The organism is Dactylosporangium aurantiacum, from assembly GCF_000716715.1.
GTDB classification, from domain to species: domain Bacteria; phylum Actinomycetota; class Actinomycetes; order Mycobacteriales; family Micromonosporaceae; genus Dactylosporangium; species Dactylosporangium aurantiacum.
In genome coordinates this window covers 57,229-283,343 of sequence record NZ_JNYJ01000021.1, presented here as the reverse complement: position 1 = coordinate 283,343, position 226,115 = coordinate 57,229, and the positions used below count along the sequence as shown (strand labels likewise).

The following is a 226,115-nucleotide window of genomic DNA, read 5'->3' as shown; positions in this document are numbered from 1 at the left end:
CGCTGGCCCTGACCGGCTGCGCGGACGAGGCCAAGGACGCGACCGCCGGTGCCAGCGGCACCCCGTCCACCAGCGCCGCCGCGCCGGCCAGCGCGTCGGCCAGTTCGAGCACGAGCGCCGGGCCGGGCGCCACCGACACGTTGCTGATCTTCACCCGGCAGGGTGGCCTGGCCGGCACGAACGACCGCCTCGTCGTGCGCCCGGACGGCGCCTGGACGCTGACGACCAAGGCCGGCACCAAGGAGGGCAAGCTGACCCCGGCCGAGCTGACCGCGATCAAGGGCGCCCTCGAGCAGGTCGGCTTCTCGAAGCTGCCCACGGCCAACGGCAGCACCAACGTCGCCGACGGTTACACGTACACCATCACCTACGGCGGTCACGAGGTCACGGCGAAGGACGGTGCGGTGCCCACCGCCCTCCAGCCCGTGATCACGACGCTAAACGGCCTGCTCAGCTAGCACCGCGTCGATGCGGGTGAGCTCGTCCGCGGACAGGGCGGGAGCCGACAGCGCCCCCAGGTTCTGCTCCAGCTGCGCCACCGAGCTCGCCCCGATGATCAACGAGGTGACCCGCGGGTCCCGCAGCGCCCACGCCAGCGCCAGCTGCGCGAGGCTCTGCCCACGCCCGCGGGCCACCTCGTCGAGGGCCTTGATGGTGGCCAGCCGCGCCGGGCTCAGGTCGCTCTCGCTGAGGAAGTGGCTGGTGCGCACCCGCGAGTCGTCCGGGATGCCGCGCAGGTACCGGTCGGTCAGCAGCCCCTGCGCCAGCGGCGAGAACGGGATGCACCCCGCGCCCTCGGCCTCCAGCACGTCGAGCAGCCCGTCCTCGATCCAGCGGTCGAACATCGAGTACCGCGGCTGGTGGATGAGCAGCGGCGTGCCCAGCTCCCGCAGGATGCGCGCGGCCTCGGCCGTCTGCTGCGGCGAGTAGTTGGAGATGCCGGCGTAGAGCGCCTTGCCGGCCCGCACGGCCCGGTCCAGGGCCCCCATCGTCTCCTCGAGCGGCGTGTCCGGGTCGGGCCGGTGGGAGTAGAAGATGTCGACGTACTCCAGGCCCATCCGCCGCAGCGACTGGTCCAGCGACGCCGTCAGGTACTTGCGGGAGCCCCACTCACCGTACGGGCCCTCCCACATGTCGTAGCCGGCCTTCGTCGAGATGATCAGCTCGTCCCGGTAGGGGCGCAGGTCCTCGGCGAGGATGCGGCCGAAGTTCAGCTCCGCGGAGCCCGGCGGCGGCCCGTAGTTGTTGGCCAGGTCGAAGTGCGTGACGCCGAGGTCGAAGGCGCGACGGACGATCGCCTGCTGGGTCTCGTACGGCCGGGCGTGGCCGAAGTTGTGCCACAGGCCGAGCGAGATCGCCGGCAGTTTCAACCCGCTGCGCCCGCTGCGCCGGTACTGCATGTCCTGGTATCGGCTCGAAGCCGCCTCGTACACCACGAAGAGGATCTTAAGCTGGGCTGATGGACGACGGCGTGGAGACGGTGGCCACGATCCTGGTGGCCGAGGATGACCCGGACATCAGGGAGCTGTTCACCATGGCGCTGGAGTCCGCCGGTGCCGCCGTCGTCGCCGTCACCAGCGGTGGCGAGGCCCTGGAGGCGCTGCGGGACGCCGAGTTCGACCTGCTGGTCACCGACATGTGGATGCCCAGGCTGTCGGGTCTGGACCTGTGCAAGACGCTGCGGGCCGACCCCGCGACCGCGAAGCTGCCGGTCCTGATGGTCAGCGCGTACGGGCGGATGCGCGGCCGCGAGGAGGCGATGCTGGTCGGCGCCACGGAGTACCTGCAGAAGCCCATCCGGCCGAGCACGCTGGTCAGCAAGGTCGACGCCCTGCTCGGCGGCCGCCTGGCGGCCCGCGGCACATAACGGCCGCGGCAAAGGCCCGGCCCGGCGGCGCGAGGGCACCACCGGGCCGGGGTCGAGCGGTCAAGCGACTAGCGGTGCTCCCACCAGGCCCTGGCGGTCACGGCCGCGTAGGCGTCGACGATGCCGAAGCCGTAGAAGCCGTTGAACTGCAGGTTGCCCTCGCAGAGCGCGTTGAACTCCTCGCTGCGCCCCTCCTGCGTGTAGGTCTGCAGCGCGGGCGTCGGGCAGGCGTGCTCGGCGGCCGTGCTGTACAGCAGGTACTCGACCTTCCACGGCTCGAGACCGAAGTCCTTGCCGTGCTTGGCGCCGTGCGCGCTCACGATGAGCGCCGCGACACCGGCCGCGTGCGGGGACGCCATCGAGGTGCCCTGCAGCCAGGTGTAGTAGCCACACTTCCCGGCCGCGGTGCACTCCTTGTAGACCAGGCCCTCGGCCTCCGGCAGGACGTTGCCATCCGCGTCGACCGTGCCCTCCTCCTGCAGCACCTTCTTCGGGTACGTGGAGAGGATCATGTTCTCGTTGGTGCGGTAGCTGTCCGTGCCGAAGCCGTCACGGAACCAGCCGCCGGGGGCGGAGACGCCGATCTGCTCCACGCCGTAGTCGGAGAAGTCCGACTTCTTCAGCGACGGGCCGAGGGCGGAGACACCGATCACGAACGGGCCCTCGACCGGCAGGTCCCAGCAGGAGCTGTTGTCGATGGGCCGGTCGTAGGCGGAGTCCGCCGGGTAGTCCGGGCTGGAGATGTCGGTGCGCGGCTTGCCCTTGTCCTCGTGGTTGTTGCCGAGCGCGCCGACGAGCGTGACACCCTTGAAGTGGGCGTACGTCAGGGCCCGGAACATGCCCCGGATGATGGTGCGCTGCTCAGCCTGCGCGGCCGCCGAGTCGGCCGGGTTGGCGGTGCAGTTGAACAGCCACGGGTCGACGTAGAACGACATGTTGACCACGTCGATCCCCGTCTGGCCCGCGTGGACGAGCGCGTTGACGACCGGCTCGAGGAAGAAGTACCCCGAGTCCTGGCCGCCCTTGAGCTCGACCAGCGACACGTTCGGCGCGACACCGGAGATGCCGAAGCCGTTGGCCGCCGCACCGATCGTGCCGGCGACGTGCGTGCCGTGGCCGCCGTCGTCGGTGCCGACCGGGTCGAGGCAGCTCGCGACCTCGCAGGGACCGTCGATGTCGACCTTGTCCGGCGCGAAGTTCTTCGACAGCGCCCAGTTGAAGTTCGGGGCGATGTCGGGCTGCGACGCGTCGACGCCCGTGTCCAGGATGCCGACGGTGACGCGCTTGTCACCGGCGTTGACCTTGCGGGCCTGGTCCGACTTCACCGTGGTGAGACCCCACAGCTTGTCGTCCAGCGGGTCCATCCCGGCGGTCGCGGGCTTCTTGCCGCCGGGCTTCTTCGCGGCCGCCGCGGCGGCCTGTGCTTCCTTCTCCACGTCGCCCGGCTGCTCCTTCTTGGGAGCCTTGCCGATGGCGGTGCGGTGCGCGGCGCCGACGAGCTTCGACGACGCGGCCGCCTTCTCGACGAACCCGCTCTGCGGTGCCAGGACCGTGAACATCCCGACGGTGTCGTTGGTCGCCACGACCTTGCCGCCGGCCTTGGTGATGGCGGCGGCCGCGTCACTGACGGAGACGTTGTCCGCCGCCACCACGGTGTACTCCGTGTTGGCGACGGCCTCGGCGCTCGCCGGAGCCGGCAGGCCTGCCGCGGTCACGGTCAACGCCGCGGTGATGACCGCGGCGCCCGTGAACCTCTTGTTGAATCCCACATGTCCTCCCGGTTCGAGGGGATGGGGATATGAGATCGAAAAACATTCGGCTGCGGAAGATATTCACGCCAAGATCTTCAAAGACCGCGGGCGATTCGCTCCACGGTTTCCTTTGCGTCCGCAAGGCCGGCCCCGGTGGCCTGGCGATACAGCTTGATCGCGGTCACCAGGTCGTGACGCTTCAGCGCGGCGAGGAACTCCGGCGGCAGGCCGTCGGCGCCCGGGAAGACGTCGGCGAGAGCCGGATCGAGTCCGAAATGACGATAGAGAAATGCGACCTGACGCTCAAGCCGGGCCAGGCGAATGCTTTCGGGGGCGTCCATGGCGCGACCGTAACAACGTCGGGGAGCCGCTACTGGCAGCTCCCCGACGGTATTGGTCCGGTTATGCGATCGGCTCCGCGAACGGGTCCGTCGAGGCGGCCACCGGGATCTCCGCCGCGGCGGCCCGGGCGGCCTGCGCGCCCTTGCCGGAGCGCTCCTCGTCGGTGATCGGGAAGTGGCAGGCGACCGTCTGGCCCGGCAGCAGCTCGCGCAGCGGCGGCTCCTCCCGGGCGCAGACCTCCTGCGCCTTCCAGCACCGGGTCCGGAAGCGGCAGCCCGACGGCGGGTCGATCGGGCTGGGCACGTCACCGGTCAGCAGAACCCGCTCGCGCTGCGCCTTGTCCCGGCGGTCCGGGTCCGGCACCGGCACGGCCGACAGCAGCGCGAACGTGTACGGGTGCAGCGGCGAGGCGTAGAGCCCGTCGCGGTGCCCGACCTCCACGACCTTGCCCAGGTACATGACCGCGACCCGGTCGGAGATGTGCTTGACCACCGACAGGTCGTGCGCGATGAACACGTAGGTCAGGTTGAACTCGCGCTGCAGGTCGTCGAGCAGGTTGACGACCTGCGCCTGGATCGACACGTCCAGGGCGGAGACCGGCTCGTCGGCGACGATGAGCTTCGGCTGCAGGGCCAGGGCCCGGGCGATGCCGATGCGCTGGCGCTGGCCGCCGGAGAACTCGTGCGGGTAGCGGTTGTAGTGCTCCGGGTTGAGCCCGACCAGCTCCAGCAGCCGCTGGACCTCACGCTTCTGCCCGTGCGGGGTCTTGATGTTCTGCACCTGCAGCGGCGCCCCGACGATCGAGCCGACCGTGTGCCGCGGGTTCAGCGACGAGTACGGGTCCTGGAAGATCATCTGGATCTCGCGCCGCAGAGGGCGCATCTGGCCGACCCCGAGGTGCGAGATGTCGCGCCCCTCCAGGATCACCTTGCCGCCGGTCGGCTCCAGCAGCCGGGTCATGAGCCGGCCGGTGGTGGACTTGCCGCAGCCGGACTCGCCGACCAGGCCGAGCGTCTCGCCGGCCTTGACGGCCAGGTCGATGCCGTCGACGGCGCGCACGGCGCCGACCTTTCGCTTGAAGAAGGCCCCCCGCAGGATCGGGAAGTGCTTCTCCAGGCCGTGGACCTCGAGGAGGTTCTCGCCGCCCCGCTGAGGTGCCGCGGCGGGCTGGGATTGGGTGCTCGTCGACACTGTCGTGCTCCTCAGAGGGATGGGGCGATGTCCGACTTGAAGATGGCCAGCCGTTCAGCGGGCGGGATGTGGCACGCCACGCCGTGCTCGGCCGTGCCTTCCGCCAGCGTCGGTTCGACCGTCTTGCAAGGGATGCCGTTGCGCTCGACGTACGGGCAGCGAGGGTGGAACGAGCAGCCGCTCGGCAGGTTGATCAGCGACGGCGGGTTGCCCTTGATCGGGACCAGCCGGTCGCGCACCTCCCGGTCGACGCGTGGCATCGAGGACAGCAGGCCCCAGGCGTACGGGTGCTCCGGCCGGCGGAAGACGTCCTGCGCGGAGGCGTGCTCGACGGCCTTGCCGCCGTACATGACCAGGATGTCGTCGGCCAGCTCGGCGACCACACCCAGGTCGTGCGTGATGATGATGACCGCGGAGTTGTACTCGGCCTGCAGGTCGCGGATCAGGTCCAGGATCTGCGCCTGCACCGTCACGTCCAGGGCGGTCGTCGGCTCGTCGGCGATGAGCAGCTGCGGGTTGTTGACCAGCGACATCGCGATCATCGCGCGCTGCCGCATACCGCCGGAGAACTGGTGCGGGTAGTCGTCGACGCGCTTCTGCGGCTGCGGGATGCCGACCCGGTCGAGCATCTCCACCGCGCGCCGCCGGGCGTCGGCCTTGCCGACCTTGTGGTGCACCCGGTAGGCCTCGATGATCTGCTTGCCGACCGTGTAGTACGGGTGCATCGCGGTCAGCGGGTCCTGGAAGATCATCGACATCTTCGCGCCGCGCAGCGTGCGGACCCGCTCCGGCGAGGCGCCGATGAGCTCCTCGCCGTCCAGCCAGACCTCACCGGAGATCTTCGCCGAGCCCCGCCGGTGCAGGCCGAGGATGCCCAGGCTGGTGACGCTCTTGCCGGAGCCGGACTCACCCACGATGCCGAGGGTCTCGCCGCGCTCCAGCTGGAACGTCAGGCCGTCCACGGCCTTGACGACACCGTCGTCGGTCTTGAAGTGGATGCGCAGGTCGCGCACGTCGAGGAAGGCCTGTGCGGACGTGCCGGCGCGGGCCGGGGACGGGTCGCCGTCCTTGAGCAGACTGGTGGACATGCTCACTCCTTTCCAGGGGTGCCGGGTCGAGCGGTGCGGGGCTGCGGCAGGCTCACGAGAGCCGCACCCGTGGGTCGATCACGGCGTAGAGCAGATCCACGAGCAGGTTGGCCACGACGATGAAGAAGGCGCCGAACAGCGTGACGCCCAGGATGATCGGCAGGTCCTTCACGTTCACCGCGTCGATGCTGAGCCGGCCGATGCCGGGGAGGCTGAAGACGCTCTCGGTGAGGATCGCGCCGCCGAGCAGGCCGCCCAGGTCCAGACCGAAGATCGTGACGATCGGGGTCAGCACGGAGCGCATCGCGTGCTTGCCGACCACGACCCGCTCCCTCAGGCCCTTGGCGCGGGCCGTGCGGACGTAGTCCTCGCTCATCGTCTCGAGCATCTGTGCGCGGGTGAGGCGGGTGTACTGGGCGGCGAAGAGCAGCGCCAGGGTGACCCAGGCCAGGAACAGCTTGTTGGCCCAGCCGGCGGGGTCGTCCTTGAAGTTGACGTACTCACCGCCGTCGAAGATCGGCCAGGTGTGCACGAACAGTTGCTGGGCGACCAGACCGGTGAAGTAGATGGGCAGTGAGACACCGGCGAGCGCGATGATCATCGCTGTGCGGTCCGCGATCGAGCCGCGTCTCAGTGCGGATATGACACCACCGGCGACGCCGAAGAGCAGCCAGATGACGGCGGCCCCGAGGGCGAGGGAGATGGTGACGGGGAGCCGGTCGATCAGCAGCGGCCACACCTCGCGGTCGGTGCGGAAGGAGTAGCCGAAGCAGGGGGCGGAGCAGTGCGTGACGCTCGGGCCGTTGTTGTAGTCGCGGCCGGCGACGATGCCCTTCAGGAAGCGTCCGTACTGGACGTAGATCGGCTTGTCGAGGCCGAGCTTGATCCGGGTCGCCTCGACGTCGCGCGGGGTCGCCGACTTACCGACGTACATCTGGGCGGGATCGGCCCCGGCGGCCTTCGGGATCGCGAAGAAGATCAGGAAGGTGACGGCCGAGACGGCGACGAGCAGCGCAACTGCCACGACCAGGCGGCGCAGGATGTAATTGATCACGTGTGCGGCCTGACGCCGGCCGGCTCGACGGGGTTCCCGTCTCACCGGCCGGCGCCGTGGCCTTCACCTGCCTTCTTTCCTCGGAAGGGCGGGTTACCGGCTTACTGGCATTGCTCGGTCAGGTACGACCAGGTCAGCTGGAGACACCCAGGCTGCTGAAGTCGTACATGCCGTAGTACTCCGTGACGAACACGTTCGTCAGGCGGGGGTTGCGGTAGTTCAGGGCCTTGTCGTACACGAACGGCACCATGACGGCCTCGTCCATGACGATCTTGTTGATCTTGCCCCAGATGTCCGCGGCGGCCTTCGGGTCGGTCGCGGCCTTCGCCTCGTCGATCAGCTTGTTGACCTCGGGGTTGTCGAGCTCGGCGTAGTTGTTGTTACCCGACTGGGAGATCGTGCGGCCGTCGACCAGGATCGACAGGAAGCCGTAACCGGTCGGGAAGTCCGCGCCCCAGCCGGCCATCATGAGGCCGTAGCCCTTGGCCTTGACGTTCGACGGCGCGCCGATGGTCGAGCGGAAGTACAGCGACGCGTCGGTCGGGTCGAGGCGGGCGTTGATGCCGACGTTCTTCAGCGCGGCCTGCAGCGCCTCAGCGGTCTTCGGCTCCTTGCCGGCGTTACGGGTGGCGATGACCGTGTCGAAGCCGTTCGGCTTGCCACACGCGGCCAGCTCTTCCTTGGCCTTGTCGATCTGCGGCTTGCCGGACTTGGTGTTGTACGGGTCCAGCGCCGGGTCGTGACCCGCGATGTTCGGCGGGAGCATGTTCACGGCGATGTCGCCACCGGCCTCGGCGCCACCACGAGCGGTCTGCATCGTGATCTTGTCCGTGGCGTACTGCACGGCCTTGCGGCAGTGGATGTTGTCGAACGGCGGGACCTTGGTGCTGATCGAGAAGTAGCGGATGAAGCCGGTGGTCGGCGTGTCCGCGTTGGCCTTCTTGGTCGCGTCGAGCAGGATCTTCGGCTGCGCACCCTGCTGAACGCCGGTCTGCGCGGTGTCGATGTCCAGGTCGCCGCTCAGCAGCTGGTTGTCGATCTCCTCGACGGCGGTGCCGATGGTGAGGTCGATCTGGTCCGGCAGCGCCTTGCGCAGGGTGTCCGTCTTCGGGTCCCAGTTCTCGTTGCGGACCAGGACGGCCTTCTTGCCCGGGTCGTACGACTGGAACTTGTACGGGCCGGTCGAGACGGGCTTGTCACCGTACTTGTCGCCGGTGTCCTTGGCCTTCTGGACCGGGCCGGCGCCGGGCATGGCGAGCAGGTAGTTGAAGTCCGACAGCGGTTCCTTCAACTTGAAGACGATCGTGGTGTCGTCCGGGGTCTCGACGGACTTCAGGCCCAGCTTGTCCGGGTCGGTGTCCTTGTACGGGCCGGGGTACTTCTGGCCCTGGTCCAGCACGTCGACCAGGTAGGTCGGGCCGCCGGACAGCACGTCCTGCGCGAAGACGCGCTCGATGCCGTACTTGACGTCCTTCGAGGTGATCGGCGAGCCGTCCTCGAACTTGACGCCGGCCTTGAGCTTGAAGGTGTACGTCTTGCCGCCGTCGGTGATCTCCGGCAGCTTCTCGGCCAGGTCGGCCTCGAGCTTCAGGCCGTCCTCACCCGGCTTCGCGGCGTTCGTGAGGAGGGTCCGGACGTAGTAACCCTTCTGGAAGTTCCACACCCACGCGTAGTACGCGCGGACCGGGTCGAACGAGTCCGGGTCGGAGTGGTTGACGAGCTTGAGCGTGCCGCCCTTCTTGTCGGAAGGGTTGACGACGCCCTTGGTGGCGGCGTTGAAGCCGGACACACCCGCGGTGCTCTCGCCCGTGCTGGGCGTCTTGTCGTCGCCGCCCGACCCACAGGCGGACAACACCAGGGCGACAGCGGCCGAACCGGCCACCAATGCCCCTGTCCTCATTCTCACTAGGTTTCCCTCCTTGTTTGGCGCGACCCGCCGAGGGACGGGCCGTCCGAGCTGTGCTGCTGTGCGAGCGGAGATCGGGTGGCACGGGACGGATCCCTGGCGTGGGACCCGGCCCCGGGCCGGGATGGCGGAAGCCGGCGGCGGGTTACCGGTTGGCCTTCGGGTCGAGCGCGTCGCGCAGACCGTCGCCGAAGAGGTTGAACGCGAGGACCATGATGAAGATCGCGAGGCCCGGCACGAACATGTAGACCGGGTCGTAGGTGTAGTAGTTCACCGCGTCGGACAGCAGGCGGCCCCACGAGGGAGTGGGGGGCAGCACGCCGACGCCGAGGAAGGACAGCGACGCCTCGAACACGATGTTGGTCGGGATGACCAGCGTCGAGTACACGAGGATCGGCGCGACCAGGTTGGGCAGCAGCTCCCGGAACAGGATCCGGGTCGGGCCGGCGCCGACGCTGCGGGCGGCCTCGACGAACTCCCGTTCCCGCAGGGACAGTGTCTGTCCGCGCACGATGCGGCCGATGTACGGCCAGCTGAAGAACGAGATGACGCCGACGACGACGGCGATGCGCCACGCGGTGGTGCCCGGCACGACGGAGATCAGCGCGATCGAGAACAGCAGGTAGGGGAACGCGAGGATCAGGTCCATCAGGCGGCTGATCATGTTGTCCACGAACCCGCCGAAGTAGCCGGCGGTGATGCCGAGCACGACGCCCAGGATCACGGCGACGAGGGTGGCGGACAGCGCGACCAGCAGCGAGACCCGGGCGCCGTAGATGATCTGCGAGAACATGTCGCGGCCGGTGACCGGCTGGACACCGAGCAGGAACTCTTTGCTGATACCGCCCCAGGTGCCCGGCTCGGGGATACCGCCGAGGCTCGGGTTGATCTTGTCCTGGTGGTACTCGTTGATCGGGTGGCCCCAGACCTTGTTGATCAGCGGCGCGAAGATCGCGACGAGCACGAGGAACACGATGATGCTGGCACCGGTCAGCGCGACCTTGTCGCGCTTGAGACGGGTCCAGGCGATCTGACCGAGCGACCTGCCTTCGATGGCCTTGGCGGGGACACCGGACGGCGTGCTGGTCGCCTCTTCGACACTCGGCACCTGCTCGTCGCTCTTGGACGTGACGGGTCCCATAGTCATGGGCGTGGCGCCCCTCTCCCCGGCCGCTTGCCCGCCATTGGACAGCCGACAGCCGTGACCGTCGCAGCATGGAACCGCGCGTCGGCCAGGCCGGGGCCCGTGGCAGTCAGCAGCCGATCGGCTGTGTCTTCGTGGACTCCTGGTGCCCTATCCGCAGGTTCGGTCCACGGGCAGAGCGTGCACGAAGCCGACTTGGTGTGTCGCCTCCGTTGGAGGAACCCTGTCTCCCGTTCGGCCGATCGTCAAGGGTCACCCCCCGTCCTGTAACCAAGTCCACGCCGGGCCGTGATGAGGGCGTGATCCTAGCTCAGCGACTTTTGGATCATACACCCCCGAATCGGGCGAATTACCGGCTCATGGTAACGGTGTGATCACGCTGTGTTGTGGACGAAGTGCGCACGCCAGGAGCCCGGGGGCCATCCACCACTTTACTTGATCGTTTCACTTTTAACAGTACCGTCCGGCCAGGTGTCACTGATCACGGAGCGTACTCATATATCGATGTCCACCACGACCGGGGCGTGGTCCGACGGACCCTTGCCCTTGCGCGCCTCGCGGTCGATGTAGGCCGCCTTGACGGCGTCGGCGACGGCCGGACTCGCGTAGAACAGGTCGATGCGCATCCCTTTGTCCTGATGGAACATACCGGCTCGGTAGTCCCAGTAGGTGAAGGGGTTCGGTCCCTTCATCGGCGCCGGCACGACGTCGCGCAGCCCGGCCGCCCGCAGCGCGGCGAGCGCCTCGCGCTCCGGCGCCGTCACATGGGTGGAGCCGATGAACGCCCGCGGGTCGAAGACGTCGGCGTCGGTGGGCGCGACGTTGAAGTCCCCGCACACCACCAGCCGGTCGGTGCCGGCCAGCTCGCCGGCCACCCGGGTGCGCAGCGCCTCCAGCCAGCGCAGCTTGTACGCGTAGTGCGCCGACTCGGGCGTGCGGCCGTTCGGCACGTACACCGACCACACCCGCACCCCGCCGCACGTGGCGGAGACCGCCCGTGCCTCGATGCGGGGCGTCTCGAACAGCCCCTCCTCGCCGGCCGGCTCGCCCGCCCAGCCGGGGTCACCCTCCAGGCCGCGCACCACGTCGTCCAGGCCGACCCGCGACAGCAGGGCCACCCCGTTCCAGCGGCCCTCGCCGTGCGCGGCGGTGGCGTAGCCGAGCGCGGCGACCTCCTCGGCGGGGAAGCCGTCCGCGCCGACCTTGGTCTCCTGCAGGCAGAGCACGTCGGGGCCGGCCAGCTCGAGCCACTCGAGCAGCCGGGGGAGCCGGGCCTTGACCGAGTTCACGTTCCAGGTCGCGAGTCTCACCCGTCCCACAATGCCGCAAATCGATGCGGACGTCAGGCTCTTACCGGCCGCCCCGCCGCAAACGGCGCACTCGAGCTGTTACCAGCTGCCCCACCGCAGGCGGCGGGTCCCGCCGGGGGGATGCTCACCCCCGGACCCCCCGATGCGCCGCAAGCGGCGCACTCAAGCTGTTACTAGCTGCCCCACCGCAGGCGGCGGGTCCCGCCGGGGGGATGCTCACCCCCGGACCCCCCAATGCGCCGCAAGCGGCGCACTCAAGCTGATTCGCGCTTCACGAGCTCCGTCGGCAGCAGCAGCACCGGCTCGATCTGCTCGCCGGCCGCGAGGCGCAGCACCTGCCGGGCCACGGTGCGCCCGATGTCGGTGATCGGCTGGCGGACCGTGGTGAGCGGCGGCTCGGTGTCGCGGGCGAACTCCATGTCGTCGAACCCGACGACCGCCACGTCGTCCGGCACCCGGCGGCCGTGCTGGCGCAGGGAGCGCAGCGCCCCGTCGGCCATGGCGTCGGACGCGGCGAACACGGCGTCCAGCTGCGGGTCGTCGGCGAGCAGCTGGCTCATGGCGAGGGCGCCGGACTGCCGGGTGAAGTCGCCGACCGCCACGATCGAGCGCCGGCTGGCGTCCTGCATGGCGGAGCGGTAGCCCTTCAACCGGTCGATGCCGGCGCTCATGTCCTGCGGACCGGCGATGGTGGCGACCCGGCGGCGGCCGGTGTCGAGCAGGTGGTGCACGGCCGTGCGGGCGGCGTCCTCGTTGTCGACGTCGACATAGGGCACCTGCGACTGGGTCAGCAGCCGGCCGTTGCAGACCACCGGCACGCCGGCCCGGCTCAGGCGCTCTGGCAGCGGGTCCGCGCCGTGCATGGAGAAGATGATCGCCCCGTCGACGTGGCCGCCGGTCGCGTAGCGCTCGACCCGGTCGTGGCTGGGCCCGGACGGCCCGACCATCATCAGCACCAGCTGCTTGTCGGCGGCCTCCAGTTCGAGGCTGACGCCGCGGATGACGGCGGCGAAGAACGGGTCGTCGGAGAACACCCGGCTGGTCGTCTCCGACGCCACGAGCGCGATCGAGTCGGTGCGCTGGGTCACCAGGCTGCGCGCCGCCTGGTTGGGCACGTAGCCGAGGGCGTCGACGGCGTTGAGGACCTTGTCGCGGATGTGCGGCGCGACGGAGGTCGAGCCGTTGACCACGCGGGAGGCCGTCGCCCGGGAGACCCCGGCGCGCTGTGCGACGTTCTCCAGGGTGGGCCTGTCGCGCCCCGACATCACCATGTGCGCTTTCCCCCATATCTGTCTGCCGGACCCATCATGACTGAAGCCGCCCGATGTTATGGCGCACAAAAAGGGACGGGCGACGAAGCATGTCGCTCCGCCGCCCGTCACACCCTCACACCGGTTACACCCTGATCACGATTCGCCGGGACGATCGGCTGGTCACCCTGGCCGCCAATCGGCCTGAGAGCGCTCTCAAGACACGATTCAGAGTGGCTCATGACTAGCGCATTGTCAATCGTGAAACCCCATGAAAGCGCTCTCTGGAATATGTTGTCGGAAACGCCAAATGCCTATGCGGCCTGGCGCCGCCGGCAGGCCTCGACGTGTGCGGCCACGACCGCGGTGGTGTTGGAACGCACACAGGCGTCGGCGCCGGCCTCCAGCACGTCGACGACCTCCTGGTGATCGCTGTACGGGCTCAGCACCACCACGATCGCCGACGTGGGATGGCGCAGGCAGGCGGCGGTCACCGCCCTTGGTCCGGGGTCGTCGAGCACCACGATGTCCGGGTCGCGCACCACCGGCTCGGGCGTGGTGCGCCGCAGCACCGTCCAGTCCTGGGGGAGGTACCGGGTGAGATCGGCGAAGCGGGTGTCGGCGGCGATGACCAGCACGGTCACGTGGTCGAGGTCGGATGCGGAACGCAGCGGCAGTGTCAAGATGTTCATTGCTCATTTATGGCTCCTCGGCCTGCCATTGGGCTCGACGCGGGCTGCGAAGAACCTGGCAGCCGGGCCGCGACCCGCGCGCGGCGCCTGGCCCGCGGGCGGCGGCCCGTGAAAGGCTGGTGCGGTGATCGTCTGGATCAATGGGCCCTTCGGTGTCGGCAAGACGACGCTCGCGAAGGAGCTGTGCCGCCGCGACCCGCGGGTGCGCGCGTTCGATCCGGAGCGCATCGGCTGGGTCCTCAAGCGCACCGTCGGGCTGCTGCGCCCCGGCGACTACCAGGACCTGTCGGCCTGGCGTTCGGCCACCGTCACCGCCGCCGCCTGGCAGGCCCGCGGCGCCGACCCGCTCATCGTGCCCATGACCGTGCTGCGCGCCCCCGTCCTGCGCGAGCTCCTCGACGGCCTGCGCGGCCGCGGCCACGAGGTGCGCCACCTGCTGCTGGACGCGTCCGCCCCGGTGCTCATCGACCGGGTCGAGAGCGACGAGGACGACGGCCCGCAGGTCTGGCGCCTCGACCAGCTCGGCGCCTACCTCACCGCCCGGCACGAGCTGCGCCGCGTCGACGCGGTGCTGGACACCGACGACCTGGACGCGACCGAGGTCGCCGACGGGGCCGAGGCCGTCATCGCCGCCTGGCGTGCTCAGCCGGCCTGACCGGCCGGCCGCCCGCGGCCCGGGCTACGGGGCGGAGTCCTCGATCGCCTGGCGGAAGACCCTGGAGCGGTGCGCGTAGTTGTCGAAGCGGCCGTAGCTCGGCGCCGCCGGGGACATCAGCACCACCCCGCCGGCCGGGGTGACCTTGCGGGCCAGCGCGACCGCGTCGACCAGGCTGTCGGCGACGTACGTCGTGACCAGGGGCAGGCCGTCGAGGAGCGACACCAGCCGGGCGCCGCTGTCCGGCATGCCGATCACGGTCGTGGGGACCGTCGCGGCCTCGAAGTAGTCGCGCAGCGGGGTGTAGTCGACGCCGCGGTCCTCGCCGCCGAGCAGGACGGTCAGGGGCCGGTCGCGGAACGCCTCGATGGCGTGCACGGCGGCCTGCGGGATCGTGGAGAGCGAGTCGTCGACGAAGGTGAGCCCCGACGGGTCCTCGATGCGCTCCAGGCGGTGCGGCAGCCCGGCGAACGCGCCGAGGGCCGCCTCCAGGGCCGGCGCGGCGTCGCGGACGTCGACGCCGTAGGCCTGCAGGACGCCGAGCGCGACGCACAGGTTGGCCTCGTTGTGCGCGCCCAGCAGCCGCAGCGCCGAGCGGGGGAACAGCGGCGCGGCGCCGAGGTGGAACACCCCGTCGCGGACGTGGAAGGAGTCCTCGCCGCCGACGACGTGCAGCGGCAGGCCGGGGTGGCGGCGCGCCAGCTCGCCGAGGACCGCGGCGGACCCGGCGTGCACGACGACCGCGGCCGGGCCGTTGGCGACCAGGTTGAGCTTGACCCGGTAGTACTCGTCCTCGCCGCCGGTCCAGTCCAGGTGCTCCGGGAAGAGCGAGGTGACCGCCGCGACGCGGGGCGAGTCGTCCAGGTCGGCGCACTGGTAGGCGGACAGCTCCAGCACATAGGCGGGCGCCGGCGGCAGGTCGAGCACGGGGATGCCGATGTTGCCGCCGAGCTCGTTGGGCCGGCCGGCGGCGGCCAGGAGATGGCTGACCAGGCTGCTCGTCGTGCTCTTGCCCTTGCTGCCGGTGATGCCGACGGTACGGTCCCGGTGCGCGGCCATCCACAGCGCGGTGCCCCCGGTGACCCGGCTGCCGGCCGCGCGGAGCCGGACCATCCACGGGTGGGTCTGCGCGACGCCGGGGGAGCGCACGACCACGTCGGCGGCGCTCAGCGCGTCGAACGCGGCCGGGCCGGTGTGCAGCGGCGCGAGCGCGGCGAGCTGCGGCGACCAGTCCGTGGTGAGGAAGTTCTGCCGGTCGTCGACGGCGACCAGCGACGCGGGCCCGACCGGCGCGATCGCGCGGACGGCGGCGACGCCCTCCCGGCCGGTGCCCCAGACGGCGACGCGCCGGTCGCGCAGGTCAGCGAGCTGCACCGAGAGCCTCCAGGGCGGCGAGGTAGGCCGGCGGGACCAGGTTGGGTCCGTCGCCGCGGAACGTGGCCTCGACCTCGGCGTCCGTCGGCAGGGCCGCCTCCGCCGTCAGCGCCGAGACGATGAGGGTGTCCTTCCACTCGTCCTGCCCCGCGAGCAGGCGCAGCGCGACGAGGGACTCCTCGATCTCGCCCACGCACTCGAACGGCTTGTGCGCGGTGAGGCCCATCAGCTCCCGGTACCCGGGCAGCTGGGTCTCGTCGGCGAAGATGTCGGTGCCGAAGATCTTGAGCAGGCGCTCGCGGCCGGTGAACGGGGCCATGGCGAGGAAGACGAAGCGGCACTTCGGGCAGTGCCCGCACCACCGCTCGGTCGCGTCGCGCTGCTTGAACGCGGCGTTGCAGCTGGTCACGACCGCGTCGTAGGCGGTGAACTTGGCGAACAGCGCCGCGATGTGCAGCTCCGACAGGCCGCGCAGCAGCGAGAAGTACGCCTCCTGCAGGCCGGCGTGGGCGAGCAGCGCGTCGCGCAGGTGCGCCTCGGCGGGCAGGCCCTTGGACCACTGGTGGTTGATGTCGCGGCCGAGCCAGTTGAGGTTCGGCACCGACGCCGACGCCTCGTTGGACATGACGACCGGCCCGAGGCCGTGCATCAGCGAGGCGGCGACCGCGACCAGCGAGTTGATCGCGGTCACCGGGATGTGGCCGTTGTACGCGCCGGTCGCGTTGAGCTCGCGCATCCGCGGGTCGAGGGTGCGGCGCACGAAGCGGGTCGGCTGCGGCGACACGGCGCAGACGGCGCGGATGATCGGGTTGGGGTTCACCGCGAACAGCACCGGGTCGAGCCCGGCGCGCTGCAGCGCCTCCATCGTGACGATCGAGTCCTTGCCGCCGCCGACCGCGGCGAGGGGCGGCCCCGCCGGCTCGTGCACGGCGGCGGGCGGCTCCGCGAACGGGCCGGGCACGATGTCGAGGTCCAGCACGTAGGCCAGCTGGTTCTGGTACGCGAACTCGCCGAGGCCCTCGCGGTACAGCGCGGTCACCCAGGGCAGCGCCTTCTCGGCGAGGGGGAGGCCGAGCTCCACCCGCTTCGGCGCGGCGAGCTTGTAGTAGGAGGTCGAGGCCGCGACGTAGAGCAGGTCGAGGACCCGGTCGAGCGCCGGGTGCAGCACCGACGGCGGTCCGAAGTCGACGGTCTCGGTGAGCACGAGGTCACCGAGCGCATAGTGGAAGCGGGCGACGCCGGTCGACGGGTCGAACTCCCGACCGGGGAAGCGCAGCGCTTCGACGTTCACGCAAGGTCTCCTAGCTTTCGCGACGCGGACCGGGCAATGGTAACCGCCGGCCTCCCGCCGCCGGCCGTCGCGGGAAGTCGGAAGGCCGTCGCGGCGCGGCCTGCCCTGTGTCGCCCTCCCCGTCACTGAGCGTGAGTGGGACTGCCGTCGATCGCGGATGCCTCTACGCTCGGCGCCATGCGTGCGCAGCGGCGGGCGACGACCGCGCCGCTGCCGGCGATGACGCTACGTGAGTTCCGTGAGGTGAGCAGGCACGCCGCGGCGGGCAGACATGGCCGCGGCCGGACGCACAGACGTGGGGGCGACACGCGTGGGACCGATCCATTCCGGTGAGCCGGAGCAGCCGATGACGGGCAGGGCGAGGGTGCCGGCGCCACCCACCGGTGACGGGCCGTCGACCGGCCGGGCGTCCGTGCCCGGCGCCGCCCCGCCACCGGCGCGCGGCGCCGCCCGGGCCGCGGTGCCCGGCGCCGCGGTGCCCGGCGCCGCGGTGCCGGTGGCGCGCGCCGCCGTGCCCGCGCCCGGCGGTGCGGCGGTGCCCGTCGCGCGTGCCTCGGCGCGGGTCGGCGGCCCGCCGGCCGACGTCCCGCCGGACGCCGGGGCGGGCAGGCCGTCGCCGGGTGCCCGCGCGAAGCGGCGCCGCCGGCGCAACGTCATCATCGCCTCGATCGCCGCGTTCATCATGCTCACCGGGATCGGCCTGGTGACCGGCACGTACTACTTCGACCGGGTGGAGCTGCCCGACGACCTGACCCTGGAGCAGTCCACGTCGATCTACTACGCCGACGGCCCGCTCATGGCGCGCATCGGCAGCAAGAACCGCACGGTCGTCACGTTCGACGACATCCCGCTGCACGTGCAGCACACGATCAGCCAGCAGTACGCGCGCAAGTGGGCCGAGCTGGAGGGCGTCACCTACGGCCGGAAGGTCCGCGAGGCCGTCATCGCGCTGAAGCTCAACAAGCAGTACAGCAAAGAACAGATCATGACGATGTACCTGAACATCATCTACTTCGGCCGCGGGGCGCACGGCATCCAGGCGGCGTCGTACGCCTACTTCAACAAGTCCGTGAAGGACCTGACGGTCGCCGAGGGCGTGGTGCTCGCCGGGGTCATCAAGAACCCGTCGGGCGACAACGACAAGGGCAGCCCGGCGGACCCGACGGTCGACCCGGTCAAGGCGGAGGCCCGCTTCGACTACATCCGCAAGCAGATGGTGGCGCTGAAGTTCGTCTCGGAGGCCGAGGCGAAGGAGAAGCTGACGATGCCCACCACGGTGATCACGCAGGCGCAGACGCGGGCCAACAACGCCGTGGCCAACACCGCCCTGGACAAGCCCGAAGGGCTCGTCGTGCACCACGTGCTGGAGGAGGTCGCGGCGCTCACCGACCCGAGGACCGGCGCGCTGCGGTACGAGGACGTCGACCCGCAGGGCAAGAAGAACTTCGACAAGGTCCGAGACGGCGGACTGAAGATCATCAGCACCGTGGACTCCAGGATCCAACAGGTCGCGGTGCAGGAGGCCAGCGCGAGCAGCAAGGACTCCAACATGTACGGCCAGAAGCCGAACCTGCAGGCCGCGCTGGTCGCGGTCGAGCCGGGCACCGGCGCGGTCAAGGCCTACTACGGCGGCGACAAGGGCTCCGGCAACGACTACGCCGGCTACCACGTGGATCCCGTGCTGGGCAACGGACAGCCGAGCTGCTGCGGCGGGCACCCGCCGGGCTCGACGTTCAAGGTGTACACCCTCGCGACGGCGCTCATGGCCGGGTACAGCATCGACTCGTTCTGGAACGGGGTGCCGCAGGACTTCCCGGGCCGCACGGCGGCGCAGAAGAACCAGATCAAGAACGCCACCGAGGGGCGCATCCCGGACTGCAAGTCGGGCTCGGGCACGTGGTGCACCCTCCAGGAGATCACGGTCCAGTCGCTCAACGTGCCGTTCTACGCGATCACGCTGGAGCTCGGCGCGGACCGGGTGATCGACACCGCCCGCGCCGCGGGCATCACCAGCATGTGGGCGACCGTCGAGGGCGAGCCGCTGCCGGTGCGCAAGGACCTGACCAAGCTTTCCGGCAAGGACGTCGCCCCGAAGTTCTTCGGCAACGAGGTCGGCTTCGGGCAGTACCCGATCACGGTCCTGGACCACGCCGGCGGCATGGCGACCTTCGCCGCCCGGGGCGTCGCGGTGAAGACCCACTTCCTGAAGGAGGTGTGGGAGAAGGAGCAGCGCACCTTCGCCGAGGTGCTCAAGCCGCAGCGGATCCCCGGCTTCAACGAGGGCATGGCCGACGACCTGACCGCCGTGCTGCAGGGCGTGCCGGAGAAGTACAGGCTGAAGGCCGCGCACGGGTACCCGCTCGCCGGCAAGACCGGCACCTGGCAGCTCGGCAACACCACTTCCCAGGGCAACGCGCACGCCTGGATGGGCGGGTACGTGCCGCACGACAAGGCGAAGAACTCACCCGGGCTGGCCGCCGCGGTGTGGGTCGGCAACAAGGGCGACGAGGTCGCGATCAAGGACAAGGAGAACGAGAACATCATCGGCGGCAAGCTGCCCGGCCCGATCTGGCGCGACTTCCTCGACGGCGCCCTGACGAAGGTCAAGATGCCGAAGGTGTCGTTCCGCCCGTCGGCGGGCGTCGGCAGCAAGGACGTCGGCACCGGCGTCTCGCCCGGGCCGAGCGCCCCCGTGCAGAACCCGACCCCCGGCCCGAACCCCAGCCCCGGCCAGAGCCAGCCGGGCCAGAGCCCCAGCCCGAAGACCAGTCCGAGCCCGAGCCGCCGCAACTGACCGGCGCGCTGCCACCGCCCGGCGCCCTCGCGCGTGTCTCTACGCGATTGGAGGTGCCATGGACGAGACCACGTTCGACGAGTGCTACCGGGCGACGGTGCGCAGGCTCGTGCAGTACGCCTATGCGATGTGCGGCGACGCCGAGGTCGCGCAGGACCTCGCGCACGAGGCGTACCTGCGGGCGTGGCAGCGCCGGCGCAGGTTGGCCGGGTACGAGGACCTCGAGGCGTGGCTGCGCCTGGTGGTCACGCGGTTGAGTGCCGACCGGTGGCGGCGGCTCGCCGTGCACCGGCGCACCCTCGCGCGGCTGCGGCCGCCGCCGCCGGCGCCGCCGCCGTCCGACGACACGGTGCTGCTGGTGAGGGCGCTGCGCGAGATCCCGGCGCGGCAGCGGCAGGCCGTGGTCCTGCACTACCTGGTCGGGCTGTCCGTGGCGGACGTCGCCACGGAGATCGGCACGTCCGCCGGCACCGTCAAGTCCTGGCTGGCCAGGGGGCGCGCCGCGCTCGGGGCGCACCTCGGCGGCCCGGCATACGCGGGAAAGGAGCACGGCGATGCGTGACGACGAGCTGTACGCGCGGTTCGACAGGTTCCGGCTTGACAGCGGCGACCTGGCCGCCGGTGATCCGGCGGCGCTGCGGGCCGCGGCCGAACACAGCGGCCGGGTCCGGGCCTGGTCGGGCGCGGCCGTCGTGGCGGTGGCGGTGCTGGCGGTGGTGGGCACGGCGGTCGCGGTCGCCGGGCCGCCGGCGGCGTCTCCCGCGCCCGGCACCAGCGTCACCGCCGGCCCGGCGGGCAGCCCGACGCCCGCCGGCGGTCCGACGGGGGGCCCGACCGGTGGGCCGGCGGCGCCGGACCTGACGTCGTCGCCGGCGAGCCCGCCGGTGACACCGTCGACGGTCGCGCCGCCGCTGCCGTGCCCCGCCCGGGACCTGACCGTCGCCACGTACGGCGGTGACGGCCACTCCGGCGGCGGTGTGACCGGGGTCGGCCTGACCAACACCGGCGACACGGTGTGCCGGTTGTCCGGGGCGCTGGACGTGGTGTGGGTCGACGCGGCCGGCCGGCGGCTGCCGACGACCGCGACGATCACCGACGGCGGGCGGTCGACGCTGTCGCTGCGGCCGGGCGCCACCGGGTACTTCGGGGTCGTGGTGGGCAGCGTGCCGGCGGCGGACGAGGGGGGCGCGCCCTGCGACCCGCCGGCGGCCGGGCTGCGGATCACGCCGCGCGGCAGCGGCGGGTCGGTGCTGCTGAAGGGCAGCTGGCGGGCGTGCGGCCACGGCCGCGTCGAGATCGGTCCACTGAGGGCGACCCGCGACCCGAACTGGCACGACTGACCGGTCGTGCCCGGCCGGACGGTCGGCACGAGGCGGACCGCGGCCGCGCGGGTCGGCGGCGTGCCGGGGCGGTGAGGGCGCCGCGCCCGTGCGGTCCCGGCCGCTCCGGCAGCCGGCGCCGCGCTCGCGCGGTCCCCGCCGCTACGGCAGCCGCTTGGTGCCGAGGCCGCGGACCGAGGCGCGCAGCGGTGTCTTCGTCGACACGTTGAGGAAGCAGTGCGCGGTGCGGTCGCCGAGGGCCCACTGGCTCGCGGTGAGGCCGGTCCAGAAGGTGTAGATGTCGGCGCGCTGGTACAGCTGGGTCTGCGAGATGCCGAGGAACTCGGCGATCCTCAGGTAGCAGGCGTCGCCGGCGAGCTCCTTGAGCCGCTGCTGGGCGGGGTAGTCGCCGGCGGGTGCGGTCCACGCGCCGACGAACTCGGTGTCGTGCGGGACGTCGCAGGTGACGGGCTTGACGGCGTCGACGGAGCCGTAGAAGCCCTTGGCGTCCAGGTCGCCGCCGGTGAGCCGGACGCAGGTCAGCGCGAGGGGGCGGTCCTGGGCGGCGCCGCCCAGGCCGCCCCTGACGCTGCCGGTGCGCTCCAGCGGGGCGAACAGGTCGTCGGCGGCCTCGGCGATCCCGCACAGGTACTGCCGGCCGCCGGCCTGCCAGACGGCGGCGGTGGGCAGGCGGAAGACGGGGAAGAGCCGCCCGGTGCGCCAGTCGCCGCCGAGGTACGCCGCGGCGGCCTTGTCGCACTCGGCGAAGGCGGCGCGGCTCTGGTCGCTGTCCCAGGCGGGCGGGGCCGGGGCGTCGGATGCGGTGCCGGCGCCGACGACCTCGACGGTGTGCGGCTCGGCGCACGCGACCTCCGGCAGCGGTGCCGCCGGCGGCTCGAACGCGCTGACCGCGCCGCTCAGGCAGGTGCCGGGCGGCGGCGGGGCGTAGGAGGCGGCGGGCAGCGCCGACCAGTTGTCGACGAGGTTGCCGTCGGTGCCGGCCGGGCCGCCGCAGCCGGCGAGCACCAGCAGCGCGACGGCCAGCAGCGCGGAGGCACGCGCGGGCGCCGGGTCCGGCGCCGCGATGCCCCGTCGCACGGTCAGCCGCCGTGGGCGGGACGGTGGACGACGACCTCGGAGGTCTTGTCGTCGCCGGGCTCCTCCCGCAGGAAGTAGACCGCGCCGACGGCCCCGGCCAGGCAGAGCACGATCAGTGTCGCCACGATCACGATGAGCGGGACCACGAGCCGGTCCCGCGGCGGCCGCGCCGGCGGCTGCGCCCCGAACGCCGGCGGCTGCGCCCCGAACGCCGGGGGCTGCGCCCCGAACGCCGGGGGCGGAGGTGGCGGCGTGCCGTGGTAGGCGGGATCCGGTGGCCGCTGCTGGTACGGATCCGTCATGCGCCCGACCCTACCCGAAGGCGCGCGCCGCTACCGGTACCAGCCGCGCAGGGCGGTGAGCAGGTCCCGCCCGCCCAGCGCCGGCGGCGGGGTCGGCAGCTGGCGCAGCAGCAGGTCCCGCCCGGCGACCGCGGCGGGCTCGGGGTCGGCGAGCGGCACCGGCGGATACCAGAACCGCTCCAGCTCGACGTCCGGCTCGGCCATGTCGGCCAGGGCCCGGGCGGCGCCGGTGAGGACGGGCGCGGCGGCGGCCGGGGCCGTGGCCGCGGTGCCGGTGCGCAGGGCCCGCAGGTTGGCCAGGAGCGTGTCGCGGGTCCGGCCGCGCCACAGCAGGATCTGGAACGGGTCGGCGTCGAACCGCTCGGCGAGCAGGTAGAACGTGGCGGCCAGGTGCTTGCACGGCACCGCGGCGTCCGGGCAGGAGCAGCGCATCAGCAGGTCGCGCACGCGGGCCGGGAACAGCGGCGCGTCCGCCGCGGCGAACACGTCCTCGACGTGCGGGGGCAGCTCGCCGGCGAGGAGCTTCGCGGCGCCGAGGGCCTCGGCCGCCAGGGCCGTCTCGACGCGCTGCCACACGTCGTCGTCGAACACCTGCAGGGCGATGCTCACCTGGTACGGCGCCGGCCGGGAGCCCTGCACGACGGCCGAGACGACGCCCGGGTCGACGCTGAGCGACAGCACCTGGCCGGCGCGGGCGTAGTTGCGGCCGCGGGTCAGCCGGGTGCCGAGGGCGAAGGACTCGAGCACGCCGAGGAACCGCTTGCTCCACCAGCTCTCGCCGATGGCGCCGCGCGCGCTGCGGGCCCGGATCCCGCCCTCGACCTTGACCGTGCGGGAACCCCAGTACTCCGGGGTCGTCACGCCTGCAGGGCCTCCAGCCCGGGCGCGACCACGCGCGGGACGAACTCGACGATCTCGTAGGCGGCGAGGTGCTGCTGTACGAAGGGGTCGAGCGACAGCCGCGCGTCCAGCTCCGGCCGGGGCACGCCGGCGGCGAGGATGACGCCGCCCTTGCGCGGGACCTGCGCGCCGGAGGCGAGGAAGACGCCGTCCGCGTACTGGGTCTCCAGCCACTCGCGGTGCGCGGGCATCGCCTCGTCGATCCGCTCGACGTCGACCAGGTAGCTCAGCGTGATCACGAACACCGGTGCAGTCTACGGGCTACTCGACGACGGCACCGGCCTCCAGGGCCAGCAGCGAGCGCAGCTCGGCGGTGGACAGCTCGGTCAGCCACTGCTCGCCGGTGCCGACGATCTTCGCGGCCAGCCCCCGCTTCTCGGTGATCATCGCGGCGATCTTCTCCTCCACGGTGCCGGCGGTGACGAACTTGCGGACCTGCACGGCGCGGCGCTGCCCGATGCGGAACGCCCGGTCGGTCGCCTGGTCCTCGACGGCCGGGTTCCACCAGCGGTCGACGTGCACGACGTGGTTGGCGGCGGTGAGGGTGAGGCCGGTCCCGCCGGCCTTCAGCGACAGCACGAACACCGGCGGCGAGGCCGGCGTCGCGGCCTGGAACCGGGCGACGAGCGCGTCGCGGGCCGGCTTGTCCAGGCCGCCGTGCAGGTACGCGACCTCACGGCCGAGCCGGGCCGACAGGTGGGCGCGCAGCATGCCGCCGAACTCCGCGTACTGGGTGAAGACGAGGGCCCGCTCACCGGCGGCGAGGACCTCGTCGAGGATCTCCTCCAGGCGCAGCAGCTTGCCGCTGCGCCCGGCGAGCCGGCTGCCGTCGCGCATCGCGTGCGCCGGGTGGTTGCAGATCTGCTTGAGCCGGGTCATGGTGGCCAGCACCAGCCCGCGCCGGGCGACGCCCTCGCTGCGCTCGATCTTGCCGAGCATCTCGTCGACGACCGCCTGGTAGAGCGACGCCTGCTCGCGGGTGAGGTTGCACAGCACCTCCATCTCCAGCTTCTCCGGCAGGTCGGAGATGATGCTCCGGTCGGTCTTGAGCCGGCGCAGCACGAAGGGCTGGGTGATGCGGCGCAGCCGGGCGGCCGCGTCGGCGTCGCCCCGGCGCTCGACGGGCTCGGCGAAGCGCTCGCGGAACTTCGTGGCGGTGCCGAGCAGGCCCGGGTTGGCGAAGTCCATGATGGACCACAGGTCGGCGAGCCGGTTCTCCACCGGGGTGCCGGTGACCGCGATGCGGTGCCGGGCCGGCAGCCCGCGGACCGCGACCGCCTGTTTCGTCGCGGCGTTCTTGACCGCCTGCGCCTCGTCGAGGACGAGCCGGTGCCACGACAGCGACTTCAGCGCGGCCGCGTCGCGCGCGGCGATCGAGTACGTGGTGATGACGAGGTCCGACGCGGCGACCGCGGCCCGGAAGTCGGCGCCCCGGGCGCGTTCGGCGCCGTGGTGGACGTGCACCCGCAGCGCCGGCGCGAACTTCGCCGCCTCCCGCTGCCAGTTGCCGACCAGCGACATCGGGCACACCAGCAGCGTCGGGCCGGGCGCGTCGCGGGCCAGCAGCGCCAGCAGCTGCACGGTCTTGCCCAGGCCCATGTCGTCGGCGAGGATGCCGCCGAGACCGGCGGACTCCAGGAAGGTCAGCCAGCTCAGGCCGCGCAGCTGGTACGGGCGCAGGCTGCCCTGGAACCGCTCGGGCGGCTCGGCGGCCGGCACGCGCAGCTCGGTCTCGCCGGACAGCAGGTCGCCGAGCCACCCGTCCGCGGTGACCTCGACCACGGGCAGCCCGCCGGGGCCTTCGGCGTCGCCGGCCAGGTGCAGCAGGTCCGCGACCGTCATCGCGGCGTCGTCGCCCTGCCGGCGCATGATCTCCAGGCCGGCGGCGAGGCGGCGCGGGTCGAGCTCGACCCACTGTCCGCGCAGCTGGACCAGCGGCGCCTTGAGGTCGGCGAGGCGGCGCAGCTCGTCCGCGGTGAGCGGCTCCCCGCCGATGGCCAGCTCCCAGCGGTAGTCGACGACCGAGCCGAGGCCGACCGCGCTCGCGGTGGCGACGGTGCCCGGCTGGGTGGCGGGGCTGCGGGCGGTGAGCCGGGCGCCGAGGCGGGCCTGCGGCTTGCGCCACCAGCCGGGCAGCAGCATCCCGAACCCGGCGCCGGCCAGCAGTGGCGCGTGCTCGCTGAGCAGCTGGTGCGCGCCGGTGGTGTCGAGGGTGAGCCCGGCCGGGCGGGCCGTGCGCAGCGAGTCCTCCAGCGCCGGGTACAGGCGGCTGGCCCGGCCCAGCTCCGCGAGGAGGGTCTCCTGCGGCGCGGGCACCTGCCACTGCGACAGCTCCAGCGGGCCGGGCGCCTGCCAGACGGTGCCGGCGTCCACGACGAGGCTCGGCTCGTCGGCGGCCTGCAGCGCGAACTCCAGCCGCCAGACCGGCTCCTCGTCGCCGGCGAGGGCCTCGGCGATGGTGCCGGGCTCGGGCGGCTCGACCAGCCGGAAGCAGGCGCGGACCGCGCCGCCCACGGCGTCGGCCTGCCAGGCGAGCAGGTCCGCGCGCAGCGCCGCGACCTCGTCGGCCGGTCCGGGCACGGCGCGGTCCGTGCCGGTGAGCGCGGCCAGCCAGGCGCCGGCGACGCCGGGGACCCGCTGCGTGGCGGGGGGCAGCACGGTCCGGGCGGCGGCGTCGACGAGCGTGTCGAGGACCTCGGTGAGCAGCGCCGCCCGCGACGGCGCGCCGCCGAGCGCCGCCTGCGGCAGCGCCAGCGCGAGGGACCGGGTGTACGCGGCGTCCTTGCCGGTGAGCACGGGCACCCAGCGCGCCTCGGCCGGCCCGGCGGGCGCAGGGCCGGTGGCGGTGGTGGCGCCGGGCCGGGCGCCCGGGTCGGTGAGGCCGGGCAGCATCCGGCCGCGCTGGACCAGCGACCCGGCGAACTTCGCGACCGTGGCCAGGGCGCGCACCGAGTCGCCGAAGACGATGTCGTCGTCCTCGCCGGCGGCCGCGGTGATCGCGACCAGGGTCGAGCGCAGCAGCGCGTAGGCGTCGTCGGGGCCGTACTCGACGGTGTCGACCGTCCACTCGCCCGGCTGGAGCGGGGCGTCCGAGGGTGTGCGCCGCGCCTGGGCGGCGGGGGACGGCTCGGGCAGGCCGCCGCGGGTCGGCAGGGTGAGCACCCGGGTCGCCGGCCGGCCGGTGTCCTCGTCGAGGCGCAGCCCCCGCACGGCGAACGGGTGCGCGGGCGCGCCGCGGGTCCTCCGGCGCGGCGGGACCGGGGGCTGGTCGGTGTCCTCGGCCCAGAGGCAGAGGCGAGCGTCGAGCCAGGCAGCGTGCACGACGATCACCCGGGCGAGCCTAGCCGAGCGCCGCCGACACGACCGGCTGAACCTCTGTTCAGCGATGGGTGTCGTTGTTACCATCCGGTAACCCTAGTCATTTTCATGTTGACTCGCAGCCCCCGGAAGGGATCCGCCATGTCCCTGTCCCTGCTGAAACGTGCCGCCACGGTCCTCGTCCTCGTCGCGGGCGCCCTCGTCGCAACCCCCGTGCAGAGCTCGGCCGCGGTCCTCCTCCCCACGGACTACTGCCTCGACGAGTGCGACGACATCGTGCCCCCGGGCCAGAACGGCAACGCCACCCTCGCCGACATCCTGGCCCACCAGGCCCTCGGCTTCCGCCCGCCGCACTCGTCGGACCAGCTGGCGAAGTACGCCGGCCTCGTCTCGGCGTACACCGGCCTCACCGGCGAGCAGATCGACCGCTTCTACAACAGCGCCTCGTTCGGCGTGCCCGCCGGGCAGGTCGAGCGCACCTACAGCCCGCGCGGCGACGTCACGATCGTGCGCGACAAGTCCGCCGGCGTGCCGCACGTGACCGGCACGACCCGCGCCGGCACCATGTTCGGCGCCGGCTACGCGGGCGCCGAGGACCGCCTGTTCGTCATGGACCTGCTGCGCCGGGTCGGGCGAGGGCAGCTCACCCCGTTCGCCGGCGGCTCGCCCGGCAACCGCGAGCTGGAGCAGAGCATCTGGCGCAACGCCCCCTACACCGAGGCCGATCTGCAGACCCAGGTTGAGCAGCTGCGGACCAAGGGCCCGCGCGGCGCGCAGCTCTACACCGACGTGCAGGACTACATCGCCGGCGTCAACGCCTACATCGCCGCCTGCATGGCCGGCCGCAACTGCCCCGGCGAGTACGTGCTGACCGGCCACCTCGACGCGGTCACCAACGCCGGCGGGCCCGAGCCGTTCAGGATGACCGACCTCATCGCCATCGCCGGCGTCGTCGGCGGCCTGTTCGGCGGCGGTGGCGGCGGCGAGGTCGAGTCGGCGCTGGTCCGCGTCACCGCCCGGGCCCGCTACGGCACCGCCGAGGGCGACCGGCTCTGGGCGGCGTTCCGGAGCCAGAACGACCCCGAGGCGGTGCTCACCCTCCACAACGGACAGTCGTTCCCGTACGGCGCCGCCGACCCGGACGCGCCCGGCGTGGCCCTGCCCGACGCCGGCAGTGTCACCGCGCAGCCGGTCGTGTTCGACCCGACCGGCTCCAGCACGAGCGGCGTGCAGGTCGGCCCGGCCGCGCGCGGCGTCGGGGCGAACCGGCAGGGCATGTCCAACGCGGTCGTCGTGGACGCCGCGCACTCCGCCACCGGCCATCCGATCGCCGTGTTCGGCCCGCAGACCGGCTACTTCTCCCCGCAGCTGCTCATGCTGCAGGAGCTGCAGGGGCCCGGGATCAGCGCGCACGGTGTCGCGTTCGCCGGGCTCAACCTGTACGTGCTGCTCGGCCGCGGCCAGGACTACGCGTGGAGCGCCACCTCCGCCGAGCAGGACATCACCGACACCTACTCGGTGCCGCTGTGCAACGTCGACGGCTCCGCGCCCACCACCCAGTCCCAGGCGTACCTGTACCACGGCACGTGCACCCCGATGGAGGCGCTGACCCGCACGAACGCGTGGACGCCGACGCTCGCCGACAGCACCCCGGCCGGCTCGTACCGGCTGACCACCTACCGCACCAAGTACGGGCTCGTCGCGTGGCGGGGCCGGGTCGGCGGCGTGCCGGTCGCGTTCACCCGGCTGCGCTCCACGTACCGGCACGAGGCGGACTCCGCGATCGGGTTCCAGGCCTTCAATGACCCGGCCGCGATGGGCTCCCCGGCGGCGTTCGTCGCCTCCGCGTCCGAGGTCGGCTACGCGTTCAACTGGTTCTACGTGAACGCGACCGACACCGCGTACTACAACTCCGGCGCGAACCCGGTCCGCCGGGCCGGCGCGAACCCGAACCTGCCGACCCGCGCCGAGGCCGCCTACGAGTGGCAGAACTGGAACGCCGACACCAACACCGCCGACTACGTCCCGGTCGCGCAGCACCCGCAGTCGGCCGGCCAGGACTACTTCGTCAGCTGGAACAACAAGCAGGCCGCCGGCTACAGCGCCGCCGACGGCAACTTCAGCTTCGGCGCCGTGCACCGCGCCGACCTGCTCGACCGGCGGATCAGGGCGGCGCTCGCCGGCGGCGCGAAGGTCGACCGGGCCGCCGTGGTGCGCCTGGTCGAGGACGCCGCCGTCACCGACCTGCGCGCCGAGAGCCTCCTGCCGGAGCTGCTGCGCATCCTCGGCACCGGCGACCCGAACGCGGCGAAGCTGGCCGCGTGGCAGGCGGCCGGCGCGCGGCGGGTCGAGACCAGCCCCGGCTCGCACGTGTACCAGCACGCCGACGCGATCCGCCTCTTCGACGCCTGGTGGCCGGGGCTGGTCGCGGCGGCGTTCCGGCCCGGGCTCGGCGACGACGTGTACGCCGCGCTCACCGGCGCCCTGCAGATCGACGAGTCACCGTCGGGCCACACCGGCGCCGCCGCCGGCGGCGGGTCGCTCAACCAGTCGCAGGCCCACAAGGGCTCGGCGTTCCAGTACGGCTGGTGGGGCTACCTCGACAAGGACCTCCGGGCCGTCCTCGGCGACCCGGTCAGCGGCGGCCTCGGTCGCACCTACTGCGGCGGCGGCGACCTCGCCGCCTGCCGGCAGGTGCTCGCCTCGACCCTCGCCGCGGCGGCCGCCGAACCGGCCGCGACCACCTACCCCGGCGACGCGTCCTGCGGCGCCGGCGACCAGTGGTGCGCCGACAGCATCGTCCAGTCGCCGCTCGGCGGCATCACCCACGACAAGATCTCCTGGCAGAACCGCCCCACGTACCAGCAGGTCGTGTCATTCCCGGCGAAACGCGGCGACGACCTGACCAACCTGGCCCTGGGCCGCAGGGCGACCGGCAACGGCACCTTCATCGGCTTCAGCGCCGGCGCCGCCGTCGACGGCGACCCGACGACCCGCTGGGCGAGCTGGTGGAGCGACGACCAGTCGCTGAGCGTCGACCTCGGCTCGGCCCGCACGCTGCGGCGGGTGATCCTGCGCTGGGAGGCCGCGTACGGCGCCCGCTACCGGATCGAGGTGTCGGCCGACGGCACCACGTGGACGGCGGTGAGCACGGTCGAGGCCGGCAACGGCGGCACCGACAGCGTGACCTTCGCCCCGGTCACCGGCCGCTACGTGCGCATGGCCGGGGTCGCCCGGGCCACCGGCTACGGCTACTCGCTGTGGGAGCTGGAGGTGTACTCGCGGTAACGCGCCTCCCGGTGGCGGCCGACCTCCCGGTGGGGGTCGGCCGCCGCCCATGTGACGTGCTCCCCGGCCCGGCTCAGCACGCACGTCTCGACGTGCAGCTCGACCAGCACGTGCTGGCCGAAGCCGGGCGGCGGGCCGGACATGCCCCGCTCGGCCAGGAACGCGGCGGCGACGCTGCGCCGCAGCGCCTGGTCGCGGGGGAACCTGGCCCGGCCGGTGAGGTAGAACGCCTCCTCGCCGTCGTGCAGCGGGAACGTGTGCAGGGCGAACCGGTCGTCGCGCAGCAGGTCCTCGAGCTTCGGCGACACCGTCAGCAGCGTGTAGAGCCCGTCCTCGACCAGCAGCGGGCTGACCGGGTGGACCCGGGGGCCGCCGTCGGCGCGCACCGTGCCGAGATAGGCGAGGCCGACGCCGCTGCGGTACAGCAGCGCCCGGCCGGACGAGGCCAGGCCGGGCGCCGAGCGGCGGAAGCGCCCCCACGAGAGCATGGCAGCCAGACTGGCGTACCGCCGGCGCCCGGGTCAACTTCGCCGCGTGACGGGTTTTCGCAGCATCCGCGCCGCCGCCCGGCCGGTCAGCGGAACGCCGCCATCACCTGCGCCATCGGCGCCATGCACTCGGGGTCGGCCAGGCGGACCATCGCCTCGCCGACCCCGGCGTCGGCCAGCTGCCGGAACCGGCCGACGTGGTCGGCGACCGTGCCGGCGTTGACCTCCTTCGCGTACGCCTCCCGGGACCGCCGGCCGCGGCCGCGCTCGACGAGGTCGTCCAGGTGCCGGTCGTCGGCGGCGACGAGCGCGGTGCCGAGGTGCGTGAGCCGGGTCGCCGGGTTGTAGCCGCGCAGGACCTCCGCCTTGCGACGCACCGTGGCGAGGTCGCCCATGACGTTGGCGGCGTCGGCGTAGGCCGCGGCCAGCCGCAGCGTCCTGCGCTCGCCGTTGCCGCCGACGATGACCGGCACCCGCTCCTGCACCGGCCGCGGGTAGCACAGCGCCTCCGGCACCGTCAGCCGGCGCCCCTCGAAGCGCGGGCTGCCCTTGCCCCACAGCAGCGGCAGCAGCCGCAGCGCGTCCTCCAGCAGCTCGTAGCGCTCACCGACGGCGGGGAAGTCCCAGCCGTACGCGACGTGCTCCTCCTTGAACCAGGCCAGGCCGAGCCCGCAGACGGCCCGCCCGCCGCTGAGCACGTCGAGCGTCGCCACGATCTTGCCCAGGTGCGCGACGTTGCGGTACGTCACGCCGGTGACCAGCGCGCCGAGCCGGACCCTCGTCGTGCACGCCGCGAGGTAGGCCAGCGTCGTGTAGCTCTCCAGGAAGTCCTCCCAGGCCCGCCCGAGCTGCGGGATCTGCCGGAAGTGGTCCATCACGTAGATCGCGTCGAAGCCGGCCGCCTCCGCGTCGGCGGCCACCGCGCGCACGTCGACGCCCTGGAAACGGCCGATGTGCAGGCCGAACGCCAGCCGCGCCGGGTCCTGCTCCTGGCGGCGCCGGGCCTCGGGGGCCGCCACGAACGCCTCGGGCACGGTGCGCGCCGGCGTCTGCAGGTGTACCGCGTCGAACCCCTCCGCCGGCAGCAGCTCCCGCGTCGCGGCCCAGGCCCGCAGCTGCTGGGTGAGCACGTCCGCCGGGATCCGTTTGGTGGTCCTCGCCCGGTTGCGGGCCCGGCACTGCGCGGCCGGCGTGTCGAACGCGATCGCCACGACCGGCAGCCCGTGCGCCTTCGCCGCGGCCACCCAGCCGGCCCGGCGCCCGGCGTCGAGCCCGAGGGTGTCGATGACGGTCGTCAGCCGCCGCCGGATCCGCTGCGCCACCACCGTTTCCAGCAGCGCGAACGCGTCGGCGCTGGCGGTGAGGTCGTCCTCGCCGGCGCCGACGAGGGCGCGCAGCCGGTCGCTGCTGACGATCCGGTCCGCGGCGAAGTGCGTCTGCGCCCAGGTGGACTTGCCGGCGGCACCGGGCCCGACCAGCACGACCACGCAGGGCTCGGGAAGCGTGAGCACCCGGGAAGTGTCCCACCCACGAGGAGCAGACACCGGCGGCGCCGGCGCGCTCAGCGCAGCAGGCGACGGACGGCCTGGGCGATGAGCGGCACGGCGCGGGCCTCCAGCTCGGCGCCGCCGTCGCGGACCAGCGTGGCGCCCAGCTCGGTGACGCGGCAGCGGGCGACCGCGTGCCGGAACGCCGCCACCGGGTACCCGCCGCGCGGCTCGGCGAGCAGGCCCGTGTTCCACTCGCGGGTCTCGGCGACACCCTCGACGGGCCGGGTCCACTCGAAGCGGCCGGCGAGCCACAGCGTGCCGACCTCGATCTCGTCGATCTCGACGCGCTCGCCGCCGAAGCGCAGCTTGACCGTGCGGCGGCGCTGCTCGATGACCGGCAGGGCCGCGACGCCCTTCGTGGTCAGGTCGCGGACCGCCTGGCCGGACATGATCCAGCGCTGGTCGTCGCCGAGGCGCTGCACCGGCCCGACGTCGCGGGCCGATTCGCCGGTGGTCCGGTCGGTGCCGGCGGCGGCGTGGCGGCGGGCGGCGCAGGGCTCGCACAGCGCGGCGTAGCCGTCCCCGGTGGCCGGGTTGCGACCCTGGTGCGACATGCAGAACGCGGTCCGGCAGTCCCGGCACCGGCCGACGGCCAGCACACCACAGTCGTCGATCCCGCACTCGGCAGCCATTGCAGCGACGATACCGGCAGCCGGCGCCGGCCGCCGCGTGCGCGCCACCCCCACGCGGTGGTGCCCGCATCACCGCCGGGTCTCGTGGCCGCGCCATCGATCCGCGGGCCGTCCCGACCGAGCCTGGAGGCATGACACTCGACACCACGTACCAGCCCGATATCGCGGCGCGCCCGGCCGGCCGGACCGGCGCCGTCCTCGCCCGCGTCGCGGTCACCGGCATCGCCGGCTTCTTCGCCGCCCTGGTCCTCGCCACGGTGCTGCAGCCGCCGGCGTACGACAGCGTCCGCGACTACGTCAGCGGTCTCGCCGGGGTGGGGGCGCACCACCCTTACGTGATGGTGACCGGCTTCGAGCTGGCCGCCGCCGGCCTGCTCGCGACGGCGGCGGGGCTCGCCGTGCGGTTCCGGTCGGTCTCCGCCGGCATCGCCGCGTTCCTGCTGGCCGTGTCGGCCGGCGCGACCGCCGTGGCCGGCCTGGCCCGCTTCGACTGCACGTTCAACGACGCCGCCTGCGCCGCGAAGCTCGAGGTCGCGATCAGCCAGCACGCCGTGGTCCACGGGCGGGCCGCGCTGCTGGTCTTCGTCCCCGCGATCCTGTGCACGGTCTTCATGGCGGTCGCGGTGCGGGGCAGACGGGCGACGGCCGTCCTGGCGGTGACCGCGGCCGTCGAGCTGGCGCTGATGCTGCTCACGGAGGAGGCGGGGACCTCGTACACCGGACTCTTCCAGCGCCTCGTGCTGCTGTTGCTGCTGTGGACGCCGCCGGCGGTGGCCTTCCACCCGAGGTTCGCGCCCGGGTCCGTGCGGGTGCCCGTGTCGCGGTCGTGACGGGAGGGACCCCGTCCGCGGTGCGAGCGGGGTCCCTTCCGCGCTAGACCGGCAGCAGGGACCGGTCCGACTCGGTCAGCGCCAGGATGTCGCTGGTGAGCGGCGCGTACACGCGGCGCAGCAGGGCCGGGTCGCAGGCGCTCGCGACCGCCGCGAAGACGGCCCGGGCCAGGCGCTCGGCGAGGGCCGGTGGCACCGCCGCCCGGGCCGCGACGTCGGCGAGGAAGTCCAGGTGGACCTCCTGGTCGTACAGGTGCTGGTAGGACCACAGGGGTTCGGCGAGCGTCGGTGGCAGCTCCGCGGCCAGGTGGTGCACCCAGCCGTCCGGCAGGCGGTTGGCCAGGGCGTGCAGGACGCCCCGCAGGGCACGCCGGGTCTCCTCCGCGGTGGCAAGACCGGTCTTCTCGCGGACCTCCGTGATGAACACGTCTTCATACATGCCGCGAACGCTGCCGATCGCACAGGTGAAGCACCATCACCAGCAGGGAGCGAACGGCCGCACCCGCCCCGGTCATCCGCACCGGGTGGGACGGGCTCACCTCCGGGACGCCCAGCATGGCCGCGTACATCCCCTCACCGTTGGGAGACACCCCGATGGCATTCCTGGTGACCCGACCCGGCCGAGCGTTCACGTTCCCGGCGGCGGCGATGCCGCGCATCGGTGGCGTCCCGGTCGACATCGAGGAGACCGCCGACGCCTACCGGGTCGATCTGGACCTGCCCGACGTCGACCCCGCCGACGTGCGGATCGACCTGCGGGACAACGAGATCCGGGTGGCGGGCAACTACCGTGCCCGGGTCCGCACCGGCACGATGCACCACCGTGCGCGGCAGGAGGGCGAGTTCGAGTACCTCATCGCCCTGCCGGGCGACATCGACGACGACCAGGTCGAGGCGAACCTCGACAGCGGCGTGCTGAGCATCATCGCGCCGAAGTCGCGCGGCGAGCAGACCCGGCGCATCACCGTCCAGTCGGCGCCGGCCCGGCCGGGCCTGCAGCAGGCGGCCGGTGGCCGGCTCGAGCAGCAGCAGGCGCGGACCGAGAGCGGACCCGCCGACACGCCGGCCGCGCAGGCGAAGCAGATGCGCGAGCGCCAGTCCCAGCCGGGGACCACGGCGCAGCCCTCCGGCGGCAGCGGCAGCACCGGCACGACCGGCACCGGCGGCAGCGCCGGGATCGGCAGCACCGGGCAGGTCGGGCGCAGCGGCATGCGCTGAGACCGGGCCCCACCGCACCGTGGAGGCGCGCGACGAGGCGGTGCCGGCCCCCACGGGGCCGCCCGCCCACCGTCGCGGCCGGCGCACCAGTTGGGGGGACCGATGCCGGTTGACACCCGCGACTACTACGCAGACCTCGGCGTGCCGAGGACCGCCCGGCGGGAGGAGGTCCGGCGCGCGTACCGGGACCTGGCCCGCCGGCACCATCCGGACGTGAACCGTGAGCCCGGCGCGGAGGAACGCTTCAAGGCCATCGCCGAGGCGTACCAGGTGCTGTCCGACCCGCGGCGGCGCCGCGAGTACGACGCGAGCCAGGCGACCGCGGAGGACTGGCTCGGCAGCCTGTTCCAGGGTGGCCTCGGGGGCCTCGACGGCGTCGCCCAGGCCCGCGGCGCGGCCGAGGCCGGGCGCCGGCCGGGCCCCGGCCGACCGGGTCCGGGGCGCCGCCAGCCGCCGTTCAACCAGCCGGGACCCCGGGACCGGCCCACCCCGGACGGTCCGGGCCGCCCGGGCGCGGACAACGAGGCCGGGCTCGCCGTCTCCGTCGAGGACGCGTACCACGGTGCCCGGCGCACCGTCCGGCTGCCCGGCCCGTCCGGGCGGCCCCGGCAGTACACCGTGGACGTCCCGGCCGGCGTCGCCGACGGGCAGCGGATCCGGCTCGCGGGGCAGGGCGCGCCCGGCGCCGACGGCGGGCCGTCCGGCGACCTGTACCTCGTCGTGCACCTGTCGCCGCACCCCCGGTACAAGGTGCGCGGCCGGGACGTCATCGTCGAGCTGCCGGTGGCCCCGTGGGAGGCGGCGCTCGGCACGTCCGTGCAGGTCCAGACGCCCGGCGGCCCGGTGCGGCTGGACGTGCCCGCGGGCTCCTCGTCGGGGCGGCGGCTGCGGCTGCCCGAGCTGGGCCTGCCCAACCCCCGGGGCGCCGCCGGCGACCTGTACGCCGTCCTGCGCATCGTCGTCCCGCCGAACCTGTCCGGACGCGAGCAGCGGCTCTACGCGGAGCTCGCCGCGGCGTCCACCACCGACCCCAGGAGCTCGGCATGACGTTTCCGCTGGTACGAGCGGCGCGGCTGCCACTGGACGCCTTCGCCGCCGCGGCCGGGGTGCATCCGGACCTGGTCACCCGACTGGTGGCGCTCGGCCTCGTGGAGGTCACCACCGGCCCGGCCGGGACACCGGGGTTTCCGGTCCGGGAGCTGGCGACCGTGGCCCGTATCCGCCGGCTGCACGACGACCTGACCCTCAACTACGCCGCCGTCGGCGTGGTGCTGGACCTGCTCGACCGCATCGACGAACTCGAAGACCGACTCGCTAGGAGGGCATGATGCTCAGAAGAGAAGCGTGGCTGCTCGGGGTGCGCGGGGTCATCGCCATCGTGTTCGGCATCCTCGCGGTCATCTGGCCCGGGGTGACGACGATCGCGCTGGCGCTGCTGTTCGGGATCTTCGCGATCGCGACCGGCATCGAGCAGATCGTGCACGCGGTGCGCCCGTCCGCCGGCGCGACGAACCCGGTCACGGGCTTCGCCGACGGCACCGGGCCGCGGGTGGCCCGGGTGGTCGCCGGCCTGTTCGGGCTGGCCGCGGGCGTCCTCGCGATCGTGTGGCCGGGGATCACCGCGGTCGTCCTGGCGGTGCTCGTCGGCGCGTGGGCGATCGTGACCGGCGTGGCCGACCTGTGGCTCGCCACCCGCCAGCACGGCGGCTGGACCCTCGCCCTGGTCGGCGCGATCTCCGTGGTCGCCGGGCTGTTCGTGGTGATCCGCCCGGCCCAGGGCGCGGTCGCGATCGCGTGGGCGATCGGCCTGTACGCGATCGTCAGCGGCGCCCTGCTGCTGTTCGCCGCGTACCAGCTGACCCATCAGGGGCGCGGCCGCCTCTCCGCCGCGCACTGACCCGGGCTACGGCGACTCCTGCGATACGTGGGCGTGCACGATGCGCCAGCCCTCCGGGAGGCGGACCCAGGTCTGGGACTGCCTTCCGGGGCGGTCCTCGCCGCCGGGGTAGTCGAACATCGTGGTGACCGTCGCCAGGTCGGTGCCGAACGTGGTGACGCGGGTGTCGTACAGCCGCCGGCCGGGCGGCAGCGGCGCCTGCGCGGCCCGCCACGCCCGCAGCTGACCGGCGCCGGTCTGCCGGTCGGCGATGCCGAAGCGCACCACGGCGGGGGAGTCCCAGAACGCCTCGGCGAGCGCGGTCGTGTCGTTGGCCACGAGCGCCTTCTCGTACGCCTCGAAGGCCGCCGTCACCTCGGCGACGACGTCGTCCCGGTCGATCCGCACGGCGGTCCCCTCTGCTGCGAGCGGCTTGCGATGACGGTGGCGCGCGGTGGTCCCCCGGGAGGAGGGACCACCGCCCGCCGGTCGGACTATGTCGCCGGTGCCGGCTCGGAGGCCGGTGCGGTGGAGGCCACGGGCGCGGTGGCCGGCTCGGCCGGTGCCGCCGCCGGTGCCGGGTCCGGTGCCGGGGCCTCGCCGTGCAGGCGGTCCAGCTCGATCTCGTCGGCGTCCTTGGCCCGCGGCTCGGGCCGGCCCAGCGCGAACAGGCCGCAGACCACCGCGATGAACAGGTAGCCGAGGGCGACCTGACCGTTGGCGTTCCAGGCGACCTTCTCGCCGTGGATCAGCCCGACGAAGGACAGCACCGAGCCCGACAGCGCGAAGATCCCCGCGTGGATGAAGCGTTTGTCGATGATGAACGCGACGATCGAGCCGAAGACCAGACCGGCGAGGATCGCGCCCTGGCCGAGGGTGAGCAGGCCGCCGTAGATGACGCCGTTGCCCTCCAGGGCCGCGTCGCCGACCTTCGCGGCGTTGGTGCCCGCCGCGGCCAGGGAGTTGTCGATCTGGCTGGTGGCCCACTGCGCGATGTTCGGGATGAGCGCCGCGATCACCGCCGCGGCGTGCGCCTTGGGGGAGAACTGGAACGCCTGCGCGCCGATCAGCAGGCCGATGTAGAGCAGGATCGGCACGATCGCCGGCAGCGGGAAGATCGCGCCGAGGAAGCCGAACAGGCCGAGGAAGCACAGTACGGCGATGACGATGCCGGTGGCCATCGAGTACCCGCTGCCGCCGCCGGCCTTCTTCCAGCCGGGGTGCCCGACGTACACGGCCGGCGGGAACGGCGAGCCGAGCGCCGCGCCGATGATCGCCCCGGCCCCGTCGGCGAGCAGGACGCTGCGCAGGTTGTAGTTGTCGCCGGCGGCCGCGGCGCTCTCCACGTTGGACATGCCCTCGGTGAAGTTGTAGACGCCCAGCGGGATCGCCGTGGCCAGCAGCGGCGCCACGTCGGACAGGCCGGAGGTGAGCAGGTCCAGGTGCAGGCCGGGCAGCGCGAAGCCGATGTCGTCGACGGCGGCGCTGACCGCGTTGCCGTCCATGGCGCCGCCGGCCCAGCCGACCGCGGTGCCGACCAGCAGCGCGGCCAGGCCGATCGGGAAGTTGCCGGGCAGCTTCGTGTCGGTGAGCAGGCCGATGAGCAGCAGCGCGAACACCGGTAACGCGACCCACGCCAAGTCCCACATGCGAGCGGCCGGCAGCATCGAGATGAACGTGATGGAGATGCCGGCCAGGGTGCCCAGCAGCGCGGCACGCGGGGCGTACCGGCGGATGTAGGGGCCGACGAACGCGCCGACGAGCACGATGAGCCCGATGATGAACGCCCACGCCAGGCCGGCCTTCCAGGCCAGGGTCGGGTTGTCCGTCTTCAGGTACACCGGCAGCATGATGACGAAGATGACGATGAACATGTGCGGCACGCTCGGCCCGTAGGGCAGCGCGGTGACGTCGGTGCGGTGCTCCCTGCGCGCCAGCCGCCGGGCCAGGAACGTGTAGTAGACGTTGCCGGCGACCAGCGCGATGCCCAGCGCCGGCAGGATCGCCTGGAAGACGTCGCCCTTGCTGAGCTTGACCACGAACAGGCACAGCGAGGTCAGCGTCAGCACGTTGACGAGGACGTTGACGCCGAAGCCGAAGAAGGCGTTGGTGTCGCCGCGGACCCACCACGGGATTTTCAACGATGCGGTGTCGGTGCTGGTAGCCATGACTCACGTCCTCTGCAGAGACGGTTGCAGTGCCGCGACGAACGCGGTGGACGGCGCGACCCAGCCGAAGATGCCGCCCTGCGCGGCGATCATCGCCAGGCCCGCCTCCTGGAACTCCGGGAAGTACGAGCCGACGCAGTCCGACAGCACGAGACACTCGTAGCCGCGGTCGTTGGCCTCCCGGACGGTGGTGTGCACGCAGACCTCGGTGGTCACGCCGGTGACGACCAGGCTGCGGATCCCTCGTGCGGCGAGGACGTCGCCGAAGGAAGTGTTGTAGAACGCGCCCTTGCCGGGCTTGTCGATGACCGGCTCCCCGTCGGCCGGGGCGAGCTCGTCGATGATGTCGTGGCCGTACTCGCCGCGGATGAGGATGCGCCCCATCGGGCCGGGCGCGCCGATGCGCTGGCTGGGCTCGCCGCGGTTGAGCTTCGCCGGCGGGCAGTCCGACAGGTCCGGCAGGTGCCCCTCGCGGGTGTGGATGATCGTGAGGCCGGCGGCGCGGCAGGCGCGCAGCAGCGCCGCGGTCGGCGCGATGACGCGGCGCAGCTGGGCGACGTCGTTGCCGAGCGTCTCGCCGAAGCCGCCGGGCTCCATGAAGTCGCGCTGCATGTCGATGACGACCAGCGCGGTCGTCGCCGGGTCGAAGGTGAAGGGTCCGGGAAGTGCGTCGAGCGTGGCCATCAGGCCCCCTCAGTCGGAGACGGTCGCCGCGATCACGTCTTCCGACGTGGCGACGCAGCCGAAGACCCCGCCCTGCATGGTGACCATGTGCAGGGCGGCGGCGTGGTTGGACGGGTCGGTGGCGCCGGTGCAGTCCGACAGGATCAGGCACTCGTAGCCGCGGTCGTTCGCCTCACGCATCGTCGTGTGTACGCACACGTCGGTGGTGATGCCGGTCAGGATGATGTGCGTGATGCCGTGCGTGCGCAGGACCAGATCGAGGTTGGTGGCGTAGAACGCGCCCTTGCCGGGCTTGTCGACGATCACCTCGCCGGGGACGGGTGCCACCTCCGGCACGATCTGCCAGCCGGGCTCGCCCTTGATGAGGATCCGCCCGCACGGCCCGGCCGAGCCGATCTCCGCCCCGATCCGCGCCGAGCGCCAGCGCTTGTTGGGCGGCAGGTCCGACAGGTCCGGGTCGTGCCCCTCCCGGGTGTGCACGACCAGCATGCCGAGCCCCCGCACGTGGTCGAGCAGCTTCGCGGTGGCGGGCAGCCCCGCCCGGGTCAAGCCGATGTCGTAGCCCATGCTGTCGACGTAGCCGCCCGGGCCGCAGAAGTCCGTCTGCCAGTCGATGCACAGCAGCGCCGTGCGTCCGACGGGGACGGAGCCGTCGTACGGCCACGCGTAGGGCCTGGCCCCCACGACCGGCCCGATGGTTGCGGTCATTGCCCCTCCTCTTGCCGGTGTGCCCGAAAGCCCCCGCTCGCGGTGATGTCCTGGGCGTCGGCGGCCGCGTACGCCTCGCAGAGGAAGCCCTGCACGGTCTCACCGTCCACGGTGGACAGGTAGCCGATCGACAGCGGCGGCTTGACGCTGCTGAGCAGGGCGCCGACCGAGCCGCTCGGCAGCCGCCAGATCTCGACCTCGATCCGCGCGCCCTGCCCGGCGCCGACCCTGACCAGCCCCGGCACGCCCGTCGGCAGCCGGTACAGCCGGTAGCACGCCTCGGTCCGCGTGGTGCGCGCGAACCGCCCGCCCAGCGCGACCAGCTCCGCGTTGCGGGCCTCGCCGCGCAGGTGATGGCCGGCCACCGCCAGCTCGACGGTCGTCGCCGGCGTCTCCGGCACGGCCACCGTCTCGCCCCGGAACGCGGCGGCGAGCCCGAGCAGCGTGCCCTCGGCGAACGCCGGCCCGATCAGCGAGAGGCTCGCCGGGCGCCCCTGCGGGGTGGTGCCGTTGGGCACGGTGACGACGGCGAGGTCCAGCAGGTTCGCGAACTGGGTGTAGCGGCCCAGCACGGCGTTGCGGCGCAGCGGCTCCTCGGCGATCTCGTCGAGGGTGAACGTCGTCGGCACGGTCGGCAGGGCCAGCACGTCGACCGCGGTGAACAGCCGCGCCGTCGCCGCCTTGAGGACCTGCAGCCGGTGCTGGGCGCGGAACGTGTCGGCGGCGCTGAAGCGGCGGCCGCCGCGCAGGATGCCCAGGGTCAGCGGCAGCACCGCCTCGGCGTGCGCGTCCAGGAAGTCCTCGAGGTCGGCGAGGCGCTCGGCGACCCACGGCCCCTCGTACAGCAGGCCGCCCGCCTCCAGCAGCGGCGTGAGGTCGACCTGGGTGGCGGCCGAGGTCAGCCGGGCGGCGGTGAGGCAGCCGGCGACGTACCGCTCGGCCTGCCCGTGGTCGCCCTCGAAGTCCAGCACGTCGGGGCGGGCCACGCCGAGGCGGACGGCCGCCGGTGGGAGGCTTTCACCGGTGGCCGCCCGCGACCAGGGGTCCTCCGCGGCCGGTCCCCGTGCCACGTCCAGGACCGTGCGGGCGTCGGCGACGTCGACGGCGAAGATGGAGACGCAGTCCAGCGACCGGCAGGCGGGGACCACGCCGGCGGTGCTGAGCAGGCCGCGGGTCGGCTTGAGCCCGACGATGCCGTTGAGCGCCGCCGGTACCCGCCCCGAGCCGGCGGTGTCGGTGCCGAGGGCGAACGCGACGGCGCCCGACGCGACCGCGACCGCCGAGCCGGAGCTGGACCCGCCGGCGATGAGCCCGCCGCCGAAGACGCTCTCGACGGCGCCGTACGGGGAGCGGGACCCGGTGAGCCCGGTCGCGAACTGGTCCAGGTTGGTCTTGCCGACGAGCATCGCGCCGGCGGCGAGCAGCCGCTCCACCACGGGCGCGCTGCGCGCGGGCGTGTACGCGAACGCCGGGCAGGCCGCGGTCGTCGGCATCCCCGCGACGTCGATGTTGTCCTTGACGGCGAACGGGACGCCGTACAGGGGCAGCGCCGGGTCCAGCGGCTCGCGGGCGCGGGCGCGCAGCGCGCCGGCCGGCACCCGGCTGATCCACACGCCCGGGGCGGAGGGTGCGGCGATGACCTGCTCGGCGACCTCGGCCGGGGTCAGCTCGCCGCGCGCGTACGCGTCGCGGAGGTCGGCGATCCCGAAGGTGGCGAGAACGGTCATGCTGTCGATTGTCGACAGTTCTGTTACGCCAAACCGCGGCCCGTGTAACGCGTCGATGTCCGGCGATTACTACCCGACAGTCGCGGGTTTGTGATCACGGTCACTGTCACTGTGGCGCCACGACCACCAGCCGCACGGTGCCCGTGATAGCGCCCTGACCGCGGAGCCGGCACGGCAGGATCCCGCCACCCCTCCGCGGGCCTGCCGTGCCCCGCGGCGCTCAGGGCAGGTAGGAGCGGGCGCCGTGGTCGTCGAGGGCGGCCAGCACCGCCGCGGTGTCGCGGGCCGAGACCGCCTCGAACAGCCGCTCGTGCCGGTGGACCCCGTCGTGCGGCCGGGCGACCTCGGCCTCGCGGCGCAGGTTCAGCGCCATGTACAGCTGGATCTTCACCAGCACCGACTCGTAGACCTGGGTGAGCTGGCGGTTGCCGGCGAGGGCGACCACCGCGACGTGGAACTCGCGGTGGGCGGTCGCCACGTCGAACTGGTCGCCGCGGGCGTCGGCCTCCTGCATGGCCTTCACCGCCGCGGCGACGCCGGCGAGGTCGGCGTCCGGGGGCGTCGCGGTGACCGCGTGGCGCTCCAGGACGTCGCGGACCGCGTAGAGCTCCTGGATGTCGGCGGCGGACAGGGTGGCGACGCGGACGCCGCGGCGCGGGACGTGCTCGACCAGGCCCTGCTGGGCGAGCAGCCGCAGGGCCTCGCGCAGCGGGGCGCGGCTGATGCCGAACCGTCGGGTCAGCTGCTCCTCGACCAGGCGCTCGCCCGGGTCGGTGACGCCGCTGAGGATCTCCCGGCTCAGCCGTGACACCGCCAGCTCGACCAGGCTCGCACTGGCCAGCTCGTCGGACGCACCGGGGTTCACCCGCCCAGTGTGGCAGACCGGCACCCGGTCAGCCGTTCTGGAGCCGGTGCAGCCTCACAGGGGCCTGCCGGGTGGATCGGTGCCGGTAGCCTGCTCCCATGACGCAGCCTCCCTACGGTCAACCGGACCCATATCAGTCCAATCCGTATGGCCAGAGCCCGTACGGGCAGCAGCCCGCCGACCCGTACGCGCTGCCCGCCGGGCAGCAGCCGATGTCGGGTCCGCCGTCCTCGTCGCCGCCCGGGTCGAGCCCGCCGTACTCGCCGACCTACCAGCTGCCGGTGTCCGGCGCGCCGACGTCCGGCGGGTACGACCCGTACGGCCAGCAGGCCGCCTACGCCCAGCAGGCCGCCTACGGCCAGCAGCCCGGGTACGGGGTGCCGGCCGGGGCCGCGGGCTACGACCCGGCGACGGGGCTGCCGTACTCGGACAAGTCGAAGCTGGCCGCCGGGCTGCTGCAGCTGCTGCCGGGCCTGTTCCTGGTGCTGGGCGGCATCGGCCGGCTCTACGCGGGCAACACCGCGATGGGTGTCACGCAGCTCGTGCTCAGCGTCGTGGTCGGCTGGACGTCGTTCTGGTGCGGGTTCCTGTTCTGGATCCCGTTCCTGGTCGTGTTCGGCCTGTGGGTGTGGTTCGTCGTGGACGGCATCATCCTGCTCACCGGCCGCCCCGTCGACGGCCAGGGCCGCCCGCTGCGCCCGAACTGACCGGCGGCGCCGCTCAGGCGGTCCCGACCCGGCGCAGCAGCCGGTCGGCGGGGCCGAAGAAGCGATGGCCGAGCACGCAGTGCAGACGGACGTGCTCGACCGGGCCGCGGGTGCTCACCACCAGGCCCTCGGTGCGGGTGATCGCCGGCAGTCCGCACTCCGGGCAGTCCACCAGGTTCGTCGTCGTCATACCGGAACACACGCGGGGCCGGGCCTTCGGGCTCGGCCCCGTCGCCTACCCGACGCCTGCGCCGGACCCCGGCACCGGGCTGCCCCCGACGCCGGGTGAATGATCTACGCGCCGGCGCTGAGGCGCACGCCGCGGATCGAGGCGTCCAGCACCTGCGCGGTGTGCGCGGTGCGGATCGTGCCGCCGGCGGCGCGGACCCCGGCGCCGATCTGCATGAGGCAGCCCGGGTTCGCGGTGACCAGCCACTGCGCGCCGGTGGCGAGCACGTCGCGGGCCTTGCGGGCGCCGAGCTCGGCGGCGGGGCCGGGGTTGAGCACGTTCCACACGCCCGCCGAGCCGCAGCACAGCTCGGGGTCGGCGATCTCCCGCAGCACCAGCCCCGGGATCCCGCGCAGCAGCTCGCGCGGCTGCGACCGCACACCCTGGGCGTGCGCGAGGTGGCACGCGTCGTGGTAGGCCACGCTGGCCGGCAGCGGGTGCCGGGGCGCGGCCGGGCCGAGCCGCCCGAGCAGCTCGGCGAAGTCGGTCACCTTGCCCGCGAGCGCGGCGGCGCGGCCGGCGTACCCCGGATCGTCGGCGAGCAGGTCACCGAGCTCCTTCAGGGAGGACCCGCAGCCGGCGGCGTTGACGACGAGGGCGTCGATGCCGGCGGCGTCGAACGTGTCCACGATGCCCCGGGCGAACCGGGCCGCCTCCTCCCGGCGGCCGCTGTGGACGCTGAGCGCGCCGCAGCACCCCTGCCCGGGCGGGATCACCACGTCGCAGCCCTCCGCGGCCAGGACGCGGGCCGTCGCGGCGTTCACGTCGGGGAAGAACGCCCGCTGCACGCAGCCGGTCAGCATCCCCACCACGGCCCGCCGGGTCCCCAGCGCCGGCAGCCGCGCCGGCAGCGGTACCGCCGGGCGCACCGGCGGGGCCAGGGCGGCCAGGGTCGACAGGCGGCCCGGCAACCGGTCCAGCAGGGGTGCGCCGAGCCGCTGGTACAGGCGCAACGGCCCCTTCAGCACGGCCAGCCGCCGCGGGTGCGGGAACAGCCCGAACACGAGGCCGCGCAGCGCGCGCTCCGGCCACGGCCGGGGGTGCCGCTCCTCGACGACCACCCGGGTCTGCTCGATGAGCGTGCCGTACCGCACGCCGGACGGGCACGCGGTCACGCACGCCATGCAGCCCAGGCACGCGTCGAAGTGCCCGGCCGCGGTCGGGGTCAGCGGCTCGCCCTCCAGGAGCTGGTGCATCAGCTGGATCCGGCCGCGCGGCGAGTCCATCTCCTCGCCCCACAGCACGTACGTCGGGCACGTCGGCAGGCAGAATCCACAGTGGACGCAGTCGGACACGAGGTCGGCGTCGATGCGGGGCTCCATCAGATCCCTCCCACGAACCGGCCCGGCGCGAGGATGCCGAGCGGGTCGAACTGCTCCTTCACCCGGCGCATCAGGTCCAGGCCGTCGACGTGGCCCCACACGTCGACGCGGGACCGGATCGCCGGCGGCGCGGTGAGCACGACGCAGTGCCCGGCGCCGGCCCGGGTCGCCGCCCGCAGGTCGCTGACGACACCGACGACGGAGCCGGGGTCGGTGTCGCCGGGCAGCCCCGCGTAGAGCACCCCGGTGCCGGCGGAGCCCCGCACGTGCAGCGCCACGTCGTGCAGCTGGGCGGTCACCCCGGCGGCGGTCAGCAGGTACGGCACCCGCGACAGCGCCGACGTGAGCTTGATGCCGACGTCGCCGGGGCCCCACGGGTAGGCACCCCAGCCCGGCGGCGGGGTCTCCGCCGACGTCGTGCCCTCGCCGAGCAGCTTCTCCAGGTCGGCGGCGCGCTGCGCGACCCCGGCCGGCACGCCCTCGACGAGCGCGGTCACGGTGAGCGGGTCGGTGTCGATCTCCAGGGCGCTGGGCACCACCTGCGCGCCGAGGACCGCGGACAGCGCCCGCCCCGCCTCCTCGGGCCCGTCGACCCGCACCGACACGAAGCGGCGCGCGGCCGGCAGCGGGTGCAGCCGGAACGCGCACTCGGTGATGACGCCGAGGGTGCCGTACGAGCCGGCGACGAGCTTGCCGAGGTCGTACCCGGCGACGTTCTTCACGACCTTGCCGCCGGCCTTCGCCACCACCCCGTCGGCGCGCACGACGGTCACGCCGATGAGCAGGTCGCGGACCGTGCCGTAGAGCATGCGGCGCGGCCCTGACGCGTTGACCGCCACGGTCCCCCCGACGGTCGCCCCCGGCAGCGGCTCGTCGAGGGCGAGCTGCTGCCCGGCGGGGCGCAGCGCCTCCTGGACCTGGCGCAGCGGCGTACCGGCGCGGACGACGACGACGAGATCACCCGCGGCGTGCTCGACGAGCCCGCACAGCCGCGACGTCTCCACGATCAGATCGAGCCGCTGCGGCGGCAGCGCCCAGTCCTGCCTGGTGCCGCCGCCGCGCACGACGAGGGCGAGCTCCCCGTCGGCCGCGCCGCGGACCACGTCGGCGACCTCCGCGGTCGACGCGGGCGTGGCGACGGCGGCGGCCGGCACCCCGGCGATCTGTGCTGTCATGCTCAGAAGACCTCCGCGATGCCTGGCTGATGCAGCGGATGGGTGCCTTTGCGCCGCCCGGGGACCTCGCCGCACAGGCGGGGGGTCGGGAACACCTTCCCCGGGTTCGACAGCCCGCGCGGGTCGAACGCGCACCGCAGCAGCTGCATCGTGTCGAGGTCGGCGGCGCTGTACATGCTGGGCAGGTGCTTGGCCTTGTCGAAGCCGACGCCGTGCTCGCCGGTGATCGACCCGCCGTGCTCCACGCACAGGTCGAGGATCGCGCCGGACACCGCCTCGGCCCGCTCGGCCTGCCCGGGCACCGCCTCGTCGAACAGCACGAGCGGGTGCAGGTTGCCGTCGCCGGCGTGGAACACGTTCGCTACCCGCACGCCGTGCTCCCCGGCCAGCTCCGCGATGCGGGTCAGCACCCGGGGCAGCGCGGTGCGCGGGATGACCCCGTCCTGCACGATGTAGTCGGGGCTGATCCGGCCGACGGCGGCGAACGCCGACTTGCGCCCCTTCCAGAACAGGGCCCGCTCGGCGTCGTCGGCGGCGATGCGGATCTCGAACGCGCCGTGGTCGCGGCAGAACCCCTCGACCGCGGCGAACTGCGCCTCGACCTCCGCCTGCGGCCCGTCGAGCTCCACGATGAGCACCGCGCCGGCGCCGGGCGGGTAGCCGCAGTGCACCGCCGCCTCAGCGGCCTCGATGGCGAGGGCGTCCATCATCTCCACCGCCGCCGGCACCACCCCCGCCGCGATGATCGCCGAGGTGGCCGCGCCCGCCTGGTCGGTGCCGGGGAACGCGGCGAGCAGCGTGCGGACCGTCTCCGGCAGGCGCACCAGGCGGACCGTCACCTCCGTGGCGATGCCGAGCGTGCCCTCGGAGCCGACGAACGCGCCGAGCAGGTCGTAGCCGGGCGCGTCCGGGGCCCGCCCGCCGAGCCGGACGAGGTCACCGTCGGGCGTGACGATCTCCACGCCGGTGACGTGGTTGGTCGTGAAGCCGTACTTCAGGCAGTGCGCGCCGCCGGAGTTCTCCGCGACGTTGCCGCCGATCGAGCAGATCTGCTGGCTGGACGGGTCCGGCGCGTAGTAGTACCCGTGTGGCGAGGCGGCCCTGGTCACCTGCAGGTTGATCACGCCGGGCTCGACGACGGCCCGCTCGTCCTGCGGGGCGACCTCCCGGATCGCGCGCAGCTGCGAGGTGACGATGAGCGCGCCGTCGGCGTGCGGCAGCGCCCCGCCGGACAGGCCCGTGCCGGAGCCGCGCGCCACGAAGGGCACCCCGGCGTCGGCGCAGGCACGCACCGTGTCGGCGCACTCCTGGGCGGTGCGCGGCAGCACCACGATCGCCGGCACGACCCGGTAGTGGGTCAGGCCGTCGCACTCGTACGTGCGCAGCTGCTGACGGTCGGTGAGCACCTGCTCCGGCCGCAGGAACTCCCGCAGCCTGACCGCCAGCCCGTCAATGGTCATGGCGTCACCTCCGCCGCGCTCCGGCGCCGCGCCGATGGTGAACAGCGCGGAGCGCTGCTCACGGCATCCGGTCGTACGCCGGCAACGTCAGGAAATCGATGAACTCGTCAGCCACCGCCACCTCCATGAACAGTGCCCGTGCCGCGCTGAGGTCGCCGCCGAGCTTCGCCAGCTCCTCGTCGGCGACCTGCTCGACCAACGCCTTCGTGACGAGCGCACCCGTGTCGGCCAGGGTGACACCGTTGTGCAGCCATTGCCAGACCTGTGACCGGGAGATCTCCGCCGTGGCCGCGTCCTCCATCATGTTGTTGATCGCGACGGCGCCGCTGCCCTTGAGCCAGGCGTCCAGGTACTGCACGCCGACGCTCACCGCGTTGCGCAGCCCCGCCTCCGTCTGCTGGCCCGGGGTGTCACCGACGGCCAGCAGGTCGTCCGCGGACACCGACACCTCCTCGCGGGTGCGCTCCAGCTGGTTGGGCCGCTCGCCGAGCACCCCGTCGAACACCTCGCGGCAGGTGGCGACCAGGTCCGGGTGCGCGACCCACGAGCCGTCGAAGCCGTCGCCGGCCTCCCGCGTCTTGTCGGCCCGGACCTTCTCCAGGGCCACCCGGTTGATCTCCGGGTCGCGCCGGCTCGGGATGAACGCCGCCATGCCGCCGATCGCGTGCGCGCCCCGCCGGTGGCACGTGCGCACCAGCAGCTCGGTGTACGCCCGCATGAACGGCACCGTCATCGTCACCGTGTTGCGGTCCGGCAGCAGGAAGTCCTTGCCCCGGGTGCGGAACTTCTTGATCACGCTGAACATGTAGTCCCACCGCCCGGCGTTGAGCCCGGCGGAGTGCTCGCGCAGCTCGTAGAGGATCTCGTCCATCTCGAACGCGGCCGGGAACGTCTCGATGAGCACCGTCGCCCGGATCGTGCCGGCCGGCCGGCCGAAGCGCTCCTCGGCGAACGTGAACACGTCGTTCCACAGCCGCGCCTCCAGGTGCGACTCCATCTTCGGCAGGTAGAAGTACGGCCGGGTCACCAGATGGTTGTGGAAGAAGTACAGCCCGAAGTCGGTCAGCGAGCCGGACGTCGGCGCCCCGTCGACCAGGATGTGCTTCTCCGGCAGGTGCCATCCCCGGGGTCGCACGACGACGGTCGGCCGTGCGCCCGAGGTCAGCTCGTAGCGTTTCTCGCCGGAGGTGTACGACAGCGTGCCGGCATTCGCGTCGCGCAGATTGAGCTGCCCGCCGATCACATTGGCCCACAGCGGTGTGTTGGCGTCCTCATGATCGGCCAGCCACACCTTGGCACCCGAGTTCAGCGCGTTGATGGTCATCTTCGCGTCGGTCGGCCCGGTGATCTCCACCCGTCGGTCGACGAGCCCGGGGGCCGGCTCCGCCACCCGCCATTCGCCCTCGCGGATGTGCCGCGTCTCGGGCAGGAAGCCCAGCGTGCCGCCCGCGGCGAGCTCGGCCTCCCGCTCCTTGCGGGCCTGCAGCAGCTCCAGCCGCCGGGCGTCGAAGGCCCGGTGCAGCTCTGCCAGGAAACTCTGAGCTTCTTCAGTGAGGATCTCGGCGAATCGGTCGTCAACCGGTCCGGTAATCTCGACGCCCTGAACAGTGCCCATGTCATGACCCTATCGGCTGCGCTGCCACCCGGGGCGTGTCGCGGCGCGTGTGATATGGGAAGCTCTGGCGAACAAAACTCTGGTCCGCCAGTATCGGGTCCGTCCAGCAGGGGAGTCTTCCAACTGTGAGCGATCGGGGCAGAAGCCGCCGCACTGCGAGGTCGAGCAAGGCCACCACGCCGAAGGCGACCCCGGACACCGAGGTCGGGCCCGGCGAGGAGCCGGCCGCGGGTGCGGAAAGCGACAACACGCCGGCAGGGGCGGCCCCTCGGACGCCGCCGACTCCTCGGACGCCGCCGACTCCTCGGACGCCGCCGACTCCTCGGACGCCGCCGACTCCTCGGACGACGCCGGGGACGGCGAGGAGGAGAAGGCCGAGGCCGGCAAGGACAAGGACGCCGGCAAGGCGAAGGCCAAGGGGCCGGCCCCGATGACGAAGGCGGAGAAGCGCGCCGCCGCCCGCATCGCCGCCGCGAAGGCCGCCCGCCGCCGCCGCGTCGGCCAGGCGATCGCCGGCACGGTCATCGTCCTGCTGGTCGTCGGCGGCGCCTTCGCCGGCGTCTGGTACTTCGGCGACCGGGCCGAGAAGAACCGCGTCAAGTGCAAGCCGGCCGCCGAGGCCGCGTTCCCGCCGTTGCTCGGCGGCATGAACAAGGCCCTCGCCACCGAGCCGACGATCACCGCCAGCAACGAAGAGGTCAAGACCGTCAAGCAGACGATCCTCATCAAGGGCGACTGCAAGGCCGTCAAGGCCGGCCAGACCGTCTCGGTCAACTACGTCGGCGCCACCATGAAGGACGGCAAGGTCTTCGACTCGTCCTGGCCGCGCAAGAAGACCATCGAGATCCCCGTCGGGCAGAAGCAGCTCGGCAAGCAGCCCCAGGTCATCGAGGGCTGGGACGAGGGCCTCGTCGGCCTGAAGATCGGCACCCGCGTCCAGCTCGACATCCCCGGCAGCAAGGCCTACGGCGACGACGCCCCCGAGGGCTACCCCGCCGGCACGCTGCGCTTCATCGTCGACATCCTCGACGCGAAGGACGCCGACAGCAGCGGCCTGCCCGCCGGCCTCGGCGGCTGACCCCCACCCGTTCACCGCTCGTCCTCGAAGGCCCCGCCACGCACTCCGGCGGGGCCTTCGCACATCCGGCCCGCCGCGACCGGTGAGACTTTCACGAATCGCACCCGCGACCGGCGGCATCTCGGCCCCCGCCGTCCGCGTCGCCCGGGCCCGCCGGTCGGTGGTCTCGCGAGGGTCGATCACCGCTCACGCCGGCCGCGTGACGTCCGCCGTCCGCTGACGCCCGCCCCGGCCGCCCGCCGCACCTCCCTGCGCCCGCCGCCGCCCCGCGGTCGCTGCCCTGCCCGGTCCCGCGGCAGTTGTCCTGTCCGGTCGCGGGGGTTGCCGGCCGCTCGGCGTGCGCCGTTGTCCGCGCCCTCCACCCGCTGCCCCGCCGTTCGTGGCACGCCGTCCCGGAGCCGCCGTCCCTGTTGGCGTTTTGTGGCGTTTGTACGGTACGCGGGGTGCGAGGTGTTCGTGTGGGCTGAGGCGCGGCGGCGGTGTGGGTACCGTCGGGGCATGACTGCAGTGCTGCTCACCGGGGCGACCTCGGGTCTGGGCCGGTGGCTGGCGCCGCGGCTCGGGCAGGCCGGGCTGACCGTCCTGCTACACGGCCGCGACGCCGGGAAGGTCGAGCGCGGGGTGGCTGAGGTCGAAGAGGCCGGCGGGGCCGCTGAAGGGTTCGTCGCCGACCTGGCGAGCCTCGCCGACGTGGACCGCCTCGCCGGCGCCGTGCGGGACCGGGACGACCTGACGATCCTGGTCAACAACGCCGGGGTCGGGTTCGGGGCCCGGGCGAGCAGCGGCAGGAGAGCGCCGACGGGCACGAGCTGCGCTGGGCCGTCGACTTCCTCGCGCCCGTCCGGTTGACCACGGCGCTGGTGCCGACGCTGACCGCCAACGCGCCCGCGAAGGTGGTCAACGTCGGCTCGCTCGGGCAGGTGCCGGTGGACTTCGACGACGTGGAGCTCACCCGGGGCTACGACGGGGTCACCGCGTACCGGCGCGCGAAGCTCGCCCTCGCCGCGTGGAGCTTCGACCTCGCCGAGGAGCTCGCCGGCCGCGGGGTGACGGTGAACTGCCTGCACCCGGCGACGTTGATGGACACGCAGATGGTCCGTGACCACGGCGCCCCGCCGCGCTCCACTGTGCGGGAGGGCGGGGAGGCGACGCTGCGGCTGATCCTGCACGAGGAGGGCACCGGGGGCTTCTTCGACGGGCAGCGGCCGGCCAGGGCGCACCCCGACGCCTACGACCCCGAGGTGCGCCGGCGGCTGCGCGCGTTGACGTTTGGTTCCGCCCGTACCGGCAAAGCACCAACGCATGAGCAAACCAACTGTCGGTGAGGCGCTGATCGCCCGGCTGGCCGACTGGGGCGTCGACACGGTGTTCGGCCTGCCCGGTGACGGGGTCAACGGGATCATGGAGGGTCTGCGGCGCAACGCCGACCGGGTCCGGTTCGTGCTGGTGCACCACGAGGAGGCGGCCGCGTTCATGGCGGTCGCGCACGCCAAGGCGACCGGGCGGCTCGGGGTGTGCCTGGCGACGTCCGGCCCCGGCGGCATCCACCTCGCCAACGGGCTCTACGACGCGAAGCTCGACCACGCGCCGGTGCTGGCGATCACCGGGATGCAGGAGTCCAGCGTCATCGGCACCGGTTACCAGCAGGAAGTGCACCTCGACCGGCTGTTCGAGGACGTCGCCGAGTACAACGAGACGGTGGCGAACCCGGCGCAGGTGCCGGCGCTGGTGGACATCGCGGTGCGCACCGCGCTGGCCCGGCGGGGTGTGGCGCACCTGACCGTGCCGAACGACGTGCAGGTCGCGACCTCGGGCGACAACCCGTTCGACGAGGTCGGTCCGGTCCGTGAGCCGGCGACCGCGCCGGTGTGGGTGGCGCCGCCGGTGCGGCCCGCCGACGATGACCTGCAGGCCGCCGCGGACCTGCTCAACCACGCCAGCAAGCCGGCGATCCTGGCCGGCGTCGGCGCGCGCGGGGCCGGTGCCCTCGTCGAGCTCGTCGCCGACGTGCTCGGCGCGCCGATCGTGAAGTCGCTGATGGGCAAGATGGTCGTGCCGGACGACTCGCCGTTCGCGCTCGGCGGGCTCGGTCTGCTCGGCACCGCGCCCAGCGAGGACCTGATGCAGGAGTGCGACGGGTTGCTGATGGTGGGCACGAACTTCCCGTACACCAAGTTCCTGCCGCCGCCCGGGCAGGCGCACGTCGTGCAGATCGACATCGAGCCCACCCGCGTCGGCACCCGCGTCCCCACCGACGTGCCGCTCGTCGGGGACGCCGCGGCGACCCTGGAGGCGCTGCTGCCCAGGCTCCGCCGGCGCACCGATCGGCGTTTCCTGCAGCGGTACCAGGAGAAGATGCGCGACTGGCGGGAACGCCTCGCGGCCACCGAACGGGCCGACCGGGAGCCCATCGCGCCGCAGTTCCTGGCCCGCACGCTCGACCGGGTCGCCGCCTCCGACGCGATCCTGACCTGCGACTCGGGCACCGTCACCACCTGGGCGGCCCGGCACTGGCAGGCGACCGGCGGGCGCGAGTTCTACCTGTCCGGCACGCTCGCCTCGATGGCGCCCGGGCTGCCGTACGCGATCGCCCTGCAGCACGAGTACCCGGGCCGGCAGGTGATCGCGTTCGTCGGCGACGGCGGGTTCGGCATGCTCATGGCCGAGTTCCACACCGCGGCCCGGCACGGCCTGCCGATCAAGGTCGTCATCAACGACAACAACGCGCTCGGCATGATCGTCTGGGAGCAGATGGTCAACGGCTTCCCCGAGTACGGGGTCCGGTACGGCGACCCGCGACCCGACTACGCGGGGTGGGCACGCGGCTGCGGCGGGTACGGTGCCCGGGTCACCGACCCCTACGCCCTGGAGAACATCCTCGGTGAGGCCCTCGCCCACGACGGGCCGGCGCTCGTCGACGTCGTCGTCGACGCCGACGAGCCCCCGATGCCGGCGAAGGTCACCTACCAGCAGGCGGTGAAGTTCGCGGAGGCGTTCGTGCGCGGCCAGCCGCACAAGGCCGCTATCGCCACCACGCTGCTGAAGGACCGCATCACCCGCCTGTGAGGCGGCGGTGCCGGCCCCTCGTGCGCAGCGACCGGGCCCACAGCCGGGTCCGGCCGACGGTCATCGTGATGCCGCCGGGGATGTCCAGCCCGCCGAGGCCGGCCACGCCGCCGACCAGCACGACCCCGCCGATCGCGACCAGGCCGGTCCCGGTCAGCAGGTACACCATGGTGTCCGGCTGCTGCTCGACGCTCTGCTGACCGGTGGTCTGCGCGGTGCGGACCATCGGCGGGTCCGGTCTTCGCGCCTGCGCGGCGCTCAGCGACCCGACCGCGATCGCGGCGCCGGCGACGCACACCCATGCCCGAGTTCTCATAATCGCGCACGCTAAATCGCAAACGGGTGACTCGTCGCTCCCCCCGGCTCACCTGCGACAGGTGAAGGAACCCCTCACCCGTGGCATTGTGTGCCGGTGCTGATCTACAAGATCCTGCTGCCGTCGGAATGGGCCCGCTTCGAGGCCGAGGGCCGTTTCGACGGCTCGCCGCTGGACCGGCGCGACGGGTACATCCACTGCTCGTCCCGCGCCCAGGTGGCCGGCACCGCGCAGCGCTACTTCGGCACCGAGCCCGACCTCGTCGTCGTGGCCATCGACGCGCAGACCATGGGCATGTGGCTGCGCTGGGAGACCTCCAGCAACGGCGGGCCCTTCCCGCACGTGTACGCGCCGCTGCCCCGGGCCGCCGTCGTCGCCGTCCACCGCATCGCCGGCGCCTCCTCCGTCGACGAGGTCATCCCCGCCTGAGGGCGGGCCGCGCGCCCCCGCCGGGCGCCCGGCCGGGGCGGGGCCCTAAGGTCGGCACATGGACGAGGGGCGATCACGCGGCCGGTGGTTGGCCGACGTGCTGGCGGTGGGCGGCTACCTCGCCGGGGCCGTGGTCCTGTGCGGGCGGCTGCTCGCGCACCCCGGGCAGCGGCTGCCGTACACGCCGGGGGACCGCATCCTCGCCGAGTACTTCCTGGCCTGGGCCGCGCGCTCGGTGCGGCACGGGTCGAACCCGTTCGTGCTGGACCGGCTCAACGCGCCCGCGGGCGTGAACGGGATGGCGAACACGACCATGCTGGGCCTGGGCCTGCCGATGTCGCCGGTGACCCTGCTGGCCGGCCCCGGGATCGCGTTCGACGTGCTGGTGGTGCTGACGCTCGCCGCGACCGGCGCGACCTGGTACTGGCTGCTGTCCCGGCACGTGGTGGACTCCCCGGTCGCGGCCTGGGCCGGCGGCCTGGTCGCCGCGTTCGCGCCGAGCGTGGCCAACCACGCCACGTTCCACCCGAACCTCACGGCGCAGTTCCTGGTGCCGGTCATCGTGTGGCGGGTGGTGAAGCTGCGCGACGCGCCGGTGCGCGGCGGGCTGATCCTCGCCGCGCTGGTCGTCTGGCAGGTCTTCATCAACGAGGAGACGCTGTTCATCACGGCCCTGGCCGTCGGGCTGTTCGGGATCCTGTGGCTGGTGCAGCGGCCCCGGGAGGTGCGGCTGCCGAGCGTGCTGGCCGGCCTCGGGGTGACGCTGCTGGTCACGGCGGTGCTGCTGGCGTACCCGCTGTGGTGGCAGTTCTTCGGCGCCAACGCGTACCGCGGCGGCGAGCACCAGATGACCGCGTTCCACACCGACCTGCTGGGGTTGACGTCGTTCTCGCGCAACTCGGTCGCCGTGCGCTACAGCGAGTTCCCGCCGGCGCCCGGGTTCTCCGCCGAGCAGCACGGGCACTTCGGCTGGCCGCTGGTCATCGCGGTCGCCGCCGTCGTGGCCTGGCGGTGGCGGGAGCCGCTCGTGCGCTCCCTCGCCGTCACCGGCGCCGTGTTCGCGGTGCTGTCGCTGGGCAACGAGCTGACCGTGCGGGGCGAGGGCACCGGCGTCACCGGCCCGTATGCCCTGCTGCGCGGCCTGCCGCTGTTCGACACGCTGCTGCCGACCCGGCTCGGCGAGGCGGCCACCTGGGCGGTCGCGCCACTGGTGGCGATCGGGCTGGACCGGCTGCCGGCGGCGGCGGGCACCCGGGTGCTGAAGGTCGGCCTGGTCGCGGCGGTGCTGGTGCCCGCCGCCCCGGTGCCGATCAAGGTGTTCGACCGCCCGCCGGTGCCGGCGTTCATCACGTCCGGCGACTGGCGCTCCTACGTCCACGCGCAGGAGTCGGTACTGGTGGTGCCCCTGGCCACCTTCGAACACTGGACGGCGATGAGCTGGGCCACCGCGACCGGCGCCGACCTGCGCATGTCGCACGGCTACTTCCTCGGCCCGGCCGGCGGCGTCAGGGGCCGCCACGCGACCGTGGGCGCCCCGGTCCGCCCGACCGACCGGCTGATCAACGCCGCCACCGGCAGCCGGCAGGTCCAGCCGGTCACCGACGCCGACCGTGAACAGGCCCGGCTCGACCTCGCCTACTGGCGCACGTCGATCATCCTCGCCCCGACCGGCCCGGCCGCCGCCGCCGAGCGCGGCACCCTCGACGCGCTGTTCGGCCCGGGGCGCGAGGTCGGCGGCCTCTGGCTGTGGGACGTCCGCAACCGCTGAACTGTCGGCGGACCGCCGGACGTCTTCTCTGACGCTCGCCGCGGTGGCGCTTCGGCGGCGGCCGGCTCCCCGGCCCGCCGCGGCGTCAGCGGGCCACGGACCGCAGCGTGCGTGCATTTCAGGGTGCCGCGCCGCAGTGGCGTGCGCGGGATGGTCCGGCCCAGCGGGTCGTGTGCGTCATCATCGGTTGCTCCCTCGTCGTGCGCCGCGCCACCGCGGCGACTGGAGGAATCCTCGCGCCCCCGGCCGCCGCACAGCAGGGCGCCCGCACCAGTCTCCGGGGCGTCCTGCGGCGAACCCCGCTGTGGTGGCAGCACCACAGCGAACCGCCGCTAGACGACGACGCCGAGGGCGAGGATCAGCACGATGGAGACCACGGAGATGATGGTCTCCATCGCCGACCAGGTCTTGAACGTCTCGCCCACCGTCATGCCGAAGTACTCCTTCACCAGCCAGAAGCCGGCGTCGTTGACGTGGGACAGGAACAGTGAGCCGGAGCCGATCGCCAGGGCGAGCAGAGCGGTGTTGGTGCCGGGGAGCTGGTCGAGCAGCGGGGCCATGAGGCCGGCCGCGGTGACCGTGGCGACGGTGGCCGAGCCGGTGGCGAGGCGGATGCCGACGGAGATCAGCCAGCCGAGCAGCAGGGCGGAGATGCCGCTGGCGGCGGCGGCCTTGCCGATGGCGTCGCCGATGCCGACGGCGACGAGGGTCTGCTTGAAACCGCCGCCGGCGCCGATGATGAAGATGATGCCGGCGATGGGCAGCAGGCTGGCGGCGACGAGGTCGCTGACCTTCTGCCGGCTGAAGCCGCGCAGGTAGCCGAAGGTGAACAGGGCGACCAGCACGGCGAGCAGCAGCGCCACGAACGGGTCGCCGAGGAAGTCCAGGACGGTGCGGAGCCGGTTGCCCTTGGTGAGGGTGATGTCGGCGACGGCGCGGCCCAGCATGAGCACCACCGGCAGCAGCACCGTGGCGAGGGTGAGCACGAACCCGGGCCGCGACGCGGGGCGCCCCGCCGCCGCGTCGTCGACGTCGTCGCCGACCGCGCCCTGCGCGCTGGGCTCGACGGCGTCGTCGGCCTTGTCGGAGGCCCGCTGCGCGACGCCGCCGCCATCGGGCACCGCACCGCCACCCCCGCCGCCGCCCGCGGACCCGCCGCCCGCCAGCGCGCCGGCGGGAGCGGGAGCGGGAGCGGGAGCGGTCGAGCGGATGCCGAAGGCGGCCACCAGGCGGGCCGGCGGGGTGGGGTTGACGAAGCGGCCGATCCAGATGCCGTACAGCGGACCGGCGACGATCACCGTCGGCACGGCGACGAGCAGGCCGTAGGCGAGGGTCTGGCCGAGGTCCGCGTGCAGGGCGTCGATCGCGATCAGGGGGCCTGGGTGCGGCGGCACCAGGCCGTGCATCACGGACAGGCCGGCCAGGGCGGGGATGCCGACGCGGACGATCGAGGTGCCGGCCCGGCGGGCGACCAGGAAGATGACCGGGATCAGCAGGACGACGCCGACCTCGAAGAACAGCGGCAGTCCGATGATCATGGCGATGAGGGCCATCGCCCAGGGCAGGCGGCGCTGGCCGGCCCGGCCGACGATGGTGTCGACGACGCGGTCGGCGCCGCCGGAGTCGGCGAGGAGCTTGCCCAGGATGGTGCCGAGGGCGACGAGGATGCCGACGCCGCCGAGGGTGCTGCCGAAGCCCTTCTCGAACTCGGCGATGACGTTCGCGGCGGCGAGACCGGCGCCGAGGCCGACGACCGCGCTGCCGAGGATCAGGGCCAGGAACGGATGGATCTTGTACCGCGTGATCAGCACGACCACGACCGCGATCGCGACGAGGGTCCACGTGACCAGCCAGGTGTCGTGCGACGTCCAGTCCATGGTGGCGGCCTCTCTCGGCGGGGTCAGCGCAGGCGCGACCTCGACACGATCTCGTCGACGATCTGCTCGGGGGTGGCGTCGATCGACACCACCGTGACGTGCTCGTCCGGTTGCGGCGGCTCCAGCGCGGCGAACTGGCTGTCCAGCATCTCGACGCGCATGAAGTGGCCGTGCCGGGCCGTGAGCCGGCGGGTGATCAGCTCCCGGGAGCCTTCGAGGAACACCAGCCGCACCTGCGGCCGGCCGTCGCGCAGCTGGTCGCGGTACGCCCGGCGCAGCCCGGAGCACGACACGACGCCGGGCGTGCCGGCGGCGGCCCGCTCGTCGATCCACCGGCCGATGGCGGCCAGCCACGGGGCGCGGTCCTCATCGGTGAGCGGCTCGCCGGCGGCCATCTTCGCCACGTTGGCGGCGGGGTGGAAGTCGTCGGCCTCCGCGTAGGACCAGCCGAGCCGGCCGGCCAGCAGCGCCCCCACGGTGGTCTTGCCCGTGCCGGCGACACCCATGACGACGATCACTGGAGGCGCGGTGTCGGGCATGGCCACACCGTACCCATCCGTCCGTGCCACTACACACGGCGGTCACCATGGACCGGCCGGTGACGGCACCGGCCGGCCCACGCCGATGCCCGCCGCTCAGGAGGAGGCCATCGCCACCAGCGGCGGGAAATGCAGGTCGACGAGCCGTTTCGCCACCGTCTCGGGGTCGGCGATGTCGCCGGTACGGTGCCGCTCCACCAGCCTGGCGTGCCCGGGCAGGCCGGTGCCCCGCTCGCGGAGGGTCCGCTGCATCTGCGTCTCGATGGCGCCGGGGTCGACGATCTCCACCGTGCAGGTGCGGCTCGCCGCCTCGCTGACGCAGCGCATGAACGCCTCCGCGCCCGCCTTCGTCGCGCAGTACGTGGCCCAGCCCGGGTAGCTGCGGTGCGCCGCGGAGGAGGCGACGTACACGATGCGCAGCCGCGGGGCCGGGTCGCGGGCGAAGGCGGCCAGGAACACGTTGGTCAGCAGGATCGGCGCGACCAGGTTGATCTGGACCGCGGCGAACACGTCCTCGGGGGACAGCTCGCCGACCAGGCCGATCGGCTCGACCGTCGCGGCGTTGTGCAGCAGGACCACCTCGTCGCGCGGTCCGGCCCCGCCGGCGAACGCGGCCAGCTCGGCCTCCGTCGGCAGGCTGACCGCCTCGGCGAGGTCGGTGGAGCGCAGCCGTACCGACGCCGGGTGCCGCGCCGCGAGCGCCTGCTGCTCGGAGGGGAAGGTGCGGGCCAGGCCGAAGACCCTGGCCCCGTCGGATTGCAGCGCGTGGAACAGGGCCGCGCCGAGCCCTCGTGAGGCGCCGGTCACGAAGACCGAGCGCATGCGGGAACCGTCCGCGATCGCGGACATGACATCACTCCAACCGTGTCGAGCTGCCCAACAACGACGAGGGGTGACAGTCCGATCTACGTGCGCCAGATCTGCAGCATGCAGCGGTCGGGTGCGTGGTCCGCGGCACCGTCCGCCGCCGGTTCGGCGAGCGGCACCGGCGCGAGCTGCGCGCCGGTGCCGGTGGTGAGCTGCGCCAGTGCGTGGCCCGAGGCGTCCGGGGTCTCCACCTGCTCGCCTTCGGCGTGCAGGATCAGGGGTTGCTGCTGCCCGCCGTCGCCACCGGACCACGAGCCGTGCGCGTGGTGGTCGGGTGAGAGCAGCTGGTGGGTGATTCCCGCACGGGAGGTGGGCGCACCGATGCTCGCGCCGAAGAGCATCGCCAGGACCAGGGCGAGGACGCCGAGGACCCGGCAGGGCTTGCCCGCCCGCCTGAGTCCGTCCAAGTCCGCCCTCCCCGGTGAAGCCCTGCCGCCAATCATGGCGCAACGCGTCGCGCTGTGAAGTGTCGCGAATTTGCCAGCATCCGCGGAATTCGATTTTTGGATAGTGTGCCCGGGTGATTGTGCGAGCCGCCGTCGATGACGACCGGACCTGGTTGCAAGAACTGCTCACGAATTCGTACGGGGCGGTCCACGTCATCACGGGAGAAAACGGTCGCGACGCGGACCGGTTGCCGGCATTGGTGGCCGAGACCGGCGACGGCGAGCGGGTCGGACTGCTCACGTACTCCATCGCCGCGACCGGTCTGGAAATCGTCACGATCGACGCGGTGCGTCCGCATGCCGGGATCGGCACCGCCCTGCTGGACGCCGCCCGGGCGGTCGCGACCGACGCCGGCTGCACCCGGCTGTGGCTGATCACCACCAACGACAACCTTGACGCGCTGCGCTTCTACCAGCGCCGCGGGATGCGCATCCGGGCCGTGCACCCGGGCGCCGTGCAGCGGGCCCGGCTGCGCAAGCCGCAGATCGCGGCGGTCGGCGACTACGGCATCGCGCTGCACGACGAGCTGGAGCTGGAGCTGCCGCTCACCGCGCCGGGCGCGGCCGTGCGCCCGGGCCGCCTCGCCGACGTGAAGCCGGTGCTCGGGCTGCTGGACGGCGCGACCCGGTGGCTCGCCGCGATGGGGCGCACCGGGCAGTGGGGCACCGAGCCGCACTCGACGAACCCGCGCCGGCTCACCGCGATGATGCGCTGGGTCCCGCAGGGGCACCTGCACGTCCTGGAGCTCGACGGGGTCGTGGCCGGGGCGCTGGTGGTCGGCGAGGCGCCGGAAGGCATCCCGGTCGTCTACGAGCCCGAGCTGTACGTGAACCTGCTGGTCACCGACCGGGCGCGGCAGGGACGCGGGCTGGGCACGCTGCTGCTGGACCACGCCCGGGTGCTCGCCGCGCGGCGCGGGATCGGCCTGCTGCGGGTCGACTGCTACGCCGGCGACGACCGGGCGCTCGTCGGCTGGTACCGCCAGCAGGGCTTCACCCCGACGGAGACCTTCACGGTGCGGCTGCCCACCGGCACGGACTGGCCGGGGCAGGTCCTCGAGCAGCGGCTGTGACCAGCGCGACGCCAGCGGCTGTGACCAGCGCGGCGCCAGCGGCTGTGACCAGCGCGACGCCAGCGGCTGTGACCAGCGCGGCGCCAGCGGCTGTGACCAGCGCGGCGCCAGCGGCTGTGACCAGCGCGGCGCCAGCGGCTGTGATCAGCTCAGCGCCTCGGCGAGCCGTTCCAGCAGCCACAGGTCGAGCAGGTAGCCGGACAGGTCGGCGCGGCGCACCGCGACGAGCCCGTCGGGGCCGCCGCTGACCCGCACGTCACGCCAGAGGTCGCCGAGCTCGCCGGTCCGCCGCAGCGCCGCCACCGCGGACGGCGGGGTGCCCGCGTCGGGCACGAGGGCGCCGGCGGCGTTGCCCAGTGCCTGCAGCTCCGGCACCACGACCCGTACCCGGGTCACCATCGCGCCGCCGGTGAAGCTGATCTCGACCGGGCGGCCGTCGCGCACCCCGGCGAGGCAGACGTGCGGGCCGTCCTCGACCCGCCACAGGCCGCGGGGCACCAGGTCGTCGCCGTCGGGCTGCACGCCGAGCTCGGCGCCGATCAGGTCCAGGTCCACCGGTCCAGCTTGACCGCGGCCCGCCCGGCCGGCGACGACGGTCGCACCACGAACCGCTGTGGTGTGGGCACCACAGCGCCGCGGCCCGCCGGTTCAGTCGCGTTCGGCGAGGTACAGCAGGACGGCGCCGACCCGGCGGTGCGTCTCGCCCTCCTCGGCGAGGCCGAGCTTGGCGAAGATCGAGTTGATGTGCCGCTCGACGGCCCGGACGGTCACGAACAGCCGCTCCGCGATCGTGCTGTTGTTGGCGCCGGTCGCCATCTCCGACAGCACCTGGCGCTCCCGGGCGGTGAGGTGGCGCAGCGCGCTGCCCGCCGGGCGGCTGCGGGCGGTGAGCATCGTCTCCACGATCCGCGGGTCGATGACGGAGCCGCCGCCGGCGACCGCGCGGACCGCGTCGGCGAGCTGGCCCGGCTGGGCGAGGCGCTCCTTGAGCAGGTACGCCCGGCCGGCGACGCCGTCCTGCAGCAGCGCGGTCGAGTGCGCCGGGTCGTCGTACTGGCTGAGCACCACGACACCGACCCGAGGGTGGCTGGCCCGCAGTGCGAGCGCGGCCCTGACCCCTTCGTCGGTGTTCGTCGGCGGCATGCAGATGTCGGTGACCACGACGTCCGGTGACAGCTGCGCCACGCTCGACAGCAGCTCGTCGTGGTCGGCGGCGAGTCCGATCACCGACAGGTCGTCCTGATCACTCAGCAGTGCCCTGACCCCCTCCCGGACCAGGAGACTGTCATCCGCAACCACGACCCGGATTCCCATGGGTCCGTAACCTACAGCCTCTACCGGGGGACCCGTGAGCGTCGACTTCGCCCTCCTGCTCCGCCTGGAGCACGCCGTGTCGGACATCCTCGCCACCCCGGCGCCGGCCGGGCGGCCGGTCCTCGACGCGATCGGCCGCGCCCTGGGCTGGTCCGCGGGCGCGATGTGGCAGGTGACGCCCGGCGGGCTGCGGTGCGTGGCGACCTGGTCGGCGGCGCCGGGGTTCGAGGCGTTCGAGGCGGCGACCCGCGACCTCGTCCTCGCCCGCGGCGAAGGGCTGCCGGGCGCGGTGTGGCAGCGCGGCGAGCCGGCGTGGGTGCGCGAGTTCGGGCAGCAGGCGTCGTTCCCGCGGGCGGCCGCCGCCGAGCGGGCCGGCCTGGCCGCCGCGTTCTGCTTCCCGCTGCACGGCGCCGACGGGATCGAGGGCATCGTCGAGTTCTTCACCGGCGCCCTCGCCGACCCGCCGCCGGACCTCGTGTCGACGGCGAAGAGCCTGGGCCGGCGCATCGGTGACGCGCTGCACCGGGCGCGGGCGGCTGATGCGGTACGCCGCAGCGAGGCCCGCCTCCGCGCGGTGCTGGACTCGGCGCTGGACTGCGTCGTCATCGCCGACGCCGACGGCATGGTCCTGGAGTTCAACCCGGCCGCGTGCCGGACCTTCGGCTACCCCCGCGACGAGGCCGTCGGCCGGGAGCTCGCCGAGCTCATCGTGCCGCCGTCGCTGCGCCCCGCGCACCGCGACGGGCTGCGCCGCTTCCTGGCCTCCGGCACGCCGCGGCTGCTCGACCAGCGCATCGAGACGACCGGCATGCGCGCCGACGGCAGCGAGTTCCCGGTCGAGCTGACCATCACCCGGGTCGCGGTCGACGGGCGGCCGGTGTTCAGCGGGTACCTGCGTGACCTCAGCGAGCAGCACCGGGTCGCGGAGGAGCTCAGGGCGTCCCGGCGCCGGGTGCTGGACGCCACCGTCGGGGAGCGGCAGCGCCTCGAACGGGACCTGCACGACGGCGCGCAGCAGCGCCTCGTCGGCCTCGGCATGACCCTCGCCCGGGCCCGCACCGCGCTGCCCGACCAGCCGGCCCGCGCCGCCGCCATCCTCGACGACGCGATCGTGGCGCTGGAGGAGGCCGCGATCGAGCTGCGCGACTTCGCCCGGGGCGTGCACCCCGCCAGCCTGACCCGGTACGGCCTCAGCGCCGCCCTCGCCGACATGGCCCGGCGCAGCCCCGTCGAGCTGCGCCTCGGCGACCTGCCCGCCGACCGGTTCGCCCCGGCGGTCGAGGCGACGGCGTACTTCGTGGTCAGCGAGGCGGTCACGAACGTCGCGCGCTACGCGGGCACCGGCACCGCGCGGGTCGACGTCGCGGTGTCCGGCGACGAGCTGCTGGTCACCGTCGCCGACGACGGGCGCGGCGGGGCGGACGCGGAGCTCGGCTCGGGGCTGCGCGGGCTCGCCGACCGCATCGCGCTGCTGGACGGCACGTTGACCGTCGACAGCCCGGTCGACGCCGGCACGACCGTGCGGGCGCGCATCCCGATCTGACCGCCGCGTCGCGTCGTCCGCCGCCGGCCGAAGCGCGGCACCCGCCGGACGGTGACGCCCGCCTGACGCCGGGTCAGCGCAGCACGCCGGCGGCGGTGGCCGCGGCGACCCAGGTGTCCCACTCGTCCGCCATCGCCTCGGCGAACTGCAGGTCGGTGCACGTGAGCAGGTCCAGCTCCGGGGTCGACGCCTTGGTGTCCACGTTGTCGAGGAGCCGCTTCGTGCCGTCGAGGTCGTCGAGGGTCTGGAAGTACTCGACCGGCCTGATCGCGAGCAGCTTCAGGAACACCGGGTACCGGGACAGCTCGCACACGACCTTGGTGGTGGCGCGCTTGGAGTCGGGGCCGCCGTCGGCGACCACGATGCAGAAGATCGGCGCGGTGGTCCGCTCCGCCTCGGCGAGGACGACGGCGAGCGCGTCGGCGAGGTTGGTGGTGCCCATCCAGCCGCGGTGGATCTCGCGGTCGACGACGCCCTGGTAGTTGTCGACGGTGACCTCGACGGTCGGCAGGACCTTGGTGTCGAACGGGACGACCGGCACGGTGCCGTCGATGTCGATCTGCAGCGCGAAGCCGAGGGCCCGCTCGACCAGGGTCTGCACCGCGCCGGAGTTGTAGTCGGCGCGCATCGAGCCGGAGTGGTCCAGCACGAGCATCGCCTGCGCGCGGATGCCACCGAGGCCGCGCCGGCTGAGCGCCAGGCCGGCCTTGTCGGCGCGTTTGGCGAGGTCGACGTGGCCCGACTCGCGGACCTTGGCGAGGTTGACGGCGGGCGCGCCGGAGGGCTCCTTGACGAGCGGCACGGCGCGGGCCGCGGTCAGCTGGGTCTTGCCGGCCATGCTGGTGCCCTTCCCTGGCAGCGGTGGATCACGCACCCCGACCGTAGCCCACCCGTTTCCGCCGTTCGCACCGCGCGGGCCGGCACCGAGGACCTCGGGCGCAGACGTGGCCCAGTTCCGGCCGGTGTAAACATCCGGACCGTCCGGAACACCCGTTCGGCGGACTGAATTGAATGTGAGCCGGATTCCAAACGCACTCACAGGAGTGAATTCGTAAAGGCAGTTGAGCGCTGCTTACAAGACGTCCGGACTGCGGGCAAGTCCTGTTTCACGCAACCGGCCGCATTGTTTGCTTCTCCTCGGCATCCCCGTTCCTCAGGAGGAGCACGTGAAACTCGCGCCATTACTCAGCCTGGTGCTGACCGCCGGGGCGGTGACCGTCCTCTCGACGGCCACCGCCGCACAGGCCGCTCCCGGTGTCACGCCATCCAGCGTCAGTCTCACGCTGGGACCGGGCCAGTCGGCCGACATCGCCAAGCACGTCGAGACCGCCCCGGTGCCCCCGAAGCCCGACATCGTGTTCCTCGCCGACACGACCGGCAGCATGTTCGACCCGATCGCCGACGTGCGCGCCAACGCCGCCTCGGTGATGGGCCAGATCGCCGCGGCGCAGCCGGCCGCGCAGTTCGGCGTCGCGGAGTACAAGGACGTCGAGGACTCCGCGCCGTTCACGGTCCGCCAGGACATCACCGCCGACCAGGCCGCCGTGCAGGCCGGGATCGACCAGTGGAACGCCGACGGCGGCGGCGACCTGCCCGAGGACAACCTCAACGCGCTGTTCAACCTCGCCACCGGCGCCGTGCACTTCCGCGACGGCGGCACCCGCATCATCGTGATCTTCGGCGACGCGCCGTCGCACGACCCGAGCATCGGCCACGGCCTCGCCGACACCGTCGCCGCGCTCAACGCCGCGCACATCCGCGTCGTCGCCGTCGACGTCGGCGGCATGAACGCCGGCGGCCAGGCCGAGGCGATCACCTCCGGCACCGGCGGCGTGTACCTGCCCGACGTGCCGGCCGACGAGGTGAGCGCCGCGATCCTCGCCGGCATCCAGGCGATCCAGGTCAAGGTCACCCCGGTGCCGTTCGACTGCGACGCCAACCTCGCGGTGTCGTTCGCCCCGCCGGAGCGGACCGTGGACAGCGGCGCGACCGCCGACTTCACCGAGCACGTCACCGTCGCCGCGGGTGCCACGGCCGGCACGTACACCTGCAAGGTCGACTTCAAGGTCGACGGCGTCAGCCAGGGCGCGGCGTTCGTGCAGACCCTGTCGGTGAAGGTCCTGACGCTGTCGATCGACGACGTCGTCGTCAACGAGAACGCGGGCAACGCCACGTTCACGGTCTCGCTGTCCGGCACCTCCACGGACCCGGTCAGCGTCAACTTCGCCACCGCGAACGGCACCGCCACCGCCGGCGCCGACTACACCGGCCGCACCGGGACGGTCACGTTCACGCCGGGCCAGACCAGCCGGCCGGTGACCGTGCCGATCATCGACGACGCGGTCGACGAGACCGACGAGACCTTCACCGTCACCCTGTCCGGCGCCGCCGGCGCGGGGATCGCCGACGGCAGCGGCCTCGGCACGATCGTCGACGCCGACCGCAACGGCACGTTCTCCTGCACGGCGCAGGTGCTGCGGGTCGGCCCGCTGTCCTCGCCCGCGGCGAACCCGGCCAACGTCCCCTGCGCCGACGACAGCAGGACCCTCGCCCAGCTCGGCCTCAGCTCCGGGCTGATCACGGTCGAGTCCAAGACCCTGGACGCGTCCACGGCGCTGACCCCCGACAACCTCGACACGACCCCGGCGGCCGGTGACAACGGCACCGCCACCGCCAAGGTCGAGCAGGTGAAGATCACCGTCGGCGGGATCGCGCCGGTGACGATCGAGCTCGGCGTCGTCCAGGCGACGGCGAAGGCCACCTGCGCGACCGGCCCCGGCGGCCTCGCCCCGGTGCTCACCGGCGCGTCGAGCATCTCGTACCTGAGGATCAACGGCATCGCGGTGACGGTCGGCAGCGCACCGCTCACCGTGCCGCTGGTCGTCGGCGCGCTCAAGCTCAACGCGACCACGACCACCCCGACCAGCGTCACCCAGCAGGCTGTCGTCCTGGACACGCTGCTGACCGACGTGGTCATCAGCGAGGCGCACGCCGACGTCCACGGCAGCACCGCCAACCCGACCGGCAACCCCTGCCGCGTCTGACCCGGTGACCGCGCGGCCCGTCCCTGCCAGGGGCGGGCCGTCCGGTCCGTGGTCCGGCGGCAGCTGTACGAGTGGCGCCGGCCACCCGCCGCGGTCTGCGGGAACATCCGGCGGCCCGCCGCTGTTGACCATGTCCTGTGACCGAGATTCCGCTTTCCGTCCTTGACGTCGCGCCCCGGGCCGCCTACGCGTCCACCGGTGACGCCCTGCGCAACACGACGGAGCTGGCCAGACGCGTCGAGGCACTCGGATACCGCAGGTTCTGGGTCGCCGAGCACCACAACATGCCGGCCATCGCCAGCTCCTCACCGGCGGTCCTGCTGGCGCACCTGGCCGCCGCGACCTCCACGATCCGCGTCGGCTCCGGCGGGGTCATGCTGCCCAACCACGCGCCGCTCGTCGTCGCCGAGCAGTTCGGCACCCTCGAGGCGCTGCACCCCGGCCGCATCGACCTGGGCATCGGCCGGGCGCCCGGCACCGACCAGTACACGGCGCTCGCGCTGCGCCGCACCATGGAGGGCCTGTCGGCGGAGCACTTCCCGGAGGAGCTGCAGGACCTCATCGCCTACTTCACCGGCGACGACGCGGGGCAGCGCATCCTCGCCTCGCCGGGGCGCGGCGACAAGCCCGACGTGTGGCTGCTCGGCTCGAGCGGCTTCAGCGCGCAGCTCGCCGGCATGCTCGGGCTGCCGTTCGCGTTCGCGCACCACTTCTCCAGCGCCAACACGCTGCCGGCGTTGAAGCTCTACCGCGACAGCTTCCGGCCGTCACAGTGGCTCGACGCCCCCTACGCGATGGTCGCCGTCAGCGCGGTCTGCGCCCCGACCGACGAGGAGGCCGAGTTCCTCGCCGGCCCCAGCCAGCTGTCGTTCCTGCGGCTGCGCTCCGGCCGTCCCGAGGCCATGGCGACGCCGGAGGAGGCCGCGGCGTACCCGTACAGCGAGCGGGAGCGCGAGTTCATCCTCGAACGCCGCGACGGCCAGGCCCTCGGCTCCCCGGCGACGGTCCGCGGGCAGCTGACCGAGCTGCTGGAGCGCACGCAGGCCGACGAGTTCATGCTGACCTGCATGGTGTACGACGTCGACGCCCGGGCCCGCTCGTTCGAGCTGATCCGCGAGCACGTCGCCGGGCACCTCACCCGCTAGCGGACATCCGGCGGGTCAGTTCCGCGGCCCGCCGCAGCTGCACCGCGCGGGCCTGGCGCAGCACGTACCGGCGCAACACCCACGGCGACTCGACGGTGATCGCCTCCGTGACCTCGGTGCCGGTCCCCGCCGGTGCCAGCGTGACCGCCGCCCGCAGCCGCACCCGGCCCGGCGACACCACCTCGCTGACCAGCGCCGGCGCGTGCGGGTCGAGGGTCATCGTCACCCGGATCGGGTTGGTCCAGAAGCGGAACCGCTCCAGCGCCACGTAGCTGACCCGGTCGCCGTCGGTGTGCACGTCGCGCACGGCGACGACGAGCGGGGACAGCCCCACGTAGGACCGCGGGTCGGCGAGGTGCGCGTAGACCCGGGCGGGCGGGGCGGCCACGACGAACGTGTGGGCGAAGGCATCGACGGGCATGGCGTCAGACGGTAGCGTGGCCGATCTACCGTCGGTCGGCCTTTCCCGGCGGTTGGTCGGATGGCGGTGGCCCCGATCATCGGCGAAGATGACGGACGATCTTGCGTGTCGCGCGCAGGCGGCCGGCTGAGCGAGGTGAGGCGAGTTGAACAAGACCTGGGTGCGGCTGCGACCGGTGGTGGAGAGCGATCTGGGGATGTTCCGCCGGTTCGTGACGGAGCCCGGGCTGGCCGGCCCGGCCTGGACCGGCTACCGGGAGCCGACCGGCCCGGCCCGGCGGTTCGCCGAGGACGGCTTCCTCGGCGAGCACGACGGCCGGCTCATGGTGGAGGCCGACGAGACCGCCGCCGGGTTCGTGAGCTGGGAGGCGTGCGGGACCGGCTGGTCGCGGTACTGGAGCATCGGCATCATCCTGCTGCCCGAGTGGCGCGGCCGCGGCGTCGGCTGGCGGGCGCAGACGCTGCTGTGCGACTACCTGTTCGCCACCAGCGCCGCCCCGCGGATCGAGGCCCGCACGCAGCCGGAGAACATCCCCGAGCAGAAGGCCCTGGAGAAGGTCGGGTTCCTCAGCGAGGGCATCCTGCGCTCCGCGGAGTTCCGCGACGGCGCGTGGCGCGACGTCCTGGTCTACGGGAAGCTCCGTGGGGACCGCTGAGCCCTCCGCGGGCCCTTCCCGCCGCGAGCTGTTCGTGTACGAGGTGTACCTCGGTGAGCGGCTGCGGCACCTGGTGTCACCGCTCGAGCCGCAGGACGTCGCCGAGCACGGGCTGTCGCCGGAGGCGGTCGTCGGGCTCCTCGCGGTCGGCGTCGACGGCCCGGGCGCGCTGCAGCCCGACCACTTCGAGGAGAACCCGGCCTTCGTGCGCTTCCTGCACGAGATGATCGCCGACGACATCTTCGTCGTGCACGGGCTGCGCGAGCAGGCCGAGGAGGTCGGCGGGCACGGCTGGGTCGACGTGCTGGACGCGCGCACCCCCGACCCCGCCGGCGACGTGCCCGAGCACGACGTCATCGGCAGCGTCGAGGTGCGCGACGGCGTGCTGGTGCCGATGTCGTACCGGCCGAACGAGCACCACCGCCTGCTCACCGAGCACGGGTTCTTCCAGCTGCCGGAGGAGCTCGAGATGTCGCTCCTGAAGCGGCTGCACGCTACGATGTGCTGATCGTCACGACATGGGCACAGAGGGTGCGGGAGCGCTGGTGGGTCTTCGTGCTCGCCGGGCTCGCCGCCCTCGCCCTGGCGTGTGAGGGTGGCACCGCGGTCCCGGCCCCGACCGGCGCGCCGGGCGGCGGCGGTCTCACCGCCATGGCCGCCCTCGGCGACTCGATCACCACGGCGTTCGCGTCGTGCCTCGCGCCGGCACCCTGCCCGCGCAACTCCTGGTCCACCGGCGACGGCACCCGCATCGACAGCCACTACCGGCGGCTGCTGAAGGCCAACCCCGGCCTGAAGGACCACGCCCACAACGCCGCGCAGGGCAGCGCCCGCGCCGACGCCCTCGCCGGGCAGGCCCGCGCCGCCGTCGGCGCGAAGGCCGGCTACGTCACGATCCTCGTCGGCGCCAATGACGCGTGCCGGCCCGGCATCGCCGACATGACCGCGCCGGAGACCTTCCGCCGCCAGGTCGACGACGCCCTCGCCGTGCTCAAGCGGGGGCTGCCGCAGGCGCGCGTCCTCGTCGCCAGCATCCCCGACGTCCACCGCCTGTGGGAGATCGGGCACACCAGGGACGTCGCGGTGAAGGCCTGGTCGCTCGGGATCTGCCAGTCGCTGCTGGCCGCACCGACGTCGACCGCCCCCGCCGACGTGGCCCGGCGCCGGGCGTTCCGCGAGCGCGTCGACGCGTACAACGCCGAGCTCGTCGCGGCGTGCAAGGCGTACGGACCGCGCTGCAGGCACGACGGCGGGGCGGCGCACCGGGTCGCGTTCACCCTGGACATGGTGGCGGCGCAGGACTTCTTCCACCCGAACGCCGCGGGGCAGAACGCGCTGGCGAAGGCGACCTGGCTCGGCCCGCCGGACTGGTGAGGCCGCTGCACCTCGGTTGCCCGTCTCCTCCTTCTCCGCGTGGCCTTTGCTTCTCTCTCCGCGCGGGTCTACTTGTTTGCGGCGTGGGTGGCCGGTTCTCTGTGGCGGGGACGGCCGGACGCTAGGCTCAGCACGGGTCTGCCGCGGTGTGGCGGCGACCGGGCCGTGAGGTGGGTGATTCAGTGATGTCCGCGACGCCACTGCCGGCATGACCGCCGATCCTTCGGTGTGGCGGGTGAAGGGGATGCCCCTCGCCCCGGCCACCGGGCGCGGCCCCCTCGACGGCCTGCGGGTCGCCGTCAAGGACCTCTTCCAGGTCACCGGCTTCGCCGTCGGCGGCGGCAACCCGGCCTGGCTCGCCTCCGCGCTGCCCGCCGCGGCCGACGCCCCCGCCGTCGCCCGGCTGCGCGCCGCCGGCGCCGTCGTGCAGGGCATCGTGCACACCGACGAGCTGGCCTACTCCCTGTCCGGCACGAACGTCCACTACGGCGCCCCGCCCAACCCCGCCGCGCCGCACCTCGTCACCGGCGGCTCCTCCAGCGGCCCCGCCTCGGCGGTCGCGACCGGCCACGCCGACATCGGCCTCGGCACCGACACCGGCGGCTCGATCCGGGTCCCCGCCTCCTGCTGCGGCCTGTACGGCCTGCGCCCCACCCACGGCGCCGTGCCCACCGAGGGGGTGCTGCCGCTCGCACCGTCGTTCGACACCGTCGGCTGGATCACCGCCGACGCCGCGACCCTGGCCCTCGTCGGCCCGGTCCTGCTGCCCGACGGCCCGTCGGCGCCGCCGTCGCGGCTGCTCACCGTCGACGGCGCGCCGCCCTGCGACCGCTTCGGGCTGCCCGTCTCCCGGGTCGCACTGTCCACCTGGGACGATCCCGACCCGCTGCTGCTGGCGTTCCGGCGGGTGCAGGCGGCCGAGGCGTGGCGGGCGCACGGCGACTGGATCACCGCGCACCCGCGCGCCCTGGCCGTCGACGTGGAGGACCGGTTCCGGTTCGGCGCGGGTGTCACCCCCGATGAGGAGGCCGCCGCCCGGGCGTTCCTCGCCCAGCGGCGGGCCGAGCTGCTCGACCTGCTCGCCGACCGCGACGCGTGGCTGGTCCTGCCGGCCGGCGGGCCGGCCCACCCGCGCGACCTGCAGCCGGCGGGCCGCGACGCGTGGCGCCGCCAGACGCTGCGGTGCGCGGTGCCGGCCAGCGCGTACGGGCTGCCCAGCGTCTCCGTGCCGTCCGGGGCCGATCCGCCGGCGGGGATCGCCGTGATCGCGCCGCCGGGGCACGACCACGGGCTGCTCGCGCTGGCGTCGCGGCTGGAGGGCTGACGTGGACGGTGTCTCGGGCGTCTCCGGTGTCTCGGGCGTCTCGGGCTCGGGCGTCTCGGGCGTCTCGGGCTCGGGCGTCTCGGGCGTCTCGGGCTCGGGCGTCTCGGGCGTCTCCCTGCGTGAGGTCGTCGACGACGACCTGGAGGTGTTCTTCGCCGACCAGCGGGATCCGGTGGCGGCCCGGATGGCGGCGATGCCGTCGCGGGAGCGGGAGGCGTTCCTGGCGCACTGGGCGCGGGTGCGGGCCAACCCGTCCAACATCCTGCGGACCGTGGTCTGCGGTGGCTCGGTCGCCGGGAACATGGTCGGCTGGGACCAGGCGGGGGAGCGGTTCGTCGGGTACTGGATCGGGCGCGGACACTGGGGCCGCGGCGTCGCCACCGCCGCCCTGCGGCAGTTCCTCGACCTGCTGCCGCCCGGCCCGGTCCACGCCTTCGTCGTCACCGCCAACACCGGCTCCATCCGGGTCCTGCACAAGTGCGGCTTCCGCCCCGCCGGCCCGCCCGTCACCGTCGATGACGGCATCGAGGAGGTCCACTTCATTCGCGACTGACGCCCCTTCACTACGATGCGATCATGGCGCTGTTGCACAAGGCGGATCTGACGCCCACCAAACTCGAACTGCTCAACGCGTGGCTGCCCGGCCAGCCCTGGTACACCGGCCCCGCCTCTGCCGACCTGGCGAGGGTCGGCGCGTTCCGATTCGACGACCCGGCCGGCGAGGTCGGCGTCGAGACGCTGCTCGTCCAGGCCGGCGACGGCCCGGTGCTGCAGGTCCCGCTCACCTACCGCGCCGCCCCGCTCGAGGGCGCCGAACGCTGGCTGGTCGGCACCACCGAGCACTCCGTCCTCGGCAAGCGGTGGGTGTACGACGCCGCCGGCGACCCCGTCTACGCCGCCACCCTCGCCGCCGCCATCCTCACCGGCGGCAGCGAGGCCGCCGAGGAGTTCGAGATCGACGGCGTCCGGCAGGCCCGCCCGAACGACCTGCACGCCACCGGCAGCGGCCACCCCGGCGCGTCGGTGCCCGCCGTCACCACCGTCGTCCGGGTGACGGACACCGACCCGACCCTCATCGCGACAGACTCGCTGAACCTGACGGTGCTCAGGGTCCTCAAGGAGGACGCGGAGGGCGGGGACGCCCCGAACCTCACCGCCACCTGGCCGGGCGTCACGGGCCCGCGGCTGCTCGCGTACGCCGGCTGACGTCCTGCGCCGCGTCGGGTGGGGCACGGCCGGCCGTGCCCCACCCCACGCGGCACCCGCGTTCCGTGGCGCGCGGGCGGCCGTGTCCCTACCCCACGCGGCACCCGCGTTCCGTGGCGCGCGGGCGGCGGATGGCCCACGACGGCGGCCACCTGAGGGATGCTGTCGGGGTGACCGACCTTCGAGTGCTCCGCGGCGGCTCCGGCACGCCGGCCGTGCTCCTGCTGCACGGCCTCGGCGCCACCGCCGACGTGTGGGACGGCCTGACCCCGCTCCTCGACCGCGCCTGGGTGGCCCCCGACCTGCCCGGCCACGGCGGCTCGGGCCGGCTCGACGGCTACACGTTCGCCACGGTGGCCGCCGCCGTCGCCGGCCTCGTCGACCCGCGCGGCACGGTCGTGCTCGGCCACTCCTTCGGCGGCGTGATCGGCCTGCACCTCGCCACCGTCCCCGGCGTCCGCGCCGTCGTCGGCCTCGGCATCAAGGTCGCCTGGACCGCCGAGGAGCTCGACCGCGCCGCCGCCCTCGCCAGGAAACCGCCGATCATCCACCCGACCCGCGAGGACGCCGCAACCCGCTTCCAGCGCGTCGCCGGCCTCACCGGCCTCACAGACGACGCCCCCGACGCGGCGGTCACCCGCGACGGCGACGGCTGGCGGACCACCCACGACCCGGGGACGTTCGCGGTCGGCGACCCGGCCGTCGCCACCCTGCTCGCCGCCGCCCCGGTCCCCGTCGTCCTCGCCCGCGGCGAGCACGACCCGATGGTGAGCCGGGAGCAGCTCGCGGCCCTCGTCCCGGACCCCGTCGACCTGCCCGGCCTGGGCCACAACGCCCACGTCGAGCGCCCCGCCGCCCTCCTGCCCCTGCTCGCCGCCTGATCCACCATCGCCGCGGTGCGGGTCATGACGTGGAACCTGTGGTGGCGCTTCGGTGACTGGCGGGCCCGCCAGGAGGCGATCATCGCGACGCTGCGCGCCGAGCAGCCCGACGTCTGCGGCCTGCAGGAGGTCTGGGCGGCCCGCGACGGCGTCCATCAGGCCGAGCTGCTCGCCCGTGAGCTGGGCATGCACTGGGCGTACAGCGCGTCACCGGCGCCGGGGCGCTGGCAGTCCCGTACCGGCGAAACGGACGTCGACATCGGCAACGCGGTGCTGAGCCGGTGGCCGATCACCGCGACCGCGACCGGTGACCTCGGCGGTGAGGGGCGCACCGTGCTGCACGCCCGCGTCGACGCGCCCGGCGGTCCGGTCCCGGTGTTCACCACGCACCTGGACTCCAGCCCCGACGCCTCCGCGACGCGCTGCGCCCAGGTCGAGCGGCTCCTGCCGTTCGTCGCCGCCCACCGCGTCGCCGACCACCCGCCGGTCCTCACCGGCGACTTCAACGCCGAGCCCGACTCCGACGAGCTGCGCCGCGCCGGCGGCCACCTGACCGCCCCGGTCGTGCCGGGCCTGGTGATGGTCGACGCGTGGCGGTACCACGACGGCACCGACCCCGGCTGGACCTGGGACCGCCGCAACCCGCACGTCGCGGAGTCGGGCGCGCCGAGCGCCCGGATCGACTACGTCCTCGTCGGTCTGGGCGGCCCGGGCCGCGGCCGCGTCGAACAGGTCCACCTGGCCGGCACCGAACCCCGTGACGGGGTCTGGGCGTCGGATCATTTCGCGGTGGTCGCCGACCTGCGCTGACCGGTTTCGGGGGCGCGGTCGCGGCGCTTCCCCAGCTTCCTGCGGCTTGCTCCTGCCGGCTTGCTCCTGCCGGCTTGCTCCTGCCGGCGTGCTCCTGCCGGCTTGCTCCTGCCGGCTTGCTCCTGCCGGCTTGCTCCTGCCGGCGTGCTCCTGCCGGCGTGCTCCCGCCAGCTTGCTCCCGCCGGCTTGCTCCCGCCGGCTGCGGTGCGCGTGCCGTCGGGGCGTGGCGCGCGCTAAGGTCGGCCGCACGGGGAGGCTGGCGTGACGGCGATCGCGATCATCGGTGACGTGGGTGGCTGCGCCGCGCACCTCGCCGCCGCGCTCGAGCACCTCGACGCCGCCGGCGGCGACACCGTCGTCATCCAGGTCGGCGACCTCGTCGACCGGGGACCGGACAGCACCGGCGTGCTCGACCTCGTCCAACCCAGGATCGACGCGTCACCCCGGCGCTGGATCCAGCTTGCCGGCAACCATGAGGCGCAGTACACCGGCGGCACGACCTTCTGGCCCGAACGCCTCGACGACCGCGACGCGGAGCGGCTGCGTCGCTGGTGGCTGCGCGACCGGATGCACGTCGCGGCCGCCGTGCGGACCGCCGCCGGGGAGGACCTGCTCGTGACGCACGCCGGTCTCACCCCCGCCGCGTGGCACGACCTCGGCGCCCCGGTCACCGCCGCGACCGCCGCCGACCTGCTCAACACCAGACCCGAGCCGCTGCTCTGGCAGGACCGCGGCCCCCTGTGGGCCGAACACGTCGCGGCGTCGTGGCTCGAAGCCCACGAGCCGATGCCGTTCTCCCAGGTCCACGGCCACTCGTCCATCGTGGACCACCAGCGCCGTGGGTGGCGGTGCGCCGAACGGGTCCGCCAGCGGTCCACCGTCGACTGGGACGCCCGGCACACCACCACCAGGATCAGCGGCGCCAGGATCATCGGCGTCGACCCCAAGCACGGCCGGTCGGGCGCGCCGGCCTGGTCACCGCTGCTGCTGCCCGATGCCGAGCTGCTGTAGTCCGGCACCAGCCTCCGGAGCCTGACTCACCGGACTCTCGGGCGTCATCGACCCGACCGCGGCCGCCGACCGCTCGTCGGCCGCCGCTGCACCCGCCACGACTACCGGTTCGCCGCGGCGGTCCGCTGGCCGGCGACCGTCACCGCGGCCTCGGCGAACGCCCTGATCACCACGTGGCAGCGGCTCCCGTCGCCGGCCAGCTCGGGCTGGAACAGCGTGCCCATCAGGAACGGGTGCCCGTCCAGCTCCGCCACCCGGACCTCGCCGTCGTCGTCGAAGCCGGTGAACCGCAGCCCGTGCCGGACCAGCTCAGGCAGGTAGCCGTGGTCCAGCCCGTACGCGCAGTGGTACCGCTCCAGCGAACGTTCGACCCCGAACACCCGCTCGGCGAGCGATCCGGGGCTCAGGTTGACCGCGCCCTCGTGGCCGACGAGGGAACAGGCGAGCGGGACGATGAGCTGCCGGTCGGCGTCGGGGTCGGACTCGCCGTGGCTGGCGTCCGTGATGCCGCAGACCGAGCGCGCGAACTCCAGCAGCAGGTGCTGAAACCCACCGCACGTGCCGAGGAACGCGATCCCGCACTCGCGGGCGACCCGCACGGCGTGCAGCGCCCCCTCCTCGCTCTGGTACGGGCTCCCGGGCAGCAGCCAGATCCCGTCGAACCCGGCGAGGTCCGTCGCCGTGGCGTCGGGCGTCGGCACCCAGTACGCATCGACGCCGATGCCGTGCTGGGCGCGGAGCACCTCGAGCAGGCCCGGGATGCGGGTGTGGGAACGCACATGCGGTGAAGGGTCGCCGACAAGGGCGATGCGGGCCGTGCGGGTCGCTGTCATACCTCAGGACTCTGCCGCCGCGGCGTGCATCAGTCCAACAACACATTCGCGTACCAGCATAAGCAATACTGATGAGGTGGACCCGCACCTGCTCCGCACGTTCGTCGCGGTCGCCACCACCGGGTCGTTCTCCGCCGCTGCGCAGGAGCTGGGCTACACCCAGTCGGCCGTGTCGCAACAGATCGCCGCGCTGGAGTCCGACCTGGGTAGCACGCTGCTGCACCGCCGGCCGGTCGCACCGACCGACGCGGGCGCACGGCTGCTGGAGCACGCCGGCCCGATCCTGCTGCGCCTGAGCGCCGCCCGGGCCGACGTGGCCCGCCTGTCCGGGCAGCCCGCCGCGACGGTCGTGCTCGGGGTGACCCCGTTCGCCGGCGCCGCCCGGGTCGCCGAGGTGCTCGTCCCGGTCCAGCGGTCGATGCCCCGCGTCCGGTTCACGCTGCTGGTGGCCGGCCGCGACGCGGTGGCCGCGGGCGTGGCGACCGGCACGCTCGACGTCGGGCTCGTCGACGGGGTGACCGCGCCCAGCGACCCGTTGCCCCTGCCCGACGCGGGGCAGTTGTCGGCGTCGGTACTGGCACAGTCCACCGCCGTCGCCGCCTTCCCGGCCGGCCACCCGCTCGCCGGCCGCCGCTCACTGCGCCTGGCCGACCTGGCCGACGCGACCTGGATCGACGCCCCGGACGTCGCCACGCCCCTGCCGCAGCTGCGGGCCCTCGCGCACAGCGGCGGGTTCCGGGACGGGTTCCGTTACCCGGGCACCGACACCGGCGGGCTGCTCGCCCTGGTCGCGGCCGGTGCCGGCCTGGCGCTGCTGCCCGGCCCGGTGACGCACCCCGGCGTCGTCGGTGTCACGGTCACGCAACCCCGGCTCGTCCACAGGGTGGAGCTGGTGCACGGGTCGCTCACCCCACCGGCCCGCGCACTCGCAAACGCCTTGCAGTCCTAGCCGCCGCCACGCTGCTGAAGTCGCACGTCGCCGCCAGCGGGTCGCCGTTCCGTCGGCTGTTCCGTCCGCCGCCCCGCTCGCCGTCGCCTGCTCGCCGTCGCCTGCTCGCCGTCGCCGGTCCGGCGGAGACCTAGTCGTCGCCGCCGAGCGTCAGGCTCGGCTCCGCGCCCACGCACCTGACCTGCGCGCGCACGTCACCGCCGCCGCTGCGCGCCTTGAACCGCAGCGATGCCACCGCCGCCGGTCCCCGCTGCACGTGCTCGGCCTCGAACCCGGTGTTCGGCGTCCACGACCGCAGCGTCGCCAGCCCCGCCTCGCACACCGCCACGATCGTGCCGCCGGGGGTGGTCAGCGCGCGTACGACCCCGGTCGGACCCGCCGACGTGGGCGTGGAAGCGGGTTGCGGCGACGACGCCGCCGACGTGGGTCCCGCGGAGGACCCGGCCAGCAGCGCGGCGACCTCGGCCTCGCTGTACGGCGTGTCCGACGTGCCGAAGATGCCCTCCCGCATCGACCCGACCGCCCCCGTCGCCACGGCCGTGGCCGCCGCGACGGTCGCCAGCCACGCGCCGCCCGCCAGGGCCCACCGCCGCACCACCGTCGTCGCCATGCGGACCACTATCCTCCGCCGACCGCTAAGAGATGGTTAACCTCGGGCTATGGCGAAGGTGCTGATCGTGGAGGACGACGGGACGATCCGCACCGGGATCGTTCGGGCGCTGACGGAACGCGGGCACGTCGTGGTGCCCGCCGGGACCGCGATGGACGGGCTCAAGCTCGCCGTCGCAGAGGCGCCCGACGTCGTCCTGCTCGACCTCGGCCTGCCCGACCTCGACGGCCGGGAGGTGCTGCGGATGCTGCGGGCGGTCAGCCAGGTGCCGATCATCGTCGTCACCGCCCGGCGCACCGAGGGCGAGATGGTCCGCGCCCTGGACGCCGGCGCCGACGACTACGTGGTCAAACCGTACGGTGCCGAACAAATCGACGCACGGATCCGCGCGGTGCTGCGCCGGGCCGACGGCGGACCGTCAGCACCCGAACGGGACCCCGCGCTCGACGTCGACGGTGTCCGCATCGACCCGCGCGCCAGGACCGCGGCGCTCGACGGCGTACCGCTGGACCTGACCCCACGCGAGTTCGACCTGCTCTACCACCTGGTCTCGCACGCCGGCGAGGTCGTCGGCAAGCGGGAGCTGCTCACACAGGTGTGGCAGGTGCCGTACACCACGGCGGACAAAACGGTCGACGTGCACCTGTCGTGGCTGCGCCGCAAGCTGGGGGAGACCGCCCAGGAGCCGCGGCGCCTGCACACGGTGCGCCGGGTCGGCGTCAAGTTCGGGCTGCAGCCGTGAGGTGGCGGCTGGCACTGCTCGTCTCCGCCGCGATGACGTTGGTGCTGCTGGCGTTTCTGGTACCACTGGCGCTGCTGCTGCGTGGCGTCGCGGCGGACCGGGCGGTGTCGGCGGCCATGACACAGGCGCAGTCGCTCGGGGTCCTCGTGGCGACCGCCGACGCCGAGTCGCTGCGGCTCGCCGTCGAGCAGCTCAACGCCGACACCCGCCGCCCGGTCACGGTGTACCTGCCCGACGGCACGACCGTCGGCCCCGCTGCCGGGCGGACACCCGGGGTGGTGCTCGCCGCGCGTACCGGCAGCTTCTCCGTCGAACACGAGGACGGCCGCGAGGTGCTCGTCGTCGTGCAGGGCCTGGCGCAGGGCACCGCGGTCATCCGGGTCTTCGTCCCGCTGGCGGAGCTGCGCCAGGGCGTGACCCGCGCCTGGCTGGTCCTCGCGCTGCTCGGCGCGGGCCTGCTCGCCGTCGGCGTCGCCGTCGCCGACCGGCTCGCCGTCATGGTGGTGCGCCCGATCCGTTCCCTGGCAACGGTTTCCGACGCCCTCGTCGGCGGCGACCTGGACCGCCGGGCACCGGCGACGGTCGGCCCGCCGGAGGTCCGCGCGGTCGCCGCGGCCCTCAACCAGCTCGCCGCCCGCATCCGCGACCTCCTGCGGCACGAACGCGAACGCGTCGCGGACCTGTCGCACCGCATGCGGACCCCGATGACCGCCCTCCGCCTGGACGCCGAAAGCCTGCGCGACGAGGCCGACGCGGCCCGCATCCTCGCCCACGTCGCCGCCCTCGACCGCGCCGTCACCGCCGTCATCGAGGACACCCGCCGCGAACGTGACCTGCCCACCTGCGACGCGACCGCGGTCGTCGCCGAGCGGATCCGGTTCTGGAAGGTGCTTGCGGAGGACCAGCAGCGCCGGGTGGACACCCGGCTGCCGGACGCCCCGCTGCCCGTCGCGGTCTCCGCCGCCGACCTCGCCGCCTGCGTCGACGCCCTGCTGGGCAACGTCTTCGCGCACACCGACGAGGGCGTCGCCGCCGCGGTCGCCCTCGACACCCGCCGGGTGCTCACGGTCGAGGACGCCGGCCCCGGCTTCGACCCGTCCGCCAGCACCCGCGGCGTCAGCGGCGCCGGCTCCACCGGCCTGGGCCTGGACATCGCCCGGCGCACCGCCGAGGCCACCGGCGGCAGCCTGACCGTGGACCGCTCACCGCTCGGCGGCGCGCGCGTCACGGTCACCCTCGGCCCGTTAACCGAACCTTAGGGTTGCCGCAGCCCTCCGCTATCGCCCGTCCCGGGACCGTGGTCTTTGCAAGAGCAACCCACGGAGGTGTACCAACATGCGCAAGCTCCTCATCGTCACCGCGACCATGACGGCGGCCCTGGCGGCCGGCGGCACCGCACTCGCCGCGTCCGGCCCCTCGTCCGACGACCGCCCCGCCCGGGTGTCCACTTCGGACAGCCCGTCGGCGTCGGCGTCCACCGACGACCACGGCGCCGACCCCACCGCGTCCCCGTCCACCTCGGCGTCGACCGACGACCACGGCGCCGACCCGTCCGCCTCGGCGTCCCCGTCGGCCGACGACCACGGCGGCAACCGCACGTCCGGTTCCGGCTCAGGCTCCGGTTCCGGCGGCAGCGGCTCCGGTACCAACTCCGGCAGCGGCTCCAGCGGCGGCTCCGGCAGCGGCGGCTCCGGCAGCAGCGGACACGGCGGCGGCTCGGACGACGGCCCCGGCCACGACGTGGGCGACGACCACGGCAGCGGCGGCCACGGCGCCGACGACGGCCCCGGCCACGACGTCGGCGACGACCACGGCGGCGACCGCTGACCCTGGCGTCACCGCCGGCCGCGAACCCCGGCGGTCACCGGCTTCGCCCGCACGCCGCGAGCGGTGCCGCTGACCGCCGGGCCCCGGCACCTCAGCCGGTGTGCTCCGCACGGGGCGTGCTGCTGACCACTGGACCCCGCACTTCGACCGGCCCGCTGTGCACGGAGCGTGCCGCTGACCGCTCGACCCGGTCCTTCGGGGAGAGGGCATGCCGCCCGGTCCTTCGGGGAGACCGCTGAGCGTGGGCATGCCGCCGAGCGTGGCATGCCGCCGAGCGTCGGGCTCGGCGCTCCGGCCGGCCCGCTCTGCACGGGGTGCGTCGCTGGCCGCCGGTCCCGGCGCTTCGGGTGGGGGTGCTGAGCGTGGGCATGCCGCTGACCGTCGGGCTCGGCGCTCCGGCCGGCCCGCACTGCACAGGGTGTGCCGCTGACCGTCGGTCCCGCGCTTCGGCTGGTGCGCACGGCGCGAGCGTGCCGCAGGCGGCGGCCCTGATGCTCGGCCGCAGTCCTCGACGGGCGTCGGCCTGGCCGTCGCCCGGTCACCCCGGCGCTCGACATCGGCGATCACCTTTGGGTGATGCCTCGGCCTCGGCGGGCCGACGCGATCCAGCACCGACCGGTCCTCGGCCGTCCGGCCCGGCGGCTACCGGCCACCTCGCGTGACGCACATCGATTGCGAGCCAGGTCGCGGGCCGCCCGCCTCGTAGGCGCCTTCCCGCAGGCGCGTCCCACTTTCCGGGAAGTGTCACCCACATCCGTGGACCGCCCCTCGACCGCAGCTGGAGGATCTTCGCAAGGCGGTTGCAGCGTGCCGGGCGCGGCGTCATCCCATAGAACGAGACGCAGGTCATGGCGAGGGTCGGTGCAGGGCGGGTGGGTGTTGGCTTCCCGGGGCCTGGTTGCGATCATGGTCCGGTGACCCTGCTCGATGACGACACGCTCGCCGGCTCGGCAGTGGTGGCCAACTCCGCGATGAACCGCGAGCGTGGCCTCGCCGGGGTCAACAGCTACGACCGCGAGCTTGGCTTCAACCCGGTCGACGCGCTGCTGCCACTGGTCTCGGTGACCGGCGCACCGGACACCGTCGCCTGGCTCGACCTGTGCTGCGGCACCGGGCGGGCGCTGATCGAGGCGGCCGGGCTGCTGCACGCCGCCGGGGTCGCCGACCGGGTCCTCGTCCACGGGGTGGACCTCGTCGACGCGTTCGACCCGGCACCGGACGTACCGTGGCTGCGCCTCACCACGGCGTCGGTGGCGGACTGGAAGCCCGAGCGGCGGTACGACCTCATCACCAGCGTCCACGGGCTGCACTACGTCGGGGACAAGCTGGGCCTGCTCACCAAGGCGGCGGGCTGGCTGACCGACGGCGGCCGGCTCGTCGCCGACATCGATCTCGACAGCGTCCGGCTCGAGGACGGCCGGCCCGCCGGGCGGCGCCTCGCCGCGCACCTGCGGGACGCCGGCTTCAACTACGACGGCCGGCGCCGCCGGATCGGCCGGGACGACCGGGGTGACGTCACGCTGCCGTACGAATACCTCGGCGCCGACGACACGGCGGGCGCCAACTACACCGGCCAGCCCGCGGTCGACTCCTACTACCGTCGGACGCCCTGACCGGCCGGCTGCAAGTGGCTTGCGAGCACCGCGAGGTGCGTCGCCTTGGCAGCGGTGTGCCGCTGCAGACCCTCCGCGGTGAGCGTGACGAACACGCCGCGCCGGTCGGCCTCGCACAGCGCCCGTGACACCAGGCCGCTCTTCTCCAGCCGCGCGACGGCCCGCGACAGCGCGCTCTGGCTGAGGTACATGTCGGCGGCGAGGTCCTGCATGCGGCGCTTCTCACACTGCTGCGCGACCAGTCGATCGAGGATCTCGAACTCGCTCATGCTCAGCCCATGCGCGTCGGACAGGGCGCGCTCCAGATGGCAGGCGACCTCGTTGTAGCTGGTCAGCAGCGATCGCCAGTGCTCAACCAGCGCGGCGTCCGACGTCATGCCGCGCATCCTACTCCGGCACCAGATGAAATGCACCTGCATTAAATGCGGAGGCAATTAGTGCATGGACATTGGATGCACGCGCATCTAGTGTCCGTCCCGTGACTACGACCCTCTCGGCCCCGAGCACCACCACCGCGCCGGAGACCCAGGCGACGATGACCCCGCGACTGTGGGGAGTCCTCGCGGTCCTCTGCGCCGTGCTGTTCCTCGATGGCCTCGACGTTTCGATGGTGGGCGTGGCGCTGCCGTCCATCGGCGCGGAACTCGGCCTGTCGACCACCTCGCTGCAGTGGATCGTCAACGGGTACGTCCTCGGCTACGGCGGCCTGCTGCTGCTCGGCGGGCGCACCGCCGACGTGCTCGGCCGCCGCCGCGTCTTCCTGCTCGCGCTCGGCGTCTTCGCCGCGGCTTCCCTGGTCGGCGGCCTCGTCGACGACGGCACGCTGCTCATCGTCACCCGCTTCGTGAAGGGCCTGGCCGCCGCGTTCACCGCGCCGACCGCCCTGTCGATCCTGACCACCACGTTCCACGAAGGGCCGGCCCGCAACCGGGCACTGTCGGTCTTCTCCGTCTTCGGCGCCAGCGGGTACAGCTCGGGGCTGATCCTCGGCGGCCTGCTGACCAGCGTCGGCTGGCGGTGGACGTTCCTGATCCCGGTGCCCCTGGCGGTCGCGGCCCTGGTCGCGGGCATCGCCCTCATCCCCAGGGATGAGCCGGCCGCCGGCGGCGGGCACGACCTTGCAGGCGCCGTGACCCTGGTCGGCGGCATGCTGCTCACCGTGTACACCGTCGTGTCGGCGCCCGACCGCGGCTGGCTCGACCCGGTCACGCTCGGCTCCGCTGTCGTCGCGGTGGCGCTGCTCGCCGGTTTCGTCCTCGTCGAGCGGCGGGTCGCGCACCCGCTGATCCGCCTCGGCATCCTGCGGGTCGGCTCGATCGTGCGGGCCAACCTGAGCATGGTGGCCCTGTTCGGCTCGTACCTCAGCTTCCAGTTCATGATGACGCTGTACCTGCAGGACGTGCTGCACTGGTCGCCGCTGCGGATGGCGCTCGCGCTGCTGCCGGCGGGCCTGCTGGTCGCGTTCGGGTCGCCGTTCGTCGGCCGGCTCATCGACCGGCACGGCACCGCGCGCCTCATCGTCGCCTCGATGCTGTCGATGAGCCTCGGCTACGGCTGGTTCCTGCTCACCGCCGGCAGCGCCCCGCACTACCTGGTCGCGATCCTGCCCACGATGCTGCTGCTCGGCGGCGGCTTCGCGTTCGGCTTCAGCTCGATCATGGCCCAGGCGACCGACGGGGTCGCCGACGACGAGCAGGGGCTCGCCTCAGGTCTGGTGCAGAGTTCCGGCCAGGTCGGCGCGGCGCTCATCCTCGCGGTGGTCACCGCCCTGGTCGCCACCGGCGGCACGGGAACCGGCGACTTCACCCAGTTCCACCCGGGTGTCAACCTGGTCACGGCGGTCGCGGTGGTCGGCCTGGCGCTGAGCCTGGTGCCGGTCCTCGCCCGCCCGCGCGGCAAGCACGCCTGACACGCCCGCGCCCGCGGTCCTTCGGCAGCAGGACCGCGGGCGCGGCGCGTCGCACGCGGGATGCGGCGTGGTGTCCTGCACGCAAGGTGCGGCATGGCGCGCGGCGGCAGGTGCGCGGTGAAAAGGGTGCGGGCCGGCGGGACCCGCGATGCGACACTGCACGGCGTGGTGAAGGCATACGGCATCGGCCCGGTCGGCGGCGAGTTCGTCCGGGCCGACGCGGGTTGGCCGCCGGCCCTGGTGGCGGTGTGCGGGCACGGTGGAGGCAGCGCCTCGTACCGGCTCGACGGAGCGGCCCTGGCCCGCCTCATCGAACGTTCGGAGCCTGACGACACCGCCGCGCTGCGGTGGCTCGAAGGTGACGCCGTCTGTGCGGTGCTGGTCGACGACCTCGCCGCCGCCGGGGCGGTGCGGGATCCCGACGTGGTCAGGCTCGCCGAGCACCTGCTCGCCGGGCGGGTCGAGGAACCCGGCGGCACGACCGTGCTCTGGCGGCCGGTCGGGCCGCGGGAGCTGCGGCTGGTCGAGGAGGCCGGATGGCGGCGCTGGCCGGCGCGCCTGCCCGACCAGCCGATCTTCTACCCGGTGCTCAACGAGGCGTACGCGACCCGGATCGCCCAGGAGTGGAACGTGCCCGCGTCCGGGGTCGGATACGTCACGCGGTTCCGGGTCGAGACGTCGTTCGCGCGGCGGTACCCGACCCGGCGGGCCGGTGGCGGGCACATCCTGGAGCTCTGGATTCCGGCCGAGGACGTCGACGCGCTCAACGCGCATCTCGTGGGGGCGATCGAGCTGGTCAGTACCTGTGCCGGATGATGCCGCAAACCGGTTGCACGTGGATCGACGAAGGTGTGGTCTTGAGTCGTGGACGCCCAGCAGGTGCTTGCGCTGTTCGACCGGAAGATCCGGCAGGAGCCCAGGGTCGGGGCCGGCTCCGGCACCGTCGTGGAGCGGGAGCCCGGCATCGTGCGGGTCGTCTCGTCGGATGACGGCTGGCACGGCGTCGCGTGGTGCGACCTGCACGGGCTGGACGCGGACGCGGTGATCGCGGCGCAGGTCCAGCGGTTCGGGCAGCTCGGGCAGCCGTGGGAGTGGAAGCACTACTCGTACGACCGCCCAGAGGACCTGCCGGAGCGGCTGCTCGCCGCCGGGTTCGAGCCGGACCCGGTCGAGGGCCTGCTCTTCGCCGAGGTCGCCGACCTGCCGCTGGAGGTGGACCTGCCGGCCGGGACGCGGCTGGAGCCGGTCACCGACGCGGCGGGTGTCGCGCTCGTCGTCGCGGTGCACGACGAGGTGTTCGGCGGGGACCACTCCCATGTCGGCAAGGACCTCGCCGCCAGGCTCGCCGAGCGGCCCGACGGGATCGCCGCCGCCGTGGTCATGGCCGGGGACCGGCCGATCTGTGCCGGGCGGATCGAGTTCCACGGCGGCACGGAGTTCGCGAGCCTGTGGGGCGGCGGTACCGTCGCGCAATGGCGGGGCCGGGGGGTCTTCCGCGCGCTCGTCGCGCACCGCGCCGCCCTCGCCGCCGCGGCCGGGTACCGGTACCTGCAGGTCGACGCGTCCGCCGACAGCCGCCCGATCCTGCGCCGGCTCGGCTTCCAGCAACTGGCTACCACGACACCGTTCGTCCGTAACCCCTAGGTACCGCTCCGGGCGATTCCGGATAGATCGCCGGCGATCGGCCGGGCAGCATCGAGGGCATGGGACCCGACAGCGACGCGCGGCGGTGGCCCGCTCTGGTGGCGGCCTGGTACGTGACCGCGTTCTGCGCGGTGGCCGGCGGTGCCGTGGTGTGGAACATGGCGACCGGCTCGCCGCTGCGGGACAACGCGGTGGTGGTGTTGGCGCTGGTACTGCGGGGCCTCACCGTCCTGCTCGCCCTCGCGGCCGTGCAACGGTGGGGGCGGCGCCTGCCGGACTGGACGGTCCTCGCCGGCCTGTGCGGCGCGGCGGCCGTCCAGCTGCTCTACCCGGTCGCCGAGACCGTGGTGAAGACACTCATCCTCACCGGGCTGATGGACCCGATCGACAAGGGCATCAGCAACATGTCGGGGGAGGGCTGGTTCAACTTCGGCGCCACCTGGCTCGTGTGGGGCGTGCCGGGCGTGCTGTTCGCGCTCGCCGCCCGTGACTTCGGCCGCCGCCGCCCGGTCCGCGCCGGTTGGGTCGCGTTCGGACTGGTGGCCGGCGCGGCGTTGCTGGCCGGCCTCGGCGCCGCGATCGGCTGAGCCGCACACAGCAGCCGACCCGACGGAGAAACCGAACCCGACGTGAAACCGGCGGACAGGCGAAGCGAAACGCCGGTCAGACCCGCACGGCGCGGATCGCGGCGAGCAGGTCGGCCTGCGTGATCGGTGACGGCGGCGTGCCGTGCCGGGCCTCGTGCATCGCCTTGTCCAGCTGGGCCCGCCGCAGCGCCTCCTTGAAGTCCGCGCCGGTCATCCCGGTCGACGCGGCCGCCAGGGCGGTCACGTCCACGTCGTCGGCGAACAGCCGGAACCCGCCCACCTCGTGCCGGGAGATGAGGCGCCGCAGCAGCTTGGTGAGGATGTCGGCGCGGGCCTGCGGGCCGGGCGGCGGCACCGACAGCTTCAGGTCGAAGCGGCCCGACCGGATCAGCGACGCGTCGACGCGGTCGGGGAAGTTGGTGGTGGCCACGACGATGACGTTGGGGTTGTGCTCGATGAGGGTGTTCATCTCCTGCTTGAAGATGCCCGCCACCGCGTTGATCATCTGGCCGGCGGCGTCGAACGCGGCACCGGTGTAGCTGATGATCGAGTCGAACTCGTCGAAGAGCAGGACCGTCGGATGGCGCAGCCGCCGGGCGTCGGCGAAGATCCGCTGGATGTTCTTCTCGGAGTTGCCGACCCACTTGTCGAGGATCTCCGGGGTGCGGATCTCGCGCAGCTCGCCGCCGATCTCGTTGGCGAGGGCGCGGGCCAGCATGGTCTTGCCGGTGCCGGGCGGGCCGTAGAGCAGGATGCCCTGCGGCCGGGTGGCGCCCCAGCGGGCCATGACCTCCGGGTGGCGGAACGACACGGCCACGTCGCGGAACTGCGCTACCACGTCCTCCAGGCCGCCCACGTCGTCGAGCCGGACGCTCTCCGAACCGCCGTCCGGCAGCTCGGCCGCCGCGGCGGCGGGGCTCACGGTCACCGGGTCGGTGGCGCCGGTCAGCTCCATCACCGCGAAGACGAGCGCGGGCAGGTCGGCGGAGTGCAGCACCAGATCAGGCCCGTCCTCGACGACGGAGACGGTCGGGTCGGGCACGGCGGCCGCGGGCCGCTCCCGGGCGGTGCGGGCCAGGCCGACCGCGATCACCGCGCCGAGGACGGCACCGGGCAGGCCCAGCAGGCGGAACAGTGCCCCGCCCGCGGCGCCGCCGACGAATGCGCGTGCGATGCCCGGCAGGCTGACCGAGCCGCGTGACCAGCGCGCCGTGTACCCGGAAGGCCCGGCCGTCAGCTCGACCCCGCGGTCGGGCAGGTCGTGACCGATCGGGCGGGCCGGACCGTCGGCGGTGATCAGGTGCGCGTCGATGATGCGCAGCGAGCGACCCGACACCTCGATGAGCTCGATCTCCGGGCGTAGCTGCATCCTTCGAGTCTGCCACGCACCCGCCCACGCGGCAGCGGACGAAGCCCCGCGACAACCCCGCGACGCAGGCGCCACGCGGTCGCCGTGATCAAACGAGAAAACGTGGATAAAAAGCAAGATAAGCGACAAGATCTAGACATGAAACATCCCCGGAGTAGGGTGCCGGGGATAGTGAGAGGGGGGCCATGCTCGACCGGTTCAACGGTCTGCCGCCCGCCGCGGCGAAGGAGGCCCTGCTGGCCTGCTGCGCGTCGCCCGGCTGGGCCGCCCGGGTGGCCGACCACCGCCCATATCCCACATCCGCCGACGTCGTGGTCGCCGGCGTCGCCGCGTTCGACGACCTGACGTGGCCCGATCTGGCCACGGTCCTCGCCGCGCACCCGCGCATCGGCGAGCGCCCGGCCGGTGACACTGCCGAGGCCGCCTGGTCACGCCGGGAGCAGTCCGGCGTCCAGGGCGCCGAGGCGGAGTTCGCCGAGGTCAACCGCGCCTACGAGGAACGCTTCGGCCACCTGTTCCTCATCTTCGCCAGCGGCAAGTCCGCCGACGAGATCCTCGCCGACGCCCGTGGCCGGCTCGGCAACGACGAGGAGACCGAGCGCCAGGTCGTCCGGGGCGAGCTTCGCAAGATCGTGGAGCTGCGTCTCGAGCGGCTCATGTCAGACGCGGCGGCGTTGACGGCATGAGCTTCTCCACGCATGTCCTGGACACGTCGAAGGGGTTGGCGGTCGCCGGCGTACCGGTCCGCCTGGAAACCCCGACGGGGACGCACGAGGGGGTCACCGACGACGACGGACGGTGGCGGCTGGAAACAACCTTGCCGGCCGGCCGCCACCGTCTCGTGCTCGGGACGGAGTTCGCCTCCGACTTCTTCCCCGAGGTCACCGTCGTCTTCGTGGTCGCCGACGACCGGCACCACCACGTGCCGCTGCTGCTGAGCCCGTTCGGGTACTCGACCTACCGGGGGAGTTGATACGTGCCGACCTTCGCGCTCGGGCACAACCAGTACGGCAAGGCCGAGACCCGCATCGTGCGCGTCACCCGCGGGCCCGGCGGCGACGGGCTCACCGACCTCAACGTGAGCGTCGCGCTGCGCGGCGACCTGGCCGCCAGCCACCTGACCGGCGACAACTCGGCGGTCCTGCCGACGGACACGCAGAAGAACACGGTCTACGCGTTCGCCCGGGAGCACGGCATCGACGACATCGAGTCATTCGCGACCCGGCTCGCCCGGCACTTCGTCGGGTCGCAGCCGAGCATCCACGGCGCGCGGGTCACCGTGGAGCAGTACCCGTGGCAGCCGGTCGACGGCGCGCACACGTTCCGCCGCGACGGCGGCGAGGTCCGCACCGCGACCGTCCACCACGACGCGGCGCGGACCCAGGTCGTCTCCGGGATCACCGGCCTGGTGCTGCTCAAGACGACCGACTCGGAGTTCCACGGTTTCGTCAAGGACGCGTACACGACCCTGCCGGAGACCCGTGACCGGATCCTCGCCACCAGCGTGAACGCGACCTGGCGGCACGACGGCGCGGTCCGGGACGACTACGCCACCGCCCGCGCCGCGCTGCTGGACGCGTTCGCCGGCACGTACAGCCTGGCCCTGCAGCAGACCCTGTACGCCATGGGCGCCGCGGTCCTCGCCGCCTGCCCCGGGGTCGTGGAGGTGAAGCTCTCGCTGCCCAACCGGCACCACTTCCTGGTGGACCTGGCGCCGTTCGGGCTCGACAACCCCAACGAGGTCTACTACGCCGCCGACCGGCCCTACGGGCTGATCGAAGGCACCGTCCGGCGCGACGACGACGTCGCCGAGGAGGTCGTGTGGAGTTTCTGAGACCGTCCACCTGGGACGAGGCCCTGGCCGCGAAGGCCGAGCACCCCGACGCCGTGCCCATCGCCGGCGGCACCGACGTCATGGTCGAGCTCAACTTCGGCCGCCGCCGCCCGCCGGCGCTGCTCGACCTGACCCGCGTGGCGCCGCTGTCGGACTGGGCCGCCGACGGCGACCGGCTGCGCGTCGGCGCCGGCGTCACGTACCGGCGGATCATCGACGAGCTCGGCGGGCGCCTGCCGGGCCTGGCGATGGCGGCCAGGACCGTCGGCTCGCCCCAGATCCGCAACCGCGGCACCGTCGGCGGCAACCTCGGCTCCGCCTCGCCCGCCGGCGACGCCCACCCGCCGCTGCTGGCGACCGGCGCGCAGGTCGAGGTCGAGTCGGTGCGCGGCGTGCGGACCGTCGCCGTCACCGACTTCTTCCAGGGCCCCAAACGCAGCGTCCTGGCCCCCGACGAGCTGATCGGCGCGTTCCTCGTCCCGGCCGCGGCCGGGCCGCAGCAGTTCGCGAAGGTCGGCACCCGCAACGCGATGGTCATCGCGGTCTGCTCGTTCGCGCTGGCCCTGGACCCGGCCCGGCGCAGCGTCGGCACCGGGATCGGCTCGGCCGGGCCGACCCCGCTGCGCGCCGCCGACGCCGAGTCCTTCGCCGCCGAGCTGCCCTGGGACGACCGCGCCCCGCTGCCGGACCCGCTGGTGCGGCGGTTCGGCGAGCTGGTCGGCGCCGCCGCCCGCCCGATCGACGACGTACGCGGCAGCGCCGCGTACCGCCGGCACGCCCTGGCCGTCCTCGGCGGCCGCACCCTGCGCTGGGCCTGGGAGGAGCACCGATGCGCGTGAACCTGACCGTCAACGGCGAGGCACGGCAGGCCGACGACGTGTGGCCGGGCGAGAGCCTGCTGTACGTCCTGCGTGAGCGCCTCGGCCTGCCCGGCGCGAAGAACGCCTGCGAGCAGGGCGAATGCGGCTCCTGCACGGTGTACCTGGACGACATCCCGGTCTGCGCCTGCCTCGTCGCCGCCGGCCAGGCCGAGCACCGCGACGTGCGCACCGTCGAGGGCCTGCCGGGCCCCGCCGGGCTGGACCCGGTGCAGCAGGCGTTCCTCACCGCCGGCGCCGTCCAGTGTGGATTCTGCACCCCCGGGCTCGTGGTCGCGGTCCACGACCTGCTGGCCCGCAACCCGAGCCCCAGCGACCCCGACATCCGCGAGGCCCTGGCCGGCAACCTGTGCCGCTGCACCGGCTACGAGAACATCGTCGCCGCGGTCAAGCTGGCGGCCGGCGCATGATCGTCGTCGAGCACTGCGCGGTGTCCACGGTGGACGGTGACGGCACCGAGTACGCCGACGGGCACGTCGTCGTCGAGGGCGACCGGATCGTCGCGGTCGGACCCGGCCGCTACGAGGGCCGGACCGACGGCGCGGTCCGGGTCGACGGCACCGGCTGCCTCGCCACCCCCGGCCTGGTCAACACCCACCACCACCTGTACCAGTGGGCCACCCGCGGCTACGCCCAGCAGGAGATCCTGTTCGGCTGGCTCACCGAGCTGTACCCGGTCTGGGCCCGCATCGACGCCGGTATCGTGCACGCCGCCGCGACCGCCGGCCTGGCCCAGCTCGCCCTGTCCGGCTGCACGACGAGCACCGACCACCAGTACGTGTTCCCCCGCGACGGCGGCGACATCCTCGCCGCGGAGATCGACGCGGCCGCCGCGGTCGGGCTGCGCTTCCACCCGTGCCGCGGGTCGATGGACCTGTCGGTCAAGGACGGCGGCCTGCCGCCGGACAGCGTCGTCGAGGACACCGACGCGGCACTCGCCGCGACGAAGGACGCCATCGACCGGTTCCACGACCCGTCGCCGGGCGCGATGGTGCGCATCGCGGTCGCGCCCTGCAGCCCGTTCTCCGTCACGCCACGGCTGATGCGGGAGGCGGCGGACCTGGCCCGCGCCGAGGGCGTCCGGCTGCACACCCACCTCGCCGAGACCGTCGAGGAGGAGGCGTACTGCCGCGAGGTCCACCGCTGCACACCCGTCGAGTACGCCGAGTCCCTCGGCTGGCTCGGCCCCGACGTGTGGCTGGCGCACGCGGTACACCTGGATCCCGACGCGATCGGCAAGCTCGGTGCGACCGGGACCGGTGTGGCGCACTGCCCCAGCTCCAACGGCCGCCTCGGCGCCGGCATCGCCCCCGTCCGCGACCTGCTCGACGCCCGCGTCCCCGTCGGGCTCGGCGTCGACGGCGCCGCGTCCCAGGAGGCCGGGCAGCTCGGCGCGGAGCTGCGCCAGGCGCTGTACCTGGCCCGGCTGCGCGGCGGCCCCGCCGCGCTCACCGCCCGGGAGTCCCTGGCGCTGGGCACCATCGGCGGGGCCCGCTGCCTCGGCCGCGACGACGAGCTGGGCTCCCTGGAGCCGGGCAAGCTCGCCGATCTCGCGCTGTGGCGCCTCGACGGGCTCGGCCACGCCGGCATCGACGATCCGGTGGCGGCGCTGGTGTTCGGCCCGCCCGCCCCGCTGCGGCTGCTGCTCGTCGGCGGCCGCGCCGTCGTCCAGGACGGCGCGCTGTCCACGATGGACGACACGGCGGTCGCCGCGGCACTGGCGAAGGCCGCCCGGACCCTGCGGGAGGGGCGATGAGCACGACCACGGTCGGCGCCGGTGCCGGCGTCGGCACCTCGCCGCTGCGCCCCGACGGGACGCTGAAGGTCACCGGCGAGTTCGCGTTCTCCTCCGACCTGTGGGCCGACCGGATGCTGTGGGGCGCCACGCTGCGCAGCCCGCACCCGCGGGCGCGGATCGTCGGCATCGACCTCACCGCCGCCGTCGCCACCACCGGCGTGCACGCCGTGCTCACCGCCGAGGACGTCCCCGGCGCGAAGCTGTACGGCCTCGAACACCGCGACCAGCCGGTCCTCGCCATGGGCGAGGTCCGCTACGCGGGCGAGCCGGTCGCGATCGTCGCCGCCGACCACCCCGAGACCGCCCGCCGGGCCGCGGAGGCGATCGTCGTGCGGTACGAGGTGCTCCCGCCCGTCGTCGACCCGGTCGCCGCGATGGACGAGCGCTCCGACACGGTCCACGAGCGCGGCAACCTGCTGCGGCACGTGCCGATCCGCAAGGGCGACCCGTCCGCCGCCGCGGCCGTCGTCGTCACCGGCGAGTACCAGGTCGGCATGCAGGACCAGGCGTTCCTCGGCCCCGAGTCCGGGCTCGCGATCCCGGCCGAGGACGGCGGCGTCGACCTGTACATCGCCACCCAGTGGCTGCACGGCGACCTCGGCCAGGTCGCCGACTGCCTCGGCCTGCCGCCGTCGAAGGTCCGGCTCAGCCTCGCCGGGGTCGGCGGCGCGTTCGGCGGGCGCGAGGACGTCAGCATGCAGGTCCACGCGTGCATGCTGGCCCTGCACACCGGGCGGCCCGTGAAGATGGTCTACTCCCGCGAGGAGTCCTTCCACGGTCACGTCCACCGGCATCCCGCGCGCATGTGGTACGAGCACGGCGCCGACGCCGACGGCCGGCTGGTGTACGTGAAGGCGCGCATCGTGCTCGACGGCGGCGCGTACGCGTCCACGTCGATGGCGGTCGTGGCGAACGCGACCACGCTCGGCATCGGGCCGTACAAGGTGCCCAACGTCGAGATGGACGGCTACGCCGTCTACACGAACAACCCGCCGTGCGGCGCCATGCGCGGCTTCGGCGCGGTCCAGGCCTGCTTCGCCTACGAGTCGCAGATGGACCGGCTCGCCGCCGCCGTCGGGCTCGACCCGGTCGAGCTGCGCATCCGCAACGCCCTCGCCCCCGGCGACACCATGCCGACCGGGCAGGTCGTGCGGGGCCCGGCCCCCGTCGCGGACCTGCTCGACCGGGTCCGCGCCGCCGCGCCGCCGCCGCCGCGCGGCGAGGACCTGCGGGAGCTGCCCGGCGGCGTGGCCAACACCACGCACGGCGAAGGGGTGCGCCGCGGCGTCGGGTACGGCATCGGCATCAAGAACGTCGGCTTCTCCGAAGGGTTCGACGACTACTCCACCGCCCGGGTCCGCCTGGAGGTCGTCGGCGGTGCGCCGGCCGTGGTCGTGCACACCGCCGCCGCCGAGGTCGGCCAGGGCCTGGTCACCGTCCAGGCGCAGATCGCCCGCACCGAGCTCGGCGTCGAGCGGGTCACCGTCGCCACCGCCGACACGTCCGTCGGCAGCGCCGGCTCCAGCTCGGCGTCGCGGCAGACGTACGTGACCGGCGGCGCGGTCAAGGCGGCCTGCGAGGCGGTCCGCGCGGCCGTGCTGCGCCGCGCCGGCCGCGACGACGTCGTCCTGCGCGACGGGCGGCTCGTCACCGCCGCCGGGACCGTCGTGGCCACCCTCATCGACGTGCTCGGCGACGAGCCGATCGAGGAGACCGTCGAGTGGCGGCACCGGCCGACCCAACCCCTCGACCCGCGCACCGGGCAGGGCGACGCGCACGTGCAGTACGCGTTCGCCGCGCACCGCGCCACCGTCGACGTCGACGTCGAGCTCGGCCTGGTGCGCGTCGTGGAGATCGCCACCGCCCAGGACGTCGGCCGGGCGCTGCACCCGCAGTCGGTCCGCGGCCAGATCGCCGGCGGCACCGCGCAGGGGCTCGGGCTCGCCGTCATGGAGGAGATCCAGGTCGTCGACGGGCTCATCCGCAACCCGTCGTTCACCGACTACCTCATCCCGACCATCCTCGACGTGCCGCCGATGCACATCGACGTGCTGGAGCTCGGCGATCCCGAGGCGCCCTACGGCCTGCGCGGCGTCGGCGAGCCCCCGACGATCTCGTCCACGCCGGCGATCGTCGCCGCGATCCGCGCCGCGACCGGGCTCGCCCTCAACCGGGTGCCGGTGCGGCCCGAGCACCTGACGGGGACCTGACCATGGGCCTCACCGACCTCGACCTCGAAGAGCTGCTGGCCAGCGCCGAGCACCTGGACCGGCTCGCCCTGCCCGGCCAGGTCGCCGAGGTGGTGACCCGGCGCCCGGTGCACACCTGCTACGTGCCCGCCGACCGGTTCGGCGCCACGACGGTCGCCGACTGGGGCGCGGCCGCGCTGGCCGCGCTGGACGAGCACGGCCCGCCGGACTTCGATCAGTCCACAGTGGACATGGTACGGGCGAAGCTCGCCGACGAGCCGGTGGAGGATCTGCGGGTCGACTTCGAGGACGGGTACGGCCAGCGCCCCGACGAGGTCGAGGACGCGCACGCCCTGGCCGCCGGCGCCGCCCTGCGCTCCTGTCCCGCACCGTTCAGCGGGCTGCGGATCAAGGGCCTGGAGCCGGCGACCGTGCTGCGCGCCGCCCGCACCCTCGACCTGGTCCTGACCGCGCTGGGCCCGCCGCCGCCCGGATTCGTCGTCACCGTGCCCAAACCCACGACGGTCGCGCACGTCGACACGGCCGTGCTGCTGTGCCGGCAACTGGAGCACGCGCACGGCCTCGCCGAGGGGACGCTGCGCTTCGAGCTGCAGGTCGAGACCCCGCAGGCGGTCCTCGGCGCCGACGGCCGCTCTCCGCTGCCGCAGATGATCGTGGCCGCCCAGGGGCGGCTCAGCGGCCTGCACTACGGCACGTACGACTACAGCACCGCCCTCGGCGTCGCCCCCGCCCACCAGGCCCTCGACCACCCGGTCGCGGACCACGCCAAGTCCGTCATGCAGGTGGCGGCCGCCGGCACCGGCGTCCACGTCGCCGACGGCTCCACCAACGTCCTGCCCGTCGGCGACACCGCCGCCGTGCGCGCCGCCTGGCGGCTGCACGCCCGCCTGGTGCGCCGCAGCCTGGAACGCGGCGTCTACCAGGGCTGGGACCTGCACCCCGGGCAGCTGCCGACCCGGTACGCGGCCACCTTCACCTTCTACCGCGACGGGCTGCCCGAGGCCCGCCGCCGCCTCGACGCCTACCTGTCCCGCCGCGACAGCGGCATCCTCGACGAGCCCGCCACCGCCCGCGCCATCGCCCGTTTCCTGCTCCGCGGAGTCCACTGCGGAGCGCTGCCGGTGCCGTCCGTGGGGCGGCCGATCGAGGAACTGGAGACGCTGTGACGTTCACGCTGCGCTCGCGGCAGGTGTACCTCCCCGACGGCCCCCGCCCGGCGACCGTCACCGTCCACGACGGACGCATCGCCGCCGTCGACGCCTTCGACGGCCCCTACGACGAGGACCTCGGCGACCTCGTGCTGCTGCCCGGGCTCGTCGACACCCACGTGCACGTCAACGAGCCCGGCCGCACCGAGTGGGAGGGCTTCGCCACCGCGACCAGGGCCGCCGCCGCCGGCGGTGTCACCACCATCGTCGACATGCCGCTCAACTCGCTGCCGCCGACGACCACCGTCGCCGCGCTGCGGGAGAAGCAGGCCGCCGCGACCGGCCAGTGCTACGTCGACGTCGGCTTCTGGGGCGGCGCCGTCCCCGGCAACGCCGGCGACCTGCCCGCCCTGCACGACGCCGGGGTCTTCGGCTTCAAGAGCTTCCTCGTCGACTCCGGCGTCCCGGAGTTCCCGCCGCTGGACCGCGCCGGGCTGGCCGCGGCGTTCGCCGCGGTCGACGCGCTGTTCGTCGTGCACGCCGAGGACCCCGCGCGGCTGCGCGACGCCACGCCGTCGCGCGCCTACGCCGACTTCCTCGCCTCCCGCCCGCCGGAGGCCGAGGTCAGCGCCGTCGGCACCGCCCTGGCCGTCGCCGCGGCCGCCGACGCCCGGGTCCACGTGCTGCACCTGTCCGCCGCCGACGCGCTGCCGCTGCTGCGCCGCGCCGCCGCCGACGGGGTGCGGGTCACCGCCGAGACCTGCCCGCACTACCTGACCCTCGACGCGCTCGCCGTGCCCGACGGCGCCACCGAGTTCAAGTGCTGCCCCCCGATCCGTGACCCGGCCAACCAGGACGGGTTGTGGGCCGGGCTCGCCGACGGCACGATCTCGATCGTCGTGTCCGACCACTCACCCAGTACCCCCCAGCTGAAACGCCGCGACACGGGGGACTTCGCCGCCGCGTGGGGCGGGATCGCCTCCCTGCAGCTGGGGCTCAGCGCCGTGTGGAGCGCCGCCCAGGACCGCGGCTTCACCCTCGCCGACGTGGTGCGGTGGATGGCCCGGGGCCCCGCCGACCTGGTCGGCCTGCGCCGCAAAGGCCGCATCACGCCGGGCGCCGACGCGGACCTCGTCGCGTTCGCCCCCGACGAGTCCTACGTCGTCGAGGCGGCCGCGCTGCACCACCGGCACCCCGTCACCCCCTACGCCGGCACCGAGCTGCGCGGGGTGGTGCACCGCACGTGGCTGCGGGGCGTGCCGGTCGGCGACACTCCACACGGGACGTTCCTGCGGCGGGAGGACGGTCGATGACGTTCACGGAACTGCCGGACCTGGCGTCCAGGGTCCTCGGCGGCGGCGTCGTCGACGCCAACGACGAGTTCTTCGCCGCCCGCGACAACCTCGTCAACCCCGAGCCCTCCACGTTCGAGACGTGGACGTTCGGCCCCAAAGGCAAGGTCTACGACGGCTGGGAGACCCGCCGCCGGCGCACCCCGGGCCACGACTGGGCCGTCGTGCGGCTCGGCGCCCCCGGCGCCGTGCACGGCGTCGTCGTCGACACCGCCCACTTCACCGGCAACTACCCGCCGCACGTCTCCGTCGAGGGCTGCGCGGTGCCCGGCCACCCCGCGCCCTCCGCGCTCACCGGCTGGTTCCCCCTGGTCGACAGGTCGGCGGTGCGCGGCGACACCCGCAACCTCTTCGAGGTCACCGACCACCGGCGGGTCACCCACGTGCGGCTCAACATCTTCCCCGACGGCGGCGTCGCCCGCCTGCGCGTGCACGGCGTCGTCGAGCCCGACCCGGCGCTGCTGCACGGCATGACCGTGGACCTGGCCGCCCTGGAGCTCGGCGGGCTCGTCGTGGACTGCAGCAACCGCTTCTACGGCTCCGCCAACAACCTCATCCTGCCCGGCCAGGCCCGTGTCATGGGCGAGGGCTGGGAGACCGCCCGCCGCCGCGACGACGGCAACGACTGGGTCCTGGTCCGCCTCGCCGCCACCGGCACGATCCGCCTCGCCGAGCTCGACACCACCCACTTCAAGGGCAACGCCCCCGGCGCGGCCCGCCTGCGCGGCACCCTCGATCCCACCTCCGAATCGGCCTGGTTCGATCTGCTGCCCCGCGTGGACCTGCAGCCGGACACCAGGCACCGCTTCCGGCTCGACAGCACCACCCCGGCCAGCCACGTCCGGCTGGACGTCTACCCGGACGGCGGCATGGCCCGCCTGCGCCTGTTCGGCGAGACCGTCTGACGCCGGTGGTTGCATCGCGTACCCGCGGGTAAGGTTCACCTGACCGAGCTGACCGGCCGCGGACAGGAGGACGGGGTGACGGCGACCGCGATCGACTCCGGGCTGTTCCGGCGCGTCCTGCGACGGCACGCCGCGGCTGTGGTGGTCGTCACGGCACCGGGCGATCCGCCGACGGGCTTCACCGCCACGTCGTTCACCTCGGTCTCTCTCGACCCGCCGCTGGTGTCGTTCTGCGTGGCCCGGGCCGCCTCCGTCTGGCCGGCGGTCCGCGGCGCCGGTCTGGTCGCCGTGCACGTCCTGACCGCGGGGCAGGAACCGGTCGCGCGGACGTTCGCCGCCAGCGGCATCGACCGGTTCGCCGAGCACGCCGCGGCGGGTGGCACGTGGAGCCCCGGCCCGGACGGCGTGCCCATCCTGGACGGGGTGCTCGCGGTGCTCATCTGCGAGGTCGTCAACCACGTGGAGGCGGGGGACCACGTGATCGTGGTGGCGTCGCCGGTCCATGCGGCGCACCACGCCGACAGCACGGCGACGCCGCTGGTGTACCACGACGGGACTTATACGGCGTTGGGGCGCTGACCTTCCCTTCGCGGTGGTTTGGCCGCTTTCGCCCTGCCGTTCGTCTGCGCCGGTCCGGCAGTTGCCGGCGGCCCGCGGCCCTGACCCGCCGCTGTGGCCCGCCGCTCCGGCCCGCGGCCCTGATCTGCCGCTCTGGTCCGCCGCTCCGGTCCGCCGCTCCGGTCCGCCGCTCCGCTCGCCGGCCCGGCACGCCTGGAGTGGGTGCCGCTACGATCGGCGGATGAGGCGTGCCCTGGTGGTCGGCAACAGCGACGGCATCGGACTGGCGCTCACGCACCGGCTCGTCGCCGAGGGATGGAGCGTCGTCGGGGTCTCCCGCAGCCCGCGCGAGGGGGCCGTCCAGCACGTCGTGGACGTGACCGCCGACGAGTTCGCCGACGTGCTCGCCGGGATCGGGCCCGTGGACCTGTGCGTGTACGCGGCCGGTGTCGGTGAGCTGTTCGACCCGGCCGACCTCGCGGCGCAGACCCGGGCGCTGCGGGTCAACCTCATCGGCGCGGCCCGCACCGTCGAGGCCGTCGTGCCGGGCATGCTCGCGGCCGGCGGCGGGCACTTCATCGGCCTGTCGAGCCTCGCCGACGTCCTCATCTCCGCGGAGGCGCCCGGGTACGCGGCCTCCAAGGCGGGCCTCACCTCGTACCTGCTCGGGCTGTCCGCCGCGCTGCGACCGCGGGGTGTCGCCGTCACCGCGGTCCGGTTCGGGTTCGTCGACACGAAGATGGCCAAGGGCGGCGCGAAGCCGATGCTGGTCGGGGTCGACAAGGCGGTGGACGTGCTCATGCAAGCGGTTCGCAGCCGCCGGCCGGTCGTGTCGTTCCCGAGGAGGATGTCCGCCGCGGCCAGGGTGCTGCGGCTGGTGACCCGGAGCACGCTCAAGCGCTGAAGCGTGCCGCCCGCAGGCGGCGGGCCGGGCCCGCGATCGGACCCGGCCCGCCATCGGTGGTGTCAGCCGGCGTCGCTCAGCGTCTCGATCAGCTCCTTGCAGAAGGCCGGCAGGTCGTCCGGCTTGCGGCTGCTGATCAGCGGACCGTCCACGACCAGCTCCTCGTCGACCCAGGTGGCCCCGGCGTTGCGGAAGTCGGTCTGCATCGACGGCCAGGACGTGACCCGGCGGCCCCTGACGCCGTCGGCCTCGATGAGCACCCAGCCGCCGTGGCAGATGACCGCGATCGGCTTGCCGGACGCCACGAACGCCCGCACCAGGTCGACGGCGGGGCGCTGCCACCGCAGCAGGTCACCGTTGGCGACGCCGCCGGGCAGCACCAGCGCGGCGTAGTCCTCGGCACGGGCCTGCGACGCGGTCACGTCGACGTCGAACGCGTCGCCCTTGTCCAGGTGGTGGTACGCCTGGACCCGGCCCGGCTCGGGGGAGATCAGCTTCGGCGTGTGACCGGCGTGTTCGACGGCCTTCCACGGCTCGGTGAGCTCGACCTGCTCGATGCCTTCCTTGGCAACCAGAAATGCGACATTCATCGCTGAAGTCCTCCTTCTGTGTCGCTTTCGCAGGTCCAGTACCCGGTTACCGGCCGCCCAAGCGTGTGACGGCTCACCGGCACCGCTGCGGCGCCGCTATCCTCGGAGCCGAAGACGTCGAGGAGGATCGATGGCCAAGGCGACTGCCGCCGCGCTGCCGGAGCTCACAGCGTCGTGGTGGGAGTCGCACAGCGTGGCGCTGGCGAACGTGCGGTTCGGCGCGATGGCGAAGCGGCTGCCCGTCGTCCTGCGCCAGGCGATCGGGATCGCGTGGCGGGCCAGCCCGCGCGACACGGTCGCCGCGCTGCTGTTCAACCTGCTCACCGGGGTCGCGACGGCGTTCGGGCTGCTCGCCACCCGCGGGGTGTTGCAGGCGCTGTTCGCCTCGGGCGCGACCCTGGACCGGGTCCGGGCCGCGGTGCCGTCGCTGATCGTCGTCGCGGTCGCGACCGCCGTGCGCAGCGGGCTGTCGATCATCGCCGGCTGGGCGCAGGCCCGCCTCGAGCCGCAGGTGCTCACGACCGCGGAGCGGCGGCTGTTCGAGCTGACGACCCAGGTCAAGCTGGCCGCGTTCGACGACGCCGGGTTCTCCGACGAGATGGAGCGGGCCCGCAACCGCGGCTCACTGGCGGTGCAGTTCCTGACCAGGGGCGCGATCGACCTCACCGCCGGCCTCGCCGGCCTCGCCGCGACCGCGGTCACCCTGGCCCTGCTGCACCCGGTGCTGCTCGGCGCGCTGCTGCTGGCCAGCGTCCCGGCCGCGTGGGCGGCGGTGCGGGCGGCGCGCCTGGCGTACCTCAGCAACCACGCCCGCACCAGCCGGCGCCGGCGGCTGTGGATGCTCGCCGATCTGATGGCGAACCGGGCCACCGCGGCCGAGCTGCGGGCGTTCACCATGCGGCCCTTCCTCCTGCGCGAGTACGACATCATGGCCGGCGCCGAGACGGACACCGAGCTGGAGGTCGTACGGCGCCAAACGATGACCCGCCTCGTCGGCGGCGTGTTCTCCGGCCTGGCGACGTTCCGCGTGTACGTCGCGCTCGGCGTGCTGCTGGTCGACCACCGGCTGCCCCTCGCGGCGGCCGGCACCGCGGTGCTCGCGCTGCAGGCGGCCAGGACCGCCCTCGCGCTCGCCGTCACCAACGTCAACCGCGTCTACGAGGAAGGGCTGTACTTCAACGACTACACCGACTTCCTGGCCCGCGCCGGTGAGCGGATGCCGCCGGTGACGAAACAGGCGACGGTGCGCCCACCGGTGACCGTCACGGTGCGCGACGCCACCCTGCACTACGCCGAGACCGACGCGCCGGCCGTCCTCGGCGCGACCCTCACCGTCCGCCGCGGGGAGACGATCGCACTCGTCGGCGAGAACGGGTCGGGCAAGACCAGCCTGGCCCGGCTCATCGCGGGCCTGTACCACCCCGACAGCGGCACCGTGTCGTGGGACGGGACGTCGCTGTCCACCGTGGACCCGCAGGACGTGTGGCGGCACGTGGCGATGGTCAGCCAGGAGTACTGGCACTGGCCGTTCACCGCGGAACGCAACATCCTGCTCGGCACGCACGACGAGCCCCGCGACGGACTGATCGAGGTCGCCGCGCGCAAGGCCGGTGCCCATGACATGATCACCGGCCTGCCCGCCGGCTACGGCACGCTGCTGTCGCGCAACTTCGCCGGCGGCCAGGAGCTCTCCGGCGGCCAGTGGCAGCGGCTCGCGGCGGCGCGGGCGTTCTACCGCGACGCCCCGGTGCTCATCTGCGACGAGCCGTCCGCCGCCCTCGACGCCCGCGCCGAGCACGCGCTGTTCGCGGCGCTGCGGGCCGGCGCGGCCGAGCGGATCACGGTGCTCATCACGCACCGCCTCGCCAACGTCCGCCACGCCGACCACATCTACGTCATGCGGGACGGCCGCATCGTCGAGCACGGCGACCACCCGGAGCTGCTCGCCGCCGGCGGCACCTACGCCGAGCTGTTCCAATTGCAGGCGACGGGGTACACGGCCGCTTGATACCTTCGCGTCGTGATCGAGGTGCAGGCCCGCAGAGCCACCGCGGACGACGCCGCCGAACTGGTCCGGCTGCGGATGGTGATGTTCGAGTCGATCGACGGGATGACGTCCGAGCCGGGAGACTGGACGCGGATCGCGGTGCGCGCGCTGCGCCGGCGCCTGCCGGGCCCGGACGCGCGGACGGCGGCGTTCGTCGTGGACCGGCCCGACGAGCCGGGACGCCTCGCCGCCTGCGCCGTCGGCGTCATCGACGAGCGGCTCGGCTCGCCGTCCAACCCTGCCGGGCTGAGCGGCTACGTGTTCAACGTGAGCACCGATGACGGGTACCGGCGCCGCGGCTACTCGCGGGCGTGCATGGCGGCGCTGCTCGGCTGGTTCCGGGACCGCGGGGTGCCGCGGGTGCAGCTGCACGCCTCCGAGGACGGTTACGAGCTGTACCGCCGCCTCGGCTTCACGGAGGCGGACAGCCCGTCGATGCGCATCACCCTCTGAGCCGACCCCGCCGTCGCGGTGCCGCACGTCGGTTGCGTCCGTCTCACGCGGCGGGCCGGCCGGTGCGGGCCGCGTCCAGGGCCGACTGCAGCGACCGCCGGTAGCCGTCGCTGGTGTAGGTGGCACCCGACACCGTGTCCAGGTCGGCGCTCTGCCGTTGCAGGGCCTGCTCGCGCAGGACCGGCCCGGCCCGCATGCCGATCTCGATGCCGCGCGCCGCGGCCGTCGGCAGCCGCACCGGGACCACGTCGACGAGCCGGCCGCCGCGGACCTCGATCCGCACCTGGACGGGGCCGTACGGGTTGGTGAAGGTCGCGCCGAGGTGCGTGCCGTCCATCATCCGGTGCAGGTCGACGACGCCCACGCCGGGCGTCCCCGGCGCCCCGGGTGCCCCGGGCGCCTTCGAGGCACCGGCCCCACCCCGCCCCGCCGCCCCGCCGCCGACCGCTCCGCCCGTGGCGGATCCGCCGCCGACCGACCCGACCGGGACCGACCCGCCCGTGGCGGACCCGCCGGCGGCCGGACCGTCCCCCGCGGCAGACCGTCCCGCGGCCGCCCCGCCGGCGACCGGCCCGTTCAGGCTTTCCGGCCGCACCGGCGGCAGCGACTTCAACGCCACCAGGACCGTGGTGAGCACGCCCGCGCCCAGCACGGCGAACCCGACGCGCCGCATCAGAACTCGAACGGGTCGAGGTGGATCTGCCGCGGCGGCACCCCGGCCCGCCGCAACGCCACCACGGTCGCGTCGACCAGGCCTGCGGAGCCGCACAGGTACACGTCCCGGCGGGTCAGGTCCGGCACCAGCTCCACGAGTCCGCGCCGGCTGAACGCGCGCCGGGGGCCGGGGTCGTCGCGCCCGCCGGTGACGTACCAGACCTGCGCGTCGCGGGCCTCGGCGAGCAGCTCCAGCTCCGAGCGGAACACCAGCTCGTCGGCGGTGCGGGCGCGGTACAGCACGACGGTGCGCGGCGGCAGCTCCTCCAGCAGCGCCCTGATCGGGCCGATGCCGCTGCCGCCCGCGATCAGCAGCGCCCTGGCCTGCCGGCGGCGGTCGGCGGTGAAGTCGCCGCTCGGGCCCTCCACGAAGACCCGGGTGCCGGGGCGCAGCCGGCGCAGACCCGCGGTGTGGTCGCCGACGACCTTCACGGTCAGCCGCAGCCACTCGTCGTTCGGGGCCGCGGACATCGAGAACGGGTGCGCCTGCCACCAGTTGCGCCGGTCCAGGAACCGCCACCGGCAGAACTGGCCGGCCCGCACCGGCAGCTGCGCGAGCCGCTCGCCGCCGATGTACACCGACACCATGTCCGGGCCCTCCGCGACGACGGACCGGACCCGGAACCGGTGCCGCAGGTTCATCCGTACCGGCGCGATCATTCGGCCCCAGAGAACCGCGGCGGCGACCGCGCACCACAGCGCCAGCGAGCACGTGCGGGAGAACCCCGGCGCGGACATCTCCTGCCCGACGGCGAACTGGTGCCCGACCGACAGGACCAGCACCAGGTAGGACGTCAGGTGCAGCAGGTGCCAGACCTCGTAGGACATCCGGCGGCGCAGCGCCGGCAGCGCCAGCAGCACGAGCGCCACGAGGATCCCGGTGGCGGCGAACGCGCCGAGCATGCCCGTGTACTTGTCGACCGTGAGCAACCTGACGATCTCCCGGGCGGGGCCGACACGTTCGAGCTTCGCGTATCCCAGCACGATGAACGCGGCGTGGGCGACCACCGCCGCGACGACGAACGCGCCCAGGTCGCGGTGCCAGTGCAGCAGGTCCCGGGCGCCCAGCCAGCGGTCCAGCCAGGCGACCCGGGACATCAGCAGCACCTGCACGAGCAGGGCGTAGCCGGCGACGAGGCCGGTGATCCGCCCGGCGGCGGTCAGCGACGTCGCCGGGTCGCGCAGGAACCCGGCCGGCGTGTTCCACCACCACGGCAGCAGCGTCGCCGCCAGCCCGAGCCAGAACCCGGCGATGGTCAGCGCCCGCCACGCGTCGACGGACCTCCTGCGCCGGTACGGCCGGCGAAACTCGTGCGGGATGCGCGCCGCGTCTGAGACTGCCCCTTGAATGTCCACCGGGGACGGTCTTACCAACCGCATGGCTCCGCCGTCGCGGATTTCAGGTGCTTTTCAAGCAACCCTAATCCAACGGCCGTCCACACTGGACTCAGTCCAGAACGGACAGCCGGTAGAAGCGCCAGAAGTCGTGCTCGATCGGCAGCACCGCGCAGGAGAGCCCGGCCTGCGCCGCCCACCGGGCGACCGTCGGCGCCCGCAGCGCGGTCCCGGCCGCCTCCACCGGCCGCTCCGCCATCGTCGCCGGCAGGCAGTGCAGGACGCTGAAGGCGTACTGCAGCCGCTCGACCTCACCGGCCGGCGCGGTGAACTCGTCGCCGACCTTCTCGTCCGCGACGAGCAGCACGCCGCCGGGCGCGAGCAGCCCCCGCGCGGTCCGCAGCACCCCCACCGGGTCACCCATGTCGTGCAGCGCCTCGAAGATGGTCACCAGCGCGTAGTCGCCGGCCGCGTCCGCCGCGTCCTGCCGCAGGAACGTCACCCGGTCCGCGAGCCCCGCCCCGGCGGCGGCGTGCCGCGCCCCGGCGATCGACGCGTCGTCCAGATCGATGCCGGTGACCGTGGCCCGCGGGAACGCCCCGGCGAGCGCGAGCGTCGACGCGCCGGCCCCGCACCCCAGGTCCAGCACCCGCGCCCCGGGCACCGCCGACAGTCGTTCCACCACGTCCGGCAGCGCCGGCAGCCACTCCCGCGCGAGGGCGTGCCGGAACCCCGGCAGGTTCATCGCCGCGATGCCGTCTCTCGTGTACGCCCCGAAGTCGGCGTACGGCACGCCGCCGCCCGTGCGGTACGCCGCGGTGACCGCCGGCAGCGCGTGCGCCAGCCCGGCGAACACGGTCACCATCCCCACCCCGGAGTCGGGGTGCGCCGGGTCGAGCAGCACGTCGGCGGCGCCGTCGGGCAGCCGGAACGTCCGCCGCGCGAGCGACGTGCACTCCACGTACCCGGCCGCGGCCTGCTGCTCCAGCCACTCCCGGGCGTACCGCTCGGCGATCCCGGCCTCCTTGGCGAGGACCGCGTCGGTGGCGTCGGGATGCTCGTGCAGCACGCGGTACAACCCAAGTTGGACGCCCAGGTGCACGCTGAACAGCTCGGCGCCGGCGAGCAGCTGCCCCAGCAGGCGTTCGGTCAGAGTCAGGTTCTCGGTGTCAGTCATGCCTTCAAGGCTGACCCCACCCACTGTCGAACCGGGTACGACCCGCGTACGTGCACTGTACGAGGACGGGGAACCACGCGTGGAAGGTGATTGCATGGCGCTCGCCACCGGCTGGTACCGCGGCACGAGGCGGAGACCGCGGCCGTGAACCTGCGCGTCGGGATCCTCGGCCCCCTGGAGGTCACCCTCGACGGCCGGCCGCTGGAGATCGCGGGCGGCCGCCAGCGTGCCGTGCTCACCGCGCTGGTGCTCGCCCGCCCCGGCGTCCTCGGCGTCGACCGCCTCGCGGCGCTGGTCGTGCCCGGTGCCTGCGGCCCCGACGCGCGCAACGCCGCGCAGACGTACGTCGCGCGGCTGCGCCGCTCGCTCGGCGCGGCGGCCGGGTGCGTGCGGACCACCCCGCCCGGCTACGTCCTGGACGTCCCGCCGGGCACCGTCGACGCCGACCGTTTCGCCGCCCTGATCGCCACCCACCGGCCCGGGGGTGGGGTGACTGACGCTGCGGTGGCACTCGCCGGGGGCGAGGCGGCGCTCGACGCCCTGCTGCGGCTCGACGAGGCGCTCGGGCTGTGGCGGGGCCCGGCGTACGCGGAGTTCCCCGACCTCGCCCGCGCCGAGGCGGCCAGGCTCGCCGAGCTGCGCCGCGACGCCGAGGAGACCCGGGTGGAGCTCCTCGTCCGGCTGGGCCGGACGGTGGAGGCGGTCGCGGCGGCGTCAGCGCTGGTCGCCGCCGGCCCGGGCCGGGACCGGGCGGTGCGGGCCCTCGCGACGGCCCTGGCCGCGACCGGCAGGACCGCCGAGGCCCTCGACGCGGTCCGTGCCCACCGCACCTGGCTGCGCGACGAGGCCGGCCTCGACCCGTCGCCGGCGCTCCTCGCCCTGCAGTCGGACCTGCTGCGCGACCCGCCCGGCCCGAGGGCGGCGCCGACCGGCGCGGTGACGCACGTGCCGGGGGCGGCGTCGACCACTGCGGTGACGCTCACGCCGGGAGCGGCGCCGACCGGCACCACGACGCGCCTGCCGACGGCGGTGGACGGGCTCATCGGGCGGGACGACGAGCTGGCCGGCGTCGCCGCGCTGCTGCGGCCCGGGCGGGTGGTCACGCTCGTCGGCCCCGGTGGTGTCGGCAAGACCAGCCTCGCCCGGGCGTGCGGGCCGGCGTGGTGGGTCGACCTGGCCGCGCTCGGCGACCCGTCCGCCGTGGCGCCGGCGGTCGCCGCGGCCGCCGGGCTGGTCGTGCAGGGGCGGCCCGCCGGCGCGCTCGCGGCGTGGGCGCGCGGCGCCGACGGGCTGCTCGTCGTCGACAACTGCGAGCACCTGCTCGACGCCGTCCACGAGGTCCTCGGCGCGCTGCCGCTGCGGGACTGCCCCGGGCTGCGGGTGCTGGCGACCAGCCGGGAACGCATCGGGCTGCCCGGCGAACGTACCCACGTCGTCGAGCCGCTGTCCGCCCCGGCCGCGGTGCGCCTGTTCACCGCCCGGGCGTCCGCCGCGGATCCGTCCTTCGCCGCGGTCGCCGGGGACATGGCCGCACGGGTCGGTGCCGTCTGTGCGGCGCTGGACCGGCTGCCGCTCGCCATCGAGCTGGCCGCCGCCAGGGTCGGCACGCTCACCGTCGACGACCTCGCCGAGCGCCTCGACGCGCGGATGGTGCTGCTGGACGCCGGGCCCCGGGGCCGGCCGGCCCGGCACCAGACGCTGCGCGCCGTGGTGGACTGGTCGTGGCGGCTGCTCGGGGAGGCCGAGCGGGTCGCGTTCGCCAGGTTGCACGTGTTCGCCGCGGGGTTCGACCTGAACGCCGCCGAGGCCGTCATCGGCTACGGCGGGCTGCCGTCCGCGTCGGTCGCGCACGTCGTGGCGCTGCTCGCCGAGCGGTCGCTGCTGACCCGGCCGGGCGGGGCCGGCGTCGGGCGGTACCGGATGCTGGCGAGCCTGCGCGTGTACGCCGCCGGCCTGCTCGCCGACGCCGAGGACCGGGCGCTGCGGCTGCGGCACGCGACGTACTTCGCCGGGCGGCTCGAGGAGGCCGCGGCGGGGCTGTGGGGTCCGGCCGAGGCGGCGTGGGTGCCGGTCGTCGAGGGCGCGCTCGACGACGCGCGGCAGGCGTGGCAGTGGTCGCGGGTGCACGCGCCCGCCGTCGCCGCCAGGATCGCCGGTGCGGTCGCCTGGTTCGGGTTCTGGCACCTGCGCGCCGACCTGCTCGCCTGGTCCACCATGACGCTGCGCGACGCCACCGGCGACGCGCCGGATCCGGTCGATGGCCCGCCGCAGAGCCCGGAGGTCATGGTCGGCGCGGCCTACGCCGCCTGGCTCGACGGCGACTTCGCCACCGCCGCCCGCATCGCCCGGCAGGCCGCCGCCCGGGGCCACGCCGGCGCGGAGGACCTGCTCGGCGACATCGCGCTCATCCAGGGTGACCTCGACGGCGCCGTCGCCCGGTACCGCCGGGCGGTCGCGGTGCTGCCGGCCGGCGCGCACCGGGCGGTCGCCATGGCCAACGTCGCGCTGCCCCTCGCGTACCGGCAGGACCCCGCCGCCCTGCCCGCCGCCGAGGCCGGGCTGGCCGAGGCCCGAGCCACCGGCAACCCGTCGGCGGTCGCGTTCGCGCTGTTCGCCCTCGCGGAGGCGCACGGCGACGGCGATCCGGCGGCCGCGCTCGCCGCCCTCGACGAGGCGCTGCGGCTCGCCGGCGCGGTCGGCAACCGGTTCGTCACCGGGGTCACCCGCACCGCCATGGTGGCGTTGCGCGGACGGCACGGCCCGCCCGGGCCGGCCCTCGCCCTGTTCGCCGGCGCGATCCGGCACTGGCGGACCACCGGCGGCCGGCCGCTGCTCGTCATCGCGCTGCGCAACCTGGTGGTGTTGTTCGCGCGTACCGGCCGGGACACCGCGGCGATCGAGCTCGCCGCGGCCCTGGACGGTCCCGCCGGGGTCTACGGCGCCGAGGCGGAGCGGCTCGCCGTCGCCCTGGCCGCCGTCAGGATCCGTCTGCCCGCCGCGGCCGCGGACGAGGCGTGGCGGCGTGGCCGCGCCCGCACCGCCGGCGAGGCGGCCGCCGAGGCACTGCGCCACCTGCCGGAAACGGCCGCCGCGGGAGACCCCGCGACGGCCGTGACCGAAACCGTGGAACGCGGCGTCAGCTCTTCTTGACGCCCTTGCCGCTGCGGAACAGCTTCACCATGCCGGCGAAGAACCGCTCCATCTCCGAGCCGAACGGGTTGTCGCTGACCACATACGTCCAGGTGGCGCTCGGCCGGACCAGGCCGGCGTCGGCGGGCTCCCAGTCCGGGCCGTCGATCTCGAGCTCCTCGAACTCCTTGACCGTCCGGTCGTCGATCTCGGCGAGCAGGCCGCGGAAGGCCGGGATCGCCTCCCGGTGGAACTCGTCGAGCGGGTCCTGGGCGCCGAGGACGCGCAGGTGGATGCCCTCACGCAGCTCGCTCATGTCGGCGAGGTGCTCCGACCAGGCGGCGTCGGCGTGGAACAGCGCGATGGTGCGGGCGATGCGCAGCACCGCCTCCTCGCCGAGCTCCTCCGACAGCTCGTTGTACCGGTCGGGGGCCCGCTCGGCGAGCAGCTCACCGGCCGCGTCGGTGGTGAGCAGCTCCTCGCGCCGCTTGGCGTGCAGCTGGCGGTGCTGGTCGAGCAGGTAGTTGTAGCGCCACGTGTTGCGGTGGATCTCCAGGTTGACGGTCTCCGCGACGCGCTGCGCGGAGCCGATCGCCCAGCGGACGTCCTCGTCGTCGATGGCGCCGTCGGCGTCGGCCCGGCCCATCGGCATCGGCTCGGGGCCGTACCGCTGGATGAGCTCGTCCTCGAGGCTGACGAAGAACATCGACTCGCCGGGGTCGCCCTGCCGGCCGGCGCGGCCGCGGAGCTGGTCGTCGATGCGGCGGCTGTCGTTGCGGGCGGTGCCGATGACGAACAGGCCGCCGAGGGCCTCGACCCGCTCGCGGTCCTTCTCGTCGCTGCCGCCGAGGCGGATGTCGACGCCGCGGCCGGTCATCTGGGTGGAGACGGTCACGGCGTTGAACGCGCCGGCCTCCGCGACGATCGCGGCCTCCTTCTCGTCGTTCTTGGCGTTGAGCACGACACACTCGACGCCTTCCTCGGCGAGGGTGGCGGCGAGCTGCTCGGACTCCGCGACGCTGAGCGTGCCGACGAGGACGGGGCGGCCGGTCGCGTGCATCGCGACGATCTCGTTGACGACGGCGATGTCGCGCTCCTCGGCGGAGGCGTAGACGCGGTCGGGCCAGTCCTTGCGGATGTTGGGCAGGTGCGGCGGGATGACCGCGACCTCGAGCTTGTAGAACTCGCGGAGCTGGTCGCCGACCGGCAGGGCGGTGCCGGTCATGCCGCAGATCTTCTTGTACTGCGTGAGGAACGCCTGGACCGTGATCGTCTGCAGGACGGTGCCGCCGCCGCTGCTGCGGATCTTCTCCTTCGCCTCGACGGCCGCCTGCAGCCCGTCGGGCCAGCGCCGGCGCTGGGCGACCCGGCCGCGGAACTCGTCGATGAGCTCGACCTTGTCGTCGCGCACGATGTAGTCGACGTCGCGGACCAGCAGCGCCTCGGCGTGCAGGGCAAGGTTGACGGCGGTGAGCGAGTCCATGTGCTCGGGCGCGTAGAGGTCCAGGTCGAGCAGCGACTCCACCTTCGCCAGGCCGGAGGTGCTGAGGTGGACGGTGCGGCCCTCGTCGACGACCTCGTAGTCGTGGTCGCGGCGCAGCCCGCTGACGATCTCGGCGATCGCGACCGGCGAGTCCTTCTCGTCGATCGTCGAGCCGGCCAGGACCAGCGGGACCTTCGCCTCGTCGATGAGGATCGAGTCGGCCTCGTCGATGATCACGGTGCCGAACTCGCGGTGCACCCGGGCGGCGGTGTCGGTGACGATGCTGTCGCGGAGCAGGTCGAAGCCGGCCTCGCTGACCGAGACGTACGTGATGTCGCAGGCATACGCCGCGCGGCGCTCCTCGGGGGTCGAGGACTCGTTGACCCAGCCGACGGTGAGGTCGAGCAGCTCGTAGACCGGGCGCATCCACTCGGCGTCACGACGGGCGAGGTAGTCGTTGACCGTGATGACGTGGACCGGGCCCATCGCGGCGTATCCGGCGGCGGCGATGGCGGCGGTCAGGGTCTTGCCCTCACCGGTGGCCATCTCCACGACGTGACCGGCGAGGAGCACCTGGGCGCCGAGCAGCTGCACGTCATAGGGGCGCTCGTCGAGGGCGCGCTTGGCGGCCTCCCGGCCGAGGGCGCACGCCTCGACGAAGTCCTGCGGGTCCTCCCGCTGGTGCAGCGCGGTCGCGGCGGCCCGCAGCTCGTCGTCGGTGAGCTCGGACAGCTCGGCCTCGCGCTCCTCGATCAGTGGCAGGAGCGCCTGCATCGGCTCGAGGTCGATCGTGGTGCCGGGCTGCTCCTGCAGCTTGCGACGCCACGCGTTGAATTTGCTCACCAAACCCATGGCCACCACGATACGTCCCCGCCCGCCGGGCGTGTGCGCCCCATCACGCCCGGCCCGCGGTCCGGTGGCCGGGCGTCGCCGGTACCCGAGCGACAATGGTCCGGTGGAGCGGTTGAGCGGGCTCGTCGGACGGGGCGGGGTGGTGGTGCTCAGCGGTGCCGGGCTGTCCACCGAGTCGGGCATTCCGGACTATCGCGGCCCGAGCGGACTGCGGCGCAGCGCGGCGCCGATGACGTACCAGACGTTCACCGGCGACCCGGTCGCCCGGCGGCGCTACTGGGCACGCAGCTACCTGGGCTGGCGCACGATCGCGGCGGCGGCCCCCAACGACGGCCACCGCGCGGTCGCCCGGCTGCAGCGCTGCGGCCTGGTCACGGGCGTCATCACGCAGAACGTCGACGGCCTGCACCAGGCCGGCGGCGCCGACCCGGTCATCGAGCTGCACGGCGGCCTGGACCGGGTCGTCTGCCTGGCCTGCGGCGACCTGACGCCCCGGGCGGACCTCGACGGGCGGCTGCGGGCGGCCAACCCGGACTTCGCCGCGCTCGCCGGCGGGATCAACCCCGACGGCGACGTCGACCTGACCGACGAGCAGGCCGCCGGGTTCGTCACCGTCGACTGCGCGGCGTGCGGCGGGATGCTCAAGCCCGACGTGGTGTTCTTCGGCGAGCAGGTGCCGGCCGGTCGGGTCCGGGCGAGCTTCGACCTGGTCGAGCGGGCCGCGGCGCTGCTGGTGCTGGGTTCCTCGCTCACGGTGCTGTCGGGGCGGCGGTTCGTGATCCGGGCGGCCAAGCTCGGCGTGCCGATCGCCATCGTCAACCAGGGCCCCACGAAGAGCGACGAGCTGGCCGGTGTCCTGGTGGACGCGCCGCTCGGCCCGACGCTCACCCGGCTCGCCGAGCTGGTCGCCTGAGGTCGCACCGACACCGCTGAAACTTTCTCAGCCGGCGGCCGCCCACACCGACAGGGCGTGCCGCACGAGCTCCGCGTTGCCGGTCACCGGGGCGCCGTCAGGGGCGGTGAGCGTGTCCTCCAGGCCGATGCGGGTCGGCAGGCCGAGCCGGCCGGCCAGGGCGACCATCGGCCAGCACAGCTCGTCCTCACCGTGCAGGAGCCGCTCGCCGGGCACGCCGAGCTCGTCGAGGCGGGCCAGCACCGCCATGGGATCGGTCTGCGGCGACATGATCTCGATCAGGACGCGCGGCACGCCGTCGATGCCGTTCACGGTGGACGCGGTCGACAGTGCCGTGGCGTCCTGCACGGACCAGACGCCGGCCTCGACCGCGACGCCGAGGTCCCGCAGGGTCGCGACCAGGTCGGTGAATCCGGGTTCGGCGACGTTGGCGGAGGCGAAGTCCGGCCGCCGGGCCGGCGGCAGCTGCGCCCAGCCGGCCACCGCGCGCTGCCGGGCGGCGGCGTCGCCGTCGGTGATCCACAGCCCGGTGGTGACCCCGACCGGCGTGGCCGGGCAGGCGTCGCGGACCGCGGCCACGGCGGCGCCCACGTCGGCGGCGTGCAGCGACTCGCGCCCGCCCGTGTCTCGCGGGTGCAGGTGCACGGCCTCGGCGCCGGCGGCGACCGCCTCGCGCGCGGCGACGGCCAGCTCGGCGGGGGTGCAGGGCAGCGCCGGGTGGGCGCCGGGGTGGCGGCCGCCGTTCAGCGCGACCTTGATCCGGGCGATGGGGGACAACACGGGACAAAGCCTACGTCGTCCGGCCGCGGTGCGCAGCGCACGGACCCCCGACGGCCGGCGTGGCCTTCGGGGGTCCGTCGTGCGCGGAGGTTATGGGGTGACAGGTGGTTCTGGCTGGCGCGGCGGTCGCCAGGTCCATACGCCACCGGCCACACCGACGGCGCAGATCGCCAGGACCGTGCCCGCGACGCTGCCGGCGGCCAGGCCCACGACGACGCCGAGGACCCCGGCGACGGCGATGGCGACCGCGGTGATGCGACGGGGTGTGACTCGGCGGGTCATCGCCCGGTTGAACCCGTTGACGAACCGCGTGTCATTGCGCAGTGCGGCTTCGATGTCCGCGAGCCGCTGCTGCTCGCTCTCGCTGAGCATGATGCTCAACCTCCTCCGACGGGCCTGCCCGGTGCGCGACGTGTACCCGCTCCGCTCGATGGTCACACACTTCTGCGGGTTTGGGGTCGGTCGATCGGCGCCAGTGGCAAACTCCCAGCCTGCCAGGTTGTGACCTGACCAGGTAGATGCACCATATGTCGCTTCTCGCGTTCTGCGAGCCAAGGCCCCATGTGCCATCCTCTACGGCGGAACACGTCTGGCATCGGGGAGGACGATCGTGGATCCGTCGCAGCAGTGGCAGTACCCGCAGCAGGGTCAGCCGGGTCCGCAGTACCCGCAGCAGGGCCAGCCGGCACCGCAGTACCCGCAGTACCCCGTCCAGGGGCCCCCGACGCAGCAGTACCAGGCGCCCGGTCCGCCGCCGCAGCAGTACCCGCCCCAGTACCAGCAGCCGCAGCAGCCGTCGTACCCGAACCAGCCCTACTCGGCCCAGCCGTACAACATCGCGCCCAACTCGTCGGTGCCGTACAGCGGACCGCCGGCCGTCCCCTACGCGGCGCCGGCGCCCGTCGCGCCCGCGCCCCGGTCCCGCGGCAACCGGCTGCTGCCCATGCTCGTCACCGCCGCGGTCCTGCTCACCGTCATGGCGGTCGCCGTCGTGGTCGTCGCGCTGAACAAGAGCAAGAAGGAGCCGTCGGCCGGTCCGGGTGCGGCGCCGACGTCCTACAGCGGCCCGGTCGACCCCTGCCTGGTCGGCACGTGGAACCAGACCAGCTACCAGAAGCTCGTCGACCTGACCGGCACCGATGTCGACAAGCGCGAGGGCATCGGCAAGGTCAAGATGACCGGCGGCGGCAAGCGCTGGACGATCAAAGCCGACGGCTCCGCGGTCGAGGACGACACCAAGACCGTCTACGCCGGCAAGGACGACAAGGGCCGCAACATCAACGCCACGTTCTCCGGCACCACCGACTGGGCGCTCAAGACCGTCGGCCGGCAGATCGAGTACGCCGGCAAGGAGAGCAGCGCCTCCGTGGTGATCTCCGTCGACGGTCGCAAGGCCGGCACGATCAACCTCGAGCCCAACCTGGACCCGAACAACTACACCTGCGTCGGCGACGTGTGGCGCACGTCCAACACCGACGACCCCGACTCGTTCAGCCGCTTCGACCGGGTCAAGTAGCCGCCCCGCCGCAACCCCTCGATTGGCATCGTCCGTCGAGGGGTACAGGCCGGGCATGACGTGGATCGCGCAAGTGTCCGACCGTGCCCGGGCGCGGCTGACCACGGCCCGCAAGACCGGCTTCGTGCCCGAGTTCCGCCAGGAGGTCCCCGACCGGGACGTGCTGGTGGTGGACCGGCGTTCCACAGTGGACGACGGCATCCCGCACGGCGTGCGGGTGGCCGGCGCCTGGGCGTGGCGGATCGTGCTGTTCATCCTTGCCGCGTACCTGCTGCTGCGCCTCATCGGCGCGCTGCGCCTGATGGTCATCCCGGTCGTCGTGGCGCTCCTGCTCGCGGCGCTGTTCGAACCGGCCGCCGCGGCCCTGCGCCGGCGCGGCGTGCCACGCTCGCTCGCCGCCGGGCTCGTCCTCGTCGGCGGCCTCGTCGTCGTGTTCGGCGGCCTCGGCCTGATCGTGCAGACGTTCATCGCCCAGTTCGACAGCCTCTCCGAGCAGGTCAGCGGCGGCGTCAACGAGATCCGCGAGTGGCTCGCCCGCGGCCCGCTGCACGTGTCGCAGCAGCAGGTCGACGCCGCCATCAACGGCCTGACCTCGCAGGTCACGGCCAACCGCGGCGCGCTGACCTCCGGCGCCCTGAGCACCGCCACGACCCTCGGCGAGGTCCTCACCGGCTTCTTCGTGGTGCTGTTCACGCTGTTCTTCTTCCTGCGCGACGGCGGGCAGATCTGGGAGTTCCTCTGCCGCCTGCTGCCGCGCCCCGCCCGGCTGCCCGCCGCCCGCGCCGGGCACTACTCGTGGTTCACGCTCGTGTCCTACGTGCGGGCCACCGTCCTCGTCGCGTTCGTCGACGCCGTCGGCATCGGCATCGGCCTGGCCATCCTGCGCATCCCCCTCGCGCTGCCGCTCGCGGCGCTGGTCTTCCTCGGCGCGTTCATCCCGGTCGTCGGTGCCACGCTGTCCGGCGCCGTCGCCGTCCTCGTCGCGCTCGTCACCAAGGACCCGCTGCACGCGCTGCTGGTCCTCGCCATCGTCATCGCCGTGCAGCAGCTGGAGGGCCACGTCCTGCAGCCGCTCATCATGGGCCGCGCCGTGTCGCTGCATCCCCTGGCGGTGATCCTCGCGATCACCACGGGCGTGGTCGCCGCCGGCATCGTCGGCGGCCTCGTCGCGGTGCCGCTGCTCGCGGTCGGGAACACCGCGGTGCGGTACCTCGCCGCCCACCCCGACGGCGAGCCGACACCGGACAAGGAGCCACCGGGCACCGAACCCTCCGACGAGTCCGACGGCGGCCCCATCGCCTCGGACACCACCGACGACACCCCGCCCGGGGAGGACCTGCCCGACGCCGAGACGTCCGGCAGCACGAGCTCGCACGGGTAAGGTTGATCACGCGTACCGTCACACGTGAGGAGCTGTCATGCCGCTGACCGGACAGTACGAACCAGGCGCCGCGGACTGGGCGAACGAGCAGGCGGCGCTGTTCGAGCGGACGAACGGGGCCGAGGGCAACACCCTGCGCGGCCGCCCGATCATCCTGCTGACCACCCTCGGCGCGAAGACCGGCAAGCTGCGCAAGAACCCGCTGATGCGGGTGGAGCACGAGGGTGAGTACGCGGTCGTCGCCTCCAACGGCGGCGCCCCGAAGCACCCCGTCTGGTACCACAACCTGGTCGCCCACCCGCACGTCGAGCTGCAGGACGGCCCGGTCCGCAAGGACTACACCGCCCGCCTGGTCACCGGCGAGGAGCGCGCCGCGTGGTGGAAGCGCGCCAACGAGACCTGGCCCGACTATGAGGGCTACCAGACCAAGACCGACCGGGAGATCCCCGTCTTCGTGCTCACGCCGATGAGCTGACGGGTGCTCGACCCGGTCCTGCTCGCGCTGCTGTCCATGCAGCGGCACTCGTGGGAGCAGGGCGTCGCCTCCCACGCCCTGCTCGACCTCGGCCACCCCGGCCTCGCCCGGCTGCTCGCCCTGGACGCCGCCGTGCACCAGAGCGCCGACGGCCGGCTCGGCACCGTGGGGGAGGAGTCCGGCTCGGTCAACGGCGCCGCCTGCGGCGAGGCCCTCATCGGCCACCCGGCGCTCGACGCCCAGCTCGACTGGCTGCTGACCCGCGCGCCCCGCGCCGCCGACGGCACCCTCTTCCACGTCGTCGGCGGCCGCGAGGTGTGGGCCGACACCGTGTACATGGTGGTCCCGCTGCTCACCGCGACCGGCCACCCGCGCGAGGCCGTCCGCCAGGTCACCGGCCACCGCGAGCGGCTGTGCGACGGCGGGCTCTACGCCGCCCGCTGGGACGAGGACACCGCGACCCTCACCGCGCCCGAGCACTGGGGCACCGGCAGCGGCTGGGTCGCCGCCGGCATCGCCCGCGCGCTGCGCCACGACCCGTCGCTGCGCCCCGACCTCGCCGGCCACGCGCGCGAGATCGTCGACGCGTGCCTGGCGCTGCGCCGCCCCGACGGCCTGTTCGGCAACGTCCTGGACGACCCGGCGTCGTTCACCGAGGCGAACGTCGCGCAGATGCTCGCGTACACCACCTGCACCGGCGTCGCCGACGGCTGGCTCCCGCCGTCCTACGCCGGCGAGGGCCGCTCCCTGCTCGCCGCGGTCGCGCCGCTGGTCACCCCCGACGGCCTGGTCACCCAGGTCTGCGGCGCCCCGACGTTCGACCGCCCCGGCACCTCCGCCGAGGCCCAGGCCTTCCACCTCCTCGCGACGGCCGCGGCCGCCCGCATCGAGGCCTGAGCCGGGCCGGTCGGAGGAGCCGCCCGGCCGCCCCCGGCTTCTACAGTGTCCCCGTGACGTACCGGCTCGGCATCGACCTCGGCACATCGAACACCGTCGCGGTCCTGGCCGGCCCGGACGGCCGGGCGAAGAACCTGCTCTTCGACGCGTCGCCGCTGCTGTCCTCCGCCGTCTTCGGCGCCGCCACCGGCGAGCTGCTCACCGGCCAGGACGCGGAGCGGGCGGCGACCGCGTACCCGGCCGGCCTCGAGGCGAACCCGAAGCGCCGCATCGACGACGGCACGGCCTGGCTCGGCGAGCGGGAGCACGCCGTCGTCGACCTCCTCGCCGCCGTCCTCGGCCGGGTCGCCGCCGAGGCCCGCCGCGTCGCCGGCCGCACCCCGGAGACCGTCGTGCTCACCCACCCCGCCGCCTGGGCCACCGCCAGGCTGGGGCTGCTGTCCGCGGCGGCCGCCCGGGCCGGGCTGGGCGTCGTCGACCTGGTCGCCGAGCCGGTCGCGGCCGCCGCCTGGTTCGCGGTGGCGCAGCAGCTCCCCGAGGGGCGTTGTCTCGCGGTGTACGACCTGGGCGCCGGCACCTTCGACGTGAGCGTGGTGCGCCGCACCGCGGGCGGGTTCGAGGTCGTCGCCGCCGACGGCCTCACCGACGTCGGCGGCCTGGACCTCGACGCGGCCGTCGTCGACCACGCGCGTGCCCTGACCGCCGGCGCCGCCGGCGCGGCGGAGGCCTGGGGCCGGCTGGACTGGCCGCAGACCGCCCGCGACCAGCAGGCCCGGCGCACCCTGTGGCTCGGCGCCCGCGCCGCCAAGGAGCAGCTGACCCGGCACACCACCGCCGACCTGCACCTGCCGCTGCTCGACGCCGGCCTGCACCTCACCCGTGACGAGTTCGAGCGGGCCGCCCGGCCGTACCTGGAGCGGACCACGGCCCTGACCGTCGACGTCCTGCGCCGCGCGGGGGTGGCGCCCGAGCGGGTCGCGGGGGTGTTCCTCGTCGGCGGCTCGTCCCGGATCCCGCTCGCGTCGACCCTGCTGCACCGTACGCTGCGGATCAGCCCGACGGTGGTCGACCAGCCGGAGCTGGTGGTCGCGGAGGGCAGCATCCTCGCCGCGGGGCTGACCTCCGGCCCGGTGGCCGCGCCCGGCGCTCCCGTCTCCGGTTCCCCTGTCTCGGCTGCCCCCGTCTCCGGCGTGCCCGTCTCGGGCGCGCCCGTGCCCGTGCTCAGCGTGCCTGCTCCGCGGGCTGCCGCCGAGGCCGTGTCGGCGTCGTCGCCCGCTGCGCCGGTGTCGCCGGGACCGTTCACGGTGCCTGCCGCCGCGCCGGTGTCGCCTCCCGTCGGGCCTCCTGCGGCGCCTCCCGTCGGGCCTCCTGCGGCGCCTCCCGTCGGGCCTCCTGCGGCGCCTCCTGTCGGGCCTCCTGCAGCGCCTCCTGTCGGGCCTCCTGCAGCGCCTCCTGTCGGGCCTCCTGCCGCGCCCGTGTCGCCGGTGCCGGGGCCGGCCGCGTCACCCACCGAGACCCGCCGCTCGCGGAGGTCGCTGACGAGGATCCTCGCGGGCGGACTGGCGGTCGTGCTGGTGGTGTTCGCGGCGGTGTACACCGTCACCCGGCTGGGCGAGGAGCAGTGGGCGAAGGTCGCCGTGACGCTGCGGGGGCACACCGGACCGGTGAACGCGGCGGTCTACAGCCACACCGGGCACCTCCTGGCCACCGGTGGCAGCGACGCCACGGTGCGGCTCTGGAACACCGACACGAACCAACCGGTCGGCGAGCCGATGCGGGCGACCGCGCCGGTGCACGCGCTCGCGTTCAGCGCCGACGACCAGATCCTGGCCTCTGCCGGCGCCGATGGCCGCGTGCAGCTGTGGAGCACCGCGACGGCCAGGTACCGGCCGATCGACGACGGATCCGGTGGGCTGGCCCCACCCGCCGAACCGATCCGCGGGCTGGTGTTCACCGAGGACGGCAACCGGATCCTCGCCGCCGGCGGCGAAGGCACCGTGCAGATCTGGTCGGTCGACACCGGCCGGCTGACCCGCAGCCTGTTCGCCGGGGAGGCGGCCGGGCCGACGAAGGCGGTCGTCCTCGACCCCTCCGACCAGACCGTCCTCGCCTTCGCCGGCGGCGACCGCATCGTGCGCAGCTGGAACATGAACTCGCCGGGGACCGTGCCGACGACGGTCGACGCGGCCGACCACGGTGCCGTCGTGTCCAGCCTCGCGTTCAGCACGAACGGCCGCCTCCTGGCCACCGGCGGCGACGACCACCGGATCCTGCTCTGGGACGCCTCGAACTGGCTGACGCTCGCCTCGCCCCGGGTGCTCAAGGGCCACACCGGGCGCGTCACCTCGGTCGCGTTCGACGCCCCCGGCGGACGGCTGGTCAGCGGCGGCGAGGACGGCACCGTCCGGCTGTGGACCGTCTCGACCGGCGCCCACCTCGGCGCCCCGCTCAAACCCCCGGGTGGCGGCAACGTCGCGGCCGTCACGTTCAACCCCGGCAACGGCGTCGCCTTCGCCACCGCCGGCGCCGGCGGCGACGTGCTGATCTGGGCGATCAGCAAGCCGTAACGGCCCGGCAGCCGGAGCACCTCACCGACCCGCGGCGCGCCGGCCCACCCGTCGCGCGCCGGGTCGCCGAGGGTGTCGGTGGCGCGGCGGCCGGCGTCGGTGGCCCGGTCCAGGAACTCGGCGAGCAGCGCCAGCTGGGTCTCGTCGTAGCCGGCGAGCCGCCCGCCGACCTGGTGGTTGAGCAGCGACAGCTGGATCGACAGCGCCCGCAGGGAGTCCTTGATCGCGGTCGTGGAGCGCCGCCTACCCCACCGTCGCGCTGGTCACGGCCGCGGCCAACCTGCGCTCCGGCGCCTGCGCCGTCCTGCGCTTCCAGCCGATCCTGCCCGGCACGCAGCGCGCCGGGGTGCCCACGTCGTGGCTCGCGTTCCCGATCGGCGCTCAAGCTCGCCGGCGCCGCCGGGCTCCTCGCCGGGCTGGCCGGCTTCGCCGCGCTGGGCACCCGCGGCCGCCGCTGGGCTGGTGCTGAGGCCCGGAGACGGTGGCGGCCGATCTTCCCGGACGAGCTCAGCGCTGGCGCTGGCGCCAGGTGGCGAGCGTCGCCTCCAGGCGGCGCTGGTTGCGGCTGCCGCCCGACAGCCCTCGGCGGGCCCGGCCGTAGAGCCAGACGGCCCCACCGACCACCACCGCGCCGACCACGATGTAGAAGAGGGCGCCGAGCAGCGCCTTGAACAGCCAGACGGCGATCGCGCCGGCGACGAACAGCCCGACGACGACGGCCACGGTCCCTGCGAGGAATCGGCCCATGCGTCCAGCATGCGCCCGCCGCGGCGGCCGGCGCATCGGGGAAGTCACTGAGTCAGGCGGCCAGGGCCGCGTACTGCCCGTCGGCCTCGATCAGGGAGGCGTGGGTGCCCCGCTCCACGACCCTGCCGTGGTCGATGACCAGGATCTGGTCGGCGTCGCGGACGGTGGAGAGGCGGTGCGCGATGGTGATGGTGGTGCGCCCCTCGGCCAGGGCGTCGAAGGCCCGCTGGACGGCGCGCTCGGTCTCGGTGTCCAGTGCGCTGGTCGCCTCGTCGAGCACCAGGATGCGCGGGTCGCGCAGCAGCGTGCGGGCGATGGCGATGCGCTGCTGCTCGCCGCCGGAGAAGCGGTAGCCGCGGGAGCCGACCATCGTGTCGTAGCCGTCGGGCAGGCGGGAGATCAGGTCGTGGATCTGCGCGGCCTTCGCCGCCGCGACGAGCTCCTCGTCTGCTGCGTCGGGCTTCGCGTAGCGCAGGTTCTCCCGGATGGTGGTGTGCAGCAGGAACGTCTCCTGGCTGACCACCCCGACCACCCCGGCGAGGTCGGCGAGGCGCACGTCGCGCAGGTCGACGCCGTCGATGGTGATCCGGCCGCCGGTGGGGTCGTGCAGGCGGGCGACGAGCGAGGCGATGGTGCTCTTGCCGGAGCCGGTCTCACCCACCAGGGCGAGGGAGGTGCCGGCCGGCACGTCCAGGCTGATCCCGGCGACCGCGGCGGCGTCGCTGCCCGGGTAGCTGAAGGTGACGTCCTCGAAGCGCAGGTGGCCGCGGGTCGTGGCGCGCGGCAGCGGCACCGGGTCGGCCGGGTCGTCGACCTCGACGGGCAGGTCCAGGTACTCGAAGATGCGGGCGAACAGGGCGAGGGAGCTGGTGAGGGAGACCCCGACGCCGAGCAGGCCCATGAGCGGGCGGAACAGCGCGGACTGCAGGGCGGTGAACGCGACCAGGGTGCCGATGCTCAGCGAGCCGGCGGTCGGTGGCAGGCCGGCGCTGAGGTAGATGACGGCCGGGATCGCGGCGAAGATGATGCTCATCGACGCCATCCGCCAGCGCCCGGCGAGCTCGGAGCGCAGCTCCAGGTCGATCAGCCGGTTGGAGGAGGCGGTGAAGCGCTCGACGAGGGCGGCGCCGGCACCCATGGTCTTGCTCAGGCGCACGCCGCTGACCGAGAGACCCTCCTCGATCGTGACGTTGAGGTCGGCGAGCTCGCGCTGGCGCTGTGCGGTGATCTCGCGGCGCATCCCGGCGACCTTGCGGGTCAGGTAGATCGCGGGCGGCAGCACGACGAGGGAGACCAGCGACAGCCGCCACGACAGCGCGGCCATGGCGACCGCGGTGGTGACCGTGGTGGTGAGGTTGGCGGCGATCGAGGTCGCGGTCGAGGTGACGACGCTCTGCATGCCGCCGATGTCGTTGGTGATGCGCGACTGCACCTCGCCGGTGCGGGTCCGGGTGAAGAAGCCGACCGACTGCCGCTGCAGGTGGCTGAAGACGTCGGTGCGCAGGCGGTGCATGACCTGCTGGCCGACCCTGGTGGAGATCCAGGTCTGCACGACGCCGAGCGCGGAGGTGACCGCGGCGACGGCGACCATGCCGGCGACCAGCCAGACCAGCAGCGTGGTGTCGCGCCCGGGCAGGGCGACGTCGATGACCTCGCGCAGCAGGAACGGCGAGGCGCCGCCGAGCGCGGAGGACACGACGATGATGGCGACGACCGTGGCGAGGGGGCCGCGGTGCGGGGTGAAGAGGCGGCCGATGCGGGCCAGGGAGACGGTCTTGGCGCGGGATTTGTCCGCGGCGCTGAGCTCACGCTCTCGTGGGGGTCGGGTCCGGTACTGGGGTTCCAAGGGAACTCGCCTTCTGTCGGGGAACGTTATGGTGAGGTTACCTCACTATGAGGGTCGAACACCAACCCTTGCTACCGTATTCCCGTGAAGGATGCCGACCGTGACGGTGACGAGAGTCTCGCCGAGGTGTTCTGGAGCGTCGCCCGCCGGCTGCGGCACCTGACGCACGAGACCCTGGAGCCGATCGGGATCACGCCCGGGCAGTCGCGCGCCGTGGCGGTCCTCATGCGGCACGGCGTCATGCGCCTCAGCGAGCTGTCGGAGCACCTGCGCATCGCGCCGCGCTCGACCACCGAGGTCGTCGACGGGCTGCAGGAGCGCGGCCTGGTGGAGCGCCGCCCGGACCCGGCGGACCGCCGGGCCACGCTCGTCGCGCTCACCGCCGCCGGCCAGGCCACCGCGGAGGCGATCCGGGCCGCCCGGCACGCCGAGGCCGAGCGGTTCTTCGCCGGTCTCGACGCCGGCGACCGCGAGACCCTGGCCAGAATCCTGCGGGTCCTGAGGCACTGACGCCGGCGACCCGAAAGGCCGCCGGCGCAGCGAAAAGCCGGCGCAGCGAAAAGCCGACTCAGTGAAAGAGCTGGCGCAGCGAGAAGCCGGCTCAGTGCAAGAGCTGGATCAGCGTGTCGCGGCCGTGATGGTGGCGACCTCCGCCGGGGTCAGGGCGACCGACGCCGCGGCCACGTTCGACTCCAGGTGCGACACCGAGCCGGTGCCCGGGATCGGCAGGATCGCCGGGGAGCGGCGGATCAGCCAGGCGAGGACGAGCTGGCGGGTGGTGATGTCGTAGCGCCGGGCGATCTCCTCCACGGCGCTCACCCCGTCGAGGTTCTGGATCGGCGCCCACGGCAGGAAGACGATCTGCTCCTGCTCGCACAGGTCGACCAGGGACTCCGAGCCGCGGTCGTCGACGTTGTACCGGTTCTGCAGCGACACGATCGGGGTGAGCCGCTGCGCCACCCGCAGCTGCTCCTCGGTGAAGTTCGAGACGCCGATGTGGCGGATCTTGCCCGCGTCCTTCGCCTCGACGAGCGCGCCGATCGAGTCCTCGAGGGGCACCGCCGGGTCGGGGCGGTGGAACTGGTACAGCGGGATCTGCTCCAGCCGCAGCTTGCGCAGGCTGCCGTCGAGGGCCTTGCGCAGGTGGGCCGGGTCGCCGTTGGCGGTCCACTGGTTGGGGCCGGGCCGCTCCAGGCCGCCCTTCGTGGCGATGACCAGGTCCTCGGGGTACGGGTACAGGGCCTCCGCGATCAGCTCCTCGCTGACGTCGGGGCCGTAGGAGTCGGCGGTGTCGATGAAGTTCACGCCGAGCTCCACCGCCCGGCGCAGGACCGCCACGGCGTCGGACCGGCTCGGTGGCTCGCCCCAGATGCCGTTGCCGGTGATGCGCATGGCACCGAAGCCGAGCCGGTTGACGGTCAGGTCACCGCCGAGGTCGATGGTGCCGGCCGCCCCGGCGGTGCTGGTCTGCTCTGACATGCGGCGGGTTCTCCTCAACGAAAACGATAGGCAGCTAATCAGCCAAACCTATCCACGGTGCCGGCCTATTCCAGGTCCGGCAGGTGGGATCCGCGGTGAATTGCTTATGGATTCGGTCGCGGCGGTGTGGGTATCGTGACCCCTCACGCCAACCGTTGGGAGTGATCCGATGCATGCACAGGACCCGACCGGGGTGGACCCCGACAGCCCGGAAGGCCAGGCCAGGGCGGCCGCCCGGCGCGAGCACGAGCAGGCGCAGAGCCGCGCCGTGCACGAGGCGCGCGGCGGGCGCATCGATGACGGTGCCGTCGACTCGACCGGCGCGCTGGTGCGCGACCCGCGCCGCGCGACTCAGCTCGACGAGGACATCTGAGCCTCGCGTTTCACCGCGTACATGCGGGCGTCGGCGCGTTGCAGCAGCGCCTCGGCGGCCCTCGGGTCGCCGTCGACGACGCCAACGCTCGCCCGCACCGGCAGCCGGTGGCCGTCGACGGGCACCGGCACGTCCAGCAGGTCCAGGAACCTGCGTGCCACGGCGTCCGCGTCCCGCACGTCGCAGCCGGGCAGCAGCACCGCGAACTCGTCGCCGCCGATGCGTGCCGCCGTCCCACCGGCGGGCACGCTCGCGGCGAGCCGTTCGGCGACACCCACGAGCACCGCGTCGCCGGCGTGGTGACCGTGGGTGTCGTTGATCGCCTTGAAGTCGTCGAGGTCGACCAGCAGCACCGCGGCCACCTGGTGCTCCGCCGCGGCGGCCAGCCGTGCGTCGAACAGGGCCCGGTTGGCCAGGCCGGTCAGCCCGTCGTGGGTCGCCTGGTGGCGCAGCTCGTCCTGCAGCAGCCGGGCCTGCGTCGCGTCGCGGGCGTTGCTCACGTACCCGCGGACGCTCGGCAGGTGCAGCAGGTTGCGGCTGACCACGTCCAGCCAGCGCCAGGAGCCGTCGGCGTGGGCGTAGCGCACCTGGTAGCCCACCGACGCGTTCGGGGTGGCCCGCAGCGTGTCCATCGCCGCCGCGAACGCCGGCAGGTCCTCGGGGTGGATGTGGGACACGACCGTCGTGCCCAGCACCGCCGCCGGTGACTTGCCCAGCAGCCGCTGCGTCGCCGGGCTCACGTAGGTCAGCGCGCCGGTCGTGTCGACGATCGAGGTGATGTCGGTGGAGTGCGCGAGCAGCGACCGGAAGTGCTCCTGCTGCGCGCCGAGCTCCGCCAGCAGCAGCGCGTTCTCCCGGAACGCGAGCAGCTGGCGGGCGACGACGAGGGCGGTGGTCGCGGCCAGGCCGCCGAGCAGCACCCACACGTCGGCGCCGGGACCGTCGTGCACGACGACCGGCAGCGCCGCGAAGAGCCCGACGAGGGTCGTGTACGGCAGCAGGCTGTAGGGCCGCGGGGCGCGCTGCGCCGAACGCCGCGGGTCGAGCCGCACCGAGTGCTCCTGCAGTCGTGGCCCGACCGCCAGCAGCAGCGGCGGCAGCACCTGCGCGGCGAGCAGCAGGTGCAGGTGCCGGCCGTCGGCGGCGACGAGCGAGCCCACCAGACCCTGGATGGCGGCGGCCGCCACCATCGGCGCGGCGGCCGGCACGCTCAGCGGCGCGTTGCCGCTGAGCACCAGCTTCACCGCGGCGAACGCGGCGAACCCGATGATCACCGTGCCGAGCAGCAGCGCCACCGGCGAGCCGCCGGCCCGCGGCAGGAGCAGCAGCCAGATCAACACCCCGGCGCCGACCAGCACCGACCCGGCGTCCAGCCAGAACCGCACGGTCGCCAACGGCGCCGGGTGCGTGAGCATGACCCAGATCAGCCAGCACGCGCCGGCGAGGATCGCCCCGGCCTGGAAGGGGTTCGGCATCGCCGCCGCCGGCCCGGGGCGCAGCCACGCGACGGCGGTCTGGCTGAGGTCGCCGGCGACGAAGAACACGGCGGCGTGCGCGGACAGCCGCCAGAACCGGCGGGCCGGCGCCGGCAGCTGCGGCAGGGCCGCGACCCGCCGCGTGAACACCCAGATGAGCAGGTCGAACACCGGCAGCGCGGACCAGAACAGCCGGACCCCGCCGGCGCCGGTCAGCAGGCAGCCGACGACGAGCGCCGAGCCGGCGACCAGACCGAGGAGCACCGGGTCGCGCAGCAGCCGCCCCGTCACGCGGTCAGCGCCGGGTTGAGGCGCAGGAACGCGGCGTCGACGTCGGCGACGGGCCCGGGCCGCGCGAAGTGGTAGCCCTGCGCGAGGCGGCAGCCGAGGTCGTGCAGCAGCCTCGCCTGGTCCTGCGTCTCGATGCCCTCCGCGATCGCCGGCAGCTGCCGGCTGGTGCCCAGCTGCAGCACGGCGCGGGTGAACGCGTGGTCGTCGCCGGAGCCGGAGCCGGCGGTGTCCGTCGGCACGAACGACCGGTCGATCTTGAGGATGTCGACGGGCAGCTGGGTCAGGTACGACAGCGACGAGTAGCCGGTGCCGAAGTCGTCGATGGCGACCCGGATCCCGTGCGCACGCAGCCCGTCGAGCGCGGCGAGCAGCGGTGCGGCGTCATCGGCGACCCCGACGAACACCGACTCGGTGATCTCCAGGACCAGCGCCCCGGCCGGCAGGCCCGTCGTCGCGAGGGTCCGCAGCACCTGCTCGGCGAAGCCGGGCTCGGCGAGCTGCCGCACCGACACGTTCACCGTCAGTGACGTGCCGTGCCGGTCGTGCCACGCCTTCGCGTCCCGGCACGCCCGCTCCAGCACCCACGCGCCGATCGGCACGATCATCCCCGTCTCCTCGGCGACCGGGATGAAGTCCAGCGGCGGCACCGACCCGCCCGGCGGCGTCCACCGCAGCAGCGCCTCGACCGCCACGATCCGCGCCGACGGCAGCTCCACCACCGGCTGGTAGTGCACGGCCAGCTCGCCGCGCTCGACGGCGTGCCGCAGGCCCGCGCTGATGCGGGTGAACGTCTCCCGGGCCGTGCGCAGCTCCGGCCGGTACACGCTGACCCGGTCCCGGCCGGCGCGTTTCGCGGCCCGCAGCGCCAGCTCGGCGTCGGCGACCGCGTCGCGGGGCGCGGCCTTCGGCGTCAGGTGCACCAGCGCGATGCTGGCCGTCAGGTGTACGGTCCGCGCACCGACCGTGAGCGGCGCCTTCAGCTCGGCCCGCAGGTGCTCGGCGAGGTGCCCGGCCCGCAGCGGGTCGACGTCCTCGACGAACAGCGCGAACTCGTCGCCGCCGAGCCGGGCCACGGTGTCGGCGGGCGCGGCGGCGGCCAGCAGCCGGGCGGTGACCGCGACCAGCGCGTCGTCGCCGAAGGCCCGCCCGTAGGCGTCGTTGACGTCGGTGAACCGGTCCAGGTCCAGCAGGATCAGCGCGTGCCGGCTCTGGTCGTCGGCCCTGGTCAGGGCCCACTCCATGCGCTGGGTCAGCAGTGCCCGGTTGGCCAGGCCGGTCGTCGGGTCGTGCAGGGCGCCGTGCCGCAGCTGGTGCTCCAGCGCCTCCCGCTCCACCAGGGCCTCGGCCAGCTCCTCGCCGCGGCGGGTCAGCTCGCCCGCGTGCCGGTCCAGTTCCGCGGAGCGGCGCTGCGCGACCCTGGCCAGCCCGCCCAGGCGCAGCACCAGCAGCAGCGACAGCCCCGCCGACACCAGCGCCGGCACCAGCAGGTGGTCCCCGCCGGCGGCGCCCGGGACGAGCAGGGCGAGCGGGCCGATCATCGCCGCCGCCCCGAACATCGAGATCCGCCCGCAGGACACCACGTGGCCGTCGGCGCGCCCGGCGGGCACCGGCCCGGGCACCGTGCGCTGCAGCCCGGCCAGCCCGAGCGCCAGGTACGACAGCAGCCACAACGCGTTGTCGACGGTGTCGACGGAACGGGTCGCGCCCGTCGCGGCGTGCGCGAAGAAGATGAAGTTGGCCGCCAGCAGCAGCCCCAGGCCGGCCAGCACGAGCCGGTTCGCCGGCCGCCGCCACGCGCCGGTGAACAGCACCCGCACCCCGGTCGCGAACAGCACCAGGTCGCACACCGGGTACAGCAGCGCCAGCGCCGTGGCGCCGGGACCGCCCGGGTCGGCGTGGTGCAGGTACGGGTGGAGCAGGAACACCCAGTGCACCAGCGCCAGCCCGGCCGCGATGACGGACGCGTCGAGCAGCGCCGTGCGGGCCCGCCCGCCGTTCGCGCGGACCAGGCCCGCCAGCAGCAGCCCGTAGGACAGCAGGTAGCCGATGTCGTTCCAGGACGGGAACGGCACCGCCCCGTCGTGCCGGAGGTCCTCGCCGGCCCAGACGACGTCGGCGGCGACGCGCACCCCGAAACCGAGCACGACCAGCCGCCACGGCCCGGTCGTCGCGGCGCGGTCCCGCCAGACCCGCACCAGCAGCGGCGCCGCGCACACGACCGCGGTGAGCAGCCACATCACGTGCCCGGGCCGGCCGCCGGTCACCGAGGACGCGACGATCCCGGCCACCGCGAAGGCCACCAGCACCCGCTTCGTTGTGTGCACGCACGCCTCCCGTCAGCGACCTCCGTCGAGTGCACCCCCGGGCGGGTGTCCGCCGGTTGCCCGCACGGTTGCCGTGTGGTTGGCGCCCGAACCGGGAAGGAGAGACCTATGCGGTGTCTGAGTGGGAGGTACCGCCTCGGTCGCAAGCTCGGCCAGGGCGGTATGGCGAGTGTCTGGCGGGCGCACGACGACGTCCTGGACCGCGAGGTGGCGGTCAAGCTGCTGACCCCGGAGCACACCGCCGACGCCGACGCCTTCGAGCGGGCCCGCAACGAGGCCCGCTGCGGTGCCCGCTTCGCCCACCCCAACGTCGTGGCCGTCTACGACTTCGGCACGTCCCGCCGCGGCGGCCGCGGCACCGCCTACCTGGTGATGGAGCTCGTCGAGGGTCCCCTGCTGGTCGGGGCGCTGCGCGACGGCCCGCTTGACTGGCAGGTCGCCGTGCGGATCTGCGCCGAGGTCTGCGCCGGCCTCGCCGCCGCGCACGGCCACGGCATCGTCCACCGCGACGTGAAGCCGGCGAACATCGTGCTCACCGCGGCCGGCGCGAAGATCCTCGACTTCGGCGTCGCCGCCCGGGTCGGGCACCCCGCCGAGCCGGTCCTGTTCGGCACCCCGACGTACGTGGCCCCGGAGCGGCTCGACGGTGAGCCGGCCGGCCCCGCCGCCGACGTGTACGCCGCCGGTGTGCTGCTCTACCAGTGCCTGACCGGCCGCATCCCGTGGCCCGTGAACACCGACGAGCAGGTGCTGCACGCGCACCGGTTCACGCCGCCGGCGCAGCTGCCGCCGATCCCGGGCCTGCCGCCGGAGGTCGCCGAGCTGTGCGCCGCCAGCCTGTCGAAGGTCCCCGAGTGCCGGCCGACGGCGGTCGCCCTGGCGCTGATCCTGTCGGCCGCGGCGGACGTCCAGGTGCACGTGCCGCCGGTCCTGGCCCACCGCACGGAGCCGGTCCGGGCCGCCCTGGACGCACCCACGCTCGCCGTGTGACCCGCCGGCGCCCGGCCGGCCGTCAGCTGGCCGTCAGCCGGCCGTCAGCCGGCCAGGTCGGACGTCCGGTCGGCGGGCACGACCACGTACTGGCGCAGCGACAGGTCACGGAACGTCACCGGCCCGCGCGGTCCCGGGACCCGGTCGATGTTGATGCCGGTCTCCGGCAGGGCCAGCAGCTTGAACCCGTCCAGCAGCCGGGTCGTCGCGTTCCAGAACGCGCCGGTGCCCGCGTACGCCGCGAGGAACTCCCGGGCGGCCTCGGCGGACTCGGTGACGATGCCGGCCGCCAGCCCGGACGTCTCGTCGTTGGCCAGCCGCGCCGCGGCGAGCGGGCCGGAGACCGGGGCGATCGTCACCGTCGCCTCACCGGCCGAGTCCAGCGCCCACTCGTAGCCGAGGGCGTGCGCGTGCGGCGGCAGCGACGCGGCGATCGCCGGGGTGCGGGCGGCCAGCGTCTCGACGATCCCCGGGACCGTGGAGTCCCACAGCGTCTCGTGCACGAGCAGCAGGTTGAGCCGGTTGCACACGCCGAGCCGGTCCAGGCCGGCGTCGACGAGCGCGGCGGCCTTCGCCGGGTCGGCGGCCGCGTCGATGTACAGCACGCCGCCGCCGTCGGCGTGGGCGAGGGTCCGCACGCCGTGCAGGGCGGCGCGCTCGGCGAGGCTGCGGGTGCTGTCGCCGCTGCCGCGCAGGATGACCAGCGGGATGAGGCCGGGCTGCGAGACGAGGGCCTCGGCGGAGTCGCGGCCCCGGCTGCGCACCAGCTGCACCGCGGCCGGGTCGAGACCCGCCTCGGCGAGGGCCGGCGCGACGACCGCGTCCATGAGGGCGACCGCGGAGGCGAGCGCCGCCGAACCGGTCCGCAGCACCCCGGCGTTCTGCGACTTGACCAGCTGCGAGGCGACGTCGACGGTGACGTTCGGGCGGGCCTCGTAGTTGGCGCCGATTACCCCGACCGGGCGGCGCCACTCCTGCAGGACCAGCCCGCCGTCGAGCGTGCGGATCGTGCGCTGGGCCGGCTCCGCCTCCACCCCGGCGAGGATGTCCAGCTGGGCGGCCATCGCGTCCAGCCGGGCCTCGTCGAGCTTGAGCCGGTCGAGCAGGCCGCCGCTCATCCCGCCGGCCACGGCCGCGGCCTGGTCCTCACGGTTCGCGGCGAGGATCGTGTCGCGGGCGCCGGTCAGGCGGCGGGCCATCCCGCGCAGCGCGTCGTCGATCGTCTTGGCCGGGGCCACGGCGAGCGACGGCGCGGCGGCCCGGGCCGCGTGGGCGGCCGCCGAGACGGCGTCCCGGGATGAGTCAGCGGACACGGCGGCACTCCTGTGGACGAGAGAAGGCGGAAGCCAGATTCTAGTGCGTCACCGTTTGCGCGCCTGGAGGGTGTACGTCTGCGGCAGTCGCCACGGCCGCTCCGCGAGGCGGAACTCGCCGTGCTCGTCGGCGACGGTCCGGCCCGGCAGCGCGTCCCACGGGGCGCTGTCGTGCTCCTGCAGCATGGTCAGCTCCAGCCCGGCGTCCATGACCGCGGTGACGATCTCGCCGAGTCCGTGGTTCCACTGGTGGGTGACGGTGTGCTGGAACGTGACGTCCGTCTCCACGTACGTGCCGGACTCCTCCCACACCAGCGGCTCGACGCGTTCGAAGTACGCCTGGTCGACGGCGAGCACACCGTCGGGGCGGGTCTCGTCGACCGCCCACAGCATCGGGTGACCCTCCCGGATGAACAGCCGGCCACCGGGCCTGAGCAGCGCGGCGACGACACCGGCCCAGCGGCGGACGTCCGGCAGCCAGCACAGGGCGCCGATGCCGGTGTACACGAGGTCGAACGCGCCCGGTTCGAGCACCTCCGGCGCGTCGTACACGTCGGCCTGGACGTAGTCGATCGACGCGCCGGTCGCGGCGGCGAGGGCCCGGGCCTCGGCCAGCGACGCGCCGGAGAAGTCCAGCCCGGTGATCTTCGCGCCGAGGCGGTACAGCGACAGCGTGTCGGTGCCGATGTGGCACTGCAGGTGCACGGCCCGCAGCCCGTCGACCGGGCCGAGCCGCGGCAGGTCGAACCGGACGACGTCGCTCAGGTACGCCGGGTCGTCGATGAACCGCTGCCGGGAGTAGCCGGGGGAGGCGGCGTGCGCCGGGGCGCGCTCGTCCCACTGGGCCCGGTTGAGACGCAGGTATTCACTCACACGGTCGAACCTGCCATCTGCGGCGCCGGCTCGACAGCGGTTTTCCGCGGCCGCAGCCACAGCGCCGCCAGAACCAGCAGCCCCAGGCTGACCAGGGTGTACGTGTCGCCGACGACCCGCTGCACGCCGTGCCAGGTGGTGGGGTCCTCGATGTCGGGAAGGTGCCACAGCACGCCGCGCGGGGCGGCGACGTGGTCCCCGCGGCCCTGCATCGGCCAGGCGAGGAACGCCATGACGAGCACGCCGGGCAGGCCGGCGGCGAGCCACCGCAGCCGGGGCGGGGCCTGCGCGGCGACCGCGGCCGTCGCGACCAGGACCGGCACGATCCACGCGTAGTGGTACGTCCACGACACCGGCGAGACGAGCAGGCCGGTGAGCGCGGTGCAGGCCACCCCGGTCAGCTCCTCGCCGCGCGCCCAGGCGGCCCGGGCGATCGCGAACCCGGCCACGGCCACGACGAGCGCCAGGGCGTAGTACACGCCGTCGGAGCCGGTCCAGCGGGCGGCGAGGGTGTGCAGCGACTGGTCCAGGGACCCGCCGAGCGCCGCGTCCTGGGTGACCCGGCCGGAGCTGGCGAACATGCCGGTGAACCAGTACTGCGCCGAGTCGCGCCAGTCGGCGACGAAGCCCAGCACGGTCAGCCCGGCGAACACCCCGGCGGCCGTCGCGGCGTCGCGGTACCGGCGGGTGATCAGCAGGTACACCACGAAGATGCCGGGGACCAGCTTCGCGGCGGTCGCCACCCCGATCGCGGCGCCCCGCAGCCGGTGCCCGTCGGGCAGCGCGAAGTCGGCCATGACCAGCAGCACCAGCATCATGTTGATCTGGCCGTCGTTCAGGTTGGCCTGGACCGGCTCGAGCCACAGGCCGCCGGCGGCGAGCGCCAGCGCGGCGCCGGTGAGCCCGGCCCGGCCGCGCAGGCCCGCCATGCGCAGGCTCAGCAGGCACACCACGACGAGTGACACGACGGTGAGCGCGTTGAGCGCCACCAGGGCGTGGGTGCTGCCGAGCCGGGACAGCGGCTCGAACGCCAGCAGCGTCACCGGCGGGTACGTGAACGGCCAGTGCCCGCCGGTGAACGCGAGGTCGTAGACGTGCGCGTCGTGCCGGAAGGCGGCGCCCGCCTGCACGTAGACCTCGATGTCGGGGTCGTCCAGCTGCGGGCCTTCGAGCCTGGCGACCTGCAGCCAGCTGCCCAGCGACACGGCGAACGCCAGCACGCCCGGCAACAGCAGCCAATCCGGAAGCATCCGTCTCACGGTGCGCAGCGTCCCACAACCGCGTCCGGCAGGTGGCTCAATGGCCGGTATCAGCCGCCGGGACGGTGCCGTGGGTCGGCGACCAGGTGGGATTCGCCCCGTTCACCCAGATCCGGGGGCCGTCGCCGCCACCGCGGCGCTGGAGCCGGTGTCGCCGGTGCCCGCATAATCACCGGTTGTGGACGTACGCGACACGGTCGAGGCGGTCTTCCGGATCGAGTCGGCGCGGCTCGTCGCCGGCCTGGCCCGGATCGTGCGCGACGTCGGCCTCGCCGAGGAGCTGGCCCAGGACGCGCTCGTCATCGCGCTGGAGCAGTGGCCGGTGCGCGGGGTGCCGGACGACCCGGGCCCGTGGCTGATGGCCACGGCGAAGCACCGCGCCGTCGACGCGCTGCGCCGCCGCGCCACCTACGAGCGCAAGCTCGCCGTGCTCGGCGCCCCCGAGGGCGTGCTGGACGAGGCGCCGGACGTCGACGACCACATCCAGGACGACCTGCTGCGGCTGATCCTCACCGCCTGCCACCCGGCGCTGAGCGCCGAGTCGCAGGTGGCGCTGATCCTGCGGACCCTCGGCGGGCTCAGCACCACCGCGATCGCCCGGGCGTTCCTGACCACCGAGGCGACGGTGTCGCAACGCATCCTGCGCGCCAAGCGGACCCTGGCCGCACGCGGCGTGCGGTTCGAGCTGCCGGCCCCGGCCGAGCTGCCGGCGCGCCTGACCGCCGCCCTCGGCGTGTTCTACCTCATCTTCAACGAGGGCTACTCGGCCTCCGCCGGCGACGACTGGGCCCGCCCGCAGCTGTGCGAGGAGGCGATCCGCCTCGGCCGGGTCATGGCCGGGCTGCTGCCGGCGGAGCCCGAGGTGCACGGGCTGTGCGCCCTCATGGAGCTGCAGGCCGCCCGGATCCCGGCCCGCACCGCGCCGGACGGCACCCCGGTGCTGCTCATGGACCAGGACCGGCGGCGGTGGGACCGGCTGCTGATCCGCCGGGGCCTGGCCGCGCTGGCGTCGGCGGAGGCGCTCGGCACGCTCGGGCCCTATGGGCTGCAGGCCGCGATCGCCGCCTGCCACGCGCGGGCGCTGCGCCCGGCCGACACGGACTGGCCGCGGATCGTCGCGCTGTACCGGCTGCTGGCGCACGTCGCGCCGTCGGCGGTGGTGCGGCTGAACCTGGCGGTCGCGGTCGGCATGGCGGCGGGGCCGGCGGCGGGCCTGGCGCTGCTCGACGAGCTGGACGGGGCGCTGCCCGGCTACCCGTACCTGCCGGCCGCCCGCGGCGACCTGCTGGAGCGCCTCGGCCGGCACGAGGAGGCGCGGGCCGAGTTCGCCCGGGCCGCCGCGCTGACCGGCAACGCACGCGAGCGCGACCTGTTCCTCGCCAGGGCCGCGACCCCGCCGCTCTGACCTGGCGGTCATCGGATGAATGCCGAAACCGGAACGCTTGTGTTTCGTGGCGCGGGACTGGTAGACAACAAACCTCCGATGTATGTGGGGGAGTTGTGCGAGGAGAATTTGACGGTCTCGCCGCCGTCGTCACCGGCGGCGCGTCCGGGATCGGCCTGGCCACGGCCCTGCACCTGGCCGGGCGGGGCGCCCGCGTGGCATGCCTCGACCTGCGCCCCGACGGGCTGCCCGAGCCGCTGCTCGGCATCGCCGCCGACGTCACCGACGACGCGACCGTGCGGGCCGGGGTCGCGGCGGCCGTCGAGGCGCTCGGCGGCCTGGACATCCTGGTCAACAACGCCGGCATCGGCGCCGTCGGCACCGTGGAGGGCAACGACGACGACGAGTGGCACCGGGTCCTGGACGTCAACGTCGTCGGCCTGGTGCGGGTCAGCCGGGCCGCGCTGCCCCACCTGCGCCGCTCCGCGCACGCCGCGATCGTCAACACCTGCTCGATCGTCGCCCACGCCGGGGTGCCCGACCGCGCCCTGTACAGCGCCAGCAAGGGCGCGGTCCAGGCGCTGACCGCGGCGATGGCCGCCGACCACGTCCGGGAGGGCATCCGGGTGTGCTGCGTCAACCCCGGCACGGTCGACACGCCCTGGGTGCGCCGGCTGCTCGCGCAGGCCGCCGACCCCGAGGCGGAGCTCGCCGCGCTGCAGGCCCGGCAGCCGACCGGGCGGCTGGTCGCCGCGGAGGAGGTCGCGGCCGCGATCGGCTACCTCGCCAGCCCTCTGGCTGGCGCGACGACCGGCACCGTCCTGGCCGTCGACGGCGGCATGCACGGCCTGCGGATGCGGCCACGCCAGTGAGCCCGGCCGTCCGCCTGGGCCTGGGCTGCGCGCAGCTCGGCAACCTCTACCACGAGATCGACGACGAGCGGGCCCACGCGACCGTCGACGCCGCGTGGGACGCCGGGGTGCGCGTCTTCGACACCGCGCCGCACTACGGGCTCGGGCTGTCGGAGCGGCGGCTCGGCGAGGCGCTGCGGGGGCGGCCGCGGGACCAGTACACCGTCAGCACCAAGGTCGGCCGGCTGCTGGTCGGCGACCCGGCCTGGTCCGGCGGCCAGGACACGGAGGGGTTCGCGGTCCCGGCGACCCACCGGCGGGTCTGGGACTTCAGCCGCGACGGCATCCGCCGCTGCCTGGAGGCCAGCCTCGCCAGGCTCGGCCTGGACCGGGTCGACGTCGCGTTGCTGCACGACCCGGAGGAGCACCAGGAGGTCGCGCTGCGCGCCGGCTTCCCCGCCCTCGCGCGGCTGCGCGAGGAAGGGCTCGTCGGCGCGATCGGCGCCGGCTCGAAGGACGCCGCGGTCCTGACCCGGCTGGTCGAGGAGTGCGCCCCCGACGTGGTACTGGTCGCGGGCCGGTTCACGCTGCTGGAGCAGCCGGCCCGGGAGACGCTGCTACCGGCGTGCGCCGCCGCGGGTGTCGAGGTGTTCAACGCCGGGGTGTTCAACAGCGGGCTGCTCGCCGTCGACGAGCCGAGCGCGGACCTGCCGTACGAGTACGGCCCCGCCCCCGCCGCCGTGGTCGCCAGGGCCCGCGCCATCGCGGCGGTCTGCGCGCGGCACGGCACGACCCTGCCGGCGGCGGCGCTCGCGTTCGCCGCGGACGACCCCGCGGTCACCGCCGTCGTGGTCGGCGCGGACTCGCCGGAGCAGGTGCGCCGCAACGCGGCCCTCGCGGCCGCGCCGCCGCCCGCCGCGCTGTGGCCGGCGCTGCGGGAGGCGGGGCTGCTGTGACGGCCGCCGGGACCGCCGCCGTGACCGCCGCCGTGCCCCTGGTCGTCCGAGCGGACCGGCGGGCCGTCTTCGGCGGCACGGCCGCGGCCTGCTACCGGCTCGGCACCGGACCTGACACCGGCCCTGACCCTGACCCAGCGGGCGTAGAGTCGCCGCGGAGGCACGCATGGCACTGACCGACGAGGCGATCGACAAGATCAAGGGCATGATCACCTCCGGTGAGCTCGGCCCGGGCGACCGGCTGCCGAAGGAGGCGGACCTCGCCGAGCGGCTCGGGCTGTCCCGCAACTCGCTGCGCGAGGCGGTCAAGGCCCTGTCGATGATCCGGGTCCTCGACGTGCGCCAGGGCGACGGCACCTACGTCACCAGCCTGGCGCCCGACCTGCTGCTCGACGCGCTGAGCTTCGTCGTGGACTTCCACCGCGACGACACCGTCCTGCAGTTCCTCGAGGTCCGCCGGATCCTGGAGCCGGCGGCGACGGCGCTGGCCACGGAGCGTATGCAGGCCGAGGACATCACCAGGCTCCAGGCGGTGCTCGACCAGCTCGGCGACCACCCGACGATCGAGGCGCTCGTCGCCAACGACCTGGAGTTCCACCGGCAGATCGCGGCCGGCTCCGGCAACGCGGTGCTGTGCTCGCTCATCGACGGGCTGTCAGGGCCGACGACCAGGGCGCGGGTCTGGCGCGGCCTCACCCAGGAGGGCGCGGCCGAGCGCACCCGCGAGCAGCACCAGGCGATCGTCGACGCGATCGCCGCCCGGCAGCCGGACCTCGCCCGGTCCTGGGCCACCATCCATGTCGCGGGCGTCGAGGAGTGGCTGCGCCGCGCGCTGTGACCCGGCCCGGGCCCCGGTGACCGAAACGGCTCAGGTCGGACGTTTCGCCGCCGATCGGCGGGTTCGTGAAGCGTGCGGAGTCGCGGCGGCGCGGACGGCACTGGCTGGCGGACCAGCCGGTGGCCCGCAAGCTGGTGCTGCTGGTGCTGGTGTGCTGCGCCGTCGGCGCGGTCGTGCTCGGCGTCGGCGTCACCAGCCTCGGCCGGGTCAACGCCAAGGCGTCCGACCTGTACCACGACAACCTGGTGCCGTCGGCGCACCTGGCGGCCATGAACGAGTCGGCGATGCGGGTGCGCAACGACGTCGCCAACCTCGCCCTGTCCAACGGCCCCGTGGCCAGTCAGGCGTTCCAGGAGGGCATCGCCGCCGCGGACGCCGCCGTGGACCGGGCGCTCGCCGCCTACCGCGCGACCGTCACCACCACCGAGCAGCGGCAGTTGCTGGACCGTTTCACGATCTGGTGGGGCGCGTTCCGCAACATCCGCGACCACCGGCTCCTGCCGCTGCTGGCCGCCGGTGACGTCCCCGGCTTCCAGGCCGCGTACCTCGGCGACGGCGCCACCGTCACCGGCAACGCGATGCGCGCCCTCGGCGACCTGCTCGCCTACGAGCAGACCAGGGGGCGCGCCGGCGCCGGCGCCGCGGCCGACGCCTACGGCCGGGCCCGCATCGCGATGATCGTCGCGCTGGCCGCCGGGCTCGCGGCGGCGCTGCTGCTCGGCCGGTACCTGACCGGGCTCATCGTGCGCCCGATCCGCCGCGTGCACGCCGTGCTGACCGCGGTCGCCGCCGGTGACCTCACCGCCGAGGCGGACATCGCCCAGCGCGACGAGGTCGGCGACATGGCCCGCGCGCTGAACGCGGCCACGGCCAGCACCCGCGAGGCGGTCCGCAGCCTCGGGGACAACTCCGCGACGCTGTCCGCGGCCGCCGAGCGGCTCGCCGCGATCAGCCGGCAGATCGACACCAGCGCCACCGACGCCAACACCCGCGCCGAGCTCGTCGCCCGGGCCGCCAACGAGGTCAGCGAGCACGTCGCCGCCGTCGCCCACGGCGCCACGGAGATGGGCGGCGCCATCGAGGAGATCTCGCGCGGCACCGCGCACGCGGCCACCGTCACCGCGACGGCGGTGTCGATCGCGGCGGCCACCAACGAGACCATCGGCAAGCTCGGCGCCTCCTCCGGCGAGATCGGCGAGGTCATCAAGGTCATCACGTCGATCGCCGGGCAGACGAACCTCCTCGCGCTCAACGCGACCATCGAGGCGGCCCGGGCCGGCGACTTCGGCAAGGGCTTCGCCGTGGTCGCGCAGGAGGTCAAGGACCTCGCCCGGGAGACCGCCCGGGCCACCGACGACATCGGCCGGCGCGTCCAGGCGATCCAGCTCGACACCGAGGACGCCGTCGCCGCGATCGGGCAGATCGGTGAGGTCATCGCGCAGATGAGCGAGTACCAGCACGCCATCGCCGCCGCCGTCGAGGAGCAGGCGGTCACGGCCCGGGCGATGGGCCACAGCGTCGACGAGGCGGCCGGCGGCTCGGTCGGCATCGCCACCAACATCGCCGGTGTCGCCGCCGCCACCAGGTCGACGAACGAGGGCGTGACCAGCACCGGCGATGCCGTCGACCAGCTCGCTCGGATGGCGTCCGACATGCGCGTCCTGGTGTCCCGCTTCACGTACTGAGGGTGTGCCGATGAACCGCCTTGCCGCGCTGCTGGCCCTGTCCGCGCTGGTCCTGCCGACCGCGGCGGGCTGCACGCAGTCCCTGCGCACCGGTGACGCCGGCGGGCCGTCGGCGACGGTGGCGCTGCTGCTGCCGGAGCGCAAGGCCAGCCGGTACGAGGCGGGGGACCAGCCGTACTTCGCGCAGAAGCTCTCCGAGCTGTGCCCCGGCTGCGAGGTCGACTACCGCAACGCCGAGCAGAGCGCCGCCACCCAGCTGCGGCAGGCGCGGGAGGCGCTCGCCGCGGGCGCGAAGGTGCTCGTGCTGACCCCGGTCGACAGCGTCGCCGCGGGGGAGATCGTCGCCGCGGCCAAGGCCAAGGACGTGCCGGTCATCTCGTACGACCGCCTCGTGCTGCGGACCGCCGTGGACTACTACGTCTCCTTCGACAACGCGAAGGTCGGCTCCCTGCAGGCGGCGGCGTTGCTGCAGGCGCTGGGCGCGAAGGCGGCCGCGGGGGAGATCCTGTGGATCAACGGCTCGCCGACGGACAACAACGCGACGCTGTTCAAGCAGGGCGCGCACGCCGGCCTCGACGGCAAGGTCCGGGTCGCGGCCGAGTCCGACACCGCGGAGTGGAACCCCGACAACGCCGGGGCGTGGGTCGCCCGGACCCTGCCGGCGCTGCGCGGCCGCACGATCGTCGGGGTGTACGCCGCCAACGACGGCACCGCGGGCGCCGCGATCGCCGCGATGAAGGCCGCGGGCCTGCCGCAGGTGCCGGTCACCGGCCAGGACGCCGAGACCGCGGCCCTGCAGCGGATCCTCGTCGGCGACCAGTACATGACGGTGTACAAGGCGATCCGCACCGAGGCGGAGACGGCCGCGGTGCTCGCCGCCGACCTGGTGCGCGGCAAGCGGCCGGCGGCGCCGGCGACCGTCGACAACGGCGCCGGGCGGGTCCCGTCGATCCTGCTCGACCCGGTCACGGTCACCAGGGACACGATCGCCTCGACGGTGGTCAAGGACGGCTTCGTGACGCCGGGCGCGCTGTGCGCCGGCGCCTACGCCGAGGCATGCAGGGCGGCCGGCATCGCATGACCCTTGACAACACTGGCTAATGACATTAGCTTTTTGGCTATGGAACTTAGCCACGAAGGCGGCCGCATCGCGTACGACGACAGCGGCACCGCCGGACCCCTGCTCCTGTGCGTGCCCGGCATGGGCGTGACCCGCGCGTCCTACGCGCCGATGGGCGCGCTGTTCGCCGCCGCCGGCTACCGGGTCGTCACGATGGACCTGCGCGGCCACGGCGGCAGCGACGCCGTCTGGGCCGACTACAGCCCCGAGGCGATCGGCCGCGACATCGTCGCGCTGCTGCGGCACCTCGACGCCGGCCCCGCCGTGCTGTTCACCAACTCCTACACCGGCGCCAGCGCCGTGTGGGTCGCTGCCGAGGCGCCCGAGCTGCTGCGCGCCGTCGTGCTCAGCGACCCGTTCGCCCGGGTCATGCCGAAGCCCAACGCGCTGATGCGCGCCGCGATCTGGGCGGTCGGCCGGTCCCGTCCACTGTGGATGATGTACTGGGCGAGCCTGTACAAGTCGCAGAAGCCCCCGACGTTCGCCCGGGAGCGCCGCGCGCTGTCGGCAAACCTCGCCGAGCCCGGCCGGATGGCGGCGCTGCGGGCGATGTTCGGCGCCGACGTCTCCGTCTGCGAGGCCCGGCTGGGCGAGGTCCGCACCCCGGCGCTGGTCCTCATGGGCGCGAAGGACCCGGACTTCCCCGACCCGGCCGCCGAGGCGCGCCTCGTCGCCGGGCGCGTCGGCGGCACGGTCGCGATGATCGACGGCGCCGGGCACTACCCGCACTCGGAGTTCCCGGCCGAGACCGCTGCCGCCGTGTTCGCCTTCCTCGGCCACCACGCCGTTGCCTAGGGCCGGGCTGAGCCGCGACGCCGTCGTCGACGCCGCGCTCGCTCTCGTCGACGCCGACGGCCCGGCGGCGCTCACCCTCGCCGCGGTCGCGGCCCGCACCGGGGTGGCCACGCCGTCGCTGTACAAGCACGTGGGCAGCCTGACCGAGCTGCGCGACCTGCTCGCCGTGCGGCTCTTCGAGCAGCTGCGCGCCGAGGCGACCGCGGCCGTGCTCGGCCTCAGCGGCGACGCCGCGCTCGAGGCGCTCATGCGCGCCTACCACGGCTACGCCGTCACCCACCCGCACCGCTACGCGCTGCTGCCGCAGGCCCCGGCCCCAGACCCGGCGGTGGCGGCCGCCGGGGAGCGCTTCGTCGAGCTGTGCTTCGCCGTGCTGCGCGGGTACGGCCTGGACGGCGACGACCTCGTGCACGCCACCCGGATCACGCGCGCGGCGATGCACGGCTTCGCGGTGCTGCACACCTCCGGCGGCTTCGGCCTGCCCCAGGACGTCGAGGCGACCTTCGACCGCCTGGTCGCCACCGTCGTGCGCGGCATGACCGCCATGGCGTCGGGGCGCCGGTGAGCGACCCCGCGCCGCGGGTCACTCGTGCGGCAGCAGGAAGCGGTGGTTGACCTGGAAGCGCCGGCCGTCGGCGGTCGCGAGCACCGGCCACTGCGCCGGGTCCGGGTGCGGCACGGCGCGCAGCAGGGCGCGGGCCTGCCGGCCGCGCAGGTCGAGCTGGGCGACGAACTCGTCGCGGTCCAGCTGCGGCACCGGCACCCCGGCCGGCCACGGCGCCACCACGGTGGGCCGCTGCGCCGGGTCGAGCAGGACCGCGACGAGCCGGACGGCGTCGGGGTGGAAGGGCGACCCGGTCCGCAGCGTGCGGTCGCGCAGCTGGCTCAGGTGGTCCAGCAGCGAGTACGCGGCGGCCGGGTACGCGCGGTCGGCGCGGGTCTCCTCGAGGCCCTCGAACTGGGCCCGGAACCGGCGGCCGTTGCCCCGCACGGTGAACACCGTCGACGGCACGTCGGCGATCATCGGCGCGCCCGGCCGGCGGCGGGTGTTGGCGGGGTCGCGCAGCACGGCGGTGGCGTGGTTGCGCAGCGAGCGCAGGGTGCCCTGGCCGACCTTCACCCGGCGGGCGGCGTCGGCGACGAGGGTGCCGTCGTCGTAGGCGACCAGCCGCGGCGCGCGCAGCGCATTCCAGCCGGCGGGGACGAACCCGCCGGTCAGCTCCCAGGTGAGCAGCGGCTGCGACCGCCGGCCCGCCTCGGTGTCCTCCGGCGCGGCCACCGCGATCGCGGCACCGCCGACGGCGGCCGTCAGGCCGACCGCGCCCGCGCCCAGCAGCAGACTCCTGCGGTTCATGCTCCAGTCGCTCCCGTCCGGCGGGGCGTCGTGCCCCGCCACTGGTGACCTTAACGACAAAACGGACTAAAAGACTCCAAATGCCGCCCCGGTACGCCCGGCGTAATGGATACATACCGAAGTCGTTTGGTAGGGTTTACGGTGCTGCATCGGACCCCGTCGGCGAGGAAGCCATGCGTATATCGGCCAAGGCGGACTACGCGATCCGCGCACTGGTGGAGCTGGCGGCCGACGCCGGGCGACCACTGGTCTGCGAGGGCATCGCGGCCGCCCAGCACATCCCGTACCGGTTCCTCAAGTCCGTGATGCGCGACCTGCGCCGCACGGGTCTGGTCCGCAGCCAGCGCGGCTGCGAGGGTGGGTACTGGCTGGGCCGCGACCCGGCCACGATCACCCTGGCCGACGTCGTCGCCGCGGTCGACGGGGAGCTGATGACCGTGCACGGCGAGAGCCCCGACGGGCCCGCCGACCCGGCCGACGCGACCCGCGCGCCGGGCGTCACCGCGGTGTGGCGGGCGATCCAGGCGCGCACCGAGGAGATCCTCACCGGCGTCACCATCGCCGACCTGCTCACCGAGTCACCGGCGGAGCCCGCGGCGTCGCTGCTGGGTCTCGTCGGCGGCAGAACCGCCTAGGAGGCCCGCATGACCCAGCACCCGACCGACCACTGGCACGCCCCGCTGCGCCACATCAAGGGCAAGGAGCTCAGCGGCGACACCCGGCAGACCAGCGGGATGACCCGCCTGGAGGCCGTCTCGGGCAGGACCGTCGGCTCCGAGAGGGTCTGGATGGGCCAGACCCACGTCGCCCCGGCCACCAACTCCGGCGACCACCACCACGGCGAGGCGGAGACCGCCATCTACGTCGTGTCCGGCCACCCGGTCTTCGTGTTCGCCGAGGGTGACGCCGAGGTCAGGGTCGAGACCGAGCCCGGCGACTACATCTTCGTGCCGCCGTTCGTGCCGCACCGCGAGGAGAACCCGGGCACGGAGGAGGCGGTCGTCGTCATCGCCCGCAGCAGCCAGGAGGGCATCGTGGTCAACCTGCCCAGCCTGTGGGCGCCCGTGGACGAGGGGGACGTCGGCAGGTGACGCCCACCGTCGTCGAGTACACCGACCCGATGTGCCCCTGGGCCTGGGGCTCGGAGCCGACGTTCCGGCGGCTGCGGGAGCTGACCGCGGCCCGCTTCCGCTGGCGGCGGGTGTACGGCATCCTGTTCGACCTCGACGACGACCCGCCGCCGGATCCCGACGCGGAGGCCGCCTGGTACCACCGCTTCGTGCGCGACGTGTCGGGCCACACCGGCGCGCCCTGCCCGGCGCGCCTGGAGCGGGTCGCGGTGAGCTCGTGGCCGGCGTCGCTCGGCGCGAAGGCCGCCGCCCGGCAGGGGCTGGAGGACGTGGTCCTGCGCCGGCTCCGCGAGGCCATGTTCCTGCGCGGCGAGCCCGCTGACACCCCCGAGCGGGTCCTGGCCGCCGCGGCGGCGGTCCCCGGGCTGGACCTGGCCCGCCTGGCGCGCGACCTGGCGTCGCCGGAGGTCGCCGCCGCCGTGCGCGCCGACTGGTTGGAGACCCGCCGCCCGGCGCCCGAGGTGATCGGCCTCACGGCGCCCGGCCCACACTGCGGCGCGGCCAAGGAGATCGACGGCGGTCTGCGGTACGCGCTGCCGACGCTGCTCTTCGAAGGCCCCCTGGGCAGGCAGATCGTGCCGGGATGGCGCCCGCTGCGGCAGTACCTGGACGCGGCCGAACGGGTCGCCCCGGCCTGATAACTCCTATAAAAACCATCGGATTTGTCTCGAAGCATAGGACACTTCCAGATGGCTATTGACGTGAGTTCGGCGGCGTCCCCATGATGGGCACATGACATCGACCCACCCCGGCGTAGTTCGTCGCTACGTCGACCTCAGGCGCACGGCAAGCGCCCTCTGTCGATAAGTCACCGTCGATCCACCCGCCCGCCGGGCACGCCGCCGTGCCGCGGGCCCCCGCGCACCCACCGAAGCGACCCCACCCAGCCGCCGCGCGCCCGCAGCACACCGGGCCGGCGTGGCGGACGGCTCCGCGCACCCTCCGTTCCCTGGAAAGGCTTCCGTCCCCATGAGCTCATCGCTGACCCGCAGGTCGTTCCTCGGACTCGGTGCCGCCGCCGGCACCGCGACCCTGCTCGCCGCCTGCGGTGACGGGACGGTCGCGGCCCCCGGCACCGCCGGCGGCACCCTCAAGTGGGGCTGGTCCAGCGTCACCAGCTGGGACCCGGTCACCTCGTCCGCCGGCTGGGACGTGCACCTGCTGTCGCTCGTGTACGCCGGCCTCACCAAGCTCGACGAGAAGGGCAACGCCGTCCCGGCGCTCGCCACCGGCTGGACGTACGACAGCGCCGGCACCACCCTGACGTTCACGCTGCGGCCGGGCCTCAAGTTCAGCGACGGCACCGCCCTGGACGCCGACGCGGTGAAGCAGAGCCTCGAACGCGGCCGGGACTTCCCCAAGTCGCTCGTCGCCGCGCAGCTGGCCAACGTCAGATCGGTGACCGCGCCCGACGCCACCACCGTGGTCCTCGGCCTCGCCCAGCCCGACTACCAGATCCCGAACCTGCTCGCCGGCAAGACCGGCATGATCGTCAGTCCGGCCGCGATCGCCGCCGACGCCGCAGCGCTGGCGACGAAGCCCGTCGGCGCCGGGCCGTTCACCCTCACCTCGTACGTGCAGAACGCCAAGGCCGTCCTCACCCGCAACCCCGACTACTGGGACGCGGCCAGCATCAAGCTCGCCGGGTTCGAGGCGTACCCGCTGCCGGAGCCCGCCACCGTGGTGGCCGCCCTGCAGTCCGGGCAGTACGACGTCGCCCAGATCCCCGGCGGCCAGGTCGAGGCCGCCAAGGCCGCCGGCCTGCGGGTGCAGGTGATCCCGTCACTGGTCGTCGCGGTCCTCGACGTCAACATCACCAAGAAGCCGTTCGACGACCCGAAGGTCACCGAGGCGCTGCGCTACGCCGTGGACCGCGCCGCGCTGCTCAAGACCGCCCAGTTCGGCCACGGCGAGGTCGCCTACCAGCCGTTCCCGAAGGGCTACGCCGGCTACAGCAACAGCCTCGAAGGCATCTACCAGTACGACCCCGCGAAGGCGAAGCAGCTGCTGGCACAGTCCAGCTACGGCACCTCGCCGGTCGACGTCGTCATCACCACCGCCAAGGCCGAGGGCGTGCCCGAGCAGCTGCAGTCGCAGCTCAACGCCGCCGGCTTCAAGGCCACCATCGAGGTCATCCCGCAGGCGCAGGCCACGCAGCTGGTGTACGTGCAGCACAGCAAGGCCCTCTTCGTCGACCAGTTCGCCGGCCGGGACTCCGCCGTGCAGGCGTTCCAGGTGCTGTTCGGCAAGGAGGGCCTGATGAACCCCGGGCGGCAGACCCCGCCGGAGCTCGCCGACGCCCTGGCCAAGGTGAGCCGGACGCCGCTGGACGACCCGACCTACCCGAGCGTGCTGCAGGCGGCCACCGCGGTCGCGGTGAAGTCGATGCCCAACGTCTTCCTGTACAGCGTGCCCCGGATCCTCGCCCGCCGCGCCAACGTGTCGGCGATTCCCGAGTTCACCGTCGTCCAGCGCTTCGAAGGGGTGACCGTGTCATGACCACGCTGCTCTCCCGGCCGCCGGACCTCGTCCGGCCGGTCCCGGCCGCGGCACCGGACGAGCCGCGGCCCCGGCGGTCCCGGCGCTGGATCGGTACCCTCGCCACGCCCGTGGTCGTGTTCGTGTTCTCGTCGCTGCTGACGTTCGGGCTCGGCGCGCTGTCACCGAGCAACCCGGCCGCCGCGGTCCTCGGCGAGACCGCCACCCCGGACGACATCGCCCGGATGAACCACGAGTTCGGCCTCGACCGGCCGCTGCCGGTGCAGTACCTCGACTGGCTGTGCTCCGCGCTGCGGGGCGACCTCGGCCGGTCCTACTTCACCACCATCCCCGTCGCCGACAGCATCTTCGCGGCGCTGCCCGTCGACCTCGCCCTCGCCGGCCTCGCCGTGCTGCTCGCCGTGCTCATCGGCGGTGCCGCCGGCATCGCCGCCGCGCTGCGCCAGGGCAGCCGGCTGGACCGGGCCGTCACCGCCGTCGCCTCCGGGCTCGGCACGCTGCCGCCGTTCGTGCTCGGCATCGGCCTCATCGTGGTGTGCTCCGTGCTGCTCAAGGCGCTGCCGGCGGGCGGCTACGTCCCCCTCGAGCAGGGCGTCGGGCAGTGGCTGCGCTTCGCGATCCTGCCCGCGCTCGCGCTCAGCCTCGACATCGCCGCGTCCATCGCCCGGCAGCTGCGCACGTCGCTGGTCGGGCAGCTCGGCGAGAACTACGTCACCGGCGCCGTCGTGCGCGGCCTCGGCGCCCGCCGGGTGCTGTTCCGCCACGCGCTGCGCAACGCGATCGGTCCCGCCCTCACCGTCCTGGGCATGGGCGTGCCGATGGTCCTCGGCGGCGCCGTCGTCACCGAGAAGATCTTCAACCTGCCGGGGCTGGCCCAGCTCGCCCTGCAGGCGTCCAACCAGCACGACATCCCGCTCATCCAGGGCACCCTGCTCGTCACCGTCACCGTCGTGCTGATCTGCAACACCCTCGTCAACGTCGCGGTGCTGCGCCTCACCCCGCAGGGCAAGCGATGAGCACGCTCACGGCCGCCCGGCCGTCCGCGCGCCGGTGGCGGTGGCAACCGTCGGTCCGCTTCGCGGTCGCCGTGCTCGCCGTCGTCGCGTTCCTCGCCGTGGCCGGCGGCGCGGTCGCGCCGCACGACCCGCTGCTGCAGGACCCGGACCTGGCGTTGCGCGGGCCCAGCTCCGCCCACCCGTTCGGCACCGACTACCTCGGCCGCGACGTGTTCAGCCGGCTGCTCGCCGGCACCGGCACCACCGTCGTCGCCGCCCTGCAGAGCGTCGGCGTCGGCCTCGCCCTCGGCGTCCTGCCGGGCCTGGCGTCGCTGTGGCTCGGCCGCGGCGCCGAGTGGGTGCTGCTGCGCGCCGTCGACGCGGTCATGACGCTGCCGTTCATCGTCTTCGCCATCGCCGTCACCGGCGTCCTCGGCAACGGCCTCAGCCAGGCGATGGTCGCCATCGGCGTGCTGTTCGCGCCGCTGTTCTTCCGGGTCACCCGCGCGGCGGGGCTCAGCCTCACCCGCGCCCAGTACGTCGAGGCCGCCGAGCTGTTCGGCGCCTCCCGGTGGCGGATCCTGCGCACCCACGTGTGGGGCAAGGTCGTGCCGACCGTCGCCGTCACCGCCGCGCAGGCGACCGGCGGGGCGCTGCTCGCCGTGTCCTCGCTGACGTTCCTGGGCATCGGCGTCCAGCCGCCGGCACCGACGTGGGGCGGCGTCCTCGCCAGCGAGCTCGGGTTCCTCGCCCAGCAGCCGTGGGCGCCGGTCATCCCGGCCGCCCTGATCATGCTGGCGGTCGCCGCGCTCAACGCCCTCGCCGACGCGATCCGCCCCGGCGGTGCGGCATGAATCCTGTCCTGCGGGTCGAAAATCTGCACGTGTCCGTCGGCGCTGGCCACGAGGCCGTCCGGGCCGTGTCGTTCGCCATCGAACGGGGCGGGTCCGTCGGGCTGGTCGGCGAGTCCGGCTCCGGCAAGACCCTCACCTGCCGCGCCGTCCTCGGCGTCCTGCCACCCGGCGTCGCGGTCACCGGCGGCACCATCCACCTCGGCGGCGACCCGGACCCCACCGACCTCACCGGGCTCGACCGGCGCGGCTGGGACGCGGTGCGGGGCAACCGGCTCGCCGCCGTGTTCCAGGACCCGGCCTCCTACCTGAACCCGTCGCTGACCGTCGGCCGGCAGCTCGCCGAGCAGCTGCGGCTCAAGCGCGGCCTGCGCCGCGGCCTGACCCGCGCCGCCGCCGTCGAGCTGCTCGCCGCGATGGGGCTGCGCCGGCCGGCGGCGGTGTTCGACCAGTACCCGCACGAGCTGTCCGGCGGCATGCTGCAGCGGGCCCTCATCGCCATCGCCGTCGCCGGCGAGCCGGAGCTGCTCGTCGCCGACGAGGCCACCACCGCCCTCGACGCCGCCGTGCAGGCCGAGGTCCTCGAGCTGCTGCGGCACCTGCGCGAGACGCGCGGCCTGGCGCTGCTGCTCGTCAGCCACGACCTGGCCGTCGTCGCCGAGGTCTGCGACCGGGTCGCGGTCTTCTACGCCGGCGAGATCGTCGAGCAGGGCCCGACGGCCGAGGTGATCGCCAGCCCGCGGCACCCGTACACGGAGGCGCTGCTGCGCGTCGCGTCCCTCGGCGACTGGCGCCGCCGCGACCTGGAGGTCATCCCCGGCCGGCCGCCGGAGCCCGGCGCGATGCCGGCCGGCTGCCGGTTCGCGGCCCGCTGCGCGCACGCCACCGACACCTGCGCCACCCCCGTCCCACTGTCCACCGTGGACGACCGTCAGGTCCGGTGCCACCGGGCCGCGACCCTGGAGCTGGTGGGCGCATGAGCGACGTACTGGTGGTCGACGGGCTGGACGTCACGTTCGACCGGCACCGGGTCCTGGCGGACCTGTCGCTGCGGGTACGGGCGGGGGAGATCCTCGGTGTCATCGGCGAGACCGGCTCCGGCAAGACCACCCTCGCCCGGGCGGTCGTCGGCGCGGCACCGGTGCGCGCCGGCCGGATCACGTTCGACGGCACCGACCTCACCGCGCTGCGCGGCCCGGCGCTGCGCGCGTGGCGGCGCACCGGCCAGGTCCAGTACGTGTTCCAGGACCCGCTGCGCGCCCTCGACCCGCAGCACACCGTCGCGCGGATCGTCGCCGAAGGGCTCACCGTCGCCGGGGTCCTGGACCGGACCGCGATCGACGCCAAGGTCACCGCCGCCCTGGTCCAGGTCGGTCTCGACCCGGCGCTCGCCGACCGGCTGCCCGGGCAGATCTCCGGCGGCCAGCGGCAGCGGGTGCTGCTGGCCCGCGCCGTCGCCCTCGACCCGCGGCTGCTGCTGTGCGACGAGCCGGTCAGCGCCCTCGACGCGTCCAACCGCAACCACGTGCTGCGGCTCCTCGCCGACCTGCGGGACAGGGCCGGGGTGACGGTCGTCGTCATCTCCCACGACCTGAGCTCCCTGGCCGGGATCGCCGACCGGGTCGCCGTCCTGTACGGCGGGCGCCTCGTCGAGCAGGGCCCGATCGAGCGGGTGCTGAGCGAGCCCCGGCACCCGTACACGGCGCTGCTCACCGCGTCGGCGCCCAGCGTCCGCCGGGAGCACCCGATCCCGGCGCGGGCGCTGCGGCCGGCACCGGAGCACACGCCGGCCGCCGCGTTCGGGGCCGGCGCGTGCCCGTACGCGCCGCGGTGCCCCTTCGCGACCCCGGCCTGCGTCACCGCCCCGCCCACCACCGGCGACGCGTGGCAGGTCGCGTGCCACCACGCCGGCGCGTGGCGGGCGCAGCTGGCGGCCGGCGCCCGATGAGCACCCCGACCACCTCCCACTGGGGCGCGTTCCGGGTCCGGCCCGGCGCCGGCGGCGCGCTCGCCGTCGAGCCGCACCCCGCCGACCCGTCGCCGTCGCCACTGCTGGGCAACGTCGCCGGCGGCCTGCGGCACCGCACCCGGGTGGCGCGGCCGGCGATCCGGCGCGGCTGGCTGGAGGACGGGCCCGGCCCCACCGACCGGCGCGGCCGCGACGGCTACGTGGAGGTCGACTGGGACACCGCCCTGGACCTGCTCGCCGCCGAGCTCGACCGGGTCCGGCGCGAGCACGGCAACGAGGCCGTCTTCGGCGGCTCGTACGGCTGGGCCAGCGCCGGCCGGTTCCACCACGCGCAGAGCCAGCTGCACCGCTTCCTCAACGGGTTCGGCGGGTACACGGGCTCCCGCAACTCCTACAGCCTCGGCACGTCGCTCGTGCTGCTGCCGCACGTCGTCGGCGAGGCCGAGGACGTGCTGCGCGACGCGTCGTCGTGGCCGACGATCACCGAGCACACGGAGCTGCTCGTCGCGTTCGGCGGCGTCCCGGCGAAGAACCTGTCCGTCACGCCCGGCGGCGTCACCCGGCACACCGCCCACGGCCACCTGCGCCGGCTCGCCGAGCGGCGGGTGCCGGTGGTGCTGGTCAGCCCGCTGCGCGCCGACCTGCCGGCGGACCTGCGGGCACAGTGGCTGCCGGTGGTGCCCGGCACCGACACCGCGCTCATGCTCGGCCTCGCGCACAGCCTCGTCGTGGAGGACCTGCACGACCGGGCGTTCCTCGACGGGTACACCACCGGCTTCGACACCTTCCGCGGGTACCTGCTCGGGCACGCCGACGGGGTGGTGAAGGACGCCGCGTGGGCCGCCGGGATCTGCGGCGTCGACGCCGCCGGCATCCGCGCCCTCGCCCGGCGGATGGCGGCCGCGCGGACCCTGGTCACCGTCACCTGGTCGCTGCAGCGCGCCCAGCACGGCGAGCAGCCCGTGTGGGCGGGGATCGCCCTCGCCGCGCTGCTCGGCCAGATCGGGCTGCCCGGCGGCGGCTTCGGTCACGGCTACGGCTCGATGGGCGACGTCGGCGACCACGGCCCCAAGCGTCGCCTACCGACCCTGCCGCAGGGCGCCAACCCGGTCCGCGGGTTCATCCCCGTCGCCCGCGTCGCCGACATGTTGTTGCGGCCCGGCGACCCGTACGACTACGACGGCGAGCGACGGACCTATCCCGACGTACGACTCGTGTACTGGGCCGGTGGGAACCCCTTCCACCACCACCAGGACCTGACCCGCCTGCGGGCCGCGTTCGGCCGCCCCGACACCGTCGTGGTGCACGAGCCGCACTGGACGTCGACCGCCCGGCACGCCGACATCGTGCTGCCGTGCACGACCACCCTCGAACGCGACGACCTCGGCGGCGGCCGCCGCGACACGCACCTCATCGCGATGCACCGCGCCGTCGACCCCGTCGGCGAGGCCCGCGACGACCACGCGATCCTCGCCGCCCTGGCGCACCGGCTCGGCTTCGGCGACACGTTCACCGAGGGCCGCACCCCGTGGCAGTGGCTGCGGCACCTGTACGGCGGCTGGCGCGACGAGCTGCGCGCCGAGGGCCACGACGTGCCGGACTTCGACGCGTTCTGGGCCGCCGGCGACTACCAGCTGCCGCCCGGCCCGACCCACTTCACGCTGCTGGAGGACTTCCGGGCCGGCCGGACGGCGCTGCGGACCCCGAGCGGCCGGATCGAGCTGTACTCCGAGACCGTCGCCGGCTTCGGCTACCCCGACTGCCCCGGCCACCCGGTGTGGCTGGAGCCCGACGAGTGGCTCGGCGGGCCGGCCGCCGCCCGGTTCCCGCTGCTGCTCATCGCCAACCAGCCCGCCACCCGGCTGCACAGCCAGCTCGACGTCGGCGCGACCAGCCTCGCCGGCAAGCGCGCGGGCCGGGAGGCGCTGCGGCTGCACCCCGCGGACGCCGCCGACCGGGGCATCGCCGACGGCGACGTCGTGCGGGTCTTCAACGACCGGGGCGCCTGCCTCGCCGGGGCAGTCCTCGACGACGGGCTGCGCCGCGGCGTGGTGCGGCTGCCGACCGGTGCCTGGTTCGACCCCGTCGAGGAGCCCGGCGGGCGGCTGCTGTGCGTGCACGGCAACCCGAACGTGCTGACGGCGGACGTGCCCAGCTCCCGGCTGTCGCAGGGCTGCACCGGCCAGCACGCCCTGGTCGAGGTCGCCGCGCTGACCGGCCCGCCACCGCCGGTGACGGTCCACGACCCACCGCTGCTGGAGCGGAGGAATCCATGAGCGGTCCGGAGCGGAGCGGAGGAGCCGCGAATCATGGGCGCAGCGTGGGACTCAGGCCGGCGCCGGAGCGCAGCGGAGGTGACGGCATGAGTCTCGACGTGGTGACCGCGGAGCTCGCCGCCCGGGCGGCCGAGCACGACCGGGACGCGACGTTCCCGCACGACGGGATCGCGGTCGTGCACAAGCACGGGCTGCTGACCGCCACCGTCGCGGCCCGCTACGGCGGGGAGGGCGCGGGGCTGGCCCGTACCGTCGACATCCTGACCGCGCTGGGCGCCGGTGACCCGGCCGTCGCGCTGGTCACGGCGATGACGCTGTTCACCCACGCCGCGCAGGCCCGCGAGCCGTCCTGGCCCGAGCACCTCTACGCGGACCTGCTCGCCGCGTCGCGGGCGGGCCCGGCGCTGGTCAACGCGCTGCGGGTGGAGCCGGAGCTCGGCACCCCCGCCCGTGGCGGGCTCCCGGCGACCGTCGGGCGCCGCGACGGCTCCTCCTACGTGCTCGACGGCCACAAGGTCTTCTCGACCGGGGCCGTGGCGCTGTCCTGGATGGCGGTCTGGGGCCGCACGGACGAGGACCCGCCGCGGGTCGGCTCGTTCCTCGTCCGCGGCGGCAGCCCCGGCGTGCGGATCGAGCCGACCTGGGACCACCTCGGGCTGCGCGCCAGCCGCAGCGACGACGTCCACCTCGACGGGGTGCGGGTGCCGCTGGACGCGTTCGTGCACAGCCCCGCCGGTCGGGGCGCGGACCTCACCGCGTGGAACGCGCTGGGCCTCACCGCCCTGTACCTCGGCGTCGCGGCCGCGGCGCGGGACTGGCTGATCGGGTTCCTGCACGAGCGGACCCCGGCGGCGCTCGGCAAGCCCCTGGCGACGCTGCCCCGGTTCCAGGCCGCCGTCGGCGAGATCGAGGCCCTGCTGGTGTCGGCGTCGGCGCTGGTACGCGCGCAGGCGGCCGACTACGACAGCGGGCTGGCCGTGGAGGCCGGCATCGGCAAGCTCGTCGGCACCCGTGCCGCGATCGGCGCGGTGGAGCGGGCCGTCGCGCTGATCGGCAACAACGCCCTCACCCGCCGCAACCCCCTGGAGTGCCACCTGCGGGATGTGCTCTGCGCCCGCATCCACACCCCGCAGGACGACACCGTCCTCGCCGCGGCCGGCCAGGCCGCGCTGTCCCGTTCGCTGAACCCGAAGGAGCACACGCCATGACGGTCGAGTTCGTCGGCATGATCGGCACCCAGCACGCCTCGGAGATCCACGCCCCGGCCGGGCCGGTGATCGACCCCGCGTACACGCGCCGGTTCGCCCGCACCCACGAGGACGCCGGCTTCGACCGGATCCTCATCGGCTACGGCTCCGGCTGGCCCGAGGGCGGCCAGGTCGCCGCGCACGTCGCCGCCCACACCGAGCGGATCGGCCTGCTCATCGCGCACCGCCCCGGCTTCGTCGCGCCGACCCTCGCCGCGCGGCAGTTCGCGACGCTGGACCAGTTCAGCGGCGGCCGGGTCGCGGTGCACACGATCACCGGCGGCAACAACGCCGAGCAGCAGCGCGACGGCGTCTACCTGGACAAGGACGAGCGGTACGCGCGCACCGACGAGTACCTGGAGATCCTGCGTCGCGCGTGGTCGTCGCCGGAGCCGTTCGACTACGAGGGCCGCTACTACCGCTTCGCCGACTTCGCCGCGCACGTCCAGCCGGCGCACCGCATCCCGCTGTTCTTCGGCGGGTCGTCGGAGGCGGCGTACCGGGTCGGCGGCAGGCACGCGGACACGTTCGCGCTGTGGGGCGAGCCGCTGAAGGAGACCGCGGAGCAGATCGCCTCCGTGCGGGCCGCCGCGGCCGCCGCCGGGCGCACCGACGTGCCCGGCATCAGCGTGTCGTTCCGCCCGATCCTCGCCCCGACGGAGGACCTCGCCTGGGAGCGGGCGCACGCGATCCTCGACACCATCACCAGCGGCACGGCGGGATGGCCGCAGCGGGCGTGGCGGAGCGACGGCGCACCGGAGAACGTGGGCTCGCAGCGGCTGCTCGCGGCGGCCGCGAAGGGCGACCTGCACGACCGCGCGCTGTGGACCGCCCCGGCGAAGGCGACCGGCGCCGGCGGCAACTCGACCGCGCTGGTCGGCACGCCCGAGACGGTGGCGCGGGCGCTGCTGGACTACGTCGACATCGGCGTCACCACGATCCTGATCCGCGGCTACGACCCGCTCGACGACGCCATCGACTACGGCCGGCACCTGCTGCCGCTGGTCCGCCAGGAGCTCGCGCACCGCGCGGCCACCCGGACCACCGACGCCGCCCCGACCGACGCCGCCGCGGCGCAGGCCGAGCCGGTCGCGGCGGGTGCCCGGTGACCGCGACGATCGGGACGCCCGTCGTGGCTGGCGCCCGCTGGGACCCGCCGGCCGCCATCGCGGTCCGCGGCACCGTGCTCGTCCTGCCGGGCCGCGGCGAGCACGCCGGCGTCTACGACCGCTTCGGCCGCCGCCTCGCCGCCGACGGCTACGCGGTGCGCTCGGCGACCCCGGAGGCGGCGCCGTCGCTCGCCGCGGCCGCGACCGGCCCGGTCGTGCTGGCCGGCTCCGACACCGGCGCCCTGCACGCCCTGGCCGTCGCCGCGGCGCACCCGGACCTGTTCGCCGGGGTCATCGCCGCGGGCGTCGCCGCCGAAGGGGGCGCCGACGTCGGCTGGGAGGAGGAGCTGGCGGCCCGCACCGCCTGCCCGACCCACCAGGCGCGGCTCACCGGCGACACCGGGTTCCGGCGCGGCGCGCTCGCCCTGCCGGTCGCGGCGGACCTGCTGGCCCCGGCACCGGTCGCCGTGCCGGTGCTCGTCCTGCACGGCGAGGCCGACACCGTCAGCCCGGTCGCCGGGGCGCGGCGGCTCGCGGCGCGGCTGCCGCGGGCGGAGCTCGGCACCGTCCGCGACGGCCGGCACGACGTGCTCAACGACGCCACCCACCGCACCGTCGCCGCGCACGTCGTGCAGTGGCTGGAGCGGCTGCGCGCCGGCGCCGACGTGACACCGATCCTCACCGTCCACACGCACTGACCCGCCGAGGGAGGACCCCGATGACCGTCACCGCCATCGAACCCGACCTGTTCCGCCAGCTGCTGCGCCGGCACGCCGCCGGCGTCGTGGTCATCACCGCGCCCGGGCCGGCCGGCCCGGCCGGGTTCACCGCCACGTCGTTCACGTCCGTGTCGCTGCACCCGCCGCTGGTGTCGTTCTGCCTGGACCGGCGCTCGTCGAGCTGGCCGGCCGTCGAGGCGGCCGGGCACGTCGGGGTCCACGTCCTCGCCGACGCGCAGGAGCAGCTCGCCCGGCAGTTCGCGACCAGCGGCATCGACCGGTTCGCCGCACCGGCCAGCTGGCGCCCCGGCCCGCACGAGGTGCCGGTGCTCGACGGGGCCCTCGCGGTCCTGGTCTGCCGGGTCGTGGACCGCGTCCACGCCGGCGACCACGCGATCGTGCTGGCCGAGCCGGTCGTCGGCGAGCACCAGGAGGGCCTGCCGCTGCTGTACCACATGGGCCGCTACCTCAGGGCGGCCTGACGTCGGGCGGGTGGCGTCCGGCAGCCCGGTCGCCACCCGCCCGGCCCTGACCGTCGGCGTCGGTCAGGGAGCCTGAACCCGTCCGGTCAGCCCGTGTAGACGCGGAACTCCGACACCTGCCCGGCGGGCCAGCCGGTGTTGGCGGTGAAGTTCAGCCGCAGGTACCGCACCGACGTCGTGCTGGGCAGGGTGATCGTCACCGTGTTGGCGGCGTTCTGGTCGAACGTGTAGGCGCGCGACGCCACCAGCGTCGCGCCCGAGGCGCCGTCGGTGACCGACAGCGTCTGGGTGCGGGTGCCCCAGTGCGACGGCAGGGTCAGGACCACGCGACGGGCGGCGGTGGCGGCGCCCAGGTCGACCTGGAGCCACTGCGGCCACACGTTGTTGGCGCTCTCCCAGTACGTGCCGGTGTTGCCGTCCACGGCGTTGCCGCTGCCGTACACCTGCGTCTGGCTGCTCTGCGAGGTCGGCTTGCCCTGGGCCAGGTTGGTGCTGGTGTTCGGCGGCGCCGACGTGGTGACGGTGACGGCGTTGGAGGCGCCCGACGTGTTGCCGGCGGCGTCGTAGGCGGCGACCGTGAACGTGTACGCGGTGCCCGCCGTCAGCCCGGTGACCGTGAACGCGAGGGTGCCGGTGGTGCCGACGGCGACGGTGCCGGAGCCGCTGGTGCGGGAGACCCGGTAGCCGGCGACGCCCACGTTGTCCGTCGAGGCGTTCCAGGCCAGCGCCACCGTCGTGTCGGTGTTGCCGGTGGCCCGCAGGTTGCCCGGGACGCTCGGCGCGGTCTGGTCCGGGCCGGTCGGGAACGGCACCGTGAACCGGGTCGCGGTCAGCGCGACCTGCCCCTTGAGCATCCGGCCGCCGTCGTTGGTGAGGCGCAGGTAGTAGTCCGACGAGCACGGGGTGCCGTCCTCGTCGAGGGCGCGCATCCCGGAGTTCGTCGGCTGCCACGCCGCGCTCTCCGCGGTCTTGGCGATCTGGTTGCCCTCGTTGAACTCGTCGAACATCGAGATGTAGACGCTCTGCACGCCGGCTCGGGTGTGGTTGTAGAACTGCCGCCACATCAGCTCGCCGTGGCGGCGGTGCCCGGCGGCGAGGTCACCAGGGATGACGCACGGCTGGTAGTCGATGCCGCGGGCGTTGAGGTCGGCGAGGTCCGGCAGGACCCGGTTGGTGTAGAACCAGTCGGCGCCGTTGTTGTCGCTGATCCGCCCGACCATCCACGGCGAGATCATGTTGAAGGCGTGGTACACGTCGATGAACCCGGCGCGGGAGTCGTCCGTGCCGAGCCGCCAGTGGGTCGGCACGCCGCCGATGACGTAGCAGCCCTGCCCCTTGAACCAGTTGATCACGTCGAGGCACTGCGACGGGGTGAACGGCCGGCCGTCGTCGTTGAAGCCGAAGCCCCAGATGCACACGACGGGCTTGCCGTTCTGCCGGGCGTAGGCGGATGAGGCGGTGTACGCCGACATCTTCGTCGTCCAGTCGGTCTTGATCTCCGACTGCATGTTCAACCACCAGGTGACGTCGTACATGATGTAGAACTTGCGCCCGGTGGCCTCGGCGGCGCTGCGGACCTTCGCCGCCATCGCGTCGCGGGTCGGTCCCTCACCGCCGAACGGGTTGAACCGCTGCAGCGCCGCGGTGTCGCAGCCGTTCTGCTGCATCCACCGGAAGTGGGTGTCGACGGTCTGCTGGTCGTAGGAGGAGAACAGGTTCGCCGGCTGGCCGTTGCCGAGGTTGGCGAAGTTGCTGCGGTACCCCCTGGTGAAGTCGCGCATGTCGGGCCAGCAGGTGATGGAGCACGCGCCGGGCGCCGGCGGCTGGGACCAGTCGGGGCTGTAGTGCCACCAGCCGTTGATCGGCGCGCCGTCGCCGGGGGCGGCGAACCAGCCCTGGTAGCCGACGGTGACCTTGCCGACGACGTCGCCGGGCGGGCTGGCCGCCTCGGCGGGCGCGGTGGCGGCCACGACCGGCAGCGCGGTGGCGGCCGTGCCGGCGATCGCGGTGGTGATGACGGAGCGGCGGGAAACTCCCATGTGGACTCCTCGGGTGTGCCCGTCGCGGTGCCTGTCCCACGCACGTCACGGCCGGATCCGGTGGCGGCCCGGGAACGGCGGGCGGTGCGGTGGGGCGAGCGGGCACGTACGGCGGGGCGGGCGGGGCATTGCGTGGCGGGGCAGCGGGCGGGCGGGCCCGCGGACCGGCACGGAGCAGCCCACGCGTGTCACGGCGCGGTTGGCGGTGCTGGCATCACATGTCGGCTTCTGCGCTGGAATCCTGCCAGCAACCAGCAGCGCCACGCAATAGTTCGATACAAACGCCGCAAGATTTGGACGAGTCCGGCACCCCGTGTTTCACCGTCACGAATGCCCAGGTGGCGACCGTATTGAGAAGGTTCTTCACCTGTTGGGTAAGATCCTCGATGGGTCACGAACATGGGAGAGCCGGTGGCAGCCTCAGCAGCGCAGCGTTTCGCCGAGATCAACACACCCCACCCGCCGACGGACGCGAAGATCCTGATGCGGCGCGCGGTGGTCCTCGGCGGCAGCATGGCCGGGCTGATGGCCGCGCGGGTCCTCAGTGACCACGCCGACGAGGTCGTCATCGTGGAGCGCGACGACACCGACGTCACCGCCGGCCCGCGCCCCGGCGTGCCGCAGGGCAGCCAGGTCCACGCGCTGCTGCCCGCCGGCCAGGTGCAGCTGGACCGCTGGTGGCCCGACTTCACCGAGCGCGCGATCGCCGCCGGCGCGCCCGACGAGGGCCGCAACGACGCGAAGATCTTCATCAACGACGAGCTGCGCGTCGCCACCGAGCCGCCGCCGGCGAAGCCGATCCTCATCACCACCCGGCCGTTCCTGGAGGCCCAGGTCCGTGCCCGGGTCCTGGAGAGCCCGAAGGTCCGCATGGTGTTCGGCCGGGCCGAGGGCCTGCTGTTCGCCGACGGCCCCGACGGCGCGGTCGTCGGCGCGCGGTACGTGCCGGCCGGCGGCGGCGACCCGGTCGAGCTGCGGGCCGACCTCGTGGTCGACGCGATGGGCCGGGCGAGCTCGCTCAACGACTGGCTCGAGCAGCAGGGCTGGCCCCGCGCCCCGATGCAGCGCATGCCGATCAAGCTCAACTACGCCTCGGCGCTGTTCCAGCGTGACCCCGCGGTCAGCGACACCTGGATCGCGATCTCGCAGACCACCCCGGCGAAGGACCGGGTGGCCCGCATCGGCGGCGTCAGCTCCGTGGAGGGCGACCGCTGGATCATGCTGGTCGCCGGCTACGACGACGACCGGCCCAGCCGCGACCCCGACGAGTTCGCCAGGCGCTGCCGCGAGTACTTCCCGCAGATGTTCGGCGACATCGCCGAGCGCGGCACCATGATCGGCGGCGTCATCACCTACCACCAGGCCGACAGCCGCCGCCGCGACTTCGACCAGGTGGAGCGCCTCCCGGCCGGGATCGTCGCGGCCGGCGACGCGGTCGCGTCGTTCAACCCCGTGTACGGCCAGGGCATGACCTCGGCGATGCTGCACGCCTCCTGCCTGTCGGAATGGCTGCGCACCGGGCCCGACGTGACCAGGGAACCGGCCCGCGGCTACTTCGAGCGGGTCCGCGTCGTCGTCGACGCCGCCTGGCAGGTCTCCACGTTCGCCGACCTGGGCCTGCCGCACATCACCAGCGGCCAGCCCCGCGGGTACAAGGTCATCAGGTGGGCCAGCGAGGTCATCCTGAAGGCGTCCATGACCGACGACGTCACCAGCCAGCGGCTCAACCGCGTCACCACCATGCTCGACCACCCCAACGCCCTGGCGAGCCCCGGCCTGCTGCTGCGGGCGCTGCGGCTGAACCTGGTCGGCGGTCGCCGCCGGGCGGTCAGCTCATCCAGATGACGACGCTGTCGCCCTCGGCCGCGGCGGCGTCGAAGAACGCGGCGAGGGTCTCGTAGGACGCCCGCAGGTAGTCCAGCGCCTGCGGGTCGTGCCAGATCTTCGGGTACACGTCGTCGGCGATCAGCGCGGCCGGCTCGTAGTGCGCGGCGAGCGACCCGAACGGCGTCGCGGTCAGGAACGCCGCGGCGGTGGCGACCTCGTCGGGGGTGAGCACCCGCGGCGAGTCGTACCCCCACTGCTCGTCGGTGATCGGCATCCCGCCGCTGATCACGTCGACCGGGGCGTCCACCTGGGCGAGCAGGAACTCCAGCCCGCCCCACGCCTTGTCGATGTCGATGTGCGGCCGGTCGGTGATCTGGTCGTTGGCCGCGAAGTGGTCCGTGCGCAGCAGGTCGCGCAGCTCGGCCAGGTCGCCGTCGCGCAACCGCGCGTACTGCGTGATCATGCTCATGAGGCGCGATCGTAGTCGAGCGCCTGCCTGGCCTCACCCACCTGGCGTGTGACGGCGGCCGCGCCGTGCCCGGCGGCGAGCCGCTCCGCGCGCTCCAGCAGCCCCGGCACCTCGTCCGGGCGGCCGTCGGCGGCGGCCACGTACGCCAGCCCCACCAGGTTCGCCGCGACGCCGGCGTGGTGGCCGAGCTCCTCCCGCAGCCGCACCGACGCCTCCAGGTGCTCGCGGGCCTCGTCGAGGCGCCCCGCCCGGTGCGCGGCGATGCCGAGGTGGCGCAGCACGGACGCCTGGGTGCGCCGGTCGCCCGCCGCAGACGCGAGGGCCCTGGCCCGCTGCAGCGCCGGCACCGCCGCGTCGTCGTCCTGGCGGACCACCTGATGGAAGCAGCCGATCCAGAACAGCGCCTCGCCCTCACCCCGGCCGTCGCCGAGCTGCTGGTACAGCTGCGCGGCGCGGGAGAACAGCGGCAGCTCGGCCGGGTCCTCGACCCGGTCCCGCAGGAACCTGGCGTGCACCACCCTGCCGCGGGCCAGGGCCAGGTCCGCCTCGACCGCGTCGAGCGCCCGGTCGGCCGCGGGCAGCGCGTCGTGGTCGTCGCCGAACACGCTGCGCTCGTACAGCTCCCGGGCTTCCGTCAGGCGGTGCTCCGCGCTCATCCGGCAAGCATAGGGCCGGGTGAATCAGATCCGGGCCGACCGCCGGGCCCGCAGATGCCCGATCGTGAGCAGCACCACGGCGATCGCCGCGAACACGGCCGTCTGCGGCCGCAGCAGCACCGGCGGCACCCCGTGCATCGCGGACCCGTACAGCGGCCCCGCCACGTGCAGGGTGCTCTCGAGCATCACCGCGACGCTCAGGCAGGCCACCGCGATCGGCAGCCGCGGGTCGACCAGCACACCGGCGGTCACCGCCAGCAGCAGCGCGAACGGGTACACCAGCGGGCCGGGGCTGTCCCGCGCTGCCGGGCTGTCCCGCGCTGCCGGGCTGTCCCGCGCTGCCGGGCTGTCCCGCGCTGCCGGGCTGTCCCGCGCTGCCGGGCCGGTCCGCGGTCCGTCAGGGCGAGCGTGGTCAGCACGGCGAACGCGGTCACCACCGGCCACGGCAGCTCGCCGTACCCGGCCGGCAGCACGGCCCACACTCCGGCGAGGACGGCGGCGACCACGGTCCGCCCCATGACCAGCGCCACCATCGCCGCGGCCCCGACCACCATCGATGCGCCGAGCAGGGCGGCCAGCGGCCCCCGCAGGTCGGTGCTCTGGCCCAGCACGACGAGGATCGCGGTGAACGCCTCACCCAGCGCGAGCAGCGCCCCGATGCGCAGCCCTTCGGACCACACCTCGCCGGGGGAGCGCCGCCGCCGCGGCCCGAGCCGCTCCCGCAGCCCCTGCACCACGATGCTCACCGACTCCCGCGCGCTCGGCCGCCGCCGCCCGGGCTCGGCCGCGTCGAGCAGCGTGCCGAGCAGCTCGTCGCCGCGCTGCTCCCGCCACGCCCTCGGGTATGCCCGCAGCAACACCCGGTACCGCCCGGCGAGGACGTCGGTGGCCTGGCTTTCGGCGCTGGTGCTCATGCTCACGCTCCCGGTCGGCCGGCGGCTGGTGCTGGCGTGGGGCTGGTCGCTCGTGCCGGGCCGGCGGTGCTGCCGTGGTGGCTCGGTCATGCCGGGCTCGCCGCGGTGGTGACGGCGCGGCGCCTGGCCGTCGCGCTGGTGACGACCTTCGCCGCGGCGGCCAGCCGGGCCGCCTCGTCCTGCAGCGCGTTGCCGCCGTCGGCGGTGAGCGCGTAGTAGCGCCGGGCCCGGCCGTTGACGATCTCCTCGCTGACCACCTCGACCAGCCCCGCGTCGGCGAGCCGGTCCAGCACCGCGTACAACGACCCGGCGGCGAGCCGCACCGCCCCGCCGGACAGCGCCTCGACCCGCTTGATGATGACGTACCCGTGCAGTGCCCCGTCCATCAACGACGCGAGCACGAAATAGCTCGGCGCACGGAGTTGTATAGTCATGTAAGAAGACTATCCGTGTCGCGTGTCCATCGCAACGTGGATTTCGATGCAAGTCACTGTCAGCGCTCCGGCCCACCGCCGCCCGCCGGTGTGGCGGGATGCCTGACGTCCGGCATCCCGGCAGCAAGGGCGGGGCGGCGGTGGCACGGTGGTTGGATGGCGCGTCGGCGGGTCAGCCGATGATGCGGCGCCCGGCGTAGAACGCGTACACCTTGGCGATCCGGACGTGGTCCCCCGGGTGCGGTGCATGGATCATCATGCCGTCACCCAGGTAGATCCCGACGTGTCCGGAGCTCGGGAACACCAGGTCTCCCGGCTGCAGTTGGGCGCGGGACACCGACCGCCCACGGCCGATCAGGCCGCCGGTCTGGTGGGGAAGTTTGATGCCGGCCCGGGCGTAGCTGGCCACGACCAGCCCCGAGCAGTCGAACCCGTTGGGTCCGGCGGCCGCCCATACGTAGGGCTTGCCCAGCTGTGCTTTCGCGTACGACAACACCGCCGCGACCGACCCGGGAACGACCGGTGTCTGCGTCACCACGGGCGGCTTGGGCTTCGGCTTGGCCTTGACCTTCGGCTTCGGTTCCGGCGCCGTGGCCTTGACCACGGGCTGTGCGACCTTCACGGTCTCGGTGGCCGGCCGCACGGGCGGCGTCCGCTGCTCGAAGAACCGCCCGGCCCGCTGCGCCGGCATCCGGGCGGCGACCTGTTGCGGAATGTCGGCGGCGACCGGCTCCCGGTGCGCCGCCGCGGGTGATGCGGGAAGAACGATGGTGGACAGGACTATGGCGACCGCGGCAACGCGGAGAACTGAGGACAGAACGTGCTCCCACGATAGGTCCAGGACTCAGCCGTGCATCCTGGGGCCGGCACGCGACCGGTCCTCGCCCTTGAGGTAAGGGCTTTCCAGGAACCTGGACGGAACGAAACGGTTGCAGCACCCGGAATGAACACCGGGGCGTAGTTCGGAAACTAGGCGTCCCGCGGAGATCATCGACCGTTCACCATCGATCTCACACGCGATGTCACCCCACACCCCGGCGCGTCGTTCCGGCCTCTCGGCACCCCGGGCACCGTCGATCGAACCGCCCCTGCACAGATCGACCGCGGGTGAGTCGTGCGTTCCCACCCGGCGATGCGCGCCACCCTCGCCGGCGCCCCCGCGCCCGGGCGGAACCGCCCGCTGAACAGCAGGGATACACCGATGTCGCGGTCGGACCCGGTCACGTGCCGCTTCGACGACGCTGGATGCCAGGAGGGTGAGCGCGGCGGCGCCTGCGAGGGCCGCGGCGAGCGTCCGCACGGACCCGAGGTGCAGCTTCACAGGGCGGCCCGGAGTGCCCGACCGGGGCGAGCGACGCCTGCCTCGAACGACCACGACGGCGCGGCGACGCTGACCTCGCGCCGAGCCAGCACCTGCACGCCGGGCGGACATCGATCCCAGCGGACCGTCAAGCGACCGTGGGAAGCCGCGTCTCGCGCGCCATTCAGCCGAGTGGTGTGCTGCTTGTAAGCAGCGCGGTGGCCGTGCCGCGCGGTGGCCGTGCCGCGCGGTGGCCGTGCCGCGCGGTGGCCGTGCCGCGCGGTGGCCGTGCCTTCCGAGCCTGGCCGCGCCCTGGCCCGGTCACGCCGTGGGCGGAGGCTGTCCGGTCTGCGCCCACGCGGGCATCGCTCCCGACACCGCGGCGCGGCGCGGCGAACAAGCGTGGTTACGGCAGTGGCTCCGAGAGTGGTTACCGGGGTGGTTCGGCGGAGCAGCGGTCCAGCCAGTCCTCCATCAGCGTCTCGAACAGGGCGGGCTGCTCGAACTGCAGGTTGTGGCCCGCGACGTCGAGCACCACGAACGTGGCCCGGGGGTAGTGGGGCAGCAGCGCGAACGGGTCGACGTAACCGACGGACGAGTCCTGGCGGCCGCACAGGAACACGGTCGGCCGCTCGAACGGCGTCGTGCCCTCGGGGCCCTCGCTCAGGTGCCAGCGGTGCTCGATGCGCTCGATCGCGGCCATGTCGGCGGCCTGGAGGGCGGGGACGATCTCGTCGCGGAACCGGCGCAGCGTCTCCGGGGTCTGCACGACGACGAACTCGGCATACTCGGCCGTGGCCGCCTCGTCCAGGTCGGTGTCGTCCAGCAGGCCGGGCGTGGCGCGCAGCACGACGTGCGGCGGGCGGACGCGGGCGGCGCGGTCGAGGGTCTGGCCGACGGGGCAGATGAGGGCCAGGCCGAGGACCTGGTCGGGCCGGGCGCCCACGACGGCGCGGGACAGGTAGCCGCCGTAGGACTCGCCGACGAGCAGGAACGCGGTGCTGCCGATCTCCTTGTCGACGAGGTCGAGGACGGCGGCGAGGAGGTCGTCGGAGCTCGCCGCGTCGCCGGCCGGGGTGCGGCCCATCCCGGGCAGGTCGGGATAGAGGCGCCGGTAGCCGGGGCGGCGGGCGAAGATCGGCTCCAGGCAGCCGGACATCAGACGGTGGTCGACGGGCCAGCCGTGCAGGGCCAGCACCGGGATGCCGGAGTCCCCGCCGTGGGTGACGAGATGCATGACCGCATCCTGCCCGGGGGGTACGACAAAAACGGCCCGGGAGGAACGCGCGGACGGCCCGAGGAGTGTCCAACCCTCGATGACCGGAACGCTGATCTTGTCAGAGTCGTTGTGTGAAGGGAATCGGGCCGGGGCAAAGGGGAGGCATGGCGGAACTGCAGTGGCTCGGTGTCATCCGGCACGGCCAGTCGACCGGAAACGTGCTTGCACAACAAGCCGAGGCGGGTGGACTCGAGGAGATCGCCATCCCGGAACGTGACGCCGACGTCCCACTCTCCGAGCTCGGCCGCGAGCAGGCGCAGGCCGTGGGCCGGTGGATCACCGGGCTGACCGCCGAGCAGCGGCCGCAGGTGGCGGTGGTGTCGCCGTACCTGCGGACCCGGCAGACCGCCGAGCTGGCCCTCGCCGGCACCGGCATCCAGGTCGTGTACGACGAGCGCCTCCGCGACCGCGAGCTGGGCGTCATCGACCTGCTCACCACCCGTGGCGTCGAGGCGCGGCTGCCCCTGGAGGCGGCCCGCCGCCGGCGGCTCGGCAAGTTCTACTACCGCCCGCCCGGCGGCGAGTCCTGGGCCGACGTGCTGCTGCGGCTGCGGTCACTGTTCGGCGACGTGCGGGCCGCGTACCCGGGCGGCCGGGTCGTGCTGTTCGGTCACGAGGCGATCGTCATGCTCGTGCGGTACCTCGTGGAGGGCCTCGACGAGGCGAGCCTGCTCGCGCTCGCCCGGGCCACGGCGCTGGGCAACTGCTCGATCAGCAGCTGGCGCTGCGACGGGCAACGGTTGCGGCCCGAACGGTTCAACGACGTCGACCACCTGCACCGCGAGGGTGCCCCGGCGACCAGGCAGGAGGACGTCAGTGCCGACGTCTGAGCACACCACGATCACCCCGGGGCTGCTGCGGGACTGGCCGCTGCGCACCGGCACCACCGACAAGAAGGACCGCGGCACGGTGCTCGTGGTAGGCGGTTCCCGCTCCACCCCCGGCGCCGTCCTCCTCGCCGGGGTCGCCGCCCTGCGCGCCGGCGCCGGCCGCCTGCAACTCGCCGTCACCGACAGCACCGCGACGGCGCTGAGCATCGCGGTGCCCGAGGCCGCCGTCATCGGCCTGCCCGAGACCTCGTCCGGCAGCGTCGCCGGCGACGCCCCGAAGCGGCTGCTCGACCTCGCCGCGGAGGTGGACGCCGTCGCGATCGGCCCGGGCCTCGACGACATCGACGAGACCGAGTCCCTGCTGCGTGCCGTCCTCGACGCGCTGCCAGCCGGCGCCGGTGTGGTCCTCGACGCGTACGCCCTGGGCGCGTTGAGCCGCCACCCGGACCTGCTCGAGGGCCGCCCGCAGCGGTTCGTGCTGACCCCGAACGTCACCGAGGCCGGCTACCTGCTCGGCGACCCCGACTCCGTCGGCAGCGACGACGACCTCACCGCCGTCGCGACCGCCGTGGCCAGCCGGTGCCATGCGGTCGTCACGGTGTACGGCACCGTCGCCGCCCCCGACGGCCGGGTCTGGCTCGAGGGCAGTGGCGACGCCGGCCTCGGCACGTCGGGCAGCGGCGACGTCCTCGCCGGCGTGGTCGCGGGCCTGCTCGCCCGCGGCGCCGACCCGGCCCAGGCGGCGTGCTGGGGCACCTGGGCCCACGCGACGAGCGGCCAGCGGCTCGCCCCGCGGCACGGGCGGACCGGGTTCCTGGCCCGCGAGCTGCTGGACGAGGTCGCGTACACCCTCGGCACCGTCTGACCACGCCACCCCCGCGATCCCACGACGGCCGAGGTCCACGACGGCCGCGTCGGACCCGCGGCGACCCGACGCAGACCGCACAGGTGATTGACGTGCCCGCGCCGGTGCGTTTGGCTGTGCGCCGTGCCGAGTCGATTCGTGGACGAGCGGGAAATCACCGACGCCGGCGGGCTGAGCCCGGTCGAGCGCGAGCAGTTGCGGGCCGCGGGCCGCCGCTACGACGGCGAGGACCTCGACGCCGACGCCCGGCTCGGTGAGGACGACCAGGAGGAGACGAGCTTCCGCGGGTTCTGCACGCTGTGGCGGGTCGTGGACGGCGACGAGCCCCGGTACGACGCGTGGCTGTACCAGGTGGACAGCGGCACCTTCTTCCGCGCCGGCACCACCGAGGTCGTCGCCGAGGTCATCCAGTTCGGCCTGGAGTGCGACGACGAGGAGGTGGCGCGGGAACTCGGTCCCGCGATGGTCGCGGCCGGCCTCCTCCCCAGGTCGGACTCGGCCTACGCCGAGTTCGCGGAGCTGCTGCGCCGCCAGGAGGCCTGAGCGGACGTCGCGGCCCGCACCGCCACCCGCTCCAGGTGGTGCAGCAGCGCCACCGTGTCGTCGGGTGAGATGTACGCGGTGTCGGTGTGCGCCGTGCACCGCAACCCGCTCGCGGTGTCCTCGACGTCCAGGATCATGGGCTCGAAGCCGGGCGCGTCGCGCCGCACCGTCCAGGACCACGACGAGCGGGGCAGCGCCGCCAGGATCTCCTCGGCGGTCGGCTGCGGGCCGCCGGCGCCGGCCGACGGGTTGCGGCGGTCGTTGAGGAAGCAGCCGATCCCCAGGCGCTCGCCGCGCTGCGCGCCGACCCGCTCGACCAGGGCGAACAGGTCGCGCTGGTCGAAGTACGCCAGCTTGTACGCGCTCATCGAGGCCCGCCGCGCCAGGGCCACCACCTCCTCGAACGAGGCCCCGGCGACCGGCACCCGGCACAGCCCGGCCTGCACGGCGGTGCAGACCACGTCGGCGAGCCCGGGGCGGAAGCGGTTGCTGACCAGTGGTCGCACGACGACCGGGTCCACGCCGCACGTCGCGTGCACGGCCATGGCGAACACGGCGAGCAGCGTCGCGGACGGATCGGCGCCGGTGCGGGCGGCCAGCACCCGCAGCGCGAGCGGCAGCGCGGCCGAGTCGTGCACGGCCCGCCGGTACCGTGGCCGGCGCGGCGCGGGCGGGGTGCGGAACCTGGCCGGCGGCATGGTGCGCAGGATGTCCTCGAAGTGTCGCAGCGCGGCCTCGTTCTGCCTGCGGCCGGCCGGCGACGCCTGCCACCGCGCCTGGTCGAGGGGTTGCCGGCCGGCGACGGGCGCGGCCGGCCGCTCGGCGACGTCGCGCAGCATCACCTGCGCCCCGGCGCCGTCGGCGGCGAAGTGGGAGATGAGCGCGACGACGTGGCTGGCGACGCCGTCGCGTGCCACCGCCGCCATCCGGATCGGGTACTGCGTGCCGAAGTCGAGCCCGGCGTCGCGGTACCGTCCCGCCACCGCCTCGGCGACGTCGGACGGGTCGGCGGTGCCGGCGTCGTACACCTCGAGGACCGCGTGACCCGACGCGTGCACGACCTGGGTCGGGGTGCCGCCGCCCGCGGGGATCCGCAGCAGCGTGCGCAGCGACGGGTGGCGGCTCAGGTGGTGGCGCAGCTCGTCGGCCACCTCGGGCACGGTGGTGCCGGGCTTCAGCGGCAGCGCGCCGCCGATCGGCATCCAGTGCCCGAGCGTGGTCACCGCGTTCCAGCTCTCGATCTGGCCCCACGACAGCGGCCCGCTGCCGGCGCCCGGCCCCTCGAACGCGACGGTGATCTGCTCAGCTGCGGGGAGCTCCATGGCGTGGCAGCCTAGCCATGCAGGCGGGTCCCTTTGAGGATCCTGTCGACGGCGTTCCGCGGGCCGTGCACGGCCATCCCGACCAGCCGGAGATCTGCCTGGTGCACGGCGCGCACGGCGGCCCGGTTGTCCTCGTCGTTGCCGGTCTTGAACAGCTCCTCCGTGAACGTTGCACACGCGACCGACCGTTCCACCGCCCGGCGGTGCGCCGCGGCGAGGGTGTCGGCGTCGCCCTCGAAGACCATCACGGGCTGGCCGAACATCGGCAGGTACCGGTTGCCGTCGGCGTCGAGGTAGTCCTCGCCGAGCAGGTCCGGCGCGGTGCCGGCGATGCCGCTGACGACGAACGCGGTCACGTTGAGGCGCTGCCAGGTCGCCAGGTCGTCGCGGAGCAGCACGGCGATCTTCGTGGGGAACGTCATGAGGCCAGCGTGCCCGCCCTGACCTGGGCGGTCTTGTACGTTGTGCACATGGAGCTCGTCACCGCATGGCGGCCCAGGGTGCCCGGCATCGCCGAGGTGTTCCACGCGCACTTCGTCGACCACGCCTATCCGCCGCACGTCCACGACGCCTGGACGCTGCTCATCGTCGACGAGGGCGCGATCCGGTTCGACCTGGACCGCCACCACCGCGGCGCCGCCGGCGCGTCGGTGACGCTGCTGCCGCCGAACGTCGCGCACGACGGGCGGGCCGCGACCGGCGACGGCTTCCGCAAGCGGGTGCTCTACCTGGACACCACGGTCCTGGACGAGGGCCTGGCCGGCGCCGCCGTGGACCGGCCCGGCGTCGACGACCCGCTGCTGCGCCACCGCATCCACCAGCTGCACCTGGCCCTGGACGCCCCCGGCGACGAGCTGGAGGCGGAGAGCCGCCTCGCGCTGATCCGGGACCGGTTGCGGGGCCACTTCCGAGCGGTGCCGCCCGCCGGGGGCCCGCCCGCGGCCGGGGTCGCGGACGGGCTGCGGGACCTGCTCGACGCGCGGACCCGGGAGGGGATCACGCTCACCGAGGCGGGCGCGCTGCTGGGCTGCCACCCGGGTCACCTGGTGCGGTCGTTCACCTCGACGTTCGGGTTGCCGCCGCACCGGTACCTGGTGGGCCGCCGGGTCGAGCGGGCCCGGCGGCTGCTGCTGGACGGCCGGCGCCCGGCGGACGTGGCGGCCGAGGCCGGCTTCCACGACCAGTCACACCTGCACCGGCACTTCGTCCGGCACGTCGGGGTCACCCCCGCGCGTTACGCCGCCCAGGGCGGGGTGCCGAACACGCTGCCGTCGGCGCGGTAGGCGGTGAAACCGGCGGGCACGGTCACGTACACCTCGGCGGGTTCGCTGCCGGGGTTGTGCGCGGCGATCGGCTCGCCGGCCGGCACGACGACCGCGTCGCCGGCGGTGAGCACGTCACCGCCGGGGGTGACCCGTAGCTGCCCCGACAGCACCATGAACACCTCGTCGCGGTCGATGCTGTGCGGCATCGACTCGTGGCCCGCGGCGACGGTGAGCCGCCACGCGCAGACCTGCCGGGAGCCGTTGCTGGGCCCCGCGAACACCGTGAACGTGGAGCCGTCGAGCTCGAATCGCGGCGCGTCGGCCGCGCGGACGATACTCATTGCTGTCCTCCGTGATGGGTTGGTAGCGGTGCCTCAAAAGCTAAACCAGGTTTCGTACTTTGTAAACGGGGTTTCGTATGTCTGATCTCACGCCCGGCGAGCTGCGCGCGCTGCCGCTCGGCCGGCTGCTGCTGCAGGCGCACCGGCGGGCCCAGGCGGCGTCCCTGGCGAAGCTGCAGTCCCGCGGGCACAGCGAGATCCGTCTCGGCCACCTGCCGGTGATCACGAACCTGGACCCGGCCGGCACCCGGATCACGGACCTGGCCGCCAGGGCCGGCATGACCCGCCAGATGGCCGGCCGCCTGGTGAAGGAGCTCGAGGTCCTCGGGTACGTGTCGAGCCGTCAGGACCCTAACGACCAGCGGGCCGTGGTGGTGGCGTTGACCGCCCGCGGCACGGACTTCCTGGCCGACGCCCCGGCCGCGATGTCGGAGGTGGACGGCGACTTCGCCGCCCTGCTGGGCAGCGACGAGCTGGCCCGGCTCCGTGAGTCGCTGGTGCGCATCACCACGACCTGAGCCGGGCCGCACGCGATGCCGGACGGTCGCGGTGGTCCTGGCCACCGGAACCGTCCGGGATCACCGGGTGTGGGCGAGGCGCAGCCGGCGGTCGGCCGCCGCGGCGTTGCGGTGCAGCCGGTCGGTCTCGGCGCTGAGCAGGTCGCGGCCCGGGACGGTGAGCCGGTAGTAGCGGCGCAGCCGGGACGCGACGACCTCCTCCCGGTCGACCTCGATGAGCCCGTCGACCCTGAGCCGGTCGAGGATGCCGTACAGCGTGCCGGCCTGCAGGCGGACGCGGTCGTCGGAGATGCGCCGCACGTCCTCCAGCACGCTGTAGCCGTGCTGGGGCTCGGCCGCGAGCGCGGTCAGCACGAGGAACGTCGGTTCACGTAACGGTACGCCAGTCATGTCCATCACTATATTCAACTCATCGGTATATACCATCGACCGATCGGTCAGCCAGCTGTCGGAGTGACATTCGTCAGGCCCCCGGTGGCGTTGCGGACGGTGTTGGACGTATAGACGACGTTGAGGTTGCCGGCGCACTTGGACGTCGAGGTCACGTTGACCGCGTACCGGCCGACGCCGCCGAGGTCGGAGACGTTGTCGCGCCACACGTTGCCGCAGCCGGAGCCGGCGACCGGGTTGTGGGTCTCGTACCCGTTGGCGAACGTCCCGGGTGCGGCGAACGTGCCGGTGTTGCCCTGGATGAGGTACCCGGTGCCCTTCACGTCGACCCACGAGTCGGCGGAGTTCTGCCCGGCGATGCCGCGCCCGTCGAACGTGTTGCCGCGGATGACCCCGTCGACGGTGCCCTCCTTGACGTCGATGTGCTCCGCGGCCACGTACGGGCCGATGCGGTTGTCCAGCACCTGCACCCGGTCGGAGCGGTCGACGCCGCCGCTGTTGCCGTGGCAGGCCCAGTTCGAGTTGGCGGAGCCGAGGTAGACGCCCTCGCCGTACGCGGGCTGCACGGTGCCGGTGTACTCGATCGTCGAGCCGCGCAGCACGCCGTCCGAAGAGGACCGTCTGAAGTGGACACCTTCGTCGCCGATGTGGTGCACGTACAGGCCGTCGATCGTCACGTGCGGCGAGTCGTCGAGGACGACGCCCTTCTTGGCGTCGGCGACGGTGAACCCGGTGAGGTTCCAGTAGGGCGCGCCGGCGAGCCAGATCCCGTAGCCGGGGTCCCAGCCGGGCGTCGGCACCGGGCATGACGGGCCGCTGCCCGCACTGGTGGGGTTGGTCAGGATCGCGGTCCGCGGGCCGGTCACCGTGATCGGCGCGGCCGCCGTGCCCGGGGTCGTGCCGATGAACGAGCCGTCGTAGACGCCCGGTGCCAGCCGGATGGTCTGGCCGGGCCGCGCGCCCGCCATGGCGGCCTGCAGCTGCGCGGCCGTCGACACGTCCACGACGGATCCGCTCGGCGGCGGCGCCGACGTCGAGGGCGCCGGCGACGAGGGTGCGGGGGAGGAGGGCGCCGGCGACGAGGGCGCGGGGGGCGAGGGCGCGGGCGACGACGGTGCCGGGCCGCCCGCGCACGGCGCGCCGTTCACGGTGCAGTTGACCGGCGTGCCCGTGCCGCTGACGTTGAAGCCGAAGCGGACCGAGGCGCCGGCCGCGACCGTGCCGTTCCACGAGGCGTTGGCGAAGCGGTGGTGCTGGCCGGTGCTGGTCCGCGTCGACTCCCACGAGCTGCTCACGGTCGAGCCGGCCGGCAGGTCGAACTCCACGACCCAGCCGCTGGCCGCCGCGTCGCCGCGGTTGGTGATCGTGTACTCGGCGCCGTACCCGCTGCCCCACCCGGAGGTCTGCGCGAACGCGGCGGTCAGCGACGCCGCCGCCGCGTTCGCGGTGAGGGGCGCGAGCAGCAGGATCGCCGCGCCGGCGGTCACCGCCAGCGGGACGGCCAGCGGCAACGTGCGCGAGATCCGCATCGACCAGCCTCTTCCGCGTCGCAGCGTCCGTTGGCTGATTAGTTAACAGTCTTTACAACTCTTGGTCAATGCCTCCAGCACCCGGGAGCGCAAACAATACGCAGCGTAGTCGCGCCGCTACGAGTCAGAAGTTCAGCGCGAGGTGCACCAGCGTCGCCGCGCACGCGTGGACCTGCTCGATCGACACCCGCTCGTCGGGGCAGTGGCCGTAGCCGACGCCCGGGCCGTACTGGACGGTCGGGATGCCGCCGATGTTGGTGAGCAGCCGCAGGTCGGAGCCGTACGGTGCGCCGACGACCGCCGGCGCCGGCCCGCCGTGGGTGCCGGTGTGCGCGTCCGTGTGTGCGTCCAAGACCCGGCGGACCAGGTCGGTGCCGTCGGGGCAGCGGCCGGAGGCGAACTGCCCGCCCCACCACTCGACCGTCACCGGGTGCTCCTTGAGCCACGGGTCGGCGGCGCACGCCTCCGCGACCGTCTGCTCGAACGCGGCGCGGGCCTGCTCGACCGGCTCGTCGAGGGCCACCCCGAACCGCCCCTCGGCGACCAGCAGGTCGGGCACCGTCGAGGCCCAGTCGCCGGCCCGCACGGTGCCGATCTCCAGGGGGTACGCGATGTCCCAGCGCCCCATCATGGGATCCACGGTGCGGTTGCGGGACGCCTCCAGGGCCCGCAGCACCGGGAAGATGAGCTGGAACTTCTCCACCGCGCTGACGCCGCTGGTGCGGGCGCAGGCGTGCGCGGCCAGCCCCGGCACGCGCAGCCGGAACGTGAGCGCGCCGCCGTTGGCGGCCAGCACGTCCAGGTTCGTCGGTTCGGTGATCACGCAGGCGTCGGCGCGCCAGCCGCGCTCCAGGGTCGCGTAGGTGCCGAGGCCGCCGTCCTCCTCACCGACGACGGCGGCGAGCAGCACGTCACCGGGCAGGCGGGTGCCGCTGCGGTGCAGCGCGAGTAGGGCGGCCAGGGCCGCGGCGAAGCCGCCCTTCATGTCGCAGGCGCCGCGTCCGTACACGTGACCGTCCGCCACCTTGCCCGAGTACGGGTCGTCGGACCAGGTCGACAGGTCGCCGGGCGGCACCACGTCCAGATGGCCGTTCAACATGAGGGTGCGGCCACCGCCGGTGCCGGGCAGCCGCGCCACGAGGCCCCACGCCTCGGTGCGGTCGACCTCCATGCCCGGGAAGTCCGGGCGGGCGGCGAGCTCGGCGACGGGGATCGGCCACAGGTCCGTCTCGACACCCTCGGCGCGCAGCAGCCCGGCGACGTGCCGCACGATGTCGGCCTCCGCTTGGGTGCCACCCACACTGGGTACGCGGATGAGGTCGACGAGGGTGCTGACGGTCTCGTCGCGGGAGCCGAGGAGAGCGGTGTGGACGTCCATCTGGGCAATGTATGTCGTTGACGCTGCTGACGTACAACATCCTGACGGGCGCGAACCACGGCCGGCTGGACGCCGTGTGCGCGGTCGTCGATGCCGCGGGGCCCGACGTCGCGGCGGTGCAGGAGCTGCGCGGCGACCCACCCCTCGCGCGGCGCACGGGGATGCGGCTGCACGTGGCGCCGCCGCACACCGGGCAGCCGGTCGGCCTGCTGGTCGCGCCGCACCTGCGCGTCCTGCGGCGGGGCACGGTGCCGGGGCCGTTCCATCACGGCGCGGCGTGGGTGGAGGTGGCGACCGAGGCGGGACCGCTGACCCTGGTCAGCGTGCACCTGTTCCCGTACTGGGGGCTGGTCCGCCTGTACGAGGCCCGGCGGTTGGCGGCGTTCGCGGCGCGCCGCGAACGGGTGGTGCTGATGGGGGACTTCAACTCCCTCGACCCGTGGACACCCTACGGCGAGGTGCGGCGGCGGCACCGGCGCTGGTTCGGCCGGGGCGGCCCGGACACGCGGGCGATGGCGCTGCTGGCCGGCCGCGGCCTGGTCGACGTGTTCCACCGGGTCGGCACGGGGCCGGGCTGGACGGTGCCGACCGCGCTCGGCGGTGCGGAGTTCACCCGCTCGCGGCTGGACTACGTCCTCGCGTCACCGGCCGTGGCCGGCGACTTCACGGCGTGCCGCGTCCTGGACGGCGCCGCGACTGCGTCCGCGTCAGACCATTTTCCGGTGGTGGCGACACTCGCAACGCCGGACCCCGAGGGTCGATCTGCTCCCTGACCGGCGCCGGCCGGCGGTGCCCGCCGAGCGGCGGGTTGGCCACCCAGCGGATCATGGGACCCTGCCCGGGGGCCGGCAGCCAGCCCAGGAACCGGGCCCAGAGCTGGTCGGCGCCGAGCTGGCGCAGGTCCTCGGCGGCGTCGGCGACCCGCAGCGCCATCATGGTGCGCAGCGCGGCGGGGCTGTCGCCGTGGTCCGCGAGGAGCTGCTGCTGCTTCGCCGCGCACGGCCACGGCTCGCGACATCCCGTGCACAGCCACGTCGGCCGGGCCGGGATGTGCGCGATTGTCACCCCAGGCTCCCGGGCCGGGCGAGCTCGAGGCGTCGCAGCGCGTACACGAGCACCGAGTTGCGGGCCGAGACGTACTGGTCGCACGGCCACGGTTGGTGGCAGTCGCGGCACTGCTCGGCACGGTGGAGTTTCGCGGCCAGCCAGCTCTTCGGCCGTGGCTGATGGCGGCGGCGCTGGCGGACGAGCTCTTTGAGGTCCATCGCGGGGGATCCTTGTCAGGTCGCCGATGTGGGGTGGGTGGGCTTGCTGAGGCGCAGCGATGCGTGCAGGACGTGCTGATGCGTCACCAGGTGGTGGCGGCGGCGCTGGGTGTGGTGCTTGGCGCGGTACATGGCGGCGTCGGCCCGGTGCACCGCATCGGCGAGGTGCGCCCCGGGCTCGACCGGGACGAGCCCGACCGACGTGCTGACCGACACCACCTGACCGCAGAGCCGCATCGGCGCGGCCAGCTGGTCGGCGAGGCCGGCGGCCTGCTCGTCGGGCTCCCCGTCACGCCCGGCGATGAGGCCGGCGAACTCGTCGCCGCCGAGCCTGGCCACCACGCCACGCCCCGCGCACGCGGAGAAGCGGCGCGCGATGGTCACCAGGACCTCGTCGCCGGCGGAGTGGCCGTAGACGTCGTTGATCTGTTTGAACCCGTCGACGTCGAGCACGACGGCGACCAGGGGGTACGCGTGCGGGTCGGCGACGAGCTCGGCGCCGCGCTGGTAGAAGGCGCGCCGGTTGGGAAGGCCGGTCAACGCGTCGTGGCTGGCGGCGTGGCGCTCCGCGGTGAGCTGCCGCTGCAGCTGGGCCACCCGCCGCTGCTGGATCCACGCCGCGCACGCTCCAGCCGCCGCGGCCGCGCCGGCCAGGAAGGCGAGAGGGTCCATGTGCGCGTCCTCCAAGATCGCAGCTGGGGAAGCCACCCGATCATTTGGGAGCGAACGTCCGGTTTCGGTCACAAATTGTGAGCGTCCCCGCACATTCGCACATGCGCTAGCATGCGCGTTATCGGCTGCATACGCAAGAGCCGATGCACGTGCAGACGCCGATTCTCGGCAAACTTTCAACTACATGTTGCAGAGAGATGCCCATGGAGCAGACGTACAACGGGATGCCGGCCGGCGACCTGCCGGGCGTGCCCTGGCAGAAGAGCAGCCGCAGCAACCCGAGCGGCAACTGTGTCGAGCTGGCCCCCCTGCCGGGCGGGGCCGGGTTCGCGATGCGCAACTCGCGCGACCCGGAGGGTCCCGCGCTCATCTACACCTACGACGAGATCGCGGCCTTCATCGCCGGGGCCCGGGACGGCGACTTCGACAACCTGCTGCAGCCCGACCACTGAGGGCGTGGGCTCGCTTGCAGCGATACCGCCGGATCGACGCGAGCCCACTCCCGCTTACTGTCGGCTCATGGCATGCTTACTCCGGCTCGCGCTGGCACGACGGAGGCATGTCCAGGAACTCGGAGGCAGTAGGTGACGACCGGAACCCCTGAAGGCGGCGCGTCCGGAGGCCCCACGGTCCTCCGGATGCTGCTGGGCGCCCACCTGCGCCGGCTCCGCGAGGCGCAGGGCGTGACCCGTGAGGACGCGGGTTGGGAGATCCGCTCGTCCGAATCGAAGATCAGCCGCATGGAGCTCGGCCGCGTCGGCTTCAAGGAGCGTGACGTCGCCGACCTGCTCACCCTGTACGGCCTGGACGACGAAGAGGAACGCTCGCGGCTGCTCGCCCTGGCCCGCGACGCGAACAACCCGGGCTGGTGGCACCGCTTCGGCGACGTGCTGCCCAACTGGTTCCAGTCCTACCTGGGCCTGGAGGCCGCCGCGGCGCTCATCCGCACCTACGAGGTGCAGTTCGTGCCCGGCCTGCTGCAGACCAAGGAGTACGCGCGCGCCGTCGTCCTGCTCGGCCACGGCCGCGCCAAGGCCGACGAGATCGACCGCCGGGTCGAGCTGCGCATGGCCCGCCAGCAGGTGCTGACCCGCGCCGACGCGCCGAAGCTGTGGGTCGTCGTCGACGAGGCGGCGCTGCGCCGGCCGATCGGCGGCATCGACATCATGCGCGGCCAGGTCGACGCCCTCCTGGAGGCCAACACGCTGCCCAACGTGCGGCTGCAGGTCATCCCGTTCAACGCGGGCGGCCACGCCGCGGCCGGCGGTGCGTTCACCATCCTGCGCTTCCCCGACCAGGACCTGCCCGACGTCGTGTACATCGAGCAGCTCACCAGCGCGCTGTACCTCGACAAGCGCGACGACGTCGACCTGTACGCCGAGGCCATGGAACGGCTGTGCGTCGAGGCCCGGCCGCCGACGGACACCCAGAAGGTCCTCGAGGAGATCCGGCGCGACCTGGAGTCTTGACGTCGCCGCACCGAGGTCCCTCTGGACCTGAGACCGTGCCGTAGTTTCGGTCGTATGGGATCTTTGTCAGGAACTGTCGCACTCGTCACCGGCGCGTCCAGCGGCATCGGTGAGGCCGCCGCCCTGTCGCTGGCCGCCCGCGGCGCCGCCGTCGCGCTCGCCGCCCGCCGCGCCGACCGGCTGGACGCGCTCGCCGACCGCATCCGTGCCGGCGGCGGGGTCGCCCTCGCCGTCGAGGCCGACGTCACCGACCGGGCCGAGGCGGCGGCCGCGGTCCAGCGGACCGTGGCCGAGCTCGGGCGCCTCGACACCCTCGTCAACAACGCCGGCGTCATGCTGCTCGGACCCGTCGTCGACGCGCCGGTCGAGGAGTGGCAGCGCATGATCTCCGTCAACGTCATGGGGCTCATGTACTGCGCCCACGCCGCGCTGCCGCACCTGCTCGCCGCCGCGGCCGACGGCCCGCGCAAGGTCGCCGACATGGTCAACGTCAGCTCCGTCGCCGGCCGGGTCGCCCGCAACGGCAGCGGCGTCTACAACGCGACCAAGCACGCCGTCGGTGCCTTCAGCGAGGCGCTCCGGCAGGAGGTCACCGGCCGGTACGTGCGCGTGTCGCTGGTCGAGCCGGGCGCCGTGGAGACCGAGCTCGCCGGCCACAACCGCCCCGAGATCCTCGACACGATCCGGCAGCGCTTCGCCGACATGGAACGCCTCCAGGCCGACGACATCGCCGACACGATCACGTACATCGTCACCCGCCCGCGGCACGTCGCGGTCAACGAGCTCCTGGTGCGACCTACGCAACAACAGGCCTGAATGGGTTTGCCGCCCTCCCTGGCGGGCACGAGACGGTGGAACGCGCAAGTCAAGAGTTCGGAGGAACGAATGAGTGGCGTGACCGAAACCATCGACGTCCACGTGCCCGTGCGCACCGCATACAACCAGTGGACCCAGTTCGAGTCGTTCCCGCAGTTCATGAGCGGCGTCGAATCGATCCGTCAGGTCGACGACCGGCGCACGCACTGGGTGACGAAGGTCGGCGGTGTCCGGCGCGAGTTCGACGCCGAGATCACCGAGCAGCACCCGGACGAGCGGATCGCCTGGAAGAGCGTCGGCGGCGACACCAAGCACGCCGGCGTCGTCACCTTCCACCGCCTCGGCGACCAGGACACCCGGGTCACCGTCCAGCTCGACTGGCAGCCCTCGGGCGTCGTGGAGAAGGCCGGCGCCGCCGTCGGCGTCGACGACATGCAGGTGAAGGCGGACACGAAGCGCTTCAAGGAGTACATCGAGGAGCGCGGCACCGAGTCCGGCCAGTGGCGCGGCGACATCCAGCGCCCCGGCCTGTAAATCTTCCCTCGTTCCCGGAACGCCGCCTCCTCGCGCGGGAGGCGGCGTTCCCGCGTTTCCAGGAGGTCTTCCATGACGCTGCGCGCGCTCGTGCTGAGCTGCTCCCTGCGGAGGTCCCCGTCCCCGTCCAGCTCCGAGCTGCTGGGCCGGGAGGTCCTCACCGTCCTCGCCGACCACGACGTCGACGGCACCGTCATCCGCGTCGCCGACCACGACGTGCACTTCGGCGTCTCCGCCGACGAGGGCCCCGGCGACGCCTGGCCCGCCATCCGCGCCCGGCTGCTCGACGCCCACATCCTCGTCATGGCCACCCCGATCTGGATGGGCCAGCCGTCGTCGGTCTGCAAGATGGTCCTCGAGCGCCTCGACGCCGAGCTCACCACCGGCACCATGCGCGGCAAGGTCGCCACGGTCGCCGTGGTCGGCAACGAGGACGGCGCCCACCACGTCACCGCCGAGGTCCTGCAGGCCCTCAACGACGTCGGCTTCACCATCCCCGCCGCCGCGTCCACGTACTGGGTCGGCGAGGCCATGGGCAAGGTCGACTACAAGGACGCCGGCCCGAAGCCCGACACGACGGCCGCCGCGACGCTGACGCTGGCCGCGAACGCCGCCCACCTGGCCCGGCTGCTCGCATCCTCGCCGTACCAGTGAGCCCGGTCCGCCGGGCGCTGGTCCGTGGCGGTCGATCGGGGGCCGGCCGGCGCCGGCCCCCGGGACTGGCCGGTGCGGGTCAGCGCAGGGCGTGTTCGATGCGGTCCAGCGCGTCGTTGCGCGGGGTCGCGCGGTCCAGCAGGTTGGACTGGTCGGCGGCGAGGATGCCGGCGAGCACCGGGGTTTCCGCCTTCTCGATCTCGCGGTCCGCGGCCTCGGCGGCGGCCTGGGCGATCAGCGCCGCCTGCCGGCCCGGGAGGGCCTGCCACGTCGGCAGCAGCGTGTGGTTGAGGGCGTCGTCGTACCACGGGGGCACGGTGGGCGGGGGCAGCTCGCCCGACCGCCAGCGGTGCACCAGGGTCTGCGCCCAGCGGTCCCAGAACGCGAGCTGGGCAAGGACCGTCGCGACGGTCCAGCTGGGGGTGACCGGGCGGTCGAAATCGTCGTCGGCGAGGGAGTCGATGAGGGTGGTCAGGCGTTGCCGCGCGGCGGCGTTCTCGTCCAGGGGTACACGTTCCACCTGCTCAACGGTAAGTCCGGCGGTGCCGGTCCGCACGGCGAGCAGCGGGGGAGTGTGACGGCCGATTTCCGCCAGCGTCGGCGGCCGGGGTGGGTGAGGATCAGGGGCATGTTCACCGTGAGTGCGATCGACCCCGGCATCCTGGAAGCGGTGCGGGGCAAGGGAACCGACGTATCCGGCAACCCTGTCGAGCGGTCCGCCGCCGCCGGTGGGGAGCCGTTGCGGTGCTGCCTGCGCGACGCGGTCGAGGGGGAGGCGCTGATCCTGTTCGGGTACGAACCGGTGCTGCCGCCGAGCCCGTACCGTGAGATCGGCGCCGTCTTCGCGCACGCCGAGCGGTGCGCCGGGCCGGCGGGGACCGGCTACCCGGAGCAGTGGCGGGGGCGGCCGCAGGTGCTGCGGGCCTACGACGCGCGGGGCTGGATCCACCCGGCGACGCGGGTGCACGACGGCTCCGATCCCGAGGGGGCCTTGGCGTCGGTACTGCGGGAGCCGGCGGTCGTGCGCGTCGACTCCCGCAACGTCGCGTACGGCTGCTACATGTTCACCGTGACCCGCTGAGCAGGAACGCGGTGAGGGCCGTGCGGTTCGGCAGGCCGAGTTTGGCCAGGATGTGCCGCACGTGGGTTTCGACGGTGCGTTCGCTGACCACCAGCCGGGCGGCGATGTCGCGGTTGCTGAGGGCCGCCGCGACCAGGGCGGCGATCTCGCGTTCCCGGGCGGTGAGCGGGTCGTCGAGCAGCGCGGCGGCGGCCCGCACGGCGCCGGGCATGTCGAGCCGCCGGGCCTCCGCGGCCGCCCGGCCCGCCAGACCACCGGTACCGGCGCCGCCTGCGGACCGCAGGGTGGCGAGGTCGAGCCAGGTGTGCACGAGCCACGGCCGGGCGTCGAGGCGGGTGTTGCCCCGCACCGCCCGCTCCAGGGCGGCCACGGCCTCCTCGTGCCTGCCGAGCAGCGCCGCCAGCCGGCCGATGGTGCGGTCGGCGGCGCCGCCGCAGAAGCTGTCGGCATTGCCGGGGAAGCCGCCGGAGCCGGCCCACGGCCGCCACAGCGGCAGCGCCCAGGCGGCGGCCTCCGCGTCCTGGAGCAGCAGCGCCAGCTCGGTCAGGTGCTGCAGCACGCCGAGCCACCGCACGCCGCGCGGCGGTTCGCGCAGCAGGTGGCGCAGGCGTTCGTACCGCGCGAGCGCCTCATCCCGGTGACCGGCCTGGTGCCATGCCAGGGCGGCGGCGGCCACCGCGATCGGCAGCCCGGGGTACGCGCCCAGCCGCTCCTCCCACCCGTCGCGCAGCTCGCGGGGGTCGCCGCGGACCAGGGCGAGCAGCCCGGCGAAGACGTCGGTGACCACCATGGCGAGGTCGTCGCCGAGCGTGCCGGCGATGCGGTGCGCCTCGGCGGAGGCGGCCCGCGCGGCGGTGAAGCGGCCGGCCAGCGCGGCCCGGGCGGCGTCGGCGCGCCGGGCGTGCCACGCGGCGACGGGCGCCCGCGCGGCGTCGGCGAGGTCGTGCAGCCGGGTGATGCCGTCGTCGACGCCGCGCAGATCCTGCTGCTGGTACCGCACGTCGATGCGCCACAGCTCGCCCCGGACCGCCGGCCGGAGCTGCCCGCACCGCAGCGCCGTGGCCACGGTGAGGTCGGCGAGGCGGAGACGCTCGTCGGTGTCGCCGGCCCGGTCGAGGTGCCACATGCGGGCGCGGGCCGCGTCCAGCAGCGCACCCGGGTCGCCGCCGGCCTCGGCGGCGGCCAGGGCCGCCACACCGTCGGCAGGGTCACCCTGGTCACCCTCGGCCCGCAACCCGGCCCGCCGCGCCAGCAACCGCGCCCGCAGCACCGCCGCCCCGCCGGCGGCGGGAGCGCCGGGCGGGAACCGGGTCAATGCGCGATCGCACAGCAGCACCAGCCGCGCCACGACATCCGGATCGCCCGCGCCGGGCAGGACCAGCGCCGCCTCGGCGAGCAGGTCGGCCCGGTCACACGCCGTGGCCAGGTCCGCCGCCTCGACGCACAGCGCCGCCGCCGCCCGGGGCCGCCCGGCCAGGACCTCCGCGCCGGCGGAGGCGAGCAGCGCCCCGATCCGCGCGACCGGCCCGAGCGGCACCGCACCCCGGACCCCGGCCAGCACGCGCAGGGTCTCGGCCAGCGGCGCGGGGTGCCGCCCGCCCGCGCCGTCGTACGTCACGACCAGCAGCACCCCCGCGGACGCCGCCGTCCGGCCGAGGTGCCGCAGCACGGCGAGGGTCTCCGCGGACGCGTGCTGGACGTCCTCGACGACCACGGTCCGGTGCGCCGCCGCCAACGCCTCCGCCAACGCCACCGCCCCGGCGAAGCCGCTGCCCGGGACGCCGGCCGCCGGCAGCAGCCGGGTGAGCGGCCACAGCGGCGGCGCGTCGGTGTCCGGCGGGCAGTGCGTCCACCCGACCCCGGCCACCCCGTCCAGCGCGGCGTGCACCACGCGCGGCGCCGCGGTGACGACCGCGACCGCCCCGGTGCCGACCGCCGCCCGCAAAGCCGCCGCGTCCGCCGCGTCCGCCGTCGCCGAGGGTTCCATCGCATGTGCGTACCACGGATACGTGCTGGCGCTGACGACCGTACCCGGGAAAACCGCCACGCTCGGTGCATGCAACTCGACGATTACACCGGTCACGACGCCGTCGGGCTCGCCGCGCTCATCCGTGCCGGGGAGGTCACCGCGGCCGAGGTGGCGGCCGTCGCGCGGGAGGCGATCGCCCGGGCCGACGAGGTCGTGCACGGGCTGGCGTATCCCGTGTTCGCCGAGCCGCTCGCGTACGACCCCGGCGGCCCCCTCGCCGGGGTGCCGTTCCTGATCAAGGACGTGCCGATGGCGCGGGGCGTGCCGTTCTCCGTGGGCAGCCAGGCGGTGCCCGACGTGCGCGCCGCGCACGACAGCGACCTGATGGCCCGGTTCCGCGCGGCGGGGCTCGCCACGTTCGGCAGCACCAGCATGTGCGAGCTCGGGCTGAGCTTCGCCACGGAGCCGGTGCGCACCGGCCCGGTCCGCAACCCGTTCGACCCGGCACGGGGTGCCGGCGGGTCCAGCGGTGGCGCGGCGGCGCTCGTCGCGGCCGGTGCGGTGCCGGTGGCGCACGCCAACGACGGCGCCGGCTCGATCCGCGTGCCGGCGTCGTGCTGCGGCCTGGTGGGGTTGAAGCCGAGCCGGGGGCGGGTGCCGTGCGGCCCCGACACGGGCGAGGGCGCGTTCGGCCTGGCCTACGAGTTCGCGCTGACCCGCACCGTCCGCGACGCGGCGCACCTGCTCGACGCGGTGCACGGGCCGGCGGCCGGCGACAAGTACACGGCGCCGCCGCCGCGCCGGCCGTACCGTGCCGAGCTGACGGCCGACCCGGGTCGGCTGCGGGTGGCGCTGAGCACGCGGGCGTGGTCGGGTGCCCCGGTCGACCCGCAGGTGGCGGCGGCGACGCGGCGCGCCGGGCTGCTGCTGGAGCGGCTCGGGCACCTGGTCGAGCCGGGGAGCCCGGCCGTCGACTGGGAGGACGTCCTCGCCGGAGTCCGCGGTCAGCTCGTCGCCAACGCCGCCCCGCTGCTGATGGCGCCGAGGCCACCGGACCCGGCGAAGCTGGAGGCGGTGACCCGGCGCGTCCTGGAGGAGGTGCGGGCCGCGTCGGCGATGGACCTGGTACGCGCGTTCGCCGCGCACAACCGGGTGAGCCGCGCGGTGGGGCGGTTCCTGCGGACCGTGGACGTGCTCGTCACACCGACGCTCGCGCGGCCGCCCGCGCCGCACGGCACGCTCGACTACGACAACGACGCGCACACCGTCGACGGCTGGCTGCGCAAGCTCTTCGACTACGGCCCGTTCACCGCCGTGTTCAACATCAGCGGGCAGCCCGCGGTCAGCCTGCCGCTGGGCCGCACCGACGACGGCCTGCCGATCGGGGTGCAGCTGGTCGCCGGGTACGGCCGGGAGGACCTCCTCATCGCCCTCGCCGCCGCCCTCGAACCCGAGTTCATCACTAACTCGACCGGATTTATAGGGAAATCACCCCGAAACATTGACGGGCGTACAGATGCCGTGATCTGATCCCGACCCAGAGGATTTCTCACATTCGATGGGATCGAGGAAACCGCCGTGTCCGTGTTCCGTCGTACCGCCCTGGCGGTGGCCGGCGTGCTGGCCGCCACCAGTGCGGCGGTCGCGCCCGCGCTGCCCGCCGCGGCCGCCCTGCCGACCGCCGCCGTCGCCATCGGCGACAGCTTCATCAGCGGCGAAGGCGCCGGCAGCTACCAGCCGGTCGTCGACGCCAGCGGCGTCGCCCAGTCGTTCCCCGGCTGGTCCGCCCCCAACAGCAACGCCTTCTTCTGCCACCGCTCGGCCAACGCGTCGCTGAACCAGGCGACGCTGCCCGGCATCCAGGCCCGCTTCAACCTGGCGTGCTCCGGCGGCCGCCCGCACGACATCGCGAACCCGTCCGGCGCCCGCGACAAGGGCCGCACCGTCGCCGCGCAGCTCGACCAGCTCCGCGCCGTCGCGCAGACCCACGACATCGACCTGGTCCTGGTCGGCCTCGGCTCCAACAACAGCTCGTTCACCTTCGGCGACGTCGCGGAGAAGTGCGCGAACCGCTTCATCGCCGACGCGTGGACCGGCTGGTGGGAGTTCTGGGCGTACCTCAACGGCCCGGTCGAGCAGGAGCCGTGCACCGCCGCCGACCTCGCCACCGCGGCCCAGGTGTCGGCCGCGACCGCCGAGACGATCGCGGCGGTGCGGCAGCTGCTGGCGACCCTCGACCAGATCGACGCCGACGGCCAGCACCGGGTCGTGTTCCAGGACTACACCAACCCGCTGCCGTTCGACCTCGAGCAGAGCTACTGGGAGGAGGACGGCCGGCAGGACGACCGGGACAAGTTCCGCGACCTCGGCGCCGAGCGGTACGCCGCCGGCTGCCCGATCCACCGGGCCAGCCTCGCCCCCGGTCACGGCTTCTCGCAGAGCCTCGGCACGATCGTGCGCTCCACCCGCGACACCCTCGCCGCCGAGTTCCCCGGCGACGACCTGGTCTACCTGAACGTCCAGCACGCGTTCGACGGCGCCCGGCTGTGCGAGCGCGCCGGCAGCCCGGCGGGCGCCCTCGCCACCCCGATCCGCCTGCAGGACGGCCCGTCCGGCGTGTTCGTGACCAGCCTCGCCGGCAAGGACAAGATCGACATCCAGCGGATCGCGAACACCTGCGTGTCGTACTTCCAGACCTGCCAGGAGTCGTGGCACCCCAACGCCGCCGGCCACGCCGTCCTCGGCAAGTGCCTGACCGGCGCCGCGACCACCGCGGCCCGCACCGTCACCTGCACCCGCCAGGCCGACGGCACCATCGTCACCGCCTGACCGCCCCGCCGTACGGCTGCCGCCCCCGGAGTAGCACGCCCCCGGGGGCGGCGCCGTCTGTCAGGCGGGCGTCGGGGGTGTCAGGCGGGTGGCGGGGTGTGTCAGCGTTCGGGGATCAGCGGGGCGCGCCCGGCGCGGCCCCGCGCCGCCTCGACCGGCGCCTCGATCCACAGCCGGTGGCGCGGCGCCGTGCCGGTCACGACGAGGCCGGTCTCGGCGCCGGAGGAGAACTCGCCGCCGCCGAGCGCGACCGCGCCCGGGACCGCCGCCCCGGACGACGGGGCCGGCAGGATCGCCAGGGCCCCGGCGGGGGAATCGACCGCCCCGGCGTCCACGGCCGCGGCGTCGAGCGGACCGGCCACGTACCGCAGGAACGCCGGGTCGTCGGCGGGCGCGTCGTCGCTGTCACCCGTCGCGTAGGCGACCCTCGGGCGGCGCCGGGCTCGTACAGCGCCCGGAAGCCCTCCTCGAGCTCGGCCTCGGCGCCGGCGCCCCGCCACCCGGCCGCGACCGCGGCGTCCCCGGCGAGCACGACGATGGAGCTGTTGACGCTGACGACGGCACCGAGCCGGTGCGCCACTGCGGAGCCCGTGCCCGGCACCCTGTCCGCGGGTCCGCTACGGCCGCAGGGTCCGCTCGTAGCAGACGGACAGCGTCGAGCCGGCGTACACGCCGAACAGCGGGATGCGGTGGTACCCCTCGCGCTCGTAGAAGCGCTGCGCGTCCGGCTGCTCGGTGCCGGTCTCCAGGCGCAGCGTCGTCCAGCCGCGGGCCAGGGCGGCCTCTTCGAGGGCCCGCAGGACCGCGGTCGCGACGCCGGTGCCGCGGGCCGGCGGCACCACGTACATCCGCTTGATCTCCGCGGCGGACGGCTCCAGGCGGCGCAGGCCACCGCAGCCGACCGCGGTGCCGTCGGCGTCGCCGACCGCGACCAGGAACACGTCGATGTCGCCGGCGCTCGGGGCGGCGCCCGGCTCGTGGTTGTCGTTGCCGTACCGGGCGTCCAGCTCGGCCCGCTGCGCGGCGCGCAGGGCGGCCCCCGCCGGGTCGTCCCAGGCGCGCGCCTCGATCGTCCAGTCCGTCATCGTCACACCCTCACTGCCGCAAGCTCGGAACAAGCGTTACCGTAACAGGTGTTACGAACCGGGAGGGTGAGACGCGTGCCACGCCAACAGCCACGTCAGGAGCAGGGTGAGCTGCTGTCCAGGGCCGTCTGGGACGTGCTCGCCCAGCAAGGGCTCGAACGGCTCACCATCCGGGCCGTCGCGGCCGCCGCCGGCTGCACCACCGGCCTCGTCATGCACCGCTTCCCGAACCGGCGGGCGCTGCTGCGCCACGCCCGGCAGCTGCTGCACGACACGACCCGGGCCCGCGTCGAGGCGCTCGAGGCCGCCGCCGGCTCGCCCCGGGCGGCGCTGCGCGCGGTGCTGCACCAGGGGCTCGCCCTCGACCCGCAGACCACCGCGGAGAGCACCGTGTGGGTCGGGTTCCTCGCCGCCGCGGTCGCCGACGAGGACCTCATCGCCATGCACCGCGCCGGCAACCGGGCCTGGCGGGCCAGGGTCGGCCGGCTCGTCGCGGCGGCCGGGCCGCGGCAGGACCCGGCGACCGTCGCCGACGCGCTCATCGCCATGGTGGAGGGCGCGGCCGCGTTCGCCGCCGCCGACCCGCAGGCCTATCCGCCGCCCGTACAGGTGGCGATGCTGGATCTCACCCTCGGTGCCTTCGGCCTCACCCCCGAGCCCGGACCGCACCCCGTCGAGGCAGCTGGGGCGTCACCGCGAGGGTGAGGCAAAGATCACCGGCGGCACGGCACGGCGTCATCCCTGATGGCAGGCGTGGTCATCTGCCCCAAATGTCGGGCGGTCGCGGACCCCCGGGCCGGGTGACGGGGCCCGCGCGGGGAGTGATTCACGCTGTACGATTCGTCGGTTACTCAGCGAGCCAAGCATGTCGAGCGGGGATGTTGTGATCATCGGAGCGATCCGACGCGGTCGCCTGCGCGCGGTCGCGACGCCCGTCGCACCGCCGGTCGCCGGGGCACGCGGTCCGCTGGCCGCGCGGGCGGTCCTGCGCACCGGCGCGCTGTCCTTCGGCGCGCTCGTCGTGCTCGGCGTCAGCCGCCTCGTCCACGGCTCGCTCGTCGGCCACGCCACCGGCCCGCAGGCCTACGGCGTGATCGGCTCGCTCATCGGCATCACGTACGTCGCGGGCCTGTTCATCCCCGCCGGGCTGGCCAGCGCGATGGCGAAGTTCGTCGCGCACAACCGCGGCCGGTCCGACCCCGCCGCCGCCGAGGCGGTGCACCTGCTGCTGCGCCGCATCTCCGACGCGAGCGCGGTCGTGCTCGGCGTGCTGTCCGCCGTCGCCGCCCGGCTGCTGTTCCCCGTGTCGCTCGCCGACGCCGCCGCCGTCGGCCTGCTCGCCGCGGCGTTCTGCGCGTACAGCGTCGACAAGTCCGCCTTCTACGGGTTCGACCGGGTCGCCCGGTACAGCCGCCTCGAGGTCGCCGGGTCGACCCTGGCGATCCTCGCCACCGTCGCGGTGATCGCCGCCGGGTCGACCGTGTACCTGCTGCCGCTCGCCCTCGGCTACGCCGTCGTCGTCGCCGGTGCCCGGCTCACCCGGCTGCCGGACACCCCCCGCGGCGCCGCCCCGCCGCCGCCCGTGCCCGCCGGTCACCGCCGCGAGGTCCTCGCCTTCGCCGGGCTCGCCGCGCTCGGCGCCGGGTCCGCGGCCGGCCTGCTGCAGGGCCTGCCCCTGCTGGCCAGCGCGTTCGCGTCCGGGCCGGACGTCGGTTACCTGGTGACCTCCGTGACGCTGGTGTCGCCGCTGTACCTGCTGCCGCGGGTCCTCGGCCTCGCGCTCTTCCCGGCGATGTCGCACGCGCAGGGCGAGGGCGACGCGACCGCGGTGCGCCGCAGCACCGACCTGTCGATGCGCGGCACGGTCGTGGTCCTCGCGGCGCCACTGGCCGCCGCCCTGCCCCTCGCGCAGCCGCTGCTGCGCCTGTACGGTGGCGACGCGTTCGCCGCCGGCGCGCCCGAGCTGCGGTTCATGCTCGTCGCGACGTACGTGGCGGTCCTCGCGACGGGGCCGGTCAACGCGCTGTCCAGCGGGTCGCTGCGCGACTCCCTGCGACCCGTCGGCTATGCGGTGGCGGGCTGCGTCGCCGGCGTGCTGCTCGCCGTGCCGCTCGGCCGGGCGTACGGCGGCGCCGGGGTCGCCGCGGCCTACCTCGCGGCGATGCTGGTCACCACCGGCGGGCCGGTCGCCGCGGCGTGGCGGCGCTGGCGCATGCCGTGGGCCGGCACCGTCGTGCGCGGTGCGCTCGTCGTGGCGGCCGCCGCGGCGCTCGCCGTCGCCGGCGACACCGTCGACCTCGCCGTGGCCCGGCCGGTGACCCAGCTGGTCGCGGCCCTCGCGGCCGGAGGGCTCGCCGTGCTCGTGTTCGCCCGGGACGGCCGGTCCCTGCTCACCAGGATGGACGAAGGCACCGCATGAACGACACGACACGCACGGTGAGCCCGCGCGACCGGTGGATCCGGCCCGTCGACCTCACCCTGTACGTGCTGCTGGCCGCGCTGCTGCTGCTCGTGCTGTCCGAGGCCTGGCTCAACGGGGTGCTGCTGGAGACACCGTCGGCGAGCTACGGCACGGTGCCGCCGACGACCTGGCCGCGGGTGCTGAAGAACGCCCTGTACCTGGCGCTGCTCGCCGCCGCCGCGCTCAAGTACACGCTGTCGCGCCGCTGGCGCAGCCTGCTCACCGGCGCCGACGCCGCGCTCGTCGTGCTCGCCGTGGTGCTGGTGCTGGCCGGGCTCGCCTCCGACTCGCCGCTGCCGCTCATCGCCAAGGGCATGTTCGTCTACCTGCGCGGCGCCATCGTCTTCTACGCCTGGCGGGCGCTGCGCCCCGGCCCGGCCGCGGTGCGCCGGTTCCTGCTCGCGCTCAGCCCGGTGATCGCCGTGCACGTGCTGGCCGCCATCGCCCAGTTCGCGTTCGGCTGGCCCGCGTACTCGATGTTCGGCTGGACCGACACCACCTGGTTCACCATCAACCGGGCCCAGGGCGTCTTCCGCCACCCCAACGACATCGGCCACCTCATCGCGCTCGCGCTGCTCGGCCTCGCCGCCTACCTGGCCGTGCGCCCCCGCCGCCGGCCGCTGCTGTGGGGCGCGGTGCTGCTGCTCGGGCTCGGCCTGGCCGCCAGCCAGTCCCGCGAGTCGATGCTCGCCGTGATGGCCGGGCTCGTCGTCGTCGCCCTCGTCAACCGGGTCCGTGTCGCCCCGGTCGCCGGGGTCGCCCTCGTCGTCGTCGCCACCGCCGCGCTGCCGCTGCTGGTCACCCCCAGCAACCGCGCCGAGTGGAACCGCCGCTTCGCCGGCGTCGTCAACGCGGTCGAGGCACCGAGCGGCTACCGCGAGGGCGAGGCACCCGCGCCCGCACCCACCTGCGACAAACCCGAAGGCTGCCAGGCCGAGCCGGTCCCGCCGCCCGCCGAGCGTGAGATCCGCATCCTGTACGCGCGGCAGGCCGCCAAGCTGTGGGTGCACCGCCCGCTGCTCGGCTACGGCACCGGACAGTTCGGCGGCTACGTGGCGTACCAGAACAACCCCCACTGGAACGAGAACCCCCGCTTCGGACCCGGCGGGTTCAACCTGCACGGCTTCTACACCGAGACGGTCGACTCGTTCTGGATCCACCTCGGCGTGGAGACCGGGGCGCTCGGCGCGCTGGCGTACCTGGCGTGGCTGTTCCTGCTGTGCCGCCCGCTGCTGCGCCAGGCCCGCCGCCGCCCCGACCCGGCGGCCGGCCGGCAGGCCCGCCGCCGCGCCCCACCGGCCGTGTACGCGTGGGCCGTCGCGTCCGTCGCCGCGTCCGTGCTCATCGCGTTCCTGGCCATCGCGCTGGAGGATCCGCTGTTCCCGGCGCTGCTGTTCACCGTCCTCGGCATCGCCTGGACGCTCGGCGTGCCCGAGGCCGGCCGCGGCAGGACCCGCGCCCCCGGCGAGCCCCTGCGCGTCGGCATGGTCATCATCAGCGAGTACGAGGCGAACGCGCGGGTCCGCCGGGAGGCCGAGGCCCTCGCCGCCCGCGGCGACGACGTCACCGTGCTCGCCCTGGACCGCACCGGCGCGCCGCGGGTCGAGATGATCGACGGGGTGCGGGTCGTGCACCTGCGGGTGCGCAAGTACCGCGGCGACTCCACCCTCGCCTACGTCCAGCTCTACGGCGCCTTCTTCGTCGCCGCCACCTGGTGGCTGATCCGCCGCCCGCGCGCCTTCGACCTGGTGCACGCGCACACCATGCCGGAGGCCGTCGTCTTCGCCGCCGCCGCCCAGAAGCTCGCCGGCGTGCCGATCCTGCTCGACGTGCACGACCTCACGTACCAGCTGTTCGCCTCGAAGTTCCGCGACCGGGGCCTCATCATGCGCGGCATCAAGCTGTCCACCCGCGCCGCGCTCGCCTTCGCCGACGAGGTCCTGACCGTCCACGAACCGTACGCCGAGACCGTGCGCACCCTCACCGGCCGCCGGATCACGATCGTGCTCAACAGCGCCGACGAGCGGCTCTTCCCGCCGCGCCCGTACCGTGCCCCAGCACCGGGCCAGGTCCTCTTCAGCTACCACGGGCTCATCGCCCCCCGCCACGGCCTGGACAACGTCGTGGAGGCCCTGGCCGCCCTGCGCCGCGAGATCCCCCACGCCCGCCTGCAGGTCCTCGGCAGCGGCGACGGCCTCGCCCCGCTGCGCGCCCGCGTCGCCGACCTGGGTCTGCACGACGCCGTCACCCTCCCCGACGGCGTGGTCCCCATCACCGCCATCCCCCCGGCCCTGGAGCACGTCACCTGCGGCGTCGTCCCGAGCCGCCTCGACCCGTGGACCAACGAGGTCCTGCCGACGAAACTCCTCGAGTACGCCAGCCTCGGCATCCCCGTCATCACCTTCCGCAACCACGTGATCGCCCGCTACTTCCCCGACGACGCCGTCACCTACGTCGACCCGGCCACCCCCGAGACCCTCCTCGCCGCGATGCGCCTCCTCGCCACCAACCCCGCGTTGGCCGCCGACCGCGCCGACCGCGCCTCAGCCGTGATGCGGGACCTGTGCTGGAGCTCCCAGCGGCCGGTGTACCTCGCCCTGATCGACCGCATGACCGGCAACGCTCCCGCCACGGGCCCGCTCCCGCCGTCCGGCGTCCCGACCCCCCGCCACCCTTCATCCACCGCGCCGTCCCCCGAACCCACCCTGGTCCCAGCGCAACGCACCCGCCCCACCCACGACCCAGCCCCAGCCAACGACGGCCTCTGACCCCGCCTTCCGCGTCGTCCCGAGCACCTGCGCGGTGGACCAGCGCGGTCCGCCAGCGCGGTGGGCCAGCGTGGTGGGCCAGCGTGGTGGGCCAGCGTGGTGGGGCCAGCGCTATGGGCAGCGCCGCGGGGCAGCGCTATGGGGCAGCATCGCGGGCCAGCGCTATGGGGCAGCGCGGCAAGCCAGCGCGGTGCGCCAGCGTCTCGGCAGCGTCGTGGTCCAGCGTCGAGTCCCGACCCTCGCCAGCCCGGTCAGTCCTCGTCCCCGGCGCCGTCTGTCCGGCCATTTACAGCCGCTCCGGCCCCAGCGCAACGCACCGGCGCTGTGGTCGGCTGCGCCGTGGTGGGCCGTGAGGCGGATGCCACGATGATCGCCGCCAGCGGACACGGCACCACACGCCCGCCGACCAGCACGGAGCGTTGACCAGCGATGCCTCTGACCCCGTCTTCCGGGCGTGTCGAGGGACCAGCACGGTGGGCCAGCGCGGCGGGGCAGCGCCGTGGTCCAGCGCGGTGCACCAGCACCGCGGTCCAGCGCCGTAGGGCAGCGTCGAGTCCCGACCCCTCGCCAGCCCTCGCTAGTCCGGTCAGCCCTCGTCCCCGGCGCCGTCTGTCCAGCCGTCCCGAGCCGCCCCGGCCCGAGCGCAGCGCACCCGCGCTGTGATCGGCGCCGTGGCCGGCCGTGAGGCGGGTGCCACGATGATCGCCGCCAGCGGACACGGCACCACACGCCCGCCGACAAGCAGGGAGCGTTGAGCAGCGAAGGCCGCTGACCCCGTCTTCCGGGACGTGTCGACGGGGCAGCGTCGTGGGGCAGCGTCGTGGGGCAGCGTCGTGGGGCAGCGCCGTGGGGGAGCGCCGAGTCCCGACCTTCGCCAGCCCGGTCAGCCCTCGTCGCCGGCGCCGGCTGTAAGGCCATCCCCAGCGGCCCCGACCCGAGCGCAATGCACCCACGCTGCGGTTGGCCGTGCCGTGGTTGGCCGTGCCGTGGTTGGCCGCGCCGTGCAGCGGTTACCGGCCGCCGCGCCTGGCGCTTGCCGGCTTCCGAGCGTGCCCGGCTTCCGAGCGTGCTGAACGCTGCCTGCGCCACATGCTGCGTGCGAACGTGCGTGGAGACGGCACAGCACCACCGTTGGCGTGGGACGAAGGACCCCATGGTCGGGACGCGCAGCTCCGCCGCGCATCGCGGCACGACGGCCAATCCTGATCACGTCCGCACAGCGTCAGTACGGAGGCCTCGCCCCCTCCCTTCGTGCGATCCCTTCAGCGGTCATCAGCGCCCGTGCGACGGCGGAGGCGGACGAGCGGCGCACCGGGAACGAACACTGCCGAACCCGACACGGCGGCCCAGCCGCCACGATCCGCCAAGGAGATTGCGGCAGTGCAGTGCGGGCGCCGCAAGGAGCAGCCGGTGACGAGAAGGGCCGGCGACCGCCGGGCTGGATGACGAAGGACCGGCCGCCGCTGACTGCCGCCGTGCACAACGGCCCATCGCAGGTGATCGCGGACCGGACCTCCCGGCCGCCCGCTTCGGCGTGGTCACCGGGCGACGCGCTGCCGGAGTGCGCGGCGCCGGCGCCGGCGTCGACACAACCGGCGTCGTTGCCCGAGAGACCGGTGCCGCCGCGACGTCGCTCGCCGTGACGGGCCTGGAAGCCGCGGTGGCGGCCACGTCCGTCGGCGCACACGCCACAGCAGCCGCCGGCCTCGTGGGACGGCCCGGTGCGGTCGCTCGGCGAGCGCGTGCGGCTGACGAGGGGCCCGAGGAACCACCATGCGCCGCCGCGTCCAGCTCCGCCGCCAGCCGGGCGTTGCGCAGCCTGGTCAGCTTCGTCGCGTGGCGGGCTGCGAGGCCGTGTGCGCGGGCCTCGGCGAACTCCGCCCGCCGCTGCGCCTTCGCCGCGAGCCGGCGCTGCCGCTCGGCGCCCAGTGCGGCGAAGCGAGCCTCCCAGCCGCTCGGCCCCACGGCCGGATCCGTTGCGTCCCAACCGAAACACGCTCGTGCCACGTGCCGCCTCCCCCCGGTAGGCGTGACCCCTCAATCCTCGCGGTCGCACACCCCCGCGTCCAGCGCCATCACCGCCAGCGACCGAACCACTACTTGACGACGAGCGGGCTGGTGGGGTTCAGGACGCGGCGGTAGTGGTCGATGATCTGGCGGCCGATGACGGTCCAGTCGAGCCAGGCGTTCACCTCGCGGCCGTTGGAGCGGGTACCCGCCTCGAACACCTCGACGCAGCGGTCCACCAGGCCCTCGACCAGCTGGGCGCGGGTCTGCGGAGTGCCCCACGGCTCGGGGAACTCGACGACCGCCGACGGGTGCACGCCGTCGAGGACCTCGGCCACGTCGCCGACGTCGGTGGTGACGACCGGCAGGTTGATCGCGGTGGCTTCCTTCACGACGGTGGGGGAGCCCTCGTACCCCTTGCGCGAGGTGAACAGCAGCACGTCGGCCGCCAGGAACTTGGGCACGATGCCCTCGCGGGTCTGGCCGGGCTCGGCGAGGACCAGCTCGCGGACGGGCCAGCCGCGGCGGGCCAGCTCAGCGAGCACGTCGGTGAACACGTCGTGGCCCTTCACCCAGTTCGCCGGTACGCCGCCGAACAGCACCACCTTCTCGTGCTCGGCGAACCCGAGCGCGGCCCGCGGCGCCCGGCGGTCGGCGGGGCGCAGCAGGTCGAAGTCGACGCCGTTGGGGATGACCTCGCCGTCGGGGTCCTTGGCGGCGACGGCCATGCGGCGCGAAACGTACACCTTGTCGGCCACCCCGCCCCAGCCGAGCTTGGTGATCCAGCGCTGCCAGTGCCAGTTGACGTCGTGGCCGTACAGGTTGAGGATGCGCGGCACGCCGCCGATGAACCTGGTCGCGACGCCGGTCATGCCGTGGTGCACGTGCACGAGGTCGTAGCCGCCGGCGCGGACGAGGCGGCGGATGCGGGGCGCGGCGAGCAGGTAGTCACGCCGGCCACGGGCCTGCGCGACGATCTCGACGTCGGCGTGGACGCCGAGCGCGCGCAGCGCCTCGACCTGCTCCTTGACGAAGATGCCGCGGAAGCTGTCGCCCTCCGGCCACATGTTGGTGACGTGCAGCACGCGCAATCCGGCGCCCGGCAGGTCGGTCACTGTCGCTCCTCGAGATCGGGGCTCACCGGCCGGGTGCCTCGGTGAGCACCTGCCGGATCTGCCCGTACGCGGTCTTCGGCCGGAACGCGTCGTCGAACAGGCACGCGTTGCCCCAGCCAGGGTAGGCGTGCGGGATCCACGAGTACGCGTCGGTGAATCCCCACACGGTCACGGACACGCAGCGCGGGACCGCGAGGCAGTCGCGCAGGACCCCCGCGTACACGACGGCCTGCCCGGAACGGGACGTATCGGTCGCCGCGCCGGCGCTGCGCACGTCGAGTTCGGTGATCGCCACCTCGACCCCGAGGTCGGCGAACCGGCGCAGGTTGTCCCGCAGCGTCTTGGGCGGCGTGTCGATGGTCACATGGGTCTGGAAGCCGACCCCGTCGACCGGCACGCCGTCCGCGCGCAGCTTCGCGACCATCGTGTACAGGGCGTCGCTCTTCCGGTTGAGGTTCTCGACGCCGAAGTCGTTGATGTACAGCTTGGCCTGCGGGTCCGCCTCGTGCGCCCAGCGCAGGGCGTCGGCGATGTAGCCGGGACCGAGCGCGTTGAGCCAGAAGGACTTGCGGAGCTGCCCCGACGCGTCCGCCAGCGGCTCGTTGACGACGTCCCAGACGCCGATTCGGCCACGGTACCGCCCGACGGTCGCCTGAATGTAGCTTCGCAGCAGCTCACGCAGCTGGTCGGGGCTGAACGAGCCCTTCTCCAGCCAGGCCGGCAGCGCCATGTGCCACACCAGGGTGTGCCCGCGCACCGCCATGCCGTTGGCCTCGGCGAACCCGACCAGCGCGTCGGCGCCCGACCAGTCGAACTGGCCCTCGGCCGGCTGCAGCACGTCCCATTTGAGCTGGCTCTCCGCGGTGATGCTGCCGAACTCCTGGGTCAGCGTGGTGCGGTAGCGCTCGTCACGTTCGAACGGCGCCGGCTGTACCGCCGTGCCGATGTCGAGATGCCACGGCTTCGCCAGCTGCTGCAGCCCGCCACCGACACCGGCCGCCGCGGTCGGGGACGGTTTGGCCGGCTGGACGGCGCCCGGCCCGTCGGACCGCGACCAGAGCGCGGAGGCGCCGCCGATCGTCGCGAGCAGGACTGTGACGCAGGTCCAGACCCTGGCGAGCGGATGCATCGCCAGCCTGCGCATCGCCCCCGTCTCCACCGCCAAGCTGCCCCGATCGTTATAGACGTCCGTATGGCACCCTAGCCGAGGAGTCTGTGAACCCGGGGGTCGGGCGCGCGGCCGCACGTCGGCGCCGCGGTGCTGTACCGTGCCGTGGGCTGCGTCGACGCGGGGCCAGGATCTCGGTGTGGTGCCCTGGCTTCGATGCCGCACAATGCATGTGGAGCGGGACGTCTTGGAGGACGGGGATGCAACCATCGGAGCAGGGCGGCGCGTTGTTCCGACCGTTGTCATTGATCCATCGCAACACTGCGTATGAGGTCTGGCACGCGGTGTCGCCGGCCGGCCGGCCTGCGGTCCTGGTCGGGCTGCCCACCGCCATCGCCGGTTACAAGCCGGCCCGCGACGCGTTCGCCGCCGCCGTCAACTGGGCCCTGCGCGGCCCGTACGCGACGATCGAGGTTCTCGGCCACGACGGCTCCGGCGCCGTGCCGTGGATCGCCATCCTGCCCGAGGCGCGGGTCGTGTCGGCCAACGCGTTCGTGCAGTACCTGGTGTCGATCGAGCCGCCGACGCAGCAGATGACGCCGCAGCAGGCCGCGCAGGTCGCCCAGGCAGCGCAGGCCGTGCAGACCGCGCCGCCCGGGCCGTCCGGCCCGTCCGCGCCGCCCGCGCCGTTCGCGGGGCAGCAGCCTGTGGCGCCCCCGCAGCAGCCTGTCGTGGCAGCGCAGCAGCAGCCGTTCGTGCCGGCGCAGTGGGCCGGGACGCAGCAGCCGCCCGCGGCGCCGCCCGTGTCCTCGCCGCCCGTGTCGCCGCCCGCGCCGCAGGTGCCGCACCAGCAGCCGGTGCAGCAGCCCGGGCCGCCGCCGCTGACGCCGCACTGGCCGACGACGCAGGACACGCTGCCGGTGCCGCCGCCGACCGTGTCGATGCCGTCGGTGTCGGCGCCGCCCGCTTCCAGCCCGCCGGTGTCGGGTCCGCCGGTGTCGATGCCCCCGGCGGTGTCCATGCCGTCCGCGTCGACCCCGCCGGTGTCAATGCCCGCGGTGTCCATGCCGTCGGTGTCGGCGCCGCCCGCTTCCAGCCCGCCGGTGTCCGGCCCGCCGGTGTCCATGCCGTCCGCGTCCGTGCCGCCGGTGTCAATGCCGTCGGTGTCGGCGCCGCCGGCGTCCGGTCCTCCCGCGTCCGGTCCTCCCGCGTCCGGTCCTCCCGCGTCCGGTCCTCCCGCGTCCGTGCCGCCGGTGTCGATGCCGTCCGTGTCGGCGCCGCCGGCGTCCGGTCCTCCCGCGTACACGCCGCCGGCGTCCGGTCCTCCCGCGTACACGCCGCCGGTGTCGGGTCCGCCCGTGTCGATGCCGTCCGCGTCCAGCCCGCCGGTGTCGGGTCCGCCGGTGTCGCCGCACTGGCCTGTGGTGCAGACGCCGCCCGTGGCGTCGGTGTCGTCGCCGCCCGTGTCCGCGGCTCCGGCGCAGCCCGTGTCGGCTGCCCCCGCGCAGCCTGTGTCCGCCGCCCCCGCGCAGCCCGTGTCGGCGGCGCCTGCCGCGGCCGAGGCTGCGCCGGCTGATGTGTGGCCGGCGGTCGAGCCGGGGCCGGTCGCGCCGTGGGCGCCACCGCCGCCGCGGGAGCCGTCCGGGTGGACCCAGGTGGCTGCGCCGGCGCAGCAGCAGCCGGCCGGCACCGTCCCGGCGGCCGGGCAGGATCCGGTGGCGCCGCCCGCGGCCGAACCGGTGCAGGCCGTATACGTGCCCGGCAACCCCGTGGCCCGCCAGGCACCGCCGGCGACGTCGTGGCCGTCCTGGGACGAGCCGAGCCCACCTGCCGATGACGCCTCGGCAGCGGTACCGCCACTGCCCCAGCCGGGCGAGTGGCCCTCGCAGCAGCGGGCGCGCCGCGGGGCCGGGCGGACCGTGGCGTACATCGCGGCGGCGGTGGTCCTCCTGCTGCTCATCGGCGGCGGCGTCACGTGGCTGGTGCTCAACAACGATAAGGGCACGCCGACCGTGGCGGCCTCCAGCGGGCCGGCGAGCCCGAGCCCGTCGCCGTCGCCGACCGAGGTCCTGCCGGTGTTCAACACCTCGGCGGCGCCGGTCAGCGTGCTCGGCGGCACCTGGCAGCCCGGGGACCAGACCAAGACGTGGGACTTCGGCAACTGGCCGTTCGCGTTCCGCACCGCGGCTGACGTCACCTGTGAGTTCTGGGTCGGTGAGCCGAACTACAAGGCGTACAACTGCAACCGCGGCGTCAACCCGGCGCACACGGTGATGGCGATCGTGGTGCGACGCTGTGCGAACCAGTGCGACGAGGCCGAGCAGGCGCAGCTGGAGACGACGACGCCGTGGAAGCCGGACGTGACGCTCACCACCAAGGACCCCGTGACCAAGTTCGGCAACGTGGACTACGGCGACGGGCGCCAGCAGTTCACGATGGTCCACTACTTCGGTAAATCGGCCGGTGCGCCGTTGGAGTGGGTGGTCATCTTCCAGGGCAACTCGCCGAACAAGGACCACGAGCTCGTCCTGAAGGCCGCCAACGACATCCGGTCCCAGACCCCGTGATTTTCAGGCGGACCATGCGCCCGCGGCGCCCGCTATAGACTCCGCCGCATGACGACGGCCAACGACGCGGCACCGGCCGGCGCCGACCCCGACGACACCGGGTCGACGCCGGCCACGACCGGTGCGGCCGATGCCGATCCGGCGCCGGCCGCGGACAAGGCCAAGGCCGCGGCAGCCGCGGACGACGTCGACACGGCACCGGCGACCGACGAGCCGGATCACACGGATCACCCGGACGGCGTGACGGCCGCCGACGGCACGGACACCACCGCTGGCGAAGACACCGATCAGCCCGCAGCCTCGACCACGGACGCCACCGTCGACGCCGATCAGCCCGAAGACGCCGATCAGCCCGAAGACGCCGATCAGCCCGCCGTGGCGACCATGGGCGCCGCCGACGCCGAAGCCGCGACCGACACCGCCGAAGACGCCGTCCCGCCGCGGCGCCGGCGGCGGTGGCTGCGCGTCCTCACCGTCACCGCCGTCGTCCTCGTCGTGCTCGCCGGCGCCGCGGTCGGTGCCGCCGCGCTCCTCGTGCGCCGCTACGACCACAGCGTCCACCAGGAGCCCCTGCTCGGCGCGGCCGCCGTGCCCGCGCCGACCACCAAGCAGGAGGACGGCCGCGCCCTCATCGAAGGGCCCCTCAACATCCTGCTGGTCGGCATCGACGAGCAGGACGACGACCCGGGCGCCGGTGCCCGCTCCGACTCGATCATCATCCTGCACGTCAACGCCGACCACTCGAAGGCGTACCTGCTGTCGATCCCGCGCGACACCAGGGTGCAGCTGCCGGCGTACCCGAAGAGCCGCTACTCCGGCGGGATGGACAAGATCAACGCGGCGTTCTCGGTCGGGTGGCGCAACGGGGGCGGGCGCGGCGGCGGGTTCGAGCTGCTCAGCCTCGCCGTGCAGAAGCTGACCGGGCTGAGCTTCAACGCCGGCGGCATCGTGAACTTCCAGGGGCTCACCGCCGTGGTCGACGCGCTCGGCGGGGTCGACATGTGCGTCGACGAGGAAGTGACGTCCATCCACGTCGGCTGGGACGCGCAGGGCAACCGGAAGGTGCCGTACATCCTGATGGCGCCCGACTTCGCCCACGCGGAGAAGCAGCCCGGGGTGCGGGCGCAGGTGTACCACGTCGGGTGTCAGCACTTCAACGGCTGGCAGGCCCTGGACTACGTGCGGCAGCGCGAGCTGATCCCGGACGGCGACTACGGCCGCCAGCGCCACCAGCAGCAGCTGCTGTCCGCCCTGGCCGGCAAGCTCACCGCGTCGGGCATGCTCAGCGACCCGCTGGGCACCGACCGGGCGCTGCGGGCACTGGGCAACTCGGTGACGTTCGACGGCAACAATGTCTCGCTGCTCGACTGGATCTTCACGCTGAAGGGCCTGCGCCCGGCGAACCTGACGATGCTCAAGACCAACGGCGGCAAGTTCACCACCGAGGTCATCGGTGGCCGGTCGTACGAGGCGACGTCCGCGACGAGCCTGGAGATGTACGCCGCGGCGAAGAACGACACCCTGGACGCGTTCGTCGCCGCCCACCCGGACTGGGTCAGCACGTGAAGGTGCTCATCGTCGGCGGCGCCGGGTACATCGGCAGCAGCATCGCCTCGGCCTGCCTGGACGACGGGATCACCCCGATCGTCCTGGACAACCTGAGCACCGGGGTCGAGGCGTTCCTGACGGGCCGGGAGGCGTACATCGGGGACATGGCCGACCAGGTCCTGCTGGACAAGGTGTTCCACGACCATCCGGACATCGCCGTCACGATCCACTGCGGGGCGCTCATCGTCGTGCCCGACTCGGTCCGCGAGCCGCTGCGGTACTACCGGGAGAACGTCGCCAAGTCGGTCGAGCTCGTCGACGGGCTGGTCCGCAACGGCTGCCGCCGCATCATCTTCAGCTCCACCGCCGCCGTGTACGGCCAGACCGACTCCCTCGTCGTCGACGAGTCGCTGCCCGCCGCGCCGAGCAGCCCGTACGGGCGCACCAAGGCGATGCTGGAGGACATCCTGCGCGACAGCGCCGAGGCGTTCGGCCTGGGCGCGCTGGCGCTGCGCTACTTCAACCCGATCGGCGCCGACCCGCGGCTGCGCACCGGCCTGCAGACCAGGCGCCCGACGCACCTGCTCGGCCGGCTCATCGAGGCCGCCGAGACCGGCACGCCCCTCACCGTCACCGGCGTGGACTGGCCGACCCGCGACGGCACCGGCATCCGCGACTACGTCCACGTGTGGGACCTGGCCCGCGCCCACGTCGCCGCGGTCCGCGGCTTCGACGCCGTGTGCCCGCCGGGCAGCTTCGTCGCCGCGAACCTCGGCTCCGGTGCCGGCTGCACCGTCCTGGAGATGGTCGAGGCGTTCGCCGAGGTCAGCGGTGTGCGTGTACCGGTCGAACCCGCCGCCCGCCGCAAGGGCGACGTCCCGGGCGGCTACGCCCGCTGGGATCGCGCCCACGCCCTGTTCGGCTGGCGCCCGACACTGACCCTGCAGGACGGCATCCGCGACGCCCTGCGCTGGATCGAGGCCCGCCCGTCCGTCCTCGGCGACTGACCGGCTCCCGACCGCCGGGCCCGGCACCGCAGTCAGGCACGGTGACGCCGGTCGGCGGTCGGTGCGATGCGCCGGTCGGGTTGCCACGTGCCGGCGAGACAGCGATGCCGGCACGCCGGAGGTGCCCCGTGGTCCCACCGCAGCAGGCTGGTCGTGGTGCGGCGCCGCAGCGCACGGCGGGTCCGAGGGATGTCAGCGGTCCGCCGCGGGTTTGCGGGTGATGCGGTACTCGAGCGTGAGGAACGGCAGGCCGAACAGGGTGAACGCGTGGTCGGCGCGCAGCTCGCCGGCGGTGACGTACACGTCGAGGGATTCGGTGAAGCCGTGCACGGCGAGCGTGGACAGGTCGCGGCTGGTGGGGTCGATGTAGCTGAGGTAGTGGCCGGTCTGTCCGTCGCCGCGGCTGGTGAGGCGCAGGCCGCCGTCGGGGCGCTGGCGGGGTGCGAGGGTGGCGGTGAAGTTGGCCTGCGGCAACGGGAAGCCGACGCTGACGTAGCCGCGGTCGTCGTGGCGGTACGTGGTGTAGACGCCGACGTAGATGGGCTCGCCGGTGGTGGCGTAGCTGCGGATCCAGCCGCGGGTCGACACGACGGCGGTGTCGGGGTCGCTGATCGTGTCGATGCGGCTGTGCACGCCCTGCTGCGCCTCGCGCAGGTTCATCGGCACGTTCGCCTGGCCGAGCGGGCGGGCGACGAGGGTGCGGTACAGCAGATATCCGGGCCGGACCCAGGGGCGCCAGCGGGGCACGATGTCGAGCGTGAAGCGGGTGGTGTGCTCGTAGAACTCGCGCACGAGGGGGTCGACGGCGGCCGGGTCGAAGTCGGGGCCGTGCAGCGCGTCCAGGGACGCGACGATGCCGACGTCCGGGGCGGCCTCCCGGTAGACGCCGCCGGTCGCCTCGGCGAGGGCCCGCACGTAGCCGGTGCCGACGTAGCGGGTCCGCGCCTCCAGCGGCACCACGAACGGCAGCCGCCCGGCCGGCGCCTTGCCCGCCACGAGCGTCACCTGCGGCTCGCGGAACAGCAGCTGGGACAGCGTGCGGAACGCGACCACGCTCGCCGCGGCGACCTGCGCCGGCGGCCGGCCGCGCAGGGCGGCACCGACGGCGAGCCCGACGACGGGGCCGAGCGCGACCTTCTCCGGGCGGATCCCCATCGCCCCGGCGATCGCGCCGCCGGCCACGCCGACGGCGAGGGGGCTCGCGCCCGCCTTGCCGGCGACCCAGCCCGCCGGGGCGGCGATCGCCCCGCTGGCCGCGATCCTGGACCAGACGGCGGGGATCTCGTCCGGCCGCTGCCTGGCCCGGGCCACCGTGTCGACCGCCGCGAGGGCGGCGGCGCCGAGCAGGGCGCCCCGCACCGCGCCGCGCGGGCCGCGGTGTGCGGTGAGGGCCGCGCCGGCGGCCGCCCCCATCGCCGCGGCGAATCCGATGCCCTGCACCCGTTTCGCGTCCATGGCGTCTGTTCTACACGGCGCCGGTCGCGCCGCGACGGTCAGCTCTGCCGCAGCGCCGGCATCGGGATCTGGATCTGGTACGCGGTGGCGCCGGCGCCCGTGCCGCCCTGGCAGGTGTTCGGCGGGACGGTGCCGATGCCGCGGGTGGAGGGCCGCTCGGCCGCCCAGAACATGTACCCGAGCAGGCCGGCCGTGGTGCCCGCGCCGTTGGGCGCCGCGGACTGCACGAACGTGCCGGTGGCGCGCTGCAGCGAGGTGGCGTAGTCGGTGCACTCGGGCAGTGGGCGGTTGCCGTAGGCGACGTACAGCCCGGCGGTGAACTTCGCCGGTGCGAGCGGCGGCACGGGCGGTGAGTAGTTCGACTTGCCGTCGATGTGCTCCTGCCAGTCGGCCACGGCCGAGCTCGCGGACGCCGGCCGGGCCGGCACCATCGCGTTGGCGTAGTCGAGGACCGGGCGGTCGGTGCGCAGCCAGTCGGCGGTCGCCTTGCGGTTCAGCGCGATGAGCCAGCGGTCGCCGGCGGCCACGTCGATGGTGAGCCGGGCCGCCGGGTTCGCCCCGGTCGCGTCGTACGGCAGGACCGCCCGGTACGCGTCGATGAACGCCTGCAGCCCGGTCAGGTTGGGCGAGGTGTTCTCCTCGTAGTCGATCTCGATGCCCACGCCGAGCCGGCGGGCGGCGTCGGCGGCGTTGCGGCCGAACTGGGCGGCGTTCTCGGCGAGGGCCGCGTTCCAGGCGTCGGTGTACGTGATGCCGCCGATCGACAGCATCACGCGGATGCCGCGGCTGGTGAAGTAGCCGACGATCTCCGGGGTGATGCCGCGCGGGATCCCGTCGACGGTGGTGGCGTCGTCGGTGAGGTGCAGCAGCTTCGCCGGGTCGACGAAGCTGAGCACGACGACGTTGACCGACGGGCGGCCGTCGCCGCGGTCGATGAGCCAGTGGTTCTGCGTGTCGAACTCGGCGACCGTCCGGGTCGTGCCCCAGGTGCAGAAGTCGTTGCCGCAGTGCCAGGCGCCGTACACCTGCACCGGGGTGACCGCTGCCGCGGCCGGCGCGGCGGGGGCGACGAGGAGGGCGGCGAGCAGGGCGAACGCTGTCAGGATCCGGCGCATGGAGGGCTCCCTCGACCGCATGGGCATCGATCTGGAAAGAAGCCTAACCGTAACGTCGGACGGCTGTACATCGCCGCGGCGCGGAGCGATCTGGGGCCCGATTCCGTTACACCGGCGCGGGCAGGATCGCCAGCAGCTGGGTCGGCGGCTCGAGGGCGTCGACGATGGTGTCGCCCTCGAGCCACAGCCCACCGGCGCGGCAGACGAGCGCGGCGGCCGCCTCCACGGGGCAGGGCAGCAGGGCGCCGCACGCGCCGCAGCGGGCCGGGTCGTCGGGGTCCCGCTCCAGGTGGCGGGTCTGCAGTTCGGCGGCGGTCTTGACGAGGACGCTGTCAGGGTCGAGGCGCAACATGCCGACGATCGTGCCGCCGGTACCGCCGCCGGCCGCTGCACAAAACGGGTGAAATGCCTGCGTGCGGCGGATCACCCGGCGAACCCGGCATCCGGGTCGGCACAGGGGACGGCGCCCAGGTCAGCGCGAGGGCTGGCCGGTGCCGTCGCACTGGGTCGCGGCGCCCGTGACGCCGTCGGGCTGGTGCGCCGGCGTCGGGGTGCCGGCGTTGACGTGGACCCGCGCACCACACACCGGGCAGCGGCTCATGGCCTCCGACGATGCCATCTCGTTCACCTCACAACAGACGAAAAGACCGGACGAGGATCTGTTTCCCCTCGTCCGGCCCGTTCGAACATGCCGGCGCCGATCGTCAGCCGCTGACCAGCACCAGCATCTGCCGGATCTGCTGGGTGCGGGACAGCTCGATGCGCTCGGCGAACTGCTTCACGGTCGCGTTCTGCCCGTTGGTCTTGAGCTGCTGCGCCATCTCCACCGCGTTGTGCTGGTGGGCGATGAGCAGGTTCAGGAACTTCGTCTCGAAGTCGGCGCCCGACGCGTCGCGCAGCGCCTTGAGCTGCTCCTCGCCGGTGGCCGGCTGCCCGCCGTGCGTGGCGTGGCCGCTGTGGTCGTCGGTGCCGGTGGCGGGTTCGTTCCAGCCGGTGAGCCAGCCGGTCATCCGGTCGACCTCCTCGGCCTCGGTGACGTCGATCGCGCCGGCGAGGTTGACCACGTCCTCGCGGACGCCCTTGGCCCGGCCGAGCCGCAGCATCTCCAGGCCCTGCCGCTGGTGGCCGATCATCATCTGCAGGAACAGCACGTCGTAGGCGTTGTGCGGCCCCTCGGCGACGGCCGCGACACCCTGCGGCGCCGGGGCCGCCGCCGGCCGGTTGACGTCCTTGCAGCCGGCGAGCAGCACGACCGCGGCGAGCAGCACCGCGCCGGCGCCGCGGAACCGGGTCATGGCGCTCATACCGGCAGCCAGAGGGCGAGGGTGTAGATCGGCTCCCACGTGTAGATCGACGTGTGCGACTGGCGGCACTGGTACCGCCGGCCGTCGTAGGTGACGGTGTCGCCGGTGCGGTACGTGACCCCGGCGGCCCACGCGGCGCCGCTCGGCGGCGGCGGTGCGGTGGTGGTCGGTGCCTTCGTCGGCGTGGCCGTGGCGGTCGCCGTCTGGGTCGGCCGGGTGGTCGCCGTGGCCGTCGGCTTCGGCGCGGTGGCGGTCGGCTTCGGCGTCGGCGTGCCCGTACCGCCGCCGCCGATCTGCAGGTCGACGCAGTTGTAGAAGGCGTTCACCGTGTCGGCGATGTTCCACACCGCGAGGACCGTCTGCCGCCCCGAGTAGCCGGCCAGGCTCACCTGGTGCGACACGGTCGCGTTCGGCTGCCTGCCGCCGTCGCTGAACTGCGCGATGCGGGTGTCGCCGATGAAGTACTCCCAGGTGCTGGTCGCGTGCCGGGCGGTCAGCACCCAGTTGAACGTCACCGACGTGCCGACCTGCGTGGCGGGCCAGTTGCGGCTGTTGTCGGCCAGCACCGCGAACTCCGGCTTGTCCGCGTTGCACGACCTGAGCCCTTTCGGCCCTTCGACGCTTTGCGGCTCGTACTGGATGGGACCGCAGTCGGCCACCTTCCCCTGCGCGCACAACGCCTGCCGGCTCGGTGGCGACGACACGTATCCGTGCGCCGAGGCGGGCGAGCCGAACCACAGGGATCCGGCCGCCGCACCCAGGGCGACCAGCGGATAGAGCACGGACCTACGCATTCGCAGACACCTTCCACACCATTGTTCGCGGGTGCGGAAAACGTATCGGAGCGGCGCTTAACGAGCCCTTCTGCGATTTGCAAATCCGGCCTAACGCGTATTTATGGCGGCGTTAAGTCGGCACGGAGATCCGCTCCGGGGCCGCGGTGTCCAGCGGCACGTGCGCGCCGGGGACCAGCCCCAGCTCGACCGCGGGCCGCCCGGCCACGGCGTCCAGGACCCAGTCGGCGACGACCCGACGCCGGTTGCCCGGCAGCGACCGCAGGTGGTAACCCCGGGTGAGGAACTTCGCCGGCCAGCCGGACAGCGTCAGGCCGAGCGGGTTCGCGGCGCCGTCGGGGCCGCCGAGGTCGACCAGGAACCCGAGGTCGCGGTGCTTGTACCGGCGCCGCCGCCCGATGCCGAACGACGCCGCCACGTTGTGCGCCACGACGGCGCCCTGCCGCACCGCGTGCTGGGCCGTCATCGGGGTCAGCCGCCCGGGCCTGGTCAGGTCGGGCACGGCGGCGGCGTCGCCGCAGGCGAACACGTCCGGGTACCCGGGCACCGTCAGGTACTCGTCGACGACGAGCCGGCCCTGCTCCGTGCGCAGCCCCAGGTCCTCGATCAGCGGGTCGGGCCGCACCCCGACGCACCAGATGAGGGTGCGGGTCGGCACGCTCCGCCCGTCGGTGAGCCGGACCCGGTCGGCGAGGGCCTCGGCCACGGAGCAGCCGGTGAGCACCTCGACGCCCCGCTCGCGCAGCACCCGGTCGGCGATGCGCGACAGCCGCGGCGACAGTTCCGGCAGCACCCGCGGCGCGACGTCCAGCAGCATCCAGCGGACCCGTTCGTGGGCGAGCTCCGGGTAGTGGCGCAGCTGGTCGCGTACGGCCAGCTGGCAGTGCGCGACGACCTCGGTGCCGGTGTAGCCGGCGCCGACCGCCACGAACGTGAGCCGGGCCGCGCGCTCGGCCGGGTCGCCCGTGTCGGCCGCCAGTTCGACCTGCCGGATCAGGTGGTCGCGCAGGTACAGCGCCTCCGGCACGCCGCGGAAACCGTGCGCGTGCTCGGCCAGGCCGGGGATCGGCAGCAGCTTGTTGACGCTGCCGGCGGCCAGCACCACCCGGTCGTAGCCGAGCCGCCGCTCGTCGCCGTCCGGGTCGCGGTAGCACACCTCGTGCCGCTCGGGGTCGACGTGCGTCGCCTCGCCGAGCACCAGCCGCACCCCGGGCAGCGCCGCCGGCAGCGACACGGTCACCCGCCGTGGCTCCAGCACGCCCGCCGCCACCTGCGGCAGCAGCGGCAGATACAGGAAGTAGTCGGTCGGGTTGAGCAGCGTGATCCGCGCGCGGCCGCGGGACATCCGGGCCAGCCGCCTGGCCGCGTGAAACCCCGCGAACCCGCCGCCGACCACCACGATGTGCGGTGCCATCCTCGCCTCCAGCTTCAGGTCATGAGCGTCACGCCGCCGGTACCCGTGTCGACGCGGCTCACGCCCGCCGCGCATGATCGCTGCCATGCTCACCGTCGTGCTGCGGACCGCTCAGGTCGCCCGGGTCCTCGCCGCCAGCACGCTCGGCCGGCTGCCGCTCGGCGCGGCGCCCGTCGCGCTGCTGCTCTTCGCCCGCGAGACACTGTCGATCGGCGCCGCGGGCGCGCTCGTCGGGGTGTACACGGCCGGGATCGCGGTCGGCGGGCCGGTCCTCGCCCGCGTCGCCGACCGGTTCCGGCAGCCGCCGGTGATGCTCGCCGGCGCCGCCGTGTCCACCGCCGGGTTCCTGCTGCTCGCCTCCGGGGTGCCGCTGTGGGCGGCGCTGCTCGCCGTGCTGCTCGCCGGGCTCGGCGCGCCGCCGTTCGAGGCCGGGCTGCGCGTGCTGTGGCGCACGCTGCTCGACGAGGAGCACGTGCCCACCGCGTACACCCTGGACATCGCGGTGCAGGAGCTCATCTTCATCTTCGGGCCGCTCGTCGCGGGCGCCTCCGTCGCGCTCGCCGGTCCGGCGGCGGGCCTGCTGGTGACGGCGGGTCTGCAGCTGCTCGGCACGCTCTGGTACGTGAGCACCCCGGTCGTGCGCGGCTGGCGCGGCGAGCACGCCGAGCGGCACTGGGCCGGCGCCCTGCGCTCGGGGCGGCTGCGGCTGCTGCTCGTCGCGGTCGTCCTCGTCGGCGCCGGCGTCGGCAGCCTGCCCGTCGCCGTGATCGACTACGCGGAGTCCGTCGGCAGCCGCGGCTGGTCGAGCTGGATCCTCGCCGCGCAGGCGACCGGCGCGCTCATCGGCGGCCTGGTCAACACCCGGGTCAAGGTCGACGGGCGGCGGCTGCCGCTGCTGGCCGGGTGCCTCGGCCTCGGCTACGCGCCCCTGCTGCTCACCCCGTCCTCGCCGGTACTGCTGCTGCTCCTGGCCGTGGTCTCGGGGCTGTTCCTGCCGCCGTTCCTCGCCGCGACGTTCGTCACCGTCGACCGGATCGCCCCGGTGGGCACCGCGGCGGAGGCGTTCGCCTGGGTGGCCACCGCGTTCTCCGTCGGCGCCGCGGCGGGGGCGGCGGTGGACGGCGCGATCCTGGACGCCACCACCGGCCCGCGGATCGGGTTCCTGCTGTCGCCGCTGGTCATCATCGTCGCGGCGCCGTTGCTGGTGCCCCTGGCGAGGCACGTGCGGGCCACCACCGGCTGACCCGCGGGCGCGCCGTCGCCGTCGCCGTGGTCGTGGTCGGCTCGGCCGGTGTGTCCGGTCGGTCCCGTCTCTCGACACGTTCGAGCGCAGGGCACCGTATTTGTCCGAAATAACCGGAAAATCAGGTTTACTGGCTAGTGTCGAAAGCAGCGCGGCGGCCACCGGTTGGAACAACGGGGGACGGTGGACGTCGCGGCAGCGGCGGGTCCGGGGCGGCAACGGTGCCACCCGGGCCCGTTCGGCATTTCGCGTACAGTTCCGGGGTGACCCCGCACGACCCCACCCTCGTCTCCACCCCTGCTCCCCGGGCCGCGCAGCCCTCCGACGAGCTGGCCGGCGTCTTCGACGACGCCTTCGCCAGCGACGCCGCGGACCCCGAGGACCTCGGCCCGGGCGTCGACCCGGAGCGCATGGCCATCTGCCTCGCCGTGTTCGAGGAGCTGCAGGACCTGCCGCCCGACCACCCGGACGTCCAGCGGGTCCGGCGGGCGACGTCACATCTGTACAAGAGCGTCAAACGGCAGCGGCGCAGCGAGCGGCGAGCCGCGATCACCGAGGCGGACCGGGCCGTGACCGCGGCCACCGCCACCGGGGCGCCCGGCCGGATCGACGACGAGACGCAGGGCATCGCCCTGGTCTCACCGACCGCCGGCGCGACCGCGGGCCGCCTGCTGCGGGCGCGTTCCTGCTACACGTGCAAGGAGCGCTACGTCGACGTCGACGCGTTCTACCACCAGCTGTGCCCGTCGTGCGCCAGGATCAACCGGCAGCGCCGCGACGCCCGCACGGACCTGACCGGCCGGCGGGCCCTGCTGACCGGCGGCCGCGCGAAGATCGGCATGTACATCGCGCTGCGCCTGCTGCGTGACGGCGCCCACACGACGATCACGACCCGCTTCCCGAACGACGCCGTGCGCCGCTTCGCGGCGATGCCCGACAGCGCCGACTGGCTGCACCGGCTGCGCATCATCGGCATCGACCTGCGCGACCCGGCCCAGGTCGTGGCGCTCGCCGACGACGTCGCCGCCCAGGGCCCCCTCGACATCCTCATCAACAACGCCGCGCAGACGGTGAAGCGGGCCCCGGGCTCCTACTCGCACCTGGTCGCCGCGGAGTCCGTGCCGGTCGAGCTCGACGGCCCGATGCCGGAGACGCTGACGTTCCACAAGGCCGACCCGCATGCCGAGCTGACCCTCGAGGCCGGCTCGTCGCCGCTGATCCCGCCGGACGCCCTGACCGCGCTCGCGCTGACCAGCCGGTCCGCGACCCCGGAGCGGATCGCCGCCCTCACCGCGATCGACGCGGGCGGGCTCGTCCCGGACCTCGCCGAGATCAACAGCTGGACCCAGCGCGTCCACGAGGTCGACCCGCTCGAGCTGCTCGAGGTCCAGCTCTGCAACGTGACGGCGCCGTTCATCCTCGTCAGCCGCCTGCGCCCGGCCCTGGCCGCGTCCCCGGCCCGCCGCAAGTACGTGGTGAACGTGTCCGCGATGGAGGGCCAGTTCAGCCGCCGGTACAAGGGCCCCGGTCACCCGCACACGAACATGGCCAAGGCCGCCCTGAACATGCTGACCCGCACCAGCGCCGAGGAGATGCTCACCGAGGGCATCCTCATGACGGCCGTGGACACCGGCTGGATCACCGACGAGCGACCGCACCCCACGAAGATGCGCCTGCACGAGGAGGGCTTCCACGCTCCCCTCGACCTCACCGACGGCGCCGCCCGCGTCTACGACCCGATCGTCCGCGGCGAGCAGGGCGAGGATCTGTACGGCTGCTTCCTGAAGGACTACAACCCGTCCGCGTGGTGATCGACGCCCGGCGCCGGCCCGCCGGCCGGCGCCGGGCCCGGGTCGGGGTGGTGCCGGGGCGCCGGAGCCGGGCGCGGCAGGCGTGGCACGGTGGGTCGGCGGGCGGCACGCACGCCGTCCGGCTCACCGGCGAAAGGCAGCGCCGCGAACCGGCATCATCCGGGAGCCATCCGACGGGCCGGGCGCGTCAGCGCAGCTGGTACGACAGGGTGAACTTGCCGACCTGGACCTCGTCGCCGTCCTTCAGCGTGGCGCTCTTGACCCGCTCACCGTTGACATACGTGCCGTTGAGGCTGCCCAGGTCGAGGGTCGAGTAGCCGAAACCGCTCGGGTTGCGGTGGAACTCGACGTGCTTGCGGGAGACCGTGTTGTCGTCCAGGACGATCTGGTTGGCGGAGTCGCGGCCGCAGCGGCAGACCTCGCCGTCCAGGGCGAACTCGGCGCCCGCCTCGGCGCCCTTGCGGATCAGCAGGGTGGCCCGGCCGGACGGGAGCTTCTCCATGTGGGCGGTCAGGTCGAGGGGCTGCGTCGCGCCCTCGGGGGCGGCGACGGACGCCTGGGCCAGCAGCTCCTCGCTGGTGATGATCGGGACCCGCCAGTGCCGGGCCAGGGCGATCGCCTCGAGGGGGGCGGCGGGCACCCGGATGCCGTCGCCGAGGATGAGCTGGAACGGGCCGTGCGCGGCGACGACCTCGATCGCGCGCAGCGGGGCGCCCAGTGCGGTCAGCGCCCGCTGGAACAGCTCGGCGCTGACCGGCTCGACCAGGTCGCGCGGGCCGCCCTCGACCGCGAACTGCAGGTGGCGGCCGGTCTGCTCATCCTTGAGCAGCACCATCGGACGGCTCTGCCAGGTCTGAGCCCGCACACCAACGACGACGAGCTCTCGCATCCCCGGGCCTCCCGTGTCCGACGGTCAACTTTGATGTGCCGCTAACGGTACCGGGCGACGCCTCGCTTTCAGAAATGCCAGCCCCGCCGCTGCGTCGCCTGCCGCACCCAGTCGTCGACCTGGGCGGGCCAGTTGACGCCCGCCGCCTGCGCGTGACCGACCTGGAAGCGGCTGATCGTGTCGTGGCCCTCGCTGATGAACCCGCCACGCTTGTCGAACTCGATGATGACCTGCGTGCCGTGCGGGTCGGTGACGAAGGTGACCTCGACCTCGTTGATGCGGCTGGCGTACTGGTGCGCCGCGTAGAACTCGATCTCCTGGTAGAACGGCAGCGTCTGGTGCACGCCGTGGATGTGGCCGCGCTCCAGGTCGGCGGCCTTGAACCGGAAGCCGAGCTGGCCGAACGCGTCGAGGATGGCGCCCTGCACCGGCAGCGGGTGCACGTTGATCGGGTCGAGGTCGCCCTTGTCGAGCGCCCGGGCGACCTCCAGCTCGGTGCGCACGCCCATGGTCATGCCGTGCAGGCGCTGGCCGTACATGTGGGTGATCGGGGTCTCCCACGGCACCGGCAGCTGGAACGGCACCGCGTGCTGCATGCCGGGGCCGAGGCGGAACCCGCCGGTCAGCTGCTGGCGCTGGAACTCCACGGTCGCGTCGTACTCACTGTCGGCGCCCTCGACCTCGACCCGCGTCTGCAGCGCGACGACGATCCGCTCGACCTCGACCTCGTGGTCGCCGCCGGCGAAGCGGACCTGACCGGAGACGTAACCGCCCGGCTGCACGTCGGGGCTGTCCAGGACGGTGTCGACGGTCGGACCACCGACACCGAGTGCGCGACGCAGGCTCTTGAAGACCATTCGCGGAGACTAACACGCGACGCTGTAGGGTTGGCTGATGTCCAGACTGCTGCGGATCGGGGAGCTGGCGAACCTCGCGGGCGTGTCCACCCGCACGGTCGACTTCTACACCGGGCTCGGCCTGATCGAGCCGTCCGAGCGCACCGCCGGCAACTTCCGCCTCTACAGCGCCGACTGCGTCGACCGCATCGCGGCGATCAGGGCCCTGGAGGCCAACGGGGTGAGCCTCGCCGACATGGCGGTGGCCCTCGGCCCGGGGCAGGGCGACCTGCCGGGTCAGCTGACGCAGCTGCAGGTCGACCTGGACACGCTGCGGGAGGCGGCCGCCCATTCCGGCCCGGCCGCCCACCAGCTGCTGCTCGCCCTCACCGCCCGCCTGCAGTCGCTGATCACCACCGCCATCGAGGTCACCGGCAGCCTGCCGCCGATGTAGCGGTGTCGCACGGCGCGGCGCCGGCCGTACGGTGACCGCGGCGGGCGGGCGGGTCAGACCCGGATCAGCTCGGCGACCCGCTGGCCGTGCTCGGCGGCCTTCGCGTGCCCGGTCCGCAGCGACTCGGCGGCGAGCCCGCGCAGCGGCGCCATCGCGGGCGTGACGTCGGCGAGGGTCAGCTCGGCCTCGGCGACGTGCAGGTCCAGGCCGAACACCTCGCCCAGGATCCGGCGCAGGTACGGCGTGACGTGGTCCCAGCCCTCCTTCGGCGTGCCCGGTCCGTAGCCGCCGCCCCGGCTCAGCGTGAGGACGGCCGGCTTGCCGGCCAGCGGCCGGTCACCCTGCAGGCCCAGCCGCGGGTGCATGAGCACCAGGTCGATCCAGGTCTTGACCTGCGCCGGCAGGTTCCAGTTGTACAGCGGCACCGCGAACAGGAACGCGTCGGCGGCGAGCAGCTCGGCGCCGAGCCGGTCGACGAGGTCCCGGGCGTCGTCGGCGGGTGGCGCGGCCGGGTCGACGGCGGCGCGCGCCAGGGCGGTCCACGCGTCCGACGGCAGCGGCTGGACGCCCAGGTCACGCCGGGTGACGACGGCGTCGTGGTGCTCGGCGAGCCACGCCTGCTCGGCGGTGTCGGCGAGCGCGCGGCTCACGGATCCGGTGGTGCGGACGCTCGCGTCGAGTCGGAACAGGTGCATGGTGCGGTCCCCCTCAGGAGTTAGGCTGTTTCGCAGAAAGTCTGCATCGCAGAACATCTTCCCGCAAGAGTGAGTGAGCCGCTTATCATTGCGGGCATGACGCAGGCGCCGGAGGTCCACGACGAGCTCCAGTCGGACCTCGGCTGGGCACTCGGCGTCGTGCTGCGCGCCTACGCCAAGGGCGCCGGCAACGTCATCGCCGGCGTCCCCGGCGGCCCCCGCGGCTACCAGGTCCTCGCCGCCGCCGTCGCCGGCGCCGAGGGCACCCAGCTCGCCCTGGCCAACAAACTCGGCGTCGACCGCACCGTCATGACCTACCTGCTCGACGACCTGGAGCAGGCCGGCCTCATCGAGCGCCGGCCCGACCCCGCCGACCGCCGCGCCCGGCGCATCGTCGCCACCGACGCCGGCCGCGCCACCATGTGCGAGCTGCAGGGCAAGCTCGCCCACGTGGAGACCCGCGTCCTGAGCGCCCTCGCCGAGCCCGAACGCGCCCTCTTCCGCGATCTGCTGCGCAAGGTCGCCACCCGCGTCGACGAGCACGACCCCGTCGCCGACGCCTGCACCGTCGTCGAGGAGCTCACCGACGTCCCACCGACCGCCCGCACCCGCCGCCGCAAGCCCTAGACGCCACGGTGGGCGATGCGGTGACAACGTTCTGGTCTCATTGCCGCGTCTGACGTCATGAGGTCGGCATACTTGGAGCGGACCACTGGTCGAGCAGTGAGGAACGTCGGGTCGCGATGATGCTGCAACGCCGGTATCGGCTCGAGCGGCTGATCGGCGCCGGTGCCACCAGCGAGGTCTGGCAGGGCCACGACGAGCTCCTGCGCCGCCAGGTCGCGGTCCGCCTCCTGCGCGCCGACCGCGCCGAGCTCGCCGACCTGTTCCTCGCCGAGGGCCGCGCCGCCGCCCGGCTCACCCACGCCAACGTCGCCGCCGTGTACGACGTCGGCACCGTCGAGCTGCCCGGCCGCGGCGACGTGCCGTACGTGGTCATGGAACACGTCGACGGCGGCACCGTCGCCGACCGGCTCCGCCACGGCCCCCTCACCCCCGACGAGGCCGCCCGCGTCGGCGCCCAGGTCGGCGCCGCCCTCGCCCACGCCCACGGCCAGTGGGTCACCCACGGCGCGCTCACCGCCGCCAAGATCGCCCTCACCGACGTCGGCGCGAAGGTGTTCGGGTTCACCGACCGCCGCGGCGACGACCCGCACGACGTCAGCCACGACGTGTACGACCTGGGCCACCTCCTGCGCGCCGCCCTCGCCGCACCGCACGCCGACGGGCCCGCCGCCGACACCGCCGTGCCCGCCGACCTGGCCGCCCTGATCGACCGGTGCGCGCACCGCGACCCCGCGCTGCGCCCCGGCAGCGACGAGGCGGCCCTCACGTTCGCCCGCATCGCCGGCACCCGGGTCGACCTGCCCGCCTGGTACACGCTGTCCACCGACGACGACGCCACCACCCTCGCCGGCCGGGCCGCGTCCGCCGGGCGGCCGAACCCGGCGCGCCGGCCGTCGGTCCTGCCGCGGGCGTTCCCGCCGGTGCGGCTGCGCCGCGCCGACGGCTCCGGGTTCGGCCTCGGCGCCGGCGGTGCCGCCGCCGTCGGCGGGGTGCTGCGCCCGTGGATCAGGCCCGCGACCGAGCTCGGCGCCCGGTCCGCGGCGCACACCAGGATCGTGCTGGGCCGGCTGCCGTTCGGGGCACAGTCGCGGTCCCGGTCCGCGGCGGCGCTCAACGACGTCACCCTCGTCGACCTGCGCTCGGCCCGTTCAGCCGCGCCCGCCGCCGCTGCCGCTGGGGCGCATCGCGGCACCGGTCCGTTCCGCCGGGGCGCGTCGTCACGCCGGGGCGGGGCGCGGGGTGTCTCCGGCGCGTCGGACGTTTCCGGCGTGGCGTCGGGCATGTACGGCGTGGCGTCGGACGGCGCCGATGCTTCCGGCGCGGCCCCGGCCGTGCGGGGGCGGCGGTGGGCGGTGCGGGCGGCCGTCGGGGCCGCCGTCGCGGGGATCGTGTCGTTCGCCGCGGTCGCCGCCCTCGGCCAGCACCAGGCGGAAGGGCGACCACCGTCGAGCGGGTCGGTGCAGACCGCGGCGGCCGCCGCCAGCGGTGTGCCGGCCGCCACGACCACGACCCAGGCGCCCGCACCGCCGGTCGTCACCACCACCACGACCCACCCGCAGACCCAGCCGACGACCCGCCCGCCGGCGACCCGCCCGACCTCCGGCCGCCCGTCGACGTCGGCGCCGGCGAGCCCGTCCGCGTCGCCGTCGGGCTCCGCGTCGGCGTCACCGTCGGCGTCCGCGTCCCCGTCGGGCTCGCCGTCGCCGTCCGGGTCGCCGGCTCCGTCAGCGTCCGCGTCGCCGTCACCGTCGATGTCCCCGACCGGCGAGTGACCGGCGGCCCGGCCACGCGGCGCCGGGTCAGGTTGGCCGCCGCGCCGGGTTGGCCGCCGCGCCGGGGTGGCCGTCCCGTCGGGGCAGCGCCGGGTCAGGGTGGTCGCGGGGTCACGGGGTCCAGCGCGGGTCGCGGCCGCTGAGGCCGAGCACCCTGGCGAGGGTCGGCGCGGTGGCGGGCACCGGGACCTCAGCGGCGTACACGCCCATCTGGCGGCCCAGCTCCGCGGAGCGGGCGACCTCGTCGTACACCCGCAGCAGCAGCGCGTCGTCCCAGTGCGGGTCGACGTCCGCCGCGCGGGCCAGGTCCCAGCCGTGCAGGACCAGCTCACCGAGGACCATCCCACCGACCAGGTCCGCGGGCAGCTCCATCGGCCCGCCCATCCTGGTGACACCCCGCCACGCCGCCGGGTCACCCCACGCCGCGGCGAGCCCGTCGACCTGGGCACGCAGCCGGGCCCGCCAGTCGCCGCCGGTACGGTCGACCTCTTGCCCAGGCTCCAGCGCCTCCTTCCGCGCCGCCGCGACCAGCGACGGCCCCCACTGCAGCAGGTGGTTGACCAGCGCCCGCACGTCCCACCCGGCACACGGCGTCGGCGCGTCCAGCGAACCGACCTCGTCCACGATCTTCCCGGCCACCGCCGCGGCGGCACCGATGAGCTGATGTCCGTCCATCCCGCCGACGGTAGGCGCCCCGCCGCGCCCCGGTCTTGGACAAACGCGACGGCTAGGGTGTGATCCCGTGCGCGACCCGAGGGAGCTGTCCGGCGCGTGGTCGGCGTTCCAGCACCACGGCGCCGCCGCAGCGCCCCCACCCCTGACCGGCGTCGTCGCCCGCTACTGGTGGGCCCGCTGGGACCTGCGCGGCCAGCCCGCGTACCGGCAGCTGCTCCCGCCGACCCCGGCCGTCCACCTGACGTTCCCCACCGACGGCGCCCCGGTCCTGCGCGGCGTCCACCGCCGCCACTTCCACCGCGTCCTGTCCGGCGCCGGCGGCGTGCTCGGGGTCGCGTTCGTGCCCGGGACGTTCCGCCGCTTCCTCGGCGCCCCCGTCAGCACCCTGACCGACCGCACCGTCCCCGCCGCCGACGTGTTCGGCCCCGACCTGCCCACCGTCGCCACCGCCGGGCCCGCCGGGACGGCCGCCGTGGACGCGTTCCTGACCGCCCGGCTCCCGACCGACCCGGCGGGCGACGAGGTGGCCACCTGGGTACGGCACGCGTCGCAGACCCCTGACCTGCGCCGCGTCGACGACTTCGCGGTCGTGTGCGGTGTCGGCGTACGCCGCATGCAGCGCCTCTTCGCCGAACACGTCGGGGCGAGCCCGAAGTGGCTGCTGCGCCGCCTCCGCCTCCAGGAGGTCACCGACGCCCTGGCCGCGGCGCCGGGCGCCCCGGTCGACTGGGCCGGCCTCGCCGCCGACCTCGGCTACGTCGACCAGGCCCACCTGAGCAGGGACTTCACCGCGATGTTCGGCGAACCCCCGACCGCGTACGCCGCCCGCTACTGACCTTCGGACGCGGGCACGGCTGCTGACCGCCCGGCTCGGGTGCTGGCCGCCTGACCGGGTGGAGCGCCCCGCTGCTGAGCCGCCCGGTCCGGCGCACCGCCAGCTGCTGACCGCCCAGCTTCGGCGCTGGCAGCCTGGCCGAATGGGGCGCCTGCTGGTCACCACCTGGCTCGGGCAATGACTGCCTGGCTTGGGCGCAGGGTCCGCTGCTGAGTGCCTGGCTCGGGCCGCTGGCTGCCCGGCCGGTCGGGGCGCCCCCGGTGAGCGTGTGGCCGGGCGCGGCGCCGGCTGCTGACCGCCCGGTGCGGCGCCGACCATCCTGGGCGTCGAGGCGCCCCAGGGCCCGCACCCCCGCCCCGGGCCGGGGCGGGGTGGTGCGGGCATGGCCGGCGAGGCGCCGCGGTGCGGGTGGTGGCGGGCAGGGCGTAGGGTGGCGGGCGATGTTTGCGCTGCGCACCAGGCTTGCGGGTGTCGTCGTGCTGGTGGCGCTCGGCGTCGCCGGCTGCGGCGGCGACCCTGACCCGACCAGCACCTCGACGACGCCCGGCGCGTCCTCCTCGCCGGGGCGGCAGGTCACCGACGACCCGTCGGGCCTCCCACCGTCGCCGGGCGCCAGCGGCACCGCCGCCGGAGCGTCCCCCGGCGGCCCGGCCGGCGCCGCGTCCGGCGGGCAGGCGGTCAAGCACGCGTTCCCGGTGCAGGGCAAGGCCTCCTACAGCCGCACCCACCACGACTACCCGGCCAGCGACATCATCGCCGCCTGCGGCCTCACCGCGGTGTCACCGGTCGACGGCACGGTCCTCGAGGTGACGCGGACCGATACGTACCAGGCGAAGGTCAACGACGGAGCGACCCGCGGCGGCCTGTCCGTGTCGATCCTCGGCGGCGACGGCGTGCGCTACTACATGTCCCACTTCTCCTCGATCGACCAGGGCGTCGAGGCGGGCACCCCGGTCCGGGCGGGCCAGCCGGTGGCGAAGGTCGGCCGGACCGGCGACGCGAGCGCCTGCCACATCCACTTCGGCCTGTCCCCGGCGTGCCAGAAGACCGGCGACTGGTGGACGCGGCGCGGAGTGATCTGGCCGTGGGCCTACCTCGACGCGTGGAAGGCCGGCACCGCGAAGTCCCCGGTCGCCGACGTCGAGCAGTGGCAGCGCCAGCACGGCTGCCCGACCAAGCCGCTCGTCAACCCGTGACCCGCCCGCGACCGCACTGACCAGCCCGGCGGCAGCGGCGCCGTCCCGCACGGCGACGCGACCCGGGAGCACAGACCAGACCGCGACACACCGCAGACCCGGCCGCGGACACCGCAGACCTGGGCCGCGGTGCCGCTGCCCGCACGGCCTGGTCAGTCGTAGCAGAGGCAGAACGGGTGGCCCGACGGGTCGCTATACACCCGGAAGCCCGCCTCCTTGGTCGACAGCAGCGTCGCGCCCAGTTGGAGCGCCTTGGCCTCGGCGGCGTCGATGTCGTCCACCTGGATGTCGAGGTGGATCTGCTGCGGGCGGTCGGGGTCGGGCCACTGTGGTGGGCGCAGGTCGGGCGCGTGCTGGAAGCTGAGCTTCGTGGTGCCGTCGCCGATGTCGACCCAGTCGCCGTCGACGCGGGTGATCGGCAGGTCGAGCAGCTCGGAGTAGAACCGGGCGAGGGCCTGCGGGTCGGGTGAGTCGAGCACCACCGAGGTGAGTTTCGCCGTCATGCCTCCATCGTGCCCGAGGGGTGTGACAAAAAACTTTGGGCTTGGATGGCGGTGATCGCGACCGTGTTCACGATGTCCTTGACGGTGGCGCCGCGGGACAGGTCGTTGACGGGTTTGCGCAGGCCCTGCATGACGGGGCCGACCGCGACCGCGCCGGCGGAGCGTTGCACGGCCTTGTACGTGTTGTTGCCCGTGTTCAGGTCCGGGAACACGAACACGGTGGCCTGCCCGGCGACGGTGCTGCCGGGCAGTTTCGTGGCGGCGACGGCGGGGTCGACGGCGGCGTCGTACTGGATGGGGCCCTCGACCGGCAGCTCGGGGCGCCGGCCGCGCACCAGTGCCGTGGCGGAGGCGACCTTCGTGACGTCGGCGCCGGCGCCGGACGTACCGGTGGAGTAGGACAGCATCGCGACGCGCGGGTCGATGCCGAACTGGGCGGCGGTCGTCGCCGAGGACAGGGCGATGTCGGCGAGCTGCTCGGCGTCCGGGTCGGGGTTGACGGCGCAGTCGCCGTACACGAGGACCCGGTCGGGCAGGAGCATGAAGAAGACACTGGAGGCGACGCTCAGCCCCGGCACCGTCTTGATGATCTCGAACGCGGGGCGGATCGTCGCGGCGGTCGTGTGCGTGGCGCCGGAGACCATGCCGTCGGCGAGGCCGAGGTGGACCATCATCGTGCCGAAGTAGCTGACGTCGCGGACCACGTCGCGGGCCAGGTCCAGCGTGACACCTTTGTGGGCGCGCAGCTGGGCGTACACGGGAGCGAACCGCTCCAGCAGGTCCGACGTCGCCGGGTCGATCACCGTGGCGGCGGAGATGTCCAGACCGAGGTCGCGGGCCTTCGCGGCGATCACCGCCGGGTCGCCGAGCAGGGTCAGCGCGGCGACGCCCCGGCGCAGCAGGATGTCGGCCGCGCGCAGGATCCGTTCCTCGGTACCTTCGGGCAGGACCAGGTGCCGGCGGGCGGCGCGGGCACGGTCGATCAGGTCGTACTCGAACATCAGCGGCGTGACCCGCGTCGACGCGGTCAGCTCCAGCGCGTCGGCGAGGGCGGCCGTGTCGACGTTCGACTCGAACGCGCCGAGCGCCGCCGCGACCTTCCGCGGGTTGTCCGGGCTCAGCCGGTGCTCCATCCGCGTCGACGCGGCGATCGTGTCGTAGCTCGCCGCCGGCACCGACAGCACCGCCAGCCCCGTGTTGAGCCGTTCGAACAGCGCGAGCGCCGTCTTGTCCGGGGCGATGCCGAGCGTGAGCACGATCCCGGCGAGCGGCACGGTGCCGGAGGCGTGCGCGGCGGCCGCGGCGACGAGCAGGTCGGCCCGGTCACCTGGGGTGATCAGCAGGCAGTTGTCGGTCAGGTGCGACAGCAGCGCCGGTACCTGCGCGGCGCCGACGACGTAGTCGAGCACGTCGCGCTCCAGGGAGGCGGGACCGGCGCTGAGGACGCTGGCGCCGAGCGCGGCGGCGACCTCCGCGACGGTCGGCGCCGCGACCGTCGCCACGTTCGGGATCGTGTAACAGGGGACCGGCAGCGCCGGCGGCGGCAGCGACGTCTTGTTGACGATGACGGCGGCGACGGTCGCGTCGAGGTCGACCAGCGCGTGGTACGCCTGCCGCGCCACCGACCCGACCGTCGCGTCGTCGAGGTCGGCCCCGTTGACGACGGCGACCACGACCGCGCCGAACTCGTTGGCGAGCCGGGCGTTGAGCGCCAGCGTCGGTGACTGCTCGTCGTCGAGGTCGCTGCCGATCACCACCACCGCGTCGTGGTCGCGGGCGATCGGCCGGAACCGCTCCACGATCCGCCCGACGAGGCCCTCCCCGTCGCCCGCGGACAGCATCCCGGCCGCCTCCGCCGCCGTCACCCCGAACAGCTGCTGGTCGTCGAGGCCGATGTGGTACCGCGACCGCAGCAACGCCAGCGTCGGATCCGGTGCGGCACCGTCGACGAACGGCCGGAACACGCCGATCCTCGGCACCTTCCGCGACAACAGCTCGGCCAGCCCGAGCGCGACGGCGGACTTGCCGGATCCAGGTCCGTGTTCGACCAGGTACACGATGCGTGCCACACCAGTAGTCTGCCTGTCATGATCCTCGTGCTCAACAGCGGCTCCTCGTCGGTGAAGTTCCAGGTCGTCGACCTCGCCGCCCCTTCGGGGTCCGCCGGCCCGCGGGGTTCGGTCGAGCGCATCGGCGAGCCGGGGGGCGTGCCGGACCACGCGGCGGCGCTCACCCAGATCCTCGGCGGCCTCGACGCCGCCGGCATCACCGCCGTCGGGCACCGCATCGTGCACGGCGGCTCCAGATTCACCGCGCCCGCGCTCGTCGACGACGCGATGCTGGCGGTGCTGCGGGAGCTGACCCCGCTCGCGCCCCTGCACAACCCGGGCGGCATCGCCGGGATCGAGGCAGCCCGCGCCGCCCTGCCCGGCGTGCCGCACGTGGCCGTGTTCGACACCGCGTTCCACGCGACGCTGCCGGAGGCGGCCCGCACGTACGCCCTCGACCGCGAGCTGTCCGCCCGGCACGGGATCCGCCGGTACGGCTTCCACGGCACCTCCTGCGACATCGTGTCCCGCCGCACCGCCGACCTGCTCGGCCGCCCCCTCACCGAGCTCAACATGATCGTGCTCCACCTGGGCAACGGCGCGAGCGCCACCGCCGTCGAAGGCGGCCGCAGCGTCGAGACCTCCATGGGCCTCACCCCCCTGGAAGGCCTCGTCATGGGCACCCGCTCCGGCGACATCGACCCCGCCGTCCTCAGCTACCTGCACCGCGCCGCCGGCCTGGACCCCGCCGCCGCCGAGGAGCAGCTGCAACGCCACGGCGGCCTGCGCGGCCTCGCCGGCGCCAACGACATGCGCACCGTGCTGGAGCGGCGCGCCGCGGGTGACGCCGCCGCGACGCTCGCCTTCGACGTGTACTGCCACCGGATCCGCAAGTACGTCGGCGCGTACCACGCCGTGCTCGGCCGCCTCGACGCGGTCGTGTTCACCGCCGGCGTGGGCGAGCACGCGGCCCCCGTCCGCGCGGCTGCGTTGGACGGGCTGCAGGGCTGGGGGATCACCGTGGACCCGGACCGCAACGCGGCCCACGCGCGGGTGATCTCGCCGGACGGTGCGCGGGTGGCGGTGTGCGTGGTGCCGACGGACGAGGAGCGGGCGATCGCGGAGCAGGTGCGGGCGGCGGTCGGGTCGTCAGGGTCGGGGTGATCGCGGTCGAGGGGTGCGTGGGGGCGGGGTAAACTACGGTGGGTAGTGACGTCGGAGATCAATTTCCTACGGTGGTCTAGGGTTGCTTGTGAAGCGGCCAGGCAGCCCGGCCCGGTGGTTCGCCTGTGCGGTTGGTGGGCGGGTCGGCTGCCTTGATCTATCTGGTGACGTGGTCGACGGGGTGACGGCCGGTGGGCGTACGCACGGGCGTGGTGGGGTCGGTGTGGTGGGGTTGGGCCTGACGGGGTTGGTGCCGGAGCGGGGTTGGTGGCGGTAATGAGAGCTGGCGGAGCGCGACGGGGGAGCCGGCTGGCGGAGCTGGCAGGCGACGCGGGCTGATGGTGCTCGGCAGGACTCGGCCAGGCGCGCGGTGTTGAGAGGCCAGGCGGGCGATGCTGACAGGTCAGCCTGGGCGGTGTTGAGAGGCCAGCTGGGCGGTGCCGTGAGGCCAGCCGGGCGCGGGGTGCCGTGAGGCCAGCCGGGTTCGGCGCCTGAGACAGACCAGGAGTCGAGGTCAGCCGGGACCGGGAACCCGTTCGTGGTCAGGTCCGTCGGAGCGCATGCTGGGCGACCGCCAGGGCGCATGCCGGGGCCGAATGCCGAGGCACACGCCGCGCCTACCGGCCGAACCGGACCGACCGACGCCGACCCACGATGCTGGCCCGCGCCGGCGCACAAGCTGCCGCGCGCCAGCGCAGGCAGTGCGACCGCGCAGCGGTCGCATGGGGGTGCGGGTGGGAACCCCCGCCGCCGCGCCGCAGGCGCGGCAGCCAGCACAGCACGGCTCAGCGCCAGCCGCGGGGGTGGTTGGCGGTGCGGGGGCCGCTGCCGCGGGCGGCTGAGCCGGCGGCCTCCGCGAGGATGTCCGCCAGGTCGTCGAAGCCGTCGCGGACCAGGCCGGCCGTCACGCGGACGTGGTCGCTGTCGAGGTGGCTCACCTCGAACGGGGCGCCCGGGGCGACCGCGATGCCGTGGGCGGCCAGGGTCAGCATCGCCACCTGCTGGTTGGCGACGGCCATCCAGAGGTTGATGCCGTCGCCGGCGGTCGCGGTGACGCCGCGGGCGTCGAGGGCGTCGAGCAGGGCGGTGCGGCGGCGGGCGTACTCGTCGCGGGCGTACGCGATCTGGTCCACTGTGGACGGGTCGGTGAGCAGCTCGACGAGGACGGCCTGCAGCAGGCGGCTGGACCAGCCGGGGCCGAGCAGGCGGCGGTCGGTGACGGCGGTGACCACGTCGGCCGGGCCGCCGATCGCGGCGAGGCGCAGGTCGGGGCCGTGGCTCTTGGAGAAGCTCAGCACGTGCACGGTGCGGTCGGGCAGGCGGCGGCCGAGGCTGACCGGGGGTGCGGTGGCGATGTCGCCGGCGTGGTCGTCCTCGATGACGGTGACGGCGGGGTGTTTGGCCAGGACGCGGGCGAGCTTGTCGGCGCGCGCCTGGGTCATGCTGGCGCCGGTCGGGTTGTGGGCGCGGGGCTGCAGGTACACGGCGACCGGCTCGTACGTCTGCAGGGCCGCGGCGAGGGCCTCGGGCCGCATCCCGTGCTCGTCGATGGCGACGCCGACGACGGTGGCGCCGACGGCTTCGAGCAGGTCCAGCACCGGTGGGAACGCCGGGTTCTCGACGAGGACGTGGTCGCCGAAGCGGACCACGGTGCCGGTGATCCGGTCGAGCGCGTCCAGCGCGCCGTCGACGACGGTGAGCTGTTCGGGTGGGAACGGCCAGCGGGACCGCAGCGCCGTCTCCAGGGACGGTAGGACCGCGCCGTCGAGGTAGCTGGTGGTGAGGCGGGCGTCGCCGATGCGGCGCAGGGCGTCGGTCAGCGACGGCAGCAGGTCGTAGTCGGGCACACCGGTCGAGTAGTCCCGCACGAGTCCCGCACCGAGTTCGCCGACGCGGCCGCCGAGCTGCGCGTACCGCAGCCGTTGTCGTGGCAGGGACGGGCCGGCGACGAACGTGCCGGACCGGCCGCGGGTCTGGATGGCGCCGGCGCGGGCCAGGCTGCGCCACGCCTCGGACACGGTGGTGGGGCTGATGCCGAGCTCGCGCGCGACGTCCCGCACGGTGGGCAGGCGGGAGCCGGCGGGCAGTGTCCCGGCGGTCACCAGGCGGCTGACGGCGGCGGCGATTCCCCGGGCGCTGCGGTCGTCGACCGCCCCGGCGATGAGCGCGAGCAAATTACATCTCCGAAACATTCTGTAACGCTTGGACCATTGTCCGCCTAGATTTGTGTCGTTAGTGTCCTACGGCATCCGACCCGAGACAAGGTCAACGCCGCAGAAGCCCAGCTGTCACAAGGCACCAACACCCGCCAAGAGCCCAGAGAGGGGCAGCCATGGCAGACGTGATCCGGGCCGCCATCGTCCAGACGAACTGGACCGGCGACAAAGAATCGATGATCAAGGCGCACGAGGACTACGCGCGGCAGGCCGCCGCGCAGGGTGCGAAGGTGATCTGCTTCCAGGAGCTGTTCTACGGTCCCTATTTCTGCCAGGTGCAGGACAAGGCCTACTACGAGTACGCCGAGTCCGTTCCCGGCCCCACCACCGAACGCTTCCAGGCCCTGGCCAGGGGGCTGGGCATGGTGATGGTGCTGCCGATGTACGAGCAGGAGCAGCCGGGCGTGCTCTACAACACCGCGGCCGTGGTCGATGCCGACGGCAGCTACCTGGGCAAGTACCGCAAGAACCACATTCCGCAGGTGAAGGGCTTCTGGGAGAAGTTCTACTTCCGCCCCGGCAACCTTGGCTACCCGGTCTTCGACACGGCGGTCGGCAAGGTCGGCGTCTACATCTGCTACGACCGGCACTTCCCGGAGGGCTGGCGGGCGCTGGGCCTCAACGGCGCGCAGATCGTGTTCAACCCGTCCGCGACCAGCCGTGGCCTGTCGGCCTACCTGTGGCAGCTGGAGCAGCCGGCGAGCGCGGTGGCCAACGAGTACTTCATCGGCGCGATCAACCGCACCGGCATCGAGGACCTCGGCGACAACGACTTCTACGGCACGTCCTACTTCGTCGACCCGGAGGGCAAGTTCGTCGGTGAGGTCGGCGACGCGCACAACCCGGAGCTGATCGTGCGGGACCTCGACATGGGTCTGCTCGCCGAGGTCAGGGACCGATGGCAGTTCTACCGGGACCGCCGCCCGGACGCGTACGGGGACCTGGTGAAACCGTGAGCGGCTCGCAGCGGAGCGGAGCAGCCGCTCACCAGCAGGCGCAGTTCGTCGAGCGGTGCCGGAGCGAAGCGGAGGCGGCGCGATGATCCTGATCAAGGGCGGGACCGTGATCGGTCCCACGGGTGCGATCCCGGCCGAAGTGCTCGTCGTCGGCGAGCAGGTCTCGGCGGTCTTCGCCCCGGGGCAGGGGCCGCAGGAGGGCGACTTCGAGACGCTCGACGCGACCGGCAAGTACGTCATCCCCGGCGGCGTCGACGCGCACACGCACATGGAGCTGCCGTTCGGCGGCACGTTCGCCAGCGACACGTTCGACACCGGCACCCGCGCCGCCGCGTGGGGCGGCACGACCACGATCATCGACTTCGCGGTGCAGCGCACCGGGGAGGTCGTGCAGGACGGCCTGGCCGCCTGGCACGGCAAAGCCGACGGCAACTGCCACATCGACTACGCGTTCCACATGATCCTCGGCGGGGTCGACGACGAGTCGCTCAAGGCCATGGACACCCTCGTCGCCGACGAGGGGATCACCAGCTTCAAGCTGTTCATGGCGTACCCGGGTGTCTTCTACAGCGACGACGGCCAGATCCTGCGCGCGATGCAGAAGGCCCGCGACAACGGCGCCATGATCATGATGCACGCGGAGAACGGGCCGGCGATCGACGTGCTCGTCAAGCAGGCCCTGGAGCGCGGCGAGACCGACCCGATCCACCACGGCCTCACCCGCCCGGAGGCCCTGGAGGCGGAGGCGACCAGCCGCGCCATCTGGCTCGCCGGGGTCGCCGCCGACTGCCCGCTGTACATCGTGCACCTGTCCGCCAGCAAGGCCCTCGAGCAGGTCGCCGCCGCCCGCGACCTCGGCCGCAACGTGTTCGCCGAGACCTGCCCGCAGTACCTGTACCTCACCCTCGAGGACCAGCTCGGCGCGCCCGGGTTCGAGGGCGCCAAGTGGGTGTGCTCGACGCCGCTGCGCAGCAAGCACGAGACGCACCGCGCCGACCTGTGGCGGGGCCTGCGCAGCAACGACCTGTCCGTGGTGTCGACCGACCACTGCCCCTTCTGCTTCAAGGACCAGAAGGAGCTCGGCATCGGCGACTTCTCGAAGATCCCCAACGGCATCGGCAGCGTCGAGCACCGCGTCGACCTGCTGTACCAGGGTGTCGTCGACGGCAAGCTCAGCCTCGCCCGCTGGGTGGAGACGATCGCGACGACCCCCGCGCGCATGTTCGGCCTGTACCCGAGGAAGGGCATCATCGCGCCCGGCTCCGACGCCGACATCGTGCTCTACGACCCGGCGGCCCGCACCCGCATCAGCGTCGAGAACCACCACATGAACATGGACCATTCCGCCTGGGAAGGGTACGAGATCGCCGGCAAGGTCGACACCGTCATGTCCCGCGGACGGGTGATCGTGAAGGACGGCGCGTACCACGGCGCCAAGGGCCACGGGCAGTTCGTCCGCCGCGGACTCTCCGACTATCTCCTCTGAAAGGCACCACATGCGTGAGATCAAGCACTGGCTCGACGGCGCCGCCGTCGAGGGCACCAGTGGCAGGCAGTTGCCGGTCTGGGACCCGGCGACCGGCGAGCAGCAGGCGTACGTGGTCGCCGCCACCAAGGAGGAGACCGACCGGGCGGTCGCCAGCGCCCTGAAGGCGTTCCCGGCGTGGCGGGCCGCGTCGCTGTCGCGGCGGGCCGAGGTCATGTTCCGGTTCCGGGAGCTCGTCGACGCCAACCGCAAGGAGATCGCGGCGCTGGTCAGCAAGGAGCACGGCAAGACCGAGGCCGACGCCGCCGGTGAGCTGGCCCGCGGGCTGGAGAACATCGAGTTCGCCACCGGCGCGCCGCACCTGCTCAAGGGCGGCTACAGCGAGCAGGCGTCCAGCGGTGTCGACGTGTACTCGATCCGCCAGCCGCTCGGGGTCGTCGCCGGGATCACCCCGTTCAACTTCCCGGCGATGGTACCGATGTGGATGTTCGCCAACGCGCTCGTCTGCGGCAACACGTTCGTGCTCAAACCCAGCGAGAAGGACCCGTCGGTCTCGCTGCTGCTGGCCGACCTGCTGCGGCAGGCGGGGCTGCCCGACGGCGTGTTCAACGTCGTGCAGGGCGACCGGGAGGCCGTGGAGACCCTGCTGAGCCACCCCGACGTGCAGGCGTTGAGTTTCGTCGGCTCGACCCCGATCGCGAAGGCGGTCTACGAGGCGGGCACCCGGGCCGGCAAGCGGGTCCAGGCGCTCGGCGGGGCGAAGAACCACATGGTCGTGCTGCCCGACGCGGACGTCGACAGCGCCGCCGACGCCGCCGTGTCCGCCGGGTACGGCTCGGCGGGGGAGCGGTGCATGGCGATCTCCGTCGTCGTGGCCGTCGGTGCCGTCGCCGACCCGCTCGTCGCGGCGATCAGCGAGCGGATCGGCCGGATCGCGGTCGGCCCGGCCAGCGACCCGGCCGCGGAGATGGGCCCGCTCATCACCCGCGAGCACCGCGACAAGGTCGCCGGGTACCTGGCCGGCACCACCGCCGACATCGTCGTCGACGGCCGCGAGGCACCGGTCAGCAGCGGGCCCGGCTTCTTCCTCGGCGCGTCCCTGGTGGACCGGGTCAGCACCGACGAGGCGCTGTACACCGACGAGATCTTCGGGCCGGTCCTGTCCGTGGTGCGGGTCGACAGCTACGAC

Annotated in this window: 217 protein-coding genes and 1 pseudogene (2 of these 218 only partly in view); 119 read left to right on the top strand and 99 right to left on the bottom strand. The window is 74.0% G+C overall.

The genetic code is table 11. The annotated features are described in order from the left end of the window. On the top strand, positions 1-458 hold the 3' portion of the coding sequence (locus OP18_RS24155) for a hypothetical protein (protein ID WP_033361243.1). It extends 40 nt beyond the left edge of the window; 458 of the gene's 498 nt are visible here — the last part of the coding sequence; its start codon lies beyond the left edge, outside the window; it ends in the stop codon at positions 456-458. On the opposite strand, the gene mgrA is transcribed toward OP18_RS24155, so the two are convergent. Next, positions 438-1,400 carry an L-glyceraldehyde 3-phosphate reductase gene (gene mgrA / locus OP18_RS24150; RefSeq protein ID WP_052387214.1) on the bottom strand — a complete coding sequence of 321 codons (963 nt, stop codon included), beginning with the start codon at positions 1,398-1,400 and terminating at the stop codon, positions 438-440. The genes OP18_RS24155 and mgrA overlap by 21 nt on opposite strands. A 59-nt stretch (positions 1,401-1,459) precedes the next feature. On the opposite strand from mgrA, the gene OP18_RS24145 reads away from it, so the two are divergent. Further along, positions 1,460-1,867 (top strand): response regulator, encoded by a 408-nt coding sequence (locus tag OP18_RS24145; RefSeq protein ID WP_033361241.1) that lies wholly within the window; start codon positions 1,460-1,462, stop codon positions 1,865-1,867. Positions 1,868-1,935: 68 nt separating this feature from the next. Here the strand turns inward: OP18_RS24145 and OP18_RS24140 are convergent, their stop codons facing one another. The 10 genes from OP18_RS24140 to OP18_RS24095 form a co-directional block, all read right to left on the bottom strand. Next, positions 1,936-3,636, bottom strand: coding sequence for a S8 family serine peptidase (locus OP18_RS24140; protein WP_033361240.1), 1,701 nt, complete (start codon positions 3,634-3,636; stop codon positions 1,936-1,938). A gap of 77 nt (positions 3,637-3,713) precedes the next feature. Beyond that, complete coding sequence (locus OP18_RS24135) at positions 3,714-3,959, bottom strand: hypothetical protein (protein WP_052387213.1); 246 nt, start codon at positions 3,957-3,959, stop codon at positions 3,714-3,716. 61 nt (positions 3,960-4,020) lie between these two features. Continuing rightward, positions 4,021-5,151 (bottom strand): ABC transporter ATP-binding protein, encoded by a 1,131-nt coding sequence (locus OP18_RS24130; RefSeq protein WP_052387212.1) that lies wholly within the window; start codon positions 5,149-5,151, stop codon positions 4,021-4,023. Between the two features lie 11 nt (positions 5,152-5,162). Then, positions 5,163-6,239 carry an ABC transporter ATP-binding protein gene (locus OP18_RS24125; RefSeq protein ID WP_033361239.1) on the bottom strand — a complete coding sequence of 359 codons (1,077 nt, stop codon included), beginning with the start codon at positions 6,237-6,239 and terminating at the stop codon, positions 5,163-5,165. A 52-nt stretch (positions 6,240-6,291) separates the two neighbouring features. Then, a complete protein-coding gene (locus OP18_RS24120; protein ID WP_033361238.1) occupies positions 6,292-7,293 on the bottom strand; it encodes an ABC transporter permease in 1,002 nt (333 codons plus the stop codon). Between the two features lie 133 nt (positions 7,294-7,426). Then, positions 7,427-9,175: an ABC transporter substrate-binding protein gene (locus OP18_RS24115; protein ID WP_245635504.1), complete on the bottom strand. Its 1,749-nt coding sequence runs from the start codon at positions 9,173-9,175 to the stop codon at positions 7,427-7,429. A 169-nt stretch (positions 9,176-9,344) separates the two neighbouring features. Beyond that, a complete protein-coding gene (locus OP18_RS24110) occupies positions 9,345-10,346 on the bottom strand; it encodes an ABC transporter permease (RefSeq protein ID WP_033361236.1) in 1,002 nt (333 codons plus the stop codon). A 491-nt stretch (positions 10,347-10,837) separates the two neighbouring features. Next, positions 10,838-11,653 (bottom strand): exodeoxyribonuclease III, encoded by an 816-nt coding sequence (locus tag OP18_RS24105; RefSeq protein WP_033361235.1) that lies wholly within the window; start codon positions 11,651-11,653, stop codon positions 10,838-10,840. Between the two features lie 254 nt (positions 11,654-11,907). After that, entirely contained in the window at positions 11,908-12,918 is a 1,011-nt protein-coding gene (locus OP18_RS24100) for a LacI family DNA-binding transcriptional regulator (RefSeq protein WP_033361318.1), read from the bottom strand. Between the two features lie 299 nt (positions 12,919-13,217). Then, complete coding sequence (locus tag OP18_RS24095; RefSeq protein ID WP_033361234.1) at positions 13,218-13,595, bottom strand: response regulator transcription factor; 378 nt, start codon at positions 13,593-13,595, stop codon at positions 13,218-13,220. 124 nt (positions 13,596-13,719) lie between these two features. Between OP18_RS24095 and OP18_RS24090 the strand changes: the two genes are divergently transcribed. Beyond that, positions 13,720-14,250 (top strand): AAA family ATPase, encoded by a 531-nt coding sequence (locus tag OP18_RS24090; RefSeq protein ID WP_033361233.1) that lies wholly within the window; start codon positions 13,720-13,722, stop codon positions 14,248-14,250. A 24-nt stretch (positions 14,251-14,274) separates the two neighbouring features. Here the strand turns inward: OP18_RS24090 and murD are convergent, their stop codons facing one another. After that, positions 14,275-15,624, bottom strand: a complete 1,350-nt coding sequence (gene murD, locus OP18_RS24085) for a UDP-N-acetylmuramoyl-L-alanine--D-glutamate ligase (protein WP_033361232.1) — start codon at positions 15,622-15,624, stop codon at positions 14,275-14,277. Further along, positions 15,611-16,915, bottom strand: a complete 1,305-nt coding sequence (locus OP18_RS24080) for a MurL-like N-terminal domain-containing (protein ID WP_033361231.1) — start codon at positions 16,913-16,915, stop codon at positions 15,611-15,613. Before OP18_RS24080 ends, murD begins: the two co-directional genes overlap by 14 nt. A 346-nt stretch (positions 16,916-17,261) precedes the next feature. Between OP18_RS24080 and OP18_RS24075 the strand changes: the two genes are divergently transcribed. The 3 genes from OP18_RS24075 to OP18_RS60810 are packed head-to-tail and all read left to right on the top strand — an operon-like array spanning position 17,262 to position 21,049. After that, positions 17,262-19,709 carry a transglycosylase domain-containing protein gene (locus OP18_RS24075; protein WP_156089721.1) on the top strand — a complete coding sequence of 816 codons (2,448 nt, stop codon included), beginning with the start codon at positions 17,262-17,264 and terminating at the stop codon, positions 19,707-19,709. Between the two features lie 58 nt (positions 19,710-19,767). Next, positions 19,768-20,271, top strand: coding sequence for an RNA polymerase sigma factor (locus OP18_RS24070; RefSeq protein ID WP_052387209.1), 504 nt, complete (start codon positions 19,768-19,770; stop codon positions 20,269-20,271). After that, positions 20,264-21,049 carry a DUF4232 domain-containing protein gene (locus OP18_RS60810; protein WP_033361230.1) on the top strand — a complete coding sequence of 262 codons (786 nt, stop codon included), beginning with the start codon at positions 20,264-20,266 and terminating at the stop codon, positions 21,047-21,049. Before OP18_RS24070 ends, OP18_RS60810 begins: the two co-directional genes overlap by 8 nt. A gap of 141 nt (positions 21,050-21,190) precedes the next feature. On the opposite strand, the gene OP18_RS24060 is transcribed toward OP18_RS60810, so the two are convergent. Genes OP18_RS24060 through OP18_RS24040 form a run of 5 tightly spaced genes read right to left on the bottom strand, consistent with a single transcriptional unit; the run spans position 21,191 to position 26,658 of the window. Beyond that, on the bottom strand, positions 21,191-22,126 hold the full coding sequence (locus OP18_RS24060) for a septum formation family protein (protein WP_162189828.1): 936 nt from the start codon (positions 22,124-22,126) through the stop codon (positions 21,191-21,193). Positions 22,127-22,128: 2 nt separating this feature from the next. Further along, on the bottom strand, positions 22,129-22,428 hold the full coding sequence (locus OP18_RS24055; RefSeq protein WP_033361229.1) for a hypothetical protein: 300 nt from the start codon (positions 22,426-22,428) through the stop codon (positions 22,129-22,131). Positions 22,429-22,458: 30 nt separating this feature from the next. After that, complete coding sequence (locus tag OP18_RS24050; protein ID WP_052387208.1) at positions 22,459-23,289, bottom strand: SWIM zinc finger family protein; 831 nt, start codon at positions 23,287-23,289, stop codon at positions 22,459-22,461. Beyond that, positions 23,286-23,573, bottom strand: a complete 288-nt coding sequence (locus tag OP18_RS24045; RefSeq protein WP_033361228.1) for a YciI family protein — start codon at positions 23,571-23,573, stop codon at positions 23,286-23,288. Before OP18_RS24045 ends, OP18_RS24050 begins: the two co-directional genes overlap by 4 nt. A gap of 16 nt (positions 23,574-23,589) precedes the next feature. Continuing rightward, the gene (locus OP18_RS24040; protein ID WP_033361227.1) at positions 23,590-26,658 is read right to left on the bottom strand and encodes a DEAD/DEAH box helicase; all 3,069 of its coding nucleotides are present in this window, start codon (positions 26,656-26,658) and stop codon (positions 23,590-23,592) included. 129 nt (positions 26,659-26,787) lie between these two features. Here OP18_RS24040 and OP18_RS24035 point away from each other — a divergent pair, with 129 nt between their 5' ends. Next, the gene (locus tag OP18_RS24035) at positions 26,788-29,934 is read left to right on the top strand and encodes a penicillin acylase family protein (RefSeq protein ID WP_033361226.1); all 3,147 of its coding nucleotides are present in this window, start codon (positions 26,788-26,790) and stop codon (positions 29,932-29,934) included. On the opposite strand, the gene OP18_RS52940 is transcribed toward OP18_RS24035, so the two are convergent. The 3 genes from OP18_RS52940 to OP18_RS24020 all read right to left on the bottom strand — a co-directional run bounded on the left by OP18_RS52940 (position 29,898) and on the right by OP18_RS24020 (position 32,604). After that, complete coding sequence (locus OP18_RS52940) at positions 29,898-30,422, bottom strand: pyridoxamine 5'-phosphate oxidase family protein (protein ID WP_052387207.1); 525 nt, start codon at positions 30,420-30,422, stop codon at positions 29,898-29,900. The two genes, OP18_RS24035 and OP18_RS52940, sit on opposite strands and share 37 nt — an antisense overlap. Before the next feature lie 86 nt (positions 30,423-30,508). Next, the gene (locus tag OP18_RS24025; protein WP_033361225.1) at positions 30,509-31,933 is read right to left on the bottom strand and encodes an LLM class flavin-dependent oxidoreductase; all 1,425 of its coding nucleotides are present in this window, start codon (positions 31,931-31,933) and stop codon (positions 30,509-30,511) included. A gap of 50 nt (positions 31,934-31,983) precedes the next feature. Further along, on the bottom strand, positions 31,984-32,604 hold the full coding sequence (locus OP18_RS24020; RefSeq protein WP_156089720.1) for a hypothetical protein: 621 nt from the start codon (positions 32,602-32,604) through the stop codon (positions 31,984-31,986). A 131-nt stretch (positions 32,605-32,735) separates the two neighbouring features. Here OP18_RS24020 and OP18_RS24015 point away from each other — a divergent pair, with 131 nt between their 5' ends. After that, complete coding sequence (locus OP18_RS24015) at positions 32,736-33,434, top strand: DUF998 domain-containing protein (RefSeq protein ID WP_033361223.1); 699 nt, start codon at positions 32,736-32,738, stop codon at positions 33,432-33,434. Positions 33,435-33,477: 43 nt separating this feature from the next. On the opposite strand, the gene OP18_RS24010 is transcribed toward OP18_RS24015, so the two are convergent. After that, positions 33,478-33,873, bottom strand: coding sequence for a DUF2267 domain-containing protein (locus tag OP18_RS24010; protein ID WP_081971040.1), 396 nt, complete (start codon positions 33,871-33,873; stop codon positions 33,478-33,480). Positions 33,874-34,028: 155 nt separating this feature from the next. On the opposite strand from OP18_RS24010, the gene OP18_RS52935 reads away from it, so the two are divergent. The 4 genes from OP18_RS52935 to OP18_RS23990 all read left to right on the top strand — a co-directional run bounded on the left by OP18_RS52935 (position 34,029) and on the right by OP18_RS23990 (position 36,549). Continuing rightward, positions 34,029-34,652, top strand: coding sequence for an Hsp20/alpha crystallin family protein (locus OP18_RS52935; RefSeq protein WP_052387206.1), 624 nt, complete (start codon positions 34,029-34,031; stop codon positions 34,650-34,652). Positions 34,653-34,754: 102 nt separating this feature from the next. Continuing rightward, positions 34,755-35,699 (top strand): DnaJ C-terminal domain-containing protein, encoded by a 945-nt coding sequence (locus OP18_RS24000; protein ID WP_033361221.1) that lies wholly within the window; start codon positions 34,755-34,757, stop codon positions 35,697-35,699. Next, positions 35,696-35,980, top strand: a complete 285-nt coding sequence (locus OP18_RS23995) for a chaperone modulator CbpM (protein ID WP_033361220.1) — start codon at positions 35,696-35,698, stop codon at positions 35,978-35,980. The genes OP18_RS24000 and OP18_RS23995 overlap by 4 nt, the downstream gene beginning before the upstream one ends. Further along, positions 35,980-36,549: an HdeD family acid-resistance protein gene (locus OP18_RS23990; protein ID WP_033361311.1), complete on the top strand. Its 570-nt coding sequence runs from the start codon at positions 35,980-35,982 to the stop codon at positions 36,547-36,549. Before OP18_RS23995 ends, OP18_RS23990 begins: the two co-directional genes overlap by 1 nt. A 6-nt stretch (positions 36,550-36,555) precedes the next feature. Here the strand turns inward: OP18_RS23990 and hpxZ are convergent, their stop codons facing one another. The 6 genes from hpxZ to OP18_RS23960 form a co-directional block, all read right to left on the bottom strand. Continuing rightward, positions 36,556-36,936, bottom strand: a complete 381-nt coding sequence (gene hpxZ / locus OP18_RS23985; protein WP_033361219.1) for an oxalurate catabolism protein HpxZ — start codon at positions 36,934-36,936, stop codon at positions 36,556-36,558. 86 nt (positions 36,937-37,022) lie between these two features. Further along, entirely contained in the window at positions 37,023-38,696 is a 1,674-nt protein-coding gene (locus tag OP18_RS23980; RefSeq protein ID WP_033361218.1) for a SulP family inorganic anion transporter, read from the bottom strand. Between the two features lie 3 nt (positions 38,697-38,699). Next, positions 38,700-39,380, bottom strand: coding sequence for a cysteine hydrolase family protein (locus OP18_RS23975; RefSeq protein WP_033361217.1), 681 nt, complete (start codon positions 39,378-39,380; stop codon positions 38,700-38,702). Positions 39,381-39,389: 9 nt separating this feature from the next. Continuing rightward, positions 39,390-40,088, bottom strand: a complete 699-nt coding sequence (biuH, locus tag OP18_RS23970) for a biuret amidohydrolase (protein WP_033361216.1) — start codon at positions 40,086-40,088, stop codon at positions 39,390-39,392. Continuing rightward, positions 40,085-41,815, bottom strand: a complete 1,731-nt coding sequence (gene atzF, locus OP18_RS23965; RefSeq protein WP_033361215.1) for an allophanate hydrolase — start codon at positions 41,813-41,815, stop codon at positions 40,085-40,087. The genes biuH and atzF overlap by 4 nt, the downstream gene beginning before the upstream one ends. Before the next feature lie 220 nt (positions 41,816-42,035). Continuing rightward, the gene (locus OP18_RS23960) at positions 42,036-42,680 is read right to left on the bottom strand and encodes a GntR family transcriptional regulator (protein ID WP_033361214.1); all 645 of its coding nucleotides are present in this window, start codon (positions 42,678-42,680) and stop codon (positions 42,036-42,038) included. Positions 42,681-42,778: 98 nt separating this feature from the next. On the opposite strand from OP18_RS23960, the gene OP18_RS60805 reads away from it, so the two are divergent. Beyond that, a complete protein-coding gene (locus OP18_RS60805; RefSeq protein WP_052387204.1) occupies positions 42,779-43,387 on the top strand; it encodes a hypothetical protein in 609 nt (202 codons plus the stop codon). Between the two features lie 13 nt (positions 43,388-43,400). Here the strand turns inward: OP18_RS60805 and OP18_RS57480 are convergent, their stop codons facing one another. The 5 genes from OP18_RS57480 to aceB all read right to left on the bottom strand — a co-directional run bounded on the left by OP18_RS57480 (position 43,401) and on the right by aceB (position 49,188). Further along, positions 43,401-43,577 (bottom strand): hypothetical protein, encoded by a 177-nt coding sequence (locus OP18_RS57480; protein ID WP_156089719.1) that lies wholly within the window; start codon positions 43,575-43,577, stop codon positions 43,401-43,403. Between the two features lie 104 nt (positions 43,578-43,681). Then, positions 43,682-44,938, bottom strand: coding sequence for a (Fe-S)-binding protein (locus OP18_RS23950; protein ID WP_033361213.1), 1,257 nt, complete (start codon positions 44,936-44,938; stop codon positions 43,682-43,684). Further along, entirely contained in the window at positions 44,938-46,113 is a 1,176-nt protein-coding gene (locus OP18_RS23945; protein WP_033361212.1) for an FAD-binding oxidoreductase, read from the bottom strand. Before OP18_RS23945 ends, OP18_RS23950 begins: the two co-directional genes overlap by 1 nt. Before the next feature lie 2 nt (positions 46,114-46,115). Next, on the bottom strand, positions 46,116-47,573 hold the full coding sequence (locus OP18_RS23940) for an FAD-linked oxidase C-terminal domain-containing protein (RefSeq protein WP_033361211.1): 1,458 nt from the start codon (positions 47,571-47,573) through the stop codon (positions 46,116-46,118). Positions 47,574-47,631: 58 nt separating this feature from the next. Then, the gene (gene aceB / locus OP18_RS23935; protein ID WP_033361210.1) at positions 47,632-49,188 is read right to left on the bottom strand and encodes a malate synthase A; all 1,557 of its coding nucleotides are present in this window, start codon (positions 49,186-49,188) and stop codon (positions 47,632-47,634) included. 430 nt (positions 49,189-49,618) lie between these two features. Here aceB and OP18_RS23930 point away from each other — a divergent pair, with 430 nt between their 5' ends. The 4 genes from OP18_RS23930 to OP18_RS23920 all read left to right on the top strand — a co-directional run bounded on the left by OP18_RS23930 (position 49,619) and on the right by OP18_RS23920 (position 53,332). After that, on the top strand, positions 49,619-50,266 hold the full coding sequence (locus OP18_RS23930; RefSeq protein WP_052387203.1) for an FKBP-type peptidyl-prolyl cis-trans isomerase: 648 nt from the start codon (positions 49,619-49,621) through the stop codon (positions 50,264-50,266). Between the two features lie 498 nt (positions 50,267-50,764). Further along, positions 50,765-51,115, top strand: coding sequence for an SDR family NAD(P)-dependent oxidoreductase (locus OP18_RS61915; protein ID WP_211273648.1), 351 nt, complete (start codon positions 50,765-50,767; stop codon positions 51,113-51,115). Between the two features lie 11 nt (positions 51,116-51,126). After that, entirely contained in the window at positions 51,127-51,591 is a 465-nt protein-coding gene (locus OP18_RS61910; protein ID WP_260710338.1) for a Rossmann-fold NAD(P)-binding domain-containing protein, read from the top strand. Then, positions 51,569-53,332, top strand: a complete 1,764-nt coding sequence (locus tag OP18_RS23920) for a thiamine pyrophosphate-dependent enzyme (protein ID WP_033361209.1) — start codon at positions 51,569-51,571, stop codon at positions 53,330-53,332. Before OP18_RS61910 ends, OP18_RS23920 begins: the two co-directional genes overlap by 23 nt. Here OP18_RS23920 and OP18_RS23915 read toward each other — a convergent pair. Beyond that, positions 53,319-53,648, bottom strand: a complete 330-nt coding sequence (locus tag OP18_RS23915; protein WP_156089718.1) for a hypothetical protein — start codon at positions 53,646-53,648, stop codon at positions 53,319-53,321. The genes OP18_RS23920 and OP18_RS23915 overlap by 14 nt on opposite strands. 96 nt (positions 53,649-53,744) lie before the next feature. Here OP18_RS23915 and OP18_RS23910 point away from each other — a divergent pair, with 96 nt between their 5' ends. Together OP18_RS23910 and OP18_RS23905 are read left to right on the top strand one after the other, a co-directional pair. Continuing rightward, on the top strand, positions 53,745-54,077 hold the full coding sequence (locus tag OP18_RS23910; protein ID WP_052387227.1) for a DUF952 domain-containing protein: 333 nt from the start codon (positions 53,745-53,747) through the stop codon (positions 54,075-54,077). A 58-nt stretch (positions 54,078-54,135) separates the two neighbouring features. Further along, a complete protein-coding gene (locus tag OP18_RS23905; RefSeq protein ID WP_063745567.1) occupies positions 54,136-55,845 on the top strand; it encodes a DUF6311 domain-containing protein in 1,710 nt (569 codons plus the stop codon). Positions 55,846-56,177: 332 nt separating this feature from the next. Here the strand turns inward: OP18_RS23905 and OP18_RS23900 are convergent, their stop codons facing one another. The 4 genes from OP18_RS23900 to OP18_RS58705 form a co-directional block, all read right to left on the bottom strand. Then, complete coding sequence (locus OP18_RS23900; RefSeq protein ID WP_033361207.1) at positions 56,178-57,722, bottom strand: GntT/GntP/DsdX family permease; 1,545 nt, start codon at positions 57,720-57,722, stop codon at positions 56,178-56,180. A 23-nt stretch (positions 57,723-57,745) separates the two neighbouring features. Further along, positions 57,746-58,261 (bottom strand): gluconokinase, encoded by a 516-nt coding sequence (locus tag OP18_RS23895; protein WP_033361306.1) that lies wholly within the window; start codon positions 58,259-58,261, stop codon positions 57,746-57,748. 96 nt (positions 58,262-58,357) lie between these two features. After that, on the bottom strand, positions 58,358-59,110 hold the full coding sequence (locus tag OP18_RS58710) for an SDR family NAD(P)-dependent oxidoreductase (protein ID WP_052387201.1): 753 nt from the start codon (positions 59,108-59,110) through the stop codon (positions 58,358-58,360). Between the two features lie 56 nt (positions 59,111-59,166). Beyond that, complete coding sequence (locus OP18_RS58705; RefSeq protein ID WP_033361206.1) at positions 59,167-59,535, bottom strand: hypothetical protein; 369 nt, start codon at positions 59,533-59,535, stop codon at positions 59,167-59,169. A 227-nt stretch (positions 59,536-59,762) separates the two neighbouring features. Here OP18_RS58705 and OP18_RS59780 point away from each other — a divergent pair, with 227 nt between their 5' ends. Continuing rightward, positions 59,763-60,647, top strand: a complete 885-nt coding sequence (locus OP18_RS59780) for a GNAT family N-acetyltransferase (RefSeq protein ID WP_211273646.1) — start codon at positions 59,763-59,765, stop codon at positions 60,645-60,647. Between the two features lie 144 nt (positions 60,648-60,791). Here the strand turns inward: OP18_RS59780 and OP18_RS23875 are convergent, their stop codons facing one another. Together OP18_RS23875 and OP18_RS23870 are read right to left on the bottom strand one after the other, a co-directional pair. Beyond that, the gene (locus tag OP18_RS23875) at positions 60,792-61,202 is read right to left on the bottom strand and encodes a hypothetical protein (protein WP_033361205.1); all 411 of its coding nucleotides are present in this window, start codon (positions 61,200-61,202) and stop codon (positions 60,792-60,794) included. 93 nt (positions 61,203-61,295) lie between these two features. Next, positions 61,296-61,961, bottom strand: a complete 666-nt coding sequence (locus OP18_RS23870; RefSeq protein WP_033361204.1) for a response regulator transcription factor — start codon at positions 61,959-61,961, stop codon at positions 61,296-61,298. Positions 61,962-61,995: 34 nt separating this feature from the next. Here OP18_RS23870 and OP18_RS23865 point away from each other — a divergent pair, with 34 nt between their 5' ends. Next, a complete protein-coding gene (locus OP18_RS23865; protein WP_052387200.1) occupies positions 61,996-63,504 on the top strand; it encodes a sensor histidine kinase in 1,509 nt (502 codons plus the stop codon). 73 nt (positions 63,505-63,577) lie between these two features. Here the strand turns inward: OP18_RS23865 and OP18_RS23860 are convergent, their stop codons facing one another. Continuing rightward, complete coding sequence (locus OP18_RS23860; protein WP_156089717.1) at positions 63,578-64,378, bottom strand: VWA domain-containing protein; 801 nt, start codon at positions 64,376-64,378, stop codon at positions 63,578-63,580. 292 nt (positions 64,379-64,670) lie between these two features. On the opposite strand from OP18_RS23860, the gene OP18_RS23855 reads away from it, so the two are divergent. Together OP18_RS23855 and OP18_RS23850 are read left to right on the top strand one after the other, a co-directional pair. After that, complete coding sequence (locus tag OP18_RS23855; protein WP_033361203.1) at positions 64,671-66,548, top strand: Calx-beta domain-containing protein; 1,878 nt, start codon at positions 64,671-64,673, stop codon at positions 66,546-66,548. A gap of 137 nt (positions 66,549-66,685) precedes the next feature. Further along, positions 66,686-67,693 carry an LLM class flavin-dependent oxidoreductase gene (locus OP18_RS23850; RefSeq protein WP_033361202.1) on the top strand — a complete coding sequence of 336 codons (1,008 nt, stop codon included), beginning with the start codon at positions 66,686-66,688 and terminating at the stop codon, positions 67,691-67,693. Here OP18_RS23850 and OP18_RS23845 read toward each other — a convergent pair. Continuing rightward, entirely contained in the window at positions 67,683-68,114 is a 432-nt protein-coding gene (locus OP18_RS23845) for an SRPBCC family protein (protein ID WP_033361201.1), read from the bottom strand. The genes OP18_RS23850 and OP18_RS23845 overlap by 11 nt on opposite strands. Before the next feature lie 145 nt (positions 68,115-68,259). Here OP18_RS23845 and OP18_RS23840 point away from each other — a divergent pair, with 145 nt between their 5' ends. The 9 genes from OP18_RS23840 to OP18_RS23800 all read left to right on the top strand — a co-directional run bounded on the left by OP18_RS23840 (position 68,260) and on the right by OP18_RS23800 (position 75,375). Next, a complete protein-coding gene (locus tag OP18_RS23840; RefSeq protein WP_033361200.1) occupies positions 68,260-68,769 on the top strand; it encodes a GNAT family N-acetyltransferase in 510 nt (169 codons plus the stop codon). Beyond that, positions 68,756-69,277, top strand: a complete 522-nt coding sequence (locus OP18_RS23835; protein ID WP_033361199.1) for a hypothetical protein — start codon at positions 68,756-68,758, stop codon at positions 69,275-69,277. Before OP18_RS23840 ends, OP18_RS23835 begins: the two co-directional genes overlap by 14 nt. Positions 69,278-69,300: 23 nt before the next feature. Next, positions 69,301-70,143 (top strand): GDSL-type esterase/lipase family protein, encoded by an 843-nt coding sequence (locus OP18_RS23830; protein WP_033361301.1) that lies wholly within the window; start codon positions 69,301-69,303, stop codon positions 70,141-70,143. Positions 70,144-70,351: 208 nt separating this feature from the next. Beyond that, positions 70,352-71,467, top strand: coding sequence for an amidase family protein (locus OP18_RS23825; RefSeq protein ID WP_033361198.1), 1,116 nt, complete (start codon positions 70,352-70,354; stop codon positions 71,465-71,467). 1 nt (position 71,468) lies between these two features. After that, a complete protein-coding gene (locus OP18_RS23820) occupies positions 71,469-72,020 on the top strand; it encodes a GNAT family N-acetyltransferase (RefSeq protein ID WP_211273645.1) in 552 nt (183 codons plus the stop codon). A gap of 23 nt (positions 72,021-72,043) precedes the next feature. After that, positions 72,044-72,673 carry a CG0192-related protein gene (locus OP18_RS23815; protein ID WP_033361197.1) on the top strand — a complete coding sequence of 210 codons (630 nt, stop codon included), beginning with the start codon at positions 72,044-72,046 and terminating at the stop codon, positions 72,671-72,673. A gap of 170 nt (positions 72,674-72,843) precedes the next feature. After that, positions 72,844-73,554 carry an alpha/beta fold hydrolase gene (locus tag OP18_RS23810; protein WP_033361196.1) on the top strand — a complete coding sequence of 237 codons (711 nt, stop codon included), beginning with the start codon at positions 72,844-72,846 and terminating at the stop codon, positions 73,552-73,554. Positions 73,555-73,578: 24 nt separating this feature from the next. Continuing rightward, positions 73,579-74,364: an endonuclease/exonuclease/phosphatase family protein gene (locus OP18_RS23805; protein WP_033361195.1), complete on the top strand. Its 786-nt coding sequence runs from the start codon at positions 73,579-73,581 to the stop codon at positions 74,362-74,364. A 261-nt stretch (positions 74,365-74,625) separates the two neighbouring features. Continuing rightward, positions 74,626-75,375, top strand: a complete 750-nt coding sequence (locus OP18_RS23800) for a metallophosphoesterase (protein ID WP_033361194.1) — start codon at positions 74,626-74,628, stop codon at positions 75,373-75,375. 101 nt (positions 75,376-75,476) lie between these two features. On the opposite strand, the gene OP18_RS23795 is transcribed toward OP18_RS23800, so the two are convergent. Continuing rightward, on the bottom strand, positions 75,477-76,208 hold the full coding sequence (locus OP18_RS23795; RefSeq protein WP_033361193.1) for a CTP synthase C-terminal region-related (seleno)protein: 732 nt from the start codon (positions 76,206-76,208) through the stop codon (positions 75,477-75,479). A 76-nt stretch (positions 76,209-76,284) separates the two neighbouring features. On the opposite strand from OP18_RS23795, the gene OP18_RS23790 reads away from it, so the two are divergent. Next, on the top strand, positions 76,285-77,157 hold the full coding sequence (locus tag OP18_RS23790) for a LysR family transcriptional regulator (protein ID WP_033361192.1): 873 nt from the start codon (positions 76,285-76,287) through the stop codon (positions 77,155-77,157). A gap of 130 nt (positions 77,158-77,287) precedes the next feature. Here OP18_RS23790 and OP18_RS52930 read toward each other — a convergent pair whose 3' ends face one another. After that, the gene (locus OP18_RS52930; RefSeq protein ID WP_052387197.1) at positions 77,288-77,767 is read right to left on the bottom strand and encodes a hypothetical protein; all 480 of its coding nucleotides are present in this window, start codon (positions 77,765-77,767) and stop codon (positions 77,288-77,290) included. A 49-nt stretch (positions 77,768-77,816) separates the two neighbouring features. Between OP18_RS52930 and OP18_RS23780 the strand changes: the two genes are divergently transcribed. From OP18_RS23780 to OP18_RS23765, 4 genes are all read left to right on the top strand, one after another. Further along, the gene (locus OP18_RS23780) at positions 77,817-78,509 is read left to right on the top strand and encodes a response regulator transcription factor (protein ID WP_033361191.1); all 693 of its coding nucleotides are present in this window, start codon (positions 77,817-77,819) and stop codon (positions 78,507-78,509) included. Further along, the gene (locus OP18_RS23775) at positions 78,506-79,768 is read left to right on the top strand and encodes a sensor histidine kinase (protein WP_033361190.1); all 1,263 of its coding nucleotides are present in this window, start codon (positions 78,506-78,508) and stop codon (positions 79,766-79,768) included. The genes OP18_RS23780 and OP18_RS23775 overlap by 4 nt, the downstream gene beginning before the upstream one ends. A 76-nt stretch (positions 79,769-79,844) precedes the next feature. Next, positions 79,845-80,336: a hypothetical protein gene (locus tag OP18_RS59775; RefSeq protein ID WP_033361189.1), complete on the top strand. Its 492-nt coding sequence runs from the start codon at positions 79,845-79,847 to the stop codon at positions 80,334-80,336. A 914-nt stretch (positions 80,337-81,250) separates the two neighbouring features. Continuing rightward, the gene (locus tag OP18_RS23765; protein ID WP_033361188.1) at positions 81,251-81,949 is read left to right on the top strand and encodes a class I SAM-dependent methyltransferase; all 699 of its coding nucleotides are present in this window, start codon (positions 81,251-81,253) and stop codon (positions 81,947-81,949) included. Here the strand turns inward: OP18_RS23765 and OP18_RS23760 are convergent. Further along, positions 81,931-82,326 (bottom strand): MarR family winged helix-turn-helix transcriptional regulator, encoded by a 396-nt coding sequence (locus OP18_RS23760; protein ID WP_033361298.1) that lies wholly within the window; start codon positions 82,324-82,326, stop codon positions 81,931-81,933. The genes OP18_RS23765 and OP18_RS23760 overlap by 19 nt on opposite strands. A 101-nt stretch (positions 82,327-82,427) precedes the next feature. Between OP18_RS23760 and OP18_RS23755 the strand changes: the two genes are divergently transcribed. The 4 genes from OP18_RS23755 (at position 82,428) to OP18_RS23740 (ending at position 86,089) form a co-directional block, all read left to right on the top strand. Then, entirely contained in the window at positions 82,428-83,858 is a 1,431-nt protein-coding gene (locus OP18_RS23755; protein WP_033361187.1) for an MFS transporter, read from the top strand. 444 nt (positions 83,859-84,302) lie between these two features. Next, a complete protein-coding gene (locus tag OP18_RS23750) occupies positions 84,303-84,674 on the top strand; it encodes a hypothetical protein (protein ID WP_033361297.1) in 372 nt (123 codons plus the stop codon). Positions 84,675-84,722: 48 nt separating this feature from the next. Then, on the top strand, positions 84,723-85,502 hold the full coding sequence (locus OP18_RS23745; protein ID WP_033361186.1) for a GCN5 family acetyltransferase: 780 nt from the start codon (positions 84,723-84,725) through the stop codon (positions 85,500-85,502). A gap of 59 nt (positions 85,503-85,561) precedes the next feature. Then, positions 85,562-86,089: a hypothetical protein gene (locus OP18_RS23740; RefSeq protein WP_033361185.1), complete on the top strand. Its 528-nt coding sequence runs from the start codon at positions 85,562-85,564 to the stop codon at positions 86,087-86,089. Positions 86,090-86,165: 76 nt separating this feature from the next. Here the strand turns inward: OP18_RS23740 and OP18_RS23735 are convergent, their stop codons facing one another. Further along, entirely contained in the window at positions 86,166-87,458 is a 1,293-nt protein-coding gene (locus tag OP18_RS23735) for an AAA family ATPase (protein WP_033361184.1), read from the bottom strand. Between the two features lie 185 nt (positions 87,459-87,643). Between OP18_RS23735 and uraD the strand changes: the two genes are divergently transcribed. The 12 genes from uraD (at position 87,644) to OP18_RS23675 (ending at position 99,045) form a co-directional block, all read left to right on the top strand. Then, positions 87,644-88,144, top strand: coding sequence for a 2-oxo-4-hydroxy-4-carboxy-5-ureidoimidazoline decarboxylase (gene uraD / locus OP18_RS23730; protein ID WP_033361183.1), 501 nt, complete (start codon positions 87,644-87,646; stop codon positions 88,142-88,144). Further along, entirely contained in the window at positions 88,141-88,431 is a 291-nt protein-coding gene (locus OP18_RS23725) for a hydroxyisourate hydrolase (RefSeq protein WP_033361182.1), read from the top strand. The genes uraD and OP18_RS23725 overlap by 4 nt, the downstream gene beginning before the upstream one ends. A 3-nt stretch (positions 88,432-88,434) precedes the next feature. Then, positions 88,435-89,292: a factor-independent urate hydroxylase gene (pucL, locus tag OP18_RS23720; RefSeq protein WP_033361181.1), complete on the top strand. Its 858-nt coding sequence runs from the start codon at positions 88,435-88,437 to the stop codon at positions 89,290-89,292. Then, positions 89,280-90,131 carry an FAD binding domain-containing protein gene (locus tag OP18_RS23715; protein ID WP_033361180.1) on the top strand — a complete coding sequence of 284 codons (852 nt, stop codon included), beginning with the start codon at positions 89,280-89,282 and terminating at the stop codon, positions 90,129-90,131. Before pucL ends, OP18_RS23715 begins: the two co-directional genes overlap by 13 nt. Then, a complete protein-coding gene (locus OP18_RS23710; RefSeq protein ID WP_033361179.1) occupies positions 90,122-90,580 on the top strand; it encodes a (2Fe-2S)-binding protein in 459 nt (152 codons plus the stop codon). Before OP18_RS23715 ends, OP18_RS23710 begins: the two co-directional genes overlap by 10 nt. Further along, positions 90,577-91,926 carry an 8-oxoguanine deaminase gene (locus OP18_RS23705; protein ID WP_033361178.1) on the top strand — a complete coding sequence of 450 codons (1,350 nt, stop codon included), beginning with the start codon at positions 90,577-90,579 and terminating at the stop codon, positions 91,924-91,926. The genes OP18_RS23710 and OP18_RS23705 overlap by 4 nt, the downstream gene beginning before the upstream one ends. Next, positions 91,923-94,178: a xanthine dehydrogenase subunit D gene (gene pucD / locus OP18_RS23700; RefSeq protein ID WP_033361177.1), complete on the top strand. Its 2,256-nt coding sequence runs from the start codon at positions 91,923-91,925 to the stop codon at positions 94,176-94,178. Before OP18_RS23705 ends, pucD begins: the two co-directional genes overlap by 4 nt. Positions 94,179-94,180: 2 nt before the next feature. Then, complete coding sequence (locus OP18_RS23695) at positions 94,181-95,344, top strand: DUF6986 family protein (RefSeq protein ID WP_033361176.1); 1,164 nt, start codon at positions 94,181-94,183, stop codon at positions 95,342-95,344. After that, a complete protein-coding gene (gene allB / locus OP18_RS23690) occupies positions 95,341-96,639 on the top strand; it encodes an allantoinase AllB (protein WP_033361175.1) in 1,299 nt (432 codons plus the stop codon). The genes OP18_RS23695 and allB overlap by 4 nt, the downstream gene beginning before the upstream one ends. Further along, positions 96,636-97,583 (top strand): allantoicase, encoded by a 948-nt coding sequence (gene alc / locus OP18_RS23685; protein WP_033361174.1) that lies wholly within the window; start codon positions 96,636-96,638, stop codon positions 97,581-97,583. The genes allB and alc overlap by 4 nt, the downstream gene beginning before the upstream one ends. A 75-nt stretch (positions 97,584-97,658) precedes the next feature. Then, a complete protein-coding gene (locus tag OP18_RS23680; RefSeq protein WP_033361173.1) occupies positions 97,659-98,162 on the top strand; it encodes a flavin reductase family protein in 504 nt (167 codons plus the stop codon). 220 nt (positions 98,163-98,382) lie between these two features. Next, the gene (locus OP18_RS23675) at positions 98,383-99,045 is read left to right on the top strand and encodes an SDR family NAD(P)-dependent oxidoreductase (protein ID WP_033361172.1); all 663 of its coding nucleotides are present in this window, start codon (positions 98,383-98,385) and stop codon (positions 99,043-99,045) included. Positions 99,046-99,107: 62 nt separating this feature from the next. Here the strand turns inward: OP18_RS23675 and OP18_RS23670 are convergent, their stop codons facing one another. Beyond that, positions 99,108-99,635, bottom strand: coding sequence for a type 1 glutamine amidotransferase domain-containing protein (locus OP18_RS23670; RefSeq protein ID WP_033361171.1), 528 nt, complete (start codon positions 99,633-99,635; stop codon positions 99,108-99,110). A gap of 130 nt (positions 99,636-99,765) precedes the next feature. On the opposite strand from OP18_RS23670, the gene OP18_RS23665 reads away from it, so the two are divergent. Continuing rightward, a complete protein-coding gene (locus OP18_RS23665; RefSeq protein WP_033361170.1) occupies positions 99,766-101,643 on the top strand; it encodes an ABC transporter ATP-binding protein in 1,878 nt (625 codons plus the stop codon). Positions 101,644-101,655: 12 nt separating this feature from the next. Beyond that, complete coding sequence (locus OP18_RS23660; RefSeq protein ID WP_245635503.1) at positions 101,656-102,135, top strand: GNAT family N-acetyltransferase; 480 nt, start codon at positions 101,656-101,658, stop codon at positions 102,133-102,135. Positions 102,136-102,178: 43 nt separating this feature from the next. Here OP18_RS23660 and OP18_RS52925 read toward each other — a convergent pair whose 3' ends face one another. The 3 genes from OP18_RS52925 to OP18_RS23645 all read right to left on the bottom strand — a co-directional run bounded on the left by OP18_RS52925 (position 102,179) and on the right by OP18_RS23645 (position 105,361). Then, on the bottom strand, positions 102,179-102,808 hold the full coding sequence (locus OP18_RS52925) for an FMN-binding protein (protein ID WP_052387196.1): 630 nt from the start codon (positions 102,806-102,808) through the stop codon (positions 102,179-102,181). Next, positions 102,808-104,205, bottom strand: a complete 1,398-nt coding sequence (locus tag OP18_RS23650; RefSeq protein ID WP_052387195.1) for a ferredoxin reductase family protein — start codon at positions 104,203-104,205, stop codon at positions 102,808-102,810. Before OP18_RS23650 ends, OP18_RS52925 begins: the two co-directional genes overlap by 1 nt. Before the next feature lie 91 nt (positions 104,206-104,296). Next, positions 104,297-105,361, bottom strand: a complete 1,065-nt coding sequence (locus OP18_RS23645) for a class I SAM-dependent methyltransferase (RefSeq protein WP_033361169.1) — start codon at positions 105,359-105,361, stop codon at positions 104,297-104,299. Positions 105,362-105,505: 144 nt separating this feature from the next. Between OP18_RS23645 and OP18_RS23640 the strand changes: the two genes are divergently transcribed. Next, positions 105,506-108,511 carry an AfsR/SARP family transcriptional regulator gene (locus OP18_RS23640; protein ID WP_162189827.1) on the top strand — a complete coding sequence of 1,002 codons (3,006 nt, stop codon included), beginning with the start codon at positions 105,506-105,508 and terminating at the stop codon, positions 108,509-108,511. Here OP18_RS23640 and secA2 read toward each other — a convergent pair. Beyond that, positions 108,498-110,825, bottom strand: a complete 2,328-nt coding sequence (gene secA2 / locus OP18_RS23635) for an accessory Sec system translocase SecA2 (protein ID WP_033361168.1) — start codon at positions 110,823-110,825, stop codon at positions 108,498-108,500. The two genes, OP18_RS23640 and secA2, sit on opposite strands and share 14 nt — an antisense overlap. Positions 110,826-110,928: 103 nt before the next feature. Between secA2 and OP18_RS23630 the strand changes: the two genes are divergently transcribed. Beyond that, positions 110,929-111,738, top strand: coding sequence for an NAD-dependent protein deacetylase (locus OP18_RS23630; RefSeq protein WP_033361167.1), 810 nt, complete (start codon positions 110,929-110,931; stop codon positions 111,736-111,738). A 27-nt stretch (positions 111,739-111,765) separates the two neighbouring features. Here the strand turns inward: OP18_RS23630 and OP18_RS23625 are convergent, their stop codons facing one another. Together OP18_RS23625 and OP18_RS58700 are read right to left on the bottom strand one after the other, a co-directional pair. Beyond that, positions 111,766-112,518, bottom strand: a complete 753-nt coding sequence (locus OP18_RS23625; RefSeq protein WP_052387193.1) for a 3-keto-5-aminohexanoate cleavage protein — start codon at positions 112,516-112,518, stop codon at positions 111,766-111,768. Positions 112,519-112,608: 90 nt separating this feature from the next. Then, positions 112,609-112,890, bottom strand: a complete 282-nt coding sequence (locus tag OP18_RS58700) for a DUF3040 domain-containing protein (protein ID WP_033361166.1) — start codon at positions 112,888-112,890, stop codon at positions 112,609-112,611. A 238-nt stretch (positions 112,891-113,128) separates the two neighbouring features. On the opposite strand from OP18_RS58700, the gene OP18_RS52920 reads away from it, so the two are divergent. The 5 genes from OP18_RS52920 to OP18_RS52915 are packed head-to-tail and all read left to right on the top strand — an operon-like array spanning position 113,129 to position 119,354. After that, positions 113,129-114,034: a hypothetical protein gene (locus OP18_RS52920; RefSeq protein ID WP_052387192.1), complete on the top strand. Its 906-nt coding sequence runs from the start codon at positions 113,129-113,131 to the stop codon at positions 114,032-114,034. Between the two features lie 55 nt (positions 114,035-114,089). After that, entirely contained in the window at positions 114,090-115,415 is a 1,326-nt protein-coding gene (locus tag OP18_RS23610; protein ID WP_081971032.1) for an AI-2E family transporter, read from the top strand. 37 nt (positions 115,416-115,452) lie between these two features. Continuing rightward, positions 115,453-115,890: a nitroreductase family deazaflavin-dependent oxidoreductase gene (locus tag OP18_RS23605; RefSeq protein ID WP_033361164.1), complete on the top strand. Its 438-nt coding sequence runs from the start codon at positions 115,453-115,455 to the stop codon at positions 115,888-115,890. Between the two features lie 3 nt (positions 115,891-115,893). Next, a complete protein-coding gene (locus OP18_RS23600; RefSeq protein ID WP_033361163.1) occupies positions 115,894-116,787 on the top strand; it encodes a glycoside hydrolase family 88 protein in 894 nt (297 codons plus the stop codon). 53 nt (positions 116,788-116,840) lie between these two features. Next, complete coding sequence (locus OP18_RS52915) at positions 116,841-119,354, top strand: Hsp70 family protein (protein WP_052387191.1); 2,514 nt, start codon at positions 116,841-116,843, stop codon at positions 119,352-119,354. Positions 119,355-119,861: 507 nt separating this feature from the next. Here the strand turns inward: OP18_RS52915 and OP18_RS23590 are convergent. Together OP18_RS23590 and OP18_RS23585 are read right to left on the bottom strand one after the other, a co-directional pair. Next, on the bottom strand, positions 119,862-120,101 hold the full coding sequence (locus OP18_RS23590) for a hypothetical protein (protein WP_033361162.1): 240 nt from the start codon (positions 120,099-120,101) through the stop codon (positions 119,862-119,864). Positions 120,102-120,153: 52 nt separating this feature from the next. Then, on the bottom strand, positions 120,154-121,866 hold the full coding sequence (locus OP18_RS23585) for an ABC transporter ATP-binding protein (RefSeq protein ID WP_245635505.1): 1,713 nt from the start codon (positions 121,864-121,866) through the stop codon (positions 120,154-120,156). Between the two features lie 165 nt (positions 121,867-122,031). Between OP18_RS23585 and OP18_RS23580 the strand changes: the two genes are divergently transcribed. After that, entirely contained in the window at positions 122,032-122,457 is a 426-nt protein-coding gene (locus OP18_RS23580) for a MarR family winged helix-turn-helix transcriptional regulator (protein ID WP_033361160.1), read from the top strand. 108 nt (positions 122,458-122,565) lie between these two features. Here OP18_RS23580 and OP18_RS23575 read toward each other — a convergent pair whose 3' ends face one another. Continuing rightward, entirely contained in the window at positions 122,566-123,426 is an 861-nt protein-coding gene (locus OP18_RS23575) for an aldo/keto reductase (RefSeq protein WP_033361159.1), read from the bottom strand. Between the two features lie 169 nt (positions 123,427-123,595). Here OP18_RS23575 and OP18_RS23570 point away from each other — a divergent pair, with 169 nt between their 5' ends. Then, a complete protein-coding gene (locus tag OP18_RS23570; protein WP_156089715.1) occupies positions 123,596-123,799 on the top strand; it encodes a hypothetical protein in 204 nt (67 codons plus the stop codon). Here OP18_RS23570 and OP18_RS23565 read toward each other — a convergent pair. Together OP18_RS23565 and OP18_RS51400 are read right to left on the bottom strand one after the other, a co-directional pair. Next, positions 123,778-125,565 (bottom strand): diguanylate cyclase domain-containing protein, encoded by a 1,788-nt coding sequence (locus tag OP18_RS23565; RefSeq protein WP_033361157.1) that lies wholly within the window; start codon positions 125,563-125,565, stop codon positions 123,778-123,780. The genes OP18_RS23570 and OP18_RS23565 overlap by 22 nt on opposite strands. Continuing rightward, positions 125,562-127,889 (bottom strand): putative bifunctional diguanylate cyclase/phosphodiesterase, encoded by a 2,328-nt coding sequence (locus OP18_RS51400; RefSeq protein WP_156089714.1) that lies wholly within the window; start codon positions 127,887-127,889, stop codon positions 125,562-125,564. Before OP18_RS51400 ends, OP18_RS23565 begins: the two co-directional genes overlap by 4 nt. Positions 127,890-127,997: 108 nt before the next feature. On the opposite strand from OP18_RS51400, the gene OP18_RS23555 reads away from it, so the two are divergent. Further along, the gene (locus OP18_RS23555) at positions 127,998-128,879 is read left to right on the top strand and encodes a serine/threonine-protein kinase (protein ID WP_033361156.1); all 882 of its coding nucleotides are present in this window, start codon (positions 127,998-128,000) and stop codon (positions 128,877-128,879) included. A gap of 44 nt (positions 128,880-128,923) precedes the next feature. Here the strand turns inward: OP18_RS23555 and OP18_RS23550 are convergent, their stop codons facing one another. Genes OP18_RS23550 through OP18_RS52910 form a run of 3 tightly spaced genes read right to left on the bottom strand, consistent with a single transcriptional unit; the run spans position 128,924 to position 132,315 of the window. Then, positions 128,924-130,192, bottom strand: coding sequence for an aldehyde dehydrogenase family protein (locus OP18_RS23550; RefSeq protein ID WP_033361155.1), 1,269 nt, complete (start codon positions 130,190-130,192; stop codon positions 128,924-128,926). A 48-nt stretch (positions 130,193-130,240) separates the two neighbouring features. Further along, entirely contained in the window at positions 130,241-131,065 is an 825-nt protein-coding gene (locus tag OP18_RS23545; protein WP_033361154.1) for a class I SAM-dependent methyltransferase, read from the bottom strand. After that, positions 131,062-132,315, bottom strand: coding sequence for a glycosyltransferase 87 family protein (locus OP18_RS52910; RefSeq protein WP_081971030.1), 1,254 nt, complete (start codon positions 132,313-132,315; stop codon positions 131,062-131,064). The genes OP18_RS23545 and OP18_RS52910 overlap by 4 nt, the downstream gene beginning before the upstream one ends. A 187-nt stretch (positions 132,316-132,502) precedes the next feature. Here OP18_RS52910 and OP18_RS23535 point away from each other — a divergent pair, with 187 nt between their 5' ends. From OP18_RS23535 to OP18_RS23500, 8 genes are all read left to right on the top strand, one after another. After that, positions 132,503-133,729 (top strand): RNA polymerase sigma factor, encoded by a 1,227-nt coding sequence (locus OP18_RS23535; protein WP_033361153.1) that lies wholly within the window; start codon positions 132,503-132,505, stop codon positions 133,727-133,729. 95 nt (positions 133,730-133,824) lie between these two features. Further along, positions 133,825-134,580, top strand: a complete 756-nt coding sequence (locus tag OP18_RS23530; RefSeq protein ID WP_033361152.1) for an SDR family NAD(P)-dependent oxidoreductase — start codon at positions 133,825-133,827, stop codon at positions 134,578-134,580. Next, on the top strand, positions 134,577-135,515 hold the full coding sequence (locus OP18_RS23525; protein ID WP_033361151.1) for an aldo/keto reductase: 939 nt from the start codon (positions 134,577-134,579) through the stop codon (positions 135,513-135,515). The genes OP18_RS23530 and OP18_RS23525 overlap by 4 nt, the downstream gene beginning before the upstream one ends. A 166-nt stretch (positions 135,516-135,681) precedes the next feature. Next, complete coding sequence (locus OP18_RS23520) at positions 135,682-136,353, top strand: FadR/GntR family transcriptional regulator (protein ID WP_033361150.1); 672 nt, start codon at positions 135,682-135,684, stop codon at positions 136,351-136,353. A gap of 65 nt (positions 136,354-136,418) precedes the next feature. Next, on the top strand, positions 136,419-138,038 hold the full coding sequence (locus OP18_RS23515) for a methyl-accepting chemotaxis protein (protein WP_052387188.1): 1,620 nt from the start codon (positions 136,419-136,421) through the stop codon (positions 138,036-138,038). A 10-nt stretch (positions 138,039-138,048) separates the two neighbouring features. Beyond that, positions 138,049-139,119: a sugar ABC transporter substrate-binding protein gene (locus OP18_RS23510; protein ID WP_033361149.1), complete on the top strand. Its 1,071-nt coding sequence runs from the start codon at positions 138,049-138,051 to the stop codon at positions 139,117-139,119. A 39-nt stretch (positions 139,120-139,158) separates the two neighbouring features. Beyond that, positions 139,159-139,953 (top strand): alpha/beta fold hydrolase, encoded by a 795-nt coding sequence (locus OP18_RS23505; RefSeq protein ID WP_052387187.1) that lies wholly within the window; start codon positions 139,159-139,161, stop codon positions 139,951-139,953. Further along, complete coding sequence (locus OP18_RS23500; RefSeq protein ID WP_033361147.1) at positions 139,946-140,518, top strand: TetR/AcrR family transcriptional regulator; 573 nt, start codon at positions 139,946-139,948, stop codon at positions 140,516-140,518. Before OP18_RS23505 ends, OP18_RS23500 begins: the two co-directional genes overlap by 8 nt. 18 nt (positions 140,519-140,536) lie before the next feature. On the opposite strand, the gene OP18_RS23495 is transcribed toward OP18_RS23500, so the two are convergent. Next, positions 140,537-141,307 (bottom strand): hypothetical protein, encoded by a 771-nt coding sequence (locus tag OP18_RS23495; RefSeq protein ID WP_156089713.1) that lies wholly within the window; start codon positions 141,305-141,307, stop codon positions 140,537-140,539. A 173-nt stretch (positions 141,308-141,480) separates the two neighbouring features. Here OP18_RS23495 and OP18_RS23490 point away from each other — a divergent pair, with 173 nt between their 5' ends. The 14 genes from OP18_RS23490 to OP18_RS23430 all read left to right on the top strand — a co-directional run bounded on the left by OP18_RS23490 (position 141,481) and on the right by OP18_RS23430 (position 154,584). Beyond that, a complete protein-coding gene (locus tag OP18_RS23490) occupies positions 141,481-141,942 on the top strand; it encodes an RrF2 family transcriptional regulator (protein ID WP_033361145.1) in 462 nt (153 codons plus the stop codon). 9 nt (positions 141,943-141,951) lie between these two features. Next, positions 141,952-142,398, top strand: a complete 447-nt coding sequence (locus OP18_RS23485) for a cupin domain-containing protein (protein ID WP_033361144.1) — start codon at positions 141,952-141,954, stop codon at positions 142,396-142,398. Continuing rightward, positions 142,395-143,075, top strand: coding sequence for a DsbA family oxidoreductase (locus OP18_RS23480; protein WP_211273644.1), 681 nt, complete (start codon positions 142,395-142,397; stop codon positions 143,073-143,075). The genes OP18_RS23485 and OP18_RS23480 overlap by 4 nt, the downstream gene beginning before the upstream one ends. Positions 143,076-143,169: 94 nt before the next feature. Continuing rightward, positions 143,170-143,244, top strand: coding sequence for a putative leader peptide (locus OP18_RS62595; protein WP_360094311.1), 75 nt, complete (start codon positions 143,170-143,172; stop codon positions 143,242-143,244). Between the two features lie 162 nt (positions 143,245-143,406). Further along, the gene (locus OP18_RS23475; protein ID WP_033361143.1) at positions 143,407-144,936 is read left to right on the top strand and encodes an ABC transporter substrate-binding protein; all 1,530 of its coding nucleotides are present in this window, start codon (positions 143,407-143,409) and stop codon (positions 144,934-144,936) included. Continuing rightward, positions 144,933-145,952, top strand: coding sequence for an ABC transporter permease (locus tag OP18_RS23470; protein WP_033361142.1), 1,020 nt, complete (start codon positions 144,933-144,935; stop codon positions 145,950-145,952). The genes OP18_RS23475 and OP18_RS23470 overlap by 4 nt, the downstream gene beginning before the upstream one ends. Further along, positions 145,949-146,785: an ABC transporter permease gene (locus OP18_RS23465; RefSeq protein WP_052387186.1), complete on the top strand. Its 837-nt coding sequence runs from the start codon at positions 145,949-145,951 to the stop codon at positions 146,783-146,785. Before OP18_RS23470 ends, OP18_RS23465 begins: the two co-directional genes overlap by 4 nt. Positions 146,786-146,814: 29 nt before the next feature. Continuing rightward, a complete protein-coding gene (locus OP18_RS23460) occupies positions 146,815-147,762 on the top strand; it encodes an ABC transporter ATP-binding protein (RefSeq protein ID WP_211273643.1) in 948 nt (315 codons plus the stop codon). Beyond that, positions 147,759-148,730: an ABC transporter ATP-binding protein gene (locus OP18_RS23455; RefSeq protein WP_063745566.1), complete on the top strand. Its 972-nt coding sequence runs from the start codon at positions 147,759-147,761 to the stop codon at positions 148,728-148,730. Before OP18_RS23460 ends, OP18_RS23455 begins: the two co-directional genes overlap by 4 nt. After that, positions 148,727-151,027 carry a molybdopterin-dependent oxidoreductase gene (locus OP18_RS23450; protein WP_033361283.1) on the top strand — a complete coding sequence of 767 codons (2,301 nt, stop codon included), beginning with the start codon at positions 148,727-148,729 and terminating at the stop codon, positions 151,025-151,027. Before OP18_RS23455 ends, OP18_RS23450 begins: the two co-directional genes overlap by 4 nt. An 86-nt stretch (positions 151,028-151,113) precedes the next feature. Beyond that, positions 151,114-152,235: an acyl-CoA dehydrogenase family protein gene (locus tag OP18_RS23445; RefSeq protein WP_033361140.1), complete on the top strand. Its 1,122-nt coding sequence runs from the start codon at positions 151,114-151,116 to the stop codon at positions 152,233-152,235. Next, positions 152,232-153,383 (top strand): LLM class flavin-dependent oxidoreductase, encoded by a 1,152-nt coding sequence (locus tag OP18_RS23440; protein ID WP_033361139.1) that lies wholly within the window; start codon positions 152,232-152,234, stop codon positions 153,381-153,383. Before OP18_RS23445 ends, OP18_RS23440 begins: the two co-directional genes overlap by 4 nt. Further along, positions 153,380-154,081 carry an alpha/beta hydrolase gene (locus tag OP18_RS23435; protein WP_052387185.1) on the top strand — a complete coding sequence of 234 codons (702 nt, stop codon included), beginning with the start codon at positions 153,380-153,382 and terminating at the stop codon, positions 154,079-154,081. Before OP18_RS23440 ends, OP18_RS23435 begins: the two co-directional genes overlap by 4 nt. A gap of 20 nt (positions 154,082-154,101) precedes the next feature. Next, positions 154,102-154,584, top strand: a complete 483-nt coding sequence (locus OP18_RS23430) for a flavin reductase family protein (protein ID WP_033361138.1) — start codon at positions 154,102-154,104, stop codon at positions 154,582-154,584. Between the two features lie 86 nt (positions 154,585-154,670). Here OP18_RS23430 and OP18_RS23425 read toward each other — a convergent pair whose 3' ends face one another. Then, a complete protein-coding gene (locus OP18_RS23425; RefSeq protein ID WP_033361137.1) occupies positions 154,671-156,623 on the bottom strand; it encodes a galactose-binding domain-containing protein in 1,953 nt (650 codons plus the stop codon). A 411-nt stretch (positions 156,624-157,034) separates the two neighbouring features. On the opposite strand from OP18_RS23425, the gene OP18_RS23420 reads away from it, so the two are divergent. After that, a complete protein-coding gene (locus OP18_RS23420) occupies positions 157,035-158,468 on the top strand; it encodes an FAD-dependent oxidoreductase (protein ID WP_156089712.1) in 1,434 nt (477 codons plus the stop codon). Here the strand turns inward: OP18_RS23420 and OP18_RS23415 are convergent. The 7 genes from OP18_RS23415 to OP18_RS23385 form a co-directional block, all read right to left on the bottom strand. After that, positions 158,452-158,919 carry a DUF1877 family protein gene (locus OP18_RS23415; protein WP_033361136.1) on the bottom strand — a complete coding sequence of 156 codons (468 nt, stop codon included), beginning with the start codon at positions 158,917-158,919 and terminating at the stop codon, positions 158,452-158,454. The genes OP18_RS23420 and OP18_RS23415 overlap by 17 nt on opposite strands. Next, complete coding sequence (locus tag OP18_RS23410) at positions 158,916-159,575, bottom strand: tetratricopeptide repeat protein (protein WP_033361135.1); 660 nt, start codon at positions 159,573-159,575, stop codon at positions 158,916-158,918. The genes OP18_RS23415 and OP18_RS23410 overlap by 4 nt, the downstream gene beginning before the upstream one ends. Before the next feature lie 24 nt (positions 159,576-159,599). Continuing rightward, positions 159,600-159,854, bottom strand: coding sequence for a hypothetical protein (locus tag OP18_RS23405; RefSeq protein WP_033361134.1), 255 nt, complete (start codon positions 159,852-159,854; stop codon positions 159,600-159,602). Next, positions 159,824-160,489, bottom strand: coding sequence for a hypothetical protein (locus OP18_RS23400; protein WP_156089711.1), 666 nt, complete (start codon positions 160,487-160,489; stop codon positions 159,824-159,826). The genes OP18_RS23405 and OP18_RS23400 overlap by 31 nt, the downstream gene beginning before the upstream one ends. 86 nt (positions 160,490-160,575) lie before the next feature. Next, on the bottom strand, positions 160,576-160,923 hold the full coding sequence (locus tag OP18_RS23395) for a PadR family transcriptional regulator (RefSeq protein ID WP_033361132.1): 348 nt from the start codon (positions 160,921-160,923) through the stop codon (positions 160,576-160,578). A gap of 172 nt (positions 160,924-161,095) precedes the next feature. After that, positions 161,096-161,614 carry a C40 family peptidase gene (locus tag OP18_RS52905; protein WP_052387182.1) on the bottom strand — a complete coding sequence of 173 codons (519 nt, stop codon included), beginning with the start codon at positions 161,612-161,614 and terminating at the stop codon, positions 161,096-161,098. 1,039 nt (positions 161,615-162,653) lie between these two features. Then, positions 162,654-163,460 carry an alpha/beta fold hydrolase gene (locus OP18_RS23385; RefSeq protein WP_033361131.1) on the bottom strand — a complete coding sequence of 269 codons (807 nt, stop codon included), beginning with the start codon at positions 163,458-163,460 and terminating at the stop codon, positions 162,654-162,656. A 146-nt stretch (positions 163,461-163,606) separates the two neighbouring features. Here OP18_RS23385 and OP18_RS23380 point away from each other — a divergent pair, with 146 nt between their 5' ends. From OP18_RS23380 to OP18_RS23370, 3 genes are all read left to right on the top strand, one after another. After that, positions 163,607-164,332, top strand: coding sequence for a histidine phosphatase family protein (locus OP18_RS23380; RefSeq protein WP_033361130.1), 726 nt, complete (start codon positions 163,607-163,609; stop codon positions 164,330-164,332). Further along, positions 164,319-165,197: an NAD(P)H-hydrate dehydratase gene (locus tag OP18_RS23375; protein ID WP_033361129.1), complete on the top strand. Its 879-nt coding sequence runs from the start codon at positions 164,319-164,321 to the stop codon at positions 165,195-165,197. Before OP18_RS23380 ends, OP18_RS23375 begins: the two co-directional genes overlap by 14 nt. Before the next feature lie 138 nt (positions 165,198-165,335). Further along, complete coding sequence (locus tag OP18_RS23370) at positions 165,336-165,740, top strand: hypothetical protein (protein ID WP_033361128.1); 405 nt, start codon at positions 165,336-165,338, stop codon at positions 165,738-165,740. Here the strand turns inward: OP18_RS23370 and OP18_RS23365 are convergent. Continuing rightward, positions 165,698-167,062 carry a condensation domain-containing protein gene (locus OP18_RS23365; protein WP_052387181.1) on the bottom strand — a complete coding sequence of 455 codons (1,365 nt, stop codon included), beginning with the start codon at positions 167,060-167,062 and terminating at the stop codon, positions 165,698-165,700. The genes OP18_RS23370 and OP18_RS23365 overlap by 43 nt on opposite strands. A gap of 11 nt (positions 167,063-167,073) precedes the next feature. Continuing rightward, the gene (locus OP18_RS23360) at positions 167,074-167,484 is read right to left on the bottom strand and encodes a DUF2000 domain-containing protein (protein WP_033361127.1); all 411 of its coding nucleotides are present in this window, start codon (positions 167,482-167,484) and stop codon (positions 167,074-167,076) included. Between the two features lie 48 nt (positions 167,485-167,532). On the opposite strand from OP18_RS23360, the gene OP18_RS23355 reads away from it, so the two are divergent. Further along, on the top strand, positions 167,533-168,345 hold the full coding sequence (locus OP18_RS23355) for a helix-turn-helix transcriptional regulator (RefSeq protein ID WP_033361278.1): 813 nt from the start codon (positions 167,533-167,535) through the stop codon (positions 168,343-168,345). On the opposite strand, the gene OP18_RS23350 is transcribed toward OP18_RS23355, so the two are convergent. Beyond that, entirely contained in the window at positions 168,297-168,668 is a 372-nt protein-coding gene (locus OP18_RS23350; protein WP_033361126.1) for a cupin domain-containing protein, read from the bottom strand. The two genes, OP18_RS23355 and OP18_RS23350, sit on opposite strands and share 49 nt — an antisense overlap. 77 nt (positions 168,669-168,745) lie before the next feature. Here OP18_RS23350 and OP18_RS23345 point away from each other — a divergent pair, with 77 nt between their 5' ends. Continuing rightward, on the top strand, positions 168,746-169,186 hold the full coding sequence (locus OP18_RS23345; protein ID WP_033361125.1) for a MarR family winged helix-turn-helix transcriptional regulator: 441 nt from the start codon (positions 168,746-168,748) through the stop codon (positions 169,184-169,186). 60 nt (positions 169,187-169,246) lie between these two features. On the opposite strand, the gene OP18_RS23340 is transcribed toward OP18_RS23345, so the two are convergent. From OP18_RS23340 to OP18_RS23330, 3 genes are all read right to left on the bottom strand, one after another. Further along, positions 169,247-169,576, bottom strand: a complete 330-nt coding sequence (locus OP18_RS23340; RefSeq protein ID WP_033361277.1) for a PadR family transcriptional regulator — start codon at positions 169,574-169,576, stop codon at positions 169,247-169,249. Positions 169,577-169,623: 47 nt separating this feature from the next. After that, on the bottom strand, positions 169,624-171,105 hold the full coding sequence (locus tag OP18_RS23335) for a cellulose binding domain-containing protein (protein ID WP_033361124.1): 1,482 nt from the start codon (positions 171,103-171,105) through the stop codon (positions 169,624-169,626). Between the two features lie 124 nt (positions 171,106-171,229). Further along, complete coding sequence (locus OP18_RS23330) at positions 171,230-172,483, bottom strand: ArgE/DapE family deacylase (RefSeq protein WP_033361123.1); 1,254 nt, start codon at positions 172,481-172,483, stop codon at positions 171,230-171,232. Positions 172,484-172,500: 17 nt separating this feature from the next. Between OP18_RS23330 and OP18_RS23325 the strand changes: the two genes are divergently transcribed. Then, positions 172,501-173,256: an endonuclease/exonuclease/phosphatase family protein gene (locus OP18_RS23325; protein WP_245635502.1), complete on the top strand. Its 756-nt coding sequence runs from the start codon at positions 172,501-172,503 to the stop codon at positions 173,254-173,256. 288 nt (positions 173,257-173,544) lie between these two features. Here OP18_RS23325 and OP18_RS23320 read toward each other — a convergent pair whose 3' ends face one another. Together OP18_RS23320 and OP18_RS23315 are read right to left on the bottom strand one after the other, a co-directional pair. Beyond that, the gene (locus OP18_RS23320) at positions 173,545-173,748 is read right to left on the bottom strand and encodes a hypothetical protein (protein WP_033361121.1); all 204 of its coding nucleotides are present in this window, start codon (positions 173,746-173,748) and stop codon (positions 173,545-173,547) included. Positions 173,749-173,763: 15 nt separating this feature from the next. Next, the gene (locus OP18_RS23315) at positions 173,764-174,420 is read right to left on the bottom strand and encodes a GGDEF domain-containing protein (RefSeq protein WP_063745565.1); all 657 of its coding nucleotides are present in this window, start codon (positions 174,418-174,420) and stop codon (positions 173,764-173,766) included. A 203-nt stretch (positions 174,421-174,623) separates the two neighbouring features. Here OP18_RS23315 and OP18_RS23310 point away from each other — a divergent pair, with 203 nt between their 5' ends. The 5 genes from OP18_RS23310 (at position 174,624) to OP18_RS23290 (ending at position 177,893) form a co-directional block, all read left to right on the top strand. Continuing rightward, complete coding sequence (locus OP18_RS23310; RefSeq protein ID WP_033361120.1) at positions 174,624-174,872, top strand: DUF397 domain-containing protein; 249 nt, start codon at positions 174,624-174,626, stop codon at positions 174,870-174,872. Positions 174,873-175,004: 132 nt separating this feature from the next. Next, on the top strand, positions 175,005-175,889 hold the full coding sequence (locus tag OP18_RS23305; protein WP_033361119.1) for a helix-turn-helix domain-containing protein: 885 nt from the start codon (positions 175,005-175,007) through the stop codon (positions 175,887-175,889). Positions 175,890-175,943: 54 nt separating this feature from the next. Next, positions 175,944-176,705, top strand: a complete 762-nt coding sequence (locus OP18_RS23300; RefSeq protein WP_033361118.1) for an SDR family NAD(P)-dependent oxidoreductase — start codon at positions 175,944-175,946, stop codon at positions 176,703-176,705. A gap of 69 nt (positions 176,706-176,774) precedes the next feature. Beyond that, the gene (locus OP18_RS23295) at positions 176,775-177,239 is read left to right on the top strand and encodes an SRPBCC family protein (RefSeq protein ID WP_033361117.1); all 465 of its coding nucleotides are present in this window, start codon (positions 176,775-176,777) and stop codon (positions 177,237-177,239) included. Positions 177,240-177,311: 72 nt separating this feature from the next. Beyond that, positions 177,312-177,893: a flavodoxin family protein gene (locus tag OP18_RS23290; RefSeq protein WP_033361116.1), complete on the top strand. Its 582-nt coding sequence runs from the start codon at positions 177,312-177,314 to the stop codon at positions 177,891-177,893. A gap of 79 nt (positions 177,894-177,972) precedes the next feature. Here OP18_RS23290 and OP18_RS23285 read toward each other — a convergent pair whose 3' ends face one another. Then, entirely contained in the window at positions 177,973-178,413 is a 441-nt protein-coding gene (locus tag OP18_RS23285) for a maleylpyruvate isomerase N-terminal domain-containing protein (protein ID WP_033361115.1), read from the bottom strand. 108 nt (positions 178,414-178,521) lie between these two features. Here OP18_RS23285 and OP18_RS23280 point away from each other — a divergent pair, with 108 nt between their 5' ends. Continuing rightward, a complete protein-coding gene (locus OP18_RS23280; RefSeq protein WP_033361114.1) occupies positions 178,522-178,974 on the top strand; it encodes a DUF1203 domain-containing protein in 453 nt (150 codons plus the stop codon). On the opposite strand, the gene OP18_RS23275 is transcribed toward OP18_RS23280, so the two are convergent. Beyond that, positions 178,958-180,961 (bottom strand): helix-turn-helix domain-containing protein, encoded by a 2,004-nt coding sequence (locus OP18_RS23275; RefSeq protein WP_052387179.1) that lies wholly within the window; start codon positions 180,959-180,961, stop codon positions 178,958-178,960. The genes OP18_RS23280 and OP18_RS23275 overlap by 17 nt on opposite strands. Before the next feature lie 69 nt (positions 180,962-181,030). Between OP18_RS23275 and OP18_RS23270 the strand changes: the two genes are divergently transcribed. Together OP18_RS23270 and OP18_RS23265 are read left to right on the top strand one after the other, a co-directional pair. Beyond that, positions 181,031-182,473: an amidase gene (locus tag OP18_RS23270; protein WP_063745564.1), complete on the top strand. Its 1,443-nt coding sequence runs from the start codon at positions 181,031-181,033 to the stop codon at positions 182,471-182,473. Between the two features lie 48 nt (positions 182,474-182,521). Continuing rightward, positions 182,522-183,772: an SGNH/GDSL hydrolase family protein gene (locus tag OP18_RS23265; protein WP_033361113.1), complete on the top strand. Its 1,251-nt coding sequence runs from the start codon at positions 182,522-182,524 to the stop codon at positions 183,770-183,772. Positions 183,773-183,873: 101 nt separating this feature from the next. On the opposite strand, the gene OP18_RS23260 is transcribed toward OP18_RS23265, so the two are convergent. Together OP18_RS23260 and OP18_RS23255 are read right to left on the bottom strand one after the other, a co-directional pair. Next, entirely contained in the window at positions 183,874-184,134 is a 261-nt protein-coding gene (locus OP18_RS23260; RefSeq protein WP_033361112.1) for a hypothetical protein, read from the bottom strand. 255 nt (positions 184,135-184,389) lie between these two features. Continuing rightward, entirely contained in the window at positions 184,390-184,857 is a 468-nt protein-coding gene (locus OP18_RS23255) for a GNAT family N-acetyltransferase (protein WP_033361273.1), read from the bottom strand. Between the two features lie 75 nt (positions 184,858-184,932). Here OP18_RS23255 and OP18_RS23250 point away from each other — a divergent pair, with 75 nt between their 5' ends. The 3 genes from OP18_RS23250 (at position 184,933) to OP18_RS23240 (ending at position 190,086) form a co-directional block, all read left to right on the top strand. After that, positions 184,933-185,562 (top strand): TetR/AcrR family transcriptional regulator, encoded by a 630-nt coding sequence (locus OP18_RS23250; protein ID WP_033361111.1) that lies wholly within the window; start codon positions 184,933-184,935, stop codon positions 185,560-185,562. Between the two features lie 178 nt (positions 185,563-185,740). Further along, a complete protein-coding gene (locus OP18_RS23245) occupies positions 185,741-187,276 on the top strand; it encodes a lipopolysaccharide biosynthesis protein (protein WP_033361110.1) in 1,536 nt (511 codons plus the stop codon). Continuing rightward, positions 187,273-190,086, top strand: coding sequence for a glycosyltransferase (locus OP18_RS23240; protein WP_033361109.1), 2,814 nt, complete (start codon positions 187,273-187,275; stop codon positions 190,084-190,086). The genes OP18_RS23245 and OP18_RS23240 overlap by 4 nt, the downstream gene beginning before the upstream one ends. A gap of 2,096 nt (positions 190,087-192,182) precedes the next feature. Here OP18_RS23240 and OP18_RS23230 read toward each other — a convergent pair. From OP18_RS23230 to OP18_RS61905, 3 genes are all read right to left on the bottom strand, one after another. Then, positions 192,183-193,208 (bottom strand): glycosyltransferase, encoded by a 1,026-nt coding sequence (locus tag OP18_RS23230; protein WP_052387178.1) that lies wholly within the window; start codon positions 193,206-193,208, stop codon positions 192,183-192,185. 22 nt (positions 193,209-193,230) lie between these two features. After that, entirely contained in the window at positions 193,231-194,352 is a 1,122-nt protein-coding gene (locus OP18_RS23225; protein WP_052387177.1) for an endo-1,4-beta-xylanase, read from the bottom strand. 364 nt (positions 194,353-194,716) lie between these two features. Next, positions 194,717-196,276: a hypothetical protein gene (locus OP18_RS61905; RefSeq protein ID WP_156089710.1), complete on the bottom strand. Its 1,560-nt coding sequence runs from the start codon at positions 196,274-196,276 to the stop codon at positions 194,717-194,719. On the opposite strand from OP18_RS61905, the gene OP18_RS23215 reads away from it, so the two are divergent. The 3 genes from OP18_RS23215 to galE are packed head-to-tail and all read left to right on the top strand — an operon-like array spanning position 196,257 to position 199,438. Further along, positions 196,257-196,883: a hypothetical protein gene (locus tag OP18_RS23215; protein ID WP_156089709.1), complete on the top strand. Its 627-nt coding sequence runs from the start codon at positions 196,257-196,259 to the stop codon at positions 196,881-196,883. The genes OP18_RS61905 and OP18_RS23215 overlap by 20 nt on opposite strands. Before the next feature lie 48 nt (positions 196,884-196,931). Continuing rightward, positions 196,932-198,449: an LCP family protein gene (locus OP18_RS23210; protein WP_052387176.1), complete on the top strand. Its 1,518-nt coding sequence runs from the start codon at positions 196,932-196,934 to the stop codon at positions 198,447-198,449. Further along, positions 198,446-199,438 (top strand): UDP-glucose 4-epimerase GalE, encoded by a 993-nt coding sequence (gene galE / locus OP18_RS23205; RefSeq protein WP_033361105.1) that lies wholly within the window; start codon positions 198,446-198,448, stop codon positions 199,436-199,438. The genes OP18_RS23210 and galE overlap by 4 nt, the downstream gene beginning before the upstream one ends. Positions 199,439-199,630: 192 nt before the next feature. On the opposite strand, the gene OP18_RS23200 is transcribed toward galE, so the two are convergent. The 7 genes from OP18_RS23200 to OP18_RS23175 form a co-directional block, all read right to left on the bottom strand. Beyond that, complete coding sequence (locus OP18_RS23200; protein WP_033361104.1) at positions 199,631-200,893, bottom strand: hypothetical protein; 1,263 nt, start codon at positions 200,891-200,893, stop codon at positions 199,631-199,633. A 38-nt stretch (positions 200,894-200,931) separates the two neighbouring features. Further along, on the bottom strand, positions 200,932-202,008 hold the full coding sequence (locus OP18_RS23195; protein ID WP_033361103.1) for a glycoside hydrolase family 18 protein: 1,077 nt from the start codon (positions 202,006-202,008) through the stop codon (positions 200,932-200,934). A gap of 106 nt (positions 202,009-202,114) precedes the next feature. Beyond that, positions 202,115-202,360: a hypothetical protein gene (locus OP18_RS23190; protein WP_033361102.1), complete on the bottom strand. Its 246-nt coding sequence runs from the start codon at positions 202,358-202,360 to the stop codon at positions 202,115-202,117. A gap of 120 nt (positions 202,361-202,480) precedes the next feature. Beyond that, on the bottom strand, positions 202,481-202,627 hold the full coding sequence (locus OP18_RS57470) for a hypothetical protein (RefSeq protein WP_156089708.1): 147 nt from the start codon (positions 202,625-202,627) through the stop codon (positions 202,481-202,483). Between the two features lie 85 nt (positions 202,628-202,712). After that, positions 202,713-203,312 carry a DUF305 domain-containing protein gene (locus OP18_RS23185; protein WP_052387175.1) on the bottom strand — a complete coding sequence of 200 codons (600 nt, stop codon included), beginning with the start codon at positions 203,310-203,312 and terminating at the stop codon, positions 202,713-202,715. Further along, positions 203,309-204,106, bottom strand: a complete 798-nt coding sequence (locus tag OP18_RS23180; RefSeq protein ID WP_033361101.1) for a lytic polysaccharide monooxygenase — start codon at positions 204,104-204,106, stop codon at positions 203,309-203,311. The genes OP18_RS23185 and OP18_RS23180 overlap by 4 nt, the downstream gene beginning before the upstream one ends. A gap of 112 nt (positions 204,107-204,218) precedes the next feature. Further along, positions 204,219-205,520, bottom strand: coding sequence for an NAD(P)/FAD-dependent oxidoreductase (locus OP18_RS23175; RefSeq protein ID WP_033361100.1), 1,302 nt, complete (start codon positions 205,518-205,520; stop codon positions 204,219-204,221). 85 nt (positions 205,521-205,605) lie between these two features. Here OP18_RS23175 and OP18_RS23170 point away from each other — a divergent pair, with 85 nt between their 5' ends. Together OP18_RS23170 and OP18_RS23165 are read left to right on the top strand one after the other, a co-directional pair. Next, complete coding sequence (locus OP18_RS23170) at positions 205,606-206,763, top strand: MFS transporter (protein WP_052387174.1); 1,158 nt, start codon at positions 205,606-205,608, stop codon at positions 206,761-206,763. Positions 206,764-207,173: 410 nt separating this feature from the next. After that, positions 207,174-208,574, top strand: coding sequence for an SDR family NAD(P)-dependent oxidoreductase (locus OP18_RS23165; protein ID WP_033361267.1), 1,401 nt, complete (start codon positions 207,174-207,176; stop codon positions 208,572-208,574). A gap of 187 nt (positions 208,575-208,761) precedes the next feature. On the opposite strand, the gene OP18_RS55435 is transcribed toward OP18_RS23165, so the two are convergent. Together OP18_RS55435 and OP18_RS23155 are read right to left on the bottom strand one after the other, a co-directional pair. Next, the gene (locus OP18_RS55435; protein WP_081971028.1) at positions 208,762-209,463 is read right to left on the bottom strand and encodes a bifunctional nuclease domain-containing protein; all 702 of its coding nucleotides are present in this window, start codon (positions 209,461-209,463) and stop codon (positions 208,762-208,764) included. Positions 209,464-209,543: 80 nt separating this feature from the next. After that, positions 209,544-210,320: pseudogene (locus OP18_RS23155) on the bottom strand (sporulation protein); the annotation flags it as partial. A 37-nt stretch (positions 210,321-210,357) separates the two neighbouring features. Between OP18_RS23155 and OP18_RS23150 the strand changes: the two are divergent. Beyond that, positions 210,358-210,753, top strand: coding sequence for a MerR family transcriptional regulator (locus OP18_RS23150; protein WP_033361098.1), 396 nt, complete (start codon positions 210,358-210,360; stop codon positions 210,751-210,753). Positions 210,754-210,806: 53 nt separating this feature from the next. Here OP18_RS23150 and OP18_RS23145 read toward each other — a convergent pair whose 3' ends face one another. Continuing rightward, positions 210,807-211,448 (bottom strand): FMN-dependent NADH-azoreductase, encoded by a 642-nt coding sequence (locus OP18_RS23145; RefSeq protein ID WP_033361097.1) that lies wholly within the window; start codon positions 211,446-211,448, stop codon positions 210,807-210,809. 96 nt (positions 211,449-211,544) lie between these two features. Here OP18_RS23145 and OP18_RS23140 point away from each other — a divergent pair, with 96 nt between their 5' ends. Continuing rightward, entirely contained in the window at positions 211,545-212,075 is a 531-nt protein-coding gene (locus tag OP18_RS23140; protein ID WP_033361096.1) for a MarR family winged helix-turn-helix transcriptional regulator, read from the top strand. 116 nt (positions 212,076-212,191) lie between these two features. After that, positions 212,192-213,847 carry a protein kinase domain-containing protein gene (locus OP18_RS23135; RefSeq protein ID WP_033361095.1) on the top strand — a complete coding sequence of 552 codons (1,656 nt, stop codon included), beginning with the start codon at positions 212,192-212,194 and terminating at the stop codon, positions 213,845-213,847. A 111-nt stretch (positions 213,848-213,958) separates the two neighbouring features. Here the strand turns inward: OP18_RS23135 and OP18_RS23130 are convergent, their stop codons facing one another. After that, on the bottom strand, positions 213,959-214,522 hold the full coding sequence (locus OP18_RS23130; protein WP_033361094.1) for a TIGR03086 family metal-binding protein: 564 nt from the start codon (positions 214,520-214,522) through the stop codon (positions 213,959-213,961). A 67-nt stretch (positions 214,523-214,589) separates the two neighbouring features. Here OP18_RS23130 and OP18_RS23125 point away from each other — a divergent pair, with 67 nt between their 5' ends. Both OP18_RS23125 and OP18_RS23120 read left to right on the top strand, forming a co-directional pair. Beyond that, a complete protein-coding gene (locus tag OP18_RS23125; RefSeq protein WP_211273642.1) occupies positions 214,590-215,357 on the top strand; it encodes an AraC family transcriptional regulator in 768 nt (255 codons plus the stop codon). Between the two features lie 440 nt (positions 215,358-215,797). Next, positions 215,798-216,553, top strand: coding sequence for a M23 family metallopeptidase (locus OP18_RS23120; protein WP_033361093.1), 756 nt, complete (start codon positions 215,798-215,800; stop codon positions 216,551-216,553). Between the two features lie 152 nt (positions 216,554-216,705). Here the strand turns inward: OP18_RS23120 and OP18_RS23115 are convergent, their stop codons facing one another. Together OP18_RS23115 and pta are read right to left on the bottom strand one after the other, a co-directional pair. Beyond that, positions 216,706-217,056, bottom strand: coding sequence for a VOC family protein (locus OP18_RS23115; protein WP_033361092.1), 351 nt, complete (start codon positions 217,054-217,056; stop codon positions 216,706-216,708). Further along, positions 217,053-219,125, bottom strand: a complete 2,073-nt coding sequence (gene pta, locus OP18_RS23110; RefSeq protein WP_052387172.1) for a phosphate acetyltransferase — start codon at positions 219,123-219,125, stop codon at positions 217,053-217,055. The genes OP18_RS23115 and pta overlap by 4 nt, the downstream gene beginning before the upstream one ends. A gap of 18 nt (positions 219,126-219,143) precedes the next feature. Between pta and OP18_RS23105 the strand changes: the two genes are divergently transcribed. Beyond that, positions 219,144-220,268 carry an acetate/propionate family kinase gene (locus tag OP18_RS23105; protein WP_033361091.1) on the top strand — a complete coding sequence of 375 codons (1,125 nt, stop codon included), beginning with the start codon at positions 219,144-219,146 and terminating at the stop codon, positions 220,266-220,268. A gap of 785 nt (positions 220,269-221,053) precedes the next feature. Here the strand turns inward: OP18_RS23105 and OP18_RS23100 are convergent. Further along, a complete protein-coding gene (locus OP18_RS23100; protein ID WP_033361090.1) occupies positions 221,054-222,442 on the bottom strand; it encodes an aminotransferase-like domain-containing protein in 1,389 nt (462 codons plus the stop codon). Between the two features lie 158 nt (positions 222,443-222,600). On the opposite strand from OP18_RS23100, the gene OP18_RS23095 reads away from it, so the two are divergent. The 3 genes from OP18_RS23095 to OP18_RS23085 all read left to right on the top strand — a co-directional run. Further along, positions 222,601-223,440 carry a nitrilase-related carbon-nitrogen hydrolase gene (locus OP18_RS23095; protein WP_033361089.1) on the top strand — a complete coding sequence of 280 codons (840 nt, stop codon included), beginning with the start codon at positions 222,601-222,603 and terminating at the stop codon, positions 223,438-223,440. 82 nt (positions 223,441-223,522) lie between these two features. Next, positions 223,523-224,926 (top strand): dihydropyrimidinase, encoded by a 1,404-nt coding sequence (gene hydA, locus OP18_RS23090; RefSeq protein WP_033361088.1) that lies wholly within the window; start codon positions 223,523-223,525, stop codon positions 224,924-224,926. A gap of 10 nt (positions 224,927-224,936) precedes the next feature. After that, positions 224,937-226,115, top strand: the 5' portion of a protein-coding gene (locus OP18_RS23085; RefSeq protein WP_033361087.1) for a CoA-acylating methylmalonate-semialdehyde dehydrogenase. Its footprint extends 303 nt past the window's final position; 1,179 of the gene's 1,482 nt are visible here — the first part of the coding sequence; it begins with the start codon at positions 224,937-224,939; the stop codon falls past the right edge of the window.

Bases quoted from the DNA above. Each gene is read 5' to 3' on its own strand.
- mgrA (WP_052387214.1), bottom strand. From the start codon at position 1,400: ATGCAGTACCGGCGCAGCGGGCGCAGCGGGTTGAAACTGCCGGCGATC.
- OP18_RS24145 (WP_033361241.1), top strand. From the start codon at position 1,460: ATGGACGACGGCGTGGAGACGGTGGCCACGATCCTGGTGGCCGAGGAT.
- OP18_RS24135 (WP_052387213.1), bottom strand. From the start codon at position 3,959: ATGGACGCCCCCGAAAGCATTCGCCTGGCCCGGCTTGAGCGTCAGGTC.
- OP18_RS24125 (WP_033361239.1), bottom strand. From the start codon at position 6,239: ATGTCCACCAGTCTGCTCAAGGACGGCGACCCGTCCCCGGCCCGCGCC.
- OP18_RS24110 (WP_033361236.1), bottom strand. From the start codon at position 10,346: ATGACTATGGGACCCGTCACGTCCAAGAGCGACGAGCAGGTGCCGAGT.
- OP18_RS24100 (WP_033361318.1), bottom strand. From the start codon at position 12,918: ATGTCGGGGCGCGACAGGCCCACCCTGGAGAACGTCGCACAGCGCGCC.
- OP18_RS24095 (WP_033361234.1), bottom strand. From the start codon at position 13,595: ATGAACATCTTGACACTGCCGCTGCGTTCCGCATCCGACCTCGACCAC.
- OP18_RS24075 (WP_156089721.1), top strand. From the start codon at position 17,262: ATGACGGGCAGGGCGAGGGTGCCGGCGCCACCCACCGGTGACGGGCCG.
- OP18_RS24070 (WP_052387209.1), top strand. From the start codon at position 19,768: ATGGACGAGACCACGTTCGACGAGTGCTACCGGGCGACGGTGCGCAGG.
- OP18_RS60810 (WP_033361230.1), top strand. From the start codon at position 20,264: ATGCGTGACGACGAGCTGTACGCGCGGTTCGACAGGTTCCGGCTTGAC.
- OP18_RS24055 (WP_033361229.1), bottom strand. From the start codon at position 22,428: ATGACGGATCCGTACCAGCAGCGGCCACCGGATCCCGCCTACCACGGC.
- OP18_RS24035 (WP_033361226.1), top strand. From the start codon at position 26,788: ATGTCCCTGTCCCTGCTGAAACGTGCCGCCACGGTCCTCGTCCTCGTC.
- OP18_RS52940 (WP_052387207.1), bottom strand. From the start codon at position 30,422: ATGCTCTCGTGGGGGCGCTTCCGCCGCTCGGCGCCCGGCCTGGCCTCG.
- OP18_RS24020 (WP_156089720.1), bottom strand. From the start codon at position 32,604: ATGGCTGCCGAGTGCGGGATCGACGACTGTGGTGTGCTGGCCGTCGGC.
- OP18_RS24015 (WP_033361223.1), top strand. From the start codon at position 32,736: ATGACACTCGACACCACGTACCAGCCCGATATCGCGGCGCGCCCGGCC.
- OP18_RS24010 (WP_081971040.1), bottom strand. From the start codon at position 33,873: ATGTATGAAGACGTGTTCATCACGGAGGTCCGCGAGAAGACCGGTCTT.
- OP18_RS52935 (WP_052387206.1), top strand. From the start codon at position 34,029: ATGGCATTCCTGGTGACCCGACCCGGCCGAGCGTTCACGTTCCCGGCG.
- OP18_RS24000 (WP_033361221.1), top strand. From the start codon at position 34,755: ATGCCGGTTGACACCCGCGACTACTACGCAGACCTCGGCGTGCCGAGG.
- OP18_RS23995 (WP_033361220.1), top strand. From the start codon at position 35,696: ATGACGTTTCCGCTGGTACGAGCGGCGCGGCTGCCACTGGACGCCTTC.
- OP18_RS23990 (WP_033361311.1), top strand. From the start codon at position 35,980: ATGCTCAGAAGAGAAGCGTGGCTGCTCGGGGTGCGCGGGGTCATCGCC.
- OP18_RS23980 (WP_033361218.1), bottom strand. From the start codon at position 38,696: ATGGCTACCAGCACCGACACCGCATCGTTGAAAATCCCGTGGTGGGTC.
- OP18_RS23975 (WP_033361217.1), bottom strand. From the start codon at position 39,380: ATGGCCACGCTCGACGCACTTCCCGGACCCTTCACCTTCGACCCGGCG.
- biuH (WP_033361216.1), bottom strand. From the start codon at position 40,088: ATGACCGCAACCATCGGGCCGGTCGTGGGGGCCAGGCCCTACGCGTGG.
- atzF (WP_033361215.1), bottom strand. From the start codon at position 41,815: ATGACCGTTCTCGCCACCTTCGGGATCGCCGACCTCCGCGACGCGTAC.
- OP18_RS60805 (WP_052387204.1), top strand. From the start codon at position 42,779: ATGACGCAGCCTCCCTACGGTCAACCGGACCCATATCAGTCCAATCCG.
- OP18_RS57480 (WP_156089719.1), bottom strand. From the start codon at position 43,577: ATGACGACGACGAACCTGGTGGACTGCCCGGAGTGCGGACTGCCGGCG.
- OP18_RS23950 (WP_033361213.1), bottom strand. From the start codon at position 44,938: ATGGAGCCCCGCATCGACGCCGACCTCGTGTCCGACTGCGTCCACTGT.
- OP18_RS23945 (WP_033361212.1), bottom strand. From the start codon at position 46,113: ATGACAGCACAGATCGCCGGGGTGCCGGCCGCCGCCGTCGCCACGCCC.
- OP18_RS23940 (WP_033361211.1), bottom strand. From the start codon at position 47,573: ATGACCATTGACGGGCTGGCGGTCAGGCTGCGGGAGTTCCTGCGGCCG.
- aceB (WP_033361210.1), bottom strand. From the start codon at position 49,188: ATGGGCACTGTTCAGGGCGTCGAGATTACCGGACCGGTTGACGACCGA.
- OP18_RS23930 (WP_052387203.1), top strand. From the start codon at position 49,619: ATGACGAAGGCGGAGAAGCGCGCCGCCGCCCGCATCGCCGCCGCGAAG.
- OP18_RS61915 (WP_211273648.1), top strand. From the start codon at position 50,765: ATGACTGCAGTGCTGCTCACCGGGGCGACCTCGGGTCTGGGCCGGTGG.
- OP18_RS23920 (WP_033361209.1), top strand. From the start codon at position 51,569: ATGAGCAAACCAACTGTCGGTGAGGCGCTGATCGCCCGGCTGGCCGAC.
- OP18_RS23915 (WP_156089718.1), bottom strand. From the start codon at position 53,648: ATGAGAACTCGGGCATGGGTGTGCGTCGCCGGCGCCGCGATCGCGGTC.
- OP18_RS23905 (WP_063745567.1), top strand. From the start codon at position 54,136: ATGGACGAGGGGCGATCACGCGGCCGGTGGTTGGCCGACGTGCTGGCG.
- OP18_RS23900 (WP_033361207.1), bottom strand. From the start codon at position 57,722: ATGGACTGGACGTCGCACGACACCTGGCTGGTCACGTGGACCCTCGTC.
- OP18_RS23895 (WP_033361306.1), bottom strand. From the start codon at position 58,261: ATGCCCGACACCGCGCCTCCAGTGATCGTCGTCATGGGTGTCGCCGGC.
- OP18_RS58710 (WP_052387201.1), bottom strand. From the start codon at position 59,110: ATGTCCGCGATCGCGGACGGTTCCCGCATGCGCTCGGTCTTCGTGACC.
- OP18_RS23870 (WP_033361204.1), bottom strand. From the start codon at position 61,961: ATGGGAATCCGGGTCGTGGTTGCGGATGACAGTCTCCTGGTCCGGGAG.
- OP18_RS23845 (WP_033361201.1), bottom strand. From the start codon at position 68,114: ATGCCCGTCGATGCCTTCGCCCACACGTTCGTCGTGGCCGCCCCGCCC.
- OP18_RS23825 (WP_033361198.1), top strand. From the start codon at position 70,352: ATGACCGCCGATCCTTCGGTGTGGCGGGTGAAGGGGATGCCCCTCGCC.
- OP18_RS23815 (WP_033361197.1), top strand. From the start codon at position 72,044: ATGGCGCTGTTGCACAAGGCGGATCTGACGCCCACCAAACTCGAACTG.
- OP18_RS23805 (WP_033361195.1), top strand. From the start codon at position 73,579: ATGACGTGGAACCTGTGGTGGCGCTTCGGTGACTGGCGGGCCCGCCAG.
- OP18_RS23795 (WP_033361193.1), bottom strand. From the start codon at position 76,208: ATGACAGCGACCCGCACGGCCCGCATCGCCCTTGTCGGCGACCCTTCA.
- OP18_RS52930 (WP_052387197.1), bottom strand. From the start codon at position 77,767: ATGGCGACGACGGTGGTGCGGCGGTGGGCCCTGGCGGGCGGCGCGTGG.
- OP18_RS23780 (WP_033361191.1), top strand. From the start codon at position 77,817: ATGGCGAAGGTGCTGATCGTGGAGGACGACGGGACGATCCGCACCGGG.
- OP18_RS59775 (WP_033361189.1), top strand. From the start codon at position 79,845: ATGCGCAAGCTCCTCATCGTCACCGCGACCATGACGGCGGCCCTGGCG.
- OP18_RS23760 (WP_033361298.1), bottom strand. From the start codon at position 82,326: ATGACGTCGGACGCCGCGCTGGTTGAGCACTGGCGATCGCTGCTGACC.
- OP18_RS23740 (WP_033361185.1), top strand. From the start codon at position 85,562: ATGGGACCCGACAGCGACGCGCGGCGGTGGCCCGCTCTGGTGGCGGCC.
- OP18_RS23735 (WP_033361184.1), bottom strand. From the start codon at position 87,458: ATGCAGCTACGCCCGGAGATCGAGCTCATCGAGGTGTCGGGTCGCTCG.
- uraD (WP_033361183.1), top strand. From the start codon at position 87,644: ATGCTCGACCGGTTCAACGGTCTGCCGCCCGCCGCGGCGAAGGAGGCC.
- OP18_RS23725 (WP_033361182.1), top strand. From the start codon at position 88,141: ATGAGCTTCTCCACGCATGTCCTGGACACGTCGAAGGGGTTGGCGGTC.
- OP18_RS23710 (WP_033361179.1), top strand. From the start codon at position 90,122: ATGCGCGTGAACCTGACCGTCAACGGCGAGGCACGGCAGGCCGACGAC.
- OP18_RS23705 (WP_033361178.1), top strand. From the start codon at position 90,577: ATGATCGTCGTCGAGCACTGCGCGGTGTCCACGGTGGACGGTGACGGC.
- pucD (WP_033361177.1), top strand. From the start codon at position 91,923: ATGAGCACGACCACGGTCGGCGCCGGTGCCGGCGTCGGCACCTCGCCG.
- OP18_RS23695 (WP_033361176.1), top strand. From the start codon at position 94,181: ATGGGCCTCACCGACCTCGACCTCGAAGAGCTGCTGGCCAGCGCCGAG.
- alc (WP_033361174.1), top strand. From the start codon at position 96,636: ATGACGTTCACGGAACTGCCGGACCTGGCGTCCAGGGTCCTCGGCGGC.
- OP18_RS23675 (WP_033361172.1), top strand. From the start codon at position 98,383: ATGAGGCGTGCCCTGGTGGTCGGCAACAGCGACGGCATCGGACTGGCG.
- OP18_RS23670 (WP_033361171.1), bottom strand. From the start codon at position 99,635: ATGAATGTCGCATTTCTGGTTGCCAAGGAAGGCATCGAGCAGGTCGAG.
- OP18_RS23665 (WP_033361170.1), top strand. From the start codon at position 99,766: ATGGCCAAGGCGACTGCCGCCGCGCTGCCGGAGCTCACAGCGTCGTGG.
- OP18_RS52925 (WP_052387196.1), bottom strand. From the start codon at position 102,808: ATGCGGCGCGTCGGGTTCGCCGTGCTGGGCGCGGGCGTGCTCACCACG.
- OP18_RS23645 (WP_033361169.1), bottom strand. From the start codon at position 105,361: ATGACTGACACCGAGAACCTGACTCTGACCGAACGCCTGCTGGGGCAG.
- secA2 (WP_033361168.1), bottom strand. From the start codon at position 110,825: ATGGGTTTGGTGAGCAAATTCAACGCGTGGCGTCGCAAGCTGCAGGAG.
- OP18_RS58700 (WP_033361166.1), bottom strand. From the start codon at position 112,890: ATGCTCAGCGAGAGCGAGCAGCAGCGGCTCGCGGACATCGAAGCCGCA.
- OP18_RS23610 (WP_081971032.1), top strand. From the start codon at position 114,090: ATGACGTGGATCGCGCAAGTGTCCGACCGTGCCCGGGCGCGGCTGACC.
- OP18_RS23605 (WP_033361164.1), top strand. From the start codon at position 115,453: ATGCCGCTGACCGGACAGTACGAACCAGGCGCCGCGGACTGGGCGAAC.
- OP18_RS23590 (WP_033361162.1), bottom strand. From the start codon at position 120,101: ATGGGCCGATTCCTCGCAGGGACCGTGGCCGTCGTCGTCGGGCTGTTC.
- OP18_RS23575 (WP_033361159.1), bottom strand. From the start codon at position 123,426: ATGTCAGAGCAGACCAGCACCGCCGGGGCGGCCGGCACCATCGACCTC.
- OP18_RS23570 (WP_156089715.1), top strand. From the start codon at position 123,596: ATGCATGCACAGGACCCGACCGGGGTGGACCCCGACAGCCCGGAAGGC.
- OP18_RS23555 (WP_033361156.1), top strand. From the start codon at position 127,998: ATGCGGTGTCTGAGTGGGAGGTACCGCCTCGGTCGCAAGCTCGGCCAG.
- OP18_RS52910 (WP_081971030.1), bottom strand. From the start codon at position 132,315: ATGCTTCCGGATTGGCTGCTGTTGCCGGGCGTGCTGGCGTTCGCCGTG.
- OP18_RS23520 (WP_033361150.1), top strand. From the start codon at position 135,682: ATGGCACTGACCGACGAGGCGATCGACAAGATCAAGGGCATGATCACC.
- OP18_RS23510 (WP_033361149.1), top strand. From the start codon at position 138,049: ATGAACCGCCTTGCCGCGCTGCTGGCCCTGTCCGCGCTGGTCCTGCCG.
- OP18_RS23505 (WP_052387187.1), top strand. From the start codon at position 139,159: ATGGAACTTAGCCACGAAGGCGGCCGCATCGCGTACGACGACAGCGGC.
- OP18_RS23495 (WP_156089713.1), bottom strand. From the start codon at position 141,307: ATGAACCGCAGGAGTCTGCTGCTGGGCGCGGGCGCGGTCGGCCTGACG.
- OP18_RS23490 (WP_033361145.1), top strand. From the start codon at position 141,481: ATGCGTATATCGGCCAAGGCGGACTACGCGATCCGCGCACTGGTGGAG.
- OP18_RS23485 (WP_033361144.1), top strand. From the start codon at position 141,952: ATGACCCAGCACCCGACCGACCACTGGCACGCCCCGCTGCGCCACATC.
- OP18_RS23475 (WP_033361143.1), top strand. From the start codon at position 143,407: ATGAGCTCATCGCTGACCCGCAGGTCGTTCCTCGGACTCGGTGCCGCC.
- OP18_RS23470 (WP_033361142.1), top strand. From the start codon at position 144,933: ATGACCACGCTGCTCTCCCGGCCGCCGGACCTCGTCCGGCCGGTCCCG.
- OP18_RS23465 (WP_052387186.1), top strand. From the start codon at position 145,949: ATGAGCACGCTCACGGCCGCCCGGCCGTCCGCGCGCCGGTGGCGGTGG.
- OP18_RS23455 (WP_063745566.1), top strand. From the start codon at position 147,759: ATGAGCGACGTACTGGTGGTCGACGGGCTGGACGTCACGTTCGACCGG.
- OP18_RS23450 (WP_033361283.1), top strand. From the start codon at position 148,727: ATGAGCACCCCGACCACCTCCCACTGGGGCGCGTTCCGGGTCCGGCCC.
- OP18_RS23445 (WP_033361140.1), top strand. From the start codon at position 151,114: ATGAGTCTCGACGTGGTGACCGCGGAGCTCGCCGCCCGGGCGGCCGAG.
- OP18_RS23440 (WP_033361139.1), top strand. From the start codon at position 152,232: ATGACGGTCGAGTTCGTCGGCATGATCGGCACCCAGCACGCCTCGGAG.
- OP18_RS23430 (WP_033361138.1), top strand. From the start codon at position 154,102: ATGACCGTCACCGCCATCGAACCCGACCTGTTCCGCCAGCTGCTGCGC.
- OP18_RS23425 (WP_033361137.1), bottom strand. From the start codon at position 156,623: ATGGGAGTTTCCCGCCGCTCCGTCATCACCACCGCGATCGCCGGCACG.
- OP18_RS23415 (WP_033361136.1), bottom strand. From the start codon at position 158,919: ATGAGCATGATCACGCAGTACGCGCGGTTGCGCGACGGCGACCTGGCC.
- OP18_RS23410 (WP_033361135.1), bottom strand. From the start codon at position 159,575: ATGAGCGCGGAGCACCGCCTGACGGAAGCCCGGGAGCTGTACGAGCGC.
- OP18_RS23400 (WP_156089711.1), bottom strand. From the start codon at position 160,489: ATGAGCACCAGCGCCGAAAGCCAGGCCACCGACGTCCTCGCCGGGCGG.
- OP18_RS23395 (WP_033361132.1), bottom strand. From the start codon at position 160,923: ATGACTATACAACTCCGTGCGCCGAGCTATTTCGTGCTCGCGTCGTTG.
- OP18_RS52905 (WP_052387182.1), bottom strand. From the start codon at position 161,614: ATGCCGGCGCAGCGGGCCGGGCGGTTCTTCGAGCAGCGGACGCCGCCC.
- OP18_RS23385 (WP_033361131.1), bottom strand. From the start codon at position 163,460: ATGCATCTCGTCACCCACGGCGGGGACTCCGGCATCCCGGTGCTGGCC.
- OP18_RS23380 (WP_033361130.1), top strand. From the start codon at position 163,607: ATGGCGGAACTGCAGTGGCTCGGTGTCATCCGGCACGGCCAGTCGACC.
- OP18_RS23365 (WP_052387181.1), bottom strand. From the start codon at position 167,062: ATGGAGCTCCCCGCAGCTGAGCAGATCACCGTCGCGTTCGAGGGGCCG.
- OP18_RS23360 (WP_033361127.1), bottom strand. From the start codon at position 167,484: ATGACGTTCCCCACGAAGATCGCCGTGCTGCTCCGCGACGACCTGGCG.
- OP18_RS23355 (WP_033361278.1), top strand. From the start codon at position 167,533: ATGGAGCTCGTCACCGCATGGCGGCCCAGGGTGCCCGGCATCGCCGAG.
- OP18_RS23350 (WP_033361126.1), bottom strand. From the start codon at position 168,668: ATGAGTATCGTCCGCGCGGCCGACGCGCCGCGATTCGAGCTCGACGGC.
- OP18_RS23345 (WP_033361125.1), top strand. From the start codon at position 168,746: ATGTCTGATCTCACGCCCGGCGAGCTGCGCGCGCTGCCGCTCGGCCGG.
- OP18_RS23340 (WP_033361277.1), bottom strand. From the start codon at position 169,576: ATGACTGGCGTACCGTTACGTGAACCGACGTTCCTCGTGCTGACCGCG.
- OP18_RS23335 (WP_033361124.1), bottom strand. From the start codon at position 171,105: ATGCGGATCTCGCGCACGTTGCCGCTGGCCGTCCCGCTGGCGGTGACC.
- OP18_RS23330 (WP_033361123.1), bottom strand. From the start codon at position 172,483: ATGGACGTCCACACCGCTCTCCTCGGCTCCCGCGACGAGACCGTCAGC.
- OP18_RS23320 (WP_033361121.1), bottom strand. From the start codon at position 173,748: ATGGACCTCAAAGAGCTCGTCCGCCAGCGCCGCCGCCATCAGCCACGG.
- OP18_RS23315 (WP_063745565.1), bottom strand. From the start codon at position 174,420: ATGGACCCTCTCGCCTTCCTGGCCGGCGCGGCCGCGGCGGCTGGAGCG.
- OP18_RS23310 (WP_033361120.1), top strand. From the start codon at position 174,624: ATGGAGCAGACGTACAACGGGATGCCGGCCGGCGACCTGCCGGGCGTG.
- OP18_RS23300 (WP_033361118.1), top strand. From the start codon at position 175,944: ATGGGATCTTTGTCAGGAACTGTCGCACTCGTCACCGGCGCGTCCAGC.
- OP18_RS23295 (WP_033361117.1), top strand. From the start codon at position 176,775: ATGAGTGGCGTGACCGAAACCATCGACGTCCACGTGCCCGTGCGCACC.
- OP18_RS23290 (WP_033361116.1), top strand. From the start codon at position 177,312: ATGACGCTGCGCGCGCTCGTGCTGAGCTGCTCCCTGCGGAGGTCCCCG.
- OP18_RS23280 (WP_033361114.1), top strand. From the start codon at position 178,522: ATGTTCACCGTGAGTGCGATCGACCCCGGCATCCTGGAAGCGGTGCGG.
- OP18_RS23275 (WP_052387179.1), bottom strand. From the start codon at position 180,961: ATGGAACCCTCGGCGACGGCGGACGCGGCGGACGCGGCGGCTTTGCGG.
- OP18_RS23270 (WP_063745564.1), top strand. From the start codon at position 181,031: ATGCAACTCGACGATTACACCGGTCACGACGCCGTCGGGCTCGCCGCG.
- OP18_RS23255 (WP_033361273.1), bottom strand. From the start codon at position 184,857: ATGACGGACTGGACGATCGAGGCGCGCGCCTGGGACGACCCGGCGGGG.
- OP18_RS23240 (WP_033361109.1), top strand. From the start codon at position 187,273: ATGAACGACACGACACGCACGGTGAGCCCGCGCGACCGGTGGATCCGG.
- OP18_RS23225 (WP_052387177.1), bottom strand. From the start codon at position 194,352: ATGCGCAGGCTGGCGATGCATCCGCTCGCCAGGGTCTGGACCTGCGTC.
- OP18_RS61905 (WP_156089710.1), bottom strand. From the start codon at position 196,276: ATGAGCAGCAGGAGGACCACCGCCGCCGCGATGTACGCCACGGTCCGC.
- OP18_RS23210 (WP_052387176.1), top strand. From the start codon at position 196,932: ATGACGACGGCCAACGACGCGGCACCGGCCGGCGCCGACCCCGACGAC.
- OP18_RS23200 (WP_033361104.1), bottom strand. From the start codon at position 200,893: ATGGACGCGAAACGGGTGCAGGGCATCGGATTCGCCGCGGCGATGGGG.
- OP18_RS23195 (WP_033361103.1), bottom strand. From the start codon at position 202,008: ATGCGCCGGATCCTGACAGCGTTCGCCCTGCTCGCCGCCCTCCTCGTC.
- OP18_RS23190 (WP_033361102.1), bottom strand. From the start codon at position 202,360: ATGTTGCGCCTCGACCCTGACAGCGTCCTCGTCAAGACCGCCGCCGAA.
- OP18_RS57470 (WP_156089708.1), bottom strand. From the start codon at position 202,627: ATGGCATCGTCGGAGGCCATGAGCCGCTGCCCGGTGTGTGGTGCGCGG.
- OP18_RS23185 (WP_052387175.1), bottom strand. From the start codon at position 203,312: ATGAGCGCCATGACCCGGTTCCGCGGCGCCGGCGCGGTGCTGCTCGCC.
- OP18_RS23180 (WP_033361101.1), bottom strand. From the start codon at position 204,106: ATGCGTAGGTCCGTGCTCTATCCGCTGGTCGCCCTGGGTGCGGCGGCC.
- OP18_RS23175 (WP_033361100.1), bottom strand. From the start codon at position 205,520: ATGGCACCGCACATCGTGGTGGTCGGCGGCGGGTTCGCGGGGTTTCAC.
- OP18_RS23170 (WP_052387174.1), top strand. From the start codon at position 205,606: ATGCTCACCGTCGTGCTGCGGACCGCTCAGGTCGCCCGGGTCCTCGCC.
- OP18_RS23165 (WP_033361267.1), top strand. From the start codon at position 207,174: ATGGCCATCTGCCTCGCCGTGTTCGAGGAGCTGCAGGACCTGCCGCCC.
- OP18_RS55435 (WP_081971028.1), bottom strand. From the start codon at position 209,463: ATGCGAGAGCTCGTCGTCGTTGGTGTGCGGGCTCAGACCTGGCAGAGC.
- OP18_RS23150 (WP_033361098.1), top strand. From the start codon at position 210,358: ATGTCCAGACTGCTGCGGATCGGGGAGCTGGCGAACCTCGCGGGCGTG.
- OP18_RS23145 (WP_033361097.1), bottom strand. From the start codon at position 211,448: ATGCACCTGTTCCGACTCGACGCGAGCGTCCGCACCACCGGATCCGTG.
- OP18_RS23140 (WP_033361096.1), top strand. From the start codon at position 211,545: ATGACGCAGGCGCCGGAGGTCCACGACGAGCTCCAGTCGGACCTCGGC.
- OP18_RS23135 (WP_033361095.1), top strand. From the start codon at position 212,192: ATGATGCTGCAACGCCGGTATCGGCTCGAGCGGCTGATCGGCGCCGGT.
- OP18_RS23130 (WP_033361094.1), bottom strand. From the start codon at position 214,522: ATGGACGGACATCAGCTCATCGGTGCCGCCGCGGCGGTGGCCGGGAAG.
- OP18_RS23120 (WP_033361093.1), top strand. From the start codon at position 215,798: ATGTTTGCGCTGCGCACCAGGCTTGCGGGTGTCGTCGTGCTGGTGGCG.
- OP18_RS23115 (WP_033361092.1), bottom strand. From the start codon at position 217,056: ATGACGGCGAAACTCACCTCGGTGGTGCTCGACTCACCCGACCCGCAG.
- OP18_RS23105 (WP_033361091.1), top strand. From the start codon at position 219,144: ATGATCCTCGTGCTCAACAGCGGCTCCTCGTCGGTGAAGTTCCAGGTC.
- OP18_RS23095 (WP_033361089.1), top strand. From the start codon at position 222,601: ATGGCAGACGTGATCCGGGCCGCCATCGTCCAGACGAACTGGACCGGC.
- hydA (WP_033361088.1), top strand. From the start codon at position 223,523: ATGATCCTGATCAAGGGCGGGACCGTGATCGGTCCCACGGGTGCGATC.